A 227,801-nucleotide genomic window follows, 5' to 3' on the forward strand; every position below is an offset into this window, starting at 1 on the left:
TATCGCATCGTCAAGTTCGCTACCGACATCACCCGGCAGAAGGCCGAGGATGCCGACCGCGCCGGGCAGGTGGCGGCCATCGGCAAGTCGCAGGGCGTCATCGCGTTCGATCTCGACGGCACGATCAGCGACGCCAACGAGAACTTCCTTTCGGTGGTCGGCTACCGGCTCGACGAGATCAAGGGGCGGCATCACTCGATGTTCGTGGAGGCGGGCTACCGCGCCGATCCGGACTACAGTGCCTTCTGGGCGGCGCTGAAGCAGGGCAACTATCAGGCAGGCCAGTACAAGCGCATCGCCAAGGGCGGCCGCGAGGTCTGGATCCAGGCCTCCTACAATCCGATCCTCGATGCCTCGGGCCGTCCCTACAAGGTGGTCAAATTCGCCACCGACATCACCGAACAGGTCGGCCTGCTCGCCAAGCTCCGCGTGATGATCGACCACAACTTCGGCGAGATCGACCAGGCTGTCGGCCGCTCGAGCCTGGAATCGCGCACCGCCCTCGAGGCTGCCCGCAACACATCCGGCAGCGTCGGCACCATGGCCGCCGCGACCGAGGAACTCGCGGCATCCGTCGCCGAGGTCTCCGAGAGCATGCAGAAGTCGCAGGCCGCCACGGATAGCGCCTTCGAGCGGGTCCGCGAGGCCAGCGATTACACGAAGCGGCTGTCGGACGCTGCCGGCTCGATGAGCGGGATCGTCGGGCTGATCAACACCATCGCCGCGCAGATCAACCTGCTCGCCCTGAACGCCACCATCGAGGCGGCGCGCGCCGGCGATGCCGGACGCGGCTTCGCGGTGGTGGCGCAGGAGGTGAAGAGCCTTGCCAGCCAGGCTGCCCGCGCCACCGACCAGATCAACGGCGAGATCGAGGGCATCCAGACGGTTTCGACCGAGGTGGTCGGCGCGCTCGATTCGATCCGCGACTCCGTGGATGTCATGCGCAACCACGTGGTCGCCACGGCGGCCGCGGTGGAGGAGCAGTCCGCGGTGACGCGCGACATGTCGATGAACATGCAGGATGCCGCCCGCGCCGTCGCGACCATCGCCGACAACATCACGACGATCACCGCAGCCGTGACCCAGGTCTCCGATGCCGTCGCGACGACGCGCAACGCCGCGCAGGTGCTGGCGCGCTAGAGCAGGCTGCGAAAAGCCGGCGACACATTTTCGCGTGAAGCCCGCTCTGACTTTTTAAGTCGATCAGTCCAGCGCCCTGACCAGCTCGCGGAAGCGGTCGCCCCGGATCTCGAAGTTCCGGAACTGATCGTAGGACGCGCAGGCCGGCGAGAGCAGCACGACCGGCTCGGCCGCGTCAGACGAGGCAGAGGCCTCGGCGGCCTTCTGCGTGGCGACGTCGAGTGTGCCGCAGAGCGTGTAGGGCACCCGACCCTCCAGCGTCTGCGCGAAAGCCTCGCTCGATGCACCGATCAGATAGGCGTGGGCGACCCGGTCGAAGAGCGGCACGAGCGGAGTGATGCCGCCCTCCTTTGCCTTGCCGCCGACGATCCAATGAATGTCACGGAAAGCGGTGAGTGCCTTCTCGGTGGAATCGGCGTTGGTCGCCTTCGAGTCGTTGACGAAGAGCACGCGGCCGCGCCGCCCAACCTGCTCCATGCGGTGGGCAAGCCCCGGAAAACTCTTCAGGCCAGCGGCCAGCCGCTCGCCCTCGACACCGAAGGCGCGCACGGTGGCGGCGGCCACCGCCGCGTTCTGCCAATTATGGGCGCCGCGCAGCGAGCCGATGCCGTCGAGATCGGCGAGCACCACGTCGCCCTCGAACACCTTGGCGTCGCGCGCGATCAGCTCGGCCTCCGCATGGCCGTGGCCCTCGACATGGACGCGGATCATCGGCGCTGAGCGGCGGCTGGCGATGGCTTCGCAATAGGCGTCGTCCACGCCGACGATGGCGAGGTCGGCCGATTGCACCACGCGCTCCTTGATCGCGGCGTAGTTCTCCATCGTGCCGTGACGGTCGAGATGGTCCGGCGTCAGGTTGAGCAGGATGCCGGCGCTCGGCTTCAGCGTGGGCGTCAGGTCGATCTGGAAGGTCGAGAGCTCGACGACGTGGATGCGCTCGCGCGAGGGCGGCTGCAGCGAAAGGATCGCCGTGCCGATATTGCCGCCCATCTGCACGTCGTAGCCGGCACTGGCGAGTACATGCGCGATCAGTGCGGTCGTGGTCGATTTGCCGTTGGTGCCGGTAATGGCGACGAAGGGCGCGTCGGGCGCGATGGCCGCGCGCTCGCGGCAATAGATCTCGATGTCGCCAATGATCTCGACGCCGGCCGCCTTGGCGAGGCCGACGGTCCAGTGCGGTTCCGGATGAGTCAGCGGCACGCCGGGCGCCAGAACGAGCGAGGAAAAGCCGCTCCAATCGGCCGTGCGCAGGTCGCAGACGGTGATGCCCTGCTGCCGAGCGCGCTCGGCGCTCTCCGGGCTGTCGTCCCAGGCGATCACCTCGGCGCCCCCGGCCTTGAGAGCGTGGACCGTGGCGAGGCCGGAGCCGCCGAGGCCGAACAGGGCGATTCTCTTGCCGGCAAAGGTCGTGGCGGGGGTCATCAGCGCAACTTCAGCGTGGCGAGGCCGGCCAGCGCGAGGATTACGGCGATGATCCAGAAGCGGATCACGACCTGCGCTTCCTTCCAGCCCTTCTGCTCGAAATGGTGATGGATCGGCGCCATTCGGAAGACGCGTTTGCCCGTGAGCTTGAACGAGGCGACCTGGATGATCACCGACATCATCTCCAGCACGAACAGCCCGCCGACGATGGCGAGCACGATCTCGTGCTTGGTAGCGACCGCGATGGTGCCGAGCAGGCCGCCCAGCGCCAGCGAGCCGGTGTCGCCCATGAAGATCTGCGCGGGCGGCGCGTTGAACCACAGGAAGCCGAGGCCCGCCCCGATCACCGCGCCGCAGACTACGGCGAGTTCGCCGGTGTCGCGCACGTAGTTCACCTGCAGGTAGCCCGCGGTGAAGGAGTTGCCGACGAGATAGGCGATGAAGCCGAAGGTGCCGCAGGCGATCATCACCGGCACGATGGCGAGGCCGTCGAGGCCATCGGTGATGTTTACGGCATTACCCGCGCCGACGATGACGAAGCCGGCGAAGATCACCCAGAACCAGCCGAGATTCAGCAGCGCGTCCTTGAAGACGGGGAAGGCCAGCTCGTTCTGGAGGCTGGCGGGCGAATAGTAGGAGATCAGCACGCAGGCCGCGCCGGCGATGGAGGCTTCGAGCAGCAGCCGGAACTTGCCCGAGAAGCCGAGATGCGACTGCTTCGTCACCTTCAGGTAGTCGTCGTAGAAGCCGATCGCGCCGAAGCCCACGGTCACCGCGAGGGTGATCCAGACATAGTGGTTGCGCGGATTGGCCCAGAGCAGCACGGCCACGAGGAAGCCGGCCAGAATCATCAGGCCGCCCATGGTGGGCGTGCCGCGTTTCGTCAGGTGCGTGGCCGGGCCGTCCTCACGGATCGGCTGGCCCTTGCCCTGACGCAGGCGCAGCAGGGAGATGATCCAGGGCCCGAACCAGAACACGAACAAGCCCGCCGTGAACAGCGCGCCACCGGTGCGAAAGGTGATGTAGCGGAAGACGTTGAGCGCGTTGAAGCTGCTGCTCAAGTCCGAGAGAAGAAAGAACATGCGTCTGACAGTCGCCGCGGGCTCTGGTCGCGTCCGGCGGCAAGGTCTGCGCCGGTCAGCGAGGTCGGGAGGGCACGGCCGCGCCGGAAGGCAGCCGCCATCGAGGGGTCAGGGGGCAGCCTTGAGTTGCGCGTCCCGCGGATCGGTGGCGCTCGCATAACGGGCCTTCACCGCTTCCACAATCCTGCCCATCCGGATCGAGTTCGAGCCTTTCACCATCACGGCATCGCCGGGACGGAGGCGATCGAGCACTGCGTCGACGAGCTCTGCCGAGGTCGCGGCGGCTGCGCCGCGGTTCGCCACGGGCAGCGCCTCGAACAGGTGGCGCATCATGCTGCCTGCCGTGAAGACGAGATCGATTCCGTTGGCGCGCACCGCATCGGCGAGCTCGCGGTGATGCTGCTCGGAGGACGGCCCGAGCTCGAGCATGTCGCCGAGGACTGCGATCCGGCGGCCACGGCCCGTCACCTCGATGCCAGCGAGCGTCGACAGGGCGGCGCGGATCGAGGCCGGGTTGGCGTTGTAGCTTTCGTCGACCAGGAAGGCTTCGCCCTCCTTGATGGTCAGGGCCGTGCGCTCGCCGCGCCCAACGGGCGGCTTCAGACCAGCAAGCGAGATCGCCGCGCGGGCGAGATCGGCCCCGAGGGAATGGACCACCGCGAGGACGCCGAGGGAATTCATCGCGACGTGCCGCCCGGCCGTGCCGAGCTGGTAGGTCACCGGCACGCCCATCACCGTCGCGTCGACCACCGAGAGGTCGGGACGCGTAACGATGCGGTTGGCGCGCACATCCGCCTCTTCGTGCTCGCCGAAGGTGACGATGCGGCCGGCCCGCGAAGCCTGCGCATGGGCCAACAGCCGCGGAAAGTTGGGGTTGTCGCGGTTGATGATGGCGACGCCGCCGGGTTCGAGCCCGGAGAAGATCTCGCCCTTCGCGTCGGCGATGGCCGAGAGCGACCGGAAATGCTCGATATGGACCGGCTCGACGGTCACGACGAGCGCCACCTGCGGGCGGACTTGCGCTGTCAGCGGCACGATCTCGGCAGCGTGGTTCATGCCGATCTCGAAGACCCCGTAGCGGGCGTTCTCCGGCATCCGAGTCAAGGTGAGCGGCACGCCCCAATGGTTGTTGTAGGAAGCGACCGAGGCGTGGGTTTCGCCTTGCGCGGAAAGGACGTGGCGCAGGGCTTCCTTTGTGCCGGTCTTGCCGACCGAACCAGTGACCGCGACGATGCCGGCATGCGAGCGGGCACGCGCTGCGCGGCCAATGGCGCGCATCGCATCGAGGACGGGGTCTTCGCCGGTCTCCGGCACTGCGAGGACGGGCCCGAAGCTCGAAAACTCCCCTGCCCTGCCCTGCGCGACGACCGCCGCGCCTGCCCCCTTCTCCAGGGCCGACCGAACGAAGTCGTGCCCGTCGCGCGTCTCGCCGCGGATGGCGAAGAACAGATCACCCGGCTGAAGCGTGCGGGTGTCGATCGAGGCGCCCGTGACGGAGTGCGGCTCGCCCTGCAGGCTGCCGCCAGTGGCCGCCTGCAACGCCTCGCGCGTCCAGAGCGGCGTGTCGCCGATGTCCATCGTCACCCCTTCAGCTCAGCGATAGCGGCGCGAACCGCTTCGTGGTCCGAGAATGGGAGCACCCGGTCGCCCACGATCTGGCCGGTTTCATGACCCTTGCCGGCCACGACCAGCACGTCGCCGGGTCGCAGCTCACGCACCGCAGTACGGATCGCCTCGGCGCGGTCGCCGATCTCTTCTGCGTGCGGAGCCTGGGCCAGGATCGCGGCGCGGATCGTGGCCGGCTCTTCGGTGCGGGGGTTGTCGTCGGTGACGATGACGCGGTCAGCGAGGCGCTGGGCGATCTCGCCCATGATCGGGCGCTTGCCGGTATCGCGATCGCCGCCACAGCCGAAGACCAGAACGAGGCGCCCGCTCGCGAAGGGGCGGAGCGCCATCAATACGTGCTCCAGCGCCTCGGGCTTGTGGGCGTAGTCGACGAGGCAGAGGCCGCCATTGGCCTCGCCGATGCGCTCCATACGGCCGGGCACGCCGGTCAGCGTCTCGAGCGAGGCGAAGACGCCGGCCGGATCAGCAGCACCTGCCGGCGTCGCCAGCGCGAGACCGGCGGCGACGAGAGCATTTTCGATCTGGAACTCGCCGGCGAGCGGCAGCCGAACGGTGTAGGTGGTCTCGCCGTCCTTGCCGGGTCCGCGCAGGCTCAGGGCCTGTGAAAAGCCCTCCGGCCGCACGTCCTCGATGCGAATGTAGCGGCCGGCGCGGCCGGTGGTGCGGACCTCGTGGCCGGCCGCGTCGGCCGTACCGATGACGCGCTCGGCATAGGCTCCGTCGGCATTGACGATTACCGGCCGGCCCTTCGGCAGCAGCGTCGTGAACAGTCGGAGCTTGGCCTCGAGGTAATCCTCGACGGTCGGGTGATAATCGAGGTGATCGCGGCCGAGATTGGTGAAGCCGGCCGCCGCCAACGCCACACCATCGAGCCGGCGCTGCTCGATCCCGTGCGAGGAGGCCTCCATGGCGAGGTCGGTGATGCCGTCATCGGCGAGCCGCGCCAGGGTCTCGTGCAGGGTGACCGGGTCGGGCGTGGTCAGCGAGCCATACGCCGCGCCCTTGTTGGTGACGATGCCGACGGTACCGAGGCTGGCAGAGTCCCGGCCGAGCCGCGACAGGATCTGACGGACGAAATCGGCGACCGAGCTCTTGCCCGCCGTACCGGTGACGGCCACGACGGTCTCCGGCTGACGGCCGGAGAGGCGGGCAGCAGCAAGCGACAGGGTGCGTCGGGCATCGGACACCGCGATCCAGGCAGTCTCGGCCGGAAGGTCGGCCGGGCGATCGCCCTCCCCTGCCACGGCGACGGCGCCGGCAGCGGCGGCCTTGGCGGCGAAGAGCCGGCCATCGGCCTTGGTCCCGGGGATCGCAACGAAGACGCCGCCAGGGACGACCTTGCGGCTGTCGGCGGTGATGCCCGCGACGGGCCGGTCTGCAACGTCGGCGTCGGGGAACAGGCTGGTGAGCGTCGCGCCGCTCACCGGCCGTCGACCATGTTCGCGTGGTAGGCGCCGGCCTTGACCATCAGCGGGAACGGCCTCGCGGGCGGATCGAATTGCGGCGGCAGGCCGAGGATCGGCGCGACGCGCTCGATGATCTTACCCGTCACCGAACCCGAATTGTAGGCCGCCGTGGCGTAGCCGCCGGTTTCGGGCAGGCCCTGCGGCTCGTCCATCAGCGTCACGAAGAGATATTTCGGATCATTCATGGGCGAAGCCGCCATGAAGGTCGTGAACAGCCGGTTCTTGTTGTAGCGACCGCCGATCACCTTCTCTGCCGTGCCGGTCTTGCCGCCGACATAGTAGAGCGGGATCGAGGCCTTCTTGGCCGAGCCCTCGGTGGCGTTGAGGCGCATGATGAAGCGCATGGCCTCGCTGTTCTGCGCCGAGAGCACGTGGGTGGCCTTGGCGCGAGCCGTGGCTTCGTCCCGCTTGAGGAAGGTCGGGACCATGTAGTCGCCGCCGTTGATGATGGCCGCGACGGCAGCTGTCGCCTGGATCGGCGCGACGGCGATGCCGTGGCCGAAGGCGATGGTGATTGTGTTGATCTCGCTCCAGCGCGGCGGGAGGATCGGCGAAGCGCTCTCCGGCAGCTCAGTGCGCATGCGGTCGAGCAGGCCCATCTTCCGGAGGAAGGCCTGGTGACCGGGGATGCCGACGCCGAGCGCCATCTTGGCCGAGCCGATATTGGAGGAGTGCGTGAACACCTCCGGCATCGTCAGGACGCGGCCTGTCGCATGGTAGTCGTGGATGGTCTGACGGCCCCAATGCATCGCGCCGCCGCGGGTATCGAAGGTTGAGTTGACGTTGTACTTGCCGGAATCGAGCGCCATGGCGAGGGTCATCGCCTTGAAGGTCGAGCCCATCTCGTAGACGCCGACATTCATGCGGTTGATGCGATCGGGCGAGAGCGCGTCCTTCGGCTCGTTCGGATCGAAATCGGGATAGGATGCGAGCGCGATCACCTCACCGGTGGTCACGTCGAGGATCATCGAGGCGCCGGCCTTGGCCTTGAAGTGCTCGATACCCTTCACGAGCTCGTCGCGCACCGCGAATTGGGCGCGCAGGTCGAGAGAGAGCTGAACGGGCGCGAGGTCCGTCTGCTTGGCGACGAAGCCGAGGCTGTTGAGGGCGCCATTGCCCTGGTTGTCGATGTATTTCTCCATACCGGCGATGCCGATATTGTCGAGGTTCGTCGCGCCGATAATGTGGGCCGCGGCGACGCCGTTCGGGTAGACGCGCTTGTGATCGGGCAGGAAGCCGACCCCGGGCAGGCCGAGGCGGTGGACCTCCTGCTGCTGCTTCGGCGTGATCTCGCGTTTGACCCAGACGAAACCCTTCTTTGTCGAGAGCTTGGCGCGCAGCTCCGAAGCGTTCAGCTCGGGCAAGACGGCGGTGAGCAGCTCCGTCGCCTCGTCCTTGTCATAGATCTTGCGCGGCTCGGCGAAGACCGAGACCGTACGGATGTCGGTGGCCAGGATCTCGCCGTTGCGGTCGATGATGTCCGGCCGGATCGCCGTGGTGGCGGCGGCCGCGATGCGGTGGTCGTCGCTGGCGCTCGGGCTCGAGGCCATGATGATGAGCCGAACCGAGATCGCGCAGAAGACGGCAGCGAAGCCGAGCCCGACGATGCCGACGCGGGTGTAGGAGCGCTCGATGGCGAGGCGGAACATCGTGCGCCACAGCCGCACCAGGAACGCATCGCGCGGCTCCGTCGCGACGATACGCTCGGGCACATCGGTCTCGACGTAGACCTGCTGCTCGGCTTGGTCGTGCGGCACGGCCTCGTGGGCCTCGTGCTCGCTCGCGACCGGCGCGTCCTGATCCTGCGGATGATATTCGGACACGGGACCTACCTCGAAGCCGTGGTCGGCGTGCGGGTGTTGACGGTACGGGTCGTGGTCGAGCGGGTGATCGAGCCCGTGGTGCGCGGCTCGTCAGCCCGAGCCACGGTCTTCTCCTTCGGCGTCGAGGTCGCGGCGAGAAGCCGGCCGATCTCGTCGCCTCGGTCGGGGCGCGCCGGCAGGTCGGACATGCGGGCGAGATGCTCGACGCCGATCGGCTCTAGCGCCAGGTGGCGCTCGACCGCGGCCTGAAGCCGGTCCGGACGGGTGAGGAGCTGCCACTCGGCGCGCAGCACCGCGATGGCTTGGCGCTCGTTGTGCAGCTGGCTCTTGAGCTTCGAGACCTGCGCCGCCTGATAGAGCGTGTCGTATTTCGTCGAGTAGGCGTGGACGGCCGACGCCATCAGCCCGAGCACAGCGAGGATGTTGAGGATGCGGATCACCGACGCGATCCTCCACGAAGTGCGGCGGTGGCCGGAAGGATGGCGAGGTCCTGAACCGCATCGAGCGGCGCGGGCACGGGGGCATCGGTGCGCTCGGCGGCACGTAGCTTGGCGGAGCGTGCGCGTGGGTTCGCACGGCACTCCTCGTCGCTCGGCAATACCGGCCCCTTGGTCACGGGTGCGAAGCTCCGCGGCACCGGACGCTCGACGCTCGGAACGTGACGCGAGGCCTGGACCGCGCGGCCGCTGCGGGCCGAGAGAAACTGCTTTACGATGCGATCTTCCAGCGAATGGAAGGTCACCACCGCGAGACGGCCGCCGGGGCGCAGGATGCGCTCGGCAGCGTGGAGAGCGGCGACCAGCTCTCCGAGTTCGTCATTCACTGCGATGCGCAGGCCCTGGAAGCTACGCGTGGCAGGATGGATGTGGCTGCCGGGCTCGGCACGGACCACGCCAGCGATCAGCTCGGCGAGCTGGCCCGTGGTTTCGATCGGCCCGCGGCGGCGGGTCTCGATGATGGCGCGGGCCACGGCGCGGGCGCGGCGCTCCTCGCCGTAATGAAAGAAGATGTCGGCGAGCGTCGCCTCGTCGGCCTCGTTGACAAGGTCGGCGGCACTCTCGCCTTCGCTCGACATGCGCATGTCGAGGGGGCCGTCGTTTCGGAAGGAGAAGCCGCGCTCGGCCCGGTCGAGTTGCATCGACGAGACGCCGATATCGAGCACCACCCAGTCGGCCCCGGCTTCGCCCTGCGCCTCGACGAGAGAATCCAACAAACTGAACCGGCCCTCGACGAGACGGAGTCGCTTGCCGGCCTTCTTCTGGAGGGGGGCACCGGCGCTGATGGCAGTGGTGTCGCGATCGATCGCGACGACGCGAATCGAGGGGTCCACGTCGAGTAGGGCGCGGGTGTAGCCGCCCGCGCCGAAGGTGCCGTCGACGGCGAGGCCCGGTCCCTTCAGGGCGAGCGACTCGATCACCTCGGCAAGCAGGACGGGTATGTGGGTGCCTTCGGCGGCGGCAGTTTTGCTGCGCGGGGAGCGGCTCACGAAACGACCTCCCGTGCCAATGCTGGAATCGAAGCCAACTGCGGAATCTGGGATGCGATCCAGCTCATGCGTTCCTGCAGGGCGCTTGGGGCGCGCAATGGCGGTTCGGACGGAGACGTCGCGGCTGGCAGGACGCCGGCCAAAAGCTCGCGCAAAACGGCTCCCCTCACAACCAGGGCGAGAGGTGGCCGATCCGAAAATCACCTTTAGCGGGTTCGAGCCGGGTACCATGGGGTTTCGAGCGCCGTCAACGAGCGTGGCCGAACGGAAATGCACCCCTCGATAAAGACCCGAGCAAGGTTAACCGAGCGTCAACCGAGGCCGGGATTCCGACCGGAAACGGCACTGGAAAGCGGGGAGATCAGCCGGCCTTTAAGCCGGGTTCTGTAGGGCCCGGATACCTTGCGGCACCCGGACGTGGCGGCCATTCCTCTGGGACGGTCGTCACCGACCGCCTCGAGCAACCAACCCGGGCGACGGGCCTGGAGAGCCGGCCTGCCCTCCCCTCTCGGGGAATGCGTGTCACCCCTATTCGGTCTTGCACCCGGTGGGGTTTGCCATGCCGTCCGCGTTGCCGCGTCCGCGGTGCGCTCTTACCGCACCCTTTCACCCTTACCCTGCAAGCAGGGCGGTCTGCTCTCTGTGGCACTGTCCCTGGGGTCGCCCCCGCCGGACGTTATCCGGCACCGTCTCTCCATGGAGCCCGGACTTTCCTCCCCGTGCGAACACGGAGCGGCCGCCCGGCCGGCTGATCCGGGGCGGATGTGCGCCGCGCGGAGCGATGCGGTCAAGGACATTCGCCATCCCGGCCATCTGCCCAAAGTTCGGGCCTGCACGGATTTGCGGCGATCCATTGCCGGCGCAGGGACACAGCGCCAAACTCACTCCCAAGGAGGCCGCGCGCCTTTGTGCGCCGGGCCTGCCATTACGCGTGAAGGAGGTCTCGCCATGACGGAAACGAACTGGACCCTGGAAACCGTCCACCAGTTGCGCACACTGGCTCGCGAGGGCGTGCCGGTGCCGGTCATCAGCATGCGGTTGAAGCGGCCGGTGGAAGCCGTGACCGCCAAGCTCGCCGAACTCGGGATCACGCCGGCGGTGAGCGTTTAGACTTCACCCTCGTCATCCCGGGGCGCTCCAGGCGAACCCGGGATCCGGAGAGGGAATTATCTACCAGCTTCCCGTATTCTCCATCGACTTCCACGGCTCCTGCGGCTCCTTGGCCCCGCCCTTCTGCAGGAGTTCGATCGAGATGCCGTCCGGCGACTTCACGAAGGCCATGTAGCCGTCGCGCGGCGGGCGGTTGATGGTCACGCCCTTGTCCTGCAGTCGCTGGCAGAATGCGTAGATGTCGTCGACCTGATAGGCGAGGTGTCCGAAATTCCGGCCGCCCGAATAGGTCTCGGGATCCCAATTGTGGGTCAGCTCGATCAGCGGCGCCTTCTCGGCCTCGGCCTGCGCCACGTCGTCGGCCGCGGCGAGGAAGACCAGGGTGAAACGGCCCTTCTCGTTGTCGACCCGGCGGACCTCCTTGAGGCCAAAGGTGTTCACGTAGAAGTCGAGCGCCTTGTCGAGGTCCGCCACGCGGACCATCGTGTGCAGGTATTTCATCGTCGTATCCGGGCTGAGTGCTGTGACAGGTGAGATGGCCTCTCGCTAGCACCCGTCAACGGTTGCGCTCGGGCGCAGCGGACTCGATAGAGGGCGCACTCCGTCCGAGCCGAAGGTCGAGCCCGCATGCGCACCGAGACGCCCCCGACGATCCGCCTCGCAGACTACCGCCCCAGCGATCACCTCATCGACCGGGTCGATCTCGACATCCGTCTCGATCCGCATGCGAGCCGGGTGACGGCCGTGCTGGCTTTGCGGCCAAACCCCGAGGGCAAGGACGGCACGCCGCTTATTCTCGACGGGGACGAGTTGAAGCTCGTGGCCGTGGCCCTCGACGGAGAGGTGCTGCTGGAGAACGCCTATACGGCGACGCCCTCCGGCCTGACGATCCATCGCCCCCCGCAGCGCCCGTTCACGCTCTCGATCGAGACCGAGATCGACCCGACGGCCAACACCAAACTGATGGGCCTCTACCGCTCGAGCGGGGTGTACTGCACCCAGTGCGAGGCGGACGGCTTCCGCCGCATCACCTATTTCCTCGACCGTCCCGACATTCTCTCGATCTACACCACGCGCATCGAGGCCTCGCGAGAAGAGGCGCCCGTGCTGCTCGGCAACGGCAATCCGGTCGAGACCGGCACGGTGAAGGATACCGACCGGCACTACGCGATCTGGCAGGACCCGCATCCGAAGCCCGCCTATCTTTTCGCGATCGTCGGTGGTCGCCTCGGCAGCGTCACCGGACGCTTCAACACCTCGGAGGGCCGCGAGGTCGGCCTGGGCGTCTATGTCGAGCCGGGCAAGGAGGCCCGTGCCGACTATGCCCTCGACGCCGTCGCCCGCTCCATGAAGTGGGACGAGGAGGTTTTCGGCCGCGCCTACGATCTCGACGTGTTCAACGTCGTCGCCGTGTCCGACTTCAACATGGGCGCGATGGAGAACAAGGGCCTCAACATCTTCAACGACAAATACGTGCTCGCTTCGCCCGAGACCGCGACGGACGCCGACTATTCCAACATCGAAGCCATCATCGCCCACGAATACTTCCACAACTGGTCGGGCAACCGCGTCACCTGCCGGGACTGGTTCCAGCTCTGCCTGAAGGAAGGCCTCACGGTCTTCCGCGATCAGGAATTCTCGTCCGACATGCGCTCGCGCGCCGTGCATCGGATCAGCGAGGTGCGCACGCTCCGCGGCCGCCAGTTCCCGGAGGATGCCGGCCCGCTCGCCCATCCTGTGCGACCCAAGCAATATGCCGAGATCAATAACTTTTACACGGCGACCGTCTACGAGAAGGGCGCCGAGATCGTGCGGATGCTCAAGACGCTGATCGGCGAACAGGCCTTCCGCAAGGGAATGGACCGCTACTTCGCCGATAACGACGGCACCGCAGCCACCGTCGAGGACTTCCTGGCGGCCTTCGCGACAGAGACCGGCAGCGATCTCTCGCATTTCGCCCAGTGGTACGAGCGGCCCGGCACGCCCCGCATCGCCGTCTCCGGCCACTACGATGCGGCGGCAAAAACCTACCGGCTCGATGTCCGGCAGACCCGCCCCGGCGCGGGCGCCGATGCCCCACCCCTCGTGATCCCGGTTGCGCTTGGGCTCATCGGCGAGGACGGCCCGCTCGACGCGACGAGCGATCGCGTGAAGGACGGCGTCTTTGTACTCGACAAGGCCGAGGACAGCCTGACCTTCGAGAACGTTGCTGCTCGGCCGGTGCCATCGCTCTTCCGCGATTTCTCGGCACCGGTGCGGGTCGAGATCGGCCTGAGCGACGCCGAACGCCTGACCCTGCTGCGCCACGACACCGACGCCTTCAACCGCTGGGAATCCGCGCAGCGCGTGGCGCTTCGCATCATCATCGAGGCCGCCCGCAGCGGCGCCGAGCAACTCGATGGGGCCGAGAGTCTCGCCGATGCGCTCGCCGCCTTCCTCGACCAGGAAGCCCTCCATGATCCGGCCTTCGCAGCGCTGATGCTAGCTCTGCCGAGCGAGGGAGAGATTGCCAGCGAGATCGGCGCGAACATCGATCCCGACGCGATCTTTTCCGGCCGACGCCGCCTGCGGCAGACGATCGCCGCGCGGCTGCACGATCAACTCGTTTCGCTACGCGAGAAACTGGCCGCTCCTGCCGGTGCGCCCTTCAGCCCGGATGCCGCCTCGGCCGGCCAGCGCGCCTTCCGGAACGCCGCTCTCGACCTGATCGCGGTGGCCGACCCCGAACGCGGCACGGCGCTGGCCCGCGAGCAGATTGCCGGCGCCACGACCATGACCGACCGCCTCGCCGGCCTCGCCACGCTCTCGCAGATCCCCGGCGAGGCCCGCGAGACCGAGCTGACTGCCTTCGCCGAACGCTACGCTGCCGAGCCGCTGATCCTCGACAAGTGGCTCGCCATCCAGGCTGCCATCCCTGAGGACGGCAGCCTTGCGCGCATCGGAGCGCTCCAGCAGCACCCCGCCTACTCGATCACCAATCCGAACCGCGTGCGCTCGCTCGTGGGCGTGTTCAGCCTGTCGAACTCCACACAGTTCAACCGGGTGGACGGCGCCGGATATGCGCTGGTCGCCGAGACTGTCTTGGCGCTCGACAAGCGAAACCCGCAGATCGCCGCGCGCCTCCTCACCGCTTTCGGCTCCTGGCGGCAACTGGAACCGGCGCGGCGCGCTGCAGCAGAGGCAGCCCTGCGCGGGATCGCCGGAACGGACGGCCTGTCACGCGACGTCGCCGACATCGCGGGTCGCAGCCTCCAGGTGTGAGGACAATCTGCGAAGAACATCGACGTCGAAAAGCAACATCAGCCTATACTGAATATCACGATCTGGCATGCCAGATACCCGACCGTGTTTCTATCAACTTGGCTCGGCACGATGGAATTGAGGCCGATGCCTAATTCAATGACTGTATTTCCAAGACTTCGCTTGCTTTTCCCCTTCTGTGCCCAGAAAGCGCTGCAACCGTGAAAATCTCAGGGTGGAAAACATAAATTAACTTACGGTGGTCAAAAGTCGGGCACTCCTTCGCCGGCCATCATTTCGGACGTCCGGCAGATGAGATGATTGCTGCGGACGGGCCATGCGCGATCCAGTTGCCCTTCTTCTCACGGACCGCCCCGACCGGAGCGCGCAGATTGCTGCTGCGCTGGAGCCGGCAGTGGATTGCCACGTCCTCGGGATGGACGAGGCCTGGACCGAGTCCACACCGCTCGCCGGCATCATCGCGGATGTCGACATCGTTCGCTCCGAGGCGAAGCAGACCGTGCGCAAACTGCGCGAGCTGGCCGTACCGGGCGACGCCCCGCTCGTGCTGCTGATGCGCAATCGCAGCGCGCGCAGCTTCGCCGACGCCAAGTCCGTCGGCGCGGATGTCTGCCTTGCGGCGCGCACGGCACCTCACGTCGTCGCAGAGACGTTCCTGGCGCAGACGCATCCGCGGCGCGAGCTGATCGATCTCACCATCACCCGGGCCATCGGGCGAGCAGGACGCGCCCTGACGACGCTGCTCGACGCGGCGCGGATGGACCAGTCGCTCGACGTCGATGCCTTCGAAATGGGCGTCGATCCGATCCTCACCGCCGTGGCGGATGGAGGGCTCGTGCGCTGGCTCGACATCGTCTGGAACTTCGACGATGCCACATACCAGCACTGCATGCTGGTCGCCGGGCTCGCGGCCGCCCTGGCGCTGCATGTCGGGTTCTCGGCCAGCGATCGGCTGCATCTGGTGCGCTCGGCGCTGATCCACGACATCGGCAAGGCGAAGATCCCGCTCGAGATCCTCAACAAGCCGGGCCGGCTCGACGAGAACGAGATGCGCATCATGCGCACGCACGCCGCCCTCGGCCACGAGCTGCTCGTCAAGGCGACCGGCTTCGATGCCGAGACCCTGGACGTCGTGCTCCATCACCACGAGATGCTCGATGGATCAGGCTATCCGGACGGCCTCAAGGGCGATGCGATCAGCGACCGCGTCCGCCTGATCACGATTTGCGACATCTATGCAGCCCTGATCGAACGCCGGCCCTACCGCGCGCCGATGGGCCACGAAGAAGCGCTGCGAGTTCTGCGCGGCATGGGCAACAAACTCGACCTCGACCTGCTGGCGGCTTTCGAGCAGGCCATCGTCAAGCGCTGAGGGCAGCCCGTCCGGGTGCTCGGCACGCGGCGTGATGGCGCGATAGCGGCCTTGGGCGTTTGCGGTGACGCGAGGAGCGCCACGTCGCCAACCGAGCCGACAAACTGCCGCAGATTCTCGCAGCGACAGTTTCGCAACACCGCCCGGAAAACCGGCCCCGAAATCCGCGCTTGCCGGCTCCAAAACCCGCGGCCGTACCAAATTCCGACACGCCCATTCCGAAAACGAAAAAGCCACCCCGACGCGCTTGCGGCCAGGAGACTGAGTCTTGTCCGCTAAGACACTGCGACGGATGGGCTTTTCAGAGTCTCACGGAGAAGCTCGCCGAGTCGCATCATCGTTAAAGAGTCAACAAAACGATCCATAAAAATCGTGGACAAATCGCCCGTCCGAGTGCTCAATATGAATACGATTCGTGGTGGGGCGTGAGTGACCGCTGCGGGGCGTTTCAGCCGATTTTGAGTGGGGGTTCTCATGCCGGAGGCGGTTTCCGCTTCCCTGGCCGCGAGCGTGCGCGCCGACACGATCCTCGGGATCCGGCGACCGCGAAATCCGGCCCATGAACGGGTGATGCGGGCCGAGACTTGGCTGCGTATCGCCGTCCCGGGAATGCTCGCCGGCTTCCTGCTCTGCCTGCTCGCCGTCCTCACACTTCACCTGCGCCTCCAGCATGCCGAGGCAGTCCGCATTGCTCATCTAGAAGTCGAGGGTCTGGCGCGCCTGACCGCGGCAGCGTTCGGTGAGAACGGCATCTCCGGCGAGACCAACAAGGGCTCGGCTCAGGATCGACTCCATGCCCTGATGTCGTCCGGCGCCCAGGCCGGCCGCCAGATCTTCGTCGCCGGACGCGACGACCGGATCGTCGCCGCCTACCCCGCATCGGGCCGTTTGCCATCGACTCTCACCGCCGTGCTCGGAGCCGACCAGGCCATCGGCACCCTGGCCGAGACCGCCGGCGCGATGATCCTGCGCCTCGCCGACGGCGCCGAGGTCATCGCCGCGGTTCACAGCCTGCCCAACGGCACGGGACAGGTCGCGGTGATCCGCCCGGTCGCGCATGTGACGGCAGCCTGGCGGGAGCGGCTCTTCACGCTCGCCGTGCTGTTCGGCGCCACCGCGCTGGTCGTCGTCGGAATCGGTGCGGCCTACACGCTCCAGAGCCGGCGGGCCCATGCTGCCGACCGGGTCTGCGACGAAGTCCGCCGTCGGCTCGACACGGCGCTCGGCCGTGGCCGCTGCGGCCTGTGGGACTGGGACATCCCGCGCGGCGAGATCTTCTGGTCGGATTCGATGTACGCCATGCTCGGCTACCCAGCCGAGAAGGGCCTTCTCTCCTTTGGCGACGTCAACGACCTGGTGCATCCCGACGATGGCGACCTCTACAGCCTCGCCCGTCAGCTCGCCGCCACGCAATCGACCATCGATCACGAGTTCCGCATGCGCGGCGCCTCCGGCGAGTGGGTCTGGCTGCGCACCCGCGCCGAGATCGTTCACGACGAGGCCGATGGCAGCCGCCACCTTGTCGGCATCGCCGTCGACGTGACCGAGCAACGGAAGCTCGCCGAGTCCAACGCCACCGCCGACATGCGCCTGCGTGATGCGGTCGAGGCGATCTCCGAGGCCTTCGTGCTCTGGGACGACCAGAACCGCCTCGTCCTATGCAATTCGAAGTTCCGCGACCTGCATGCGCTGGCCGCCGAGGATGCCCAGCCCGGCCGCCGCTACGCCGACATCATGGGCCGTGGCGTGCTGCCCCCCGTCCGGCGCGAACTGCCCGATGTCGGCCGCGCCAGCCCCTCCGCCCGCACCTTCGAGGTCGAGCTGACCGACGGGCGCTGGCTTCAAGTCTCCGAGCGACGCACGAAGGATGGCGGCTACGTCTCGGTCGGCACCGACATTACCGGCCTCAAGCGCCAGCACGACAAGCTCGTCGTCTCCGAACGCGAGCTGCTCGCCACGGTGAAGGATCTCAAGCGCTCCCGTCGCACTCTCGAGCTCCAGACCCACCAGCTTGCCGACCTCGCCGAGCAGCATCTCGACCAGAAGGCCAAGGCCGAGATCGCCAACCAGGCGAAATCCGAATTCCTCGCCAACATGAGCCACGAGCTGCGCACGCCGCTCAACGCCATCATGGGCTTCGCGGACCTGATGGAGAGCGAGGTCTACGGACGGCTCGGCGATCCGCGCTACGTCAGCTATTGCCGCGACATCCAGGAGAGCGGCACCTACCTGCTCTCCGTCATTGACGACATCCTCCACATGGCCCGGATCGAGGCCAAGCGCGTCAGCCTCGATCGCCGCGAGATCGCCGCCACGGAGGCGGTGCGCGACGCCGTGAAGCTCGTCGAACTCGCCGCCAAGGCCAAGGGCGTCCGCCTGCGGGTCGAGATGCAGCCGAGCCTTCGCCTTCTCGCCGACGAGCGCGCGCTGATCCAGATCCTCGGCAACGTGCTGCAGAATGCGGTGAAGTTCACGCCATCCGGCGGCCGCGTGTTGGTGCGGGGCCGCAGTTGCGGCACCAATGTCCATCTCTTCGTCGAGGACAGCGGCATCGGCATTCCGAAGGCCGCGCTGGCCAAGCTCGGCAAGCCGTTCGAGCAGGTCGAAAACAACCTCACCCGCAGCCACCGCGGCTCGGGCCTCGGCCTCGCCATCGCTCGCTCGACGGCGGAGCTGCATGGGGGCGCCCTGCGCATCCGCTCGGATGTCGGCGTCGGCACCATCGTGATGGTGCGCCTGCCCGCCCCAACACCGGAGCGACTCGCCGCTCTGTCCCGGCCAAGTTCCGAGGTCACGGTCGATTCTCTGAGGCTCGTCTCGGGCGCCACGCAGAGGCCCGACGACAGGTCTGCCGCAGCCGGCTGAGCATCTTTAGAATTGCTCTAAGCTATCCATTTCATGCAGCCCGGCCATGCCGTCGGGAACATTCGCTTTCGTCGCTCATTCATCGGGCGTGAGGCGCCGCTCCCAGAGTGACGAGCGGATGCCTCGAAGCCATTCACGGCATACCCGAACGGAGAGCGTCCCATGGCCAAGGCCAAGCCGAACCTGCGCGTCGCCAGCGACCGCCTCAACACCCCGACCGATCTCGATCCAGCCGATACCAAGAAGATCGCCCAGGGCCTCACGATCCTGGCCTCGGATCTCCTGGCCCTCTACATCAAGACCAAGAACTTCCACTGGCACATGAGCGGCCCGCATTTCCGGGATTACCACCTGCTCCTCGACGAGCAGGGCGAGCAGATCTTCGGCATCATCGACGATGTTGCCGAGCGCGCCCGTAAGATCGGCGGCACCACCCTGCGCTCGCTCGGCCAGGCCGAGAAGCTGAAGCGCGTGCCGGATAACGACGCCGACTACGTCTCGCCGCTCGACATGCTCGCGGAGCTGCGCGACGACAACCGCAACCTCACCGCCAACATGCGCGAGCTGCACGAGGTCACGGACGAGGCCAACGACGTCTCGACCACCAGCCTGCTCGAAGAGTGGATCGACCAGTCCGAGCGCCGCACCTGGTTCCTCTACGAGATCACCCGCGACGCCACGCAGGGCGGCCACTGAGCTGCCCTCTCCTCACGGCAACAGGAAAAACCCCGCATCGCAGGATGCGGGGTTTTTTCGTGCTCCGAGGTGAAGCCGGCGGTTAGGCCGCTTCTTCGATCTCGTCCTCGCGCACGGCGCGCTCGGCGACGCCGGAGCGGATCCGGTAGGAGACCTCGCCGGAAGCATCCGCCGGCATCAACCGGACGATCTCGGCAATCTCGCCGAAGCCGGTCTTGTCGTTGGTGGGGGTCGGTCCGAGGCGCTTCACGCGCTGGCCGAGCTTGTACTTGTGGGACATCGCGTCCTCCTCGTCTCGTGGGGTCCGCGCGGCGCTCAGCGCCGCAGCTTGATCTTGGCCTTGCGGGCCGCGTAGCGCGCGTCGCGCTCGGCCTTCTGGGCGGCCTGCACGGCGCGGGCGCGCTCGGCGGCGGCTTCGAGCTCGGCGGCCTTGCGGGCGATCTCGGCCTGGCGGGCGGCCTCGGCCTCGGCGGCCTTCCGCTCTTCCTCGGCGATGCGGGCGAGCTCGCGCTCCTCGGCGCGGGCAGCGCGGGCCTCGGCGATGGCCTTACGCTCGGCATTGCGAGCGATCACGGCCGGATCGTCGGCGCTCGGGCGCTGCCGGAAGCGCTCCACCATGGCCTGGCGGGCCTTCTGCTGCGCGGAGAGACGATCGTCGAGGGCGTTCTGGTTGATGAAGCTCACGTAGTGTCCTTGTTGCGGCCGCGGCCCCGATGGCCCGGCCTGGAAGGGGCAGGTTACGACAAAAGAAGAAGCCGCCCCATCGGGAGCGGCTTCGTTAGCGGTTGCGGAGCAGGGCTCACGCGTTCTGGAGGCTACCGGCCGACTGCTTGCCCGAGCGGCGATCGGTCTCCATCTCGTAGGAGATCTTCTGGCCCTCGACGAGGTTGCGCATGCCGGCGCGCTCGACGGCGGAGATGTGCACGAAGACGTCCTTCGAGCCGTCATCCGGCTGGATGAAGCCAAAACCCTTCGTTTCGTTGAACCACTTGACGGTGCCGGTGCTCATAGTCGTCCTTGTCGCTTCGCAGGAAATCATGCGCAGTCGTTCGACCATCGTGAGACGGCGAACGGTTCGATAACCGATAGAAGACGAGAAATTCCGAACCGCCCTGCGAAGGCGTATACGGCCCAAATTCCGGGCTTAGATCGATAACGGGTAAGTAGACCCTCGCGCTCCTCTCGGCAAGAGCAGCGCAGAAATTGCACGAAAACCGCGCCGGAATTTGTCGGCACATCGTCGTGCCGGACGTGTTATTGATAGGCACCCTCTGCGCAATCCGGTGCCTTGGGCAATGCCGGAGCCGTCCGTATCCGGACCACGACTCTCCGTTCCAATCTGCCGCCCGTTTCCGGGCCGGCGCACGACGCTCAGAGGATAGATCATGGCGCATAACAGCACGAGCGGACGCACGCCCGGCCTCTCGATGGCCGAGTTCAACGCCCGCGCCAAGAAAATCGCCGCGTCCACCGGCGACATCGAGAAGGGCGATGCGCGCCGCTCGCCGCCCGCCCGCTTCCGCCGCGACAAGGCTCCCCCGAGGCCCGAGGCCTCCGAAACGACGGAGACGACCGAGGCCACCGAATCCACCGAAGGCTGACGCCCATGCCCTCTCCGCTTCCCGGGGAGGGCCCTTTTTTGGCGCGCAAACCCCTTGCGAGCCACGCGCCCCCGGTAGTGTCGTCTACCGTACAGTGCTAGCCTCCCCGCACTCGCGGTTCGATCCTTCGGCATCCCGCGAATGTGAGCACGGTGCTCCTGCCCACGCGAGCGGAGCACGTTATGGCTCGCTACTTCTTCAATGTGTACGACGGCTACACGGCGCGAGACGCCGAGGGCACGGAGCTGCCCGACCTGAAGTCGGCCCAGATGGAAGCGATCCGCCGTTCCGGTGAGTACATCGAACGCGAGTCGACCCGGCTGAAGCTCGGCGAAGATTGGACGATGGAGGTCACCGATCGCGACGGCCTCATCCTGTTCCGGCTCGCCTTCTCGGTCGTCGACTCGGCGGCCACGCTGGACGGCGACCTGGAACCAAATCTCGATTGAAATGTATGGTTTCGTACAGATCGAACCTGGAACGCACTCGTGGCCCGCTACTTCTTTGACGTCCACAACAATGGCGACTCTGACTGGGATGAAGCGGGCACCGAATGCGCCGATCGGTCCGAGATCGAGAAGGCCGCAAAGTCGCGCATGAAGGCTTTCGCCGCGCGGTGCGCCAAACAGGCTGCGCCGGTCACGCTCGCGGTATTGGCGGCCGATGGTGGGGTCGTTCTCACGGCATACGGCGTTGGCGAAGGGCTGCACCTGTTCTGGCGCTAAGCGCCCGTCGCCGGCGCTTTCTGCATTCCGATCGCCCTCGGCGCCCCGTCGAACCGCGCCTCCGCGGTCTCATCGCGTCCAGGGCCTCGCAGGAGGGCACCGGAGATACCACGACGCGACACGAAAAAAGCCGCTCCCGAAGGAGCGGCTTTCTCGTCGTATAGGCCCGGCCCCGAGGAGCCTGGCGAAAGCGGTGTCGAGGCTCAGGCAGCCTGGAGCTGGCTTGCGGCCTTCTTGCCGGAGCGCTTGTCGGTCTCGAGCTCGAAGGAGATCTTCTGGCCCTCGATCAGGTTGCGCATGCCAGCGCGCTCGACGGCGGAGATGTGCACGAACACGTCCTGGCCGCCATCATCCGGCTGGATGAAGCCGAAACCCTTGGTTTCGTTGAACCACTTTACAGTGCCGGTCGCCATGTCAGTCCTTGGTCTTCGCAGGCTTCTCGAGTGGAGAGCACTCCGCGCGGACGCGAAGGGCCGGAGATACCGATAGGGGTGGAAACGACGGGGTCGCCCTGCGAAGGAGTCACGACCCGGAAAGTCCGGCCACAGATCGATCGAAGGGAGATGGGGCCGCAGGTCGGGATGGCAAGGCAGGCGACCGCTCCGACCTCAGATCCACGTATGTGGGACGTCGAAGCAAAGGGGAGGCTTCGGTGCCCGGAAGCGGTTGTCTCGCCATGCACCCCTCGCAGCGCCGAGCCAACGAGACTTTCGACCTGTGGCTGCGATCAGCCAGGGGTTTCGAGGCGCCGCGTCGTCAGCGAAGAAAGTTCGCGGGCACCGGCGAGCGCGCATTGAGCAGGGTGATCGTCACCCGTCGGTTCGGCGCGATGTAGGGATTGTCGGGGAAAACCGGCTCGGTGTCGCCGCGTCCCACCACGGAAGCGAAGTTGTCGTTGGGAACCCCGGCCCCCGACAGGATCTCGCGCACGGAGAGCGCACGCCCGGCGGTGAGGTTCCAGGGTTCGCCGGCATTCGACGAGCCCGGGCGCGCGGCGGCCGTGTAGCCGGTGATCGACAGGCGGTTGGGCAGCCGGCGCAGTGCGGGCGCGAGCGCCTCCAGCACGCGACGCGTGCGGTCGTAGGGGTCGACAGAGCCTTCGCGGAACATGGAGCGGCCGTCCTGGTCCACGAGGGACACGTTCACGCCCTCCTTGGTCGTCTCGAAGACGATGTTGCGCGACAGCTCGGCATATTCGGGCATCTTCTGAAGCGCCTGACGGAGGCTTGCTACGGCGCTGAAGTCGGCCTCCTCGCTGGCGGCTGAGCGGCTGGCATCGAGGTCGCGGGCACGGTCGGGACTGGTGGAGGACGCTCCCGGCTTCCGCTCGGCAGAACCCGTCTCAGCTTCGCTGGGCGTCGCCGGCTTGTTGCCTGAACTGTCCAGGGCTCTGCCGTGCAGAATTCCGCCAGCACCACTGTTTGACGGGCTCAAAGCCGCCGGCGCGAAGTATTCCGCCAGACCGATCTTCTGCTCCTGCGTCGTCATGCTGATCAGCCACATCAGCAGAAAGAACGCCATCATGGCGGTCACGAAGTCCGCATAGGCGATCTTCCAGGCCCCGCCATGGTGTGCGTGACCGTGCTTCTTGACCTTCTTGACGATGATCGGCTGGATGGCCACGGCCGTCGAGTCCCTGTTGGAGATCGGGTCGGATCTCGTGCGATTTCCGCCGAATTGGTTGGCGGTTCGGCGATCAGAAAGCCCGCAACATCAAAAGTTTGGGGCGTTTTCGGTGGTCCGGGGATCACCGAGCGCGTTAGGCCGGCAGGGCGGCGGTTGCCTCTTCCACCTCGCTGAATGTCGGGCGCACGTCGCTCATCAGAGCCTTGCGAGCAAATTCGATGGCCATCACCGGCGGCTGGCCGCCGATATGGGCAAGCAGCCCCACTTTGAGTGAAATGTAGTATTTGGACTCGGCCTCGAAGAGGCTTCTGAGCGACTGCGCCATGGGCCCGAAGAAGCCATAGGCGATGAAGACGCCGAAGAAGGTGCCGACGAGCGCGCCACCGATCAGATGTCCCAGCACCTCCGGCGGCTCCTTGATCGCGCCCATCGTCTTGATCACGCCGAGCACGGCGGCGACGATGCCGAGTGCCGGTGTTCCGTCGGCGAGCGACTGCATGGCCGACACGACACGCTCCCGCTCCTGGTGGTGCGTCTCGAGTTCCTCATCCATGAGAGCCTCGATCTCGTAGGCGTTGTTCGCGCCAAGCGTCACCATGCGCATGTAGTCGCAGACGAACTCGACCGCGTGGTGGTTCGCTGCAAAGGTCGGGAAGGCGTTGAACAGCGTCGACTCGCCTGGATTTTCGATGTGCGGCTCGAGCGCCATCAAACCTTTTTGTTTGACAAGCTTGAACAACGAATACTGCATTCCCAGTAGTTCGACATAGGATTGCTGATTGTATTTGGGGCCCTTCACCAGCGTGCCCAACATGGAGGGCACGGCCTTGAGCACCGGCCCGATGTTGCCGATGACGAAGGCACCGATCGCCGAACCGAGGATGATGACGAACTCGTAGGGCTGCCAGAGGACTTCCAGATGGCCGCCCATCTGTGAGTAGCTGCCGAAGACACAGCCGAAAACGATCAGTATGCCGACAATCAGCCGCATAATTTGCCATCCCTGCGCCGCGGCAGATCCAGCCCGCACGAAGCTCCCAACGATCCGAGAAATCGCCGGTCTTGGTTAATGGCGGGTTTAGAGCGGTGTAGGGAGCGCAGCGACGTCCGCCGCCATGTGTTGATGCTCAGAAGCGGACCGACCGAGATCCACTCATGGCGGACCTCGCGAAACGGCAGCAAGCTTAGGATTTTAGCGTGAGACCGGTTGGCGCTTCGGGATAACGCCAGCATATCGCTGCCAGCTGTCCATCGAGCTGAGCGGACCACATCGAAACAGCAACAAGCATGGGGTGTGGTGCAAATCCCTCATAGTCTTAGCGTCACCTTCATCACACTCGGATCGTCGGGATCGGCCTTCGCCTCGAACCCCAGCCGCCGGCACACCGCCAGCATCGCCCGGTTCTCCGTCAGCACCGTGCCTTCGACCCTCTCGATCCCTTCGGCTTTCGCCCAGTCCAGCATGAGCCGCATCAGCGCGTAGCCCAGCCCCACGCCCTTGATGTCCGAGCGGACCAGGATGCCGAACTCGCCGCTCTCGTGGTTGGCGTCGGCATGGAGCCGCACCGCGCCGAGCATCTGTTCGGTGTTCGCATCGATGGCCACGAAGGCGATGGCGCGGGCGTAGTCGAGCTGGGTCAGGCGGGCGAGGAAGGCGTGGCTGAAGTGCTTCATCGGAGTGAAGAAGCGCAGGCGCACGTCCTCCGGATCGATCTCGGCGAAGAAGGCCGCGAACAGCCCCTCATCCTCGGGGCGCACCGGGCGCACCTGGATGGCGCGACCCTTCAGCGTCATCAGGCGATCCCACTCCACCGGATAGGGGCGGATCGCCAGTCGTGACTGCTTCGCCTGAAAAGCCTTCGGTCCGAGATCCGGATCGCGCCAGACACGCACCCGCCCGTCGAGGCCGAGGACACCGTCGGCATCGGCCAGCAGCGGATTGATGTCGAGCTCGCGCACCTCAGGCAGGTCGATGGCGATCTGCGAGAGTTTGACCAGGACCAGGGCGATGGCATCGACATCCGCCGCCGGCACGTCACGGTAGGCGGCCAGCCGGCGAGCGACTCGGGTGCGCGCGATCTGGTCGGCTGCCAATCGCAGGTCGAGGGGCGGCAGGCCGAGCGCCCGGTCGTCGATCACCTCGACGGCAGTGCCGCCGCGGCCGAACACCACCACCGGGCCGAAGGTCGGGTCCTCCGCGAGGCCGGCGATCAGCTCCCGGCGCGCGCCGCGCGGCACCATGGCCTGCACGGCGAAGCCCGTGATGCGGGCTTCGGGCTGCAGGGCGCGCACACGGGCGACCATGCGGGTCGCGGCCTCGCGCACGTCGGCCTCCGAGGTGAGGCCGAGACGCACGCCGCCGACATCCGTCTTGTGCACGATGTCCGGCGAGACGAGCTTCAGCGCGACGGGCTGGCCCTGCGCGATCATCGGCCAGGCGGCCTCGGCGGCGTGCTCGCCATCCGGCGCCAGGAGGCAGGGCTGCATCGGGATGCCGTAGGCCGCGAGCAGCGCCTTCACCGAGAGCGGATCGAGCCAGCTCTGGCCGCCGACCAGGGCCTGTTCGACGATGGCGCGGGCCGCCGCGACGTCCGGCCTGAAATCCTGCGGCAGGGAGGCCGGAGTGCGCATCAGGTCGTCCTGCGCCTCGCGGTAACGCACCACATGCAGAAAGCCGTCGACCGCATCGGCATCCGTCGGAAAGAGGGGGATGCCGGCCTTGGCGAGAACCGCCGTCGCGGCCGGGCTCTCGCCCACGGAGACCGCATAAACCGGCTTCTTGCGGCCCCCGTCCGGCCGCACGGCCGTAACCGCGGCGGCGATGGCCTCGGCCGTCTCGTGGGCCCGGGCGCGGGCGGTGGGGACGTGAATGACGAGGAGTGCGTCGTTCTCGCGCGCGGCGAGCAGCGGCTTCAGCCCTGCGGCATAATCCTTCGCCTCGGCATCGACGCCGAGATCGATCGGGTTCTTCGAGGCGCCGTGACGGATGCCGTCGAGCGCCGCGAGCGTCTCGGGCGCACAGTCTGCCGCAACGCCGCCCTGTTCGGCCAGCCGGTCGGCCGCGAGCGCGCCGATGCCGCGGCCGTTGGCGACGATCATCAGCCGTCGCCCGGGAAACGGCCGCTGCCTGCGTAGGGTCTCGGCGGCGGAGAACATCTCGTCCAGCGTGTCCACCGAGAGCAGGCCGGCCCGGCGCAGGGCCGCCGCATAGACCGCATCGGGCCGGGCGAGCGCGCCGGTATGGGTCTGCGGCGTCTCCTCCTGCGGCTCGTGGCGCCCGGTGCGCAGGACCACCACCGGCTTGACCCGCGCCGCCGCCCTCGCCGCCGACAGGAACTTTCGCGCGTCCTCGATGCGGTGGAGCGAGAGCAGGATCGCCCGGGTGTGGAGATCGGCCGCAAAGTGGTCGAGCGCGTCGGCCACGTCGACATCGGCCGAGCGGCCCACGGTGAGGATCGCGGAAAAACCGACCTCGCGGCGATGGGCCCAGGCCGCGATGGCCGAGGCCACGGTGCCCGATTGGGTGACCAGCGCGAGATCTCCCGCGAGCGGCGGATGCGCCAGCAATGTCGCGTTGAGCTTTCGCCCCGGCACGGCCAGGCCGATGCTGTCGGGTCCGAGCAGGCGGAGGCTGTGTTCCCGCGCCGCCCGCCGGGCCACGCCGATCGGCGCCTCCTCGCCCCGGCCGAGATGCGCCGACAGCACCGCCGCCGCCGCGGCCCCGCACTGCCCCGCCTCGGCGACGATCCCCGGCACCGTCTCCGGCGGGGTCGCGATCAGCACGAGATCCGGCGTCTCGGGCAGACTCGCGAGGTTCGGAAAACAGGGCAGGCCGTCGATGGTGTCGTAGTTCCGGTTCACCGGCCGGATCGGGCCATCGAACCCGCCGGCGCGCAGCGAGTCGATCACCGCCCGGCCGACCGATCCCTCGCGCTCGCCCGCCCCGACGATGGCGATGCTGCGCGGGGCGAGCATGGTCGCGAATCCGTAGGTGCTCATGAGCTGGCTCGGATGCTCGCGCAGAACATGATCCCGGTGATCGCAATCACGCCGCCAGGATCACCGAAACGGGACGCCGGAGCAGTACCAGCCTTTCATGGCTTTTGAACCCCCGCGCCGCCTTTCGCGATGATGAGAAGCGCGAGATCGCAAGTATCGAGCGGAACGGCGCCAGTGTCCGGAGGCGTCGACAATAGAAAATCAATCATTCTAAATATTGGATCTCCTCGGATCGCTCTATCGCCCCCTGCCGGGAGCGAGATAGGCGCAATCTGCGGCGGCGTTCCGCGTGTCGGAGGGTCTCCGTCCACAGGACTTTGCCGGGTACGTGCCTTCTACCGCCCGGCATTAGGGGTCGGACAATCTCGATCCGGCACCCTGCATTTGCTCGCGTTCGGAGAGCGTCCAGAAACCCTTGTCGACACCGATGTCCGCGCGCTCGAAGACGGTCACACACCTGTTCTGGACCTTCGTCGTCGGGGGCGCGGCAGCACTCGCCTATGGGCGGCCGGCGCTGATCGCAACCGGCCTGGGGATCGCCGCCGTCTTGCTCTATCGCCTTGACCGGCCACGCAGATTTCGCGCCCTTGTGCGCCGGACCGCCCGTCGCCACGCTCGCATCCTGGCATTGCGCCGACGCCAGGAACGTTTCGTGGACGCCTACGGCAATACTGTCGAGGATGGCTGGCTGCGCGAGCGCGAATACTTCATCGAGCGCACGATCCTGCCACGCCTCGAGCAGTTCGGCTTCTCCGATTACATCGATCCGCGCTGGGACCAGATGATCGCCATCGTCGAGGCCGTGGCAGTCTCCGTGCAACTGCCCGACGAGACGGAAATGCCTGAAGACGGAGTGGCTTACGAGCGCTTCTGCGCCGGCCTGCTCACTCAGGCCGGCTGGCATGCGCGGCCGACCCAGGCCAGCGGCGACCAAGGGGCCGACGTCATCGCCGAGGCCGCCGGCACCCGCCTCGTCGTCCAATGCAAGCGCTACGGAAAGCCCGTGGGCAACGCCGCCGTGCAGGAAGTCGCAGCCGCAGCCCGACACTGGTCGGCCGACATGGCGGCCGTCGTCTCCAATGCCGGTTTCACCCCTGCCGCGCGAAAGCTCGCCGCGACCACCGGCGTCCAGCTCCTCCACCACGACGATCTCGCGGGCCTGCGCCCGATGCAATCCGCCAGCCGGCGCCTACCCGCCTGATTTGTCGACGGTTTTTCCGGGCAGCGGCAGCCATGAGCGCCCGCCGCGCGCCAGCAGGTCGTCGGCTCCTTTCGGCCCGTCGCTACCCGCAGGATAGAACTCTACCGGAGCCTCCTTCCAGGCCTTCAGCAACGGATCCACCGCGGCCCAGCCGGCTTCGATGTTGTCGGCACGCTGGAACAGAGTGGCGTCGCCGATCATGCAGTCGTAGAGCAGGGTCTCGTAGCCGACATTCGGCTTCTCGTCGAAGAAGTCCTTATAACGAAACGCGTTTTCGACCGTGCCGAGCCGCATCTGTGGCCCGGGGGCCTTGACGTTGATCTCGGTGGTCTCGCCGGGTTCCGGTGCGATCCGGATGCGCATGACGTTCTGCGCGATCTCTTCGACAGGCGTGTCGCGAAATAGCCGATAAGGCGCCGGCTTGAAGTGGATCGCGATCTCGGTGAGGCGGCCGGCCAGCCGCTTACCGGTGCGCACGTAGAACGGCACGCCGGCCCAGCGCCAATTCTCGATCTCGAGCTTCAGGGCGGCGTAGGTCTCAGTGTTCGAGTTCGCATCGACATTCGGCTCGTCGCGATAAGCGGGAACATCCTTGCCGAGCTCGACGCCAGCCGTGTACTGGCCGTGCACCGCATCCTCCGGCCGGATCGGCTTAACTGCCTCGGCGAGCTTTGCTTTCTCCGTGCGAACAGCCTCCGCATCGAACGAGTTCGGCGGCTCCATCGCCACCATGCAGAGCAGCTGGAACATGTGGTTCGGCACCATGTCCCGCAGCGCGCCGGTTGCCTCGTAGAAGGAACCACGCTTCTCGACGCCGACAGTCTCGGCCGCGGTGATCTGCACGTGGTCCACGTATTCGTGCCGCCAAAGCGGTTCGAAGATTCCGTTGGCGAAACGGATCGCCATCATCGACTGCACCGTCTCTTTCCCAAGGAAGTGGTCGATCCGGTAGAACTGGCTCTCGTCAGCCTGCTTCAGGATGCGGGCATTCAGCGCTTGCGCAGAAGCGAGGTCGTGGCCGAAGGGCTTCTCGATCACGACGCGGCGGAAACGGTCGTCGCCCTGCTTGAGCAGCCCGGCCTGTCCGAGACCATCGACGATCGCCCCGAAGAACCGAGCCGCGACAGCGAGATAGAAGACAGCGCTACCCTGGAGGTGCTGGCCGAGCGCCTTATAGGTTTCGTCCTTCTCGAAGTCGCCCTGCACGAAATGCAGCCGGTCGCGGATAAAGCTCCACTGGGCCTCTTCGATATGATCGGTGTGGAACTCGCCGGACTTGTCCTTGGCGAAGGACTGCATCGTCTCGGTGAGGTCCTTGCGCCAGCCCTCGTCCGTATTCTCGTTGTGGTCGACGCCGATGATCGTGAGATCGTTCGAGAGCAAGCCGCTGCCGGCGAGATTGTAGAGCGCCGGCATCAGCAGCCGTTTGGTCAGGTCGCCGCTCGCACCGAAAATCACGAGGGCGCAGGGAGGAGCCGGCTCGGCGCCCGGTGCGCTACCCTTCTTCGGCGAGACCTGATCGCCCATCACAATCGCTCCGAATGACGCAGCGCAACGCGGCAGCGGCGGATCAACCGGTCGGCACCCGTGGCGTTCCATGCCCCGCGCGCCGATGCGACCGGCGCAGTGTCACTCCTCGGTGCGCAGGGCCTGGCCGTGATCGACCGGAAGGTCGAGCGCTTTGTCCTTCAGCTCCTCGCCCGTCGGAAGGGAGCGGGCATCCCAGCCGCCGCCGATGGCGCGGATCAGGTCGACCGCCGTGGTGAAGCGGCTGAGCTTCACCTGCAGCGCGGCGACTTGGTTGCTCACCTGCAGCGCCTGCGCGGTGACGACCGTCGTGTAGTTCTGCGTGCCGGCGCGGTATTCGTTGAGGGTGATCTCAACGGCCTTGCGGGCGGAGACCACAGCCTCGTCCTGCTTGGCCTGCTGGCGGGCCAGGATACGCACACCCGAGAGGTCGTTTTCGACTTCGCCGAAAGCCGTGAGCACGGTTTGACGATAGGTCGCCACGGCCGCGTCGTAGCCAGCGCGGGCCGACTGGACCGCCGCGCTGCGCGCGCCCCCGTCGAACAGAACTTCGCTGCCAGCCGCGGCCACCGACCAGACCGTGTTCGTCGCCGAGAAAATGCCGTCGCGGGTCAGGCCCGCGAAGCCGCCAGAGGCGGAGAGCGTCACCGTCGGAAAGAAGGCCGCGACAGCGACGCCGATCTGCTCGCTCTGCGCCTGGACCAGGCGCTCGGCCTGGGCAACGTCGGGGCGTCGCTCCAGCAACTCCGAAGGGACGCCCACCGGCACCGAGGGCGGGCGTTCCGCAAGCCGCCCGATCGGGATGTTAAGCTCGGAAGGCGGGCGGCCGATCAGCGTGGCGAGCGCATGCTCGTACACGGCGCGCTGAACATCGGTGGCGATGACCGCCGCCTCTGTCGTCTGAAGCTGTGTCTGCGCCGTGATCACGTCGGAGCGCGCGGCGACACCGGCATTGTACTGGTTCTCGGCGATGCCAAGGCTGCGCTTGTAGCCCTCCACATTCTCCTGGAGGACCTTCTTCAGCGTGTCCTGGTAGCGGAGCTGCAGGTAGGTCGTGGCGAGTTCCGCCTGGATCCCGAGCCGCACCAGGCCGATATCGGCCGCCGAGGCTTGGGCGCTGGCGACGTCGCTCTCGAGTTGGCGCCGAATCCGACCGAACAGATCGGGCTCCCAGGTGGCCTGACCCTGCAGTTGATAGCTAGTCCGCTCGGAGCCGGACGAGCGGGCGCGGGTGATCGTCGGCGCGCCGATAACCGTCGGGAAGAGCGCGGCACGGGACTGCGCGACGAGGGCGCGTGCCTGCGAATAGTTGGCAACGGTCGCCCGGAGGTTCTGGTTGTCGACATCGACGAGCCGCATGAGGCGGTCGAGGGTCGGATCGCGGAACACCCGCCACCAATCACCGCGGACGGCGCCGTCATTTGGCTGCGCCGGCCGCCAGCCCTTCTTCTTCTGGACCCAGGCGACACTGTCCTCGCGCGTTCCACCCTCCTTGAACCCGAGCGGGGTCTCGACGGAGGGGCGTGCGTAATCGGGACCGACGAGGCAGCCCGAGGTCGAGGCGGCCACGGTGAGGGCCGCCGCCATGCGGATGAGCTTGAGGGACATCACTCGGCCGGGATCGGAGCCGCGCCGCCGCCCGTCCGTCTCCTGCGCCGGTTCAGCGCCCAAAGGCGCAGCCGGTCGAGGTAAAGGTAGACGACGGGGGTCGTGTAGAGGGTCAGGATCTGGCTCACGATGAGGCCGCCGACGATCGCGATACCGAGAGGATGGCGGAGCTCCGCGCCCTCCCCCATCGCCAGCACCAGCGGCGCGGCGCCGAGAAGCGCGGCCGCCGTTGTCATCATGATGGGCCGGAAGCGCAAGAGGCAGGCCTCATAGATCGCATCGGCCGGCGCAACGCCGCGCGTGCGTTCGGCATCAAGGGCGAAATCGATCATCAGAATCGCGTTCTTCTTCACGATGCCGATCAGCAGGAAGACGGCGATGAGTGCGATCAGCGTGAACTCGGTACCGGTGGCGAGCAACGCCAATACGGCGCCGATCCCCGCCGAGGGCAGCGTCGAGAGAATCGTGATCGGGTGGATGTAGCTCTCGTAGAGGATCCCGAGCACCGCGTAGACTGCGAGCAGCGCGCCGAGGATCAGCAACGGCTGGCGCGAAGCCGAATCCTGGTAGTTCTTGGCGGCGCCTGCGAACTCGCCGTGAATGGTGGCCGGCATGCGCAGCTCGGTCATCACCTTCTCGATCGCCGCGGTAGCGTCTGAAAGGCTCTTGCCCGGCGCCAGATTGAACGAGACCGTCGTCGCCACGAAAAGACCCTGGTGACTGACTTGAACCGGCGCCGTGCCGGTCTCGAAGCGCACAAAGGCCGACAGCGGCACCATCGTCTCCTTGGCGCTCGAGACCGGCGCGCTGGACGATGCCCCTCCCTTGCTCGCGGCGATCGCGTTGGAGGCGGCGTTACGCGCGGAATCCGAGGCGACCGAGGAGGCCGTGCTGCTGCTCGTCGATGTGCCCGATCCCGCTCCGGACGATGCGACAGTCGAGCCGACACTTCCCGCCGGAGCGCCGCCCTGCGTGCCCGAGACCGCCGACGTCGCGCTGCCGACGGAGCCCGACGTCGGCGGCGAAGACGAACCGCCAGCGTTCGACGTCGCCGCCGCGCTCGACGGGCCGGTGACGGTGCCAGCCACCGCGTTGGTGGTGGCCGAGCCGCGCGCGTTGCCGCCCGAGGTCGAGACGTAGATCATCTTCAGTGTCTCGGGGCTCTGGAGATAGCGCGGCGCAATCTCCATCACGACGTGATACTGGTTCAGAGGGTTGTAGATCGTCGAAACTTGGCGCTGGCCGAAGGCGTCGTAGAGCGTCTGGTCGATCTTGTCGGGCGTGATGCCGTAGCGGTAGGCCGTCGGCCGGTCGATCACGATCCGGCTCTCCAGGCCGCCCTCCTGCTGGTCGGAGGTCACGTCGGCGAAGAGGTCCGTCTGCTTCTGGAGTTCCGTCACGAGCTTCGGCGCCCAGGCATAGAGCTCGTCAGCCGAATCGGCCTGAAGCGCGTATTGATACTGTGCGAAGCTCTGCCGCCCGCCCATCTTCAGGTCCTGCCGGGCGAAGAGAAACAGTCTCGCCCCCGCAACCTGCGAAAGCTTCGGCCTCAACCGCGCCATCACCGTCTCGATCGGCGGGCGCTCCCCCAGCGGCTTCAGGCCCACGAAGACGTTGGCCGAATTGGTCCCGCGTCCACCCGTGAAGCCCACGATGCTCTCGACGGCGGGATCGGCCTGCACAATGGCACTCGCGCGCGTCAGCTTCTCCTTCATGGACTGGAACGAGATGCGCTGGTCGGCCTGAACGCCACCCATGAGCTGCCCGGTATCCTGCTCCGGAAAGAAGCCTTTCGGTACGATCACGTAGAGGTAGACGTTGAGCCCGATCGTCACGAACACGCTGAGCAGCACGAGGCGGCGATGGCGCAGGGCGAAGCCGAGCGAGCGCTCATAGCCGCGCAGCAAGCCGTCGAACCCCCCTTCCAGCATCCTGACGAAAAGGTTGGGGCGCTTGGACTTTGCCGGATGACCGTGCGGCTTGAGGAAGCGTGCACACATCATCGGCGTCGTGGTCAGCGAGACCACGAGCGAAATCAGGATCGCCAGCGAGAGCGTGACCGCGAATTCCCGAAAGAGCCGGCCGACAATGCCGCCCATCATGAGGATCGGCAGAAACACCGCGACGAGCGACAGGCTCATCGAGATTACGGTGAAGCCGACCTCGCGCGCGCCGAGCAACGCCGCCTCCATCCGCGGCTTCCCGGCTTCGATGTGCCGCTGGATGTTCTCGAGGACTACGATGGCGTCGTCGACAACGAAGCCGGTCGCGATGATCAGCGCCATCAGCGACAGGATGTTGAGCGAGAAGCCGCAGAGATACATCGCGGCGAAGGTACCGATGATCGAGATCGGCACGGCCACCGCCGGGATCATGGTCGCGTGTCCCGAGCGCAGAAACACGAACACGACCAGGATCACGAGAACGACGGCGATGATCAGCGTCTCTTCGGTCTCCTTCAGGGAAGCCCGGATCGTCGCCGACCGATCGCCGGAAATGTTGAGGTCGATATCGCCTGGAAGCGCGGCCTGAATCTGCGGGATCGCCTCCTTCACCCGCTTCACCGTCTCGACGACGTTGGAGTTCGGCTGCTTGTATATGAACAGGATGACGCCGGGCTTGCCGTTGACGAGGCCGAGGTTGCGCTTGTCCTCGACGGAATCCTCGACCGCACCGACATCAGTTAGCCGCACGCCCGCACCGTTGCGGTAGGCGACGACGATGTCGCGATAATCGGCGGCCTTTCGCCCCTGGTCGTTGGCATAGAGCTGGTAGCGGCGGTCGCCTGCGGTCACGTCGCCCTTGGGCGAGTTCGCGTTGGCGGAGGCCAGCGCCGCGCGAATGCCCTCCAGGCCGATGCCGTAGTTGAACAGGGCAGTCGGATCGAGCTCGACGCGCACGGCCGGCAGCGACGAGCCGCCGATATCGACATTCCCGATGCCCTCGACCTGGGACATCTTCTGCTGAACGACCGTAGCTGCCGAGTCGTAGAGCTGACCGGGCGAGAGCGTGTTCGAGGTCAGGCCCAGGATCAGGATCGGCGCGTCGGCCGGGTTGAACTTCCGGTAGGTCGGGTTCTGGCGCAGCGCCGTTGGCAGATCCGCGCGCGCTGCGTTGATGGCAGCCTGGACGTCACGGGCGGCCCCGTCGATATCGCGGTTGAGACCGAACAGCAGGACGATGCGGACGCTGCCGGTGGAGCTCGTCGACGTCATCTCGTTGACGTCGGCGATAATACCGAGCCGTCGCTCCAGCGGCGCGGCTACCGTCGTCGCCATGGTCTCCGGCGAGGCGCCAGCCATCTGCGCCTGGACGAGGATGACGGGAAAGTCGACCTGCGGCAGCGGCGCTACCGGCAGCTTGATGAAGGCAAAGATCCCCGCCAGCAGAACGCCGACGGTGAGCAGGGTCGTGGCGATCGGGCGCCGGATAAACGGCTCCGAGATGTTCACGGCAGCGCCTCACCCGTGCGGAAGCCACCCTCTCGTCGGCCCGTCAGCCGGCGCTCCAGCCGGTCGAAAGCGAGGTAGATCACGGGCGTCGTGAACAGCGTCAGGACCTGACTGACGATGAGGCCGCCAGCGATGACGATGCCCAGCGGCTGGCGTAACTCGGAGCCGACGCCTGTCCCGAGGATCAGCGGCACTGCCGCGAACAGGGCAGCGAAGGTAGTCATCAGGATCGGGCGAAAGCGCAGCAGGCAGGCTTCGTAGATCGCGTCACGAGGGCTCATGCCCTCCTCGCGCTCCGCCTGGAGCGCGAAGTCGATCATCATGATCGCGTTCTTCTTCACGATGCCGATCAGCAGGACGATGCCGATGATCGCGATGATGTCGAGGGAGAGCCCGAACAGCATCAGCCCGAGCAGGGCGCCGATGCCGGCCGAAGGCAGGGTCGAGAGAATCGTGATCGGGTGGATGAAGCTCTCGTAGAGCACACCGAGCACGATGTAGACGGTGACGATCGCCGCGAGGATCAGCAGCAGTTCGTTCGAGAGCGCCGACTGGAAGGCGAAGACCGAGCCCTGCGGCACGACGTTGAAGCTCGCCGGCAGGCCGATCTCCTTGCGGGTTTTCTCGATGGCATCGACCGCCTGCCCGAGTGCTGCACCCGGGGCGAGGTTGAACGACACGGTCGTGGCCGGGAACTGGCCGAGATGGCCGACGAGCAGCGGCGCGCGGCGTTCCTCGATCCGGGCGATGGCCGAGAGCGGCACCTGGCCCGACGCCGCGGTGGAAGACGGCAAATAGAGCTTCTTCAACGAATCCAGGGTCGTGTGGAGCGCGGGATCGGCTTCGAGGATCACGCGATACTGGTTCGACTGCGAGAAGATCGTGGAGATGATGCGCTGGCCGAAGGCATCGTAGAGCGCGTTGTCCACGGAAGCCGGCGTGATCCCGTAGCGGCCAGCGGTGGGCCGATCGATGGTGACGTAGGCTGCGAGCCCGTTGCCCTGGTAGTCGCTGGTGACGTCGGCGAGGAGCGGCGAGGCCTGTAGCGCATCGACGAAGCGCGGCACCCAGGTCTCGAACTCGGAGAGGTTCGGGTTCTCCAGGATGACCTGGTACTGCGTCGCCGAGACCGCCGTGTCGATGGTCAGGTCCTGAACCGGCTGCATGTAGAGGCGCACGCCTGGCACCTGCCGAGTCGCCCCGTTGAGGCGCCGGATGATCTCGCTGGCGCTCGCCGAGCGCTCGGCCTGAGGTTTCAGGTTGATCAGCATCCGGCCGGAATTCAGCGTCACGTTCTGCCCGTCGACGCCGATGAAAGAGGACAAGTTGGCGACGTCCGGGTCTTTCAGCACGACGTCGGCGAGCTGCTGCTGGCGTTCGGCCATGGCCGCATACGAGACGCTTTGATCAGCCTGCGAGATGCCCTGGATGACGCCGGTGTCCTGGACCGGGAAGAAACCCTTCGGGATCACCACGAACAGGTAGGCAGTCAGCGCGATCGTCCCGACGGTGACGATGAGCGTGAGGCCCTGGTTGGCGAGAACCACGCGGAGCGCTCGGCCATAGGCTGCGATGGTCCCCTCGGTGAGGCGGCGACCGGCGCGACCGATAAAACCCTCGCGCCGCTCGCCGTGGGCTTCCGGCTTGAGAAGACGCGCGCACATCATCGGCACAAGCGTCAGCGAGACGAAGGCCGAGATGACAATGGTCGCGGCAAGCGTGATCGCGAATTCGTGGAAGAGCCGGCCGACGACATCGCCCATGAACAGCAGAGGGATCAGCACCGCGATCAGCGATACGGTCAGCGACACGATCGTGAAGCCAATCTCCTTGCTGCCCTTCATTGCGGCTTCGAGTGGCGACATCCCCTCCTCGACGTGACGGGCGATGTTCTCGATCACCACGATCGCATCATCGACGACGAAGCCGGTGGCGATGGTCAGCGCCATCAGCGAGAGGTTGTCGAGGGAGAAACCCCAGACGCTCATCGCCGCCAGCGCACCGACCAGGGACAGCGGCACCGACAGGCTCGGGATGATCGTTGCTGAGACGCTGCGCAGGAACAGGAAGATCACCATCACCACCAGCGCGATGGCGAGGAGAAGCTCGAATTGCACGTCCTCGACCGAGGCGCGAATCGTGATCGTGCGGTCGGTAAGCAGCGCGATGCCGACAGCCGCCGGCATGCTGGCCTGCAATTGCGGGAGCAAGGCCTTGATCTTGTCGACCGTCTCGATGACGTTTGCGCCGGGCTGGCGCTGGATGTTCAGGATGACAGCCGGCGTCCGGTCCATCCAGGCGCCGAGTTTGGTGTTTTCGGCTCCGTCGACCACTTCCGCCACATCCGACAGGTGCACCGGCGAGCCGTTCTTGTAGGCGATGATCGCGCTCGAATAGACTGCCGGGTCGCGGACCTGATCGTTGGCATTGATCGTGTAGGACTGGGTCGGCCCGTCGATATTGCCCTTGGGCGTATTGACGTTGAGGTTCGAGATCGTGGTGCGCAGGTCGTCGATGTTCAGCCCGTAGGCGGCGAGCGCCAGGGAATTGAACCGCACCCGTACGGCCGGGCGCTGCCCACCGCCCATGCTGACGAGGCCGACGCCGGCAACCTGTGAGATCTTCTGCGCGAGTCGCGTCTCGGCGAGGTCGCGTACCTGCGTCAGCGGCATCGTCGACGACGTCAACGCGAGCGTCAGGATCGGCGCATCGGCCGGATTCACCTTCGCGTAAACCGGTGGCGCCGGCAGGTCCGACGGCAGAAGGTTACCGGCCGCGTTGATCGCCGCTTGGACGGATTGCTCGGCGATGTCGAGGGAGATGTCGAGGCTGAACTGGAGAGTGATGACCGACGCGCCGGCCGAGCTCTGCGACGACATCTGGCTGAGGTTGGCCATCTGGCCGAACTGACGCTCCAGCGGCGCAGTGACGGCCGAGGTCATCACCTCGGGGCTCGCCCCCGGATAGAAAGTCTGAACTTGGATCGTCGGATAGTCGACGGCAGGGAGCGCGGAGACCGGAAGGCCCACGTACGAGACCATGCCGACGATCAGGATCGCCAGCATCAGCAGCGTCGTCGCCACGGGGCGCAGAATGAAGATACGCGACGGGTTCATGGCGTATGCCTAGGCCACTTTGCGCATCCTCTCTCCCCGCCTGCGGGAAGAGAGGGAGCGCGAGGCCGTCGCGCGTCTCATCACTGAGCCTTCTGTCGGCCGCGCCGGTGCGGGTGCTCGCCGCCTTGGGTCTGTACGGCGTCGCCCTGGCCGTCCGGTGCCTTGCCGCCATCCGTCTTACCGGCGCTGCCCGTCTCGGCCTGCTGTGAGGAGGCCGCACCCGGCGCCGTGTTGTCACCCGGCGCACCGCTGGCCTTCTTCTGGCCGCCGGCCGTAATCCGCACTGGTGCCCCCTCGCGCAAGCGGTCGGTGCCGTCCGTGACGATGCGGTCACCGGGCTGGAGGCCGGCCGTGACGACGGCGCGGACACCATCCGTCTCGCCAACGGTGATCGGTCGCACGGTGACCTTGTCGTCGCCCTGCATCAGGTAGACGTAAGCGCCGGGCGTGCCACGCAGGATCGCCGATGTCGGGACGACGGTGGCGTTCTTGATCGTGTCGACGGTGAGCTTCGCATTGACGAACTGGTTCGGAAACAGCGTCTCCTCGTCGTTCTGGAACAGCGCGCGCAGCTTCACCGTGCCGGTGGTGACGTCGATCTGGTTGTCGATCGTGTCGAGGGAGCCGGTGGCGATCTCGTGCTGGTCACCCCGGTCGTAGGCGCGCACTGTCAGCTTGGCGCCCTCGCGCATACGCTTCATCACCCGCGCAACGTCGTCCTCGGGCAAGGTGAACAGTACCGAGATCGGGTGAAGCTGCGTCACCACCACGATGTTGGTCGAGCCGGCCGAGATGTAGTTGCCCTGGTCGACTTGCCTCAGTCCGACCCGGCCATCGACCGGCGACGTTATGCGGGCGTAGGCGATGTTCAGCTTCTGCTGATCGACCATCGCCTGGTCGGCCGCAACCGTGCCCTCGTTCTGCTTTACCAGGGCAGCCTGCGTGTCGACGTTCTGTTTCGAGATCGAATCCTGGCGGTTCAGGGTCTGGTAGCGCACCAGGTCGAGCTTGGCGTTCTGCAGGAGCGCCTGATCCCGGGCGAGTTGGCCTTGGTTCTGCGCGAGCAGGGCCTCGTAAGGCCGCTGGTCCACCTGGGCGAGGTAATCGCCCTTCTTGACGGTCTGCCCCTCGCGGAAGCCGATATCCATCAGATAGCCGCTGATCTGCGACTTCACCGTCACCGTAGCGAGCGGCGTCACGGTGCCGAGGCCCTGGAGCACGATCGGCATGTCGCCGGTCGACGCCGTGGCGATGCCGACCGCCTGGGCGATATCGCCACCGCCGTGACGACCACCGCCGCGGCCATGCTTCGTCGCCGTGGCGCCCGCGGGAGCCTGCTTGGCCTCGTACATCCGGTGCGCAACAGCGCCAGCCAAACCAAGCAGCAGGAGCAGCAGCATCCAACGCCCGACGCGATTGCGCCGGCGGGCGGGTGTGGGCGCCTGCCCCGGATATTCCCGGGCGGTCTCCCTGCGGATCGGCGAACTCTCGTTCATCCTCGACTCAATCAGACCGCCACACCGATTCCCAACCCGTCACGAGCCAGACTGTGCTTCCGTTCGGCGGGAAAACGCAAACCAGCCGCGAGACTTGTCCCGAAGCCTTCGGATTGCCGGGCCAGCGGAACCAGCCACCCCGAAACCCGAAGGTACGCATCGGAGATCGATACGAACCCTTTCTCGGCAATACGTCGTCAGTACGGCGTGCAGGTTTCCCGGATGTTGCTGCGCTGCGAACCATTGGTCACTGCGTAAGATACCCAGTGCAGCGCGCGTTGGTCTCGCGCTTGGCGGCAATCGAACGAAGGCCGGTCATACGGTCCGCAACGGCCACCGACAGCGACGCGCGGCCAATCGGTCCGGCAGAAACGCAAAGAGGCTGCCGTGCGGAACGGCAGCCTCTTCGTTACAACCGAGCCGGCGGCCACATGCAGGGAACGAGGGGGCGGAGTTCTCTACAGGCGGCCGCCGGTCGGCCGTGGGTTGAGAGTTATCTCACGACTGACGATTGTCAACATTCGTCAGTCGTGCGGCTCGCCGGGGGGCGAAGTGGTGTGCGCTCCCGCACGTTTCGCCATGATATCCCCTCATGGTATCGGGATCTCATCTTGACGCCGCGCACTCTGCGACAGGCGTCGCCTCTTCCCCTGATCTGCCGAATATGAATCCCGTCTTCGCCGATCTTCCGGTTACGGTCTTCGAGACGATGTCGCGGCTCGCCCGCGAGCATGGGGCGATCAATCTGGGTCAGGGATTTCCAGACAACCCGGGCCCGGAAGACGTGCGCGAGGTCGCAGCGAAGGCCCTGCGCGACGGCTACAACCAGTACCCGCCGATGATGGGCTTGGCCTCGCTACGAACCGCGATCGCCACGCATTACAGCCGCCATCAAGGCCTTGAGCTCGACCCCGACACGGAGGTCATGGTGACCTCCGGAGCCACGGAGGCCTTGGCTGGCGCGATCTTCGCGCTGATCGAATCCGGCGACGAGGTCGTGCTCTTCGAGCCGATGTACGACGCCTACCTGCCGCTGATCCGCCGGGCCGGCGGTGTACCGCGCTTCGTCACGCTGAAGCCTCCGCATTTCCGGCTGGAGGAGGAGGCGTTGGCGGCCGCGTTCTCGGAGCGTACGCGGCTCGTCATCCTCAACAATCCGCTGAACCCCTCTGCTACGGTCTTCGGTGAAGCCGATCTGTTGCTGCTCGCGAGCTACTGCAGGCAATTCGATGCAGTCGCGCTTTGCGACGAGGTCTGGGAGCACGTTGTCTTCGATGGCACCCGCCATGTCCCGCTGATGGTACTGCCGGGCATGCGCGACCGAACGATCAAGGTCGGCTCGGCCGGCAAGATTTTCAGCCTGACCGGATGGAAGGTCGGTTTCGTGATGGCCGCGCCCGGGCTGATGCGCGTGCTCGCCCGCGCCCACCAGTTCCTCACCTTCACCACGCCGCCGAATCTTCAGGAGGCAGCTGCCTACGGTCTGGCGAAGGACGAAACTTACTTCACGGGCATGCGGGCCGGGCTCGCCCGCTCGCGCAATCGACTCGCGAACGGTCTGTCGGCCCTCGGCTTCACGGTCCTGCCGAGCGCCGCGACTTATTTCCTCAGCATCGATATCGGCGACGCCGACGACGTCGCCTTCTGCGAGAGGCTGGTGCGCGAAAACGGCGTTGCCGCAATTCCAGTGAGTGCTTTCTACGAGACGGGGCGGGTCAGGAACCTCGTGCGGTTCTGTTTCGCCAAGACCGACGCGACACTCGATGCAGCCCTCGACCGGCTATCGCGCCGCGCGAGCGCCGCCTGATGAAATTTTCCGCGGGCAACGGTCGCTTCCTTGCCGCCAGGGGGGGCACGGACCACATGCTCCGGCATGAGCGCCGCCGATACGCCCCGCAACCCGCACGTCTTTGCCGAGCCCTTCGGAGCGGCCGAGCTGCGCCGCTTCACCGATACCGGACCGGAAGCCAGCCTCCGGCGCCTGGAGCACATCGCGCATCTGATGGACACGGCCTTCGTGCTTCCGGGCATCAATCGGCGCGTGGGCCTCGACGCGGTTATTGGCCTAGTGCCAGTGATCGGCGACATCGCGGGCGTCGCGATCGCCTCGTATATTGTCTACGAGGCAAAGCGGCTCGGTGCACCGCGCTGGCTGATCGCGCGGATGGCGGCGAACGTCGCCTTCGACGGCCTCGTCGGTGTCGTGCCGGTAGCAGGCGACCTGTTCGACGCGGCCTTCAAGGCCAATCGCCGCAACGTCCGCCTGTTGCGCAAGCATCTCGAGAAAAAGGGGACCTTGCGGCCGAACGAGATCGAGGGCACGGCAGTCCGCCTCGATTGAGTGTCTTCAGCGCCAAGGCCGTTTGCCGATGAACGAGGTGCCGCGCCCGCAAGTCGACGCGGTCCCTGTGACCGCGCCCGGCAATGCGCCGCAGATGCAGGCCATGCCGCCGGAGACCCGGCACGGGCTCTCGCCGCTCAACCGCCGCCGCGTCGCGAACTTCTGGAAGAACAAGCGCGGCTCGTGGTCTGCAGTGGTCTTCGTTGGGCTGTTCGTCGTAAGCCTGTTCGCGGAATTCATTGCCAACGACAAGCCGCTCTTCATTTCGTACAAGGGCGAGTGGCTCTGGCCCGTCCTCGTCGACTATCCGGACGAGAAGTTCGGCGGCTTCCTGGCACAGACGGATTACCGCGCGCCCGAAACCCGCAAGGAGATCGAGGAGAACGGCTGGACGATCTGGCCGCCGATCCCCTACTCCTACAACACCTTCATGAGCGACCTGCCGACGCCGTCGCCCTCCCCGCCGACCTGGAATCTGACGGACGAGCAGTGCCGGCCCGTCGCCGAGCGGGCCGGCGTGAAGGCGGAGGGCCGCCAACTCGGGTGTCGCGACATCGAGAAGCATTGGCTCGGCACCGATAACGCCTCGCGCGACGTTCTCGCTCGCGTGATCTACGGCTTCCGGATTTCGGTGCTGTTCGGCTTGGTGCTCGCCGCCATCTCCTCGGTGATCGGCGTCATCGCCGGAGCGATCCAGGGCTATTTCGGCGGTTGGACCGATCTGATCTTCCAGCGCGCCATCGAGATCTGGAGCGCGGTGCCGACGCTCTACCTGATCATCATCATGTCGGCCTTCCTCGCGCCGAGCTTCTTTACGCTGCTCGGCATCCTGACGCTGTTCGCCTGGACGGCCCTCGTCGGCGTGGTGCGCGCCGAGTTCCTGCGCGCCCGCAACTTCGAATACGTTCGCGCCGCCCGCGCGCTCGGTCTCTCCAACGTGGCGATCATGACCCGCCACCTGCTCCCCAACGCCATGGTCGCGACGCTGACCTTCCTGCCGTTCATCCTGAACGGCTCGATCACGACGCTGACCTCCCTCGACTTCCTCGGCTTCGGCCTGCCTCCTGGCTCCGCCTCCCTCGGCGAGTTGCTGGCGCAGGGTAAGGACAACATCAATGCGCCGTGGCTCGGGCTGACCGGGTTTTTTGTCGTCTCGGCGATGCTGAGCTTGCTGGTGTTTGCCGGCGAGGCTGTGCGCGACGCGTTCGATCCGCGGAAGACCTTCGCCTGATCCCCGTCATAGCGAACTTAATGAACGATCTAGAGCCAAACCGGCGGCATAGGCCCGTTGGCCCTAGATTGTTTCGCTTCGCTCACGATGACGAGGACTACTCCGCCGCTACAGCCGGCGAAATCTGCTTCCTTGCCCGCTTGTCCACCGTGCCGACGAAGGAATGTGCGTCTTCCTTCCGCTCGAACACGTGCGGAGCGACGCCGCGCTTTTTCAGCGCCTCTTCCATCTTCAGCCGGAGGAAGGCGCTCGTCGCGTAACGTGTGGTCGTCGCATAGTAGTTCGCCTGCAGATATTGAATCATGCCGGCATAGTCGTCGTAGAGGTTCTCGTTGAGCTTGAACCCGTCGTGGTTCACCACCGAGTTCACGCGCTGGCCGGCCTTCTTGCAAGCCTCGACGATGGTGAGGCGCAGCTCGTCCATGTCGCTCTTCACGCGGCAGTACCAACCTTCCAAGTTGATGAAGAGCAGGTTGCGCTCCGGGTCGTAGCTGACGCGGTCCTTGAGATCGAGGTTGAGCAGGTCGGCGGCCAACTCCATCGGATCCTCGCGAAAGATGCGCGGATCCATGGGCACCGGGTTCCGGATCACCGGTTTGAAGTCCATGTGGGGGAGGATATCGCGATCGATGTCGATACCGGGAGCGACCTCGATCAGTTCCAGCCCCTCCTTTGTGAGCTGGAAGACACAGCGCTCCGTCACGTAGATGACGGGCTGCGATTTTTGCACCGCATAGGGGCCGCTGAAGGTGTTCTGTGCGACTTGGGCAACGAACTTCCGCGCCCTGCCCTCCTTGACGATCTTCACCTGCCCATCATCGACCGCGATCTCGAGGCCGCCGGCCGTGAAGGTGCCAGCGAAGACCACGCTGCGCGCGTTCTGGCTGATGTTGATGAACCCGCCGCAGCCATTGAGCTTGCCGGCGAACTTCGACGTGTTGACGTTGCCGGCCTCATCGCACTCGGCCATGCCGAGGCAGGTCATGTCGAGGCCACCACCGTCGTAGAAGTCGAACATCTGGTTCTGGTCGATGATGCAATCGGCATTCGTCGCCGCGCCGAAGCTCGACCCGCTGGCAAGCACACCACCGACGGCACCGGCCTCGGTGGTCAACGTGATGTAGGGGGTGATCTTTTCCTCGTTCGCGACCGACGAGATGCCTTCGGGTGCGCCAACGCCGAGATTGACCACGCCGTTCGGCGGCAACTCGAAAGCGGCGCGACGGGCAATGATCTTGCGTTCGTTGAGCGCCATCCGCTTGATGCCAGTGACCGGCACGCGAATTTCGCCAGCCAGAGCGGCATCGTGCATGACGCCGTAATTCATGCGGTGCATCTCGGGCTCGGCGACCACGACGCAGTCGACGAGGATGCCGGGCACGCGCACGTCCTTCGGCAGCAGATAGCCATCATCGACGATGCGCTCGACCTGGGCGATGACGATGCCGCCATTGTTGCGCGCAGCCATCGCCTGGGCGAGGCAGTCGAGCGTTAGCGCCTCCTTCTCGTAGCTCAGATTGCCCGACGGATCGGCCGAGGTGGCACGGATGAAGGCGACGTCGATCTTGGTGGCCGTATAGAACAGCCACTCCTCACCATCGACCTCGACCAGCTTGACGATGTCGTCCTGGGTCAGCTCGTTGACCTTGGCTCCGCCATGGCGCGGATCGACGTAGGTGTGCAGTCCGACCTTGGAGAAGAGGCCGGGCTGCCCGGCAGCGCAGGCGCGGTAGAGCTGCGAGATCACGCCCTGGGGCAGGTTGTAGCCGCGGATGCGGTTCTCGGCGGCAGCCTGGGCGACTTTCGGCATCCGACCGAAATTCGCGGCGATGACGCGGGTGAGCAGGCCGTCATGATGCAGGCGGCCAGTGCCGAGGCCTTTGCTGTCGCCGGCCCCCGCCGTCATGATCAGGGTCAGGCCGCGGGGCGAGCCACTGTCGACGAAGCGCTTCTCAAGCGCCGCGTGGAGAGCCTCGGGGATGCAGCTCTGGACGAACCCGGTCGTGGTCACGACGTCGTTCTCGCGGATGAGCGCGATCGCCTCCTGGGCCGTGATGACCTTGTTCTTCTTCATCGGCTGCGTCTTCCTCCCGTATCCGACGTTGTTCGACGGCCCCGACAAGTGCTCACTCGAGGGGATCGCGACGCCATTTTTCTCGCCAAAGCTAATGCATGCAAAATACACCGCGTCTGGCCGACGCAGAATTGCTTAGATTTGCGCTGCACCGCACAATGACTTCGAGGGCAGGTCGCACAAGCTTGGACAGCAACAGCTTACCGCAATCGTCCGCCGGTTGGACCTGAAAAAGACTGCTCGACCCTTCAAGAAAAACTCGCCGGATCATCGAGAACGGAGCCGAGGGCGGCGGTGGCGCGACACGACATTTACACAACCGACAGGGTGCCCTGAAGATGATCGGCCCAGCCCGGAAGCCCTGCTGAAGATCAGCGGCGGCGCGGGCGAGGACAAGTTTGGGCAGATCCGGTTACGCTGCGCGCCGGATCATCGCATTCAATGTTATCCTGGGACTTTCGCCCGTCGTCGCGCGTTAATGGTTCATATGATGGATTTTCACGCAGCGGTTTTAGACATGAAGCGCATTCTTCTTGCCTCGGTTATCGCCATTGGAAGCTTGGCCATGACATCGGCGATCGTCGAAGCTCAGACCATCACCGGTGGCCACTTCCCGACGGGCGGCGGTGGCCACATTGGCGCTGGTGGAGGCGGCCACGTGGGCGGAGGCAGCTTCGGAGGCGGCCGTGGCGGCTTGGGTGGGGGTGGCTTTGGCGCTGGGCGCCCAGGCGGGTTTGGCGGCGGCGGCACCTTCGCCCGCCCGGCTGGAATCGGCGGTCTGCCCTCTGCAGCTGGACCGATGCCCGGCGCCGTCGTTGTCCCCGGCACTCCGGGCGTGCGGCCTGGCTTTCCCGGCGGCGTGAACCCGGGCATCCATGGCCGGCCCGGCGGCATTGCTGGCAATGGTTTCGGAGGCCGGCCGGGCTGGAACCGCCCCGGCCGCCCAGGTTGGCATGGCCATCACGGCTGGCGTAACCGCTACTATCCCGTCTACGGCTTCGGTCTCGGCACCGGCTTGGGCTACGGCTACGGCTACGGGAGTGGCTATTACGACGACGGCTACTACGCTCCGGCCACCTACGGCGAGGAGGTCGCGCCGGCCGATGACGCGCAAGAAGCCTACTGCGCGAAGCGCTTCAAGACGTACGATCCGCAAACGCGGACCTATATTGCCAAGGGCGGCAAGCGTCGCGCCTGCCCGTAACGACACGCACAGCACCTGGACGCTGCGCTCCATGGGCTCCAGCCCGTAGAGCGCTTTCGTTATGTGGTGCCGCTTGGGTTGGAACCGGCTGACCGTCGTGGAAGGTCGGCCTCTCTTGCTGATCCTGACTTTTCTTCGCGCGTGACCGAGCGCACAGACGGTCGAGGTTGATCGTCTCAACTCGGAAGACGGTCATTCGGACGCGCGGACGATGGACGAGACGATCTTCTTCTTGGGGTTGGCGCTGATTGGACTGGCTCTGGCCGCGTCCGGGCCAATCGCACTGGCCTTCACCTTGTCGCAGCGCAGACGCATCCAGGCGCTGGAGCAGAAGGTGGCGCATTTCGAGCGCCTGCCGCCTGCCGCGCATACGGCACAGACGCAGACTATCCAGCCTGTCACGCGGGCAGAGCCGGCTCTGACACCGGAATCCGCTCGAGAGCCGCCTCGACCCGCGGCCACGGTGCCATCAATGCCCGTGTCGTCGCCTACTCCAGAACCGAAGAAGCCGCGCGCCTCCTTCGAGGAGCGCTTCGGAACGCGCTGGACGGTCTGGGTCGGCGGCGTTGCCCTTGCCTTCGGCGCAGCGTTGCTGGTGCGTTACTCCGTTGAGGCAGGCTATTTCGGTCCGGCCATGCGGGTATTGTCGGGGTTTGCCCTGGCGCTCGGCCTTCTCGCCATCGGCGAAGTCCTGCGGCGGCGTCTGCGCGGCAGCCTACCGGTTCCGTCGACGTGGCCCGACATCCCAGCCATGGTGACCGCCGCCGGCACAGTTGCGCTGTTCGGCACGATCTATTCCGCCCACGCGCTCTACGACTTTATCGGACCGCAGCTCGCCTTCATGGCTCTCGCCGCGACGGGTCTCGGCGTCATGACGGCCGCGCTGTTGCATGGGCCAGCCCTGGCTGGGCTTGGCCTCGTCGCCGCGATGGTGACGCCGCTCCTTGTCGGAAAAAGCGGGACACCCTGGCCCCTCGCCTTCTACCTGCCGGTGGTCGCGGCGAGCGCCTACGGCTTCGCTTGGCTGAAGGGCTGGCGCGCGCTCGCCGTCGCTGCCGGCATCGGTGCGACGATCTGGGCGCTCGTCTTGGGGTTTGCGAGTTACACCGCTACCGTCGCGGGGTCGGCGCAAGTCCATGGCGTATTGCAGGCGATCCTGGCGAGCATCGTCTTCGCACTGCCCCATCGCTCTACGTCGGCCGAGGAGGCAAAGCCTGACCGTTTCGGCAGCGCCGTGCTTGCCGTGGCGACGCTGGTGCTGGTCGCCCTGCTCGGGCTGACCGCGAGTGCCGGCTATGGTCCGCTCTGGATTCTCACAGCAATCGCCGCAGTTGCGATCCCTGCTGCGATTGGCTTCTGCATGCCGCCCCTGGCTGCCGGGCTCGTCGTCGCCGGTCTCGCGTTGTGCGGCACGATCGTGCTGTGGGCGCCGCCTCCCAGCGAGGATTGGGTCAGCTTCCTGATCCGCCTCGATACGACCGATCCGGGCGTGCTGATCGCGGTAGCTGGGCTCTCCGCCATCGGAATTGCGACTGCCGGCGCGCTCAGGCTGATCGGTGGTGGACGCCTCCCGCTCGCCACCTTGCTGACTTACGCAGCCGGAGCCGCGCTGACGCCGCTGGCTGCCCTATCGCTGACCTACCTGCGACTGGCACAGGCCGAGGTCTCGCCTTCCTTCGCCGTCGTCGCTGGTGCACTGGCCCTCGCCATGACATGGCTGGCCGGCACCTTCCGCGCTCAACGTGAGAGAACGCCTGCCGACGCGCTCACCATTGGCCTCGGCGCCTTCAGCTCGGCTGCGGTGGCAGCCCTCGCTCTGGGCATGGTCTTCGCAGTCTCCGGCGGCTCTCTCACCGTGGCCATGGCGCTGGCGGCGCTGGGCACCGGCGCCATCGCCCGTCGGCTCGATATCCCTGCCCTTCGCTGGTGCGTAGCCGGTCTCGGGGTCGTGGTGGCCGGACGGCTCGCCTGGGACCCGATGGTGGTTGGCGGAGAGCTCGGACGCACGCCGATCTTCAACTGGCTGCTCGTCGGCTATGGAGTACCGGCACTCGCCTTCGGTATCGTCTCCCGCATCATCCGCCTGCCCGATGCCAAGCCAGATGCGCCGCCTTTGATCGCGCAGGCGCTGAGCCTGCTGCTCGCAGCCTTCCTCGTCTTCTTCGAGATCCGGCACGCGCTGCATGGAGGCGACATCTATGCGCTCGATAGCGGGCTCCTGGAGCACGGCTTGCTGTCGCTCTCGGCACTCGGCTTCGCGACCGTGCTGGTGCGCCTGGACGGTGTGCACGGCTCACCGGTGATCCGCTTCGCGAGTCTCGCGTTCGGGGTGATCGCCTTCGTGCAGAGCCTCGCTGCGCTGGGGCTTGCGGTGAATCCCTACTTCACCGACGACGCTGTGGCTGGCGGCCTGGTCTTCAACGAGATCCTGATCGCCTATGGCCTGCCGGCGCTCGTCGCCCTGGCGCTCGCCCGGACGGCTCGCGAGACGCGGCCGCAATGGTACGTGCTGGGGGCGGGAGGCGTCGGCGTGGTGCTCAGCTTCCTGGCGGTGACGCTGCTGATCCGCCATGGCTTCCAAGGCGCTCAACTCGGCATCGACCGTGAGACGAGCCAGCCCGAATGGTATGCCTATTCTGCCGGGTGGCTGATCTTCGGACTGGTTCTTCTGGCCTACGGGCTGCTGCGCCAATCCCTGACGGCACGGCTCGCCTCGGCGGCACTGGTTGGGCTCTCAACGGTAAAGGTCTTTGTTTTCGACCTCTCCGGGCTCGACGGGCCCTTGCGGGCGTTGTCCTTCCTCGGGCTCGGCGCGGTGCTGATCGGGATCGGCCTGATCTACCAACGCTTCGTCTTCGCCCCGGCGCGAGCGGACTGACGGAACACGACGAACTCGGCGCGGCCGCGCCGAGGCGCGTCATCCTTGGATACCCGTCGCGAGCGCGTTTCAGATCAAACCACAGACGTATCCGCGGTCGGAGAGCTCGAACGGCGCCCTCCGCATGCGACGCGACACGTCTAAAAAAAGATCGGCCGCGCGCTCGCCGTATGCTCGACCAAGACCGAGCCGGTAGCCGGATCGACTTCCTTCAGCACGGCATCGTAGCCCCAGAGGTCGGCGAGATGCTGCAGAACGCGCCGGGCATCGTCCTTCTGAAGGGTGATGCGGTTTAGCGCCTTGTGATGGACGATCAACTTCCGGTCGCCTTCGAGGTCGACGTCGACCACCTCGATATCCGGATCGAGCCAGGCCACGTCGTACTGGCGAGCGAAAGATCGGCGCATCTTGCGATAGCCGCGCTCGTCGTGGATCGCTTCGACCCGCAGGTCCGGTTCGTCGGGATCGTCGACGACGTGGAACAAGCGCATGTCGCGCATGAGCTTCGGTGACAGGAACTGCGCGATGAAACTCTCGTCGCGATAGTTTTCCCAGCAATTGCGCAGCACGCTCATGGCATCGCCGGTGCCGGCGATGTCCGGGAACCAGGAGCGGTCCTCCTCGGTCGGCTGCTCCACGATGCGCTGGATGTCCTGCATCATCGCGAAACCCAGTGCGTAGGGATTGTGGCCGCCGAAGCTTCGGTCGTCGAAGTTCGGCTGGCGTATGACGTTCGTGTGCGAGGTCAGGAATTCGAGATAGGCCGCATCGCCGATCAAGCCCTTCTCGGAGAGGGCGTTCATGATCCGGTAGTGGCAATAGGTGGCGCAGCCCTCGTTCATCACCTTGGTCTGGCGCTGCGGGTAGAAGTACTGCGCCACGAGCCGGACGATGCGCAGGATCTCGCGCTGCCAGGGCCGCAGGCGCGGAGCGACCTTCTCCAGGAAATAGAGGATGTTCTCCTGCGGCAGCTCCAGCAGGGCACGACGGCGGTCGAGGGCGGCGTCGCCCTTCGCGGCATCGGCTTTGGCCGGCAGGGTCCGCCAGAGGTCGTTGAAGATCTGCTCACCGTGCTCCTGGCGCTCGCGCTCGCGGCGCTGTTCAGAGGCAAGGTCCGGGCGCTTCTTGCGCGGGTAGCGATGAACACCCTGGCTCATCAGGGCATGCGCGGCATCCAGCACCTGCTCGACGGCGGTATGACCGTAGCGCTCTTCGCAGCGCGAGATATAGGCCTTGGCAAAGTCGAGATAGTCGAGGATGCCCTCGGCATCCGTCCATTGCCGGAACAGATAGTTGTTCTTGAAGAAGTGGTTATGGCCGAAGGCGGCATGCGCGATGACGAGCGTCTGCATCGTCGCCGAGTTCTCCTCCATCACGTAGGAGATGCACGGATCGGAGTTGATGACGATCTCGTAGGCGAGCCCCATATGGCCGCGCCGGTAGCTCGCCTCCTGCTGGGCGAAATGCTTGCCGAAGGACCAGTGCTTGTAGAACAGCGGCATTCCGATCGAGGCATAGGCATCGAGCATTTGCTCGGCCGTGATGATCTCGATCTGGTTCGGATACCAGGACAGGCCAAGCGCCGTCGCCTCGACCTCACAGGCATCGTGGATGCGGCGGATGGTGTCGAAATCCCAGTCATTGCCCGTGAAGAGCGGCTCGGCCGCCTTCGCGACCGGCTTGGACGTCTTGGACATCAGGCCTGCGGTCATTCAGACCATCCTCTCAGGCTTCCGCGCTCTGACGCGCATCCTTGGGACCGAACAGTTCGCGGAACACCGGATAAATGTCGCGCCGGTGGTTGACCTTGCGCATGGCGAGCGGCTCCCCGGACTTCGCGAGCGCCTCGTATGTGCGCCACAACGTTGTGCGGTGCTCGACGAAACCGGCGCGCGGACCGTTCTCGTCGCCGACCTCGAGATAGGCGAAGTGCTGGCAGGCCGGCAGGATGTGGGCGCGAAGCAGCTCCGTCGATGTCGGGCCGTCGGAGGAGACGTTGTCGCCATCCGAGGCCTGCGCCGCGTAGATGTTCCAGTCGTTCGGGTCGTAGCGCTCGGTGATGACACGCTTCATCTCGACGAGCGCCGAGGAGACCAGCGTGCCGCCGGTCTCGCGGGAGCCGAAGAAGGTCTCCTCGTCTACCTCGGTCGCCTTGTCCGTATGGCGGATGAAGACGATCTCGACGTGCTTGTATCGGCGCGTCAGGAAGATGTGCAGCAGGATGTAAAACCTCTTGGCGAGGTCCTTCATGTGCTCGGTCATCGAGCCGGACACGTCCATCAGGCAGAACATCACCGCCTGCGCGATCGGGCGCGGATAGGGCTCGAAGCGGCGGAAACGCAGGTCTAGCGGATCGACATAAGGGATGCGCTTCGAGCGCTCGCGCAGCGCTTCGAGCTTGAGCTTGAGCTCTGGCAGGATCGGATCGAATTCGCTGACTGCTGCGATCTGCGCTTCGAGCGCCGCGAACTCCTCCAGCTTGGGACGCTTGAGGGCGATGCGCCGGGACATCGAGTTGCGGAGCGTGCGCGTCAGGGCGAGGTTCGCGGGCGAGCCGCTGACGGTGTAGCCGGCCCTTCGCAAACCTTCCGTCTCGACGATGGAGAGACGGCGCTTGGCGAGATCGGGCAGCTCGAGATCGTCCAGGAATAGCTCGAGGAACTCGTCGCGTGTCAGCGCGAAATGGAAGGCGTCTTCCGAGTTCTCGCCGCCATCGCCGCCCTCACCCGAGCCCCCGGCGCCGCTGCCGCCCGGCGGCCGCTCGATGCGATCGCCTTCGACGTAGGTCTTGTTGCCGGGGATGATGTAGTCCTGCAGGCCGGTGCCCGGCTGGCGGCTGAAGCGCGGCTCTCGCACCCCGTCGGCGGGCACCGAGATTCGGCCATCCTTGCCGAGATCCTTGATGTCCTTCTCACGGGCGGATTCCCGCACCGCGCGTTGGGCCATGTCCTTGACGCGACGCAGGAAGCGCTGACGGTTCGGGAGGCTCTTGCCCCCGGGATTGAGCCGACGGTCGACGATGTGCATCGTGTCTCGCTAAGCGCCTCGTCCTCAAACCTTTCCGGACAGAAACCCGGACAACCGTACGGAAGTGCGGCGGCAGTGGAGCGGGGGCGTGGTGGAGACCCCGCCTCAGCCCGCCTGCTTGACCCGCATGTACCATTCCACGAGCCGCCGGACCTGTCGCTCCGTATAGCCCCGCGCCGTCATGCGTTCGACGAACTCGCCGTGCTTCTTCTCCGTCTCGCCGTCCTTCTTGGAGCCGAAGGAGATCACCGGCAACAGTTCCTCCACCTGGGAGAACATGCGCCGCTCGATGACTTCGCGCAGCTTTTCATAGCTTGTCCAGGACGGGTTGTGCCCGCCGTGCTGCGCCCGCGAGCGCAGCGCGAACTTGACCACCTCGTTCCGAAAATCCTTCGGATTTGCGATGCCGGCCGGTTTCTCGACCTTGGTGAGTTCCTGATTGAGGAGTTCGCGATTGAGGAGCTGGCCTGTCTCAGTGTCCTTGAAGTCCTGATCTTCGATCCAGGCATCAGCGTAGTCGATGTAGCGGTCAAAGAGGTTCTGGCCGTAGTCGTGATAGCTCTCCAGATAGGCTTTCTGGATCTCGTGACCGATGAACTCTGCGTAGCGCGGCGCCAGTTCAGTCTTAATGAACTCCATGTAGCGCTTCTCGGATTCAGGCGGCAGTTGCTCGCGCTTGATCGCCTGTTCCAGCACGTACATCAGATGCACCGGATCGGCCGAGACCTCGGTGGTGTCGTGGTTGAAGGTCGCCGCGAGCACCTTGAAAGCGAAGCGAGTCGAGATCCCGTCCATGCCCTCGTCGACACCGGCGGTGTCCTTGTATTCCTGCATCGAGCGGGCGCGGGGATCGACCTCGCGCAGGCTCTCGCCGTCATAGACCCGCATCTTCGAGAACAGGTTCGAATTTGCGTGCTCGCGAAGGCGCGACAGCACCGAGAACCGAGCCAACATCTCGAAAGTGCCGGGCGCGCAGGCGGCTTCCGACAGCTCTGATCGCGAGATCAGCTTCTCGTAGATGCGCTGCTCTTCCTGGACACGCAGGCAGTACGGGACCTTGATCACGTAGATGCGGTCGATGAAGGCTTCGTTGTTCTTGTTGGTCTTGAATGACTGCCACTCGGCCTCGTTCGAGTGCGCCAGGATCACGCCGGTGAAGGGGATCGCGCCGATATTCTCGGTGCCGACGTAATTGCCCTCCTGCGTCGCCGTCAGCAGCGGGTGCAGCATCTTGATCGGGGCCTTGAACATCTCGACGAATTCGAGAACGCCCTGGTTCGCCCGGTTGAGACCGCCGGAGTAGCTGTAGGCATCCGGGTCGGCCTGCGAGAGCGTCTCCAGGCGGCGGATGTCGACTTTGCCGACGAGCGAGGAGATGTCCTGGTTGTTCTCGTCACCCGGCTCGGTCTTGGCGATGGCGATCTGGCGCAGGCGCGATGGGCGCACCTTGATCACCTTGAACCGAGAGATGTCGCCGTCGAACTCGTCGAGCCGCTTGAGCGCCCAGGGGCTCATCAGACCGGTGAGGCGGCGGCGCGGGATACCGAAACGATCCTCGATCTCCTTGCCCATCGCTTCCGGATCGAACAGCCCAAGCGGGCTCTCGAAGACCGGGGAGACCTCGTCGCCGGCCTTGAGCACGTAGACGGGATGGACCTCCATCAGCGCCTTGAGACGCTCGGCGAGGGACGACTTTCCGCCGCCGACCGGGCCGAGCAGGTAGAGAATCTGCTTGCGCTCTTCGAGGCCCTGCGCCGCGTGGCGGAAGAACGAGACGATCCTCTCGATCGTCTCTTCCATGCCGTAGAATTCGGAAAAGGCCGGGTAGACCCGGATCGTCCGGTTCATGAAGACCCGGCCGAGACGCGAGTCCCGCGCCGTGTCGACCATCTCCGGCTTACCGATTGCGTCGAGGATCCGCTCCGCAGCGCTGGCATACATCAGCGGTTCGTCGCGGCATGCCTCCAGGTATTCGGAGAGAGACATCTCCGTGTCCCGGCGTGCCTCATATCCACGGGCAAAACTCTGGAACAGGTCGCTCGTCGAGTGCGTCGGCATTCGGACACCCCCATCAAACTCAGGACAGCTTCATCCTGTCCCGGTCTGGATGCAACGGACATTATCGGTTTTGTCGCAGCGCCCACGTCATGCAGTCGAGGCGTGTGAAACGGGTAACACTATTGCAGGATTGCAGCAGTTCTCGTGCTCGGCCGCGCCCTTTTGTGGGCCTAGCCGAGTCGAGTGCGCCTCGCATGGCGCCAGAACTCTTGGTGCGACGCAATAAGGATGCCGACGAAAGGAAGACGGCTCTCTTGTTCAGAGATCGGAGAGGTCTTTGTCGTCCTTTTTCTCGTCCTTCTTGGCATCCGATTTCTTGTCGTCAGCCTTTTTATCATCCGCCTTGGCGGCCTCGACCGTGATGCGGATGTCCTGACGCTCGACGACACCGTCTGCGGTCTTCACATCGATCAGGACCTGATCGGTGCCGGAGAAATCGCTTCTACTCTTGTAGAACACAGCAGCCGCCTGAGCTTCCTTGCTGGGGCAGCGATAGCTCGACGGCGTTTTCAGCTTGCCGCTCTTCGTCTGGAGCTGGCCGTTCTTCGGCGCGGTCACGATCTTAATTTCCGGCAAGGGACCGGTGGAGCAATCCTTCTTCAGGTTCGGACTGATGACCAGGCGCTTGACCTTGCCCGGCGCAGCCGTCTCGCTGCGGGTCGTCACGGTCTGGGCATGGGCCGGGGCGGCGCAGGCGAGGCCGGCGGCCAGAACTGCGGCGAGAAGACGGGCGGCGATCATGCAGTTTCCTCCGTGTCCTGCCGTCCGCCGGACCATCCGGAAAACGAGAGGGCTGGTGAGACACGGCCGATGTGGGGATGACAGCGCGCGCCGTCGAGGCTTCGCAGTCGGGCATTAATGCTGCAGCGCAGCAGCAACGGCTCCGGTGACTCGGGCAATCTGCGCCGCGTCGAAATCCTTGCCGAGTGCCGCAACGAGATGGCGCTCGACCCTCTCGCGCTCGCCGAGATCAGCGATGGGCGTGACAGGAATATCTTTTTCCTTGAGATTACAGGCTTTTCGAATGGTCTCAGCGGCCTTGAGCAGTTGCTCCCGATCAGCTGGCCCCATGTCCCAAAGCGGGTTGCGCAGGCGGCTAATCACGCGCCGCGCGTCGCGGTACTCACGGTCGACCGTGGTCAGCGCCTCGATCTGGCTGACCAGGAACATCAATTCGAGCATCTCGGTGGCGGCGTCTGGCGATGCGCGCACGATCCGCAAGACGCGGGCGATCAGTTCCTGGGTCGGCGATCTCGGTTGACGCTGCTCGGCCATGGCGCCTCAACGCCGAGCCAGCCTCAAAGTTCGCGCTCCGAGAGTTGGATGCCGGGCGCCACGAAGAAAACCGAGGGTCAGAGGTCGGGGCGCAAGGACGCTAGCGCTTCGCGGCAGGCCCGCAACTCGCCGAGAACATCATGCAGGATGGCATCGACTTCGGTCGCGGCCTCCATCATCTCAGGCTCGCCGTCCGTCTCTCGATCCTGGAGTGAGGGCTTGCCAACCTCGGCTTCTCCGCGGCCGATCGCCTGCACGAAGCGGACGCCGTTATCCTTCAGGACACGCTGGGCGCCCTTGATGGTGTAGCCGTGCCCATGCAGCAGGCGCTGGATACCCTTGATGAGGTCGATGTCGTCCGGACGATAGAAGCGCCGTCCTCCGGCGCGCTTGAGCGGCCGGATTTGTGCGAAACGGCCTTCCCAGAATCGCAGGACGTGCTGGTGCACCCCGACGTCTTCGGCAACTTCGCTGATCGTACGGAATGCGCCGGGCCGCTTTTCGGCCTTCCGAGCGTCCTCATCGGTGTCGGATGCGGCAAGCACGGCGAGCGCCATGGCGAAACCCTAACGGTTGCGAATGGATGGCTTACGGCGAGGCAGACGATCTCACTCGTCGTCCTCGACGACGCCGTTTAGACCGTTGATGCGGGCCTTCAGCACGTTCGAAGGCTTGAACACCATGACCTGGCGGGGCTCGATCTCGACCTCGACGCCGGTCTTCGGGTTACGGCCGACGCGCTTACCCTTCGAACGGACCAGGAACGAGCCGAACGAAGACAGCTTTACGGTTTTGCCTTCTGACAGCGTGTTGCAGATCTCGGCCAGAACGGTCTCGACCAGGGCCGCGGACTCCGCGCGGGACAGGCCGACCTGCTGGTAGACGGCCTCGCTCAAATCGGCGCGTGTGACCGTCTTTCCCGTCATGTTTCCCCCTCCGAGCGATTCGTCGTTCGTGGCGTATGTTTATGATCGCTAACGCTAATCTGCCCGCTGGGCCCGGTCAACCGAGGCTGTCGACTGGCCTGACTCTGGACTGCAACAAAAACGTCACCAGCGGATCAGCGCGGCGCCCCATGCGAAGCCACCGCCGATCGCCTCGATCATCACGAGATCCCCATCTCGGATGCGGCCGTCCTTGCGGGCGGCGTCGAGAGCGAGCGGGATCGAGGCCGCCGAGGTGTTGCCGTGCCGGTCGACGGTCAACACCACCTTCTCACGTGCAATGCCGAGCTTGTCGGCGGAAGCCTCGATGATACGGCGGTTGGCTTGGTGTGGCACGAACCAGTTCAGGTCGTCGGCTGTCGTTCCCGACATTGTGAACGCATCGGCGATCACGTCGGTGACAGAGCCGACCGCAAAGCGGAAGACTTCCTTCCCTTCCATACGCAGCTTGCCGACCGTGCCGGTCGAGCCGGGACCGCCATCGACATAGAGCTTGGAGCGGTGGCGGCCGTCAGAGCGCAGGCGGCTCGCAAGGACGCCGCGGTCATCCGTCGTGCCCGACCCTTCGCGGGCTTCCAGCACGATGGCGCCGGCGCCGTCGCCGAACAGCACACAAGTGGTGCGGTCTTCCCAATCGACGATCCGCGAAAACGTCTCGGCACCGACAATCAGCGCGCGCTTGGCGGCGCCGGTCCGGAGCAGGCTGTCGGCTGTGGCGACAGCGTAGACGAAACCCGCGCAGACCGCCTGCTGATCGAAGGCAAATCCCGTCTCGATGCCTAGCGCTGCCTGGATCTGCGTCGCGGTGGAGGGAAAGGTGTTGTCTGGCGTCGATGTCGCGCAGATCACGAGGTCGATGTCGGCACCGGACAGGCCAGCATCCTCCAGAGCAGCGCGTGCGGCGCGGGCGCCGAGCACCGCAGTGGTCTCGTCAGGTTGCGCGATGTGGCGCTGCCGGATGCCGGTGCGCTGGACGATCCACTCGTCGGACGTTTCCATCCGCTCCGAGAGATCGGCATTGGTCACGACATTGGCGGGCAAGTGGGAGCCGCAGCCGACGACCACGGAACGCAGGGTCGTCATCGGGTCAGTCCTTCCGGCGCCAGACATATCATACCGGCGCCACTGCCGGCGTGTGTTCCAGCATCTCTCGCGTGGTGCGCATCAGGTCGTAACGGGCCATGTCGTGCGCGAGGTCTACGGCGGCGGCGAAACCTTGCGCATTCTCGGAACCGTGGCTCTTGATGACGATGCCCTCCAGCCCGAGAAACACGCCACCATTGGCACGGCTCGGATTCATCTTTTCGCGCAAAGCCGCGAAAGCGGAGCGAGCGAAGAAGTAGCCGATTTTCGCCGATAGCGTGCGGCTCATCGCCGAACGCAGATATGAGCCGATCTGCTTGGCCGTCCCCTCGGCGGTCTTCAGGGCGATGTTTCCGGTGAAGCCTTCGGTGACGACGACGTCTGTCGTTCCCTTGCCGAGGTCCGTGCCCTCGACGAAACCGAAGTATGAAAAGTTCGACAGCTCGGTCTCGCGAAGCAGGCGAGCCGCCTCCTTCACCGCCTCGTTGCCCTTCATCTCCTCGGTGCCGACGTTGAGCAGGCCCACGGTGGGCTTCTCGATGTCGAGGACGATGCGGGCCATGGCCGAGCCCATCACCGCCATCTCGACGAGATGCTCGGCATCCGTGCCGATGGTGGCGCCGACATCGAGCACGACGCTCTCGCCGCGCACGGTCGGCCACAGGCAAGCGATGGCCGGGCGCTCGATACCGGCCATGGTCTTGAGGCAGATCTTCGACATCGCCATCAGCGCGCCGGTATTGCCGGCGGAGACGGCAGCCTGGGCCTCCCCGTCCTTCACCGCCTGGATCGCCCGCCACATCGACGACTTGCCGCGGCCGGTGCGCACCGCCTGACTCGGCTTCTCGTCCATGGCGATGGACACGGTCGTGTGGCGGATCTCGACGGCGCCAGCAAGGCGCGGCTCGGCATCGACGAGCGGGCGCACGATCGCCTCGTCACCGAACATCAGGAAGGTGGTCTCGGGATGCCGCTCACGGGCGATGGCCGCACCGGGCACGACGGTCGAGGGTCCGTGATCGCCACCCATGGCGTCGAGCGAGATGCAAACGCGGTTCGACATTTGTCCTGGAATCAACGCCTGTCGCGGAGGGCTCCCTCGCGAGAGGCGATGGAGAGAAACGTGAAGGCGACATAGGGCGCGCCGAACGCGCGGAAAATAACGATCGGCGGGCGTGGGGCAAACGAATTCTGGCCTGCCGAGGTCTCCTTCGCGGTCAAACGTCGTTCGCGGGAGGCTTCTTCAGCACCGCGAAGGGGCTTTCGTCGTCGCCCACCGTGACCGTCTCGAACTCTGCCCCGGGGATCCTCGGAAACGGATCGAGGCCGAGGGCGACGGCCTCGGCGGTGAGCGCACCGAAATCGATCTGACCATTCACGATCGGATCGGGCACGTCGATGGAATCGGGATCGGCCCCAAGGGACTCGGCGCCGTCCGAGAAGTCGACTTCGACCTCCGAGGTCAGTGGCGCTTCGAAGGGTTCGAGCGTCACCGTACAGACCTGGGTGACAACAGCTTCGACCATCCCGGCGACGCTGAGCCTCGCCAAGGTCCCGGTGAGCCGAAAGGTCCCCTTGAGATCGCGGATCGCAGGGATCCTGAAGTCCCTTGCCAGGGCGACGCATTCCTCGGGCGTTGCTTCGACCTCCACGGTAGCTGGGCGGGCACCGATCAGACGGTCGACACGGGTTGGGCGGCTCAGCGGGCCCACGGAGGCTTTCGTCATGACTCTGCTCTCGCGGGGATCGATCGATCGTCTGCTTGAGGGAACCGAGGGCCCTGCCCCAGGAGATCATCGAGGCTGGCGCAGGCCAATGCGGCATCCGCAGCGATGACGTACTCGGCCAGCGGCCCGGCCCGCTTACCATCCGCATCGCCGAGCACGTTGCGGCCGAGGGCCAATGCAAGCGCGCCATGGTCGCCGGCATCGAGGCCGGAATCGTAGCCGCCGGCCCGTCCGTAGAAGGCCGAGCCCAGCTTCTTCATGCGCTTCGGGACGCCGACATCGCCGACGCCGAGCTCGCGCAAGGACGCGTCGAATTGAGCGAAGACCGCATTGACGAGATCCTGCGCCACGTCCTCGGCCGGGGGCGGCAATTGCCGCAGGCGCCGCAGCACGAGGTAGACGTGCAGGCACACCGCCTCGAACCGGCCCTCCACCGTGTCGGGGACGTGCAGCGCGCGGTAGAGGCCGGGCGCACGTGCGGCCCGGTCGATATGCCGGTGCAAGCCTACGATGAGGCGTTTGCGCGACTCCGCGCGACGAAAGAAACCCAGGATCATCAGATCCACCGAAAGGAAAATGCCTGCGACCAAGCTTGCCTTGTCAAAGCCATAACCCCGCGGTACGGCAACCCCCGTTCCAGGTGCAAGCCCGAAGAGTGCGAGCAAATCGCGCCGTGGGCCTCCGGTCAGGGATTAAGGGGCTTCGATGTCGCGCCGTCTCGTCTCGTCGCTTGCGCGCGTAAGCGTGCTCGCTGTGCTCGGCCTCGGCTTGTCCGGCTGCATCGGCGAAGATATCCGACACGGCTACGTCGTCGACCAGGCTGCCCTGGCTACTGTGCGGCCCGGCATGAGCGCCGAGCAGGTGCTGCAGATCCTCGGCTCACCCTCCACCGTGTCCACGGTCGGCAACAAGAGCTGGTACTACATCTCGCAGACCTCTCACCGCACCGTCCTGTTCATGGGCGAGAGCGTCGAGGACCAGAAGGTTACGGCCGTCTATTTCAACGGCGGCATGAAGGTGGAGCGTACAGCGCTCTACGGCCTGCAGGACGGGCGCATCTTCGATTTCATCGAGCGCAAGACTGCGTCCAGCGGCGCAGACCGCGCCTTCCTCGGCCAGCTCTTCCGCGGCTTGACCCGCTACGAGCCCTTCGGCTCCGGCTCGGGCACCTCGATCGTGCCTGGCGCGACCCGCGGGCAATAAGACAAGCGGGGGCGATGGCTGATCGCCCCCATCCGTCCTCGCTTCGCTACGCTCGCAACGGCGCTGGTTTCTCGTTCAGAAGTGCCGTGATCTCTATCGGCATCTCGAACACGACAATCGGCTTCCGCGCGGCCAGCGCCTCGGCCCTTGTGTAGCCCCAGGAGACGGAGGCGTAGTCGCAGCCAGCCCGTTCGGCGGCATCGCCGTCGCGGATCTCGTCGCCGATGGCCAATGTCTCGGACGGCCTAACCCGCGCCGCCTTCATCACTGCACGCAGTCGCTTCGCCTTGCCGAAGACGGAGGCCCCGCAGGCATAGTGCAGGAACCGCCCCGCAAGCGCCGGACCGAGCACTTTCCGGATGTTGTCCTCGGTATTGGAACTGACCACTGCCAGCACGAAGCCCGCAGCATCGAGCTCCACAAGCATCGCCTCGATCCCCGGGAACAGCCGAATGGAGGCCACGTCGCGGGCGGCGAGCCGGTGCATGTGTCGGGCGATGAAGGGCAGCTTCCAGGAGGGGATGCCGAGGTGACTCATCACGCCGCGCGCATCCATGCCGCGCAGCAGCTCTGCCTCGTGCTCCTGCGCGCGGCGAAAATTGTAGCGGTCGGCTACGTCGTTGATGACGCTCGCGAACCAGTCGTAGGTATCCGCGAGCGTTCCGTCGAAATCGAAGACGACGAGCCGGTAACGGTGAGCGGGCTCGTCGCCATTCATGCGCGCGTCGATCAGGCCGCCTTGGCGCCGTCGAGCGTCGGATAGTCGACATAGCCTTCCGGTCCCTGGCTGTACCAGGTCGCCATCGCGTCCTTGTTGAGCGGGGCGCGCTTGGCGAGCCGCTCTGGCAGGTCGGGATTGGCGATGAAAGGCCGCCCGAAGGCGATGGCGTCGGCCTCGCCGCTTTCCACTGCGGCCTCGGCCTTCGCGCCGTCGTAGTCGCAGTTGAGGATCACCGGGCCACCGAAGGCCTTTTTGATGGCGGGGGCCACCGGCGGGACAGTCGCCTTGCCGAAGGTGCCGTTCGGGCCGGGCTCGCGCAGCTCGATATAGGCGAGGCCGACGCGGGCCATCATCTCGGCGGCCAGCGCGAAGAGCGGCTCGGGATTGGAATCGTCGACGCCCTGGACCGGGCCGTTCGGCGAGAAGCGGATGCCGGTGCGGTCGGCGCCGACCACGCCCGCCACGGTCTGGGCGACCTTGGTCACGAGCCGCACGCGATTCTCGATGGAGCCGCCGTAGCGGTCGGTGCGCTTGTTGATGCCGTCACGCAGGAATTCGTCGAGCAGGTAGCCGTTGGCCGAGTGGATCTGCACGCCGTCGAAGCCGGCGGCGACCGCATTCTTTGCCGCGTTCTCGTAGTCAGAGAGGATCCGCGGGATCTCGTTTTCGTCGAGCGGGCGCGCCTCGCCGTAGGGCTTCTTGCCCTCGTAGGTGTAGGCCTCGCTGGGCGCCGTCGCGACAGAGGACGATACGGGCTTCTCGCCACCGAGGAAGTCGGAATGGACGAGATAGCCCATGTGCCAGAGCTGGCAGACGATGCGGCCGCCACGGTCATGGACCGCCTTGATGATCGGCTTCCAGGCCTCGACCTGAGGCTGATTCCAGATGCCGGGCGCGTAAGGCCAGCCGAGCCCTTCCTGGCTGATGCCGGTGGCCTCAGTGATGATCAGTCCGGCGCCGGCGCGTTGGGCGTAGTAATCAGCCATGAGCGGCGTCGGCACATGCTGGCGGGTACCGCGGCCCCGGGTCAGCGGCGCCATCAGGATGCGGTTCGGCAGCTCCAGCGCACCGAGACGGATCGGATCGAAAAGTGAAGGCATGAAGGTCCTTGAGCGATCGGTCGGGCCGCGCACGGCATGAGCCGGCCGGCGGGTTCGCCACCTCGACGGGTGAGATGGGCACCGAGGACGATCACGCCACCCCCGAGCGGCTTGGCTCGTCCCAGCGCAAGGGATTGCCTTGTGCGGTAGCGCACCTGCGCTGGGAACCCTGGCGTCACGACGATGCCGTCAGTGTCTTCTCGTAGCAGAGTGCCGACGACCCATCCTGATAGTAGTCTTCCTTGGTCGTGTAGTGCGTGTAGCCGTGCCGCTCGTAGAGGCGGATGGCGCTCCAATTGTCGAAGCGCACCTCGAGCCGCAGCACCGAGCAGCCGTGGGCCACGGCCTCGGTCTCCGCCGCATCGAGCAGAAGGCCGCCGATCCCGTAGCCAGAACGGGTGGACAGCACCGCAAGCGAGGCGACCCGTGCGATCCGGCCTTTGCGCCGGCGCTCCAGCGTCGCCGCGCCGACCAGCATCTCGCCGGCCAGGTCTTCGATGACGGCGGCGAGCACGCTCATGGTCGGCGAGCCGAGCGAGTACCTGATGGCGCGCCGGGTCTGACGTTCGTCGACGAAGGAGGCGTTCTCCAGCGCGACGAGCGCGTCGAGGTCGGCGAGACCGGCGAGGCGCACCAAGGCAGAGAAAGCCATCACTGGTTTGGCAGTTGCGACGCTCATGCCGCAGTCCAGGGGTAGGACCACGTCTCGGACAAGGCTCTGCCGCCGGAGCGCAGATAGGCGCGCAGCTCCGTCGCGCCCGGCGCATCGAGGGCGACGTCGACTGCCGCGCGAAAGCCGCGGATATGCGGGTTCGGCGTGATCGACGTCGCCGTGATCGTACCGACCGTCGCGCTCGCCACCACCTCGATGGCCGCAGGATCGGGCAGGTAATGCCCGAGATCGCCGCCGGTGAAGTCGACGAGGAAGCGCTGCTTCAGGCGCGCTGCAAGATCGGTCTGGGTCTGTCGGGCCGCACCGCTCGCGGCGCTTTTGGCGACGAAGGTGTTCAGCACGCGGGCATTGGGATGCAGGGCCCCGTCCAGGGTAGAGCGCACGCGATAGGCCAAGCGCACCGGCTCGCCTGGCGCGTAAGGCTTCGCTGGCCGCCAGAAGGCGACGATGTTGTCGGCGGTCTCGTTGTCCGTCGGCAGCTCGACCATCACCACTTTGCCTTCGCTCCAGGCGCCTTCCGTCTCGACGAAATAGCTCGGCCGGCGCTCGTAGCCCGCTTCAAGGTCCTGGTAGTCCTCGAAGGCGCGGTCGCGCTGCATCAGCCCGAACCCCTTTGGGTTGCGGTCGCTGAACGAAGAGACCCGGCGCGCCTTCGGATTGTCGAGAGGACGCCAGAGCCACTCGCCAGAGCCAGCCGCGATCTGCAGTCCGTCGGAATCGTGCAGTTCCGGCCGATAATCGTCGACATGGCCGCGTTCGGCCTCACCGATGAAGAACATCGAAGTCAACGGCGCAATCCCGACCTGATCGAGCGAGCGGCGTGGATACAAAGTGGAAATCACGCCGACCACACTGGCCTCGCTTGGAAGTACGCTGAAGCGAAAGGCGCCGGTGAGCGAAGGCCCATCGAGCAGAGCGTGAATGGTGAGCGCGTCGGAATCCTTACCCGGCACCTCGATCCAGAATGAGCGAAAGCTCGGGAACTCTTCTTTGTCGCCGTCCGTGCCGAGCGCAATGCCGCGGGCCGACAAGCCGTAGAGTTGGTCGCGGCCGAGAAACCGATAATAGCTCGCGCCGAGGAAGACGATCAGTTCGTCGAGCAGGTTCGGCTTGTTGAGCGGGTAATGGATCCGGATGCCGGCGAAGCCGAGATCGGCCGGCAATGGCTCGGCAAGCGCGTTTTTTCCGAAGTCGAACAGTTCCGGGTTGTAAGCGATCGGGCTCGCCACGCCGTTGCGCACGAGGTTCACGGCAACGGGGCGCGGATACAGGAATCCGCGGTGGAAGAGCTGCAGCCGGAACGGCCCGCCATCTTCGCCCAGGAAGGCCTTGTCCGGCTTGAATCTGATATCGCGCCAGTCGTCGTAATCGAGCGCCGCGAGGGCGGCTGGAATGGCTGGCACCGTGGCGTCGAACGGAGCTTGCGCCAGCGCCTTGGCCTGCTGCTCAACGGTCTCGAACCCGAAGCCCTCGCCCGCTTCGGCGGGACCGGCGAGACCGGCAGCGGCGAGCCCCGCGAGGACGGAGCGGCGGGATGGCCCGGTCATCGGCACTGCGTCACGTAATGCACCAAGTGGCGTGAACTCCTGCGCCGCAGCGAAGGCTGGTTCAATGGCCTGTCGCGCTGCGCTTGGAAAGGGCGATGCTCGGCAGCTGCGGCTTTTTCGCCACGAGGGCCGATTCATCCAACGAATCCGCGCAATTGCCGGCTATCTTCGGTTGTCGTCGGGACCGACCATCCGTATATGCCGCCTTGCCCAATTTCGCACGTGCCTGTGGCCGCGTGTCGGTTGGTGGGCATCCGGTCAACTGCCGGACAGCCGCCAGGGGTCTTAGGATCGATGGTCGCAAGGGTGGATCCCTACGGCCGGCAATCCAGGTGGCAACACCGGACCCCGACAACAACCGGCAGCCGGAGGCGAAACCGGCGAACCCCGCTCTCCACGGGGGACGCAGCTTAAAGCAACGACGAACGGGCTTTTTTGGTCTCGTCGGCCCTCCAAAGGCCGACACCGAAGAGGCTTGTTTCTCCTTGCCCGGCGTGCGGTTGGGGTTCCCCCTACCAATCCACGGCAGCATCCGGGTGCTCTGCGCCCGCTCGCAGGACCGTGTCTCCACAGCACGCCCTCGCGCGCGACGCATCGCCCCCTGACGCCGGCGGTCCGCGAGGATCGTCAGATTTCGACAGCGCGCCCCGCGAAAGGGCGCTCGCGAACCTGTGTGGTGGGGACGACCATGACCGATCGCATCCGCGACTACCTGCGCGCACGCCGCGACCTCGGACAGGACGAGGGCCCGGTGATGGTGCTCGACCTCGACGTCGTTCGCGACAATTTCTCCGCCTTCGCCCGCGCGCTGCCCGACACCCGTGTGTTCTACGCGGTGAAGGCGAACCCGGCGCCGGAAGTGCTCAGCCTGCTCGCCGAGATGGGCTCCTGTTTCGATACGGCCTCGGTCGCCGAGATGCAGATGGTGCTCGCCGCCGGCGCCACCGCGGACCGGATCTCCTACGGCAACACCATCAAGAAGGAGCGCGACATCGTCCGCGCCCTCAAGCTCGGCGTGCGCCTCTTCGCCGTCGACTGCCAGGACGAGGCCGACAAGATCGCCCGGGCCGCTGGCGAGGCCGGCATAGACGCGGCCGATGTCCAGGTCTTCTGCCGCATCCTGTGCGACGGAGCCGGCGCCGACTGGCCACTCTCGCGCAAGTTCGGCTGCGAGCCCGAGATGGCGGTGAACGTGCTGGAGCACGCGCACCGTCAGGGCCTGCAGGCCTACGGCGTGTCGTTCCATGTCGGGTCGCAGCAGGCCAACACGGAGGCCTGGGACGGAGCGCTCGCCTCTGCTTCCATGATCTTCCGCGAGTGCGCCCAGCGCGGCATCGGCCTGTCGATGGTCAATCTCGGTGGCGGCTTCCCGACCAAGTACCTGAAGCAGGTGCCGGGCGTGGAGACCTACGGCGACGCGATTTTCCGGGCGTTGACCAAGCATTTCGGCAACCAGATCCCCGAGACGATCATCGAGCCGGGCCGCGGCCTGGTCGGCAATGCCGGGATGATCGAGGCCGAGGTGGTGCTGGTCTCGAAGAAGTCCGAGGCCGAAGACGAGGTTCGATGGGTCTACCTCGACATCGGCAAGTTCGGTGGCCTCGCCGAGACCATGGACGAGTCGATCCGCTATGCGATCCGCACCGACCACGACGAGGACCGCATGGCCCCCTGCGTGGTCGCCGGACCGACCTGCGACTCGGTCGACGTGCTCTACGAGAAGAACCACTACCCGCTGCCGGTCTCCCTCGCGATCGGCGACAAGGTCTGGATCGACGGCGCCGGCGCCTACACGACGACCTACGCGGCAGTGGCCTTCAACGGCTTTCCCCCGCTCGAGCAGATTGTGATCTGACAAGGGGAAGCGGCCCGAAAACCCGAGCCGCTTCAGCGTCCCTTCATCTGCTCACGCTTAGACCCACCCAGTACCCGGACGGCTGGCCGCACGCGGCCGGTGCGAGGGCTGATCTTCCCGGCTGAACGACCCAAAAAGGAGGGGTTGGCCGTGATCCTGATCCGCCACGAAACCGCATCCGATGTCGGCGCCCGCGAGCGCCTTCTCGACATCTGCTTCGGCGAAAGCCGATACGCAAAGACGTCGCAGCGCCTGCGCGAAGGCCGCCTGCCGGCCGACGGCCTGAGCCTCAGTGCCGAGGATGCTGACGGCCGCCTCGTCGGCACCGTGCGCCTGTGGCATGTCGAGGCTGGCCGCGGCCGCCCTGCCCTGCTGCTCGGCCCGCTCGCGGTCGATCCCTCGATCCAGGGCTGCGGCCTCGGCGGCAGTTTGATGCAGGCTGCGCTGGGCCGCGCGCAGAAGCTCGGACACGGCGCCGTACTGCTGATGGGCGATGCGCCTTACTATGCCCGCTTCGGCTTCTCGGGGGACAAGGCTGCCGGCCTCTACATGCCCGGTCCGTTTGAACGCGAGCGCCTGCTCGGGCTCGAACTGGAGCCCGGAGCACTCAGCGGCGCGAGCGGCGTTCTGCACGCCACCGGCGCCTTCGAGCCAATCCCGGCCTTCGCGGCCGAGACTTTGGTGGCGGACGCGCGACGACAGGCCGCCTGACTAGGTCACCAACGTCGAGGACGACTTCCCGTCCACGGTCTACGTGGCGTCAGGAGATCCGAGCACCGACGCGCTCTCCTGTGGCGGCCAAGCGGCTCAACCCGCCCGAAACCGCGACGGGGCTCAGCGCGACCGATCGTAGTACGGCCACGCGGTGGAAGAGCTGAAAGCCTCCGCGGCCTTCACGCGCTGATTGAAGGTCTTGATCGAACGAACCGTCGAAGCCGTCTGGCGCGCCGTGAAGCGAGCGAAGGCGGCGATCAGGCTCAGGATGCCCGGATCCGTGTCGAGAGCATCGAATTCGGGCCTGAATTCCTTGGCGGCAACGAGACTAAGCATGTGGACTTCCCCTTGGGATCGCCTCGCGGGAACATCCCGCTCTGCGCCCTTGTTGCAGCGCAATATAAGGGGTCATCAAACGCTCGTCAGACAGCCTGACTCTCGTCCGCATTGCAGTGGAAGCATATCGCGATCCGACGAGCTTCACACTTCTGCAAGAATCTCATGGCGCAGCAGGTTGACCTAGAGGGGATCAAGCGTCATCCGCACGTCATTTCCCATGAGCAAGGACATCGCCTTCATCGAGAGGCGAACCGTTGAGGAGTGACCGCGCCGTGACAAATGGCACACCGACCGAATGGCCTGTCTACGGCCGCATCACCGGTCCCATCGTGATGATCGGGTTCGGCTCCATCGGCCGGGGCACGCTGCCGATGATCGAGCGCCATTTCGAGTACGACAAGAGCCGCTTCGTGGTCATCGCGCCCGATGACGAGAACCGGCACCTTCTCGACGAGCGCGGCATTCGCTTCATCCACGAAGCCCTGACGCCTGCGAACTACAAAGAAATCCTCGAACCCCTGCTCACCGCCGGCGGCGGTCAGGGCTTCTGCGTGAACCTGTCCTGCGACACCGGCTCGCGCGACATCATGGAATTCTGCTCGAGCCTGAACGCCCTCTACATCGACACCGTCAACGAGCCCTGGCTCGGCTTCTATTTCGACGAGAGCAAGGGTCCCGGCGAGCGGTCGAACTACGCGCTGCGCGAGATGACCCTCGACGCCAAGCGCGCCCGCGCCCCGGGCTCGCCGACCGCCGTCTCCTGCTGCGGCGCCAATCCCGGCATGGCGTCATGGCTCGCCAAACGCGCGCTGACGAACCTCGCCGCCGACATGCGCCTCAACGCGACACAGCCGACAACGCGCGAGGAGTGGGCGGCGCTGGCGCAACGCGTCGGCGTCAAGGGCATCCATATCGCCGAGCGCGACACGCAGCGCTCGAAGAACCCCAAGCCACCGAATGTCTTCGTGAACACCTGGTCGGTGGAGGGTTTCATCTCCGAGGGATTGCAGCCGTCCGAACTTGGTTGGGGCACGCATGAGAAGTGGATGCCGGAGAATGCCCGCACCCACGAGACCGGCTCGCAGGCGGCGATCTACCTGATGCAGCCCGGCGCCGAGACCAAGGTGCGGAGCTGGTGCCCGACGCCCGGCCCGCAATACGGCTTCCTCGTCACGCACAACGAGTCGATCTCGATCGCCGACTACTTCACCGTGCGCGATGAGAGCGGCAAAGCCGTCTACCGGCCGACCTGCCACTACGCCTACCATCCGCCGAACGATGCCGTGCTCTCGCTGCACGAGATGTTCGGCAATGCCGGCCGCCCGCAGACCGAGCATCACATCCTCGAGGAGAGCGAGATCGTCGACGGCGTCGACGAGCTCGGCGTGCTGCTATACGGCCACGAGAAGGGCGCTTACTGGTTCGGCTCCCAGCTCGACATCCAGGAGACGCGGGCGCTCGCCCCCTACCAGAGCGCGACCGGGCTGCAGGTGACCTCCGCCGTGCTGGCCGGCATGGTCTGGGCGCTGGAGAACCCGAATGCCGGCATCGTCGAGGTCGAGGAGATGGATGTCGACCGCTGCCTCGAGATCCAGCTGCCCTATCTCGGCCCGGTCAAGGGCTACTACACCGACTGGACGCCCCTCGACGGCCGGCCAGGCCTGTTCCCGGACGACATCGACACGAGCGATCCCTGGCAGTTCCGCAACATTCTCGTTCGCGGCTGACGATCCCGGGGCCGCTCGCCTCCGCTGGCGGCCCCGTTAGCCTCGTGGATCAGGTCGCGCCGTGCACCGTCCCGACGCGACGTCCGATGAAGGCGCGGGTTTGTTCCAGCACCTCGCTGGACAAGGCCTGATCATCGCACATCCGGGCGAGCACCACCGCCCCCACCATAGCCGCCCAGCTGCCGATGGCGGCCTGCCGCGCGGCGTCTCGATCCTCGCCAGCTATCCCTTGGCCGAGCCGCTCGATCTGGCGCCGAAGGCCCTCGGTCATCGCGGCACGCGCCTGGGGCGTCTGGCGTCCCGTCTCCGTGGCGAGGGCGGCGACCGGGCAGCCTCCGGCACAATCGGCCACGTGGTCGAGCGTGAGGTAACGGTCGGCGTAACGTTCGATCGATGCCGGCTCGGGAGCGGGCGCGACCACCAGCTCTGCCAGCGTGTCGGCGATCAGCTCATCCTTGGACTGGAAGTAGCCGTAGAAGCCCCCATGGGTCAGCCCAGCGGCCTTCATCACCTCGGCCACCGTCACCGCTTCGAAGCCGCGCTCCCGAAACAGGCGTCCGGCCTCTTTTAAAATCCTGCCGCGGTTCTCGGCCACCTGCTCTCGGCTCACTCTCATGTGCGGAACCTCACCTCGATCGAGCACCAACCCTCTTGCTTGGAAACATGATGCTCGTCATGTTTATTATACATGATGATCATCATGTTTAAAACCAGGAGTTCCCTCATGGCCAGCAAGTCCACCGTCCTCGTCACAGGCGCCTCTTCCGGCATTGGCGCCATCTATGCAGATCGTTTCGCCAAGCGCGGCCACGACCTCGTTCTGGTCGCCCGCAACGCCGAGCGGCTCGAGAGTCTTGCCGTACGCCTGAGAGCGGAGACCGGCGTTACGGTCGATGTCATCCAGGCGGACGTCACGGCGGCGGCGGACATCGCGCGCATCGAGGAGCGGCTTCGGAGCGATGAGCGAATCGAGGTTCTTTTGAACAACGCCGGTGCGGCGCTTCCCGGCAGCTTCGTGGAGCAGTCCCCGGAGCAGACGGCCGACCTGATCGCCCTGAACATCACCGCTCCGACGCGGTTCGCAGCCGCCGTGGCGCCGCGTTTGGCGCGATCCGGCAAGGGCGCGATCGTCAATATCGGCTCGGTCGTCGGCCTCGCGCCAGAATTCGGGATGACGGTCTACGGTGCCACCAAGTCCTACATGCTGTTCTTGAGCCAGGGACTCACCCAGGAACTCGGACCGAAGGGCGTCTACGTCCAGGCGGTTCTGCCGGCCGCGACTCGCACGGAAATCTGGGAGCGCTCCGGACGCGACGTGAACAGCCTGCAGGGTGTGATGGAGACCTCAGAGCTGGTAGATGCCGCCCTCGTCGGGTTCGACCGGCGGGAGCCGGTGACGATTCCGCCGCTGCCGAGCGCAGGCCAGTGGGACGCGCTGGAAGCGGCACGGACGGCGATGATCCCGAATTTCGCGCAGTCACACGCTGCCGAACGGTATCGCGCAACGGCCTGAGGAGCATGCAGGCAAGGCCGGCGATCGTATCGTGAGGGCTGGACGCCCCGCCGACAGTGCGGGAAGCTGGAGTTTGCGCCCCGCCGCCGAGATTTGCGGCGGTCGCGCGTCCTGACGCCACCGTCGCGGATTCCCGGCCTTGCCCCATCTCGAAGACTTCTACGCCAACAAGCTGCGCGGCGCGCTCGGGCTGACCGACGCGGAATCGGTGCTCGACCTGCGTGGCGCGGCCTGGGCAAAGGCCGAGGCCTCCCTGAACGACATGTTGGAGCGCAGCCGCTTCGCGAAGGGCAAGACCGTGGCCGTGCGCCTCGAACCGCCGCCGGAAGGTGGCGGAGAGACGCTCTTCCAGCCCGTCGGCCGGTTGCTGCTCGATGCCAAGCGCCGCGGCTGGGTCGACCGTCTACAGACGCTGCCGGCTGAGGACGGGCTCGGATTCTATATCGCGCTGGCGGGGAAGCCCGAGAAGACCGCCTGATCGCGTCCAATCAGCCGGCTGCGTTGCGGGCGAGCTCCGCCAACCCGTCCCGCGACGTCTGCGCCGGCTGCCAGCCGAGCGCGGCCAGCTCGTCGGAGCGCGCGACGAGGGAGCCGGACAGCCGGTCGAATATCTCCTCGCGCCCCGTGATCCGACAGGCGAGGCCGAGCAGCGGCGATGGCACCAGGAGCAGGCCCGGGCGTCGCCCGAGGCCCGAGCGCAGGGCGGCCAACATTTCCGGCATGGTCAGCGGATCAGGATCTGCGACGATCAGGGCGCGTTCCAGCGGCCCTGCCGTCTGAAGCACCGTCGCAACCGCAGCAGACAGGCTCTCCACCGAGGCCAGTGAGCGCCGGCCCGACAGGCCTGCCAGCGGCAGGGGATACGGCGACCGCGCAAGTCTCAGCAGCGCCGCCATATTGCCCTTCGCGCCGACGCCGTAGACCAGCGCCGGTCGGAGTGCGACCCAATCGAGGCCGGTCTCTGCAAGGACCTGCTCGGCCGCGAGTTTGGAACGCCCATAGGCGTCGGTCGGGACGGATGGGTCTGCTTCGGTGACCGGGTTCGGCGCGCTCGCCCCCGTCTGCGCCCGAATCGAGGACAGGAACACAAAGCGCCGCACCTTGGCACGCTGCGCCGCCTCGGCGAGGCGCCGGGTGGCCTCCGTGTTGGAGCTGCGAAAATCGTCTTCCGGCGCCCCCGACATGGCATTGGCAAGACCCGCCGAATGCACCACGGCATCCACGCCAGACAATGCGGCGGCCATGTTGATCGGCCGGGCGAGATCGCCGACGACGGCGCTGCTGGCGCCCTCCGGCACCTCGACGGGCCGGCGCAGCAGGACCCGAACACGATAGCCTCGCGCCGTGAGCGCCTTGAGCAGATGCCGGCCGATGAATCCGGTCGCGCCGGTGAGCGCAATCAAGGGTCCGCTCATGCTCGTACTGCCTCGCTGGCGCTGCAGGGCGACGAGACCGTCGCCCGCCATCGACCCCATGACGGTGCCGGGCCAGAACCATCAAAGCAAGCACGGGCAGGCACGGCGCTAGACGGCCCCAAGGCGGCTATCCAACGGCCAAGCTAAAGACCCGGGCCGTCCTGGCTTGTTTTGGCCGCAAATCCACGCGACGCCGTGGTCCGACCGCGCGACATTTCAGCGGTGAGCACTCCGACGTCCCGGAGTCCACCACCTTGCCCATGGAAAGCCGCGCCGATACCACTTGTCCCGCCTGCCGGATCGCATGCCGTGGTTGAAGAGCGGTCCCGAAGAAAAGCTCCGTTGCGCCAGATTCCCCTCGTCCTCGCTTTCCTGACGGCGCTCTTTGGCGCTCTCGGCCTTACGCTGCCCGCTCACGCGGTCGAGGCAGTGCGCGTGACGCTCGACGCGCCGGCCATCGACCTGACCTCGACGATCGAGCGCTATCGCTCGGATGGCGATCTCATCCAGATCTCCACCGCCCCCGGCAAGGACGGCATCGTGCGCCGCATCGCCGTGAAGGCGCGCGAGGCCGGGGCCCGGCCCGACTGGATGGTCTTTGCGCTCACCAACGACACTGACGAGCAGATCGACCGGCTGCTGGTCGCCCCGCATTTCCGCCTCGTCGGCTCCGGCGTGGTCTGGCCGGATCTCGGCGGCTCGCGCATTGCAGCGATCACCGCGAGCGAGGGCATCCGGCCCGACCGCGACGAAAGCACCGACGCCGACCAGTTCCTGATCACGCTCGATCCCGGCACGACCGTCACCTACGTCGCCGAGTTGAAAGGCCCGAACGTTCCCCAGGTCTATCTCTGGGACCAGGACGCCTACCGTAAGAAAACCTCGGGCCTGACGCTCTACGAGGGCATCATCATCGGGATTGCGGGCCTGCTGGCACTGTTCCTGACGATCATCTTCGTGGTGAAGGGCGCGATCATCTTTCCAGCCGCCGCTGCTTTGGCTTGGTCGGTGCTCGCCTATGCCTGCATCGATTTCGGCTTCTTCCAGCGGGTTTTTCCCACAACCGAAGTGGTCGAGCGCGTCTACCGCGCTTCGGCCGAGGCGGTGCTCGGTGCGACGCTGCTCGTCTTCCTGTTCGCCTATCTGAACCTGTCGCGCTGGCACGTGCGCTACAGCCACGTCGCCTTCTTCTGGCTGGCCTTCCTCGCGGGCCTAGTGGGTCTAGCCGCCTTTGACCCGCCGGTGGCGGCGGGCGTGGCGCGCATCTCGATCGCCGCAGTGGCCGGTGTCGGGCTGCTGCTGATCCTCTACCTCGCAGTCCATAACGGCTACGACCGGGCCATCCTGCTGATCCCAACCTGGCTGCTGCTGCTGGTCTGGGTGGTAGCCGCGGCCTTCACGGTGACCGGCCAGATCGGGTCCGACCTGGTCCAGCCGGCGCTGATCGGCGGACTCGTGCTGATCGTGATGCTGATCGGCTTCACGGTGATGCAGCACGCCTTCACTGGCAGCGGCATGGGCCACGCCCTGGTTTCGGATACGGAGCGGCGCGCGCTGGCGCTGACGGGGGCTGGCGACATCGTCTTCGACTGGGACGTGCTCGGCGACCGGGTTTTCGCCGGCCAGGAGATCGAGAGCCAGCTCGGTCTCAAACGCGGCTCCCTCGAAGGGCCGGCCTCGAACTGGCTCGGCCTGCTGCATCCCTTCGACGTCGAGCGCTACTCGGCAGCGCTCGATACCGTGATCGAGGAACGCCGCGGGCGCATCCTGCACGATTTCCGGCTGCGCTCGGCTTCCGGCCCCTATTACTGGTACCGCCTCAAGGCGCGGCCAGTGATCGGCACCGATGGCGAGGTCGTGCGCATCGTCGGCACCATCGCCGACGTCACGGAGAACAAGACCGCCGAGGAGCGGCTGCTGCACGATGCCGTGCATGACAGCCTCACCGGACTGCCGAACCGCGAGCTGTTCTACGACCGCCTCGACGCTGCTCTCGCGATGGCCGGCCAGGACCAGCGCCTGAAGCCGGCGGTGATCGTGCTCGACATCGACCGCTTCAAGGCGATCAACGACGCGATCGGCCTCTCGGCCGGCGATTCGATCCTCCTTACGCTCTCGCGCAGGCTCGGCCGCCTGCTGAGGCCGCAAGATACGCTGGCGCGCGTCGCCGGCGACGAGTTCGCGGTGATCCTGCAATCCGAGCGCGATCCGGACCGCATTCTCTCCTTCGCCGAGATGATCCGGCGCGCGATCGCGACGCCCGTGACCTATGCCGACCGCGAAGTCTTCCTCACCGTGTCCGTCGGCATCGCGCTCTACGAGGGCGGCCAGGGGACGGCGGCGCCCAAGCGCGAGGACGTCTTCAAGAACGCCGAGATGGCGATGATCCAGGCCAAGCGCGGCGGCGGCGACCGCACCGACGTGTTCCGCGCCACAATGCGGACCGAGCGCTCGGACCGGCTCATGCTGGAAGGAGACCTGCGCAAGTCGCTGGAGCGCAACGAGATCAAGGTACTGTTCCACCCGATCGTCCGGCTGGAAGACAGGACCGTCGCCGGCTTCGAGACGATCCTGCGCTGGGACCATCCGAAGCTCGGGCGAATCCCGCCCTCGACCTTCATGCCCGTGGCGGAAGAGACCGGCTTCATCGTCAATCTCGGCAACTACGCCATCGAGCGCACGGCGCTGGAGCTGGCCGCCTGGCAACGCTCGCTCGAAGTCGAGCCGCCGATCTTCGCCACCGTGAACATTTCGTCGCGGCAGCTCCTGCGGCACGACCTGCTGCACGACGTAAAGACGGTGCTCGCCCGCTCGGGCGTCATCCCCGGCTCGCTCAAGCTGGAGCTGACCGAGAGTCTGGTGATGGAGAACCCGGAATACGCGGCCCAGATGCTTGCCCGGATCCACGATCTCGGCGCCGGCCTCTCGCTCGACGATTTCGGCACCGGCTATTCAGCGCTGTCCTACCTGCAGCGCTTCCCCTTCGACTCGATCAAGATCGACCATTCCTTCGTCCGGCAGATGGGCTCCGGCCGAACGGCGATCCTGCGCTCGATCGTCAAGATGGCGCAGGAGCTCGGCCTCGCCATTATCGCCGAGGGGGCGGAATCCGAGGCCGACGCGCAAGGCTTGCAGGACGTGGGCTGCGACTACGCTCAGGGCGCGGCCTTCGGCGAGCCGATGACCGTGCTGCAGGCCCGCCAGCTCGTGGGAGCGGCGCCGGAAGCGGCCTGATCTTAAGCCTGCGCGCAGAGATCGCGCAGGGTATCGACCAGCCGCTCGGCCTTCACGGGCTTGCGATGGATCGGGATGTCCGGCCATTGCAGCTTCATCGCCCGCGGCAATGTCCCGGCCGTGCAGACCAGGACGGGCACGCCGGCCGCAGCGAGACGCTCGGCCGTCGGCGTGGCCTCGCCATCGGCGAGGTTCAGATCGAGGATCGCGGCGTCCACGGTCTCGGTGTCCAGCAGCCGCAATGCGTCGCGGTTGGTCCGGAACGGCCCGACGACGTGGCCATGACTCCCTTCGACGATGTCGGACAATTCGATCGCGAGCAGCGCCTCGTCCTCGACGATGAGGACTCGCCTTCCCTGCAGCATGAAGTGCTCCCCGGCGCGTGGATGCGCCAAGCCAAAGATGACCGTGTACTCGGGAACAGTGCAGACCGATGCCGAGGTGAGCTCGTGAGATTAGCTTGAGTTCACGTCTCGCGAAGCAGTCTGCGACACCGAGATTGCAGCTTGGCCGGACGCTCGTCAATGGTACAATTTTATTGAAAATCAGCTTCGCAGAACGATCGGAATGCTGGTCTCATTCAACTCGCGGCCAGCAACGATACGGCCCGATCTCGACGATCGTTTTAAAGCTCCCTTAACCATGTCGTCGCAAAGTCCAGTGGAGACACGACGATCGCTCTTGAGCGGTCTGCGGACGGTTTGCGGAGACGAGCGATGGCCGAGGCGGCGCGGCGGACGAGATACGGACACGGCTCCGACGTCGTTCGGCGCCTGATCGCGCGCCCGATTCACATGCACGCGACGCCGGCCGCGCGGACGCCCTTGGCCAGCGCTCCGCAGCCGATCGCCGAGGAGCCCGAGACGAGCTTCGACGAGCCGGCCGATGCAGTGTCCTCGGACATCAAACGTCTACGGACAGAGATGATGCTGCTGAAGGCCGTGCTCCACGCCGAGCGCAGCGAGAACGCCAGCCTTCGTGCCTGCCTCGGTCTCGACGAGGAAGACGACACCCTCGGCGCCGAAGCGCGCGCCGTCCGCGACCGCTGGGCCACCCTGGTCGACCGGCTGCTGCACGCCCCCGTCTGACGCGCGAAGCCCGCGTCATCATCATTTATCGAAACGGGAGACGGCCATGAGCGCCCGTTGCTCACTCGTCGTCAACGGCAAGTCGGTGCGCGTCTCCACGGGAGATACGCAGGTCGATGATGCCGTGTCCGACGGCATGATGACCCAGATGCAGGGCGTGCACGGTGCCGCCGCGTTCGGCCAAGGCGGCGCCCCGGCCGGACGCCGGGCCGAGCCGCGCGCGCAGCGCGCCGAGCCGATGCGCCTCAAGATGCCCGCCGCCAACCCCCTGCAGGCGCCGGGCGAGCCCGAGCTGGCCCAGGAATCGGTGAAGCGCAGCGGCACCATCACCGAGATCACCCGGCTCTGCCCCGGCGTCGTCGAGGCCGTGGTCACGCTGACCAATCCGCTTGCCTATCAGCCCGGTCACCAGGTGGTGCTGTCGCTGACCGGCTGGCATCCCGTCACGCTCACACCCTCGCTCCGGGTCGACGGCGCGGCCGAGCTGAACGAGCTGGTGTTCCATATCGGCGTGGAAGCCGGCGTCGTCGCTGGCTCCTTCGCGGGCGAGCTCGAACTCGGCAAGCCGGTGAAAGTGCAGGGACCCGTCGGCCGCGGCCAATACCGGCCCGGCGGCGGCCGCATGGTCTTGGTGGCGGACGAGGCCGGCTTTGCCGGCATCTGGGCCATCGCCCGCGCGGCGCGCTACATCGAGCCGGCACGGGAGCAGGCCCTGGTGGTGGGAGCGCGCGATCCGCTCGACCTCTACATGCGGCCGGCCCTCGATTGGCTGACGGCCACTGGAGTCTCGCGGATCATCACGGTCGCGGATCGCAACCGGCAGCGGCCGCCGGACGTGCGACCCGGACCGCTCACCGCACATATCCCGATGCTGCGCGCGAACGATGCGGTCCATGTCTCCGGCCGCGCCGCGACGGTCGGGGCCGTGGAAGTTTTGGCCGCGAGCGTCGGGGCCCGCTGCTACACGATTCCCCTGGACGCGACGATCTGAAAAAAGAAGAAGGCCCGCCTCGATGTCGAGACGGGCCTGGTTCCAAACGCCGGCTATCAGGCCACCTTCACCCGCCAGATCTCCTCGGCGTATTCGCGCATCGAGCGATCGGACGAGAACCACGCCATCCGCGCGGTATTGAGGATCGCCGCGCGCCACCAGGTGGCCGGGCGCTTCCAGGCCGCGTCGATCTCGCGCTGTACCCGCCAATAATCGTCGAAATCGACGGTCAGCAGGTAGGGATCGTGGTAGCGCAGCCCGTCGACCAGCGAGCCGTAGCGGCCGCGTTCCTCCGGCGAAAAGACGCCCGACCCGATCGCGTCGAGCGCTGCCGCTAGCCGCGGCGAGGCGGCGATCGCCCGCTGCGCATAGGCAGGCTCCGCGACGCGCTGCTGCACGCCGGCGGCGTCGAGGCCAAAGATGAAGATGTTGTCCGCCCCGACATGGTCGCGGATTTCGATATTGGCGCCGTCGAGCGTGCCGACGGTGAGCGCGCCATTCAGCGCCAGTTTCATATTGCCGGTGCCAGAGGCTTCCATGCCTGCCGTCGAGATCTGCTCGGAGAGGTCGGCCGCCGGGATAATCGCCTCGGCGAGACTCACCGAGTAGTTCGGCAGGAAGACCAGCTTCAGCCGGCCGGCAATGTCCGGATCGTCGTTGATGGTCCGGCCGATGTCGTTGGCGAGCTTGATGATCAGCTTCGCCTGGACGTAGCTCGGTGCCGCCTTGCCGCCGAAGATCTTGACGCGCGGCGTCCAGTCCTTGTGCGGGGCCTCCTTGATCGCCTGATAGAGCGCCACCGTCTCCACCAAGTTCAGGAGCTGGCGCTTGTATTCGTGGATGCGTTTGATCTGCACGTCGAACAGCGCGGCGGGATCGACCGCGATGCCGGTGCGCTCGACGATGACCTGGGCGAGCCGACGCTTGCGAGCGCGCCGCACGGCCGCATAGCGCTTGCGGAAATCCGGATCGTCGGCGTGGTCGGCCAGCCCGAGCAGCAGCTCGGGATCGTCGAGAACGCCCTCGCCGACGGTCTCAACGGCAAGCTGCGTCAACTCGGGATTGGCGTTGTGCAACCAGCGGCGGAAGGTGATGCCGTTGGTCTTGTTGACGATTTTCTCCGGTTCCAGTTCGTGCAGCGGCTTGAAGAGCGTGGTCTTCAGGAGGTCGCTGTGCAGGGCCGAGACGCCGTTCACGCGGCGCGAGCCGTGGAAGGCGAGATGCCCCATCCGCACGCGCTTGCCGTGCGACTCGTCGATGAGCGAGACCGCGGCGACGTGGGCGGCGTCGCCTTTGCCCTGCTTGGCTTGCTCCTCGAGGTGCATCCAGTTGATCAGATAGATGATCTGCATGTGGCGCGGCAGCAGCCGCTCCATCAGCTCGACGGGCCAGGTTTCCAGGGCCTCGGGTAGCAGGGTGTGGTTGGTATAGCCGAGCGTATTCGTGGTGATGTGCCAGGCATCCTCGTAGGTGAAGTCGTGCTCCTCCATGAGGATGCGCATCAGCTCGGGCACCGCGATGGCCGGGTGCGTGTCGTTGAGCTGGATCGCGGCATGGTCTGGCAGTGAGCGCAGGTCGCCGCGCTCGTTCAGGTGCCGTCGCACCAGGTCCTGCAGCGAGGCCGAGGTGAAGAAGTATTCCTGGCGCAGGCGCAGCTCCTGGCCCTCGGCCGAGGAATCACTCGGATAGAGCACGCGGGAGATCGACTCTGCGCGAGCCCGGCCGGCCACCGCGCCGACATGGTCGCCGTGGTTGAAGCGGGCGAGTTCCACCGGCGCGTCTGCCTCGGCCTTCCAGAGGCGGAGCTGGTTCACGTGCCGGCCGCGCCAGCCGACCACGGGGATGTCGTAGGCGACTGCGTTGACGGTCTCGGCCGGATGCCACTGGCGGCGGATATTATCGCCGCTGGCCGACATGGTGACATGGCCGCCGAAGCCGATGCGATAGGTCGATTCCGGGCGTGGGAACTCCCACGGGTTGCCTTCCGCCAGCCAAGTCTCCGGCGCCTCGCGCTGCCAGCCATCCTCCATCGACTGGCGGAAGATACCGTGATCGTAACGGATGCCGTAGCCGATAGCGGGGATCGACAGGCTCGCCATGCTTTCCATGAAGCAGGCCGCGAGACGACCGAGGCCTCCATTGCCGAGTGCGGCGTCAGGCTCGGCCTCCTCGACCTCGTTCAGTTCGACGCCGAGGTCCCTGAGCGCCGCCTTGGTGGTCTCGACGAGGCGCAGATTGTTCATCGCGTCCGACAGGAGCCGGCCGATCAGGAATTCCAGCGAGAGATAGTAGACCCGCTTCTCCGGGACCTTGCCGCTGCTGCCCTCATGGCAGGCATCGACGATCCGGTCGCGCAAAGCCAACGCGGTCGCCGCGAACCAGTCGCGGTCACGGGCACTCTCGGGCGTCTTGCCGAGCGCATAGACGAGCTTGGCCCGGATGGCTTCCCGCAGCTCGACCACGGCATCGCCATTGAAGAGCTTCTCCTTTGCGAGCGCCCGCGTCGCCGCCGATTCCCTCGCGAACTTGGCAGACGACGCCGCGGATGCATCCGCGTCCGCCGCCGACTCGTGACGAGCCTCAGCTTCGTTGAGCATCTTCAGGTCCCCCTTCGTCGCTACCGGAGCGCGTCCGGACTCCGAGGGCTTCACGCGCTTCTTTCGGCGCTGATCAGCTCCGGGTGCTTCGTCCGGCATGGTGTCCCCGGTTGTATCGGTCTGTCGAGACTTCGGCATGGTGCACGCCCAGGCAGCAAATGCTTTGCCTGCTCATCTGTGTCCCGGTCGACACAAACCGCGCCGCAGCAACGACGCATGGACCGTGCCGATGTGCTCTTGAAGCCTTCCTGAACGAGCGAACAGCGCAGGTGTTCCGTCCGGATACGGCAAAGGATCGGTTATTGCGAACGTGATTCGATGTCTCGCTTTGAGAGACAACAGCGGCTAAGCTTGCCCTGTGCACCATGAGGATTGGCCGGGGAAATCCTGATGTCCGACACGGTCTGGTGGAAGAGCGGCACTGTCTACCAGATCTATCCGCGCTCGTTTCAGGACAGCAACGGCGATGGTGTCGGCGACCTGCGCGGGATCACCGCTCGGCTCGACTATCTCGCTTGGCTCGGCGTCGACGCGATTTGGATATCACCTTTCTACACCTCGCCGATGGCCGATTTCGGCTACGATGTCTCGGATTACTGCGACGTCGACCCACTCTACGGCACACTCGATGACTTCGACGCCCTCGTCGCGGAGGCGCATCGGCGCAAGCTCCGGGTCATCCTCGATTTCGTACCGAACCATACCTCGATCGCGCATCCGTGGTTCTCAGAGAGCCGCGCCTCGCGAGAGAACCCGAAGCGCGACTGGTACATCTGGCGCGATCCGACCCCCGATGGAGGGCCGCCCAACAACTGGGTCTCGAATTTCGGCGGCCCGGCCTGGAGCCGCGACGAGACGACCGGGCAATATTACTACCACGCCTTCCTTCGCGAGCAGCCGGACCTGAACTGGCGCAACCCTGCCGTGCGGGAGGCGATGCACGACGTGCTGCGCTTCTGGCTGGCGCGCGGGGTCGACGGCTTCCGGGTCGATGTGATCTGGCACCTGATCAAGGACGAGGGGTTTCGCGACAATCCTCTCAACCCGGCCTTCGTACCGGATCTGCCCGAGATCAACCGGTTCGATCAGATCTATTCCTGCGACCGACCGGAGGTCTTCGACGTCGTCGCGGGGATGCGGAGCGTGCTGCGCGAATTCGGGGAGCGCGTGCTGATCGGCGAGATCTACCTGCCGATCGAGCGGCTCGTCGCGTATTACGGCGAGGACCTGGCGGGAGCCGACCTGCCCTTCAACTTCCAGCTCCTCTCGACGCCCTGGCAGGCCGAATCCGTGGCGGCGCTCGTCGAGGAATACGAGGCGGCCTTGCCCGAGGGCGGCTGGCCGAACTGGGTGCTCGGCAACCACGACCGGCCGCGCATCGTCGATCGCGTCGGCGAGGCACAGGCCCGGGTAGCCGCGATGCTGCTGCTGACGCTGCGGGGCACACCGACCCTCTATTATGGCGACGAGATTGGCCTCGGGAACGTGCAGATCCCCTCGGACCGTGCGCAGGACCCGTGGGAGCGCAACGAGCCGGGTCACGGCCGCGACCCGGAGCGAACGCCGATGCAATGGGAGGACGCTCCGCATGCCGGCTTCTCGACGGGCGAGCCCTGGCTCCCGCTGAGCGCCGATTGCGCGCGCCGCAACGTTGACGAGATGCGCGACAGCTCGGGCTCGATCCTGACGTTGCATCGCCGTTTGCTTCACCTGCGCCGGGACCATGCCGCGCTCTCGGTCGGCAGCTACCGAACGGTGTCGTCCCCGGCTGAGCTTGCCCACGATCTGCTCATCTATGAGCGCTCCGAGGGCAGCGAGACCGTGCGTGTGGTCCTGAACTTCGGTGATCAGGAGCGCCAGCACGCCCTGCCGGACGGCACGCGCTGGAAGGTGCTCCTGTCGAGCCGGTCGGGCCGCTCCGGCGCGGTCGAAATCGGCGATCTCTCGATCGGCCCGAGCGAGGGGCTGATCCTCACACCCCTCGAGGCGAATTGATCACGCGTTTTTGTTGCAACGCGAGATATGAAAAGCTTTCGTTAACCCAGTTGATGGCCTGGATTGTGCAACGCAATTCTGCAGTTGCACGACGGGAAAGCTCGCATGTCGACGCCGGGGCTGGGTCATCCGCCGACCAGCCTGATCCCTCCGAATCCGTATATGGTTGGCCGACCTCTCGGAGGCGGCCATCGGATGAGCGTTTCTCCGCCCTTCGATCGCACTGCACTCGCGCCGCGTGTTCTGTTCGCGACGGCGGAGATGGCGGATTTCGTGAAGACGGGCGGCCTCGGTGAGGTGGCCGGAGCTCTGCCCAGGGCTCTGAGACGGCACCACGACGTCCGCATCCTGATCCCCGGCTATAGACAGGTCGTCGAGCGCTGCCGCGAGATCGCGGTGATCGGCCATCTCTCCGGCTTCGCCGATATCCCGCCCTGCAACCTCGGTTTTACCGAGACGGCCGACGGGCTCGGCATCTACGTGCTGCTCTCGGCAGAGCTCTACGACCGCGACGGCACGCCCTACGGGCACGCCGGCGTCGATTTCGGCGACAACGACCTGCGCTTCGCGCGCTTGAGCCTCGCTGCAGCGGAACTGGCGCGTGGCGCCGACCCGACCTGGTCGGCGGATCTCCTGCATCTCAACGACTGGCAGACTGCCCTGGCGCCCGCCTATCTCGCCTGGCGCGGTGCACGCACACCGAGCGTGTTGACGATCCATAACCTCGCCTATCAGGGCGTCTTCCCGAAGGAGACCCTGCACCGCATCGGGCTGCCGGACGATGCCTTCCGCATGGACGGCGTCGAATTCTACGGACAGCTTTCCTTCCTGAAGGCCGGGCTCTTCTACGCCTCGCAGGTCACGACCGTCAGTGAAACCTACGCCCGCGAGATCACCCGCCCCGAATCCGGCTGTGGTCTCGATGGGCTGCTGCGCACCAGGGCCGCGAGCGGGCAGCTCGCCGGCATCCTCAATGGCATCGACGAGAGCTGGGACCCGCGGCTCGACCCACATCTCGCAGTCCGATTCGAAGCCGGCGACTGGAAGGGAAAGGCGGCGAATGCCGAAGCCGTCCGACAGGGTTTTGGCCTAGCGGTCTCGCGCGGACCACTTTTCGCCATCGTCTCTCGGCTCGTGCATCAGAAGGGCATCGATTTGAGCCTCGACGCCGCACACTCGATCCTCGACGGAGGTGGCCAACTGGTGGTGATGGGCCAGGGCGAGGGTCGCTTCGAGCACGCCCTGACGGCTCTCGCCTCGCGTCATCCCGGCCAAGTGGGCGTCAGGGTCGGCTTCGACGAAATGGCTGCGCGCCGCATGTTCGCGGGCAGCGACTTCCTGCTGATGCCGTCACGCTTCGAGCCCTGCGGCCTGGCGCAGATGTACGCCCAGCGCTTCGGCTCGCTGCCGATCGTCCACGCGACGGGGGGTCTTGCCGACACCGTCGAGGACGAGGTGACGGGGTTCAGTTTCCGCGATGCCAGCGTGCACGGTCTGAGGCATGCCATCGAGCGTGCCATCGACACCTTCGGCCGCAAGAAGCGCCTCAACGGCATGCGCGAGACGGCGATGACGCGGGAGCGCACCTGGAATGGTGCGGCGCTGGACTACAGCGCCCTCTACGCCCGCGCCTTCGGAAACCGCGAGATGCGGGCGGCCTAGGCCTCCCGCACCAGGATCAGCGTCGCGAGCGGGGGCAGCCGCAGGCTCAGCGAATGCTGCTGGCCATGGCTCTCCTGCTGGTCGGCGTGCAGCCCACCGTGATTGCCGACATTCGAGCCGCCGTAACGCTCGGAATCCGAATTGATCGCCTCGCGGTAGTAGCCGCCGGCCGGAACGCCGACGCGGTAGTTCTCGCGCGGCACCGGCGTGAAGTTCGAGACGACGATGGCGATCTCACCGTCCTTCTTGCCCTTGCGGGCCCAGGCGATGACGCTGTTGTCCTGGTCATCCGCCACCAGCCACTGGAAGCCCGCCGGCTCGAAGTCATGCTCGTAGAGCGCCGGCGTCGCCCGGTAGACGTGGTTGAGGTCGTGGACGAGGTCCTTGACCCCTCGGTGATGCGGATCGTCGAGCAGATGCCAGTCGAGGGAGTGGTTGTGGTTCCACTCGCGCTCCTGGCCGAATTCGCCGCCCATGAAGAGCAGCTTCTTGCCGGGATGGCCCCACATGAAACCGAAATAAGCGCGCAGGTTCGCGAATTTCTGCCAGCGGTCGCCGGGCATCTTGCCGAGCAGCGAGCCTTTCCCGTGCACGACCTCGTCATGCGAGAGCGGCAGGATGAAGTTTTCGGAGAAGGCGTAGAGCAGCCCGAAGGTGAGGTTGTGGTGGTGGTAGCGCCGGTGGATCGGGTCTTCGGAGATGTATTTCAGGGTGTCGTGCATCCACCCCATGTTCCACTTGAAGCCGAAGCCGAGGCCGCCCGTATAGGTCGGGTGCGAGACGCCCGGCCATGAGGTCGACTCTTCGGCCACGGTGATCGTGCCGGGGGCGTGGCTGTAGGTCGCCTCGTTGGTCTTCCGCAGAAAGTGGATGGCGTCGAGATTTTCGTTGCCGCCGTACTGGTTCGGGATCCACTCGCCCGCGCGGCGCGAATAGTCGAGGTAGAGCATCGAGGCGACGGCATCCACGCGCAGGCCGTCCAGATGGTAGTGCTCCAGCCAGAACCGGGCATTGGCCGCGAGGTAGGTCGAGACCTCCTGTCGGCCGAAATTGTAGATGTACGTGCCCCAATCCTGGTGGAAGCCCTGGCGTGGATCGGCATGCTCGTAGAGATGCGTGCCGTCGAAGAGGCCGTGGGCGTGGGCGTCGAGCGGGAAGTGTCCGGGCACCCAATCGAGCAGGACGCCGATGCCGGCCTCGTGCGCGGTGTTGATGAACGCCACGAACTCGTCCGGCGTGCCGAAGCGGCTCGTCGGCGCGAAGAGCGAGACAGCCTGGTAGCCCCATGACCCGTCGAACGGGAACTCGGTGATCGGCAGCATCTCGATATGCGTGAAGCCGAGCTCCTTCACATAGGGGATCAGCCGCTCTCCGAGTTCCTTGTAGGTCAGGTAGCGATTGCCCTCTTCGGGCACGCGCATCCACGAGCCCATATGGACCTCGTAGACCGACATCGCGATATGGCGCGGATCGCGCTCGCCGCGCGATGCCATCCAGGCCTTGTCATGCCAGACCGGCTCGTCTCCGCCCTGGAGGACGGACGCCGTCTCCGGCGGATGCTGGGCGCGAAAGGCGACGGGATCGGCCTTGAGCGGGATCAGCGAACCGTCGGGACCACGGATCTCGTACTTGTAGCTCTGGCCTGACTTGAGGCCCGGGATGAACAGCTCCCAGATGCCGCCGCTCTGCCAGAGGCGCATCGGATGGCGGCGGCCGTCCCAGTCGTTGAAGTCGCCGACGACGCTCACTTTACGAGCGTTCGGCGCCCAGACCGCGAAGCGGAAGCCTTCGATGCCGTCCTGCTTGCGCTCGTGAGCGCCGAGCACCCGATAGGTGACGTTGCTGCCGATCTCGCGCAGCGCGTCGATATCGTGTTGCTCGAGGCTCGAACCGAAGCCGTAGGGGTCGTAGCGCGGGCGCTCTGTGCCATCCCAGAGCCCGACCGCGATCTCGTAAAGCGGCCGGCTCGCGCTTTCGATGGTCGCGACGAAGAAGCCGTCGGGATGCACCTTCTCGAACGGGATGCGCCGATCACCGACAAGCAGTGTCGCGCCCTTGGCCTCCGGCAGGATCGCCCGGACTTCCCAGCGGCCATCGGCCACCTGGTGCGGTCCGAGGATCGCGAAGGGATCGCCGTGGTTGGCGCCCATCGCGGCGGAGATCGCATCGGGGTGCAGCGTCGAGCCACGTCCTTTGCCGGAGGCGGCAGACGCGGGCGGAGCGGTGCCACCCAGCGAATCGCGCGCCTGGGGTGCCTTCACCGTCTCGGAGCCGACTTGCGTCGCGCCGGTCCTGGAACCGAGGTCACGAGACGCTCCATCCGCGGGCCGGCCGGCGCTCGCCGGAGTAGCAACCTTGGTCGCGAGCTTCTCGTCGGCATCCGTCATCCAGTGACCTCTCCCTTCACGAACGCTTGGCTTCGTCCAGAATGTTGAGAACCCCCCGCGCGGGGATTTCGATCCAATCCGGGCGGTTGTTGATCTCGTAATCGACCTCATACAGCGCCTTCGTGACGAGGCTCAGTTTGAGCAGCCGCTCGAAGGTCGGGCCGTCGGAGACCGCGGCGCGGCTGCCGGCGACACCATCGGCATAGCCTTCGAGGAACGAGGCATCGATCATGCCGCGCCAGGCGATGGCCGCGTTGCGGGCGCGCTCCTCGCTGTCGCCGAAGCGGGCCGCGATCTCGCGTACCACCGTTTCCGCGCCGTAGGCGAATGAGCGCAGCATCCCGGCGACGTCGCGCAGAGGCGTCGATTTCGACCGGCGCACGTCGACCGGGCGAGACGGCTCACCCTCGAAATCGATGATGACGAGGTCACCCTCGGAGGCGAGCACCTGCCCGAGATGGTAGTCGCCGTGGATGCGCGTCTTGTAAGCGCCGATCGGTGGCCGGTCGGACAGCTCGTCGATCAGTTCCTCGACCTCGGCCCGACGACTCGCCAGCGCCTGGCTCGCAGGACCCTGTGCCCAGGCCGCAACCGATGAAAGGCCATCGAAGGCGCGCTTCGCCTGAGCCCGCGCATCTGCGACGAGCGTGGCGAGATCGTCCTCGCCGAACGGCTCGGCCGCGAAGGCGGGATCGTCGGTCTCGATGGCGAAGGCCTTGTGCATCCCCGCCGTGCGGCGCCCGAGCAGCTCTGCCCAGCGCAGATGGTCCTTGAAGGCGTCCTGCGGACTCGGCGCCTCGCTCTCGGGGGCAAGCACAACGGTGTCGAAGTCGCGGCGCAGGCCTTCGAGCATCAGCGTCCAGGCATCGCCCTGGTTGCGGACGAAAGTCTGCAGCACGGCCAGCGCCGTGTGCACGCCGTTCTCGTCGACATGCTCAAGGGTGCCGAGCAGTTGCGGCGTGTTCCGGAAATGCGCCTGTTCCGTGAGGAAGCGGCCAACCTCGACCTCGGGGTGGGTCCCCGTCTGCAGCCGACGCAGGATCTTGAGCATCGCCTTCGAGCCGAGGGCGATGGAGGTATTGCTCTGCTCGGCGGAGAGGCGGCGAACCTCCTCGGCCTCGATGACGACGTCGCGGTCGAAGGCCGCCGTTGCCGAGAAGACGAGCTTGCCGCGCTCGGACTTGATCTCGCGGCCGTCGCGCATGCCGTCGACCAGGCAGATCGCGAATTCGGACGAGGCGATGGCGCCGTAGAGCAGGCCCGTGCGCGGACCGCGACGGACGCGCGCCACCGCGTGGTCCATCAGCGTCTCGTCCTCGCGGCCCTCGTCGACGCCGACGGGCACGAAGTAGGAATGCCGCTCACCATTCGAGAGCTGGACGTCGAGTTGCGGCAGCAGGAAGCGCGCCTCGCCCTTGGCGTCCAGCGTCGCGCAATCGGCAACCTGCACGCTCTTGATGCGCGAGCCCTTGGCGCCGAACCAGCGGCGGGTCGCCAGGAAGGGCGGGATCACGGTGCGCTCGAAAGCGATGCGCTCGCGCCCAGCCATCAGCGTCTCGATGCCGCCGGTGAGGACCAGCGTGAACAACTCGGGCGTCAGAGGCTGCGGGCCGACTTCGCCGGTATCGGCATAGCTCAGCGAGAACCAGTAGAAACCGTAGGCCGGGAGTGTCAGCAGGTATGGCAGATCGCCGATTGCCGGGAATTCCGAGCCGCCGGTCAGCTCGACGGGGATGGCCCCCCGCAGGTCCGACAGGTCGAGCTGCACGGCCTGCGGTGCGCGCGAGAGGTTCGCGACGCAGAGGATTCTCTCGTCTTCGAATTCGCGCAGCCAGGCCAGCACCTTGCGGTTCGACGGGTACAGGAACTGGATGCCGCCGCGGCCGAGCGCGACGGAGTTGTTGCGGATCGCGATCATGCGCCGCGTCCAATTCAGGAGCGACGTCTGCGCCTGTGTCTGTGCCTCGACGTTGATCGCGTCGAAACCGTAGATCGGGTCCTGGATCGAGGGCAGGAACAGCCGCTGAGGGTTCGCCCGCGAGAAGCCGCCGTTGCGGTCCGGCGACCACTGCATCGGCGTCCGCACGCCATCGCGGTCGCCGAGATAGATGTTGTCGCCCATCCCGATCTCGTCGCCGTAATAGAGCACTGGCGTGCCGGGCATCGACAACACGAGCGACTTCATCAGTTCGATCTTGCGGCGATCGTTCTCCAGCAGCGGCGCGAGGCGCCGGCGAATGCCGAGATTGATGCGGGCGCGCCGCTCGGCGGCGTAGAACGACCAGAGGTAGTCGCGCTCTTCGGCCGTCACCATTTCGAGCGTCAGCTCGTCGTGGTTGCGCAGGAAGATCGCCCACTGGCAGCCATCCGGGATTTCCGGCGTCTGGCGCATGATGTCGGTGATCGGGTGCCGGTCCTCGCGTGCGATCGCCATGTACATGCGCGGCATCAGCGGGAAGTGGAACGCCATGTGGCATTCGTCGCCGTCGCCGAAATACTGCGCGGTCTCCTCCGGCCACTGATTGGCCTCGGCGAGCAGCATCCGGTCCGGGTAGCTCTCATCGAGCGCGGCGCGGATCTTCTTGATGACCGTGTGGGTCTCGTAGAGGTTTTCGCAATTCGTGCCCTCGCGCTCGACGAGGTATGGAATCGCGTCGAGCCGCAGGCCGTCGACGCCCATGTCGAGCCAGTAGCGCATCGTCGCGATGACCGCTTCGAGCACCTTCGGATTGTCGAAGTTCAGGTCCGGCTGGTGGCTGTAGAAACGGTGCCAGAAATACTGCTTGGCGACCGGATCCCAGGTCCAGTTGGACGTCTCGGTATCGAGGAAGATGATGCGCGTGTCGCCGTAGGGTTCGTCCGTATCCGACCAGACGTAGAAGTCACGCTCGGGGCTGCCGGGAGGCGCCTCGCGCGCGGCCTGGAACCAGGGATGCTGGTCCGAGGTGTGGTTGATGACAAGCTCGGTGATGACGCGCAGATCGCGCGCATGCGCTTCTTCGACGAAGCGCTTGAAGTCCTCCATCGTCCCGTAAGACGGGTTGATGCCCTCGTAGTCGGCGATGTCGTAGCCGTCGTCCCGCAGGGGGGACGGGTAGAACGGCATCACCCAGATCGCGGTGACGCCGAGGTCGCGCACGTAGTCGAGCCGCTGGGTCAGCCCCTCGAAATCGCCGATCCCGTCATTGTTGGAGTCGAAGAACGACTTGACGTGGATCTGGTAGATGATGGCGTCGCGGTACCATTGGGGATCACTGCGATCGATCATCCGTCGCTGCCTCAGCTCGGTTCGAGGGCATCTCTGACGACCTTCCAGCCCGGATCGGGGACCGGGCACGAAGGTGGCGCGGCTTCAGCCGCATCTCTTGCCGGCGACGCGTTGCCCGGAGGGCCGTGCGTCGCCACGGGGCAACCGGGTTACACGCCCGGTCTCATTGCGCAACCCGCTGCGGCACCCTGAGCCGCCAGATCACGCAAGAGCGCTCGGCCGGATCGAGGGCGATGCGATGGCCGCGCCCGCGCAGCTCGAACCTGTAGCCTTCGAGCAGATCCTCCACCTCCAGCGCACCGTCATCGGGCAGGCCGAACAGCCAGAGCGGGATCTCGTAGGAGCATTCCTGGCGGTTCTTTGGGTCGAGGTTGACCATCGTGAAAACGCAGTTGTCGCCGTCTGGCGTCATCTTGGCGTAGGCGACGACGTTGCCGTTGTCGGCGCCGGTGAAGGTGACGTTGCGGAAGTCCTGGAGCGCCGGATTGTCCTGCCGGATCCGGTTCAGCTTGACGATGTGCTCGCGGATGTTGCCGGGACGATCCTCGTCCCAGGTTTTTAGCTCGTATTTTTCCGAGTTCAGGTACTCTTCCTTGCCAGGATACGGCGCGGCCTCGCACAGCTCGAAGCCGGCATAGATGCCGTAGACGGAGGAGAGCGTCGCTGCGAGCGTGGCGCGCACCACGAAGCCGGGTCGCCCGCTGGTCTGCAGGTAATACGGGTTGATGTCCGGCGTGTTGGCGAAGAAGTTCGGGCGGTAATATTCGCCCATCTCGCCAGCGAGCTCGACCGCGTAGTCGATCAGCTCCTGCTTCGTGTTGCGCCAGGTGAAGTAGGTGTAGCTCTGCTGGTAGCCCGCCTTGGCGAGCTTCTTCATCATCTTGGGGCGGGTGAAGGCCTCGGCGAGGAAGATCGCGTCGGGGTAGCGCCCGTTCACCTCGCTCAGCATCCACTCCCAGAACGGGATCGGCTTGGTGTGCGGGTTGTCGACGCGGAAGATGCGAACGCCGAGCGCGCACCAGCCCATCACGATGTCGCGCAGCTCGGTCCAGAGCGAGGGCAGCGCGCCGCCGTAGAAGTGGACGTTCGAGATGTCCTCGTACTTCTTGGGCGGGTTCTCGGCGAATTTCAGGGTGCCGTCGGGCCGCCATTCGAACCATTCGGGATGGGCCTTGATCCACGGGTGGTCGGGCGAGCACTGGATCGCGAAGTCGAGGGCGATCTCCATGCCATTGGCGTGGCTCGCCGCGACGAGCTGGCGAAAATCGTCGAGGGTGCCGAGCTCGGGATGCACCGCCTCGTGGCCGCCCTCGGCCGCGCCGACGGCGTAGACCGATCCGACATCGCCGGGCTCTGCCTTCAGCGTGTTGTTCTTGCCCTTGCGATTGGTCCGCCCGATCGGATGGATCGGCGTGAAATAAAGGACGTCGAAGCCGAGCTGGCGGATCCAGGGCAGGCGCCGGATCACGTCCTGGAAGGTGCCGTGCTTGTTCGGATCGCCGGACTGCGAGCGCGGAAAGATCTCGTACCAGGCCGAGAACCGTGCCGCGAGCCGGTCGGCGATCACCGGGATCGAGACCGGATAGCGTGACAGGTTCACGCGCTCGGCATTGCGCCGAATCAGCGTGTTGGCCTCCGGCTCCAGAAGCTTGTCGAGGACGGCTGGCGAGCCCTCCTGCTCAGCTGCGAGCGCGGCGACCAGCGCCGAGAGTCGCTCCTTGTCGCGCCCGGTGGCGAGGGCTGCGGCGCTCTGGGCGAGGTTCACGCCCTCGATCGTCTCCAGCCGCACGTCCACACCGGCATCGCGCTTCTTGAGCGTGTCGCGCACCCAGGAGGAGAACCCGTCGCGCCAGCCTTCGATGGTGAATTCGTAGCGGGCGTTGCGCTCCAGCGGGAATTGGCCGGCCCAGCGGTCATTGTCGACGAAGACCATCGGATTGCGCCGCCACTCGGTCTCGCCGACGATGCGTGAGAGGATCGCCGCGTCGATGATCTCGTGGCCATCGGAGAAGATGTCGGCTTCCACGTGCACGGACTCTCCGACGACGCGCTTCACCGCCGAGCGGCCGCCATCGATCTCCGGCGTGACGGCCTCGATGACCACGCGGCCCTCGCCTTTCGGCACGGTCGGCTTCGGCGCAGTTTTCTCCTTCGGCGCGCCGGCGGCGAGGATACGCAGCTCGCCGGGCAGCAGGTCGATGCCAGCGCCCGGATGGAAGGCGATGGGGTCGGCCTCCGGCGTGCGGTCGACGAAGGCGCCGAGCCGGCCGCCGGTGCGCTCGATCAGTCGGCCCGCATCGACCGGGACCGGATGCGCGCCTGGATTGTAAAGCAGCAGCGTGCCGTGGGTGGCCGAAGCCGCGTGGCCGGTATCGGTGCGGAACAGCGCGACATAGGGCGCGTCCGGCGACGACAGCCGCGCCTGGTATCCCTCGACATTGGCCGAAGGCAGCTCGGACTTCAGCGCGTTGATCGCCTTGATGGAGGCCGAGATGTCGATGCCGGTCTCGTGCTCACGGGAGCCGGGAGTGGTGTCGACGACGTGAAGCGCGCGACGATAACCCCATTCGTAGCCGATCGGCATGAGCACGCCGGCCGAGAAGAAAGCCGAGAGCGCGTAGCGCGTCTTCAGCCGGGCTGCGATCGCCCCCGCATCGCCGGGGATGTCGGCGGCGAGGCGCTGCATGTCATGGTTCTCGGGGAAGGCGATCGAGGGCGCGATGACCCGCAGGCGATCGTACTGCTCCAGCGCCCAGGGCGCCTTGAGGTCCCACCAGGCGAAGGAGTTGAACAGGTAGTCGAAGCCAGCGCCGGCGGTCGATTGCGCCTCCTCGAAGGTGCAGCCGAGTGTCTCGGCGGCAAAGAGGGTCCCAGGCTCGCGCTTCTTGGCGGAGGCGATCAATGCGCGCCACACATCGGCCGGCACCTTGTAGGCGGCGTCACACCGGAATCCGCGCACGCCGAGCCCCTGCAGGCGCGCGATATAGGCGTCGAAGATTTCGATCAGCGCGCCGCGCGCATGGTCGGAATGATAGTCGAGCTCGATCAGGTCGCCCCAGACGGTCTTCTTCGAGGGATCGTCCGGATCGACGGCACCGGGGCTGATCGGGCGACCCTCGCCGTCGCGCAGGAACAGGTCCGGCCGCTCGTGCAGCAGGCGGGCATTGTCGGCGGTGTGATTGATGACGAGGTCGGTCATCACCGCGACACCCTGCGCCTCCGCCGCGCGGCAGAAGCGGGTGATCTGCTCGTCATCCGAGGTGCCGTCCTGGTCGCGGAAGCGGTCGTCGAGCTTGTCGGGATCCTGCACCGCGTAGAGGCTGCGCGATCCGCCAGTCTGGTGGAACGGGTTCAGGTAGATCCAGTCGAAGCCGAGGCCGGCAATCCGCGGCACTTCCGCCGTCCAGGCCGAGACCGTGCCGACGAGCAGCGGAAACAGGTTGTAGATCCGCGGCCCCTGCGCCCGCGGCGCCAGAATGGCCGGCAGGGTAGTGGCTGCCGCATCGCTCCGCTTGACGGCACTCCCTTGGGTGCCCTTCGAGGTCGTCGGTGCGTTCATGGTCGGCCTCCCTCGACGCGCCTTGGAGCGCGCCGTCATCTCTGGGGTCAAGTCGGTCAGGCTCAGGCGGTTCGCCTCAGCACGGCATAGGGCAGCGCTTCGAACAGCGCCCCGAGGTCGAGCCGGCCGGCATCGGCGGAGCGTTCGGCACCGCTGACGATGTCGATCCAGCGGCTCCCTTGAGGCACGGGAATCGACGTCCCGCCGAAGGGCTGCCCCGTCCATATCGCGTCGCCGACGAGCTCGGCCACGCAGCGCGGAACGGCGACGAGAAGGTCGCCCTCGCCTCCGTCATCCTCGGAGCGGAGATAGGCGATGACGTGTTCGGCGTGTTCGCCGCCGGCCTCGACGGCTTGGTAGCCGGCATCCGCATAGAAGGCCGGCCGCTCGGCGCGGTCGGCCAGGAGCTTGGCCAGCGTCGCCTGTTTCACCCGATTGTCGGTCCAATGCGCCAGGAGATCGGCCGGCGCGCCCCCATCCGTGAGGGCACGCTCGCGCGCCTCGTAATCGACCGGCCGGCGATTGTCGGGATCGACGAAGGAGAAGTCCCAGCTCTCGGTGCCCTGGTAGATGTCCGGCACACCCGGCAACGTCGCCTTGAGCACCGTGCGCCCGAGGCCCGCGATCATGCCGAGCCGTGCGAGCCGATTGGCGAAAGGCCGCGTCCGCGCGAGGAAATCCGAGCCCGGCGCAATCAGCTTGGCGAAGAGCGCATGCACTGCGCCCTCGTAGGCCTCGTCGACGTTCACCCAGCTCGAATAGCGCTTGGCCTCGCGCAGCGCCTTCTCGGCATAGGCATCGAGCCGCTTGCGGAAACTCTCGATGGCCTCGGCGTCTTCGCCATCCAGCAGCGCGATCGGCCAGGCGCCGAGGATCGCCTGAAGGAACATCCACTGGTCGTTGCGATCGGGCGCCGGCTCGTCCTCGATGGTGGTGAGATGTGGCTCGGCGGCTCGGCGCCAGGTGTCCCAGGCGCGCGCCCATTCCTCCGGCAGCTCCGACAGGGCGAGCAGGCGCGAGCGGGCGTCTTCACCGCGCTTGGTGTCGTGCGTCGCCGTGGTGATCATGGCGTTCGGCCAGTCACGGGCGCGGGCCGCCTGAAGCACATGGAAATGCGCGAGGTCGAGCCCGTACTCGCCCGGATCACCACCCACCTCGTTCAGCGCCAACAGCTGGCTGAACCGGTAGAACAGCGTGTCCTCCAAGCTCTTGGCCATGACCGGCCCTGTGAGCTGCTGGAAACGTCGGCGGAAGCGCAAGATGATCCGCGGCTCCGAGCGGCCGGAGCCGACGGTGTCGATGCGACCGAGAAGCGCGTCCCTGGCAAAATCGTGCACGGAACGGTCGGGCAGGACGCTCCACCGCTTGGCCTTGCGCACCGTCTGCTCGACGAGTTCGATGTCCTCCTGGTCCACATCGGTCTCGTCGAGGTCGGACGGCAGGTAGGAGCGATAGGTGGGGAAACGCGCGATGATCTCGATCAGCGCGCGGCGGATTGCATTGATCGAGAAGTCTCGGGTGCGCCGGTTGGCATCGGCGATCGCCTTGAGATCGCCGGTGAGCACCTCCAGTTCGCTGGCGAAGCTCGTCTCGAGCAGCTCGGCCTTGGTGGCGCGGAGCTGGAACCCATACGGCTCGTCGACCCCGGTCGCCCACTGGTAGAACTTCTTGATCCGCGACTTCCGCGCCTGATCGACCAGGATGCCGTCGAGCTGGTTCAACACATCGTAGCCGGTCGTGCCGGCGACGGGCCAGGGCCGCAGCTTCTCGCCCGGCTCCAGGATCTTTTCCACGACGATGTAGAAGCCAGGACCGACTGCCGATTGCAGGGCGCGGGCGTAGCCGAGCGGGTCGGCGAGGCCGTCGATATGGTCGATGCGCAGGCCGTCGATCCGGCCCTCGCCGACCAGGCGGAACAACAGGGCGTGCGACTTCTGGAAGATGTCGGACTTCTCGACGCGCAAACCGGCGAGCGAGTTCACGTCGAAGAAGCGGCGATAGTTGATGTCGCTCGACGCGATCCGCCAGTGGGCGAGCCGGTAGGACTGGCTCTCCAGCAGCCGGTGCAGCGGGCCGTAGGAATCGGGATAGTCCTTGTTGCCGTTCAGCAGGTGCAGCGCGCGGTAGATCGCGGCGGCGATCTGCGGTGAAGCGCGCACCGCATCGGCAAGGTCCTGTTTCAGGGCCTCGGCCTCGGCAGGGAGTGCGCGACGGCGCTCGGGATCGGTCTCCTCGCCCATGCCGCGCAGGCGCTCGGACACTTCGAGCACATCCGCGGAAGGGTCGTCGCCGACCTCGCCGAGGGCGGCGAGCGCCCGGTTGAGAATCGCCGGATAGTAGAGCGGGCAGATCGGGAATTCGTGCTCGTAGTGCCAGACACCGAAGCCGCCCTTGGCTTCGTCGAATTTCAGCTCCAGCGCGCCCTTCTCCAGGGCGTCGCCATAACGCTCGCCGAGGAAGGGGATGACGAGCTTGCCGTTGGCGCCGAGCCGCTCCCAGTCGATGTCGAAGGCATGGGCGAAGGGCGAGAGGCCGCCCCATTCGAGCACGGAGAGCCACCACGGATTGTCGGCGCCGCCGACGCCCATGTGGTTCGGAACGATGTCCACGAGGAGCTTGAGGCCGTTCGCCTTCAGCGCGTCGGAGAAGGCGATGAAACCCTCCTCGCCGCCGATCTCCGGATTGATCTGCGAGTGGTCGACAATGTCGTAGCCATGGGTCGAGCCCGGCCGCGCACGCTGGAGCGGCGAGGCGTAGACGTGGCTGATCCCGAGGCGCGCCAGATACGGCAAGATTTTCTGGGCATCCGCGAAGGTGAAGCCTTCATGGAATTGCAGACGATAGGTCGCCCGCGGCGGGGGTGAGCTGAGCCGCGCGGCACCCGAACGTGGGCCACGATCCTCGCCGGCCAGAGCGGCGGCGAGCTTGGCGAGCGGGCCGCCGGGCGCTGCGATGGCCTCCAGCGTCCGATCGAGCTTGCGTCGCCAGTTGGGATGCCCCTCGGTCGAGCCCGGCACATTGGCCTGGGCCAGCTCAGAGACGACGTCCTCGTACTGGACCGCAGTCAGGATGGAGGGCGCCCGCGCCAGATAGCGCGCCGCAGCCTCGAAGGGGGCCGCATCTGTGGGCTCGGCGCTCGGCAGAAGCTGTTCGGAATAGAGCGCTTCGGCGAGCCGGCGGCGCTCGGTGACGCGCTCTGCGCGCTCGGCATCGGCCCGGTCGGAATCGTAGAGGCCGAGCGACTGGCGCGTGTCCGTATCGACCCCGCGCCACCAGCCGAGGAAGGTCGGCAGGTCGTGCGTGGTGATGGCGGTGAGCGCGTCGTGCGGATAGAGGCTGGGCGGCTTGAAGGCGCCACCATGCTGCCGCTCGAAGGCGAGGATGCGGTAGCTCAGGATGCCAGCCGCCATCAGGGCATCGGAAAACCCTTCGGGCGCCGTGCCGAGGTCTTCCGCAATCACCAGGCATTTCGAGCGGTGGCTTTCGAGCCGCAGCACCGCCAGCATCGGCTCGAACGGCATGGCAACATAGGCACCGGCCCTGGCCGAATGGCCGACCGGGATCAGGAAGAGGCGCGCGAGCTGGAAGGCGTGGTCGATGCGGATAGCGCCGGCATGGCGCATGTTCGCCCGCACCAGATCACGGAACGCCTTGAGGCCGTCGCGCTCCAGTTCAAGCGGATGAAAGGCCGGCAGGCCCCAATCCTGCCCCTTGGGCGCGAGCAGATCCGGCGGAGCGCCGATCGAGACGCCGTTGGCGAAGCGCTCGGGATGCGACCAGATCTCCGAGCCACCCCGATCGGCACCTACTGCGAGGTCGCGATAGAGGCCGAGGCGCATGCCGGCATCGAGCGCTGCCTCCGAAGCCCGCTTCAGTTGCAGGTCGGCGAGGTACTGCAGCCAGGCGTGGTAGCTGACGCGCTCGGCATGCGTCTCGGCGAAGGCGCGAACTTCCGGCGTTCCGGACCGGCGGAAGGGCTCCGGCCACTCGCCGAGCCAATGGGCGCCCTCGGCCTTGAAGTGCTCGGACAGCGTCTCGAAGATCGCGTGGGATTCGAGGTTTTCGCCGCCCTGCGCCCGGAACGAGGAGAAGTCCTCGTCCCTGCCCTCTCGGGCGGGAGAGTTCTGCCACAAGGCTTCGAGGACGGGGGACAGCACCTCCCAGATGCCGGCATGGTCGACGAGGGTGGCGTCGCGCAGCGCTTCGAGGCGTGGCAGCTGCTCGTCGAGCAGCGCATCCGCCCGACTGCCCTTGAAGCCAGGCAGCGCGCCGGGCTCGATATAGAGCGTCTCAAGGAACAGCCGGGACGAGGGCGAATAGGGCGAGATCTTTTCGCGGTCGGTCGGGAAGAGCGCGTGGACCGGGCTGAGCCCCAGGAAGGACGCGCCGCGCAAGCCCGCAGCGGCGGCGGCGCGCCCGGCATCGGCGAAGGTGCCGATGCCGAGGTTGTTCGGCGAACGCAATCCGTAGAGCTGTGCGGCGAGACCCCAATCGCGCGCGCCCTCCTCCGCATAAGCTCGCGGCCGCCAGCAGCGCTGCGGCGCTGCGACGATCCAGGCCTGTGCCTTGCGATCCCCAAGCGTCGCGGTGAGGCGGTGGTAGCCCGGCGTCAGCGGCGGCAGCTCAAAGCTCGGGCCGGTGCCGGCTACGTCGAGCGTCGCCCGGCCCTCGCTGGCATGGCCGCGCTCGTCGACGAGCCGCCATGTCACCGATCCGGGCGTGCCGTCGACGAGCAGGGGCACGCGCAGGGAGCGCCGTGCCTCCGCCGGCAGCAGCGGCGGGATGAGATTGCGGCGGACGTCCTCGACGCGCGCCAGGCTGTTCGCAATCTCGTCTTCGCTTCCAACGGCGAAACCGAGGGCCGCAAGCATGCCGGCGCGGGTCTCGTCAGAGGTCTCGACGGGCGTGCCGAAGGCGTCCGTGTAACCCTTGGCGATGCCGACGAGGTCGGCGAGTCGGGTCAGTGCGTCGCTCATGCCGGTGCTCCGATCAGGAACACGCCTGTCCAGGGCGGCAGGTGCAGCGATTGCCGCGACGAGGCGCTCGACCAGATCACCTGACCGCCTTCGCTGTCTGCGTCGTGTTCGTCGGTGCCGACATTGGCGACGAAGCGCAGGGTGCCGCCCTCGAACCGCCAGATGCAGTCGATCACGCCGGGCGCCGGGATCGTCGCCTTGGCTCCCAGGAAGCCGGATTTCGTCAGCGGCACGACGGTCTGGTGACGGATCTGCAGGAGGTTGCGGGTGTCGGCCCAGATCCTGCGATGCGGCTCACGCTCGGCCTCGCCCCAATCGATCTTGGAGTCCAGGAAGGTCTTCTCTTCCGTCGGATCGGGGATCACAGAGGTGTCGTCGGCGAAGGCCGCGAAGCTCTTGAACTCGCGGCGCCGGCCTTCGCGGACTGCCTTATTCAGCTCCTCGTCCGGCGCGAAGTCCACGAAGAACAGGAACGGCGCGGAGGCCGACCATTCCTCACCCATCCAGAGCATGGGGATCTGCGGCGCGAGGAGCAGCCCGGCGCGCGCCAGAGCCAGCTTCTCCGGATCGGCGAGGTCGCTGAGCCGCTCACCGAGTGCGCGGTTTCCGACCTGATCGTGGTTCTGCAGGAAGGTGACGAAGGCCGAGGGCGGCAGGTGGCCCGAAGGCTCGCCGCGCGGGTGGTTGTCCAGCGTCTTGAAGGGTTCGCCCTGATAGGCGAAGCCCTCGGCGAGACAGCGGGCGAGGTGCTCGACCGGCTTGTCGGAGAAGCTGGCGTAGTAGCCGGCATCCTCGCCCGTCAGCAGGACGTGCCAGCAATGGTGCAGGTCGTCCGCCCATTGCGCGCTGTGCTGAACAGGCTGACCCCGGCCATCGCGCTCCAGCCAGCGGGCCTGGTTGGCCTCGTTCTCCAGGATCAGGTGGATGTGCCGGCCGGGAAGCCGCGCGCGGATGGTCTCGGCGAGTTCACCAATGAAGTGCTTTTCGGAATCGTCGAGGATGGCGTGGACGGCATCGAAGCGGATGCCGTCGAAATGGTACTCTTCAAGCCAGTACAGCGCGTTCTCGATGAAGTAGTCGCGGACGACACGGCCGCTCTCCTTGCCGTCGAAGTTGATGCCTGCGCCCCACGGGGTCTGGTGGCGCTCGGTGAAGAGGCTCTTGGCGTACGCGTGGAGATAGTTTCCGGCCGGGCCGAAGTGATTGTAGACGCAGTCGATCAGCACCATCAGGCCCTTGCCGTGGGCGGCGTCGATCAGGTGCTTGAGGTCCTCGGGCCGGCCATAGGCGGCATCCGGCGCGTAGGGCAGCACGCCGTCGTAGCCCCAGTTGCGCGTGCCCTTGAAGTCGGCCAGCGGCAGCACTTCGATGGCGGTGATGCCGAGATCGACCAAATCGTCGAGCTTGGCTTCCAGCGCCGCGTAGGTGCCCTCTCGCGTCGCGGTGCCGACATGCAGCTCGTAGATCACCGCTTCTTCCCAGGGGCGGCCGGTCCAGGCACCGTCGGACCAGACATAGGCTGACGGATCGATCAGTTCGCTCAGTCCGGAGACGTCGTCGGGCTGGAAGCGCGAGGCGGGGTCGGGAACGGTGAGGTCGCCATCGATGCGGAAGCCATAGCGGGCACCGGCACCCACACCCGGCACGTCGACGCGACGCCAGCCCTCGCCCACATCGGGGATCGCGTGATCAGTGCCGTCGATGGCGAGAACCACATCCGCCGCGCTCGGCGCCCAGATCGCGAAGCGGGCGCCATCGTCGGTCAACTCGCTGCCGTAGACCATCGCATGGCTTCGCCGCATTCAGCCGCTGTCCTCAGCTCTCGAGAGATCTACACCGGCACGAGCGGGCGCCTTCGGGAGAAGGCCTGCCGTCGCAACTGGTTCCGCGACCGCAACTATGGCGAAGGCGGCCTCCGGCAACCGCGCAGCAGCATGGATTCCCGCTGAATCTCGCACATGCAAAAAAGTCTCCCGCCATTTCTGGCGGAAGACCCTACGCGAGACATTCGTTGAATGCGGTTGCCTGAGCGGTCAGGCGTCGATGGTCGGGCCACCGCCCTCGGAGCGCTTCTTCGCCATATAGGCGTCGAACTGCTCGCGGTCCTTGGCCCGCTTCAGCTCCTCCACGAACTGGGCGAAGGCGCGGCTCTCCTCCTGGAGGGCACGGCGGCGGGCTTCGAGACGCTCCAGTTCGGCCTTCCGGTACTCGTCGAAGGCCGAATTGCCGGTGCCGGACCGGTAGACGCCGCGATCCTTCGCCGCCTCGAAGGCCTTGGCGAACCGCGACGTGCCGCCCGCGGAGCCGAATTTCCACGATCCGGTCTGGGCGAACTCACGCATTTGGCCGAGCGCAGGATAGCCCGCGATCTTCCACGCAACATAGGCGAGCGCCGCCGGCCACCAGTAGATGAAGCCGATGACGATGGCGCCGATCTCGAGAGAGCGGCGCGGGAATGGCCCGCCATGACAGGCGCGGGCGCCCGACCAGGGGGAAGAGGCAGAGGTCGTGTTCACGGATGATCGCTCCGGGTGTGAATGTGAACAACATTCACATGCGAACCCGCACATCTGGTTTCAAGAGGCGGGATCGAAGCCGGCTTTCGGATTCGTCTCGGCGGCTCCGGCGCCATGGACCAGGGCGAGCACGCCGGCACGCAGCAGCTCGTATTTGTCGGGCCCGGTCTTCGGCAATTGGCCGGAGGCGGCCAGCGTCGCGATACCGTGCGAGAGCGCCCAGACCTCCAGCGCGATGAAACGCGGATCGACGCCGCCGAATCCGTCGGGAAAGGTCGCCCTCAGCGCCTCGACGAGGAGGTCGAACGGATTGGGACGGTCCGGGTTCGGCGCTGCGCTGCGCACCTCGAAGATCGCGGCGTAGTAGCCGGGTTCTTCCTCAGCGAAGGCGAGATAGGCCTCGCCCATGCGGGTGAAGCGTTCGAGCGGCGTGCCCCGCCCGGTCAATGCCCGCGCGAGACGCTCCGCAAGATCCTTGAAGCCGCGTCCGGCCACCTCTTCGAGCAGCGCCTCGCGGCCGCGGAAGTGGCGATAGAGCGCCGCAGGCGTCACGCCGACGAGGCGGGCGGCATCCACCAGGGTGAATCCCCCGACGCCGCGTTCGGCGATGAAGCGGCGGGCCGCCTCGATCAGCGCCTCCTTGAGGTTGCCGTGGTGGTAGCTGCGCCGGTCTTCCGGCCGCTCGCGCCAGGGTCGCACGAAAACCGTCTCCTCGATTGGCCGATTGCCTGCCCGATCAGGAAAGCCGCTCGGAAGGGTGAGGTTGCACATGAACGCGGCAGACGGCCAGCGCTTTGCGCCTCGCCCGTCAACAAGTGCACGCTTTCCGCCGATGGGTGTTGACAGATCGGCACATTAGCAATGTTATAGTATTACATTTGCAGATGAGACGAACATGGCATCGCTCGACACTCGCCTCCCGGTCACCGTGCTCTCGGGCTTTCTCGGCGCGGGCAAGACCACGTTGCTGAACCACGTGCTCGGCAACCGTGAAGGCCGGCGGGTCGCGGTGATCGTCAACGACATGAGCGAGGTCAACATCGACGCCGACCTCGTCCGCGAGGGCGACGCGAACCTGTCCCGCACGGATGAGCGGCTCGTGGAGATGACCAATGGCTGCATCTGCTGCACGCTGCGCGACGACCTGCTCGCCGAGGTCCGCCGGCTCTCGGAGGAAGGCCGCTTCGACTACCTGCTGATCGAAGGCACCGGCATCGCCGAGCCGCTGCCCGTAGCGAGCACCTTCTCATTTCGCGACGATAACGACCGCTCGCTCAGCGACGTCGCCCGGCTCGACACCATGGTCACCGTCGTCGATGCGGTGAACCTGCTGCGCGACTACGGCTCCGCCGCCTTCCTGCGGGACCGCGGCGAGACCACCGGCGAGGAAGACACCCGTACGCTGGTCGACCTCCTCGTCGAGCAGATCGAGTTCGCCGACGTCGTCGTGATCAACAAGGTCGAGGACGTGTCAGCGGAGCAGCTGGCCCTGGTGCGCTCGGTGGTGCGCGGGCTCAATGCCGATGCGCGCCTCGTCGAGACCTCGCATGGCCGTGCGCCGCTCGATGCCATCCTCGATACCGGCCTGTTCGACGAGGAGAAGGCGCAGCGCCATCCGCTCTGGTTCAAGGAGCTCTATGGCGCGCACGAACACGTCCCCGAGACCGAGGAATACGGCGTGTCGAGCTTCGTCTACCGGGCGCGCCGGCCGTTCGACCCGGAAAAGTTCAATGCCTTCGTGAATGCGACCTGGCCGGGACTGATCCGGGCCAAGGGCCATTTCTGGCTGGCGACGCGGCCCGATTGGGTCGGAGAGTTCTCCCTGGCAGGCGCCGTTGCCCGCGTCTCCGCCATGGGCTTCTGGTGGGCCGCCGTGCCGCGCGGACGCTGGCCCGACGAATCCTACTGGAAGAGCCATCTCGAGAAGAACTGGAGCGATGTCTGGGGCGACCGCCGCCAGGAACTCGTCTTCATCGGCACCGGCATGGACCGGGAGGCGATCACCGCCGCGCTCGATGCCTGCCTGATCGGCTCGGAGCGGACGACGCGGTTCGACCCGAGCGCCTATCGGCGCCTGCCGGACCCTTTCCCCGAATGGCGCCGCGCGGCCTGAGCCGGTGGGGTTCGTCAACCTCAAAGCGTAGAGGCAACGCAGCGCAGCGCAGGCTGAGATGCGGGCCGCGCTGAAGACCCGGGTGATCGAGGCCATCGGCCTCGGCCCCGACGATACCGTGGCGGTCAACGAGATCGCCTGCGCCGATCCGGGCTGCCCGGACATGGAGACGATCGTGCTGGTGATGCGCTCCGGCGAGCCGACACAGGCCTTCCGGATCCGGAAGGCCATCGACGCCATCCAGGCGGACGATGTGTCGGCGTTGGTCGCCGAGATGGGATCGGTGCTGCGCGATCCTCGCTCCTGACAGGATCTGTCAGCCCGGCCGCATAGGACGCCTCCGCGACGCGCTCAGGGCGCGATCCCGGAGAAACCCATGAACTTCGTCTCGATCCGTCTCATCACCGACGACATCAAACGGCTCGTCTCCTTCTACGAGCAGGCGACCGGCCTCGCGGCCACCTGGTACACCGACGATTTCGCAGAGATCGCCACCCCTTCCTGCAAGTTGGCGTTCTCGACCACGCGGCCGCTCGCGTTGTTCGGAAGGGACATCGCGCGTCCCGCCGCGAACCAATCCGTGATCATCGAGTTCCGGGTCGCAGACGTCGACGAGAGCCATCGCGCATTGGCCGGATTGCCGAATTCGGTCGTCCAGGAGCCGACGACGATGCCGTGGGGCAATCGCTCGCTGCTCTTCCGTGATCCCGACGGCAACCTGGTCAACTTCTTCACACCGATCACGCCGGAGGCGATCGCAAGGTCCGACAGGTAGCGTGCCGCGCTCCGTCGGGTGCATCGGCCGCGGCTCATGCAGTCTCGAAAACCACGGCTTCGGTAGCACTGCTCCACTCCCGGGACGGGTGGAGCGTCAGCGCTCCCGCTGACTTCGGCTGCTCTCGACCCAACCGCGTCATACATTCGGGGCCGTGCGGTTCCCGAAAACGGGCATTGGCTTGGCCGAAGCGCCTCGATGGCGCCGCGGTCCGATCACTGCGCCCACCTGTCATTGGCCGACAGGGCTTCGGGCGCGGCATGCGACGCAAAGCCAAAATGGTTTCGCCACTAGGCACCCCACAGAACGCCGACCGAGCTGATGACTGTCGTTGCAAGACCGAGGCCGAAGACGACCGCCGTCGCGTAGGTGATGAGCTTGAGAACCATACTGTGCACGCCTTCTCGAAATCAGCAGAGGTTGCCGCCTGAGGTCTGACCGTATTGCTTGACCGGGAAATTCTGCTGGTTGGCATTGCCCTCGCTCGCCGAGGACATCGGGCAGCCGGTGAAGCGTGGGTGGTCGTGAGCACCGAGCGGCTGCGCACGGTAGTGCTCATAGGAGGGGGCCGGCGCAACGCGCTCGGCACGGCCAGGATCGAGAGATGCCATCGCGGAAGAGAGCGGAGCTACGGAGCCAAGCATAAGGAAGGAAACGGCAACGGCGATTCGCGTTCTCATGATGATGATTGTGCTCCTAGGGGTGATGCGACCCAGGTCGTGGGTTCGTTTCTATTGCGGTTCGTAGAATATATAGAATGATAATCCGTCGATGAGTGCCAGATCGCACGGTAGAGTCAGGATTAAAAATATTTACCTATGCATATGCGGTGATTTTGCAGTAGTCTTTTCAGGATTTGATGCATTTTATATTGAATACTATGGATTAAAAACTGATTGAGGAGATGCAAGCTTCGTGTAAGGACAGCGGTCTTCGCCGCTGTCTGATGGGCCAAAACGACCGCACACGCTGATCCTAGGCGACCCGGAAGACCGGTCGCGTGTCCGGAGGAGCATCCGGAGTGGGCGAGACACCAGCGATAAGCGGGCTGTTCGGGTAGGCGACGACAAGGAAGGCGCCGATGATCGAAAGTCCGAGTGCGAGAGCGATCGGGAAGAGAAAAGCCATCTCACCAAAATGTACCTGGAGAATGCCGCCGATGACGGCTCCGACGCTCAGCGCGGCCCAGAGAGGCGCCTGGATCCAGAACGACGCAGCTGGCCGGTGCAAAAGAAGATTGGCCAGTCCTGTGCCAAACCGAACCACGGCTCCGGTGACATAGGTCAATGCGATGCTGCGGCCGCCTTCGTCCTGAAGCGTAGCGTTCTGCATCCCAAGCGCGAGCACGATCGGATAGGCGCTCAGCGGCAACGCGTCTGTGCCCACGGGCAACAGCAGACCAAACGACATGATAATGGCCTGCAATCCAAGGAGGATCGGCAATCGCCAGCGCCCAACCCCTGCGGCGATCAGCGTCCCGAGGAAAGCTCCGAAGCAGAAGAGCGCGATAACGCTCGCGACCCGCGCGGCGCTCGACCATTCCATGAGGGCCATGGAGACGCCGAAACGGGTCGTATTCCCAGACATGAATGAGACGAAGAGCTGCGAGAACTCTAGGAAACCTATCGAGTCGGTGCAGCCAGCGAGCCCTGCCAAGATCACGGCAAGCGGAATGCGCGAGGTCGAACTCGCTGGAAACGAATAGTCCGCAGTTGAACTCATACACTCCTCGAAAAGCGCATCTGAAGTCATAGAAAAGCGCTCTCGAACCAGTTGCGTCCGAGAGCGCCGTGGATCCCCGACAGGTGTCAGCCGGCAGGCGATGCTTGCATATTGGAGGATCGATAGAGCGTTCGACCGAGTGTGATCGGCGACACGCCCGGTAACATTCCCGCCATACCCCATCCCTGCTTGCCGACGACAGGCGATGCGTCCGTCACGGTTACGGGCGTTTCCGCTTTATGGGTATTCGCCTTGTTGCTTTGAGACAGCACAATGGCCAATGCCGCCAAGATTGCGATGCGCCAACGAAGTTCAAATGGCACTTTCCATCCAGAAGAATTATCTTCTCTATCCATACGCGGTGTGCTCTCCGACTACTGCGCGATCACGACTGCATATAGATCGTCGAATCTCGCAGCACGTGCGGATTGTCACGCAGCTTAGCGATAAAATTATTCCCAAGAATCTTGAAAACCCTTCAGCTATACAAATTCTCGCCCAGCTCGTGCGCCTGCCGGCGGTCGCTGACACTGTCCGCGGCGGCATGCGTGTGAAGCACGATCCATGGGCTTCCGAGACCGTACAGCCGCGTCACCTGCGTGGCTCTCGGCGATCACCTCCTCTTCGAGCCCGGACCGCTTGACTGCTGGTTCAGCCGAGCTGGCAGCAAGTCGCCTGGCGTTCGTGATCGCAGGCTTGGCCACGGCCGCTTGGGCTCCGATCGTGCCCTACGCCGCGGGGCGCTCGGGTTTGGACGATGGCGGTCGCGCTGCCGCTCGTGTTTGTCCTTTCGAGCTTCGCCGGTCTCGCGCTCGCGCTGCTTAGCTGATCGTGGCGTCGATGCTGGTGGTGGTCGCAGCAAGCACTCTACGCGTTCGAACCGAGGCGGCGGCATCGGATGACTGCTTTGCCGGCCTCTTGTCCGGAAAGCGGACCGGCACGATTCCACACTCTGCGGACGTCGCGAGTGGGTGCCAAGCGTCAGATTTTGACCACTAGGTCTGCTCTGATTACCAGGATCGACCCGCGCCGCTCCAAGCGATGCCGAGATGCCGCGCCACCGTCGCGCCGATATCGGCAAAGGTGTCGCGGCGGCCGATCGGCCCGGTCGCGACCTCCGGCCCGAAGGCCAGGATCGGTACCTGTTCCCGGGTATGCTCGGTGCCGTGCCAGGTCGGGTCGTTGCCGTGGTCGGCGGTAATCACGCAGAGATCGCCCGACCGCAAAGCCGCCCGGATCTCCGGGAGGCGGGCATCGAAAGCTTCGAGCTCGGCAGCGTAGCCGGGCACGTCTCGGCGGTGGCCGTGCTCGGTGTCGAAATCCACGAGGTTCACGAAGACGAAGCCGCCATCGCCGAGGGTCGCGAGCGCGGCGAGCGCCACATCGACCCCGGCCGCGTTGCCGGCCGTCTTCACCTCGCGGCCGGTGCCGCGATGGGCGAAGATGTCGCCGATCTTGCCGACGGTCACCACGTCGCGGCCGGCGGCCGTCAGCCGGTCGAGCAAGGTGTCGCCCGGTGGCGCGACCGAGAAATCCTTGCGGTTCTTCGTGCGACGAAAGCCTTCGGATTCAGAACCGACGAACGGCCGCGCGATCACCCGGCCGACACGCCAGTGGTCGCAAAGGGTGCGCGCGATGCGGCAGACCTCGTAGAGCCGGTCGAGTCCGAAGCTCTCCTCGTGCGCGGCGATCTGGAACACACTGTCCGCAGAGGTGTAGCAGATCGGCTTGCCCGTCCGGACATGCTCGGCGCCGAACCGTTCGATGATCGTGATGCCCGAGGCATGGCTGTCACCGAGGATCCCCGGCAATCCGGCCTCCTCGACGAGAGCCGAGACCAGCTCGGCGGGAAAAGCCGGCTGCGTATCGGGAAAATGCCCCCAATCCTCGAGCATCGGCAGCCCGGCGATCTCCCAGTGGCCCGAGGGCGTGTCCTTGCCGGCCGCCGTCTCCACGGCATGGCCGTAAGCGCCCTCGACCGCGCCGACGGGTTCCAGCCCCGGCGGTACGCGGCCCGTGGCGCCCTCGGCGGCGAGGCCGAGGCCGAGGGCGGTCAGGTTGGGAAGACGCAGCGGGCCTGAGCGCAGGCCGTCACGGTCGCCCTGCCCGCGCTCACAGGCTTCGGCGATGTGGCCGACCGTATCGGCACCCGCGTCGCCGTAGCGGGCGGCATCCGGGCCGCCGCCGATACCGACGGAATCGAGAACGATCAGGAGCGCGCGGGCCATGGCAGCTCAGGCCGGAACGGCGTCGGCGACCGGCGTGGCTCCGTCATCCACGGTCTCGGCCTCCATGTCGAAGGCGGCCGCGAACAGGGTGCGGGTGTACTCTGTCTTCGGCCGGGCGAAGATCTCGGAGGCCGGCCCCTCCTCGACCACGCGGCCGTTCTGCATGACCAGCACGTAGTTCGCGAGCGCGCGCACCACCTTCAGGTCGTGACTGATGAACAGGTAGGCGAGGCCGCGCTCGCGCTGCAGGTCGCGCAGCAGCGTCACGATCTGCGCCTGGACCGAACGGTCGAGGGCCGAGGTCGGCTCGTCTAGCACGACGAAGCGCGGGTTCAGCACGATGGCACGGGCGATGGCGATGCGCTGCCGCTGGCCGCCGGAGAATTCGTGCGGGTAACGGTCCATCGCCGCCGGATCGAGCCCGACATCGCTCAGCGCCTTCGCCACGATGGTGCGGCGCTCGGCGCGCGACTTCGCCTGCCCCTGCACCACGAGCCCTTCGGCGACGATATCGGCCACCGACATGCGCGGCGACAGCGAGCCGTAGGGGTCCTGGAAGACCACCTGCATGTCCCGCCGCAGCGGCCGCATGGCGCCCACGGACAGGGCCTCGATCGGCTTGCCGAGGAAGACGATCGGCCCTTCGGAGGCCGTGAGGCGCAGAAGCGCGAGGCCGAGCGTGGTCTTGCCGGAGCCGGATTCGCCGACGACGCCGATGGTCTCGCCCTGGCGCACGGCGAGGCTCACGCCGTCCACCGCCTTCACGTAGTCGGTGGTGCGCCGGAGCAGGCCCTGCTTGATCGGGAACCAGACCTTGATCGGCCCGGCCTCGACCAGCCGTACCGCCCGTTCGGCGACGGGATTGGCGCGGCCGGTCGGCTCGGAGGCGAGAAGGCGCTGGGTGTATTCGTGCTGGGGCCGGTCGAACACCTCCGCCACCGGGCCGGCCTCGACGATCCGCCCGCGCAGCATTACGCAGACCGAATTCGCGATGCGCCGGACGATGCCGAGATCGTGGGTGATGAACAGCATCGCCATGCCGAGCCGCTTCTGCAGGTCGGCGAGCAGGGTCAGGATCTGCGCCTGCACGGTGACGTCGAGCGCCGTGGTTGGCTCGTCGGCGACCAGCAGGTCCGGCTCGCAGGCGAGGGCCATGGCGATCATCACGCGCTGGCGCTGGCCGCCGGACAATTCGTGCGGATAGGCGCCGAGCCGGCGCTCGGCATCGCGGATGCCGACGAGGTCGAGCAGCTCCAGAATGCGCGCCCGCGCCTTCTTGCCCGTGAGACCGCGATGGAGCTGGAGCACCTCGCCGATCTGCCGCTGGATCGTGTGCAGCGGGTTCAGCGAAGTCATCGGCTCTTGGAAGACCATGGTGATGTCGGCGCCGCGCACCTTGCGCAGGTCGCGCTCGGGCAGCGTCAGCAGGTCGCGGCCCTTGAAGACGATGCGCCCGCCCGGATGATGCGCCGCGCCATCGAGCAGCCGCAGGATCGAGAGCGCCGTCACCGATTTGCCGGACCCGGATTCACCGACCAGCGCCAGCGTCTCGCCCGACGCGATGGTAAAGCTCACGCGATCGACGGCCAGGGTTTCGCCCTCCGACGAGCGGAACGCGACCGAGAGATCTTGGACGGAGAGAAGCGGTTCGGACACGAGCGCTCAACAGTGTCGGCGAATGCGATCGGCGCCACCGGGCGGCAGGCCTCGCCGCCGGGTTATAGCGCTCCCATGCCCCAGGGCGAAGAGCGGCCCGCGGGCGCGCCCGCCGTGATTGTCCGGCCCGATCCTGCTAGCAGAGCCTGAGAAGCGGGCGGGGCTGACCGGGTGCGCGTGCGAACGATCCTTTGTCTTGCTGTTGCCGCGGCGATCGCGATGACGTCGGGGGCTGCCCGTGCCCAGGGCGACGGCGAGACCGTCACCCAGGCCCTCTGCCGGCTGATCGAGGGTTCGGCGCGGGCTCGCTCCATCCCGGTGCCTTTCCTGACCCGTCTGATCTTCCGCGAGAGCGCCTTTCGCGTGAATGCGGTCAGCCCCGTCGGCGCGCAGGGCGTGGCGCAGTTCATGCCGGGCACGGCCAAGGAGCGGGGCCTGCTCGACCCGTTCGATCCGGAGCAGGCCATCCCGCACGCAGCGCATCTCCTGGCCGATCTGCGCAGCCAGTTCGGAAATCTCGGCCTCGCCGCCGCCGCCTATAACGGAGGGGCCGGCCGGGTCTCGTCCTGGCTCGCCGGGAAGGGCGGCCTGCCCGCGGAGACCCGCGCCTACGTCATCGCCTTGACCGGCCACCCGGCCGAGGATTGGCGCCCTTCAGGTGTCGAGATGGCCCCGCTGGAAGGCGCCCCGAAGGCGGCGGAGGCCGCCAAGTCCGATGCGAAGCCGCAGGACACGGCCGGCGAGGCCGCGAAGGAGGTCGAGGCCGAACCGGCTCAGACCTGCCTCCAGGTCACCGCCCTCCTGCGCATCCCCTCGCGCGGCGACCGCTTCGCCCTGCCGGTCGAGGGCGGCGTGACGGCGCCCTGGGGCATCCAGCTCGCCGGCAACTTTTCGAAATCCCTGGCGCTGGCGAGTTTTTCGCGGACACGCTCCCGCTATGCCGGGGTGATCGGCTCGGTGCGCCCAATGATCATCGGCACGCGCCTGCGCTCCCGCGGGACGCGCGCCTTCTACCGGATCCGCATCCCGGCCGAGACGCGCGCGGCGGGCGAAATCCTGTGCGGGCACATCCGCAAGGCGGGGGGCGCCTGCATCGTGCTCAAAACATGATGCGCGTGCTCACCGGGAACATCGCCGGAGTGCGCACGGCGTCGGCCGCGTTTCGCGGCGGCCTTGAAACCGCCCCGTCTGCCCCCTCAATTGCGCTCGCAAGCCAATCCCTTGGAGACGCATGATCCGGGTCCTCGTCGCAGCGCTCTCGTTCGGCTGCCTCCTGCTCTCCGCGCTCGGCCTGTCCGGCTGCTCGCCCCTTGCCCTGTTCGATGCCCTCGGCCCGCGCGATGCCGGCGCCCGCCTCTCGCTGAAGGACGCCGCCTACGGTGAGGACCCGCGCCAGCGCCTCGACGTGTTCACGCCCGTCGGTGACGTCAGGAATGCCCCGGTGCTGGTTTTCTTCTACGGAGGCTCCTGGAAGAGTGGATCGAAAGAAGATTATGCTTTCGTCGCGCAGGCTTTGGCCGCGCAGGGCTTCGTGACGGTGCTGCCGGATTACCGGCTCTACCCGCAGGTGCGCTTCCCCGATTTCCTCGACGACGGCGCGCGGGCCATCGCCTGGGCCCGCGACCACATCGCGGCCTATGGCGGCGACCCGAAGAAGATCGTCCTCGCGGGCCATTCGGCCGGCGCCTACAACGCCGTGATGCTCGCTTTGGACCCGACCTATCTGCGTCGCGCCGGCGTCGAGCCGCGCAGCATCCGCGCCGTCGCCGGCCTCTCCGGCCCCTACGATTTCTTCCCCTTCGACCAGAGCACCTCGATCGACGTGTTCGGGCAGGCGCCCGACCCGAGGGCGACCCAGCCCATCAATTTCGCCGGCCCGAACTCGCCGCCGACGTTCCTGGCCACCGGCGACGCCGACAAGACGGTCCGCCCAGCCAACACCAGGAACCTCGCGGCGCGGCTGCGCGACATGCGCGTCGGAGTACAGGAGCGGATCTATCCCGGCCTCGACCATGCCGACACGCTGCTCGCGCTCTCGATCACCTTCCGCTCGAAGGCGCCCGAACTCTCCGAGATGGCGGCCTTCCTCCACCAGCATGCCGAGCGCCGACAGCTGAGCTCGGTGCGGATGCGCTAGCCCCCCTCTGGTGGCACCGGCCTCGGGCGGCGATCCGACCCGATCGCGACGAAGGTGAAGAGCGCCTGCGTGACCTTCATCGTCTCTTCGCTTTCGCGCTCCCGCCGCCAGACCTCGACCTGGATCTTGAGCGACGTCCGCCCCACCGAGACGATCCAGGCATAAAGGCTGACCTCGTCACCCACGAAGACCGGGTGATGGAAGGTCATCGCCTCCGCCGCGATGGTGGCGCAGCGGCCCCGCGAGCGCCGCGCGGCGACGTTGCCGGCCGCGAGGTCCATCTGGGCCATCAGCCAGCCGCCGAAGATGTCGCCGGCCGGGTTGGTATCGGCCGGCATGGCAACGGTGCGGATCACGGGCGGCCCGCGATCGACGGGCTGGCCTGCCGACCCGGCTTGATCTTCGCTCATCCTGGCTCTCCGTCACGCGCAGCAACTCTTGCCTGCGCCTTGCGCCGAGCATGCCACGGCCCAAGCCCAAGCACAGGAGCCCCCTAGAGCGATCAGGTCATCAGCCCCTACGGACGGCGTGTGACAGGCCGACGATGGAGGCGCCGGGGACCGAGGCGATGTCCGGTCCGTCCAACACCATCACGTGTGGGGCGGGCCGCTCGCTGATGGCGGCGAAGACGAGCAGTCCGATGCTCAGGAGCACATGCGGCAGCACCAGCGGGATGCCCCAGCGGACTTTCGGGAAGGTGATGAGTGGCCGAGCCATCGCTGCATCTCCATGGCCCTCGACGGATGATCCGGTCGGGCGATGGCGATGGGTCGTGGCGGCGGCGCGAATGGTTCATCGGCCAACAAAAAAAGGCGTGCGGCGACGCGTTCCTCTCAACGCGAGCTTTCGACATCGGATGAAGCGTCGGGCCGACAAAAAAAGTTTCGAGGTTCGATGAACCGGCGGCGGGTCAGGCACGACACAGCCATATCCGGACCGCGATGGGCGGGCCGGCCTCTTCAGGGAAACAGGCCATGTCGCTGCTCTCCGCTATCTCAGCTCCTCGCGCTCGCAAGATCGTTCTCGTCGCCGTCTCCGCCTCGATGATCGGCGCCGGCATCGGCGCTCCGACCTCGGCCAGCGCATTCCATCTGCCGTGCTGGAAGTTCGGAACCTGCAAGCCAGGCCCCAAGTCCTTCCCGGGCTACGGCGCTGCAGCCATTGCCGGCGGCTTCGCCCTCGGAGCGATCGCGGCGAGCGCCGCCAATGCGGACAGCGAGGATTGCGCCATCGAGCGCCGCCGTGCCTTCGACGAAGATGGCAATATTTACTACCGCCGGGTCCGCGTCTGCGAGTGAATCCTCTCACGAACCCGGCGAAGATGACGGGCGGGGCGTTTTCGGCGTCTCGCCCGATCTGCATGTTTCGACCAGCGGCATACGAGTGTTCGCAAGATCGAAGCCCGCATGGACGCGGGTTGGTCATTCGGACAAAGTGAGCGCCTCGCGCAGATGTTCAATCGAGGCGAGTCGAGGCGCCGAGGTCGGGAAGGATCGGGGAAGTGTCTGCCATGGCGGATCGCGCACGAGCGAGCCGGTCGATGGTGTGGGCTGCCGCCTGCGCCTTTCTGTTGCTGGCCCCACTCCCCGCCTTTGCTCAGTACCGGGGCATCACCGGCGGCGGATATGGCGGCCGTGGCTATGGCGGCGGATATGGCGCCGGTGGCATGGGCCTGGGCATAGGCGGTGCCATTCTCGGAGGCGTGGTCGGGTCAATGGGCCGTGGCCGTACGCGCGACGAAGTGGAGGAGGTCGAGGAGGTCGACCAGCCTCCCCCTCCGCGCCGCCCGAGACGCACGGCCGAACCGCCGCAGCGGCAATACCCAATCCCTGAACGGCCGAAGCGCGTCGTCGAGAAGCCGCCACGGCACCGTCCGCCGACGACCATGCGGAATCCACCACGGCCGGCCGAACCGCCGATGCGGGTCGCCAAGCCCGCGCATCCGACGCCGTCTCGGCCAACTCCGCCTCGCGTGGCCGGCAAAGTGCCACCGCAGCGGCCGCCCGCGCCAATCCTTCCGGCTGCGCAGCGCCCCGTCGCAGTGGCACAGGCCGACGAACCCGGCACCGTACCCGGCGAGGTCCTGATCGAGCTGAAATCCGGCGCGCCGGCCAATACCCTGGCGCGGCTCGGCCGCCAGCAGCGCCTCGAAACCATCGCGAGCGAGAGCTTCACACTGGTGCCATTGACTCTGCACCGGCTCCGTATCCGCGACGGCCGTTCGGTGGCCTCGGTGGTGCGAGCCCTGCAAGCCGATCCTCAGGTCGCCTCGGCACAGCCGAACCACGCCTATGCCCTCGTCGCCGACGCCCCAGCGGCCCTCCCCTTCGCCAGCGCGCAATGGGTCGTGAGCAAGCTGCATCTCGACGAGGCGCACCGCGCAGCAACGGGCCGAGGCGTCTCGATCGCGCTGATCGATTCCGGCGTCGACAGCGGCCATCCGGCGCTAGCCGGAGCGATGGCCGAGAGCTGGGACGCGCTCACCAAGGCCGCGATGCCGACCGACGGGGCCGATCCGCACGGCACCGCCGTCGCCGGCATCCTGGGAGCGCGGGCGCAACTCGCCAGCGCCGCGCCCGAGGCGCGCCTCGTCGCGATCCGGGCCTTCGTCGGCGCCCAGGCGAAGAAACCGGGCGCTCAGGGAACCACCATTCACGTGCTGCGCGCCGTCGACCACGCCGCGAGCGCACAGGCCCGCGTCGTCAACATGAGCTTCGCCGGGCCCGCGGATGCCAAGCTGTCCCAGTTCCTCGCCGCCGGTTCGGAGAAGGGCTTCGTCTATATCGCGGCCGTCGGAAATGCCGGGCCGGATTCGCCGCCGCTCTATCCGGCGGCCGATCCGAACGTCATCGCCGTCACCGCCACCGACGCGCAGGATAAGCTCTATCCGGCTGCCAATCGTGGGCCGCACGTCTCGGTCGCGGCGCCGGGCGTCGACGTGTTCGTGGCCGCGCCAGGCGGCGCCTACGGCTTCCTCACCGGCACCTCGATGGCCGCCCCCCAGGTCGCCGGCATCGCGGCGATGATGCTCGAGGCGAAGCCCGCGCTGACTCTCGCGACCTTGCGTGAGGCGCTGACGAGGAGCGCGCGTGACCTCGGCTCGGCAGGCCGCGACCCCGATTACGGCGCAGGCTCGGCCGACGCGCGCGATGCGCTCGAGGCCGTCGGCGTCCACTTCGAGGCTCCGGTGGCGATGGATGCGAAGCCGCCGCTCGGCGCAGCACGGATCGAAATGGGCCCTCCCCACGACACCGCGAAGGCCGAACCGCCCGCAACGCCCGAGCCCAGCAAGGTCGAGCCAGCCATGGATGACGCCCCCCGCACCGCGGTAGCGCCGTCGACGGAGCCGAGCCCTGCCTCGGCGTCGACTAAGGATGGCGCAGCCGATCGATGAGCGTGTCTGCCGGCGTTTTTTGCATCCCGATTGAACCGGCCCCTCGCTTCGCGCGACCCATGAGCAGCCCGGCCGCATGACGAACGCCTCCGACGAGGCGCTGGTGATGCGGATCGCGGGCGGCAATGCGCTCGCGATGCAGAGCCTCTACGCGCGGCATTCCACCCGCGTGTACCGGTTCCTCGTGCGCCTCGTTCGGGACGCCACGCAAGCAGAGGATCTGATGAGCGACGTGTTCTTCGATGTCTGGCAGCAGGCTGCCCGGTTCGAGGGCCGCTCCAGCGTCACGACCTGGATGCTGGGCATCGCCCGGTTCAAGGCACTCTCACACCTGCGCAAACGCCAGCACGCGGCGCTCGAACCCGAATTCGCCGAGGCGATCGAGGACGAGGCCGACACGCCCGAGATCCTGCTGCAGAAGGTCGGCAAGGCGGAAGTGATCCGCCGATGCCTCGCGGTTCTGTCCACGGAGCACCGCGAGGTGATCGATCTCGTTTATTATCACGAGCGCAGCGTCGAGGAGGTCGCCGAGATCACCGGCGTCCCCGCCGGCACGGTGAAGACGCGGCTCTTTCATGCACGGAAGCGGCTCTCGGAGCAGCTGACTGCCATGGGCATCGACCGGGGCTGGCCATGACCGCACGCGACCCCAGCAAGGATCCCGACGAGATCGACCTGCTGCTGCCCTGGCACACGGTGGAGCGGCTCTCTCCCGAGGAGGCGGAAACGGTCGAGGCGGCGCTCCGCGCCGACCCGGAGCGCGCCCGCCATCTCGACATCGCCCGCGAGGAGCGGGCCGAGACCGTCGCACTGAACCAGGGCCTCGGCGCACCATCGAGAGCCGCGCGCGACAAGCTGTTCGCGCGGATCGAGGCCGAGGGCCGCAGGCCCGCCGAGGGTCTCGCTCCGCGCTGGCGCGGCTGGCTCGCCGGTCTCTCGCCGCGCTCGCTCGCCTGGTCCGGCGCGTTCGCGGCCTTGGTGATCGCGGTGCAGGCCGGGCTGCTGACCAGGGCCTATCTCGGCAACCAACCCGCCGGCTACGAGACCGCCTCCGCTCCCGCGCCGGCGACGTCGCAGGGCATCACGGTTTTGATCGCCTTCACACCCACGGCAACGGCCGAGCGGATCGAAACCCTGTTGCGCGATGCCCATGCTGCCATCATCGAGGGTCCGCTGCCCGGTGGCATCTATCGGCTGCGGATCACGGAGGCCGGAGACGCGGCCGCCAAGACGATCGAGCGTTTACGCGCCGAGACCACCCTGGTCCGCCTCGTCGCGCCGGCGAACCCAGCCGGCCGTTAACGGGTCTCAACAGCCCCGTTAACCGACCTTTAACCGAATGATTGCGGCCGCCCGGCACCTGTGAGACGTTCGTTAACAGAAGATTAACGAGGTTCTCCGAAGCCATGCGTACCGGCGTTTCCATGCGGATCAAGGCTTCGGTTCGTGGTCTCGTTGCGGCCTTCGCCGCGATGGTGTCGGTGGCGTCTGGCCCCCAGGCTCAGGCTCAGACACTCGCCTCGCTGCCGGCCTCCGGGCTCGCCGCTTCCATCACCGGCTCGGCTCGCCCGATCGCCGCTTGGACCGAATTCTGCGAGCGCTACCCGAACGAGTGCGCCGTCAACCGCGGCGAGGCAGCTTCGATCGCCCTCACCCCGACGATCTGGCAGACCATCAACACGGTGAACCGCCGCGTGAACAAGGCGATCCACGCCGTGACCGACCAGGATCACTGGAATGTTGCCGACCGCTGGGACCTCGCCGAGGACGGCCAGGGTGATTGCGAGGACTTCCAGCTGCGCAAGCGCTCGATGCTCGTTGAGGCCGGCCTGCCCCGCCGCGCCATGCGCATGACCGTGGTCATCGACGAGAAGGGCGAGGGCCACGCTGTGCTCACCCTGATCACCGACCGCGGCGACCTCATCCTCGACAACAAGACCAGCGTCGTTCTGCCCTGGCGCCAGACCGGCTACACCTACATCAAGCGCGAGAGCCAGGATGCAGTGGCCTGGGTCGGCCTCGGTGTGGCCGTCTCGCCGGTGACCACCGCCAACCGCTGAGGGCTTGGCCCTCAGCCCAGCACGCTTTCCCGAAACGGGACTCTCCACCACACTGGTCGTTGCAGACGTTTAACACTTCCGACGCAAGGGTTACCGGAGCGTTTCGCCAATCCGGCGAATGCGCTCCGTTCACGTCCAGCGCGCCTCTCAAGAGGTTCGGTGGAGGCCCGGAGGTCCCGATGGTCTCGGTCGGCACGATTGCCCGCCTCGTCATCCTCGCCGGCGCGCTCGCGACGGCGGCTCCCGCGCTGGCCGAGAGCAGCGTGAGTGACCGCCATGACGCTTGGCGCGCCTGCCTCTCCGACGCTTACAGACTGCGCGCCGCCCTGTCCGGCAGGGCGCTGGCCGCAGAATCCGCGATCCGCGAGTGCCGCGACAGCGAAACCGCTTATCTCTCTGCTCTCGCGACTTCGCCGCTCTTGGATGACGAGGACGTCACCCGCGTCCGTCCTGCCCTTCTCGTGCGTGCACGGACCTGGCTGCTCTCGGGAAAGACCAGCCGGAGCCTGTAGCCGCTGGCTGACGTCCGGTGCGTCCGATGGGCACCTCCGACCGGCGTCCGTCGCCCACGCTGTGTTTTGACCGAAGCGGGCGCGCGCGCTCGGGTCGCCGCGCCCGCCTGCGGCGGCTCCCTCAAATCCGGATGAGGTCAGGCTTGCCTTCCCTACAAGGGCAGCGAAGGATCAGATCGCGAGCTGTCGCGACGCGCTCCCCGATCGGGCTTCAGTTTAGATGTGAGATAGAGAGGTCGAGAGATTGGCTGGGGGACGAGGATTCGAACCTCGACTAGAGGAGTCAGAGTCCACTGTTCTACCGTTAAACTATCCCCCACCGCCGAGAGCGCATTCGGCTCTCGAAACCCACCGTCGGGCACCGGCTTCGATGAAATCATCGTCGGCCGGTCGGCGTAGCTCGGGCCGTTTAAGGAGTTCGGTGCCGCTTGTCCAGCCCAAGCTGTCCAGGTTTTGCCCGATACCTCGACGCCCCTCGCGGAGGAGCTGGCGACCGAGAGAGAGCGGCCGATCAGTCCGCCATTTCGGCGGGCCGGACACCATCGGCCGCGGCGGGAATGACCGACGACATGCGGCGCGCGTGGTCGAGTACGCGCCGAGCAGCGTTGCGGGCGTTAAGGGCCCGAAGCTCGGGCCGGGGAAGGCCGTCGGCCAGGGCCGTGCGCGCGAGCGCTCGCAGGAAGCGAGCATCCGCCGCAGCGCGTGCACGGATCGTGGCAACCGGCGCGCTGATCAGGGCACCGGCAAGTTCGTCAGAGAGAGGGGCAGTCATCGGCGTTGGTCCTCAGGACCGGCTTGTGCCGCGTCCCGGTATGACCAGGGCTTCTGTCACGCAATTCAGTGTTCGGCAATGATTCTATTCGGGTGTTTTCTACGGATCAGCCGCGAAAATTTTTCATACCCAGCAAATGAAAGTATTCGGCACCTGCTCCGTTAACCGTGACGAATCGAGCTGCTCCCGGCGCTGGCGGGATGCATCGCGACGGGGGACGTGGCAGAATCCCGCGATGGTCCCCGTTCTCGGTATCATCCTGGCTGGCACTCTCCTGGCGATGCTGCTCTGGCGCCGGCACCTCGGGTCACTGATGCAGGTCGCCAGCCTCGTGGCAGCTTTGCTGCTGATGATCTGGCTGCAGGACAACGGATATCTCAACGCCAAAGGCAAGCCGCCAGCCGACGCGGACCGCCAGGCGCCGATGAGTTCACCGCGCTAGACGCCTTCCGGCGACAAACCGCCCGTCGGCGAGCCACCCGTGATGGGGAGGAGCGACGGATGGGCGGACCGAGCATCTCGGAGATGTCATGGGCCACTCCCTCGCCTCAGTCGGGAGACATGTCGCTCCCCATCAGCCGCGGTTGCGTTTCTGCGACATCGCCACAGCCCGTCAGCAGCTGGACACGGTCAATCCGGACACATGAGAGTTCTGAACTGGTTCTTCCGTGATCGCGCGACGGGCGCCATCGTGATCGCTCAGTGGCCGAACCTCCCGCTCTGGATCTTCGCCGGAGCTGCGGCGGTCACGTGGATCATGGAAGCATCTGCCTGGGCCGCTCCGCCCTGGCTGAACGGGAGCTTGCAGATCGCCTCGATGGCAAGTCTCACTTGGTGGGCCGCCGACGAGGTCTTGCGCGGGGTCAATCCCTGGCGGCGCTTCCTTGGCGGCACAGTCTTGCTGTTCGGGTTGCTGCGCCTGCTTCACGCATTGTGACGTCTGCCCAGTCGCGGCGAGCGCCGCAAACGTACGCGCCGCTCACGATATTGCTGACCCAAACAAGAAGAAGGGGCCGCTCTCGCGGCCCCTTCTTCCCGCCTTCGCGAATGCCGCGGAACGGCTCAGTAGCAGCGCTGCACGAAGACGCGGCGATAGCCGTAAGGCGTCCAGCGCACGCGCGGCACGGAATAGCAGCCGCCGTAGCCATACCCGTAACCATCATAGCCGACATTCGAGTATCCGTAGGGATAACCGTAGCCGTAATAGCCTCCGTAGAGCCCACCTGCGGCAAGGCCGAGGCCGAGGCCGAGGCCCAGACCGCCATAGCCCCAGCCGCGATTGCGCCAGCCATAGCCGCGGTAGCCGCCGCCCCAACCTGGCCGGAACCCGCCGCCGAAGCCCGCGCCGCGGAAACCACCACCACGGAAGCCGCCGAAGCCGCCACCATGGAACCCACCGCCGTGAAAACCGCCGCCATGGAAGCCGCCGAAACCCCGCGCTTCAGCCGTTGCCGGTAGGGCTGCGAGGGCGCCCGCCACCAGGGCCGATGCCAGAATTACCCGTTTCATGATGTCATCTCCGAGGAGTTCCTCCCCCACCAGCCCATCAAACGTACAACCAGTGGAAACGGTTCATGCGGCATGCGGTCCCGATTGCAGGTGCGGTCGCCCTCGGTTGCAGACGAGTGCATGACGGCCTTGAAAATGGCCGCGTTTTGCGGCGAGGAAAGCGTGGCTACGTCCGGTCGAGCCCCGCAGGGGCCAGAAGCGGGATTCAGGGATGCGCTCACGTCTTGCCGGACTGGCGATCGGCCTCTGCGCACTGACAACCGTGCCCGCGTCGGCGCGCGAGGAAGGGAACGCCACGGCCACGTCTGGCGCCGCCACCTCCGCCAAAGGGCCGTGCCGCGCGACTGTTTCGGAGAACGAGACCTATACGGTCTGTGTCTTGGATCTGAGGCGCGAGCGAGTTCGCCTGTTCTGGCTCGGCGCCGATGGCGCTCCCTACGCATCGCTGTCGGGCTTGGCGAGACGGCAGGGGCCGTCACTGAGCTTCGCCATGAATGCCGGAATGTACGACAAGGACCAGGCTCCGGTCGGGCTCTATATCGAGGAAGGACGCGAGCTGAAGCGCGTGTCCACCGCCAACGGGCCAGGCAACTTTCACTTGAAGCCCAACGGCATCTTCTACGTTAAGGGCGATCGCGCCGGCGTGCTGGACACGGGACGCTACCTCAAGGCGAAGCTGAAGCCCGACTTTGCCACGCAATCCGGCCCAATGCTGGTGATCGACGGTAAGATCCACCCGAAAATCTCGGAAGATGGTCCGAGCCAGAAGGTGCGCAATGGTGTGGGTGTGCGCGATGACGGCCGTACGGCGATCTTCGCGATCTCGGAGCGTCCGGTCAGCTTCGGCGCCTTCGCCAGACTGTTCAAGGACGACCTCGGCTGCCGAAACGCGCTCTTTCTCGACGGCTCCGTCTCGAGCCTCTACGCGCCGGGTCTCGGCCGCTCTGACCTCAGCCGCCCACTCGGCCCCCTGGTCGGAGCGATGCCACGCTAACCCCCGTTCTTGCGAGCGGAGCGCGCGAGGGCGGAGGAGGGTACATCAGATTTCCCGGACGCGATCCCCGAAAGCCGTCTTCAGCGCTGCTTTCACTGCGGGCCCGATTGCCTCGCGAGACGTGATCCGTACTTTCGGCATCTGCGCACCAATGGTGCTGGCAGCGTCCAGCGTAAAGTCGAGCCGATGGTCGCCGACGGCAAGCGCCTGTACGCCGTCGCGTTGGCTCAGCTCTTCGCCCAGGAACTCCAGGCTCGCGCCAACGGCATCGATCTGGATGATGAAATAACCGGCAGGCTCCGCCTCGTCATCGGCGCCGGAGATCAGGCACAGGCCATCCTCTTCGTCGATGCGTACGCGTTCGACTGTGAAGGCGACGACGTCCTCGGGGACCACTCCATTTCCATCAGCGCTGGCCAAACTGCGTGTCCTTGAAGAGGTGCTTGAGTTCGCGCGGCTGGCACCGCCAGTACTGCTTCGGCGCGCGAACCTCGGCGCCGAGGGCGCCAGCGGCGTGCCAGGGCCAGCGCGGATCGTAGAGCATGGCGCGCGCGAGCGAGACCGCATCCGCTTTGCCCTCTGCGAGAATGTCTTCGGCCTGGCGGGGCTCGGTGATGAGGCCGACGGCGATCGTGGTCAGTCCGGTCTCGGCTTTGATCCGCTCGGCGAACGGCACCTGATAGCCTGGCCCCAGCGCGATCTTCTGCTGGTTCGATAGGCCACCGCTGGAGACATGGATCGCCGCTGCGCCGCTTGCTTTCAGCGCTTGAGCGAACGCGACGGTTTCGTCGAGGCTCCATCCATCCTCGACCCAGTCGGTTGCCGAGACGCGCAACCAGACGGGCTTGCCGCTCGGGACGACCTCGCGCACCGCGTCGAAGATTTCGAGGGGGAAGCGCATGCGGTTCTGCAGGCTGCCTCCGTATTCGTCCGTTCGCTGGTTCGATAGCGGCGAGAGGAACTGGTGCAGCAGGTAGCCGTGGGCGCCGTGGACCTCGACCGCGTCGATGCCCAACCGCATGGCGCGCTTGGTCGTAGCGACGAAGTCATCGCGGATTTTTTTGAGATCAGAGGCCGTGAGGGCATGCGGCGCCACCTCGCCTTCGCCATGTGGGATCGGCGAGGGAGCCTCGGTGCGCCAGCCATGCGGACTTTCGGGAGAGATCTGTGCGCCGCCGGCCCAGGGTCTTTCGCTCGATGCCTTTCGGCCTGCATGGGCAATCTGGATGCAGCTGGGGATGGGCGAATACTCGCGGATCGCGTCGAGAACGCGGGCGAGCGCACGCTCGCAGCCGTCCGAGTAAAGCCCGAGATCCCAATCGGTGATGCGCGCCTCGGGCGACACCGCGGTGGCCTCCAGTGTCAGCAGCCCGGCACCCGACATGGCGAGCTGGCCGAGATGCATCATGTGCCAGTCGGAGGCCTCACCGGCCGTCGCCGAGTACTGGCACATCGGCGCAATCAGGATGCGGTTGTCGAGATCGAGATCACCGAGGCGGAGCGGCGTGAACAGGCGTGGCGACATCGGGTCTCCGGGAATAGGCCGCACGGTCGACGACGGCGCTTCACGATGGACCCAACGTAACGCCCGGCACGAAGCTAGCGAAGGCCTGCGGGGACAATTCAGATGAGCTTCTCATGACCTCGCCGCTTCCCGTTGCCTTCGTAGCCGGCAAATCCGGCCTCTGGCGGATCGAGACCGTGAAGCCCGTGATCGGCGATAGCCTGCCGGCGGCCACGCGCCTCACGGTCATCGAAGACGTCGACCGGCAGGCTCATGACGACTGCGCCTGGATCCTGCGGGGCGTGACCAGCAACATCCGCTATACCAACCGGCGGGAGGCGGATGCGCTGGCCTCGCAGCAGCAGGGCCTCAACCGATCGGAGGCCGTACGTGCCGCACTGATCCCGATTCGAAAGAATGCGGCGTGGTGGGCGCTGACCCAGGACGAGCGCCGCGCCGTCTTCGAAGAGCAGTCGCAACATATCGGCATCGGGATGACGGTGCTGCCCGAGGTTTCGCGGCGCCTCCATCACGCTCGCGACCTCGGCGGCCCCTTCGATTTCCTTACCTGGTTCGAATACGCACCTGCACAGGCGGATGCCTTCGAAACGATGGTGGCGCAGCTGCGCGCGACCCCGGAGTGGCGCTACGTCGATTGGGAGATCGACATTCGCCTTAGCCGTGCGTGAGCCCGGGCTTCAGACTAGATGCCGATGCCCCGCGTCTTGAGGCTCTCACCGATTTCCTCAAGCACCGCCGGGTCTTCGATGGTCGGCGGCGTCGTGTAGCTCTGGCCGTCGGCGATGGCCTTCATGGTCGCTCGCAGGATTTTTCCGGATCGGGTCTTTGGCAGTCGGCCGACGGTGAGCGCGAGCTTGAAGGCGGCAACCGGGCCGATCTCGTCACGGACCCGGGCAATGAGCTCCTTTTCGATGTCTGCAGGTTCCTTCGCGACGCCAGACTTGAGCACCACGAAGCCGCAGGGCGCCTCGCCCTTCACAGCATCGCGGATGCCGATCACGGCGCATTCGGCGACGTCCGGATGCGAGGCGAGCACCGCCTCCATGCCGCCCGTGGAGAGCCGGTGGCCAGCAACGTTGATGATGTCGTCGGTCCGACCCAGCACGGTGACATAGCCATCCGCATCGCGGATGCCGGCATCAGAGGTGTCGTAATAGCCGGCAAAGGTCTGCAGGTAGCTGGCGCGCATTCGCTCATCCGAGCCCCACAGGGTCGGCAGGCAACTCGGCGGCAGCGGCAGCTTGAGCGCGATCGTGCCCATGGCGCCGTCCGGTACCGGCTTTCCGGCCTCGTCGAGGATGTGGAGGTCGTAGCCCGGCATCGGCACGGCGGTGGAGCCATGCTTCACTGGAAGCCGCTCGATACCGAGCGGATTGCCGGCGATGGCCCAGCCGGTTTCGGTTTGCCACCAATGGTCGATCACCGGCTTGCCGAGCGCCTTTTCGGCCCAGGCGACGGAATCCGGGTCGGCCCGCTCCCCAGCGAGGAAGAGCGCGCGGAAGCCGGAGAGATCGTATTCGGCGAGCTTCTCGGCGCGCGGGTCTTCCTTCTTGATGGCCCGGAGCGCCGTCGGTGCCGTGAAGAGCGTGCAGGCGCCATATTCGGAGACGACGCGCCAGAAGGCGCCCGCATCCGGCGTGCCCACCGGCTTGCCCTCGTAGAGGATCGTCGTGCAGCCGTGCAGGAGCGGCCCATAGACGATGTAGGAATGCCCAACGACCCACCCGATGTCGGAGGCGCAGAAATAGACCTCGCCGGACTTCACCCCGTAGAGGTTGGCCATCGACCAGGCGAGCGCGACGCAGTAGCCGCCGGTATCGCGCACCACACCCTTCGGTTTTCCGGTCGTACCCGAGGTGTAGAGAATGTAGAGGGGATCGGTCGCGGCCATCGCGATGGGATCGGCCCGATGCCCAGCCTTCTTCGCCGCGGCGACCATTGCCGCCCAATCATGGTCACGCCCCTCGATGAGATCGGCCTTCGCCTGCGGCCGCTGCAGGACGAGGCAGGCCTCCGGCTTGTGCGCGGAGCGCGCGACGGCGGCATCGAGCAGCGGCTTGTAGGCGACCACCCGGGTCGGCTCTATGCCACAGGAGGCGGCCAGGATCATTTTCGGCGTCGCGTCTTCGATGCGTGCGGCAAGCTCGTTGGCGGCAAAGCCTCCGAATACCACCGAGTGAATGGCGCCGAGACGGGCGCAGGCCAGCATGCCTACGAGTGCCTCGGGCACCATTGGCATGTAGATCACAACGCGGTCGCCCTTGCCTACGCCGAAACCGGCGAGAACCGCCGCTAGCGTTGCTACCTCCTCGCGCAGCTCAACAAAGCTGATCCGGCGCTTCGTGCCGGTAACGGGCGAGTCGTAGAGGATCGCTGCCTGCTCGCCGTGTCCGCGCTCGACATGCCGGTCGACGGCGTTGAAGCATGCATTCAGCCGGGCGTCCGGGAACCAGCGGCCATAGACGCCGGCCTTCGGGTCGAACGCACGGCTGGGCGAGCGGTCCCAATCGAGCGCCTTGGCGGCATCCAGCCAGAAGGTCTCGGGGTCCGCGATCGAAGCCGCATGCACGGGGGCGTAGGCGGCGGTCGCAGCGGCTGTCATGGCGTTCCTCGGCGTTCTTGCACCGGTCGGCGCCGGCTTTGCCGCATCCTTTCACGAAACAGGTGAGCGATGCCCAAAAAACAACCGCCGCGCCGGAGATCCGGAGCGGCGGCGAACTCGTCAGGCTTGGATAGAGCGGCCGGGACCAACCGGCCGACCGGGTCAGTGGAGGGTATCGCTCTCGTCCCGGAGGCGATTCATCTCGTCCTTGAGGTGAAGTTTCTTGCGCTTGAGCTCCGCGATCAGCAGGTCGTTGCTCGACGGCGACTGCATCGCGTCGTGAAGTTCCCGCTCCAGGGCATCATGCTTCCGGGCGAGCTGGCTCAAATGCGTGTCCAAGGACATGAGGCGTCTCTCCTGTCATCGTTACCGACTCATCCAGACTGACACACGATGAGCCGGCTGTCGAAGCGATTCGGCGGTCAAGCTCTCGATTTCGTCATCGAATTGCTGCTGGTTTTCCGCATCTGTGTCGGCATGTCTCAGGCGCAAAAAATCCTCTCGCCGCGACGACGATATCGGCGTGGATCGCCGGTCGACCAAGCTTTGCCGCCTTGCCCGGAACCGGACCTTGGCGCATGGTTTCTTGAAAGCGTGATCGAGTTTTGCGGACCATGATGGGAGCCAACGACACCGGCGATGCGGAAACCGATCTCGGATCGGAGCTGGGGCGCCTGAAGGAGGAGCACCGCGACCTTGATGCAGCGATCGAGGCCTTGAAGGTCGGCATCGTCAGCGACCAGTTGCAGATCCAGCGGCTGAAAAAGCGGAAGCTGTTTCTTCGCGATCGGATAAGCCATCTGGAGGACCAGATCCATCCGGATATCATCGCGTAACCGCTAGCAGCAAGGCGCCTGTCCACCGTGGTTCCGGAACTCGGCGGCGGAAATCTCAATTCGACCCGTGCCGCGCCCGCGCACGATGAAATCGAGCCCAATCGTGGATTGATCACTCTGCCTGTCCTTCAGCGCCCGGATTTGCCTTGGGCAGGCCAGGGTCTTGGCTGTGATCGTTTGGGCCCGAGCCTTGCCGGTTCGCGGCCCCACCTGTATTCGGCAGCATGACCCTGGCGTCTCATCGCCGGTCCACTTCTAGCAACCGAAAGTGACGAGGATGTCGGGATCGGCCCCCGTGGCGATCATCATGGGAAGCCAGTCCGACTGGGCGACTATGCGGCACGCTGCCGAGACCCTGGATGCGCTCGGTCTCACCTATGACGCGCGCATCGTCTCGGCCCATCGCACCCCCGACCGGCTCGTCGCTTTCGCGAAGGGCGCTCGCGAGGCCGGCTTCAAGGTAGTGATCGCCGGTGCGGGCGGCGCCGCCCATCTGCCGGGCATGGCGGCCGCGATGACGCCGCTGCCGGTCTTCGGTGTGCCGGTGGAGTCGAAGGCGCTTTCGGGCAAGGACAGCCTTCTTTCAATCGTACAGATGCCCGCCGGCATTCCGGTGGGTACACTGGCGATCGGACGTGCCGGAGCGATCAACGCAGCTCTCCTCGCCGCCGCGGTGCTGGCGCTGACGGATGAAGGTCTCGCCGGCAGGCTCGATGCATGGCGCGAGCGCCAGACGGCGTCTGTCGCCGAGCGGCCCGACACGACCGAACACTAAAAGACAATTATCATGGCGAAGAAGATCAAGGCAGGGCCTGTGCGGCCCGGCGGCACCATCGGCATTCTCGGAGGCGGCCAGCTCGGCCGCATGATCGCGCTCGCCGCCGCGAATTACGGCCTCAAGGTCCATGTCTACGCGCCCGATGCCGACAGCCCGGCTTTCGACGTCTGCGCTGCGACCACGGTGGCGCCCTACGAGGATGCCGAAGCGCTTGCCGCCTTCGCCGACAGCGTCGACGTCGTGACCTACGAATTCGAGAACATTCCGCACGCTACCGCCGAAATCCTGGCGCGGCACGCCCCGCTTCATCCCAACCCGCGCGCCCTGCTGACCACCCAGGATCGCCTTGCCGAGAAGCGCTTCGTCAATGGCCTCGGCATCCCAACGGCGCCGTTCCGGCCCGTCGATACAGTGCAGGACCTCTCGGATGCCCTCGACGCCCTTGGCTATCCGGCCGTGCTGAAGACACGCCGGTTCGGCTATGACGGCAAGGGCCAGCGCATGATCCGCGAGGGCGACGACCTCGCGGCGATTCTCGCAGAGTTCCGCGGCGTGCCCTGCATCCTGGAAGGCTTCGTGCCGTTCGAGCGCGAGATCTCGGTGGTCGCCGCGCGCGGCACCGATGGAAGCTTCGCGGCCTTCGATCCCTGTGCCAACGAGCACCAGAACCACATCCTGGCGGTCACCCGCGTGCCCGCACCCGGCCTCGTCCGTGAGACGGGCGACGCGGCGGTCAGCATCGCCCGGCAGATCGCCGAGGCGCTCGATTATGTCGGCGTGCTGGCCGTGGAGTTGTTCGAGGTGGCCGGGCCGGCCGGCGCTGCGCGGCTCGTCGTCAACGAGATCGCGCCGCGCGTCCACAATTCCGGCCACTGGACCATCGAGGGCGCACTGACCTCGCAATTCGCGCAATGCGTGCGGGCCGTTTGCGGCTGGCCGCTCGGCAATTCCTCGCGCGTCGGCGGCCTCGACGTCGAGATGCGCAACTTGATCGGCGATCAGGTCGACGATTGGCTGGCGATCCTGGCCGAGCCCGGCGCGCACCTGCATCTCTACGGCAAGGGCGACGCCCGTCCCGGCCGCAAGATGGGTCACGTGACACGGCTCATCCGGCAGCGCGAGTCGTAACCCGCGCGCCACAGGCGGGCTGGATCGGACCCTCCGGAACCCCCAATCGGCCTCCGCGCCCGAGGGAGCCACACCTTCGCCACATCGAAAGGTTTCAGCGGCAAAGTCGCGCCGCTTTAAGTGCGCGTTCACCGCAATCGGCGAACGTGCATTTGCACTTCCGACCTTCGTCGAGAGCGCGACGGGATCGTAGACAGTGTCGGCCGACGCGGCGAGCGCGGGATGGCCGGAGGGGAGCGGGTCGATGACGTCCATGAAGCCGAGGACGCACCACGTTGGACTTGTCGGCGCGTTGGTGCTGACGGCAGCCGCTTTGGGCGGCTGTGAGACCTACAGCGCCGGTTCGCCGCGCCAATACGCGGTGCTCGACGCTGCCGACACAACCGGCGCCACCAACACCAACATCAATTCGCTGAGCGAGGTGATCTCGCGCAATCCGAACGATGCCGGCGCCTACGTGACCCGCGGCGCGGCCTATGCCCGCTCGGGCCAGTACGGCGACGCGATCGGCGATTTCTCGAAGGCGATCCAGATCGACCCGAATTCGGCCTCGGCCTACAACAACCGCGGCCTCGCCTACCGCCAGACGGGTCGCAACGACGCCGCTCTGCAGGATTTCTCGAAGGCCATCGCCAACGACCCGAATTTCGCTGCCGCCTATATCGGTCGCGCCAACCTCGAGCGTGCCCAGGGCGATCTCGGCGGCGCCGTCAACGATCTGAACGTCGCGATCCGCCTCGCTCCGGAATCCGCCGAGGCCTACCATGCCCGCGGCCTGGTCCGTCAGAGGCAGGGCCACGATGCCGAGGCCATCGGCGACTTCGCCGCCGCCATCGACCGCAACCCCTTCGTCGCGGCGCCCTACGCCGCCCGCGGCCAGAGCCTGATCGCCACGAACCAGTACGACAAGGCGATCGAGGACTACAACGCGGCCCTCAACGTCAACTCGAAGGACGCGAATTCCTGGGCCTATCGCGGCCTCGCCTACGAGAAGACCAATCGCAAGAAGGAAGCTCGCGAGAGCTACACTCAGGCTTCCTCTCTCGATCCAAACAACTCGGTTGCCAAGCAGGGCATGAGCCGGATGTCGGGCAGCATCTTCTAGGTTTCGGAAAAGATCAGAAAACGAAAAGGGCAGCGGGTCATCCGCTGCCCTTTTCGTTTCCGACACCATTCCTGCCGGCGTCAGGTGCGGCAGACGATCCTCAATGGTCCATCAGTGCCGGCCGGCGGTGCTCGCAGGCGATGCGTCGCACCGTTCCGGTATTGGAGCGATAGACTACGGTCTCGGTCTCGATCATCCCGGGTTTGAAGCGCACGCCACCGAGCAGCGCGCCATCCGTCACGCCGGTCGCCGCGACGATCACGTCGCCACGGGCCATATCGTGCATGTCGTATTTCCGGTTGGGGTCGGTGATGCCCATCTTCGACGCCCGCGCCCGCTTGTCGGCGCTGTCGAGGATCAGCCGGCCCTCCATCTGGCCGCCGATGCAGCAGAGGGCAGCTGCCGCAATGACGCCCTCCGGGGCCGCCCCGGAGCCGAGATAAATGTCGACCCCAGTCTCTTCGGGCGCCGTGGTGTGGATGATGGCAGCAATGTCGCCGTCCGAGATCAGGCGCACACCCGCTCCCGTCGCGCGCACTGCCGCGACGAGGTCGATGTGGCGCGGCCGGTCGAGGATGATCGCCGTGAGCGCGGAGGGTTCGACGCCTTTCGCCTTGGCGAGCGCGGCGATGTTCTCGGCCGGACTCTTGTCGAGATCGATCGTGCCGGGTGGGTAGCCGGGACCGATGGCGATCTTCTGCATGTAGACGTCGGGGGCGGCGAGCAACGTGCCCTTTTCCGCAAGCGCCATCACCGCGATGGCGCCAGGCATGTCTTTCGCGCAGAGGGTGGTCCCCTCCAACGGGTCCACAGCAATATCGACCTCGGGGCCGTTGCCGGTTCCGAGCACCTCCCCGATGTAGAGCATCGGCGCCTCGTCGCGCTCGCCCTCGCCGATCACGACCGTGCCGACGATGGGGAGCGCCGTCAGCTCGTCGCGCATGGCGTCGACGGCAGCCTGGTCGGCCTCGCGCTCCTTGCCCTGGCCGCGCAGTCGTGCCGCGGCGATAGCCGCACGCTCGGTCACACGCACCAGCTCCAGCGTCAGTCCCCGCGCGGAGCGGTCGCTGAAGATCCCGGTATCGGCCAAGGGCATCGTGGTTCCGTCCCTTTTGGTTCTTTGGGCCGGCCGTCTTGCGGCCTTGGAGCCCTATTCGCGCTCGATGCGGATCAACTGTGGCGCTTCCGCCAGCAGACCATCCGCAGCGATGGCGTCAAGGGCCGCACGGATGTTCCCCTCTGTTGCCGCGTAAGTGATCAACACCAACGGCACCGGTTGGCGCGCCAAGCCACGGGGATCGCTCGATGCAGCCCGGGCATCGGCCGGCTCTGCTTTCGCGGAACGGCGTTGGACGATGCTCTCGATCGAGATCTCGCGCTCGGCCATGCGGGTGGCCACACCCGCTGCGACGCCTGTCCGGTCGTGAACAGTGAGCCGGATGTAGTAGCCGCCCTCATGGCGTTGCATCTCGACACGGCGCGGCGCGGCGAGCTGCGTCACCGGCTGGCCGAAGGTCGGGCGCACCAGGCCGGCTGCCACGTCGGCGATGTCGGCGACGACCGCGGAGGCCGTGGCATCACCGCCTGCGCCGGGTCCGATGAGCGTCAACTCCTTCACGGCATCGGCGTCGATGGTGACGGCGTTGGTCACGCCCATGACCTGGGCGATGGCAGAGCCTTTCGGCACCATGGTCGGGTGCACGCGCTGCTCGATACCTGCCTCGGTCGCCTGGGCGACGCCGAGCAGCTTGATCCGGTAGCCGAGTTCGTCCGCCATCGTCAGGTCGAGGGGCTGGATCGCGGAGATGCCCTCCACCGAGACTCCCTCTACGTCGATCTCGACGCCAAAGACGAGGCTGGTGAGGATGGCGAGCTTGTGGGCGGTGTCGAAGCCCTCGACGTCAAAGGTCGGGTCGGCCTCGGCATAGCCCAACGCCTGCGCGTCCTTGAGGCAGGCTTCGAAGGTCAGCCCCTCCGCCTCCATTCGACTGAGGATGTAGTTGCAGGTGCCGTTCATGATTCCGTAGACGCGGCTGACCTCGTTGCCGGCCAGGCCTTCGCGGATCGCCTTGATGACCGGAATGCCGCCCGCCACGGATGCCTCGTAGGCAAGCGAGACGCCACGCTCCTCCGCTTGCCTGGCGAGCGCGTTGCCGTGATGGGCAAGGAGTGCCTTATTGGCGGTGACGACGTGCTTGCCGGCTGCGAGCGCTGCCTCGACGATATCCTTGGCCGCACCTTCCGAGCCGCCGACGAGCTCGACCACGCAATCGACGTTCTCCGAGCGCGCCAGGGCGACAGGATCGTCGAACCAGGTGATGCCGGTGAGGTCGATGCCGCGGTCGCGCTTCGGGTCGCGGGCCGAAACTGCCGTGACCGTGATCGTGCAGCCGGTCGCCGCCGACAGCGCCTCGGCCCGGCGCGCGATCATCCGCATGACGGAGGCGCCGACGGTGCCGAGCCCGGCAATGCCGAGGCGCAGCGTCCGCGGTCCGTCGCTCGAACCCGAGCGCGGCGAAAGGATGCGGGTCAGCAGGCTCATCGTCGTCATTCCACGTCACGCGGCCATCGCACGGCCGAAGGGTCACGCGCTGTAACGCGACCGGGACTGAGATGGGAAGATGCCGCGACGCGGAAGCCGCCTCGGCCGCTCAGCAGCCGCCGCTTGCCTTCAGGCTCCTTGCGAGCCGGGAGACGATCGGATCGTAGACCGCCTTGGCACTCGCGTCGTACTCGATCCGCATGAAGGCCGCCTGATCCTTGCAGCCCGCGATCGCCCGCACGTAGAGAATCCTGTCTCCCTTGGACCCAGACCAGGAGGCAGCGCGCGCCGTCACCGCGCGATAGCCGATCGACCAGCCCTTCTCGGCGTCACCGGCGATGCGCGACTCGGCCTCACGCCGAAACGTCGAATCGAGCAGGTTGGAGCCCCAGACCGAGAGCGCCGCGTGCCCTTCTGCCGACGCGGAGACACCGCCATCGCTGTTGTCGGCCTCCCGGATCGGCGGAAAGCCCGGGGGCAGATCGACGACGTAGCCGAAGCGCGCATTGCCGTAGGCCGTCCAGGATGTCGCGATGGCGGCAGAGGAGACAGCCAGGGCGAGGAGCGCGGCGGCAGCACGGGCGATCATGGGCATTCGTCCTCGTCGAGCTCCGCCGAGCGGCATCCACGTGCTTTGCCGAGAGACTTACCAGCGCGCGGCAGATAGGTGATACGGGATTCCGAATGGCTGGAGGCGTTGTCGAATGAGGTCATTGCTGCTGAAGGCGATGCTCGCCCTGGCCCTGCAATCCTCTGCCGCCCTCGCAGCACCGCCGCTCTGCGCTACGGACGCTGGCAAGCAGGCCCTCAAGTTGCTGCGCTTCCACAGCGATGGCGACGATCGGGCCACGATCGATGCCGCCAGCATCAAGCAGATCGGCACGGTCGCCTCCCTCGTGGGCAGCCGCCGCTTCGACGTGATCGAGGTGGAGGGCAGCATCTACAAGGGCGAGTACCGCATGCGCCTGATCTATGCGCGGATGCCCAGAAGCTGCGTCCTGATGGGACAGGAGATCTTCGAGCGCAGCGATCCCTACTGACGATTGGCTTCGATTCCGGCAGCCGCAGACAGCCTCAAGCTTACCGAACGGCGAGGCGCGTGAAGCTCGCAATGCTCGCGGCGCCCGCGAAAAGGCCGCCGAGCCCCATCGCAAGGGCCGGCCCATGCGCCTCCGAGATGGCGAAACAGGCCGCGACGAGCGCGGCGCCCAGGGTCTGACCGAGCAGTCTCGAGGTCGCGACGATGCCGCTCGCCCCGCCGGATCGCTCGGGCGGAGCGCTGGTCATCAGGGCGCGCAGGTTCGGTGCCTGGAAGAAGCCGAATCCCGCCCCGCAGATCATCATCCGCCAAGCGATGTCCACGACGCTCGGAGCCTCCGGCAAGGTGGCGAGGAGCCCCATCCCGACGGCCAGTACGGCGAGGCCGATGCCACCGAGCAGGCCCGGCGCGTGGCGGTCCGAGAGTCGCCCCGCTACGGGCGCCATCAGCGCGACGACGACGGGCCAGGGCGTCATCAGGAAGCCGGTCTCGACTTGCGAGCGCCCCAGCTGATGCTGGAACAGGAAAGGCAAGGAGACGAAGGCGAGGCCTTGGGCCGCGAAAGAGCAGACGGCGGTCACGGCCGAGAGCGTGAACAGCGGCCGCTTCAGCAGGTCGACCGCCAGCATCGGTGCGGGATGGTTGGCCTGTCGCCGCAGCAGCATCGTGCCGAAGAGGAGCGTCCCGCCGAGCTCGAGTGCGATCCGCCAGGGAGGCTGCTCGTGCGCTGCCTCGCCGAGCCCCAGGATGAGTAGGGAGAAGGTGATCACGTTGAGGATCGCGCCGATCCCGTCGAAGCGATGCGCCGCGCGGCCGGTATCCGGCAAGGCGTTCAGGGCGAGCGCCAGCGCGGCGAGCCCGATCGGCACGTTTACGGCGAACAGCCACGGCCAGGACGACGCAAGGAGAATGAGGGACGCAACCGTGGGCCCGGCCACAAAGCAGACGCTTCCCGTCAGCGCGTTGAGCCCGACCCCGCGCCCGAGATTATTGAGGGGATAGACGAAGCGGACCAGGGCGATGTTGACCGCCATGATCGCGCTCGCGCCGAGGCCCTGGAGCACGCGGGCGGCAACGAGGGTCGGCAGCGACCAGGCCAGGGCGCAGACGAGGGAGGAGGCGGTGAACAGCGCGATCCCGGCCACGAAGACCCGCTGCTGCCCGATGATCTCGCCAAGCGCTGCCATCGGCAGCAACGTCGCCATCACCGCGAGCTGATAGGCATTGACGATCCAGACCGAAGTCCCTGGATCGACCCCCAGATCGGCGGCGATGGTGGGCAACGCCGTGTTGGCGATGGCGGTGTCGAGAACGGCGAGCCCGATCCCGGTAAGGATGGCCGCCATGGCCCGCCTGCGCTGAGCCAGCGGCACGCCGTCTCGGGCAAGCGCCTGTGGTGTCGGACCTGGAGAGGACATCGATCGGCTTAGCTCACGGCATCGCGTTGCGGCGTGGGTTCGACGGCCCAGCCATTGTCCGGTGCGGGATCGAGGATGCGTCGCCAGTGAAGTAGCGCGCCGCGATCGGCTTCGCCTCCACCGAGCTTTGCATGGCAGGATCGTTTTCGCCGCGAAACGTCGTCATTTGCGATGACCGAAGGGAAGGAGCCGTCACAGCAGCGCATCCACAACAGAATGCGGCCTGCCCGCGATGCCCTGAAGCATCAGTGCCGCGGCAGCCAAGCAAGCTTAAAGGGCCGTTAACTGCACCGGGATAGCCTTAGCGAAAGATTTCTCGCTCCGCGTCCGGTCCCGCATGCGCTCGCTCCGCCGTTCCGCATCGCCGTACGACACATTCGTCGACAGCTTCCGCCCGTTCATGGCGAAGCGACTGACGGAGTTCGGCGGCCTCGTCCTGTTCGCCGGAGCCATGGCCATGATCGTGGCCCTGGCGACGTGGTCGATCGACGACCCAAGTCTGAACCACGCCACCGAACGGGCTGCGCACAACGTGCTCGGCCGCGCGGGCGCCGCCGTCTCGGATCTCGCCATGCAGCTTCTCGGGCTCGGCTCGCTGGCCTTCGCGCTGCCGCCGGTGCTCTGGGGCGCCCGGCTGATGCGCGAGCACAATCTGCCTCGCGGCGGCCTGCGCCTCGCCCTCTGGGTGATCGGCTTCCTTGCCTCCAGCGCCGTCGCGAGCGCTCTGCCGCCGACGGCGAGTTGGCCGCTGCCGACCGGCCTCGGTGGCGTCGCCGGGGATGCGCTGCTCTCGGTCGCCAGGCTCGTGGTCGGCGCCATTGCAGGGCCGGCCGCCGCCTTGGTCGGCGTGCTCTATGCCGCCGTCGCCATCCTTTCCCTCACCGGCGCCTGCCGCGCCGGCATCCATGACGAGGATGAGGAATACGACGAGCCGGTCTACGCGAACGATCGCCAGAGCCGCCACGATGCCGACGAGCCGAGCCTCGGCATCCTGTCGCTCGGCGCTCTGGCCCAAGCCATGATGAATGGTCGCCGGGCGCTGCGCACGCGCCTGGCCAATTTCCAAGCGGGTCGTCAGGCCGACGAGTTCGCCTATGCCGGCTCTTCGCCCGGTGCCATCGCGGCCCGCCGCGCCTTCGAAGACGATCCGCCTTGGGCCGAGCAGGCACAGGAGCGCATGCAAGGCTCGGGTGCGCGGCGCGAGCCGACTTTTGACGAGCGCGGCGAGAACCGGGACGAGCGTTTCGATCCCGCGGCCGAGGCGCCTGCGCCCCAGCCCGTCTCGCGCCGCATGCCCGCCGCGGCGATCTCGCAGGACGACGAGGACGACGCCTTCGAGGAGACGGCCCAGGCTCCGCGCGGCCGCGTCTCCGCTCCGCTGCCGCCGGCGGCGCCGGCCGGTCCGCGACCGATGCCGCGCGGCGAGCCGAGCGAATACCGTCACCCGGCCCTCGAACTCCTCGCCCTGCCGCGGCCCGCCGCTCCCGGGACCGAACTCTCAGCCGACGCGCTGGAGCAGAACGCCACGTTGCTCGAAGCCACGCTCTCCGATTTCGGCGTGCGCGGCGACATCCTGGCCGTTCGCCCCGGCCCGGTCGTGACGCTCTACGAACTGGAGCCGGCGCCCGGCACCAAGTCGAGCCGCGTGATCTCACTCGCCGACGATATCGCCCGATCGATGTCGGCGATCTCGGCCCGCGTCGCCGTCGTGCCCGGGCGCAACGCCATCGGTATCGAGCTGCCGAACACCAAGCGCGAGACGGTCTTCCTGCGCGAGCTGTTGGCCTCGCAGGATTTCGCGGAAACGAAGCAGAGCCTCGCTCTGTGCCTCGGCAAGAACATTGGCGGCGAGCCGATCATCGCCGATCTCGCCCGCATGCCGCACCTGCTCGTCGCCGGCACCACCGGCTCGGGCAAGTCCGTCGCCATCAACACCATGATCCTCTCGCTGCTCTACCGACTGAAGCCGGAGGAGTGCCGCCTGATCATGGTCGATCCCAAGATGCTGGAGCTGTCGATCTATGACGGCATCCCGCACCTGCTCTCGCCCGTCGTCACGGACCCGAAGAAGGCGGTCATCGCCCTGAAATGGGCCGTGCGTGAGATGGAGGAGCGCTACAAGAAGATGTCCAAGGTCGGTGTGCGCAACATCGACGGCTTCAACGCCCGGCTCGCCGAAGCCCGCGAGCGCGGCGAGACCATGACCCGCACCGTCCAGACGGGCTTCGACCGGCACACGGGCGAGGCGGTCTACGAGGACGAGGTCATGGACCTCAACCCGCTGCCCTACATCGTGATCGTGGTCGACGAGATGGCCGACCTGATGATGGTGGCCGGCAAGGACATCGAGGGCGCGATCCAGCGTCTCGCCCAGATGGCCCGCGCTGCCGGCATCCACCTGATCATGGCGACGCAGCGTCCCTCGGTCGATGTCATCACCGGCACGATCAAGGCGAACTTCCCGACCCGGATCAGCTTCCAGGTCACCTCGAAGATCGACAGCCGCACGATCCTCGGCGAGATGGGCGCCGAGCAGCTTCTCGGCCAGGGCGACATGCTGTTCATGGCCGGTGGTGGCCGCACCACCCGCGTGCACGGACCGTTCTGCTCGGATTCGGAAGTCGAGAGCGTCGTCGCCCATCTCAAGCGCCAGGGCCGACCCGCCTATCTCGACGCTGTCACGGCCGACGAGGGCGACATCCCCTCCTCCGGAGGCGCCGGAGGCTCCTCCGAGGACGGTCCGGTCTTCGACGCTAGTCAGTTCGGATCCGAAGGCGGCGATCTCTACGACCAAGCTGTGGCCGTCGTCCTGCGGGACAAGAAGGCCTCGACGTCCTACATCCAGCGCCGCCTGCAGATCGGCTACAACCGCGCGGCCTCGCTCATGGAGCGCATGGAGACCGAAGGCCTCGTCGGGCCGGCCAACCATGCCGGCAAGCGCGAGATCCTGGTGGAGACCGAAGAGCAGGGTTTCTGACGAGGATCGCAGCCCGGCCCGCTATTCACCGAGATAGCGGCCGGCCTTGATGAAGGGCTCGGGCACGCAGGGCTTCAGCTTCGCCAGGGCCACCCGTGCCTGCGCCTCCGTCCGGTAGGCGCCCACCACCACGACGTCGAAGCCCTCGGCAAACTTCTCGAACTTCACGCTGAAGTCGTTGAAGGGCTCGAGACCGCAACGCTTCACCGCCTCGCTCGCCTGCTTGATCGCGGCGTATTGCGGATTCGTGTTGTCCGGGTCCTTGAACGACCCCGCAACGAGCCAGAACCCGTCGTTGAGGACCGAGGCGGCTTGCGCACACGCCAGCATGCCCGCCAGCGCCGTGGCCGACATCAGCGCCCTTCCTCCCATCGCCATGTTCGCCCCTCGACATCATGCGCGCATCCGCGACGACCGAAATGCCGTGCGGGCTGACGGCGTTAAGGCGTCTCCAAGCCGCCGTGGCGAATTTCCGAAAGCGGTCGACGTGTGTTTGCGCACACGAGCATTGCACCGCGGAGTAACTCTCCGCGGTGCCCCGCGAAATCCTCTGCAGCGTAGAGATTCAGTCTTACGCTCATCAGAGCCGCGATCATCGGATCATCGATAGGATCTCGATCGCACACCGACAATGAACCTCAAGATTTGCAAGAGATCACCTTGCAGAAAGGCCAAGTCATGACCGCACGTCTTGCTTCCGTTCTGTCCGCCCTCGTCGTCGGCATCGGCATGGCCGGTGCTCCGAGCTTCGCTCAGGCCGAGACGTTCCAGGCCTGGGGACACGAGTTCACCGTCCCCGGGACCTCGGAGGCGACCTCGTCCGTGACGGCGCCGACCCGCTACACCAGTATGCCCGCCGACACGGTCCAGGACAGCCGCGCCGGCCGTCATGTCTCCGGCATGAGCCACGGCACGGTTCGCCGCTGAGCGTCCCCGCTCTCAAGAGAGCCGATGCTCTAGAGATGCCGAGGCACGGGTGATCCGCGCCTCGGCATCTCGATTCATGGCTGAGCGGCCGCGCCGTGTTCGAGAGCGACGAGAAGCTCGATACGTCCGTCGCGAGCGACGAAGCCCAGGAGAGCCGCTGCCGCTGCCGCCCGCGCGCGCGGCCCGAGCGAGGCATCGGGGATCTCTCCCGCCGTCCAGAAGGACAGCACGCCTCGAAACGCGATGGCGAGGTGGTCGGGGAGCACGGCGAGCGCGAGCGGCCGTGTCGCGGAAAGAAGCTCCTCCCCCGGCCCCAAAGCCTCGGCCCAGAGGGAACGGGACTGAGCCGAAACCTCTCCGGGCTCCTCGTTGGGGCTTCCGATCGCGCCCATCACGACGCGGTTCACGGCAGGTGAGGCCAGCATGACCTGCACCGCGATGTCGACGGCGAGAAGCACGCGCCCGCAGGCCGCTTCCGGAAGGACTGCTTCGCCGAGCTGCGCGTGCATCGCCGCAATGCGCCGGGACGACAGTGCGAGCATGATCGCGCCTTTGCCGCCGAACTGATTGAACGGCGTCGCGAAGCTCACCCCTGCGTCGTCGGCCAATTCCCGCATCGAGAAATCGGCACTTCCCTGAGCGAGAAGGCGCTCGGCCGCGTCGAGCACGCGTTCGCGGGTCGGCTGCCTGGCGGTGGAAGCGGTCTTGTCACGGCTCATCCCATTTTTATATCATGATATAACTATAAACCAACAGCCTCACGGTGATCTCATGACTCAATCCAAGACCTTCCTGATCACCGGCGTCAGCTCCGGCCTCGGCCGCGCCTTCGCCGCCGGCGCCCTGGCTGCCGGCCATCGGGTCGTCGGGACCGTCCGGCGCCAGGCCGATGCGGACGCGTTCGCCGCGTCGGAGCGCGCCACCCCGCTTCTCCTCGACGTGACCGACGACGCGGCGGTGGAAGAGGCCGTCAAGAACGTGGAGCGCGAGATCGGGCCCATCGACGTGCTGGTGAACAATGCGGGCTACGGGCACGAGGGCGTTCTCGAAGAATCGTCGATGGACGATCTTCGTCGTCAGTTCGCCGCCAACGTCTTCGGCCCCGTCGCCATGATCAAGGCCGTGCTGCCGGGCATGCGCGAACGGAGGCGCGGCCACATCGTCAACGTCACGTCGATGGGCGGCTCCGTCGCGCTGCCGGGGGTGAGCTTCTATTGCGGCAGCAAGTTCGCGCTCGAGGGCATCTCGGAGGCGCTCGGCAAGGAAGTGGCGGCCTTCGGCATCCGGGTGACGTCCCTGGCCCCCGGCCAGTTCCGCACTGATTGGGCCGGGCGCTCGATGGACCGCACGCCGCGCAGCATCGGCGACTACGACGCGGTCATGGACCCGCTCCGCGCCGCACGGCAGGCGAAGAGCGGCAACCAGCCGGGCGATCCCGACAAGGCCGCTCAGGCCCTGCTCAGGCTGGTCGAGGCCGAGAACCCGCCGGCACGCCTCTTCCTCGGCGAGGATGCGCTCGGACTCGTCGCGCAGAAGATGGAGCAGGTGCGGGGCGAGATCACGGAATGGGAGAGCCTGTCGCGCTCGACCGCCTTCTCCTGATGCTCCCGGCGCCGATCAGGAGTTCCGGCTGCGCTCGCGCTTGGTCTCGGTCCTAAGCGCGCCGAGCAGCGATCCGCCCTCCTCGCTCACCTCGTAATGCGCGCGCTGCGTGCGGGCGTTGCGCGAGGTGACCGTCAGCAGACCGAGATCGACCAGGATCTCCAGTGCGCGCAGAACCAGCGCGTGCTCGATCCCGAAGATGCGCGCGAAGCTGCGCGTGTCCGCGGCGATCCCAAGCGACAGTCCGGCGAGCACACCGGCTTCCAACTGCGAGAGGTCGAAGCGGAGGGCCGCGATGGTGTCCGTCGCGGCGAGGAAGGTTTCCGCGTCGGCGGGCGGCTCGCTCATGCCGCCTTGGCAAGCACGGGGCGGGCGCGGATCTTCACCAGCACCGATTTCGAGGTCGGAGTGTCCGAGAACTCGCCGAAGCTCGACAGCGGCACCATCACGTTCAGCTCGGGATAGTAGCCGGCGAGCGAGCCGCGCGGCATCTCGAACGGTACCAGGCGGAAGTCCTCGGCCACGTCGCCCCCATCCCCGTCATCGGCACGAACGACGTCGACACGCTCGCCGTAGAGGCCGCGAAGGACGGCGCAATCGTCGGGATGCGCGAAGATCACGCGGCGCTCGCCGTAAACGCCGCGATACCGATCATCGAGACCGTAGATCGTCGTGTTGTACTGGTCGTGGCTGCGGAACGTCTGCAGGACGAACGTATCCGTCGTGCCGGCAGCCTTCTGGTGCTCGGTCGCCTGCGGGATCGGGCCGAAGGAGAAGCTGGCCTTGCCGCTCGCCGTCTCGAAGACGCGCTCGGCGGCGAGATTGCGTAGCATGAAGCCGCGCGGGCGGCGGACCCGCAGATTGAAGCCGGTGAAGCCGGGGATCGTCTTCTCGATGAGATCGCGGATCAGGTCGTAATCGTCGGCGAGCGCAGCCCAATCGACATGGGCAGAACCGACCGTCGCTGCCGCCATGCCGGCGATGATGCCGATTTCCGAGCGCAGCTCCGGCGAGGCCGGCTTGTTGATGCCGCCCGAGCCGTGGACCATGCTCATCGAATCTTCGACGGTCACGATCTGAATCTTGCGCTTCGAATTCCGGTCGATCTCGGTGCGGCCGAGGCAGGGCAGCAGGTAGCCGACGCGGCCCGGCAGCAGGTGCGAGTGGTTCAGCTTCGTCCCGATATGGACGGTGAGTTCGCAGGAAGCGAGCGCCTTGGCGACCAGAGTGCTGTCCGGCGTCGCACGGGCGAAATTGCCGCCGAGACCGATGAAGGCCTTCGACGAGCCGTCGAGCATGGCGCCAATCGAGGCGAGCACGTTGTGGCCGTGGGCGCGGGGCGACTTGAAGCCGAACTGGCGGTCGAGAGCGTCGAGGAAGGCGGCCGGCGGCTTCTCGTTGATGCCCACCGTACGGTCGCCCTGCACGTTCGAGTGGCCGCGCACGGGGCAGAGGCCGGTGCCCGGACGGCCGACATGGCCGCGCAGGAACATGACGTTGGCGATCTCGCGCACGGTCGCGACGGAGTGCTTGTGCTGGGTCACGCCCATCGCCCAAGTGGCGATGACCTTGTCGGCACCGAGATAGACGTCGGCCGCCGTCTCGATCTCCTCGCGGGTCAGGCCGGACTGGTCGAGGATCGCCTCCCAGGAGGTTGCATCGACGGCGGCACGGTAGGCCTCGAAGTCGGAGGTTTGACGGCGCAGGAAGGCGCGGTCGAGCAGCGAGGGCTTGCCAGCGGCGAGCGCAGCGTCGTCGCGAGCGAACACCACTTTGGCGATGCCGCGGAAGGCAGACATGTCGCCGCCCAGACGCGGCTGGAAATAGTGGCTGGCGATCGTATGGCTCGCGCCGCGCAGCATCTCGACGCTGTTCTGCGGGTCGGCAAAGCGCTCGAGCCCGCGCTCACGTACCGGATTGAAGGCAACGACGCGGGCACCGCGCTCGGCGGCCCGGCGCAGGTCGGCCAGCATGCGCGGATGGTTGGTGCCGGGGTTCTGGCCGACGACGAAGATCGCGTCCGCCTTCTCGAAATCCTCCAGCAGCACCGTGCCCTTGCCGATGCCGATGGCCTCGGTCAGCCCGATGCCGCTGGCCTCGTGGCACATGTTGGAGCAGTCGGGGAAATTGTTGGTGCCGTAATGGCGCGCGAAGAGCTGGTAGAGGTAGGCCGCCTCGTTGGAGGCACGGCCGGACGTGTAGAACTCGGCCTGATCGGGATGATCGAGCCCGCGCAAAGTCGCGCCGATCTCGGCGAAGGCCTCGTCCCAGGTGACAGCGACATAGCGGTCGGAGGCCGCGTCGTAGCGCATCGGATGGGTCAGGCGACCTTCGAGCTCGAGGGCGTAGTCGGTCCAGCCACGCAGCTCGGTCAGCGTGTGCTTGGTGAAGAATTTCGGCGGCGTCCGTTTGTCCGTGGCTTCCCAGGAGACTGCCTTCACGCCGTTCTCGCAGAACTCGAAGGACGAGCCGTGAGCCGGATCACCCCATGCACAGCCGGGGCAATCGAAGCCATCGGGTTGGTTCGCCGCGAGCAACACGCGGGCGCCGGACAAGGGGGCGCGGCTCTTGAGAAGGTGCTTGCCGCAACTCTTCAGGGCCCCCCATCCGCCGGCGGCAGAAGAGCGCTTGAGACCGTGTTCCGTGGTGCTCATGAGGTCCGATCGCGGAAGTCGGAGAATAGCAAGTGTCTGTCGGCCGGCGGCATCATCGCGATGGCTGCACGGCGGCTGAAAGCGCCAGCGCAATGTAGCAATTCGCACCCGCAAAATGATTTCGGCTGAGCGTTGGGATACCCATGCGAAAAACGCATAACTCAGGCATTATCCTACCTGAGCTACCTAATTTTGGAATAATTTGAGAGGAGAGGTGGCTGTGCGGCCGAGACCTGCGGCCTTAGGCGGCTTGGTTGCAGCGCGGAAAAGCGGAAGGCGTTATCCTGCCAGCTTGGTCAGTTCGTTGGCATCGCGCCCGATTACCGCCTCGAGGCCGCTCAGGCCCTCGGCCTTCAACCGTGCCGAGAGACCGCTTTTGATTGTCTCGACGAGGCCGGGGCCTTCGTAGACCAATGCCGAATAGAGTTGGATCAGGTTCGCCCCGGCCCGGATCTTGGTCCAGGCGGCCTCCGCGGAATCGATGCCGCCGACGCCGATCAGCGGAATCTGCCGGCCGACCCGCAAAAAGGTCTCGGCGAGAAGCCGCGTTGATGGCGCGAAGAGCGGCCGGCCCGAGAGCCCGCCGGTCTCTCCGGCGATCCGCTTTTCGGTGAGGAAATCAGGCCGTGCGACGGTGGTGTTGGAGACGACGAGCGCCTGCACGCCGCGGCGGAGCGCGGTGGCCGTCATCGCGTCGAGGGCGTCGAGGCTGATGTCGGGAGCGATCTTCAGGAGGACCGCGGTGCCTGGATGCGCTTCGTCTCGGGCCGCGATGGTGCGGGCGAGCAGGTCGTCGAGGAACGCCTCGCCCTGGAGGTCGCGCAGGCCCGGCGTGTTGGGCGAGGAGATGTTGACGGTGATGAAGTCGACGAGCGGCGCCAGCGAACGGGTGCAGGCGACATAGTCGGCGAGCCGATCGACTGCCTCCTTGTTGGCGCCGATGTTGACGCCAACCACGCCGCCCCTGCCCTGCCGTGCGCGCAACCGGTCTGCGACGGCGTCGAGACCCTCGCTGTTGAGGCCGAAGCGGTTGATCACGGCGCGGTCACCCGCAAGGCGAAATACCCGCGGCTTCGGGTTGCCCGGCTGGGGCCTCGGCACGACGCCGCCAACCTCCACGAAGCCGAAGCCGAGTCCGAGCATCGCATCGGGTACGCGCGCCCCCTTGTCGAAACCGGCGGCGAGGCCGACGGGGTTGGGGAAGCGTTTGCCGAACAGGTCGATGGTCAGCCGAGGATCGGCGGCAGCCGGGGTGCGTGGCGGCAACAGCGCGAGGGCGCGCAGAGTCAGGTCGTGCGCCGTCTCGGCATCGAGCCCATGCAGCAGCGGCCGCGCCAGCGGAAACAGCGCCGAGATCATGCGCCCTGCTCCGCCATCACCGCGGCCGGAAATATGTGGCGACCATCGGATCCGAGTGGCAATTCGTCGACACTCCGGACGGCGCTCAGCGGCAGGTCGCCGTAGAGATGCGGAAACATGTCACCGCCACGCGAGGGCTCGAAGCGCAACGCCTCTCCCAACGCGTCACCCTCGATCGCGACGAGCAACAGATCCTCGATGCCAGCGAAATGGCGTGCAGCGGTCTCGGCCGCCTGCGCAGCGGTGGAGAAATGGATGAAGCCGTCGGCATGGTCGATCGGCGCTCCGGTGAAGCGTCCGGCGGCCTCGGCTTCGGCCCAGAGCGCGCGCGGGCAGATCTTGTAGACGAGCATGATGGGTCGGGCCTCTCCCGCGTGCCGCGCGGAGCGCTTAGGACGGGCGCAAGAGGGCCGCAACCCAGGAAAGCTGCTTGGTGCAAAGCGCAGCTTTTTCAGACCGCCCAACCATGCCAGAATCGCAATCGTTTCGCGTTGCGTTCGCCGCGTCGTAGTTCTACTTTCCTAGCACTAGGCTGGCTGTCTCAACCGGCCCGATCCACGAGCTCGCCATGCTGTCGCACGACCAGATCTGGATGGCGATCGATCGTCTGGCCGAGCGCCACGGCTATTCGGCATCAGGACTCGCTCGCCGCGCGGGGCTCGACGCCACCAGCTTCAACCGCTCGAAGCGAATCGGGCCCGACGGCCGCAAGCGCTGGCCCTCGACCGAATCCGTTTCCAAGATTCTCGCTGCCACGGGTGCGAGTCTCGATGATTTCCTGCGGCTCATCGTCGGCCGCGACGGTCCGCTGCGCACCATGGTGCCCCTGATCGGCATGACGCAGGCCGGCGCCGGGCGACTCTTCACCGACGAAGGCATGCCTGCCGGGGGGCCGGGCTGGGAGGAAATCGAGTTTCCGGATCTCGGCGGCGACCGCGCCTTCGCGCTGGAGGTCCAGGGCGATTCGATGATGCCGCTGTACCGCGATGGCGACGTCCTCATCGTCTCGCCCACAGCGAGCGTCCGCAAGGGCGACCGCGTGGTGGCCCGTCTCTCCTCCGGCGAGGTGCTCGCCAAGGAGTTGCGGCGCCGGACCGCCCGTACGGTCGAGCTCGCTTCCCTCAATCCCGAGCACGAGGACAGGGCCGTCCCCGTCTCCGAGATCGCCTGGATGGTGCGCGTGATGTGGGTGCGCCAATAGCGGCCGCCCCCGACCCGCGCGCAGCCTTGGGCGTTCGAGGGAATACGGGTATCGATCTCGCCGATGCGAGCCCGGCCCAGCCGCGCGAGCGTGACGGGTTGCAGCCAGGGAAAGCGGCCATGCCATCGCCCGACGAGGACGGCCCATCCGCAATGGCGCTGTCGCAGGACGCGCTCACCCTGCTCGACGCATCTCCCGTTCCAGCCTTTGTCGCGGAGGCAGGCGTGATACGCGCGATCAATCCGGCGCTCGCGGCATTAGCCGATCGCCCGGCAGTCGAGTTCCTCGACGGCGGCATAGAAGTGCTTCAGGCCAGCCAGGGCGACGCTGCCGCCTGGGCGGCACTCCAAGACGCGATCGCGCAACGCCACACCACAGCTCTCGATCTTCTCTGCTCGCGCGCCAATGGCTCGTCATTTTGGGCGACAATTGCCCTCGCGCCGCTCAGAGGCACAAGGACAGTGATCGGCCAGGTCGTCGACATCACCCGCCGGGTCGATGCCGAGGGAGCGCTCGTGCTGTCGCAGCAGCGCGAGGCGCTCGGGCTTCTCACCAACAGCGTCGCGCACGAGTTCAACAACTTCCTGCAGATCCTGATCGGCTACGTGGACGGGCTGAAGCGCCGGCTCGCCGACCGGCCTGAGCCCTTCATTCAGCGCGCCGTGACCCGCTCGACCGAAGCCGCGGAGCGCGCCGCCGTGCTGACGCGCCATCTCCTCACCCATTCGCGCCGGATCGCGCCGGACGTGAGGGCGGTGGACCTCGACGCCTTCCTTGCATCGATCTCCGATTCGCTGACCGCCGCGCTGCCGCCCCGGCTGAGCCTGTCGATCACCGGGACGGCCGGCCTGCCGCCGGCCCTGTGCAACCCGACGCAGGTCGAGCTTGCCCTGCGGCACATCCTGGCGAATTCCGCGGAGGCCACGACGGAGGCGGGCAGAGTCACCGTTGCGACCTTCGCCGTGCCGCGCGGCGACAGCACGCTGCATCGTCCTTCCGACGGCGCCGTCGGCATCGCGATCTCCGATCGCGGGCACGGCATGTCGCCGGAGATGCTGACCCGCGCGCTCGCCCCGTTCGCCACCAGCCGCGAAGCGGGACGCGGAGTCGGGCTCGCCATCGTGCACGGGCTGATGAAGCGCCAGAACGGCACGATCTCGCTGGAGAGCCGGCCTGGCGAAGGCACCACGGTGCGCCTCGTCTTCCCTACAGCGCCGTAGCCCTTCGGACGAGCATCGCGGCAGCCGCCGCGAGATGGCCGGCACCAGCCGGGACTAAAACTCGATCCGGGACGTTCCCATATCGTAACGGGCAAATCCGCCCGTCTGGCTTTTGCAGAGGATGTCCATGGCAACCCCCAAGACCGGTCGCAGGCGTATGGCGACCATGCTCGCCCTCGCCGCAGCGTTGGCGGTCACCGCCGCGCCGGTCGTCGAGGCGCGCCCCGGCGGCGGCGGCGGAAGCTTTGGCTCACGCGGCTCGCGCACCTATAGCCCGCCGGCGGGCACTGCGACTTCTCCGGGCGCTACTGCGCCCATCCAGCGGTCGCAGACAGCGCCGAGCCCTGGCATGAGCAATCCCGGCATGCAGGCGAACGGCGGCCGACGCTTTGGCGGCGGGTTCTTCGCAGGCCTGCTCGGCGCGGGGCTTCTGGGCGCGCTCGTCGGCGGCGGCTTCTTCGGTGGCCTCGGCGGCATCGCTTCCTTCCTCGGCTTGCTCCTTCAGATCGGCCTGCTCGTCGGCCTCGCGATGCTGGTGGTGAGCTTCTTCCGCCGCCGCCAGGCGGGCGGACCGGCCATGGCAGCGAACACTCCCTACTCGCGCTCGAACCTCGACGGCGCGGGCCAGGGCGCCGGCCCGATGGGTGGCATGGGCCTCGGCGGCGGCAGCGCCGCTCCGCAGGGCCAGCCGGTCGCGATCCAGCCGGCCGATTACGAAGCCTTCGAGCGCACGCTCAACGAGGTGCAGACGGCTTATGGCCGCGAGGATCTCGGCACGCTGCGCCGCGTCGCCACGCCGGAGATGGTGGGCTACTTCGACGAGGAGCTGCGGGCCAACGCCCAGCGCGGCGTCGTCAACCGGATCTCCGACGTCAAGCTGCTGCAGGGCGACCTGTCCGAGGCCTGGCGCGAGGGACCGGTGGAATACGCCACCGTCGCGATGCGGTTCTCCCTGAAGGACGAGACCTTCGACCGTAGCACGCAGCGGGTGGTCGAGAATGGCCCGACCGAAGCCAAGGAGTTCTGGACCTTCGCCCGCGAGCGCGGTGGCGCTTGGCTACTCTCGGCAATCCAACAGGGCCGCTGAAACGTCCCTCGATCTAGAACCGAATCGTCAGAGGGCGCCGGATTTCTCCGGCGCCCTCTTTTTTGGCCACGGCGCCGAGTCGGCGCCACAGCCTGCTGGCGAATAATCAAACTTCAGGTGAAGAAGTATGCAATCCTTAATAGAAAGCATGCATTTCAGGTAGTTTTTTCTGGACGCCGCTTCACCTCAAGTTCTAGCCTTCGAGCATGCCGCTGCGCCCGCAGTGGCAAGGGAAGGCCCGGCCCGCGACGCCGTCATCGGGACCGAATCAGGAGAGTGTGAATGGCTGAAGCTGCTGTCGGACTGTCGCCTAACGGGGTCGTCGGGGATCTGCGCAACGAGTTGAGCCTGCTTGTCGCGAGCATCGATCAGGAGCCCACGATCATGGCCTTCAAGGATGGCTCAGCGGGCAGGGATCTGTACGTCTCGTTTCTGGTCCAGACGCGCCATTACGTGGCCTTGACGGCCCCCTGTCTCGAAGCGGCTGGCCGCCGGCTGAAGGCTCTCGGCGAACACCCGGAACTGGCCGACCTGTTCTTCCAGAAGGCCGAGGAGGAGAGCGGCCACGACATCCTGGTCGATGACGACCTGCGCAGCCTCGGTCTCGATCCGGAAAAGACCCTGGCCGCGAACCCGCCGGGCGAGTGGATCACCGCCTACAACAGCTGGATCACCGCAGCGACGAACGGACGCCATCCGGCAGCGTTCCTCGGCAGCGCCTACATCCTCGAAGGGCTCGCCGTGGAGCGCGCCGGCAAGGTGGCGAAGGCGCTGGTGGCGTCGAGCAGCATCCCGAAGATCGCCGAGGCCGTCACCTTCCTCGACCTGCATGCCGAGGCGGATGTCGGCCATGTCGATGACCTGGAGCGCGTCCTCGCCGGCCTCGACGACGCCACCGAGCGCGATGCCATCGTCATGACGGCGGCGGCGACGCGCGGCGCCTATCTCGGCATGCTCGACGAAGTAGCGAGGAGCCGCGCGACGGCTCACTGACGCGTCCACATGCCACCATCGTCAACCCGGGTTTCGCCGAAGGCGAAACCCGGATTCCACCCGAAATGCCAAGCCCGAGAAGCCCCGGAATGACGCCGGAGGATGTCCGAGAGGTCAGGGTTAAATGAACCGAGCCCCTTCGTGATGGCGACTAACACCACCGCATTCAGCAGCTACCGCGTCGCCAAGGCTAACACGGTGGCCGAGCTCGATATTGCCGCGCGGGTGCGCTGGCAGGTGTTTTCAGAGGCGATGCAGCTCGAGCCGGAGCTCCTGCCCGCGCTCCGTGAGATCAATGGCTTCGACGTCCTCGACACCACCGACAACTTCGTCTGCTACAAGGATGAGGAGGCAGTGGGTACCATCCGGCTGCTGCGCCCGAACCCGGCTGTGGCGCATGTGCAGCGCCTGCCCCTTGGGCTGCCGCTCGAACTGCAATGCCGCATCGAGGACATGCCAGCCCGCGCCCGAATCGCGGAACTTGGCCGAGCCGCAATTCTCATGGAGCATCGCGGCTCGCCGGCCATCGGCCGCCTCTACAAAGCGGCCTACGATGCCTCGCGACGCGACGGCATCAGCCATTGGATCGGCTTCAGCCTGACCGAGACCGACCTGCGCTCGGATACCGAGATCATCCTCTCGGTCCTGGCGCAGAAAGGCCGCACGGCGTCGCGGCCACGCCTGCGCTCGACGCTGCCTGAGTCAAACCACGTCCCGAGCCGACCGTTCTACACTGAGGAGCAGCGCCGGCTCGCGGCCGCTGGCCAGTTGGACGCACTGCCACTGCCGGCCATCGTTCGCTTCCTGCTCGGCATCGGGCTGAGTTTCGTCGGCGCGCCCATCTTCGAGCCGACCTTCAAGGAATACGTCCTGCCGATCATGCTGCCGCTCGACGATTTCGCGCGCTCGATCTTTGGCCGCAGGGCCATCGGGCGAGCCGCGGTCGCGGAGCGGGATCGGACGGCGGCGGCCTGATGCGCCGTCGCTGAGAGCTTCGTGTCCCGCGATCAATCGGTCAGCGCGCGCGCCTCTTCCGGCAGCATGATCGGGATGCCGTCGCGGATCGGATAGGCGAGCTTGGCCGAGCGGCTGATCAGCTCCTGGCGCGTGGCATCGTAGTCGAGCGACTGCTTGGTCAGCGGGCAGACCAGCAGCTCCAGGAGTTTGGGATCGACGCGGGTCGCCTCGACCGGCTGGGTTGTGTCTTCGGACATAGCTACGGCTCCTGTAACAGCGCGAGCGCTATAACGCGGGCGAAGTTCTCGCGCGCGGCAAATCGTGAGCGCGGCTCTGCCGTTATGGCAGGGCGACGGGGCGGTACCCGGAAGCCATTTCGGGCAACAGGGCGTCCATTCTCCCGACCCGCATTACGGGCGGTCTTGGGGACAACGCCCGGACTTCACTGCAAGGTCGGTTCGGAGCCGTCGCCACGCACGAGCTCCATCTCGGTGACCGCGATCAGCACCTCGGCGCGGGTTTTGAGGTCGGCGGCCTCCAGCATCGCCTGCTTCTCGCGCACGCCGAACGGGCTCATCATGCAGAGCGCGTTGACCAGCGCCTCGTTCGGCGCCTCCTCGATGCCGCCCCAGTCGACCTTGAGATCGTTGACCTCGACGAAATCGCGAAGCGCCTTGAGCACGCCGTCGCGGTCCACGGCCTCCTCGCCGGCACGCGGCTCGAAATCCGAAGAGAAGTCGTCGTAGGAGACCTGGCAGCGGCGATACGCCGTGGCGGCAGCCAATTCGCTTTCGATGCGGAAGCGGGCAACGCCGGTCAGCGAAATCAGCAGGCGTCCATCCCCCGTCTCGGCGTATTGCGTGATGCGGCCCGCACAGCCGACCTTGTAGAGCCGCGGTGCCATCGGCGGCCCACCACCCTCGGCGTCGGGCTGGATCATGCCGATGATCCGCTCGGAGCGGAGGGCGTCCTCGACCATGGAGAGATATCGCGGCTCGAAAATGTTGAGCGGCATCTGTCCGCGCGGCAGAAGCAGAGCGCCAGGCAGCGGAAAGACCGGGATAATGGCCGGGCAATCGCCCGGTCCCTTGTAGCCCGAATGCAGGCTCATCGGCCGGCCTCCCCGAGGCGCCGTGAATGGGTCATGAGAAGATCAGCGTCGAGAGTTGGCGGCGTCCGCGGATCGCAGCCGGATCCATCAGGCCCCAGGCCTCGAAGAACTGCAACAACTGCTTGCGCGCGGCCTCGTCGTTCCACGTACGGTCGCGCCGCGAGATGGCGACGAGTTGATCCACCGCCTCGTCACGCCTGCCATGGGCGTTGAGCGCGAGGGCAAGGTCGAACCGGGCCTGATGGTCATCGCCGTTCGCATCGACCTTGCTCTGCAACCCGGCCACATCGCCGAGGCTCTCGGCTTGTTCGGCGAGATCGAGCGCTGCGCGGACGCCGACGAGTGCCGGATCGGCAGCCTTGTCCGGCGGCACCATGTCGAGCACCCGCCGCGCATTCTCGGCCTGGCCGAGATCGAGCTGGCCCTTGGCGAGGCCGGCGAAGGCGCGGACGTTGTCCGGCTCCTCGCGGATGATGTGCGTGTAGATCTCGGAAGCTTGTGCGTGATCGCCTTCCCCAGCGAGCCGATCGGCCTCCTCCAGCAACTGGTCGATCTCCGAAGGGCCGATCAGGCGCATCACGAAGGCCTTCACCTCGGCCTCCGGCAGTGCGCCGCTGAACATGTCGACGGGCCGGCCGCGGTCGATCGCGATCACCGCGGGCACGCCCTGCAGGCCGAGCTGCTGACCGATCTGGCTGAACACGGCCGGATGCTCGTCCACGTTCAACCGGACGAGCTTCAGCTTACCACCCGCTCCCGTCACGACCTTTTCGAGGGTCGCCGAGAGCGTCTTGCTGGAGGGCGCGCGTGGCGACCAGAAATCGACGAGAACCGGCTGGTTCATCGACTCGGTGATCACGTCATCGCGGAAGCCGGCCGTCGTCGTGTCCTTGACCAGCCCGCCGGGACCGCCGGGAATGGCGCCGAGCGCGGGATCATCGGTGAGCATGGAGCCCTCGGGAGCAGTACGCATGATGTGAGGTTAGTCGCAGGGTTAGATGGGGTTCGATGGAGGTCTGACCAGATCAGCCGCTCGCAGCTTCGTGATGGCCGGGCTCAGGGCTTTGGAGCGTCCTTCGGCTTGGTCTCGGTGATGAAAATGCCTGCGTAGCTCTTGCCCTGCGAATTGGCCTCGCATGCGATCTGCGTCTTGCCCGGCTCCGGCGAAGAGAACTTGCAGGAGCCGACGCCGGGCGCAGGCGAGCGGACGATGCCCTCCTTGTTCGAGCGGCCGGGCGTGACGAGGTTGATCGGCTGAAGTTGCTCGGTGAGCTCGGTCGCCTCCTGCTGGGCGCCGCTGCCGGCAAAGCTCAGCGTCTGGCCATCCCAGGCGGAGAAGTCAAAGCTGGTGCGGGGGCCGGCGACCGTATTGGTCAGCTTTTCCTTGCAGTTCTGCGTGATGTCCTGGCCGGCGATGACGAGCTTCTCGCAGCGGCCTTCCATCGTCACGACAGTCTGTGCGCGCGCGCCGAAGGTGAGAGCCCCGAGGGCCGCCAGGGTGAACAGCGCGCGCAAGGTCGTCATGGCGTGGAAACCTGTTTGTTCGCAACGAAATGGTGTGAGTTCTGGGGTGCGATTGCCGCCTTTCAAGCGGCCGCCGCGAGTTCGACCGTCACCGGCACGTGATCCGAAGGCTTCTCGAGCCCGCGCAGATGCTTCTGGATCGAGGCCGAGACCAAACGATCGGCAGCCTGCGGCGAGAGCAGCAGATGGTCGATGCGGATGCCCGCATTCCGCTGCCAGCAGCCGGCTTGGTAGTCCCAGAAGGTGTAGAGCTTTTCGCGCGGGTCGCAGGCCCTGACCGCCTCGGTGAAGCCCTCGGCCAACAAGGCGCGGAAGGCGCGGCGGGTCGCAGGCAGGAAGAGCGCATCCTGGACCCAGTCCTGGGGGTTGGCAGCGTCCTCCGGCATGGGGATGACGTTGTAATCGCCAGCGAGCACCAGCGCCTCCTCGGTCTCCATCAGCCGGCGCGCATGCAGGCGCATCCGCTCCATGAAGGCGAGCTTGTACTCGTATTTCGGGCCGGGCGCCGGGTTACCGTTGGGCAGGTAGATCGTGGCGACGCGCACCGGCACCTCGCCTTCACCCACCACCAGGGCTTCGAGGTAGCGCGCCTGCTCGTCGTCCGGGTCGCCAGGCAGCCCGCGAAGCACCTGGGTCATCTCCAGGGGGCGACGGACCAGCAGCGCCACGCCGTTATAGGCCTTCTGACCCAGCGTCTCGACAGAATAGCCGGCGGCCTCGATCTCCTCGCGCGGGAAGGCCGGGTCCTGGCACTTCAGCTCCTGCAGGCAGACGACGTCCGGCTTGGCCTCGTCGAGGAAGGTGACGAGGTGGCCGATCCGCTGCTTGATCGAGTTGACGTTCCAGGTGGTGATCCGCATCGGGTGCCGCGTGCTCGCCGCCAGTGATCGGGCTGCCGTCATCGGGCCTTCGCGCCGCTCTGGCAAGGCGCGAGCGACGAAGGGCTTTGGACGATGGATGCTTCCTGGTTCGCGCCGGTGATGGCCTATTGCGAGCGCCTCGACGGCTCGTTCTGGGCCGAGCCACTGAACGCGGTCTCGAACGGCGCCTTCCTGGCCGCGGCCAGCGTCGCGGTGTTGCACGAACGGCGTGGCGACCGGCGCGATCCGGCTGCCCTGGTGCTCGCCGGGCTGGTGGCCGTGGTCGGGATCGGCTCGTTCCTGTTCCACACCCTCGCGAACCGCTGGTCGATGCTGGCGGACGTCATCCCGATCGGCCTGTTCATCTACGCCTACCTGCTGCTCGCGCTGCGCCGTTTCCTCGACGTGTCGTCCCTCATGGCGATCGTGGTCACGGTTGCCTTCGCGGCCTTCAACCTCAGCTTCAGCGCCCTGGCGGATAGGGTGCTGGGCCAATCGAGCGCCGCGCTCAGCAACGGATCGATCGACTACGTGCCGGCTGTGCTGGCGCTGGTGATCGTCGGGGGAGCGAGCGCGGTTTCCGGTGGTCCGGCGCGGCGCAAGGCAGGCCTGTCGCTTCTCGGCGTCGCCGTGCTCTTCCTGCTCTCGCTGGCCTGCCGGACGATCGACCACACGGTCTGCCGGGAGTTCGCCAGCGGGACGCACTTCCTTTGGCACCTGCTCAACGCGGCGGTGCTCTACCTGCTGATCGCCACCGCGCTCCGCTTCCGCGAGACCGAGGCTTGATCAGGCCGCTTGCAGGTGAAGCGCCTTCTTGGGGGCGCCGGCGATGTGGAAGGCTGCGGGGCGGTGGAACAGGAAGGATAGCCGAGTCCCGCTGATCAGCCTCGCGAACACCAGCGGCGTCACCACGGCCACCGCCGTCACGATCAGGCTGGCGAGGCCGATATCGAGATCGGCCCGCACCATCGCGGCGCGTGTTACGGCCATCGGCAGGAAGAAGGCGAGATAGATTACGATCGAGCGCTCACCGCAGGCGCGCAAGGCCCGCGTCACGGGGCCGCCGGCCTCGGTCAGCAGCGCAGCCACGGTCACGATCGCCATGGCGCCGAGGCTGCCGATGACGAGGCTGACGACGGGCAGGCTCGCCAATGTCGGATAATGCTCGAACCCCGTCGCGGTGAAGGCGAGCGCAGCGTTCAACACCGCCCAGAGCGCGAGCCCGGCCAAAGCCGGCCCGACACGGCTCCTCACCCACTGTGCGATGTCGAAGATGCGCTCGGCGAAGACGAAGCCGATCAGGAAGTAGACGTAGCGGCCGCAGAACTCCTCCAGCAGGTACGGCACGCCATGCAGCGGCAGGGTCTGAAGCACGGCCGCGCCGGCGATGAGCGCCAGCGGACGCACGCGCCGGTGCAGCAGCTTGGTGACCACCGAAAACACGGCGAGCAGGTAGATGAACCATAGGGTCGAGTAGGGCTCGACCAGCGCCCAGGCCAGGTGCAGGCCAAAGGCAGACAGTGCCCCAGCCGGGCCGTCGGTGCCCTCGATGATCGGGCCGGCCTTCACCACCGACTGGATCAGCACCCAGAGCATGTAGAAATACGCGAAATGCACGACGCGGCGGTCGGCGAAGAGACGCCAGTCACGGCCGATCACGCGGCCGATGAACAGACCCGAGAGCAGGAAGAAATCCGGGATTCGGAACGGCTTCGCGAAGGCCACGACGTGGTGCATGAAGCCCTCGCCGCCCATCGCCTCGCCCGTGCCGAGGGTGGAGTGCATCATCACCACGAGGACGATGCACAGGCCCTTGGCGACATCGACCCAGGCGCAACGGACAGCGTCGGAGGTCGCGAGGGTGCGGGGGGCGTTTAGCGATGCGCTCATGTCGATCGGGTCTGTTGGACAGGCCCATCGTGCGGCAGGATCGTTAAGGAGGCAGCCGGGCGGGGGCGCTCACCGCGAATGCGGAAAACACCGGGTTAAGAGCGATCGACGATCAGACAAATTCGTCTTTTGATTGAGACGTTTACGCGCGATCGACATGCAGTCACGTCGTCGACGTGGTTTGCTGGATGACGGCGAGACAATGCGATGATGCGGCGTCTCGGGCATAAGGCCGCCTCCCCGCGCGATAAAATCCGCCGGGGGCATGGCCCAAGATTGCACCCCGACCGATGGGGTGACGCGGGACGCCGTGGAACCTCACGGCGCACAGTGATCACAGACATATCCGGTTCCCCGGCGTCCCGCGGTTCCGCGCTGTTGTGAGGGGCGCGGGCCGGTTTTGCGTCACGATGCTCTCCAGAGCATTCGACCTGTCGCTCAACACGCCCCGGTGCGTGGCCTCTTGTGAAGCCCCATCCCGAGGAAGTTGCGTGGCACCTCCTTCCGTGCACGGCGCCTCCTAGTGGACGCCGCCGACAGCATCTCGGTGTCGCCGAGCCAGGGTCGGCCAATGCCCGGCGCATTTCCTCGCCGAACCCCGCCCTGGCAGGACGACCTTGCGTCGAAGCTCCGCCCGGGGCGGCAGCGGTTGAGGCCGCCGACGCGGGCATCGCCCGATCTCTCAAAGCACCGCCCTCAACCCTGCGGCGCTCCCCCGATGGTCCAGGAGACCAGTCGAGGCACACAATCATAAAATAGGATTTTTGTCAATATATGGGGACCATCGCCCGCGGCATCGCGGGCGCGGCGAAACACTGATGCGCTCAGATCAATGCTCGCGTTTCGCCGCACGCCGCCCACGCGTCATGCGTGTCGGGGCGTGAAAATCGTCGGGCTTGGTGCGGACCCAGGCCAGAAATCGCGCAATCTCGGGATCTTCGCGAAGCGCCGCCACGTCGGCGAGGCGGCGGGCGATCTCGGCCTCGCTATAGCGGGCGTGGATTGCCGAATGACAGATCTGGTGCAGCCGAACGGTCTCGCCGCGGGCGCCGCCCTTCAGCTTGGGCAGGAGGTGATGCAAGCTCTGGCGCGCCCGGCGCGGGATCGGCCGCTCGCAGAGCGGGCAGATCACCGGCGCGGCGACGTCCTGTTGCGCCCCGTCCTCGCTCCATCGCAGCGCGCGCCGTCCGACCAAGAGCCGCTCCATCCTGCTGCAGGCCACAGGCGAGATGGATCCGCGCATGGCCGCCGTCGAGAGTGCGGATCAGCGCGCCATGGCCCGGGCGGCCCCACAGGAACCCGGAATCTTCGCGCGGAACGACGCTTCCACCTCTCGGTCGCGCAGGCCGAGGATGGAGACGTGGTCGCCCGGGATCACTTCGATCTTCGCGCGCGCTCCCGCGGCGGCGGCGAGATCCCGGCCGAGTTCTGCCGGCACGATCGTATCGGCGGCGCCGTGCACGATGAGCACGGGGTCGCGCCCATGCGCGATCCGGCGATCAGAGCGATAGGTGTCGAGCAGGACCAGCCCCACCGGCGCATAGGGCACGTGCAGCGAGGCGGCATGGGTCATCGAGTCGAACGGCGCCTCGAGATAGAGCCCGAGATGCGGCTGATGCTCGCCGACGGCCACGGCGACGGCCGCGCCGAGCGAATGTCCGTGCAGCAGGATCGGCGAGCCCGGCGCCCTCTCGCCTACGAAGCGATACGCCGCCAAGCCGTCCTCGATCAGGCCGGTCTCGGTTGGCGACCCCGTCGAGCCGGTATAGCCGCGATAGGCAATGGCGAGCATGCCCCAGCCCGCTTCCGTCCAGGGCGCATCGGCGAAGCGCGCGGCATGCGATTCCGGCACCGAGCCGTTACCGTGGAAGGTGAGCACCACGCCGCAGCCCGGCTTCGGCGGTGCCCACAACCCGTGCAGGCGCTCGCCATCCGAGGTCGTCACCGTGACCGCCTCGGTGCCGGACGGCGCGGCCATGGCCTGGGGAACCGGCTGGAACGCGCCTGGATAGATCATCCGGCGCTGGTAGGCGGCGAGAACGCCGACCGCGGCGGCGTAGAGACTCAGGATGCCGAGGACGCCGTATCCGATGATGCGCATGGTCCTGTCGGGCTCGAGAACGCGGGGTGCTTACACCGCCTCGTGATCTCGCGGAAACCTTGACCTCTTCCCAAGACGGTCCCCGATCGGGCAAACCCCGGGCCAAAGCTCGGGCGTCGACTCAGGTGACCATGGTGCAGGTACCAGGAACCAGCAGACTGAGCGGGGCGGTCGCCCCGAGTTTCAACTTCCTGATGATCGTGCTGACCTTCGCGCTGGCGGGGCTGGCGATCCAGTTCGGCATCGGCGGTCAGAAGGGGCTCGCCTTCGTTTTCGTGCTCGCCGGCTGGGTGCTCTCGCTCTGCCTGCACGAGTTCGGCCATGCCTACATCGCCTGGAAGGGCGGCGACCACGAGATCGCGCAGACCGGATATCTCACCCTCGATCCGCGTCGCTACGTCGATCCGATCACCTCGATCGCCATGCCGGTCCTGTTCACCGTGCTTGGCGGCATCGGGTTTCCGGGCGGCGCCGTCTTCGTGAACCGGCAGTTGCTTCGCTCGCCGGTCTGGCAGAGCGCGGTCTCGGCGGCAGGCCCGGCGATGAACCTGCTCTTCCTGCTCTTCCTGCTTCTGCTCTACCAGTTCGCGGGCGAGGACGCCGACGCGATCCGCGCCGTCATCGCGGTCTCGGCGCTGTATCAGGGGACCGCGATCGTTCTGAACCTGCTGCCGATTCCCGGCCTCGACGGCTACGGCATCATTCGTCCGTGGATCCCCGAAGGCATGCGCGCGTCGGGCGATCACATCGCCCGGTACTCAGGCTTGGTCATCACCGGCTTGTTTCTGCTCTCGGGCGCCTTCGCCCGCTCGGTGTTCCGGGCCGGCCTCTGGATCACCGTGCATCTCGGCTTCTCACCGCAGGACGTGGTGGTGGGCTACCGTCTCATGCGGCTCTGGTAGGAATGCCTGCGCCGTTTCGAAGGCGCATTGACAAAGTCCTCCCAGACTCCGACTCTGGAACCGTTCCGAGGGGGGCCCCAAGACGGGGGCTGAGATTGGGCGCGTCGCCCTGACCCTTGAACCTGATCCGGCTCGTACCGGCGTAGGGACGGGAACTGATGGGCGGACGCGGAGAGCGCGTGGCCCCTCTTGCCGGATCGCCGCCGTAAATCGGGTCGCCTCCAACGCCAGGAGCGACAAGAATGAACGCACCCGTCCGTCCCAAGGACCTTCCGAACGGAACCCCCGCCAGCGTCACCACCGGCCCGATCCAGGGGTCGCGCAAGGTCTATTCCGCCGTCCCCGGACGCGACGACATCAAGGTGCCGTTCCGCGAGATCGTGCTGACCGATCCCAACGAGCCGTCCGTCCGGGTCTACGATCCGTCCGGCCCCTACACCGAGACCGACGCCCGCATCGACCTCGAGAAGGGCCTGCCGCTGGTGCGCGAGCCGTGGATCGCGAAGCGCGCCTACGCCACGGTCAAGCCGCGCGAGGTCAAGCCCGAGGACAACGGCTTCGCTGCCGCCGACAAGCTCGTTGCCCCCTGCCCTGCCGAGCGCGTCATTCGCCGCGCCGATGCGGGCCAGATGGTCACCCAGTACGAGTTCGCCCGCGCCGGGATCATCACCGAGGAAATGATCTACGTCGCCCACCGCGAGAATGCCTGCCGCGAGCAGATGCTGGAGCGCGCCCACGAGGCGCTCGCCGACGGCGAGAGCTTCGGCGCCTCGGTCCCGCCCTTCATCACGCCGGAATTCGTGCGCGAGGAAGTGGCCCGCGGGCGCGCCATCATCCCGGCCAACATCAACCACACCGAGCTCGAGCCGATGGCGATCGGCCGGAATTTCCTGGTCAAGATCAACGCCAATATCGGCAATTCGGCCGTCACGTCGTCGGCCGCCGACGAGGTGGAAAAACTCGTCTGGTCGATCCGCTGGGGCGGCGACACGGTGATGGACCTCTCCACCGGCCGCAACATCCACAACATCCGCTCGTGGATCGTGCGCAACTCGCCGGTCCCGATCGGCACGGTGCCGATCTACCAGGCCCTGGAGAAGGTCGGCGGCGATCCGCTGAAGCTCGACTGGGAGGTCTTCAAGGACACCCTGATCGAGCAGGCCGAGCAGGGCATCGACTACTTCACGATCCACGCCGGTGTGCGCCTCGCCTACGTGCCGCTCACCGCGCGCCGCACCACGGGAATCGTCTCGCGCGGCGGCTCGATCATGGCGCGCTGGTGCCTCGCCGGGCACCGCGAATCGTTCCTCTACGAGCGGTTCGACGAGATCTGCGACATCATGCGGGCCTACGACGTCTCGTTCTCCCTCGGCGACGGCCTGCGCCCCGGCTCGATCGCCGATGCCAACGACGCCGCGCAGTTCGGCGAGTTGGAGACGCTGGGTGAGCTCACCAAGATCGCCTGGGACAAGGGCTGCCAGGTGATGATCGAGGGCCCCGGCCACGTGCCGATGCACAAGATCAAGGTGAACATGGAGAAGCAGCTTCGCGAATGCGGCGAGGCCCCCTTCTACACCCTCGGCCCGCTGACGACGGACATCGCGCCGGGCTACGACCACATCACCTCCGGCATCGGCGCCGCCATGATCGGCTGGTTCGGCACGGCGATGCTCTGCTACGTCACGCCGAAGGAGCATCTCGGCCTGCCGAACCGCGACGACGTGAAGACCGGCGTCATCACCTACAAGATCGCCGCCCACGCCGCCGACCTCGCCAAGGGCCACCCGGCCGCGCAGCTGCGCGACGACGCCCTCTCGAAGGCCCGCTTCGACTTCCGCTGGGAGGACCAGTTCAACCTCTCGCTGGATCCGGACACGGCCCGCTCCTACCACGACGAGACCCTGCCGAAGGACGCCCACAAGGTCGCCCATTTCTGCTCGATGTGCGGCCCGAAATTCTGCTCGATGAAGATCACGCAGGATCTGCGCGCCGACGTGCTCGCCATGGAGGAGGCCGGCATCGAGATCGGCGAGGCCAAGCCGATGTCGGAGGCCGAGCGCAAGGCCGGCATGGCCGCGAAGTCCCAGGAGTTCCTGGAAGAAGGCGGCAAACTCTACGTCGACGCTGCCGAGTAGAACAGCCAAGCGTGTCGGCGTGCTCGGGAGGGCACGCCGGCCGCATTTGCCGACAAAAGTTCGAACGATCTTAACGCCGCATCAACACTACTCGAGGTTGGCGGGGGACAATTGAGTTGCGTTAAGTCTCCGGAGACCCCGCGCGCGGAATCCATAGGCGTTGCTCACTCGCACAATGGGAGCATGCCATGGAGCCGATTCGTTCAGTTCAGTTTTCACCGCCAGTCCCCGCCATCGATCCGCCTGCGCGCCCCAGCGGCGTCGGAGATCGCAATGACGGTGACCGCACTCTCGATCCCGCCGTCTCGCTCGACCTAAGCCCGGAAGCCGCCAGCCGGCGCAGTGCCGAGGACGAGAGCCGCGGCTACGTCCGCGACAAGGACTCTGACTCGGTCGTCTTCCGCATCACCGACAAGGTGAGTGGCGACATCATCGTTCAGATCCCGAACGAGGTCGTGATCAAGGCGCGAGTCTACGGCCGCGAGCAGAACCCTCCGGTGGGTGAACGCATCGAGAAGCACGCCTGATCGGCGTGCACCTCATCGCTCCTGCGGGAGCTGAATTCAGGCTGCGGAAGGAGTCGGGCTGCCCTGCAGGCCGGCTGCGAGATGGTTGTTGAGTGAGACGAGCGCCTCGAGCTTGTGAGCGGCCGGCTCGATCATCGCGTCGATGATGGTGCGGAACACGAACACCGCGATGTTGGTGACGTTCTGGCGAATATCGTCGGGCAGCGGGTTGGCCGGGTCGGCGACTGCGCCGGCCAGGATCGTCCAGACCCTTTGATTGAACATCAGCGCTTCATTCAGAGCAGCGGAGCCCATGACCTCACCCGTGGTGAAGGCCTGGAGGCGTCCGGCGGCTTTGAGGAGAACGGCGGCTTCGGCTTCTCGAGGCGTCAGGGCGCTGCGAGCAACCCTTGCGTATGCGTTGGCCCCTTGCATCATCGCCCTGGCATCTCCTCGCTCGGACGGTAGACCCTTCCGGCATGCGAGTTCTGGCACGGGGAATATTAAAAATTGGATTCAGCATCCGGGCTTGCCGCAATGGCGCCCGGATGAGCGGCGAGAAATAAAACTCTACCTCGTGCGGCGCGACTGAGCCGGGACCCGGCCTGGATGATGAACTTTCTACTTGGTCTGGTTGCCGGCGGCCTGATCGCTTGCATCGCGACCATTTCCGCAGCGCGCCACCCGGACATCCAGGCCCGCCTCGGGCTCATCCCATCGGCCCAAGCCGCCTTGATCGAGCCACCGGTCCGGAAAGAGATCGCCTGCGCCCCTCCGGCCACACCGCAACCCTCGCAGGCCACCGCGGCGCAAGCCGACGCGCTCTTCTCGCGTCGCCGCTTCTGGTACGTCGCGCCCTGACGGAGCGGGTTCAGAAGCTGCGAACGAGGAGCATCAGCATCGTCGTCGCGACCGTGGTGCTGAGAAAGCCGCACAGGGCTGCAGCGAAGGACGGGCCGGTCGGGATCGTATCGGAAGCGCTGGTCATGGCCGTGCTCTTGAAATCGGTGCGTTGAGCGAATCGACGTCGTCTCGAACTTGACCGTGCCGTGTTTCGGGCTGGTCGGGCGTGCGGCGGCACACCCGATCACGGCCTCATCGAACAGCCACGCTCAATCGCAGCGGTTTACGTGCTTGGCGAGCCGAAGGTTTCGCAGTTCGCTGCGAAGATCGATCGAGGCGATATCTGCGCCGCAATCCTCGAAAGCGCCCTGCGCATCGTGGTAACGGTCACCGATCTCGTCGAGCGTGTCGCAGACACGGTCGTGACGCCCGAGGCGAGCCTCCTGGCGGGCCTGGTAGCGAAGCGCGCTCGCCTCCTCGACCTTGCGACGACCCTCGATACAGGAAGGGGCCGCGGAGGCAGAAGCGACGAACGGCGCGAGGAGGCTCACGGCGAGGCCGGCGGAAAGGATGGTGCGACGCATGGCAGGTTACTCGATGCGGTGACTGCGGGACCGGCCAATCGCCATCAATCACGGCGTGGCCGATATGAGCGGTTCCGAACCGATGAACGGTCAAGCTGCCGTTAGGTTCCGCTTTTTTCGAGCCGAGACTTGGCCGGAGACCGGCGTCTTCTGGAGGCCAGGATCGCGCTGAGCGTCACCGGTGCGAGGCCCTGCGCGTCAACTCCGACATCGTATTGCCGCGGCAACGGCGACAACTTGCCATGCGAATGTCCGTGGAGATTGATGACGCCCCGACCCATCCGGTTCCAGGTCCGGAAGGCGTAGTGGCAGAGCACCAGGCGGCGCCCCTCGACCTCGATCTCCGCATAGTGGCCGACCGAGGCCCAGCCCGGCGCATCCAGTGTCTCCGGCCCGTCGTTGTTGCCTACGATCAGGTTCTTGGTGCCGGCGAGCGCGCCGAGCAGTTCCCGAATCCGGTCGCGTTTCGGCCCGAGCGCGAAATCACCGAGGTGCCAGACCTCGTCGTCGGTTCCGACGACGCGGTTCCAGGCCTCGATCAATGCGGCGTCATGCGCGGCTAGATCCGGGAAAGGCCGCCGGTCGATCCGCAGGATGCGCGGGTCGCCGAAATGGGTATCGCTGGTGAAGTAGACCGCCAAGCCACGCTCCTCGGAACCCCGAGAAAACGCAGCGAGGCTGATCCTTGCTCCGCGCTCAGCGACCCGGGCTGAAGCGCAGCGGCACGGTGAAGGACAGGCTCGATCCGGTGAAGCCTGCGGGCGCCGGCGGCAATCCACCGCGCACGGCGGCGACCGCTGCGCTGTCGATGGCACCGATGCCGCTGCTTCCGGCAAGCCCGGCCCCGCTGACGGCGCCCGAACGGCTGACCGTGAAGCGGACCGACGCCACGCCGCCCGAAGTCCCGGCGGCCGCGTTGCGGTTCATGCGGCTGCGGATCGTGGCGGAGATCGATGCCTTCCAAGCGGCAAGTGCGTTGGGATCATTCCCCGCGGCACCCGACCGGCCGCCGTTGGAGCGCGCGGCAGAAGCCGCAGCGTTCTGCCGCCCTTGCGCGTCTCTGAAGGCCGCGGCACGGCGCGCCGCATCTTCCTTCGCCTTCGAGGCGGCAGCCGCAGCGCGGCGAACCTCGGCGGCCCGCTCCCTCGCAGCGTTGCGCTTGGCCTCCTGGATCTCCTCCTGGCGTTCCTCGATCGCCTCGCGGCGCCTCGCCTCGGCGGCGGCCTTGCGCTTGGCTTCGAGCTGAGCGGCCTTACGCTTCGCCTCCTGCTCGGCGGCGACCTTGGCAGGATCGGGCTCGACCTCCTTCGGCGGCTCCGGAGCCTGTGCGATCACGGCCGGCGGAGGCGGTGCAGTCTGCTCGGCTTCCGGAGCCGTCGAGGTAATGATCGACTCGACCGGCGGCGGCGGTGCGACGTCCGGCTCGACCTGCGCGGCCTCCTCGGGCTTCGCCTGAGTCGGGGTTTCGGCCACTTCAGGGGCCGTTGCCTCGGGAGGATCACCCACGGGCTTCGCCTCCTCGGGAGCCTCGATCTGGGCTGCCTGCTCTTCCGGCGCCTGGGCTTCCGCGGCCGTCATCTCGGGCGAGAGGTCGATGGTGATCTGCTGTTCGCCGGGCGGAGCCGCATGCGAGAGATTAAGGAACATCAGCCCGGCAAGCGCAGCGGCATGGACGACCAGCGCTACGACCAGGGCCGCAACGAATCCACTGTCACCGCGACCTGGATCGGATGTCGAAGCAAGCGTGGTCATCGGATCAGTTTGCCGTCCCGCTCGCCGGTGCAGGAGCGGCCGGAGCCGGAGCCGTATTGGCCGGGCCACCGGGCGATTGTGCGATCAGCGAGACCTTGGTGAAGCCCGCCTGACCGACGAGGCCCATGACTTCCATGATCTTGCCGTAGGGCACGTCGCGATCGCCGCGCACCAGCACGACCTGATCGGGGTTCTGCGCCTTCAACTCGCGCAGGCGCACCATCAGAGTGTCGTTGGTGAAGCCGTCCTTGGCGATGAAGGGATGGCCGTCCTTGTCGATCGAGACCTCGAGAGGCTTCTGCGACTGGGCCACCTTCGCGGCCGAAGTCTTCGGCAACTGCACGGGGACGCCTGTCGTCATCAGCGGGGCGGCGACCATGAAGATGATCAGCAGCACCAGCATCACGTCGACCATCGGCGTGACGTTGATCTCGGACATCGGGGTCGCGTCGAGGTCGTCCTCGTCGTCTCCGCCGCCTGCGCGGATCGAACCCATCGCCATGGTGTCTGCCCTCCTGGGCGGCGGCGCCGTCGAGGCTGCCGCGATCGATGTGGTTAGACGACCCCGATGCGCCGATGGACGGCTCGGAACGGTCGCCGGTGCTCGCTGGCCCGTGGCCGCGCGGAAAGATCGGCGCGGCCTGCCGGGGCTACTCGGCGGCGGCGCGGCTCGCGCTGCCGCGTTCGCGAGCCAGACGGTTGCCGAGGATGCCAATGCCGGACACGAAGGAGGATTGCAGGCGGCTGACGTCACCGCTGAGCTTGTTGTAGGCCATCACCGCCGGGATCGCGACGACGAGGCCGATGGCGGTGGCGAACAGCGCCTCCGCGATGCCCGGGGCCACGACGGCAAGGCTGGTATCCTGGCTCTTCGCGATGGACGAGAACGAGTTCATGATGCCCCAGACCGTGCCGAACAGGCCGATGAACGGCGCGGTCGAACCCGAGGTCGCCAGGAGCGGAAGGCCGGTCTGAAGGCGCTTCACCTCAAGGCTGAGGGCGGCGCGCATAGCGCGCTCGATGCGGTCGCGGCGCTCGGCGCGGCTCTCCGTCGAGTCCTGATCGCGCCAGGCTTCGAGGCCAGCCTGGACGATGTGACCAGCGATGCCCTTCTCGTTGGAATCCAGCGAGCCACCGGTCCGGACCTGCGCGTTGAACGCCTTCGCCTGGCTGCGCGCCTTCGCGAGCCGAACGATCTTCTCGAATACAACCGTCCAGCACGCGATCGAGGCGATGATCAGGACGACCATCACGCCCTTCACGATCGGATCGGCCTGCAGGAACAGGCCAAGGAACGAGAAGTCGGGCGTTGCAGCCTCGAGCGGCACGGCGGTCGGATCCATGTTCGGGCTCCTCAGGAGTAATCGGGTCGATGCAGGCCCCCCGAAGCCCGCATCATGGGTGCGGCCAGGGCCGCAGGAATCAGGCTAGCGCGCGAACTCTGTGCCGGTTTTGCTGCTCGTCTCGATCCGTTCGAGGCAGCTCTCGCGACTGGCCTCGCCGCCTTCGCAGGCGAGAACGTCGTTGAGCAACACGCGACCGATCTTCGGGCAGGCGATGCCGGGGAAATCGAACAGGCGCACCACGGTTTTGCGCTCCTGGACCGGGCCGAGCTCGACCGCGAGGCGCTTCTGGGCGACGCCCTCGGTGTCGAAGGCGAAGAGATCGACCTTCAGCGACTTCAAGGCCGAGCCCTTGGCGTTGTCCACGAGCAGATAGGTTCGGCAATTCTCGCCTGCGGGTTCGAGGCGGTTCAGCTCGAGCTTGAGCGCCGGCCCGGCAGATGCAGCCGGCTTGGCATCCTGGGCAACGGCGGCACCCACCAGCACGGAGCCGAGCAGGCAGCCTGTGAGGGCGATGCGCCCGACGCGACGAGAGAGCTGTCCGTTCATTGCCCCTTCGAACTCCTGCACCACGGTGACTGTCCTCCTGTCGGCGGCGGCCCTTGAGATAGGCCTGCCCCATCGAACCCGTCCCCGGCGCCCGTCAGAAGAGGGGCGGCGCATCGGAGCGGCGCTCCCGTGCCGGATCGGCCGGTATCCCTGTCCGGATCCGTTGCTGCCGGGACGTGCAGGTCGGGCGGACGGAACCGCTAGAGACCGCCATAACCGAGGACAACCCGCGTCGGAGCAAGAGATCGAATAAGTAAAGCCATCCGGCACCGTCGGGCGGCGTCGGATGGCTGTGCGCTGCAGTAACCGAGAAGCAGTGAGCCGATCAAGAGCTGCCGCGAAAGTCAGAGTAATTCCAAACTGTTATTCAGGCTTGGCTGAATTCGGCGAGAGCGGTTATGCCAAATTATCCCGTAACAATCTGCCATATGATCCCGACTCTCTTCGGCGTGTGGTCGCCGCCGAAAGCACTGGGACGAGGCAGAGAACAGGTCGTGATTCGATCCGTTTCGACGTCCCCTACCGCGCAACCGACTAAAGCGCGAAACGAAAAAGGCCGGGGCTTTCGCACCCGGCCTCTTATCGGAACGGAAAAGCCAGCCCGAGGCTGGCCTCATCGTTTTGGTTGGTCGGAGTAGCAGGACTTGAACCTGCGACCCCCTGTCCCCCAGACAGGTGCGCTACCGGGCTGCGCTATACTCCGTCACGTCCGTCCCGATACCCCCGAAGGGTGACGGCGCTCTTAGCTTCGCGCCGGGTCGGGCGCAACCCCGAATGGCGGCACACCGTGGTCGTCGCAAGGGCCGGATCGGGCTAAGGAGCGACCGTCGGCGTCGGCCGGCACCACCCCGCAACAGCGGAGCCTCATGTCCTCGCGTCCCATCGCCTTTGATCTCACCCGGCTGATCACGCGGCTGCGCCATGCCAGCCCGACGGGCATCGACCGGGTCGATCTCGCCTATGCGCGCCACGTCCTCGCCGGCGGGGGACCACGCTACGGAGTGGTGACCAGCGCAGTCGGCCCGCGGGTCATCGACCGGGAGCAGGCGAGCGCCATCGTCGAGGCCGTCGCGGCGGGCTGGGTCGAGGACGTGCGACCGGAAGACGATCCGGTCTATCTCCGCCTGATCGGCGCACATGGCGAAAAACGCGCTGGGGCCGGCAGCGCCCGCCGGAGTGCCCTGCGGCGCCGGCAGATCCAGGCGGGGACGAGCCTTCGGATCCTTCGGGGCAGCAGCATCGACGCCCTGCCGCCAGGCACGATCTATCTCCATAGCTCGCATCTGCGCCTCGACCTGCCGGGACGGTTCGACTGGCTTTACGAGCGCCAGGACATCAAGCCGGTCTTCTTCGTCCACGACCTCATCCCGATCTCGCATCCGGAATACGGACGCCCCGGAGAGGCTGCCCGGCACGAGCAGCGGATGAAGAGCATCGCCCGGCACGCTGCAGCGGTGATCGTGAATTCTGCCGATGTCGGCGCCCGCTTCGCCGCGTATCTCGCCGCCAAGGGCTTCGCGCCGCGGCCGATCACCGTGGCGCCGCTCGGCGTCGAGCCGATCTTTTCGGCACTCGACGGGGATGCCCCAGCCTTCGAGCGGCCGACCTTCCTGATCTGCGGCACGATCGAGTCCCGCAAGAACCATCTGCTGCTCCTGCAGGTCTGGCGCGATCTCGCGGCGCGGCACGGAGCAGCGACACCGCGCCTCGTCATCGTCGGCCGACGCGGCTGGGAGGTAGAGAACGTCATCGACCTGCTCGACCGCTGCCCCACGATCGCCCCGCACGTCACCGAGATCACCGGCCTCTCAACACCCGGCCTCGCCCGGCTCATGCGCGGCGCGACGGCGCTGCTGATGCCCTCCTTCATCGAGGGCTACGGGCTGCCAGTGGTCGAGGCGGCCGCGAGCGGCTTGCCGGTGGTCGCCTCGGACATCCCTGTGCATCGCGAGATCGGTGGACATTACGCCCAGTTCCTCGATCCCCTCGATGGGCCGGGCTGGCGACGGGCCATCGAAGATCTGAGCGCGCCCAATTCCGGTCTGCGGGAATCGCTGGCCGCGCGGCTCGACGGCTTCGCGCCGCCGAACTGGCCCGATCACCTCGTCAAGCTGGACACGGTGCTGGCGACGCTCAGCCAAACCTGAACGATAGCGCAGCTTGCCTCAAGCTGGGCTGACGAATATGAAAAAACGTCACCAGCCCGCGGCCGCCTTCGGCCGCCTGGGTCTTCCCCCTACGCTCCGACCGGCGAGGCTCGCACGCGATGACGATCGTCGATCTCGACCGCGAAACCGTTAAACAGGGCTTGGCCGATGGGTCGATCCTGTTGATCGACGTGCGCGAGGAGCACGAATTCGCAGCCGGGCGTATCCCCGGCGCCGTGTCCTATCCGCTTTCGGAATTTGATCCGGCAACGCTCAAGGCTCTGATCGAGGGCGACGAGCGCCGGCCGGTCTTCTCCTGCGCCTCCGGCGTCCGCTCCATTCATGCGATCAATGCGGCCCGGCAAGCCGGGATCGACGTCAGCGAACATTACAAGGGCGCGTTCAAGGACTGGTTCGCCTCCGGCGAGCCGGTCGAACGCTGAGCCGACCGCCAGGGTCGGGGACGGCGCTGGGGACGCGTGCCGATCATCCCCGACTCAGACGCCATTGCCGGCGGCAATGTGCGCAACCGCACAACACGACCCATCCCGAGCCTCTAGCGCGGGACCAAGGGAACATTAAAAATGCGTAACCTTCGGGTCTTCAGCCTTTTCACCATCGGCCTCGGTGCCGCGCTCGCTTCGCAGTCGGCGCTGGCGCAAGCTCCCGGCATGCCGCCGCCCGGCGTCACGGTCGCCAAGCCCGTGGTGAAGGAGATCGTCGAACAGGACCAGTATACTGGCCGCTTCGATCCGATAGAGCAGGTCGACATGCGCGCCCGCGTGACCGGCTACCTGGACAAGATCATGTTCCAGGACGGCGCGGACGTGAAGAAGGGCGAAACGCTCTTCATCATCGATCGTCGTCCGTACAAGGCGGCCCTCGAGCAGGCTCAGGCCGCCCTGACCTCCGCCAAGGCCCGGTTGTCGTTCTCGCAGACCGATCTCGAACGCGCCCAGGTGCTCGCGAAGGGCGGCAACATCTCCGAGCAGGTCACAGACCAGCGCCGGCAGGCCTCGCAGACCGCGCAGGCCGACGTCGACAGCGCCGAGGCCGCTCTGCGCAATGCCCAGCTCAACTACGACTTCACCGAGGTGAAGTCGCCGATCAACGGGCGCATCAGCCGGCGTCTGGTCACGGAAGGCAACATCGTCAGCGCCGACCAGACGCTGCTGACGACGATCGTCTCGCTGGATCCGATCTATTTCGGCTTCACCGTCGACGAGCAGTCCTTCCTCAAATACCAGACGAGCATCGGCATCGGCATGGGCGTGATCCAGCGCGGCAAGGGCGCAGCGGTCATGATCGCGCTGAGCGGCGAGAAGAAGCCGACGCACAAGGGTACGCTCGACTTCGTCGACAACCGCGTGGACAACCAGACCGGCACGGTGCTGCTGCGCGCCACCGTTCCGAATGCCGACAGCTTCATCAAGCCTGGCCTGTTCGGCATCGTCTCGATGCCGGCGACCAAGCCCTACCAGGGCGTCCTGATGCCCGATGACGCGATCTCGGCGAACCAGGACAAGCGGATCGTCTACATCCTCGGCGAGGGCAACAAGGTCACCGCCAAGCCCGTCACGCTCGGCCCCATCGTCGACGGCTATCGCGTCATCGCCGACGGCCTGAAGGGCGACGAGACCGTGGTGATCAACGGCATCGCCAAGATCCGCCCGGGGATGGAAGTGAAGCCCGAGACGAAGCAGCTCCCGCCGACGAAGGAATGAGGCGCCTACCCGTGTCCTGCGGCCCGGCGGCGAGAGGTTAGCCGATGCGTTTTGCCCACTTTTTCGTCGACCGGCCGATCTTCGCTTCGGTCACGTCGATCATCTTCCTGATCCTCGGCTTCGTCGCCTACGAGTCGCTGCCGGTCTCGCAATATCCCGAGATCGTGCCGCCGACGGTGACCGTGCGCGCCTCCTTCCCCGGCGCGAATGCCGAGACGGTGGCGGCGACGATCGCGACGCCGCTCGAGCAGGAGATCAACGGCGTCGACAACATGCTCTACATGACGTCGTTGTCGACCAACGACGGCAACATGCTGCTGACCGTGACCTTCAAGGTCGGCACCAACCTCGATATCGCGAACGTTCTCGTCCAGAACCGGCTCTCGGTGGCACAGCCGCGCCTGCCGCCCGACGTGCGCAACCTCGGCGTCACCGTGCGCAAGGCCTCGCCCGACCTGATGCTGGTGGTGCACCTGCGCTCGCCGAACCGCACCTACGACCAGAATTATCTCGCCAACTACATCTACCTGAATATCCGCGACGAGCTGCTGCGCCTCGACGGCGTCGGCGACATCACGATCTTCGGCGGCAACGAATATGCCGAGCGCATCTGGATCGACCCGAACAAGCTCGCGGCCTACGGCCTGACGACGACCGACGTCGTCACTGCGCTGCAGGAACAGAACGTCCAGGTCGCGGCCGGCCAGCTCAACGGACCGCCTGCCGCCACGGGCGCAGCCTTCCAGTTCGTCGTCCAGTCGCAGGGCCGCTTCAAGACGCCGGAAGAATTCGCCGACGTCATCGTCAAGGCCCAAGATGGACGCCTCGTGCGCGTGAAGGACGTGGCCCGCGTCGAGATGGGCCAGAAGGACTACACGACGAACTCGTTCCTCGACGACACCCCGGCTGTCGGCATCGGCGCCTTCCAGCGCCCGGGCACCAACGCCCTCGACGCGGCGGCCTCGGTGAAGGCCGTCATGGAGCAGGTGAAGAAGAACTTCCCGCCCGACGTCGAATACGCCATCGCCTACAACCCGACCGAGTTCATCGAGGAGTCGATCCACGAGGTCTACAAGACGCTGTTCGAGGCGGTCGGCCTCGTCGTGATCGTGATCCTGGTCTTCCTCCAGAGCTGGCGCACGGCGCTGATCCCGGTCATCGCGATCCCCGTGTCGCTGGTCGGCACCTTCGCGGCGATGGCAGCGTTCGGGTTCTCGCTCAACAACCTCACCCTGTTCGGGCTGGTGCTCGCCATCGGCATCGTCGTCGACGACGCGATCGTCGTGGTCGAGAACGTCGAGCGCAACATGCAGGAGGGCCTGTCGCCGGGCGAGGCCGCGCACAAGACCATGGACGAGGTTGGATCGGCAGTCCTCGCCATCGCCCTGGTGCTTGCTGCGGTGTTCATCCCGACCGCGTTCATCCCCGGCATCTCGGGCCAGTTCTACAAGCAGTTCGCGCTCACCATCGCGGCCTCGACGATCATCTCTGCCTTCAATTCGCTGACCCTGTCGCCGGCGCTTTGTAAGCTGTTGCTGGTGCCGCACCATGATCGGCCGAAGCCGAAGTTCTTCCTGACGCGGTTCGTCAACTGGCTCGCGGATTTGTTCAATCGCGGCTTCGACGCCGTGTCGAACTTCTACGCAGGCACCATCCGGGTCCTGACCAGTTCCATCATCGGCCTGCTGTTGATGCTGGTGGTTTATGCCGGCGTCATCTTCGCGACGCTGCATCTGGCGAAGACGGTGCCGACGGGCTTCATCCCCGATCAGGACCAGGGCTATCTGATCGGCGTGGTCCAGCTCCCCTCCGGCGCCTCCCTCGATCGGACGACCGAGGTCATCAACAAGGCCGCCGCCATTGCCCGAAAGGTCGACGGCGTGACCCACTCGGTCATCATCGCCGGCTTCGACGGTGCGACCTTCACCAACACCACCAATTCGGGCGTGATGTTCCTCACGCTCAAGGGGGCCAAGGAACGTGCCGAGACCGGACGCAGCGCCATGGTCATCACCGGCGACGTCCTGAAAGCCACCGCTGGCATCCAGGATGCGCGGATCATCGTGATCCCGCCCCCGCCCGTGCGCGGCCTTGGACAGGGTGGCGGCTTCAAGATGCAGATCGAGAGCCGGCAATCCTCTGCGATTGGCCCGCTTCTGGCCTCGACCGGCGAGGTCCTCGGGCAGGCCAATGCCGACCCGAACCTGACGCGCGTGTTCACGACCTTCACCAACGACACACCGCAATACTATCTCGATATCGACCGTACGGTCGCGCGCATGCTGAACGTGCCGCTCGCCAACGTTTTCAACACGCTGCAGGCGGCGCTCGGCGGAACCTACGTCAACGACTTCAACACCTTGGGCCGCATCTACCAGGTGCGTCTGCAGGGCGATGCGATCTACCGGCAGTCGCGGCGCGACATCGAGCAGCTCAAGGTCCGGTCCTCGACCGGGGCGCTGGTGCCGCTTGGGACGCTCGCCAACATCAGGGAGATCACCGGCCCGCAGATCGTGCAGCGGTTCAACCTGTACTATTCCGTGCCAGTGCAGGGCGTGGCGCGGCCGGGCATCTCGACGGGTCAGGCGCTCGACGCGATGGAGGCCGTCGCCAAGCGCGTTCTACCGGACGGGTTCGCCTACGACTGGACCGAGATCGCCTTTCAGCAGAAGGCCGCCTCGGGTACCGGAGCCTACGTCTTCGCGCTCGGCGTGCTGCTCGTCTTCCTCGTGCTCGCGGCACAATACGAATCCTGGGCGCTTCCGCTGGCGATCCTTCTCGTCGTGCCGACGGGCGTGCTCGCCGCGCTCTTCGGCGTGCAGCTTCGGGGGCAGGACAACAACATCCTGACCCAGATCGGCCTGATCGTGCTCATCGGTCTCGCCGCGAAGAACGCGATCCTGATCGTGGAATTCGCGCATGACATCGAGGAATCGGAGCGCAAGGGTCCGGTCGCTGCCGCTGTCGAGGCGTGTCGACTGCGTCTGCGCCCGATCCTGATGACGGCGTTCGCCTTCATCCTCGGCACGCTGCCGCTCGTCATCGCCACCGGCCCCGGTTCAGAGATGCGTCAGGCACTCGGAACGGCCGTGTTCTTCGGCATGATCGGCGCGACCTTCTTCGGTCTGTTCCTTACGCCGGTCTTCTACGTGGTGATCCGCCGCTTCGTGATGTGGATCGCGAAGATTCGCGGGAAGACCGAAGGAGACGATACGCATGGAGCTCGCCCGGCACACGGGTGAGCCACGTCTCGAACCAAAGCCGAGAGGCATGCAAAAAAGGCCGGCGAGCACGAAGCTCGCCGGCCTTTTTGGTGTCCGACGCGAGAGGCGCGAAGCCCTCGCGGCCGGTGTTCCTAGAAGAACGGGCGCGGACCGTAGAAGCCGTAGGGACGGTAGTACGGACGCGGGCGGTAGTAGCCGTAGGGACGATAGACTGGGCGGCCATAGAAGGGCCGCGGGCCATAGAAGTTCGGGCGGCAGACGCCCCATGGGTTCGGGTGGAATCCGGGGCCGCAACCGCCGGCCACGCGCTCGACATTGGCGCCGTCCGTCGCGCCGATCAGCCCTGGGCTGAGCGGGGCTGCACTCGCCGACGTCGCGAGACCGAGCCCGGCCGCGAGCGTCGCCGCGGTCGCGAAAATCTTCAGGTGCGTCATACTGGGACCTCCTCAACCATCCGGCATGCGGCGACCGCTGCCGGAGACTGAATCAAACACGGTTTTCCCTGAACGCCCGCTGAGCCGATCACGGCAACATCATGTTGACCATCGGCGCCAGCACGAGACCCGCCAGGAAAGCCACGGTGAGGAGCCGGGTGTATTGATTGCAGATAACCATGGGAACCCCCGCGGCTGGCCACGATCGGCACGATGCCAAAGCTGTGATCGTGCCGTCGTCGGCGCGTCTCGATTGCGCGGGTCTTGTTTCTCAGATCGGCGAGGTCTTGGTGGTGTTCCGGCACACGCGACACCGCCAAGCTCACAGATTTAGCCGGCTTTGCGCTGACGAAGGTGGGACGGCGGATTCCCTCCAGTCCCCGCGCGTCCTACATCGGGCGTGATGACAGCAGAATTCGCGCTCGATCCCCGCCTCCAGGCCGACACTGTCGCGGTGGGCGATCTCGCCCTCTGTTCCGTCCTGCTGATGGACGATGCCCGCTTCCCGTGGCTGATCCTGGTGCCACGCCGGGAGGATGTGAGCGAGCTGACCGATCTCTCGGCGGAGGATTCGGCGCTGCTGATGGAGGAAGTCCGCATCGCCATCGGCGTGATGCAGGCGCTGTCGAAGCCGGACAAGGTCAACGTCGCGGCCCTCGGCAACGTGGTGGCGCAGCTCCACGTCCATGTCGTCGGTCGGTTTCGCTCAGACCCGGCCTGGCCCGGACCGGTCTGGGGCGTCGGGACGCGTAACCCCTACCCCGCCCATGCCCGTGCGCAGCTGGTCGAGCGCGCCGGCGCCCTCTTCGCGGCGGCCTGACCATGACGGACGCCTTCGACCGCCTCGGCTTCGTGAAGAGCGCGCTCGTGCGCCACAGCGCCGAGCGAGAGCATGTCGCGATCCCACCCATCGACGCGCCGGGGACTGGCATTCTGCTGTTTGCCGGCGACCGCGTGATCCTGCGCTCCGGTGAGCCACCGACGGCCCTCCTCACGCCTGACGACTTTGCGCCGCCCCTACGCGAAGGCCTCATCGTGTTTCTCGGCCGGGCGGAAGGCCGCCCTGTCTTCGCCGTCGCGCTGCCGGAGGAGGCGGTCGAGGGGTTCTTGGAGCCCACATTCCGTGTTTCGGACCTGCGCGGCGTCGCGGCCGAGGGCGCAGTGGCAGCTGAAGAACTCGGCCTGCTCGCGACGGCGAAATCCGTGCTCGCATGGCATGGCCGCAATGGATTCTGCGCCAATTGCGGAACGGCAACCGAGGTGAAAGCCGGCGGCTTCCGGCGTGAATGCCCGGCCTGCGCGATGCATCACTTCCCGCGCACCGATCCCGTCGTGATCATGCTGGTGCGTCGCGGCGATACCTGCCTCATCGGGCGCGGCCCGCATTTTCCGGGTACCATGTATTCCTGCCTCGCCGGCTTCGTGGAGCCAGGAGAGACGATCGAGGATGCGGTCCGGCGCGAGACCTTCGAGGAAACGGGGGTCGTTGTCGGCGCGGTCCGCTACCGCGCCTCTCAGCCCTGGCCATTCCCCTCCTCGCTGATGATCGGCTGCATCGCCGAAGCGACGAGCGAGGCGATCACCATCGACCCGCTCGAGCTCGCCGATGCCCGATGGGTGTCGCGAGACGAGTTGCGCACGATGTTCGACGGCAGCCACCCCGAGGAGATCACCGCGCCGAAGCCGTTGGCGATCGCTCATCTGCTGTTGCGTGATTTTCTGGATGAGCGCGTCTGAGGATCACAGGATCCTGTGATCAGATCTCGACTGGCGCGCCGTGCCCCGTGCCGACGCCCTGCGGATCGAAGGCCACGCTCTTCACGATGGCGAAGACCTCACGACCCGGTGCCAGATCGAGATCCCGCGCCGATGCCCGCGTGACCCGCGCGGCAAGGATCGCGCCGTTGCAGTCGATCTCGACCATCACCGAGGCGCCGGTCTCGCGCATCGTCGTGACCTGCCCCGGGAAGACGTTGCGGGCGCTGAGCCCGTGCGGTGGCTCGGTCGCGATCAGCACGTCGCGGGCCGGAACACGCAGACGAACCTCGTTTCCCGGAGCGGCGCCGAGCCGAGGCACTGTGAGCGGACCGGCCGGTCCGCTCAGCCGCGTCAGGCCGGTCGCCTCGTCATGCGCGGCGACGGTCATGTGCAGGATCGCGCCGGCCTCGGCCGCGTCGGGAATCAGGTCGGGCCGGCGCAGGACGGCATCGGCCGATCCGCTCGCCGCGACGCGCCCGGCTTCCAGCACGACCACGGTGGAGGCGAGCCGCGAGACCTCGGCGACCGAGTGGCTGACATAGACGATCGGCACGCCGGCCTCGTCGCGCATCCGCTCGATATACGGCAGGATCTCGCTCTTGCGGGATTCGTCGAGCGCCGAGAGCGGCTCGTCCATCAGGAGCAGACGTGGCTTCGACAGCAGTGCCCGGCCGATCGCCACGCGCTGGCGCTCGCCGCCGGAGAGCCCTGCCGGGTGCCGCTCCAACAGGGGGCCAATGCCGAGCATCGCGACGAGGTTGTCCACCTCCGCTGTGGAGGTTTCGATGCCGCGACGGCGCGCGAACCAGCGGCCGAAGCCGAGATTGTGCCGGACGTTCAGATGCGGCAGCAGTCGCGCCTCCTGAAAGACGCAGCCGATCCGCCGGCGGTGCACCGGCACGCGGAGATGGCGCGCGCTATCCAGCAGCACTGTGCCGTCCACGGCGATCCGTCCATTGTCGGGCTGAGCGAGCCCGGCGATCAGGTGGATCACCGTACTCTTGCCGGAACCCGAGCGCCCGAACAGGGCGGTCAGCCCGGCACCGGCACTGAAGGCGACGTCCAGGGCGAATGAGCCGCGGCGCAGCGAAAGCTCGACGTCGATGGTCATGAACCGAGCGCCCCGCGCCGGACGTTGTCCGAAACCACAGCCAGGAGCCCTCGATGATCGTCGTCCACCACCTGGAGAACAGCCGCTCGCAGCGCGTGTTGTGGCTCCTGGAGGAACTCGGCCTCGCCTATGACGTGAAGAAGTATGCCCGCGATCCGAAGACCATGCTGGCGCCCCCGGAGCTTCGCGCGGTCCACCCGCTCGGTAAGTCGCCGATCCTCGACGACGACGGCACGATCGTCGCGGAATCGGGCGCCATCGTCGAATATCTGACCGCCCGCCAGGGGGGAGCCCTGGCACCCGCCTCCGGTACGCCCGATCACCGGCGCTACACCTATTTCCTGCACTACGCGGAAGGCTCCGCGATGCCGCCGCTTCTCCTCAAGCTCGTGTTTTCGCGGCTCGCGCCGGGAAGTCCGGCGCTGGTGCGCCCGCTGGTCCGGGCGATCTCGGCCAAGGTCATGGGCAGCTTCGTCAATCCGGACCTGCGCCGCCACGCCGCCTACTGGGAGAGCGAACTCGCCGACCGTCCCTGGTTCGCCGGCGATAGCTTCACGGCCGCGGACATCCAGATGAGCTTCCCGCTCGAAGCCTTTGCCTCGCGCGGCACCGGCGCGGGTCCGAAGGTGACGGACTGGCTGGCGCGCATCCATGCGCGCCCCGCCTATCGGAAGGCGCTGGAGAGGGGCGGTCCCTACGCCTATGCGTGAGGCCGCGCTCACTCCGCCAGCCTCCGACCGAGTCTCCGCGCCAGCAGTTCCGACAACAGCAGGGCGATCATCGACAGCCCGATCGAAATCAGGGTCAGGCGCATGGCCGCGGGCTCGCCGCCGGGCACCTGGGTCAGGGTGTAGATTGCCGACGGAAGCGTCTGCGTCTCGCCAGGGATGTTCGAGACAAAGGTGATGGTGGCGCCGAACTCGCCCATCGCCTTGGCGAAGGCGAGCACCGATCCTGCGAGAATGCCGGGCAGGCTCAGCGGCAGCGTCACCACGAGAAAGACCACGAGCGGCGATGCGCCGAGTGTCGAGGCTGCCTGCTCCAGCTTGGCATCCACCGCCTCGATCGAGAGTCGCATCGCCCGGACCATGAGCGGAAAGCCCATCACCGCGCAGGCGAGCGCAGCGCCGGTCCAGCGGAACGAGAACACGATGCCGATCTCGTAGAGCCAGGCGCCGAGAGTGCCCTTCCGCCCGAAGGTGACGAGGAGCAGGTAGCCCGTCACCACCGGCGGCATGATCAGCGGCAGGTGGATCAGTCCGTCGAGCAGGGCGTGGCCGGGGAACCGCTTGCGGGCGAGCAGCCAAGCCATTGCGAGGCCGGGAACGAGGCTCGCCAGGGTTGCCACTGCGGCAACCCGCAGGCTGAGCATGACTGCGGTCCATTCGTCGGGAGTCAGTCCGAAGCGGTCCAAGGTGCGGTGTCGGCTCTCAGCGGGGATGTGCGCTGTATCAGCCCGGACACAGCCCGTCAGTCAACGTTTCGAGCGCCAAGCATCGATGCTTGCCGTGCATCGAGGGGGCTGGCCTTGCGCATGAGCGTGGCGCGGGCCGTCTCGATGGCGATGGTCGCCGCGCCCATCGTGCGTGCCTCGACATGGCGATGCAGTGCGAAGCGCGCGACTTCGGCAGCAAGCCCGTCGATCTCGTCGGCGAGGGCCGTGAGACGTGCGGGCTCCGAGGCCTCGCCGGCCTGATCACGGATTTCGAGCAGCCGCTCCGTGGCGACCTCGATCCGCTCGCGGCGCACGCGCGACAGCCGCTGCCTGAGCCAGGCGAGGATCGAGCCGATGCCGCCGCCGAAGAACGCGATGAGGTAGATCCAGGTCTCGTAGCGCTCGATGAAGCTCTCCTGCTCGCGCTCGAAATAGTCGATCGCGCCGGGATGGATCGGCAGTTTGGCGCTCGTCGCCTCGGCGGTGGTCTCGTAGGCGGGCGCGCGGATAGCGTTCGCAGCCGAATTGGAAGCCGCCAGGCCGCCGCGCATCTCGAAGAGGTGCTGCGTCACCGAGGCCGCCACGCTGCGGGAGAGCGAGTCGCGTGCCATCAGCCGGTAGGTGGCGCCGATCGTGGTGATGTCCTCTGCGGGAAGCCGGGGATTCCCGCCGAACAGCCCGGCCGGAATCGTGACCGCGGAGAGCTTGGGCATCCGCTCGGCAAGCGCAGCGGTGTCCTGCTCGCCGATCAGTCGGACCTGATTGTCGGGACTTGCCTGCCGCACGATGCCGACGATGCGCCTCGCAGCAGGTGTGGTCGGCGTCGTTACGGTGACGACGGCGTCGATGCGCTTCTCCGACAGGGCCGTCGCTAGATCCTTCTCCTCCAATCCAATCAGGGCGACCCCGTCTACGGGGACGGGCTCGGCGGCGACCGTGATGCCGTCATGCTCCAGAAGCTCCGAGATCAGGGTCTTGTCGGCCGTGCGCTGCGCGATGAAGCCTAGGCGTTTCCCGGCGAGGTCGGGCATCGCAGCGATGCCGGATGCCTCCGGGGTGATCACGAGCACCGCCTGCTCCCGGAGGACTGCCAGCGTCAGGCCGTTCTCCGGCAAGGATATGTCGGGCCGGACGACGGCGAGATCGACGGCCTTCGTCCGCAGGGCCTCGGCGCTCTCGCGCACGCCATCGAAGGGCAGGATCTTGAGCCGGATGTCCTTGTTGCGAGCCCTCAAGGCCTCGGCATAGGCCTGGAGCAGCGCCGGCTCGGTGCCGCCTTTCGGCGCGACCGCAACTTTCAGGGTGGTCGCCCGTGTGGCGTAGAAGGTTGTGAAGCTCGCGACGGCCACGGCCGCGGCGAGGACGAGAAAGAGCGCCTCCCGCCGGATCCTCAATCCCACCATCGACCTCGTCGCCGCTCCCTGGAGCCAACGAGATAGGGTCGGGCCGTCCCGAGCGTGAGGTCTGTAGCCAAAGCCGCTGCAGTTTTACGAACGGCGATGCCGCTCATCTTCCTCCCACTCACACCCTCATCCCGAGGTTCTGCGCAGCAGCCTCGAAGGAAACTCCAGAGAGCGCTTCGATTCGAGATCGCCGCTGAGCACCGCCATCTCGGATGAGTGTTTAGCCGGGCTCTCGTGGCAGACTACAAAGGCTCGAAGCCCCTCCCAGTGCAGAATCCTCACGCGGCCCTAACGGCACGGGGTGTCGCGCCCCCTCGCATCATAACGGCCGAGCGCCCAGCTTATGGCCGCGGTTCCCAGTCGGATCGCGTGAACCCGAACGATCGATGCCCGTCTCCTCCCTCGTCACCGTACCCGGCCGACAACCGGTCACGATTGCCATGCCGAGTTTCATCGTCGGCCAGGACACCTCCGGCCGCTGGATCGCCGTCGAGACGCACGGCCTGGGTGGCGGCCTCTTCCGCAGCCGGGAGGACGCGCTGCACTATGCGCTCGCGGAGACACGTAAGCGCCCGGACGCGATTCTGATCGCATCCGGGCCGGTGGAGCTGCGGGTCTAGGTTACTTCGCAGCGCTGACGACGGTGAAACCCTGCTTCTCGAAGAAGGGCTTCGCCGCTGGGCTCTTCAGCCACTTCAGCAGCGCGACGCTGTCCTCGTTCGCGGAATCCTTGGTGCGGGCGATCGGGTAGACGATCGGCGAATGGCTGTCGGCCGGGAAGGTTGCGACCACCTTCACGCCTGGCTCGGAGACCGCATCGGACGCGTAGACGATGCCGAGCGGAGCCTCGCCGCGGGCGACGAGGAGCAGCGCGGCGCGGACGTTCTCGGCCTGCGCGATCTTATCCTTCACGCCGTCCCAGGCCCCGAGCTGGGTGAGCGCGGCCTTCCCGTACTTCCCTGCCGGCACGGCATCGACGTTACCCATGGCGAGGTGGCCACCAGCGAGTGCCTTGGCGAGATCGACACCCGGCTTCAGATCGACCGTGGTCGTCGAATCCTTCGCCGCGACGAGGACGATGGCATTGCGCAGCAGGTCCGTGCGCGTCTCGGGGCGGATCGTGTTGTTCTTCTGCGCGTAATCCATCCAGGCCTGGTCGGCGGACCAGAAGATGTCGGCCGGAGCGCCGGATTCGAGCTGCTTCGCCAGGGCGTTCGAGCCTGCATAGGAGATCTTGGCGGTCTTGCCGGTCTCCTTACCCCAGCTCGCCGTCGCCTCATCGAGTGCGTTCTTCAGACTCGCCGCGGCGAAGATGACGATGGGGGCATCGGCCGCCCGGCCCGGCTTGGCCGTGGCAAAGGATCCGAACGCCAGCGACAGCGCCAGAAGACCGGCAAGCCAAGAGCGGCGGGTCGATACTGCATGCATCACGATGATCGCGCCTCGATCGGAGCACGGCCACCTCGAAGGCACGACCGCACGTCACTCAATTCGACGAGACGCTCCCCACGGCGCGTCCCATTCCGGATCGGCGTTATGTCCGCTCGGGAATGACGCGACCATAGTGGTGTGGCAACGGTCCGCCAACCCGTCTGATGGCAGCACCGTACTGATAAGTGTCGGATCAACCTGCGGTTTCGTCGTCCGTCCGCTTCGTGCGATCCGAGCGGGCGAGACGGCTCAGCAGCACCAGGAGCGAACCGGGCATCGGCGCTTCGAGCGCCTCTGCCCCGAGCACCTCCTCCTGAGGCGAGCGAGTACGGCGGCGGCGACTGAGGACTCCCCGCATGACGACGGGGCTGCGGCGTAGGACTTTTCTTGCTTTCATGACGCATACTGTTGCTTCGGCGCCAGCCCGATCTGGGGTCGGAAGGTCGGGATGCCAAGCGGCGCCACCTTTTCCCCGATCGCTCAGGCAATGGACAATCTGCTCAGCCGTTGGGCGTTCCGTACCCCTTTCGCAAAATTCGTGGAGGGTAAGGCGCGTCGGTGGTACTGCGCCCGCCATGCTCGAAGGATTGCCCCCTCACCGCCCGACCCACGTGCTGCGCCTTTCGACGGACGAATCGTCGGCGCGCGCCATGACCGACGTGCTCGGCGAGATGTTCGATCCCACCGAGACCGCCGTCGCCGCCTTCGAGGTCGAAGGCACGACCACCTGGAGGCTCGAGGCCTATTTCGCCGACGAACCGGACGAGGACTTCGTCCGCGAGCTCATCCGCCCGATCATCGGCGAACAGGCGGACGAGGCCGTGTTCGACACGATCGAGCGGCAGGACTGGGTGAAGGCCTCACTCGAAGGCCTCAAGCCGGTGCGCGCCGGCCGCTTCCTGATCCACGGCTCGCACGACCGGGATCAGATCCGCTCCAATGATCTCGCCATCGAGATCGAGGCGGCGCTCGCCTTCGGCACTGGACACCACGGCACTACGCTCGGCTGCCTGCGGGCTTTTGCCGACAGGCTGAAGCGCGGCCGCCCGCGCCGGGTCCTGGACGTCGGCACCGGCACCGGCATCCTCGCCTTCGCTGCAGCGAAAGCCCTCCGCTCCACTGTGATTGCGGGCGATCTTGACCCGGAAGCGGTCTGGACCGCGAAGGGCAACGCCCGGCTCAACGGCATCGGCGCAAACCTGCGGCTCTACGAGGGCCCCGGCGTGCGCCACGCGCTGGCCGATCGTTCGCGGCACTTCGACGTCGTCTTCGCCAACATCCTGGCAAAGCCCCTCAAGAAGCTCGCCCCGACGCTCACGGCGGTCGTGGCGGATGACGGTATCCTGATCCTTTCCGGACTGATCGAGCGCGATGTCCCCGGCGTTCTCTCCACCTACCGGCACAGGGGATTTCACCTCGCCAGGATGGGCGTGATCGAGGGCTGGGCGACCCTGGTGCTGCGCCGGGGCGGAGCGGCGTCGAGCCGTGTTGCCCGGCACCGGCACGCCGCGTAACGCTTCGGGGCATGACGAGCCCGCGCCGCCGCTTCCAGACCTTCGAAGATTCGAGCCATCGCAAGGGCGCCGAACGCGTCGCGGCTTTGCGCGCCGCCATGCGGGAGGCCGGCATCGGCGGCTTCGTGGTGCCGCGCGCCGACGAGCATCAGTCGGAATACGTTCCGGCCAATGCCGAACGGCTCGCTTGGCTGACGGGCTTCACGGGTTCTGCCGGAACGGCGGTCGTGCTGGCTGACAAGGCGGCGATCATCGTGGATGGCCGTTACACGCTTCAGGCGCCCGAGCAGGTCGATACGGCCGTGTTCACGGTCGTGCCGCTGGCGGACAAGACGCCGGATGCCTGGATCGCCGAGACGATCTCAGCCGATACGGTGCTCGGCTACGATCCCTGGCTCCATACCGCCGATGGCGTCGCACGTCTGGAGCGAGCCGTCGCCAAGGGCGGCGGCTCGCTGAAGGCCGTGTCGAATCTCGTCGACGCCGTCTGGGCCGGGCGACCGTCGCAGCCTGCGGGGCGCGTCGTCCTGCATCCCCTCGCGCATTCTGGCGAAGACGCCGAGGCGAAATTGGCCCGCATCCGGGAGAAGCTCGCAGCAGCCGGAGTCGACGCGCTCGTCATCTCGGACCCGCACAATCTCGCCTGGGCGTTCAACCTCCGGGGCGCGGACGTGGATCACACGCCCCTGGCGCTCGGCTATGCCATCGTGCCGCGTGAGGGGCGACCGAGCCTCTTCTTGAGTTCGGGCGACGTCGCGCCGGACGCGAGGACGACACTCGGTGCGCTTGCCGAACTCGCGCCGCGCGCTTCATTCGAACAGGCGCTCAGCGCGCTCGCGGGCCGCCCCGCCAAGATCCGCATCGACGTCGCGACGGCGGGCGCCGCACTGAAGGAGATGATCGCCTCGGCCGGCGGCACCGCCGATGTCGGTCCCGATCCCATCACCGTCATGAAGGCGATCAAGAACGAGGCGGAGATCGCCGGCTCGCGCGCCGCCCATCGGCGTGACGGCGTCGCCGTAACGCGCTTCCTAGCCTGGCTGCAGCGGGAAGGCAGCAACGGCATCGGCGAGATCGAGGCCGTCGAGGCGCTGGAGGATTTTCGTGCCGAGGGTGGGCTGCTGCGCGAGGTATCGTTTCCGACGATCTCGGGCTCGGGACCGAACGGCGCGATCGTGCATTACCGTGTCACCACGGCCAGCGACCGGCGGGTGCGACCGGGCGAACTCTTCCTGATCGATTCAGGCGCTCAATACGCCGACGGCACCACGGACATCACCCGCACCGTCGCGATCGGCACGCCCACGGCCGAGATGCGCGACCGCTTCACGCGGGTGCTGCAGGGGCACATCGCCATCGCGCGCGCGGTGTTTCCGAAGGGAACCACAGGGGCGCAGATCGATTCCTTCGCGCGCCGGGCGCTCTGGGAGGCCGGGCTCGACTTCGACCACGGCACCGGCCACGGCGTCGGGTCGTTCCTGTCCGTCCACGAGGGGCCGCAACGCATTGCGAAGACCGGCGCAGTGGCGCTCGAAGCGGGCATGATCCTCTCGAACGAGCCAGGCTACTATCGCGCCGGCGCCTACGGCATCCGCATCGAGAACCTGATCCTCGTGGAGGAACGCTCGATCACGGGGGGAGACCGGCCGATGCTCGGTTTCGAGACGCTGACCCTCGCGCCGATCGACCGCGCGCTGATCGAGCCGTCACTGCTCTCCCCGGCAGAGGTCGAGTGGCTCGACGCCTATCATGCGCTCGTGCGTCAGACGCTCGGACCTGAGCTCGATGCGGACGTCCGTGCGTGGCTCGACGAGGCGACCCGGCCGATCGGGCCAGCAGCCTAGACTCCCGCCCATTCCAGCGCCCGCCAGACACCGCAGGCGATCAGCGCCCACCAGGTGATGGTCAGGGCGCCGGCTCCAATCAACCCGGTCTTGAACAGGCGGTCATGGAGACCGTCCTGGCGTTTTGCCGGGCTCGGCTCCGTCGCTGTTTGAGCTGATTCGGACACGTGCCGCTTTCCTCCGGAATGGGCTTTGGCTGAAACGGGAGACGTCATGCGCCGTTCGCGTCGGTCGGGAGATCGGGCGTGATCGGACTCGGAACCGCGCCGGCGGCTCGCCGCACCCATTGCGGCATCCGCTGCACGAGGCGTCGGCGGAACCCAGCACGGATCTGAGAGACGGTGCCGCTCCGAGAGACGAGCAGCAGCATCGCGTGCGGGTTCGTCGTGAGGTAGCGCCAGAACAGCCGGGCCGGCTCTTCCTTGATCCGCCAAGCCCATTCGAGCCCGAAGCGCTGCATCCAGTCTGGCGCGCGCGCGCGGCTTCCCGACAGGAAATTGAACAGCCCGCCCGACGTCTTGATCAGCCCGACATTCGTCAGCAGCGGGCCGAACTCGTAGACGAAGATCTGCTCGCGCGGCACGCCGAGGGCGAGCCAGAGGATATCCGGCGCCAGCGCATCGATCTCCCGGATTTTTTCGCGAAGTGCCTCGCCCTTGAGATAGCCGTGCGAGTGGCCGACGATCCGAATGCCGGGATGAAGGCGGCGGACGTTCTCGACCGCGCTGCGGTTCTCCTCTTCGCTCGCACCGAAGAGGTAGAAGGAGAGATCCCGCTCCACTGCGCCGCGCGCGACGCTGTGGAAGAGATCCGTCGTGGCCACGCGCTCCGGCAGCGGATGTTCGCCGAAGAAGCGGGAGGCAACCACCATGGGCTGGCCGTCGGCGTTGATGAGATCGGCCTGCGCCAGCATTCGCGCGAAGTCTCGATCACGGGCATAGCGCGACAGAACCTCTCCGTTGGCCGATGTCAGGAACAGCGGAAGATTGGGCCTGGGATGGCTCTCCGCGGCAGAGATCATCAGGTCCGCCATCTCCTGCATGCCGAGTACGGCGATCGGCATGCCGCCGAGCTTCGTCGCGGTCACGTCGCGAACGAGGTCACGGGAATGGGGGGCGACGGGCGCCATCGCGAGGCCCGCGCTCACAGGTAGCCTCCCACGGTCGCGGGCAGGCGCTCGCCACCGACGATGGTAACCGCATTCGGGCGGCGGCGGCGTGCGGCCGAGATCGCATCGAGGGTGCTATCGCCTGCCTCGCGCGAGGCACGCATCTCGCCCTTCAGCCACTCCTCGGCGAGAGCCAGCGCGATGCCGAGCAGCAGGCCGGCGACGAGCCCGAGCATGGCGAGCGTGCGCGCGGGCGGTGGGTAGCTTCGATTGAGCGGCTTCACCGCCTGCGTGATGATGCGGGCGTTGCTGACGTCGAGCCGAGCCTGCTGCCCGGTTTCCCGAGCACGCACCAGGAAGGCTTCGTAGACCGCGCGACTGGCATCGACCTCGCGATCGAGTTCGCGAAGCCGGATCGAGGCCTGAGCGAGGCCGACGGTCTTGCCCTTGGCCGCGTCGAAGCTCTTCTCGAGCGAGGTCACAGTTGCCTGTGCGCGGGCGAGATCTGTCTTGGCGGCCTGCGCGTAGCGGGCGATCTCCTGGTCGATCAGGCGTCGAGAGAGCTGAAGCTGCGAGGCGATCGAGGTCACCTGCGGGTGGCGCGGCCCGAGATCATGGGCGAGCTCGGCCTGCTTGCGAGAAAGCTCGGCGTACTGGGTGCGCAGGGCCGTGATCGCCTGGGAGGCGAGCGCATCCTCGGTCGCGCCCGCGTCGATGCCGGCGGCCTGCATGCGCTGGACCTGGTCGACCCGGGCCTGCGCGTCGGCGGCACGGACGCGAGCGCCGGCGAGTTGCGCGTTCAGTTGCGTCAGCTGCTGGTCGGTGACCAACACGTCGCGGGTGCCGATCAGGCCGTTCTCGGCCTTGTAGGCCTGAACCCGGCTCTCGGCGCGATTGACGTCCTCGCGCAGCTCGACGAGCCGGGACGAGAGGCCTGCGCTGGCGCGATTGGCCGCCTCGGCCCGGTTGGCGACCTCCTCGGCGAGGTAGGAGTCCACCACCGCGTTGGCGATCCTTGCGGCCTTGTCGGCATCGCGCGAGGTCGCCTCGACATCGACGATGAAGGTGCGGCCGGTGCGGCGCACGGCGATGCGCTTCGAGAGAGCATCGAGCGCGGCAGAGAAGTCGGCGGCCGCATCTGGGGCGGGCGGCGGGGATTGGCCGAATTTCTGGGCCAGAGCGGCGAGCGGGCCGACCGCGGCTCCCCCTCCGACGAATTCCGGATCGTCCGTCAGGTCGAGTGCTCGGACGACGCGGCCGAGCACGTTGCTCGACGTGATCACCTGCGCCTGGCTTTCGACGATGGTCAGGAACCCGCCGGAATCCTGCCCGGCCGCCGTCAGCTCCTTGTCGAGGAGGCGGAGATCGCGAGGGTCGATATAGAGCTGCGCCTCGGCCGTGTAGCGCGGCGTGAGCATCTTGCCGACCGCGAAGGCGAGCCCCGTGCCGAGGATCGCGCAACTCGCGATCAACAGCGCGCGGCGCCGCAGGAGGGCAAGAACGTAGCGGACCGAGGGACCGCGAGGTGCCGTCGTTTCACCCGCCCCCCGGCGCCGCTGAAGAGCGGTGCTGTTGCGCGGATCGACGTCATCGTAAACCAGCATCGAAAGGCTCCGGTCGAGACCGGCAACGGGACATGTCCCGGAACCGGATCGTCGGCGTCTCCCTCGAACGGACCTGCCTCAGAGTGAGACAGCTTCCGCGTCTGGGCGCCGCGACAGTCTCGAGGTCGCAACCTGCGAACCACCGGAGCAAAAGCTGAGGTTGGCAGGGATCGCCGCGCGTCGATGTGGTTAAGAGAGCGTTAAGCGCTCGTCAGAGCGAGCGGCGCAGGGCCTCGGCGACGGGCACGCACGCAATGCCGCGGTCGCTGGCTGCGCGCAGGGCTGCCTCGAGCAAGGCAGGCGAACACCCATACGGGCTCGGGTTCTCGACGACGTCGTGACCGTAGAAGACGAGCCAGCCCTTCTTCTCCAGGGCCTCGTCCATCATCCGCGCGATCCGGGCGGCGTCCGTCCGTCCATCCATCAGCGGATGGGCGTTGAGGAGTTGCAGGTCAGCCCTGCCGACGTTCAGGCCAGGCACGATGCCGCGGCTGGTCCGGTAGATCGAGGCGAGCGTCTTCTTGGCCGCGAGCGAACCGAACCCATAAGGAAGGGCGAAGCTTTCGAGGGTCAGGCCGGGCACGATCGCGCGCAGGCAGGTGGCGTTGCGCTGGGATTCCGCGACGATGTCCTGGGAGCGGAGATTGGGCACGAAGACGTGCGAGTAGGTATGGCTGCCGATCTCATGACCGGCCTCGTGCAGGGCCACGATTTGATCCGCATCCGCGACGCGCCAATGCAGGGCCTGCGTCCCGATCAAGCCGCCAGAGATATAGAAGGTGCCTCTGGCGCCATGAGCCTCCATCATCTGCGCGCCTGTCGTGGCGGCGCAGACGGGGACGTCGTCGAAGGTGAAACTGACCAGCGGCGTCGCGGGGGCAAGCGTCGCCGGAGAGGTGCGCAGGTGCCGGGCAAGACGATGCGTCAGGCGTGCCCGCCAGTTGGCGGCACGCGCGACGTCACCATCCAGCGGCACCGTGAGCAAGCGACTACTCCGCCGCGACGCGCGCATCCGCACGCTTGCGCAGGACGAGGTGATAGTCGCCGTGGCGGAGGTTCACCCGGTTGAGCAGCAGCCCGTTGACCAGGCCCGTGATCCCGTCGACCACGATCGAGAGGGCTCGATGGCGCACACGCATCTCCGCGAAGCGCGGGCTCTCGTAGACGCGCTCGTAAACGGTCTCGAAGCCGCGCGCGGCCATGAAGGCCTTGAGGCGGGCCGGCAGGACCAGCGGATGATAGTGGACCGGGAACGGTGCCTCACCCGGCTGCCCCGCGCGTTCGTTTCCGCGGATGTGGCGGTAGAACCAGACGTGGAACCAGTGCGGCGAGTGCTTGGTCACGAGCCCCGAGAGCGAGCGTGGGTGCGGAGCGCCGATCAGAATGAGACCACCGGGCTTCACGGCTCCCGCAAAGCACTCGAGCGCGGCGTCGACCTCGGGCAAGTGCTCGATGACGTTGTAGCTGGTGATGAGGTCGATGCTCTCGGCCGGCAGGCGATGGGTCTGCACGTCGCCACAGATCCGGGTCTCGGCATAAGCGTTGTTGAAGATCTGGGTCGGGTCGATGTCGACGACGGTGACGCTGGAGCGCCTCAGGAGCGCTGCCGGCAGGTAGGAGGCTGCACCGCCGCCGGCCTCGTAGACCGAGACCTTGCCGGCCGGCAGAAGCTTCTGCAGAACCGAGTGGACTTTGGCGAGGCTATAGCCCGCCTCGCCCGCAGGCATCTCGGTGTCGTGGTGCAGGTCGCTTTGGGCGATCGGCATCAGCCCATCCGCCGCGATCGTCTGATGCATGATCAATCCTCCATCGTCGAATGATGTCTGTCCTGGTCGAGGACAATTTTTTCATCTGCCGCAGCGATGGAGGTCCCGATTTGAAGACCGAGCACCGCTTTTGGCAGAGTACGGGTTATTTTTCCACCTACAGATCAGAGCTTTGCGCGAAATCCGCGTGCAACTGTCCAATATCGCACGTGCACCGAAGCTATCGCTGCACGTCAGTGTTGCCTTCAGGCAGCTTCCGTTCGACTTTTTTGTTTCGATTCTGACGGTTCGGAATAAAAAGTATCGAGAGCCGTGCGGATCGTTGCGAGCGGCGTCGACCCGAACGACTGGATGCAGAAGGCCCTTTCGCGCGGGGTCGCCGCGCGCAGCATCGCGAGGATGTCGGCAACGTTCAGCTCATCCGCATCCCAATGCGTGCGAGTGAAGCTCTCGCCGGTGGGCGCATGCCGGGCCAGGGCGGCCGGCGAGGTCACCACGAAAGCGCCGTAGATCATATACTCGGAGAAGTCGCGGTCCCGGCACATGGCCGCGACCCAGTTGCGCCCGGAGACGCTCTCCATGCGCGCGATCATCGCGCGGATGGTCGCCTGATCCCAGACGATGATCTGGTCGATGTAGTCGTCGGCCGGAAGCGACGGCTGCGGCGTCGCGAGGAGCCGCGCGGCCGTGGCGACCCAGAGCTTGTGGCGGGGACGTGCCTCGGTGACGCCGCCGGGATGCACGTGGAACGGCGTCGGGTTGGGATCGGCGATCTCCGCGGCGTCGAAGTCCTTGAAGAAGTAGATGTCGGAGTCGATCAGGCAGAAGCGCTCTTCGGGCAGTGAACGCACCGCCTCGATCTTCACGATCTGCTGGATATGCCAGCCGCTGATTGGCTTGCCGTGGGTGGACCACCAGTAGCGGCGTCCGCGCCAGCGAAGCGCCGGGATCGGTCGCAGCCAGCGCGGCACGAAGCGCGAGAGCGGCAGGATCTGGCGATCGGCGCGCGCATACGGCGCGAAGAGCGGCACATCCTCGTCGTCGACGATGACGTAGTGCTGTCCGCGGCGCGGCACGTGCCGGTCGATGCTGTCGAACAGCAGCGCGCAGCGCTTGAGATCTCCGCGATGGCTGAGGGTGACCAGGCCGACGGTCTCGGGGCGCCCCTGCTCCGGTGCTCCGGTTTGACTCTGCATGCGCGCCTCCATCAGTCCGGGGCCGTTGCGAAAGGCCGGTCTCCCGCCGACCGAGAAAGGGATGATCGGACCCGCGCTCATGATGCAGCGTTCCTGGTCAACAGGCCGTACACGGCCACGAAGGAAAGGGCGTAGATTGCCGCGAAAACACCATTCAGCCATGGCGCCCAATCGGCCGTCGACGGCAGAGCGGTGATCAGCAACGCGACGGCGGCGGCCTTGATGACCACCAGTGCGGCGGTCACGACGGCCCGAAGACCCATGTTTCCAAAGGCGAAGAACAGCTCGCTGTGGAACTCGAGCAGGTTTCGGACGGCAGGCACGAGGAGGATGACCGTCAGCATCCCGTAAGCCGACGAGACGTTGGCGCCGAGGATGGTCGGCCAGAGCGTGAGCAGCACGATGAGGGCGAGCAGACCGCCGGTAGAGACACCCGCGACCAATGCCTCGATCTTGAGGCTTTCGCGGATCAGCGCCTTGGTCGCCCGACCCGCCTGGATGAGCTTGCGCGAGTACATCATGAACATCGGCCGTAACGGCACGCCGGTGAGGTCGATGAGCCTGATCGAGATCGCGTAGATGCCCGCGGCACGCTCGCCCGCGAGCGAGAGGATGATCACCTTGTCGATCTCGCCCTGCGCCAGGAACATGCAATAGGACACGGCGAAGAACAGCCCGTCGCGCAGCTTCGCCTTGAGAAGTCTCGGACGGAACCGCATGCGGATTCGGGGGTGGAAGACAGCCACCAGGACGACGACGGCGATGAGGTTGCCGACGAGGTAGTAGAGGCTCCAGGTCTCGGCGCTGCCGCCGCCCATGGCCCAGAACGCGACCGCGGCCGCGGCACGGAAGCCGACAGGCAGTGAGACGAGGGTTGAGGCCGCGCCGAACCGGCCGAGCCCGTTATTGACCTGGACGAGAAGCTCGATCTGCCGCCAGAGTGCCACCTCGACGATGATGATCGCGAAATAGCCCGGCAGGGCGATCACGTGACTGAACAGGGCGATATAGAGCAGCCAAGCCGTCGCCAGCATGATCGGCAGGGCGGCGGCGAAACACACGTAATAGGCCGCGAGATAGCCGCCGAGCGATGAGCGCCGGCCAGCGGCCGATCGCATGACGAAAGCCTGGAACCCGAAGCCAGCGAAACAGCCGATCAGCACGCCGGTCGCCGACACCGTGGCGAACACGCCCATGTCGGCGAGGCTCAGAGTATTGGCGAGCAGGAAGAAGTAGACGACCTGCAGCCCGAGGCGCCCGCCCGAACCTGCGAGGAGCTGGAAATATCCGAGCGCAGCCTTCCGGTGCGACGCCCACTGCTCGGGCAGTAGCCGTGCCGGATTGAAGCGACGTCCCGAAACGGGTCGCTCCGTGACGGTCGTCGCTCCGATAAGGGTCGGATTTCGGGACAGAGTTGCGCTCATGGCCGGACTGTCCGCAGGCCGCGTGCCAGACCCATGACACCAAGCGTGGGACGTGCCGGATGCCCTGTTGGACGGTCACACGGCTTCCCTCGCGGGCCACGCGTTCCGGACGCCATGCAGCGCGATATGCGCGCCGCGGCCTCCACGGACCCGAACTTGCAATTCGGGTGGCATGAGAGCCGTCGAGGTTTCGCAATGACACAGCCCTGTCCCACGCGACGGCAGATGCCGGAGGGCGTCATGACCAATACGAGCGACATCGACATCGTCGTCTGCGTGCCAACCTTCCGCCGGCCGGACTGGCTTGCGCGCACGCTCGATTCGCTGATTGCGCAGAGCTGCCGTCGGCCCTTCGCGGTCGTCGTCGTCGAGAACGACGCCGTCGAGCAGCAGGGCGCGGACGTCGCCGGGGAGTATTTCTCGGCAGGCCATCTGCGCGGCCTCACCCTGATCGAGCGGAGCCAGGGCAATTGCCACGCGATCAACGCAGCCTTTTCGGCCGCGCTCAGCGCCTTCCCGGCCGCACGCTACTTTCTGATGATCGACGACGACGAATGGGCCGAGGCGGGCTGGCTCGAGGCCATGGTCTCCACGGCCGAGCGGACCGGTGCGGGCATTGTCGGAGGTCCGGTCATGCCGCAGATCGCCCGCGGAGGTTCCCCCGCACTCGCCCAGCATCCGGCATTCCGGCCGGCCTTCGACACGAGCGGCCCCGTGCCGAGGATTTACGGAAGCGGCAATTGCCTGATCGCCCGCACCACCTTCGAGCGGCTGGGGCTGCCCGCTTTCGACGTGGCCTATAACTTCCTCGGCGGCGGCGACACGGATTTCTTCGTGCGCGCCCAGCGGGCCGGCATCCCGTTCCAATGGGTGCAGGAGGCGGTGATCCGCGAGACCGTGCCGCTCGCCCGCACGACGATGCGCTGGCTGGCGACGCGCGGCTTGCGCATCGGCGCGATCAATCACCGGATCGAGCTGAAGCATGCCGACGGCGGCCCGGAACGGATCGCCATCGCCGCGAAATCCCTCGGCGTGCTGGCCATCTCGATGGTTCGGGGGCTGCGACTCCTCGCCGAGACCCGCCAGCCGAAGATCGCGCTGCATCCCCTGCTCGTCGCCTTCGGGCGATGCCTCGCCGCGGCAGGCATCGAGCCGCAGCAGTATCGCGCGGCGGCGCCGAAATGACCCCGAAGCAACCAGCCTTCGGGATACGGACGGCGGCGGCAGCGCCGTTGGGAGACGCCAACGCGGCCACAGTCACGCTGGGCCAAATCGGCGAGCTTGCCGCCGGGCTGCCGATTCTGCGGCTCGTGCGGCAGGCTCTGTTTCTGGCCATCCTTCTGCTCGCGCTGATCACGTTGAAGCCGTTCGTCGACCTGTCGCGGCTCGAACTCGGCGACATCGTCACCGGCCAGGAGACGATGACCTACGCCATCTTCGGCACGTTCGCGCTCGCCGCCCTGCTGCTTGCGATGCGCGAGCATGCCCCGGCGCTCACCTCGCTGATCACACCGACGCATCTCGCGCTCGCGGCGTGGCTCGCCATGAGCGTGATCCTGTCCCAGGACCATGGCACTTCGGCCAAGCGTCTGGCCCTGACGGCGGCGGTCATGCTGATGACCGCCTGCCTGCCGCTGCTGGCCCAGACCCGCGCCGAGCTTCGCAACCTGCTCGCGATCACCGCGCTGGCGCTACTGGCCCTGTGCTACGTCGGAATGATCGTAGTCCCTGACCTCGCCATCCATCAGGCGCACGACCTGCAGGAACCGGGACTGGCGGGCAATTGGCGGGGCTCCTTCGGCCACAAGAACGCGGCCGCCGCCGTGATGGCGATGCTGCTCTTCATCGGTGTCGCCGTCTTCCGAGCGGGCGGACGGGTCTCCGGACTGGCGATCCTCGGACTGGCCTGCGTGTTCCTCGTCGGCTCCGAGGGCAAGAGCGCCTTCGCGCTGAGCCTCGTGGTCTTCGGGCTGACCGGCGCTTTCGCCGTCATACGGAGCTTCGGCGGCCGGGTGCTGATCGCAATCGGCCCCGTCCTGATGCTCAACGTCTTCACGATCGGAACGGTGATGAGCGACGGCCTAGCCTCGGTCGTCGCGGCGCTGCCGGTCGACTCGACCTTCACCGGCCGTACCGACATTTGGCGCTTCGCGATCGAGACCATCGCCGCGCGGCCGATCACCGGCTACGGCTTCGCCGCGTTCTGGGGCACCCAGACGGTTCGTGACGTGTCGGAGGAAGGCGCGACGTGGGCCGGCTACGCCAGCCATAGCCACAACGGCTATATCGACACGACGTTGACGCTGGGCGCGGTCGGCCTGGTCCTGCTGCTGGTCGTCTTCGTGCTCGGGCCGCTGCGCAACTACCAGAAGCTGCAGTTCGAAACCGGCAATACCGGCCCGTTTGCGACGATGTTCCTGCAGATCTGGCTGTTCGGCATCCTGCTGTCGTCGATGGAGAGCTTCTTCTTCGACCGCAGCGACGCGATCTGGATCATGTTCCTGTTCGCGACGTTCGGGTTGCATTACCTTGCGCGGTTCCGAATACGCTGAACGAGGTCAGCTCAACTTGCCGCGCAGCACATCCGCCGCATCCCGGAACCACGTACGCCGGTCGAGATCGGGATGGCTGGTCGGACGGGCGCGCGCAGCCAGAACATGTTCCGCATAGGCATCCGAACCAGCATCCCGCGGCACGAGCACGATCGCGCCGCTGTCGAGAAGGGCCCGGTAGCGCGGATGGTGGTCGAACTCGTCCGGCAGCGCCGGAGCCGTGACGACCACCGGCCGGCCAGCCTGAACGGAAGCCAGTACGCTGGCGCGGCGCGCGGTCAGACCCTCTGGCAGCACGTAGGCGAAGGCATCGACTGTCTCGAACAGGCCGAACAGTTCCTCGGCCGAGGCCACATAGCCCGAGACGATCACGTCGTCCGCCAGACCCGAGGCTGCGACCTTGTCGCGGAAGATGTCCTCGATCCCGTCGCTCGCCTTGATGAAGGAGCCGATGAACACCAGGAGCGGAGCGGCGCCGCGCGCCTTCAAGGCGGCCGCGATGTCGAGCACTGCCTCCGGCTGCTTTCCGGGATAGATCGAGCCGAAATGGCCGAGGACGAGCCGTCCTTCGCGCCGCGCATCGAGCAGGCGCTGGCGCAACGGGCTGTCGGCGACGCTGGCCGGACGCGCCAGGTTCGGCGGCACCGGCATCAGCGCGGCCCGGCTCGCGAGAGAGCCCACCAGCGGGTCGGCGGCCAGCTCCTCGCGCACCTGCGGCGAGACCAGAAAGATCGTGTCGGACAGGAGCAGGATGGGTCTCAGAACGAGACGGCGCAGTCGATGCAGCCCGGCCCATTCATGGAGGACGGTCACGCATCTGCGCCGACGAAGCTTGGCAAGTGCGTAGATCGCCAGCGGGCCGAACAAAGCCTGCTTCCAGGCCACCACCGGGAAGTTCGCGACCACCGCATCCGCCCGCCCGAGGGCGCGCCAGGTCTCGGCGAGGCGAAACGCGCGCGGCTCGACCGTGAGCGCAGCGTGCCGGTTCGGCTCGCCATCCTGCAGGCTTTCGAGAAGCAACCGGCTGAAATCGCCGATGCCGCACGGCGGCTTGCCACTGCCGAGCAGGTGAAGGCTCGCCGGCGACCGATCGGCTGAGGGCATGGACGGCGTCACGGAGGGATCTCGCACCGGGCGCAGTGCCCGCACGGCGTCGGAGCCTGACCGAATTGCCTTACGAAATGCTTCGAAGGGTCCGAGCAGCGTCGTGGGCTCTCATCTGGCCGCAAAAACAAGACAGGCGATCCGGCATCGCGGTTGCGACCCGGTCGGCACACGCCGCCTTTCACGGGCCGAACGTCCGAGAGCGGGTCAGGCGTGTGCCGGAACGAGACCGATTGCCGGCCACGTCGACGAACGAGGACAGCATGAGCAGCCCAGCCATCTTCACGGATTGGAACGACACCCACTTAGCGCTCTGGAGCCACCAGCCCCTGCGCCTGCAGCATCGGCTGCACGAGATGCCAATCTTTTCGAAGGACGCACTCGCCGACCTGATCGACCGCTATCCGCGCGAGCAATACGGCCTCGTGCATATGGGCGCGGCGGGTCAGCGTCGATTCTGGCGCGAGGGCGAAATCGGCAACATGCCGGGCGCCGGCGTGATCGATGCCATCGAGAAGGGCCGGATGTGGCTCAACCTGCGCAACGTCGACACCGTCGACACGCGCTACCGCGCCGTGCTCGACGCGATGTTCGCGGAACTGGCCGAGCGCGTGCCGGGCTTCGAGCCGGCGGAATACACCAGCGGCATCCTGATCTCGTCGCCGAGCGCCCAGGTCTATTATCATTGCGACCTGCCCGGTCAGCACCTCTGGCAGATCATCGGCCGCAAGCGGGTCTACGTGTACCCGTCCTCGGCGCCCTTCGTGACGCCGCACAACCTCGAGGACATCGCGCTGTTCGATGTCGAGGTCGATATGCCCTACGCGCCCTGGTACGACGAGCACGCTCAGGCGCTCGACCTCGCGCCCGGCCAGATGCTGAGCTGGCCGCTCAACGCGCCGCACCGCGTCGAGAACCTCGACTGCCTCAACGTCTCGATGACGGTGTCCTTCAACGACGAGTCGATCCGCCGCCTCGGCAAGGTGAACCTCGCCAACGGCATCCTGCGTCACCGCTTCGGCTATCAGCCGAAGAGCCGCGCCATCACCGGCCCGAGCTACTGGTCGAAGCTGCTGCTGCAGAAGGCCATGCGCAATACCAGCTGGGTCAAGCGCGAGCGCAGCATTCGCCGCATGGTGGATTTCCGCCTCGACGCCGAGGCGCCCGGCGAGATCGTCGAGCTGAAGGTCGCCGCATGATCGCCCTCGCGCCAACCGCCGAGGCCGCCTCCGCCGCCCCGGCGGCGCGGCGCGCGGCCCGCTACGTCGTCGAGACGACCACCGATTGGTCGGCCGTCTCGGCCGGCTGGACCGGAGCGGGCACCCCATTCCAGGAAACGCCCTGGCTCGATGCCTGGTATGCGGCGCTCCGCGAGCGCCCTGGCCTGACGCCGCTGCTGGTGACGGCCCGCGACGTCGCGAGCCGAGAGGTCGCCGTGCGGCTGCCGCTCGTGCTTCAGCGCGTCGGGCGCCGTTGCAGCATCGGCTTCGCCGACCTCGACCTGACCGATTACAACGCCCCGGCCCTCGGTCCGGCGGCGCCGCGCGATGCGGAGGGCGCGGCAGCCCTCTGGAAGGCGATCCGCAGGGCGCTTCCGCCTGCGGATCTCGTGCGCCTCACCAAGATGCCGCTGACCCTGCGTGGCCGCCCCAACCCGCTGGCCCTGCTCCCGAAGGCCCAGCCCTGCGCCCTCAACGGCAACGTCGTGGTCACGGGCGAGGACTGGGATGGCTGGCGCCGCGGCCTCGAGAAGACGGTGCGCAAGGAGCTGGAGCGGAGCTGGCGCGTCTTCTCGCGCGAGCCCGAGACCTCCTTCGAGATCGTCACCGATCCCGAGAAAGCGCAACGCATCGTCGATGCGATGGAGCATCAACAGGAAATCCGCATGCGGGCGAAGGGCGCCGACTACGCCCTCGACGATCCGGACTTCGCCCGATTCTACCGCACGCTAATCGAGCGCTCCCTCGGCAGCGGGGAGGTCCTGGTCTCGGCCCTGATGGCCGGCGACGAGGTCGTCGCCTCTCTGCTCGGCATCCGCGACGCCGAGACCTACGTGATGATCCGGATCAGCAATGCCTCGGGCCGCTGGAGCAACTGCTCTCCGGGCCGGCTGATCATCGAGCGCACCATGGCCGCATTGCATGCGGAAGGCTGCCGCTCGTTTGATTTCAGCATCGGCAACTACGACTACAAGCGCCGCTTCGGCGTGACGCCGATCCCGCTCGTCGACCTCACCGAGAGCCTCGGCCTTGCCGGCATTCCGGCGACGCTTCGTGCTGCCGCGGCCGGAGGCCTGCGCCGCTATCCGGACCTGGACCGCAAGGCGCGGAATCTGATCGGACGGCTCAGGGCTCCGAAAGTCGCGAGCTGACCCGTGCTCGCGAGCGTTCGCGAAACCGGAACAGTGGCGGGCACGAAAAAGCCGGGGATTTACCCCGGCTCATGATCGCGACATGCGATGAAAATCAGATGACCTTGAGCAAAGCCTCGGCGCTGGAAACCTCGGCCTTCGAGGGCGAGTCCTCGATGTTGAGCACGCGGACCACGCCGTCATCGACGAGCATGGCATAGCGCTGCGAGCGCGAGCCGAGGCCGAAGCCGCTGCCGTCGAGCTCGAGGCCGATCGCCTTGGCGAATTCTGCATTGCCGTCGGCCAGGAATTCGAGGCCCTGGGCGCCGGTCGCCTCCTGCCAGGCGTTGAGCACGAAGATGTCGTTCACCGCGGTGATCGCGATGGCATCGACACCGCGCCCAAGGATTTCGTCCTTGTTGGCGACGAAACCGGGCAGGTGGTTCTTGTGGCAGGCGGGGGTGAAGGCACCCGGCACACCGACCAGAACGACGCGCCGGCCCTTGAAGACGTCGTCGGTGGTCTTCGCCTGCGGGCCATCCGTTCCATTCACGCGGAAGGTCACCTGCGGCAGGTGGTCGCCAACCTGAATCGTCATTCTCACCGTCTCCTCGATCGTGCGGCAGCGTTAGCGTGGCGAGACGACAGTGTCGAGGCGGAGACACGCCTCTGCCGCGATGGAGCAGTCACCATCCTGTTATGGACAAAACCGGGCCTCGAACTAGCATGAGGAGATGCAGCCGTTCCCGCCGCCAAGCCCTGAACACGACCCCGCCGAGGATGACGGATCGGGCTATCTCGATCGGCAATTCCTCGTGGCGATGCCGGGCATGGGCGACGAGCGCTTCGCCCGTTCGCTGATCTATCTCTGTCACCACTCGGCGGACGGAGCGATGGGCATCATCGTCAACAAGCCCGCGACCGACCTCACCATGCCGGATCTGCTGATGCAGCTCGAGATCGCGCCGGCGGCGGATGAGATCCGGCTGCGCGAGCAGGTCGGGCACATGCCCGTGCTGATGGGCGGCCCGGTCGACGCCAAGCGTGGCTTCGTGCTCCATTCGTCGGATTTCCGCATCGATCAGTCGACGCTGGTGATCGATGACGGCATTTGCCTGACCGCCACGGTCGAGATCCTGCGTGCCATCGCCGAGGGTTGCGGCCCGGAGAGCGCGATCCTGGCGCTCGGCTATGCCGGCTGGCAGGCCGGGCAGCTCGAAAACGAGATCCTGGCCAATGGCTGGCTCACCTGTGCGGCCGATCCGGAGCTGATCTTCAACCCCGTCCTCGACGACAAGTACGACCGCGTCCTGCGCATGAACGGGATCGAACCGGCCATGCTTTCGCCTGTCGCTGGACGGGCCTGACGCCGGCCGGCATCGCGAGGTAGGGACGACCTCAGGCGGTCACCGCGGCCCGCTCCTCCGCCACCACTCGTCCGCCTGCAATCCGCACGACCCGGTCGGCCGCATCGAAATAGCGATCGTCGTGGGAGATCACGACGATCGTCTTTCCCAGCCGCTGCAGGTCGGGCAGCAATTCGCGGTAGAAGATGCCGCGGAACGTCGGGTCCTGGTCGGCGGCCCATTCGTCGAAGACGAGGACCGGACGACCCTCGAGCCAGGCGTTGAGCAGGGCGAGGCGTTTGCGCTGGCCGGTCGAGAGATCGACGGTGCTGAGAACCCCGTCGTTCACGCTGACCTTGTGGGCGACCTCGAGACGCTCGAGGTAGCGGTTGGCCTCGGGCGGCACGTCGGCATCCGAGCCGACGAGATCCTCGAACAGGTAGTAATCCGAGAACACCGTGGTGAAGAGCTGGCGGTAGGCGTCACGCGTCTCCGCCGTGACCGGTACCCCGTCGAGCAGCAGGCCCCCCGAAGCCGGCTCGTAGAGGGCGAGCAGCAGCTTGATCAGCGTGGTCTTTCCCGAGCCGTTCTCGCCGACGACGAAGACGATCTCGCCGGCCCGGATCTCCAGGTCGACCGGGCCGAGAACGAAGGGCGCCGCGTCGCCGGAGGCCGGAAAGGCGTAGGAGGCCTGGCGAAGGGTGATCGAACGAATCTGCTTGCTCGTCTCCGGCTCCGGAGAATGGAGCGAGCTGAGCAGTCCTTGCTCGGGGTTCGAGAACTGCGCCGTGAGATCGTTGACCCGGCGCAGGGCCACCAGGGTTCGGCTCATGGCCGGCAGAGCGCTGATGATCTGGTCCACGGGTCCGCGCATGTAGAGCAGCACCAGTACGAAGCCGCTGGCGGCCGAAGCCTCCATGTCGGTCCAGACCCATTGGCGCAGCCCGAGCACGAGGCCGATCACGAGAAAGAACAGAGCCGTGCCGAAGGCCCGGGCCGAAACGAACAGGGTGATGGCGCTGATCTGCTTCTCGCAGATCCAGTCGATGGTGGCATTGAGCTGGCCGGCATAGATGCGGCGGCGCCGGCCGCGATGGATGCGCAACTCCTTCGCGCCCTCGGCGATGGCGCGATAGTTCTTCTGCAGCCGGTCCTCGCCGTCGCGGGCGGCGTGGAAGCCGAGAACGCCCCGCACCTGCGCCCAGGCCTGCACCGCGACGCCGATCACCACAGCCAGTGCCACCACCGCGAACATCGGCAGCGAAAGCATGGCGAGATAGATCAGGCAGCCGATGCTGATGGTGAGCGAGACGGCGAAGCTCGACAGCACGAAGGCGAAATCGCTGATCGTGTCGACGTCGTGAGTGAGCACCGGGATCAGGCGGTGGCTGCGGTAGCGCTCCAGCGCTTCGATCGGTGCCGCAAGGATGCGCGCCGCGAGCGCCTTGCGCAGGGCCGCGATGATGCGCTGGCCGACGAAATTCGTGCCGATATCGGAGCCGATCGAGCCAATCAGGGCCAGGATGCAGAGCCCCGCGAAGGCGAGCACCAGCGCCGAACCCTGATCCGGCCCCGCATGCAGCCCTCGATTGACGACGGCGAGGAGCCCGGCGACGCTGAGGCCGCCCACCCCACCGAGCACGGCGCAACCCGCGATCAGCGGCGCATAGGGCCGCATCAGTCCGAACACGGAAGCGTCGGGCGCACCGCGAGATGTCATCATGGGGTGTCCCGTCACGAGGCGGCGCTGGCCGCCTCAAGTCGGACCGGGGAGTACAGAGCCGGCGGCGGCGCGGCAAGGTCAGTCGGGCGCGAGGGTCGGATTGAGTTCATTTCCGGCACTAACTAGCGATGTAGTTCTACATTGGAATAAGTATAATTTGTGTATTTTGACCAAATCGTAGGGGCCGGATTGCCATTTCTTCTTGTTGAATACGGAAAATTGCGCTGGTAGACCCGGCGCGATGAACAAACTCGGCAACCAGGCGGCCCTGAGCGGGTTTTCCGTGCGACCATCGCCTCTCGATCGCAGCATCGGCGGGCGCTCCGTGCGGCCGGCGCGGAAGCGCTTGCCCGCAAACGACGCCGTGCCGGCAATGCCACCCAGCCTTCCGAAACAGGATCTCCTCGATCTGCTGCTCGCCGACCGCGCGCGTTTCGTCGAGGTAGCGTACCGCATCCTGAAGTGCCGGGCCAAGGCCGAGGACGTGGTGCAGGATGCTGCCCTGCGGATCTGGCAGAACGGACCAGGCCCCGAGTTGCACAGCCCCGCCGGCTATCTGCGCCGGATGATCCGCAACCTCGCCATCGACGCCGTCCGCCAGGTCGGGCTCGAATGCCGCCTGCTTGCGCCGATCGGCGATGCCGACGAGGCGGCGAGCCCGTGCCCCTGCCCGCACGAGCGCATGGAGGCCTGCCAGGCGCTGAAGGCCGTGCTCGCGGCACTCGATCAGGCGCCCGCGCGCATGCGGAACGCGATCCTCGCCCATCGCCTCGACGGGGTGCCCCAGAAGACCATCGCGGCCGAGAACGGCGTCTCGCCGACGCTCGTGAACTTCATGATCCGCGACGCGACCGCCCTCTGCCGCAAGGCGCTCGAAGACGAGGGTCCAGTGGCGCACGAGGCCGTGGCCGCGTAAGGCTCCGCCGACCCTCGAGACCAGCGGCCGGGACCCCATCCGCATGCCCGTCACCGAAACCGACATCGCGCTCACCGACCCGGCCACGCTCGCCGCCCGGCTGATCGAGCACATGGTCGAGCACGAGGTCGTGTTCGAGACGCGCGGCGTCAGTACCGTGGCCGATCTCGGCCGCGGCACCGGCACGCTTACCGTATCGGCGCGCGCACTAAACGTGCGCGTCGAGGCGGAGGATGCGGGCGATCTGGAGATGTTCCGCTCGGTCTTCGCCCAGCACATCGTCGAGTTCGCCGAAGAGCCGCTGGAGATCCGCTGGACGGGCCTCGGCGAAAGCCCCGACGCCTTCGCCAATTTCCGGGAGATCCGGCTGGTCTCCGCGGAGGATCTGACGCCTCATCTGCGCCGCTTGCGCTTCAGCGGCCCCGACCTCGCGCGCTTCGCCAGCGACGAGGACCTGCACGTGCGGCTCTACTTCCCGCCGGAGGGTCTTGCCGAGCCGGAATGGCCGAGGCCCGGCCCGGACGGGCGCACGCTCTGGCCCGCGGATGACCGCAAGCCGACGCCGCGCTACTACACGATCCGCCGGATCGACCTGTCGGCGGGCACCCTCGACATCGACTTCGTGCTCCACGCCGATGCCGGCCCCGGCTCGGCCTTCGCGGAGACGGCGCAGCCGGGCGCGCGGCTCGGCATGGTCGGCCCGCTCGGGCGGACGGTGCGCCCGGCCTCCTGGCACCTGCTGGCGGGATGCGAGACGGCGCTGCCGGCCATCGCCCGCATCCTCGAAGGCATGGCGCCGGACGCCCGTGGCGAAGTGTTCCTGGAGGTCGCCGGACCGGAGGAGGAGATCCCGCTCGCGAAGCCCGCAGGCGTCGCCCTGCGCTGGCTTCACCGCGACAGCGCACCGGCCGGGTCTCAGGAGCGGCTGCTCGCCGCGCTCACCGCGGCATCCTGGCCGGACGGGGCCGAGCCCTTCATCTGGATCGGCTGCGAATTCTCCATCGCCAAGGCCCTGCGCCGGCACTTCGAGAAGGAGCGCGGGCTGCCGAAGGAGCGGCAGCTCATCGTGGGCTACTGGTCGGTCGACGACGACTGAACGTCTACCGCCGCCTGAGCAGCCACATCAGGTACGGGCCGCCGATGATGGTGGCCAGCAGCCCCGACGGCACCTGATACGGGAAGATGATCACGCGCCCCGCCCAGTCGGCGAAGGTCATGAGCAGCGCCCCGAGGATCACCGCGCCCACGAGATGATGCAGCGCCCGCTGCAGGCCCATCAGGCGGGCCATATGCGGCGCCATCAGGCCGACGAAGCTCAGCGGGCCGACGACGAGGGTCGCGGCCGCTGTCATCAGCGCGGTAACGCTCATGATGATCAGACGGCAGCGGCCGACATGCAGGCCGACGGCGCGGGCGGTCGGATCACCGAGCGGCAGGATGTCGAGCCAGCGCGAGAGCAGCGGCGTCAACGCCAGGAGCATCGCGGCGACGCCGAGAAAGAGCGCGGCCTCGCTGCCGGTGACCTGATAGGTCGAGCCGGCGAGCCAGGTCAGCAGCAGCCCGACGCGCGGATCACCGGTGGCCATCGCCACGGCGACGATCGCGCCGAAGGCCGCGCTGGTGGCGACACCCGCGAGCAGCAGCCGTTCCGGCGCGAAGGCGGAGCGGCGCCCGAGCAGGAGGATTCCGAACAGCACGGCGAAGGCACCGAGCCCGCCCGCCACGATCTGGACGCCGCGCGAGGGCGCGGCCGTCGCGAAGATCGCGATGATGACGCCCATGGCAGCACCCGAGGACACGCCGAGCACCTCCGGCGCGGCCATCGGGTTGCCCATCATCCGCTGCAGCAGCGTCCCCGCTGCGGCGAGCAGCGCGCCGGCAGCGAGTGCGGCGGCGGTGCGCGGCCAGCGCCAGGGCCACATCTCCTCGATGCCGGCGAGGCCAGCCCAATGCCAGCCGTCGGGGCCGTTCGAGAAGGCGAGCGCGCCCCAGAGCACCAGGGCAAGCGCCGCGAGGCTCAAGGTCAGCAGCAGGCCGCCGCGGGCGACGCGCGGTGCGACCGGCGGCGGCTCGGGCCGCCACAGGGTGCCGGTGCGCAGGCGCGGCAGCAGGATCAGCAGCATCGGCGCGCCGAGCAGCGCAGTCGCGGCACCGGTGGGAATCTCGCGGTAGCCGGTGGGGATCAGCAGGACGAGCCCGTCGGTCAGCCAGAGCAAACCGGCCCCGCAGAGCGGCGCCCAGATCAGCCGGTCGCGGAATTTTCGCGCGCCGGCCAGCGTCACGAGTGCCGGCGCGGCAAGCCCGACGAAGCCGATCACGCCGGAGACCGTCACCACCGCCGCGCTCAGCGCAACGGCGACGACGAGCGCTGCCAGCCGCGCCCCGGTCAGGCCGAGACCGAGATTGCGCGCGGTCTCGTCGTCGAGCCCCAATAGGGTCAGCGGCCTGATCATCAGCGCGATCAGAACCGCGGCTCCGGCGAGGCGCGGTGCCAGGTAGAGCACGTTCTCCCAACCCTGCTGCGTCAGGAAGCCCGCACCCCAGATGTAGATGCCGATCAGGTAGTCGCGGTGGAAGATGCCCAGCGAGCTGGCGATGGCGCCGCAATAGAGCGTCACGATCAGGCCGGCGAGGACGAGTGAGACCGGCGACAGCGCCCGGTTCCAGGCGAGCCCGAACACGAACAGGATCGCCAGCGCCGCTCCAGCGAGCGCCACCCATTCCTTGCCGAAAACGAAGAGCCAGGGCGCCCAGAGCGTCGCCGCCGACAAGGCGAGGCTCGCTCCGGCCGAGACGCCGAGCGTCGTCGGCTCGGCCAGCGGATTGCGCAGCACCTGCTGGCAGACCGTGCCCGCGAGGCCGAGCCCGGCCCCGCACAGGATCGCGACCATGATGCGCGGCAGCACCGTGTAATGCAGAAGCATCTGGCGGGTGTCGGTGACGTCCGGATCGAAAAACCCGGCGCGCCACTGGTCGTAGGGCAAGCGCAGGCTGAGGTCGCGGAAAGCCAGCGCCGCCGCGGCGGCAAGCAGCCCGATGACGATCAGCGCCGGCAGCCGCCAGCTGCCTTCGGACACGCGCACGACGGGACCGTTCACGCCGTGCATCGAAACGAGCTCGCGGGCTGGACGAAACGCCCGTCATTGCGCGCCGAAGGCGAAGCAATCACGGCTGTCTGGTGACCGGGGATCGGCGGCACCGCTGTCACGACGCCCCCAACGGCAATTTCTCCACCAGCAGCCTGGCGAAGCGATCGGCCGAGGGGAGGCCGCCGTAGAACAGGATGTCGGAGAGGATGGTGACGCGGTTTTCGCGCATCATCGGCAGGGCGCGCCAGAGCGGGCGGTATTTCATCAGCAATTCGGGATTCGGCACGCGGGCCGAGAGGATGCAGAGGCGGGTGTCCGGCGCCAGCCCGGCGAGCACGTCGAGGCCGACCGTGGCGTGGCCATAGATACTGGTCGAGCCGGTGAAGGCGTTCTTGATGCCGACCCGATCGAGCACGTCCTGGTAGAGGCTGTTGGCACCGAAGACGAGGGCGCGGTTGCCGAAGATGTCGCTGACGAGGCAGAGCGGGCCGCCGCGATAGGCGGCCAGCTTTTCCGCCGCCGAGGCCATGCGGGCATCCCAGCCGGCTAGATAAGCCTGCGCCACGTCCTCCCGGCAAAGCCGCTGAGCCAGCGCGACCGTCGAGGGGCGAGACACGTCGAGCGGTCTCTTGCCGGGGGCGAGGGCCTGGAAATCCACCACCGGCGCGATCCGCTCCAGCGTTGTCCGGGCGACCTGCACGCCGGTCTCGTTGACGATGAAATGCGGCGCGAGACGCTTCATCAACTCGAGATTGGGCTCGGAGCGCAGCCCCAGTTCGCGCGTCTCCGGCGGCACGGCCGGCTCGACCACGAGGTTGCGATAGCGTTCGATCTCGGGCAGCGCGAGCGGTGCGATGCCGAGGGCGAGAAGGGCCTGCACGCCAGCCCAGCCGACGGCGATCACACGAGCGGATTGATCGTCGGCGGCAGCGCGACCCGTCGCGGCGAGCAGGGCCGCGGAGCCAGCCAGAAAGGCGCGGCGTGAGGTGGTCACAGCGCCACGCTGACCGGCTGGCCGTTCTCGGGGTGGCGCAGCACGGCCATGGGCACGTCGTAGATCGCCCTGAGCGCCTCTTCGGTCATCAGCTCGGCACAGGGGCCGCGCCGGATGAGCCGGCCGGTATGCAGGGCGATCAGCTCGTCGCAGAAGCGGGCGGCCATGTTGACGTCGTGCAGCACGACCACGACGCTCGGCCCCCGCTCGGCCAGCCGCCGCACGAGGCGCAACACCTGGAGCTGGTGGCCGATATCGAGGGCCGAGGTGGGCTCGTCGAGCAACATGCAGGACGCGTCCTGGGCCACTAGCATCGCCAGCCAGACGCGCTGACGCTCGCCGCCCGACAGGCTGTCGACGAGACGGTCGGCGAAGGGCTCGACCTCGGTGAGCCGCATCGCCTCCTCGACCTTGGCGCGGTCGGCCTCGCCGAAACGGCCGAGCGCCCCGTGCCACGGGTAGCGGCCGAGTCCGACCAGCTCGCGCACGGTGAGGCCGGTGGCCGCCGGGGGCTGTTGCGGCAGGTAGGCGACCTTGCGCGCGAATTCCCGGCGGTTCCAGGAATTCAGCGGTTTGTCCTCGAAATGGATGGTGCCCCCGCTCGGGTCCTGCTGACGGGCGAGCAACTTCAGCAGGGTCGACTTGCCCGAGCCATTGTGCCCGATCAGGCCATAGACGCGGCCCCGCTCCAGCGTGGCGCTCACCGGCTGCAGGAGGGTGCGGCCCTCGACTGCGAAGGTGAGATTGTCGAACTGGAAGAGAGGAGCGCTCATCGGGCGGTCTCGTGAAAATGGGAAGGCACGTCCTGCGATCGGCGATGTCCCGCACCACTCACGCCGTTGCCCTCTCGAATCCCTGTGCCAGCGCCTTCGCAATCTCGCGCTGCGCCGTCAACGCATCGTCCGTGATGCTTCGCATGCGCAGGAACTCATCGCCACTGGAGCTCGACCGCACGAGTCCGCCGGCGCGTGCCGGAGGTGTGGGGTCACGATTGAGACGCGCAGCCGGGCACGGAATTTAGAGTCGGCCGTTCTTTTCGGATCGGGGGGACCCGTTCCGGCCATGTCAGAACGGTGATGCGGCATTGCCGAGATGTCGCAGCTCCGCCGGGATCACTGCCGCAATCTCGGCCGCAAGTCGCGCCATCTGCTGCAGCCGCAGGCGCCGCCGATGCGGAAAGCCGGTTGCACGAGACGTGCTTGCGATGACGGACCTGCCCGTCCACGTCGACCGACCCTGAGGACCCGATGAGACAGACACCCACCACGCTTCTCGCGATGACCCTGGCCCTCATCCTCGGCGGTCCGGGCGCCGCGCTTGCAGCGGATGCCGAGATCGGCCCGTTCAAGATCTCCAACGCCCACGCACCGGCCACGGCCGAGGGTGCCAAGGACGCGCCCGGTTATTTCACCGTCACCAATACCGGCAGCGCCCCCGACACCCTGATCGGCGGCTCCTTCGCCGACGCCAACCGCCTCGCCATCGTGTCCGGCGCAGGAAAGGCGACCCGCGACATCCCGGGCGGCCTCGTGATCAAGCCGGGCGAGACCATCACCCTCTCGCCGAGCGGGCCACACATCATGTTCGTCGGGCTGATCGGCTCACTCGAGCCCGGCCTGACCGCACAGAGCATCCTGCACTTCGAGAAGGCGGGGACCGGTGTGGTGGAATTCACGGTCGAAGGCGGAGCGCCGAAGGCGGCCAGACGCCACAAGCACTGACCGACAGCCGCTGGTCTCATTCCGGGCCCACGGCCCGGAATGACGGCATCGACTAATCGCCGGCCTTCGCCGTCCGTACGGTGCCGCGCGACGCGACGGCCGGCACCCTGTCCTGGCCATTGCCGGGTACCACGACCACCCGGGCGACCTGACCGGACAGGTAGGCCTGCAGGAACCGGTTGTAGTCGCGGAACGAGATGCAGCCGTTCGAGGCCCCGCTTGGTCCAAGCATGAAGGTGTGGGCCAACAGTCCCGCCCGGCCATAGATCGCCCCGGCACCGCCGACGGGGTTGAGGCGGATCGCCCTGACGCCGTGGAAGAGCTGCTCGCGCTCGGTCAGGTCGTAGACGCCCGGTGGCGTCGCGCCGCGCATCTTGATCGCAACCGAGCTGGGGTTGTCCATGTGCTCGCCGAGGCCGGAATGGGCCTCGAGCTTCTCGCCGCTCGGGAGCGTCACGATCCGGGCGCTGATGTCGTAGACGGCGACGCCGCCGCCCGAAGGCGGAGGTGCCGGGGCGACCTGGCGCGGGATGGCCGAGGCCACAGGCGGCTGGTTGAGCGCGGCATAGGCGAGCGCCGGGCTCTGCGGCTCGGGCGTGATGCCGAAGACCTTGTCGAAGAACGAGCGCGTGTCTTCCTGCGGGGCCTGCGACGGCGGGGCAGCAGCGGCTACGCGGCGCGCGGCACGCCGGGAATATTGCAACGGATTCGGTCCGCGCAGCTCGGGCGGGCGCGGCACCGGCAGCGGCACGGTCTGCACGAGGCGGTCGCCGGTCTGCAGATCCGTCACGGACGGGGTGGGCGGCTCGGGCTCGGTGGCCGGCGGCGGCTCGACCATCGCCTGCTGCGTGAACGGGTCGACGGCCTCGGCCGATGCGATGTCGGGCGTGGCGTTGGAGCCGGTGACGGCGGCGGCCGATTTCGCCGGCTCGGATGCATCGAGCGGCTGCGCATTTTGCGCGATGAGCGCGCTACGCAGGAGGTTGATCGACTCGTAGTCGAGGGCCGGGAGGCTCTGGCGCAGCTCGGCGGCGGCCTGGGGGGCCGCGGGCGTGGCGCCGGAGGGGGCGATTCGGCTCGAATGGGTGAGACCGCCGACGACGCCGAGCCCGGCGAGCGCCACGAACGCGCTGCGCACCAGAATCGGGTAGCGGCCCGACAGGCGAGCCATCTCGGCCACCGTTGGTTGGGGAAGCTTCGTCATCCGGAGCGCCGGCCCTCCTCGCCTCGCGAGATTCGCCCCGGACCTGGCAGCCCGGTGAATCCGCCATGCATCAAACAGCCGAGGTCGCCGGGCATTTGTGGGGCAGGAGCATGGTGAATCTGGGCCGAACCGGGGCGTTTCGCGTCTCCAGAGGGGGAGATGACCCCTCGAAAGCAGATTTGCCGGACGGTTGCCGCGCAGAATCGGCCCCGCGGCGGCGTCCCGACAGGCCAGAGCCGAATCAAAAGAGGCCCGGCATGGTCGCCGAGCCTCCAGAAATCTGTCGCCGATCACCAACCAAGCTTGGCTGTACGATCAGGATATCGCCGTCCTTGGCCTCTCGCCTGTGGTGGGGCCCAGAACGACTTGGATCTTACTCTGCGCCGTCGATCTGGCGGCCCATGATCGAGAGGGCCTGCTGATAGACGGAGGCCGCGTTCCACCCCTGGAGGGCGGCGAAGTTCGGCTGGCCCGGGGCGTAGCCTTGGCCCGGCTGCCAGCCATGCCCTTTCAGGAAGTTTGCCGTCGAGGTCATCGCAGCCGCGACGTTGTTGAGGTCGCCGCCGGTGCCGTAGAGCAGGATGTTCTTCGGCAGGAACTGGGTGTGCCCCACCTCGCCGTGGGCGGCGCCGCGGGTCGAGGGCGTGATCACGCCGCGATCGATGAGCTGAAGCGCCGCGTAGAGCTGGTCGGTGAAGTAGGCCGAGCGCCGGCAATCATAGGCGAGCGTCGCCACGGCGGAGAGCGTGTTGACGTTGCCGCGCACCTTTCCGAAGCCGGTCTCCATGCCCCAGATCGCGATCAGCGGCCCGGCAGGCACGCCGTAACGCTGCTGGATCGAGGAGAAGAGCGCCGCGTTGGCGGCCTTCATCCGGCGTCCCTGCGAGACAATGGTCGTCGAGCCGCGGCGGTTCATGAACTCGCCGAGCGAGAGCTTGAAGCTGTGCTGGCCGCGATCGGCCGCGATGGTCGGCGTCGAATAGGAGGTGCCCATTAGGGCCTGAAGGCTGGAGGCGCTGGCACGTCCGCGCGCCTCTGCCGCGAATTCCTGCTTCCAATTCTCGAAGCCGCCGGCGGAGTTGCCGCATTGCGCGGCCTCGGCCCGTCCGGCCACGCTGACGAGTGCCGCAAGCGCTGCGGCCGTGATGGTGATGCGCCGCTTGTGGTCGGTCACTGGAAACTCCCTGGCAGTTGCCCGGACTCGTCGGTGACGACCCGGCAGCGCGGCCCAAATCGTTGCCGTTGTAGGCGAAGATATGACCGAGCCGCCACTGTGAAGCGATGCCTACACACGCCAAAACGCACCTGCAGGCATCGACGCGCCCATCGGCTCGGTGCGCCGGCAGACGCGCCCAGCCAAGCAGCGGGCCGCTGCACAGGCAGGAAACATCAAATCCGAGCAAGACAACGTGAGATGAGATATTCGACGCAAGCTCTCGATCGCCAGTTGACGCGAATCCCGTGAAGCACCCCGCAGTGACAGCCTGAGCGCTCCTCTATAAAGGCAATCCCCGCGTGCCGGGAATCAAATCCCAGCCGAGACCTGAAGCAGGGGGCTGCTGGCGTGATCAAGTCGTCGATACTCAAGGCATGCGTTCTTTCCGCGCTGGCATTTGGCGGAACTGCTTTCGCCGCGGACGCGCCGATCCCGACCAAGGACATCCCCGGCGCCAAGGACAGCCCGACGCTCAAGCGCTACGAGGGCTCCTTCATCATCAGCTCCGCGGGCTTCGCCTATAGCGACTTCAAGGCGCCGCTCTCGAAGCTCGAAGAAACCGACCGGCGCGACGTCAACAACAACACACTGTTCGCGCCGAAGCAGCAGCAGGAACTCGAGGGCCGGCTGACGCGGCTCGCCTACTGGATCCCGGACGGGCGCTCGCCCTTCGAGGTCATGCGCAACTACCAGGACGAGCTGGAGGCTGCGGGCGGCGAAGTGCTGTTTTCTTGCAAGGCCGAGACCTGCGGCGGCGACCACGAGCGCTCGTCCTATGGCGGCGGCGGCCGGTCGAGCCTGATGATGTACTTCTTCCACGCCGCCGACGTGAAGGATGCGCCCTTCTCGATCGGGCAATGCGCCCTGACGAGCTGGATCTCGGACCAGCGCTACTTCACCGGCAGGAAGCCGGGGCCGGACGGCGACACCTGGATCACGGTCCAGACCTTCCAGGCCGATGGCGGCGCCACCTGCAAGCCGGTGACCGGCCGCACCTTCGCCCTCGTGCATATCCTGGAGCCGAAGGCACGCGAGAAGAAGATGACGACGGTCAAGGCCGACGAGATGGCCAAGAGCATCGGCTCGACCGGCAAGGTCACGCTCTACGGCATCCTGTTCGATACGGCGAAGACCGACGTGAAGCCCGAATCCGCCCCGACGTTGCAGGAGATCTCTGCACTGATGAAGGCGGATGCGAAGCTCGCAGTCATCGTCGTCGGCCACACCGACAACCAGGGTGCCTACGATTACAATGTGGACCTGTCGCGCCGGCGCGCGGATTCCGTGATCAAGGTGCTCGCAGCGAGCTACGGGGTCGATGCCAAACGCCTGAAGGCGGCAGGCGTCGGCATGGTGGCGCCGACGGCCAGCAACGACGACGAGGCCGGCCGCTCCAAGAACCGGCGCGTCGAGCTGGTCAAGCTGAACTGAGGCCGCCCGCCATGCACCGTCACCTCCTCGCGGCTGCGATCGTGCTCGTGCTCGGCACGGGCGCGAAGGCAGCCCCCATGCCCGATTTCATCAAGGATACGCTCGGCGAATGGCTCGTCGCCACCGATGACGGCAAACCGGGCTGCCGCATCACGCTGGCCGGCGAGCCCGTCGGCAAGATCTGGCGCGCGAGCCCCTCCGCAGATTGCGCCACGCGCCTGCCAACCGTCGCGAAAGCGGTCGCGTGGGACTTCGATGGGGGCGTCCGTCTCTACGCTGCCGACAGCAAGATCCTGCTCGCATTCGGCGAGGACGAAACCACGCTGATGAAGACGAGCTACGAGAAGCCGCCGGTCCATTACATCGTTCGCGCAAAGCCGGGTGTGGACCGCGCGCCCTACGCCGCGGCCCTGGTGGGCGCCTGGGTCCTGCGACGTCCCGGAGGCCCGGCGCTCTGCACGGTCACACTGTCGAAGGGTGCCAAGGATGGCGATACCGACCTGACGCTGAAGGCCGGCATGCCCTGTGATCCCGCCATCGCGAAGCTCAAGCTCAACAGTGCCCATGTCGAGGACATCGCGCTGATGCTCTACGGCGAGCCCGAGACCTCCCTGCGATTCGAGGCCTCCGGACCGGAGAGCTACGCCAAAGCCGAGGGCGGCAAGCCGCTGGAAATGGTGCGGGCTCCGTAAAGCCGCCCCGTGGTCAGACGGGCGGCGGCAGCCGCCCGCCGGCATAGCGCACCAGCGCATCGATCCGCGCCTCGATCGGCGGATGCGTCGCCAGGAAATCCGTGAAGCCGACGCGCGGATTGTCGAAGCACAGCTCCATCACGCCAGACGGGGCATGGACGAGGTCGCCGCGGCCCGAGATCTTGATCAGCGCCGAGATCAGGGCGTCCGGATCCTTGGTCAGTTCCACCGCGCCGGCATCGGCGACGTATTCGCGTGATCGCGACAGAGCGAAGCGGATCAGCTTGGACAGGATCCAGGCCAGCGCGATCAGAAGCGCCCCGATCAGGATGGCCGGCAGCGCGCCCGCGCGGTTCTTGCCGTCCCGGTTTCCGCTGAACAGCCCGCGCAGCATGTCGGTGCGGTAGCCGGCCTCGGCGACGAAGGCGAAGATGCCGGCGATGACGATGGCGATCATCATCGTGCGGACGTCGTCGTTACGGATATGGGTGAGCTCGTGGCCGAGCACCGCCTGCATCTCCCGCGGGGTCAGTGCCTCCCGCAGGCCCGTCGTCACCGTGATCGCGTATTGCTCGGGGTTGAGCCCGGTTGCGTAGGCGTTGAGCGCCGGATCGTCGGCGACCAACAGCGCCGGCATCGTCATGCCGCGCGAGATGCAGAGCGGCTCGAGCAGGCGATAGAGATCCAGAGCCTCCTCGCGCGCCACGGGATGCGCACCGACGGTCGCCGAGATCATGGTGCGATGGGCGTGGTAGGCGATGAACAGCCAGGCGAAGGTCACCGCGAAGGAGAGCGGGCCGATCCAGAGCAGGTCGTGAAAAGCCGCGTGAAGATAGGCCGAAAGTCCCGGCCGCGCGCCCGCCGGCAAGTTCGCGCTCACGCCCCTCAGGATCAGCGCGATACCGTAGGCGAGAACGAGGTTGAGCCCGAACAGCCCGGCGACGAGGACGCGCGAGCGCACCTCGTTCTGGCGGATATGCGTGTAGAGGCCGAAGGCAGGCAGCATCGAACTGCCGTGGCTCCGCTCAGAACTTCACCGAGGGGGCCGTGTCGAGCTGGACGCGGGCGCCCTCGCCGACATCGAAGAAGCTCTGTGGCTTGAAGCCAAGGGGCCCTGCGAACAGCACTGCCGGGATCGAGCCGATGGCGGCGTTGTATTCGGCCACCGCGTTGTTGAAGAAACGCCGGGCGGCCGCGAGCTTGTCCTCGATCGCCGAGAGTTCGCCCTGGAGCGCCTGGAAGTTCGTGTTGGCCTTGAGGTCGGGATAGGCCTCGCTCAACGCAATGAGGCGCCCGAGCGTCCCCTGAAGCTGAGCCTCGTTCTGTGCCATCTGGGCCGGGTCCTTCGACGCGACGGCGGCGTTGCGCGCCTGGACGACGGCCTCCAGCGTGCCCTTCTCGTGAGCGGCATAGCCTTTGACCGTCTCGACGAGGTTGGGAATCAGGTCATGCCGCTGCTTCAGCTGCACGTCGATGTCGCCGAAGGCCTGGGCCGCACGCTGCTTGAGCGTGGCGAGGCCGTTATAGGTGATCACGAACCAGACCAGCACGACGGCCAGGACGATCAAAACGATCCACGTGCTCGACATGGCTCACCAAAGAGAAAGAGGAAATCGGGCCAAGACGTCCGAAGGACAGCCGAATCGATGGGGCTCGGCCGGCCGCCGGCTTCTTTACAGGCAGGACTGAAATTCCGACAGCGGGCGTCGCAATGCTCGACTTTTGTCGCCGTCCCGACAGCGAAGCCGGCCAAATTCAATAACCGCAAGACATTCGCGAAGCGCTCGGCCACTATGCCGATGCCGTCGATTGCGCCCGACGAAAACTCGCCCGCTCCGCAAAAAAGCCCCAGGCTCATGGCTCCTGCCCTACGCTTGCCAATCCCCGAGACCGGGTCCATCCCAACCTCATGCTGAAGACAGCCTTTGTCGCCGCGCGCGACCGTCAGCGCCTCTCGGAGATCGCCTCGGTCCTGATCGGCTTCGGCCTGAACAAGGCCGTCGATCGCTTGGGCCTGCGCAACATCCCGCTGATCCCGCGGCGCACGCCGCGGGTGGACGTGACGCGGCTGTCTCAGCCCGAGCGCCTGCGCCGGGCTATCGAGACGCTCGGGCCGACCTTCATCAAGTTCGGCCAGATCCTGGCGAGCCGGCCCGACCTGCTCTCCCCGATCTGGACCGACGAGCTCGAAAAGCTGCACAGCCAGGTCAAGCCGATCCCGTGGGAGATGATCGGGCCGCAACTCGAGACCGATCTCGGCGCGCCGCCGCAGGAAATCTTCGCCGAGTTCGACGTGAACCCGATCGCCTCGGCCTCGATCGCCCAGGTCTACAGGGCGCGGCTGAAGACGGGCGAAGAAGTCGTGGTCAAGGTACTGCGGCCGGGCCTGAAGAAGATCATCGAGGCAGACCTACGGCTGATGGGTCACGGCGCGCGCATCGTCGAGACCGAATGGCCGGAGATGGCTCGCTACCAGCCACAGGAGCAGATGAAGCACCTGGCGGCCGGCATCAACGGCGAACTCGACCTGCTCAACGAGGCGCGAAACTGCGAGATGATCGCCGGCATCTTCGCCGAGCGCGACGACATCCTGATCCCGAAGATTCATTGGGAATGGTGCTCGGAGCGGGTGCTCGTGCAGGAATTCGTGCACGGCGTCTCGCCGAACGATTCCGCGGCCTTGCGCGCCATGGGCGCCGACAAAAAGGTCTTAGCCCAGAAGGGTTGCGACGCTTTCCTGCGCATGGCGCTGATCGAGGGCGTCTTCCACGCCGATCCGCATCCCGGCAACCTGCTGATCCTGCCGGGCAACCGCATCGGCTTCATCGATTTCGGCATCGTCGGCCGGCTCTCGCACAAGCGCCGGCAGCAACTGCTCGTGCTCATCGGCGCCATGCTGAAACAGGACGTCGACGGCCTCATGGCCACGCTTCTCGACTGGACCGGCCCCACCGCGCCGGACCTGACCAAGCTCGAGCAGAGCGCCCAGAACTTCGTGCAGACCCACTCGTCGATCCCGCTCAATCTCGGGCTGGTCCTCACCGACTTCATGACCATGGCCCGCGAGAACGACCTCGCGATGCCCACCGACCTCGCCATCCTGTTCAAGGGTCTGGTCACGGCCGACGGCGTGATGCGCCAGCTCGATCCGAATTTCGACCTGTTCTCGGCCGCTGGCCCCACCGTGCGCGCCTCGATGCGCAGCGTCTTCTCGGCGCGGGCTCTCCTGAAGAAGGCCGAGGCGCTCGGGACCGGTCTCTACGGCGCGGCCTCCGAGCTGCCGACGCTGATCCACCTGCTGCTGGTGCGCCTCAAGCAGGGCAAGGTCACGGTCGAGATCGAGCTGAAGGGCATGGACAAGCTCGTGCGCGGCATCGAGCGTGGCGCCGCGCGCGTGGCCGTCGGCCTCGTCGTCGCCGCCTTCGCAACGCAGCTCGCGCCTCGGCTGATCGACCTCGGCACGCCCGTCTTCGTCCTGATCGCTCTCGCCGTGTCGGTGGTCGGCATCGGCTGGCTGGTGCTTCTCGGCCGGAACCGCTGAGACGTCCCTCGCCAAAGGCCCTCCCTTCGTCGCCGGGATCGTGCAGGAGCACGGATCCGCATGATGTCGTACGACCGTTCACCACCCCGATTCGGTGAGGTTGCAATGCAGCGTCGGCAAACAGAGTCGAGTCGGCATTTTACAGTATCCAACAGCAACCTTGGCTGCGGATAAGACTTTTTTGCATTTACGAAAACTTGACACATCACTTGCCGAGTCACGGCATCGTGATATGGTCACTTATCAACCGACTCGCGGGATGCAACAGGTAGCGCGGCGGGGTGAGAAACGGGCGTTCAAGCCGTCTATCCCCTCGAAGCTAGGTGAGCAGATCCCCATCCGCCCGTCGGCGCATCAAGCGCGGCGGCCGATCGATTCCATCGAAGGCCAATGCGCCGAACCCGGGGGGCTTCGGTGCTGGAGACCACGATCGTTTCGGCGGGCATGTCCCGCACCAATCGAAGAGCCATTCTCGAGGCCGAGAATGCCTATCTTCGCAAGCTGCTCGCGCAGCGGCCCCTCAGTGCAAACGACATCTACGTGAATGCGGAGCGGCGCCATGCGGATGAGACCGGCATGGGCCGGTCCGTCGCGGCGCTCCGGATCGAGTCGGAGGCCGAGGTGATGCGCGCTGCGGAAACCGACGAGATCAATGCTCAGCTGCGCGCGACCGAAGAGTTCAATCGCCGCATTCTGGCCTCGACGACGGATTGCATCAGCGTGCTCGACATCGATGGCCGCCTGATCTCGATGAACGAGGTGGCGATCCCGATCTTCGGCAAGGCCGGCTTCGCGCATGCGGTCGGCCGGCCCTGGTCCGACGTCTGGCACCTGCCGGAGAGCCGCGACGCCGTGCTCGGCGCGCTGGAAGAGGCGCGGGGCGGCCGCACCTGCCGCTTCCAGGCAGCCCTCGACACGGGCGGCAATGCCGACGCGCTGCTATGGTGGGACATCGTCGTCGCGCCGATGAACGGCGACGACGGCCGCCCCGAGCGGCTGCTCGCGGTCTCGCGCGACATCACCGAGCTGAAGCAGACCGAGAACCGCCAGACCGTGCTGATGCACGAGATGGCGCACCGGGTGAAGAATACGCTCGCCATGGTGCAGGCGGTGGCCACGCAGACGTTGCGCAACGCGCATTCCCTGGACGAGGCCGGCGAGGCGCTCGGCGCGCGCCTGCTGGCGCTCGCCCAGGCCCACGACGTGCTGATGCAGGGAGCCTGGTCGAGCGCCGATCTGCGCGGCCTCGTCGACACCGCCATCGCGCTTCACAGCGACGGCGAGCCCGGCCGTTTCGTCGTCTCCGGGCCCGACGTGACGCTCGGGCCACGCCCGGGTCTGACGCTCGCGCTGATCCTGCACGAACTCGGCACCAATGCCGCGAAATACGGCGCTCTCTCCAAGTCCGAGGGCCATGTCGAGATCCGCTGGGACATCGAGACGGTCGAGGGCGAGGAGCGCCTGTGCTTCCGCTGGGAGGAAATCGGCGGTCCGGCGGTCGAGCCGCCGACCCGCGTCGGCTTCGGCAGTCGCCTGATCGAGCGCAGCCTCGTGCACAGCTTCGGGGGGAGCGCCAAGCTCGACTTTCCGAAGGCCGGCGTCGTCCTCACCATGCAGGCCCCCGCCGCCAACGTCGTCGTGGCTGTGCCTGCAAGTCTGGTCGGCTGAGACCGGCCGGGGTCCGCAGACCATGTTTCGACGCGCTCGCGACAGGGGCGCGTCGATACGATGGGCGCGCCACGCGCCGTCCTAGGGCGACAGAGAGACGTCTGCCGCCGCGTTGCGCCTATCATCGGCGGATCAGCACGACCCCACTCATCAGCAACGCGACACCGAGCAGACGTGGCAGGTCGACCGAGCGTTGCTCCAGGCCGAGCACGCCAAAGTGGTCGAAGCCCACCGAGGCGATCATCTGACCCGCGATGAGCAGCGCGATGAAGGTCGCAGCGCCGATCTGCGGCACGAGGAAGACGGCAAGCGCGATGAAGATCGCGCCGAAGAGACCGCCGAACCAGCCCCACCACGGAATGCGCGAGGCGACCGCTGCCGATGGCAGCGGATCGCGCAGGGCCAGCGCCAGGATCGCCATGCAGGCTAGGCCGACCGCGTAGCTGGCGAAACCCGACCAAGCCGCCGAGTGCAGCGCGACGCGCAGGTTCGCGTTCAGTGCCTGCTGCACGACGATGCTGACACCGGCGAGGGCGGCGAGAGCCGAGGGGAGCAGGATCTGAAGCATCGCACGGTCATCCACCGCTTGGTCGCGGCTATGAGCCGCTTCGCGCACCTTGACACCATGGCCATCGCCATGCCGTCAAATGCCGCATGGCGCCTTATCCATGCGAACGAGTCATGATGAACCCGACCCATCTCGACGTGTTTCGCGCGGTCCTCCGGCATGGCGGCATGACCCGCGCGGCCACCGCTCTCGGTATCGGCCAGCCGCATGTCAGCCGGGCCATCGCGCAGCTCGAGGCCGAAATCGGCTTTCCGCTGTTCATGCGCGGGCACGGCAGCGCGCGCCCGACCCAGGAGGGCGAGGCCTTCGGTCACGAGGTCGAGCAGACCTATGCCGGGCTCGATCACCTGCGCCACGCCGCCCGGCAGATCCGCGAGCGCGGCACCGGCACCTTGCGCGTCGCCTGTCAGCCGTCCCTGGCTTCGAGGCTGCTGCCGCGCGCGATCAGGCGCCTCAATGCAGACCTGCCGACGGCCCGCGTATCGATCCACGTGCCGAGCCCGGATACGATCTGGTCCTGCGCGTCGTCGGGCCAGTGCGACATCGGCCTGGCCCGCCCGCGGACCGGCTATACCGACGTCGAGGCCGAGCCCTTCATGACAGTCGAGGCCGTCTGCGCGATTCCGCGAAAGCATCCGCTGGCGCGCAAACGCGCGATCTCGGTGGAGGATCTCGCGGCCGAGCCGCTGATCTCGGGAGGCGCCGGCGTCTTCCAGCAGTCGGTGGAGGCGATCTTCGCGGCGGCGGGTGTGACGCCCCGCTTCGTCTTCATGGCGGAATACACGGCGGCGCGATGCGGCCTCGTCGCCGAGGGGATGGGGCTCGCCATCGTCGATCCGGTGCCGGCGCGCGAACTGGCGGGAGCCGCCGTCACCCTGCGGCCGTTCCAGCCCGCTTTGCCGATCGAGACGATGCTGCTTCGTCCGGCGGGACGGCCGGTCAGCCAGCTCGCCGAGCGGCTGATCGGCCTGCTGAAGCAGGAGCGCGACGCGCTCGCCTAGGGCAGGCGCGGGCTCACCGTCACCGCAGCAATTGCGCCGCCTCGGTCGCGCCGCGCTTGGTGATGCGCCACTTGATCGGGCCGGGCTGCTCCTGGTCCTCGCGGTCGACGAGGCCCTGCATCCAGAGCTGAAGCATGGCGAGATGCTCGTCCTGCGGCTCCTGACCCGTGAAGATCACGGGGCCACGCCGCAACGCCAACAACAGAAACCGCTGTTTCTCGCTCAAGTCCATATGGCTAGGACGAGCGGGACCGGGCCGGATTTAGAGCCGCGCCGACCGAACCGTGGGGCTGGTCAGGCGAATCCAGCCAAAAAGCGAAATCCGATGCCGGAACCGATCATCGGGTGATCGATTCCGGTCTGCGGCCGGTTAGCGCCCGGCCTTAGGAATCATCCGCGATCGGGGCGCCTCCACGCCCCCCTCGCGGCCAGACGGAGCCTCGATGTCGCCCACGAGCCATCTCGCCCTGATCAACCTGTTTATCGGAGACATCCAGGGAGGGCTTGGGCCGTTTCTCGGGACCTGGCTCGCCGAAACGGCGCATTGGAGCCCCACGCGGATCGGGCTGGTCACGACGCTGTCGGGCATCGGCGTCCTGCTGCTGAGCGGACCTTTCGGCGCGCTGGTGGACCAGTTCGGCCGCCCACGCCTGCTGATTGCGGCATCCTGCGCGGCGATCCTCGGCGGGACCTTGCTGCTGCTGCCAGCCCAGGGCTTCTGGCTGGTGCTGGCGGCACAGTCGCTGGCCGCGGCGGGAGGCACATTGCTGCTCCTCGCCGTGAACGCGCTGACGCTGGGGCTCGTCGGCAAGAAGGCCTATCCGCGCCAGCAGGGGCGCAACCAAGCCTTCAACCATGTCGGTATCCTCACGGCAGCGGGGATCATCGCCCTCGGCACGCCCTATTGGGGCGCGGCGATCTCGCTCTGGGTGCTCGGCGCCATGGCCGCGGCAGCGATCATCGCCACCGTGACGATGCCGGGGGGCGCCTGGGAATCGCGCCGGGCGGTCGGCTGGGAGGATCACGAGGGCGACGACAAGCCTCGGCGCTCGTCGACGACGGAAGCGCTCCGCAATCGCCGGCTGCTGGTCCTGGCCCTGGCCCTGGCCCTGTTCCAGCTCGGGAATGGCGGCATGCTGAGCCTGCTCGGCCAGAAGCTGGTCTCAGTCTCGCCCTACGGCACCGGCTGGACGGCGACCTACGTGATGGTGGCGCAGTTGGTCATGGTGCCGGTCGCCTATCTCGCCGGGACGTTGGCCGACCGGAAGGGGCGTCGATGGATCCTCATCATCGCCTGTCTCGCGCTTCCGCTGCGCGCGGGGCTCTGCGCCTTCATCGACGATCCGCTCTGGCTGATCTCGGCCGAAGTGCTCGACGGCGTCGCATCCGGGATCGTCGGCGTGGCGGTGCCTGTGGTGGTCGCCGACCTGACCTGGAAATCTGGCCGCACGCAGACGGCGCTCGGCACTCTCAACGCGATCCAGGGTGCCGGAGGCGCGCTGTCGGCCTGGTATGGCGGCCTCGTTCAGGGCTGGCTCGGCTGGCCGGGGGCGTTCCTGGCCCTCGGCCTCGCGGGTCTCGCATCGGCCGTGATGGTCATCTGGCTCAACGCGACGGCCGAGGAGAACCCGCGGCGCAAGCGAAAGAGGGCGGCGCGCGAGGCTTGAGCGCAGGAGGGATGAACGCCCCCAGGAGATCCACTCCGAACATTACGTAGATCGTGGATTCGGCTTGGACCCCGATACCCCGTTTGGTAGGCCGACACTGAAGCAGGTTTTTATTCAAGGAATACAGACATGATGAAGGCGATCACGGCCGTTTGTGTCGCTTTGATTGCGGCCGTGGCCTTTGTCGGCACGTCGGGCGAAGCACAGGCCGGCTGCAGGAAGTGCGGCCCCGTCTCTCCCGTCTATCACTACAAGACCGTCAACAAGGTCTCGAACCGGACACAGTATCGGGACGTCAACCGCACGCATTACGATCACAAGACGCGCTACATCTACAACGTCACGCGCGTCCGCCCGATCGTTCGGGTCCATACCGTGACCCGCGTTCACCATCACACGGTGCCGGTGATCCACAACGTGAACGTCTCCAGCGTGCAGCGCCTGCCGGCTCAGTACGTTCGCACCAACAGCGTGCAGAACTATTACTACGGCTGCGGCTGCCGCTGAGGCAGGATCCGATCCCTCAGCGGGGGCCCTGCCGTCGGCTCGGCCCCCTCAATCGCGGCTGGCCGTCCTCGGGAGGGCGGACAGACAGGCCTTCGGGCAGACCGGCGCACGCCCGAGCAGGCGCCCGAGTGCGGCTTGCGGTTTCGCCGCGCAGAGCCGGGTGAGGAAGTCCTTGTCTTCCGTGCCGAAATCCGGAATGCGGCAGGACGAGGCCATGGTCCGCTCCGCCTGACCCCATAGGGTCGAAACGGCGGCGGCGGTGTCGGGGCGGGTCAGCCCATCCCACGCGGCTGGATCGTTCTCGGCAGCTTCGATGTAGAGCGCGACGAAGCTCATCAGCGCCGCGAGTCCGTCTCGGTGCGAGAGCTGGACGTCCGGGTCTCGGCGGTCTTTAAGCGCGATCGCAGCATCGAGGTCGTGCGTGTAGGCGTTGAGTTCGTCGAGCAGGTAGCGGAAATCTGTCGCCGAGCTCGCGCTCCCCTTGCGCAGATAGGTGTCCACGAAGAGGCTCGGCTGGAACTGGCGGGCGATCCGACTGGGCGCGAACAGAACGCTGCTCTCGCGCGGGCGCTTCACCGCCCCACCCCCGATCAGCGGATAGGCATCCGTATCGCCGGTGATCATGTGCACGGACTCGTGCACCGCCGTCGGCAGCGAAAACTGCGCGTCACTGCAATCGAGCCACGCGCGGAAGAAGGCCTTGTCCTTGACCTGCCGGAAGATCGCGTAGCCGTTCGACGATCCAGCCCTCAGCACCTCGACGGCCTGGGCCGTGCAATCGCCGGCCGCTGCGGGAACGGCACCGAACAGCGGCATCGCGAGGAGGACTACTCCACCAAGGAGCGCACGAACGGTGTTCAGCATCGGCCCGCATCCCGAGAGATGCGGATCCTGTGGCACGTATGGTTAAGGAACCGTCCCGACGGCACCACCGAGGCCGCACCCACACCGGCCTCGGGGATGCCCGGGGCTCTGGTAGCGGCCTCCCATTGCGGCGGCGCGGATCAGGCGATCTTCGTGGTCATGTCGACGGTCTTGGCGTCGCCGCTCTTCTTCACGAGACCGATGGCGTGCTCGCAATCCTCGCGGCGGACGTAGCCCTCGCCGGACTCGGCGATCACGTTGCCGTTCTGGACCCGCAGCCGCCAGCGCCATTCGCCGCCGGCATCCCGATACAGTTCGAAGCGCATGCGCTGTCTCTCCCGGCCGCCATGGCCTCACGCAAAAAGATGGGGCCGCCGAGCCCGAGCGGCAACGCTCGGACCCGACGGCCCCTGATCGGTTCATCCGGACTGGATCAGGAACGCGGAGAGCGCTCCAGCCAGCCGATGTTGCGGCCCTCGCCGCCACCAGCGCCGCCGGCGGGACGCGGGTTGCGGCCCTGACCCGGACGGGAATCGCCGCGGCGATCGTTGCGGCTGTCGGTACGCTGGCCCTGATGACCGCCGGGGCGGCCTTGGCGCTGGTCCTGACGCTCGCCGGAACGGCCGGGACGCTGGTCTTGGCGCTCGCCCTGGCGTCCATCCGGACGCGGGCCGCGGGCCTGCTGGCCGCCGGCATCGGGACGACCCTGGCGACCGGGCTCCTGGCGATGGCCAGGACGGCCGTTGCGGCCACCCGGAGCACCACCGCCGGGACGGCCCTGGCGCTGGCCGGGGCGACCATGCGGCTGGCGGGGCGGACGGCGAGCCTCTTCGGCTGCGGTCTCGCTGGCTTCCTGCCGCGACGGAGCGTTGAAGCCCTCGGGGAAGGCGCCGACCGGCACCTTCTGGCGCGTGGTCCGCTCGATGTCGCGCAGGTAGGCCTTCTCCTCGTCGTTGCAGAACGAGACGGCGAGGCCAGCCTTGCCTGCGCGGGCCGTGCGGCCGATGCGGTGGACGTAGCTCTCCGGCACGTTCGGCAGGTCGTAGTTCACGACGTGGCTGACCGCCTCGACGTCGATGCCGCGGGCAGCGATGTCGGTGGCAACGAGCACGCGGCAGGAACCGTCCTTGAAGGCCGCGAGCGCCCGCTCGCGCTGCGGCTGGGACTTGTTGCCGTGGATCGCCGAAGCATTGACGCCGGCCTTCTCCAGGCCGCGCACGACACGGTCGGCGCCGTGCTTGGTGCGGGTGAAGACGAGCACGCGCTCGTAGTCGGGATCGCGCAGGATGTGGTTGAGCAGGGCCTGCTTCGCGCCGGTATGGACGAAGATCACCTGCTGCTCGACGCGCTCGGCCGTGGTCGCCACCGGGGTGACCGCGACCTGGACGGGATCGCGCAGGTACTGCTCGGCGAGGCCGGCGATGTTCTTCGGCATGGTGGCCGAGAAGAACAGGCTCTGGCGCACCGGCGGCAGCATCTTCACGATGCGCTTGAGGGCGTGGATGAAGCCGAGGTCGAGCATCTGGTCGGCTTCGTCGAGGACGAGGATCTCGACGCCTTCCAGCGTGAGGGAGCGACGCTCGATCAGGTCGATCAGGCGGCCGGGCGTGGCGACGAGAATGTCGACGCCATTGGCCAGCGCGCGCTCCTGGCGGCTGATGGTAACGCCGCCGAACACGACGGTGCTGGTCAGCGGCAGGTGCCGGCCATATTCCGAAAAATTCTCGGCGATCTGGTTGGCGAGTTCGCGGGTCGGCGAGAGTACGAGCACGCGGCAGCCGCGGCGCGGAGCGCGGGTGCGCTTCAGCGAGAGGCGATGCAGGATCGGCAGCGCGAAGGCCGCCGTCTTGCCGGTGCCGGTCTGCGCGATGCCGCAGATGTCGCGGCCTTCCATGGCGGGCGCGATGGTCTGCGCCTGGATCGGCGTCGGCGTGGTGTAGCCGACCTCTTCCAGCGCCTTCAGGACAGGCTGGGAGAGGCCGAAATCGATGAACTGGGTCAAGGGTGGTCTTTCGGGCAGCAGGACCGCATCTCGGCAGCCATCATCGGCGCGAGAGTTCGTTCGGTCCGTTGTCGGGGACAGCCCGCGTGATGGGGCAGTCAGGTGCATGCACGTTATGAAGAGAGGGGCCGGAACGCGTCCGACGCGATGCGCGGACATGGACCGTCACGCAGCCCTCTCAAGCGGACCTCATATCGGCCGCTGACGCTGCGCTTGCGATATGCGCATGTTGCAACGCGAAGTCAATGCAACTCATGCCGTGCTCGCGAACCCACCAGCCGAAAACGGCACGGCGACTGCAACGGCATCACGGCAGGAGACCCGATGCGAAGTTCATGTCCGGAAATGGCACGATCGCAACCGATCGGCGTCCACACAGCCGGTGCTGCGTTTCGAAGCGAGATCGAACCCGAGCTCGTGCTACACGGTCAGGTGACGGACCAGCGCGGCGGAACGCCTCCGCGCCGGCGCGTCGCCGCCCGAGGACGCGGATGATCGCGCGCCATACCCTGACCTATGTCGGCTCGCGGGCCGTTGCGGCGGCGCTCAACATGGCCTCGCTGGCCGCTTTCACGCGGCTGGCGCCCGTCGACACCTTCGGCACCTATCTCCTGATCCTGTCCTGGTCGATCGTGCTCTACGGAGCGACCTGCCAATGGCCGAAATTCGCATTCTTCGCCCTCTATGACGAGGCACGCGGACCGACCCAGATCGCCACGCTGGTGCGGATGCTCGCGATCCTGCTCACGCTGACGGCGCTGGCCATGGGCACGGCTGCCGCGCTCGGCCTGACCGATCCCCGCTTCGCGATGGCGGTCGTCGCGGCTACGGTCGGCATCACGCTCTTCGAGGGCATGAACGAGATCGCGCGCACGCGCCTCGCCGCGGAGGCCGTCGCGATGTCGGTGGTGTCCCGCGGCGTGCTGGTCCTGGCGCTGGGAAGCGCGGCCCTCGCCTCTACCGGCGACGCCCTCGACCTCGTCCTGGCCTTCGGGCTCGCCAATGCGCTGGCGGCCATACCGGCGGCTTTGTCGGTCTGGCCGCAGATCCGCGGGGGCCGGGGCAGCCTGATCGAGGCGCGGCGACTGCTCGCCTATGGCTGGCCGCTGGTGATCTCCTTCGGCATCGCCGCGCTGGCGCAGACGATCGACCGGCTGATCATCGGCAAGACGATCGGCACCGAGGATCTCGGCGCCTACGGCGCGATCGGCGACTTCCTGCGCCAGAGCTTCGTCGTGTTCGGCGAGAGCATCGCCCTGTCGATGATCTCCATCGCCAAGCGGGACGCCCGCGGCGGCGGCATGGAAGCTGCCAATCCGGTCCTGCGCGATGCGGCGCGCGCGCTCACGCTGATCGGCGCTTTCGGAGCGGTGTTCTTCCTGACCTTCGACGAGGTCGTCGTGTCGATCCTGCTCGGCCCGAGCTACCGCGCCTCGGCGATGGCGGTGGCGCCTTACCTGATCGTGGCGAGCATCTGTATGATGTTCCGCGCCTATTATTTCGGGCAGGTGATCTATTTCAACGGATCGAGCACGCTGGACGCCGTCGCCTCCGGGGCGCTTCTCGCCGCGACCGGCGGCCTGTCGCTGCTGCTGATCCCGCATTACGGCGTGAAGGGCGCGGCCATCGCGCTCGCTGCCGGACAGGCGGTGGCCTGCCTCGTCTACATCGTCGCTGCCAAAGGGCGGGTGCAGATGCCGGTGCCGGTCCTCGACATCGTCGCGATCGCAGCCTGCGCGCTGCTGGCCTATGCCGCGACCTCGGCGCTCGATCTCGTCGCAGGCGGACGCACACCGGCCCTGCTCGTGCTCAAGGCCGCCGTGATCGGCCTGGCTGCCGCCGGCGCGGCCTGGCGCTTCAATATCATCGGCCTCGCCGAGATCCTCACGCGCCGGGCGCGGCGCGCCGCCTGATGCCGAGCACCGGGCGAACCGCCGAGGGCCTCGTTGTCGCGGCCCTCCCGCTCGATGCGGGCTCGCCGCTGCTGCCGGCCTGGCGCGACCTCGCCCGCGATCCGCTGGTCGAGAACCTGTTCTTCGAACCGGAATTCGCCCTGGCGGCGGCCCACGCCTTCGGCGGTGGCATCCGGCTCCTCACCGTCAGCGATCGTCCGCCCGAGGCGCCGGGCGCCCGCCTGCTCGCGCTCTGGCCCTGTCGCGTCGTGCGCCGCTGGGGCGTGCCGATTCCGGCCCTGATGGGCTGGACGCACGGCTTCTCGATCTTCGGTGCGCCGCTCCTCGCGAAAAGCGAGGCCGCACCGGCGCTGCGGGCCCTGCTCGACGCCCCTCGCCATCTCGGCCTGCCGCGCCGGCTGCTGATGCCGTATCTGCCGCTCGACGGCCCCTTTGCCGCGCTTCTCGACGACGTGCTGGCTCGGAGCGGACGCCGACGCGCCGATTTCTGGGCGCACGAGCGCGGCTTCCTCGCCCCGGCGGTGGGACGAGACGGGACGCGGGACGCCTATCTCGATGCCCACCTCTCGGAGCGCAAGGCGCGCCAGCTCGCCCGCCTCTTCCGGCGGATCTCGGCCGACGCCTCCGTGGAGCACGAGATCGTCCGGGAGCCCGGCCGGCTCGCAGAGGCACTCGACGATTACATCGCGCTCGAATCCGCCGGCTGGAAGGGACAGGCCGGCACGGCCGTCGCGAAGCGGCCGAACGAGGCGGCCTTTCTCGCGGGCCTGGTCCGATCCTACGGTACGGACCGTCGCATCCGCTTCGACCGGTTGCGCCGCGATGGGCGCAGCCTCGCGGTGTCGCTTTCGCTCGAGACCGCCTCGACCTTCTGGTTCCTCAAGATCGCCCACGACGAGACCGAGGCGAAGAACTCGCCCGGCGCGCTTCTCGTCGAGCGCGTGACGCGCTCGCTGCTCGCTGACCCGCGCATCGCCGCGGCCGATTCCTGCGCACCTCCGAACTTCCCGCTGATCGAGACCTTCTGGAGCGAACGCAGGCGGCTCGCCCACGGCCTGATCGAGGCCGGCGGCGGAGACAGGCTGTTTCGGCCGGCCGTCGCGCTCGAGGGCTTGCGCGCTCAGGCAGCACGGGTCCGCACCTCGAAAGCCTGATCGAACGCGTGCAGGTCAGCCCCCCGGCTCGTCGAACCGGCTCCAGCGGAACACCTCGCGGCCGGCGCCGTCGATGACGCGCACGGCCTCGGGACGCACCTCGGTGCGCTGGGGTGCGCGAGCCCGGGCGAACAGCCGAAGCGCGCGCTCCGTGGCGCCGTCGAGGTCGCTTGTGCGGACGGTAATGCGCTGCTGGATGGGCTCGGCCGCAGCGCCGTCTTGGACACCCAGCAGCTCGATGTGAAAGGTCTCGCGGAAGGACAACGGCCGGTCGGCTCCGGATCGGGTTGGATCGGACCACCACATAGAACGCCGGGACAGCCGGCGGCAGGTCCATTCATGCCGCGCCGGCATCGATCGGCGTGCATCCCCGCCTTTCACCTCTTCACCGGCATGTGATCGGACGGATCGTGCCAACGGGGCCGAGCGCGGTAAGGGGCGTGGCAACCTGCGTCTACGGACGGCGTGCATGCCCGTCCCGGATGTGGTTGATTGCACCGCGCAAAAAGCCGAACGAGAGAACCATGGCGACCCCGCCCTTCGTCACGCCGGACTGGCTCAAAGAGCGCCTCACCGCGCCGGACATCGTGGTGCTCGACGCCTCCTGCTATCTGCCCGCGCAGGGACGGGACGCGGAGGCCGAGTATCGGGCCGCGCATGTTCCCGGCGCCATCCGCTTCGACATCGACGCGATGAGCGACGAGACCTCTCCGCTCCCTCACATGCTCCTGCGTCCGGAGGTGTTCAGCTCTCGTATGCGGGCGCTCGGCATCGGCGATGGCGCGCATTTCGTCGTCTATGACGGGCTCGGCCTGTTTTCCGCTCCGCGCGTCTGGTGGATGCTGCGCACCTACGGCGTGCGCGACGTCGAGATCCTCGAAGGCGGCATGCCGGCCTGGCTCGCCGCGGGTTATCCGACCGAGGATGGCGAGGGCCGCGCCCGCGAGCGCCGGCATTTCACCGCTCGGCTCGATCAGGGCGCCGTCGCCAACGGCAGCGACGTGGCCCGCGCTCTCGACCGGAGCTCGGCTCAGGTCGTCGATGCCCGCTCCGGCCCGCGCTTCCGCGGCGAGGAGGCCGAGCCGCGCCCCGGTGTCCGCCCCGGCCACATGCCCGGCGCCCGCAACGTGCACTACGCCGCCCTGCAGGCGAATGGCCGCCTCAAGGACAAGGCCTCGCTCCGCGCCGCTTTCGCCGAGGCCGGGGTCGATCTCGAGCAGCCGATCATCACGACCTGCGGCTCCGGCGTCACCGCGGCGATCATCGCGCTGGCGCTGGAAACCCTCGGGCATCCCCCGAAGGCGCTCTATGACGGCTCCTGGTCGGATTGGGGGTCGGACGAGACGCGCCCCGTGGCGACCGGGCCGGCCTGACTTTTCCCGGCTGACCGACCGGCCTCACCTCTGCGGCAGCTCTCTGTCACCGCGTGCGGCGAGCCGATGCGCTCGTGCAACACCGCTCAAACGTCCGCCAAGGACCCGCGATTCCATCTTGTAACATTATCACATTCACTGGATGAAACGTTGTAACGTTTTACTGGCGAGGTGTGATGCGTATCGTGATCGGGGTCGGGCTGCAGAGCGGATCGCGGCGGGCCAGTCTGCTCGCCGGGACGATGCTCGCCACCGTTCTGCTTCCGCTCGCGGCCGTGGCGGCGCCTCAATCCGAGTCGCTGGAAGAGATCGCCGTGACGTCGGTCAGCCCCGTGCAGCCCAAGGGCAGCCAACCGGGCGCCGTGGCGACGGGCGTACTGCCGGTGGCGACCGACACGTTTTCGCCTGTCACCGTGGTCACGCAGGACCAGATCTCGCGCAACCAGCCGACCACGCTCGGCGATGCGCTGGCCGACCGGCCCGGCCTGTCCTCCTCGAGCTACGCGCCCGGCGCCGCCTCGCGGCCGATCATCCGCGGCCTCGACAATGCGCGGGTGCGCATCCAGGAAAACGGCGTCATCACCGGCGACGTGTCCGACCTCGGCGAGGATCACGGCGTGCCGATGAACCCGCTGGTCGATCAGCGCATCGAGGTGATCCGCGGTCCGGCGACGTTGCGCTACGGCTCGGGCTCGATCGGCGGCGTCGTCTCGTCCGAGAACAACCGGGTGCCGACCTTCATTCCGGCCAAGGGCTATTCCGGACAGGTCACCACCGGCTTCTCGAGCGTCGATAACGGCCGGCTCGGCGCCGCGACGGTCGATGCCGGAGGAGACGGCATCGCGGTCCACGCTGACGGCTTTGCCAGCGCCACCGACAGCTACGCCATCCCCGGCGGCATCCAGCGCAATTCGGCGACGCAGTCCCAGGGCGGCTCGGTCGGTATCTCGGCAATCGGCGACCAGGGCTTCGTCGGCATCGCCTTCAGCCATTACGATGCGCTCTATCAGATCCCTGGCGGCGAGGCCGAGGAGGCGCGCACCCGGCTCGATCCGCGCCAGGACAAGCTGATGTCACGCGGCGAGTACCGGCCGACACAGGGTCCCTTCGAGGTGATCCGCTACTGGGCCGGCGGCTCGGTCTATCGTCACGACGAGATCGGGATCGGCGAGAACGGCATCGACGGGTTGCAGGCGACCTTCAAGAATCGCGAGGTCGAAGGCCGGGTCGAGCTGCAGCACGTGCCGGTGACGCTGCCCTTCGGCACGCTCACCGGCGCGCTCGGCCTGCAGAGCGGACGCAGGGTGCTGAACTCGGCACTCGAATCCTTCCTGCCGCCGACGGATTCGCGCAGCAACGCCGCCTACCTGTTCGAGGAGCTGAAAGTCGGCAACGGCCTGCGCTTCCAGGCCGCCGGCCGCATCGAGGGAGACCGGATCGCGAGCACCGCGACGCTGTTTCCGTCGGACTATCTGCCGGTGCCCGGGGAGGACCCCGAGCAGTTTCGCCTGACCCGACGCTTCGCCCCTAAAAGCGCC

General features: G+C 66.9%; 203 protein-coding genes, 2 tRNA genes, 1 other RNA gene and 1 riboswitch (2 of these 207 cut by a window edge). Of the genes, 89 read left to right on the plus strand and 117 right to left on the minus strand.

What is annotated here, in order from left to right:
• Nucleotides 1–1,140 carry the 3' portion of a methyl-accepting chemotaxis protein gene (locus tag HCU64_RS00820; protein WP_233381905.1) on the plus strand. Its footprint begins 336 nt before the window's first position, so the window shows 1,140 of its 1,476 coding nt (coding positions 337–1,476); its start codon lies beyond the left edge, outside the window; its stop codon occupies nt 1,138–1,140.
• A gap of 63 nt (nt 1,141–1,203) precedes the next feature.
• On the opposite strand, the gene murD is transcribed toward HCU64_RS00820, so the two are convergent.
• The 8 genes from murD to rnpB all read right to left on the minus strand — a co-directional run bounded on the left by murD (nt 1,204) and on the right by rnpB (nt 10,797).
• Nucleotides 1,204–2,562, minus strand: a complete 1,359-nt coding sequence (murD, locus tag HCU64_RS00825; RefSeq protein ID WP_233381906.1) for a UDP-N-acetylmuramoyl-L-alanine--D-glutamate ligase — start codon at nt 2,560–2,562, stop codon at nt 1,204–1,206.
• Nucleotides 2,562–3,644: a phospho-N-acetylmuramoyl-pentapeptide-transferase gene (mraY, locus tag HCU64_RS00830; RefSeq protein WP_233381907.1), complete on the minus strand. Its 1,083-nt coding sequence runs from the start codon at nt 3,642–3,644 to the stop codon at nt 2,562–2,564. Before mraY ends, murD begins: the two co-directional genes overlap by 1 nt.
• 108 nt (nt 3,645–3,752) lie before the next feature.
• Entirely contained in the window at nt 3,753–5,222 is a 1,470-nt protein-coding gene (locus tag HCU64_RS00835; protein ID WP_233382860.1) for a UDP-N-acetylmuramoylalanyl-D-glutamyl-2,6-diaminopimelate--D-alanyl-D-alanine ligase, read from the minus strand.
• A gap of 2 nt (nt 5,223–5,224) precedes the next feature.
• The gene (locus HCU64_RS00840; protein WP_233381908.1) at nt 5,225–6,694 is read right to left on the minus strand and encodes a UDP-N-acetylmuramoyl-L-alanyl-D-glutamate--2,6-diaminopimelate ligase; all 1,470 of its coding nucleotides are present in this window, start codon (nt 6,692–6,694) and stop codon (nt 5,225–5,227) included.
• Nucleotides 6,691–8,448, minus strand: a complete 1,758-nt coding sequence (locus HCU64_RS00845; protein ID WP_233382861.1) for a peptidoglycan D,D-transpeptidase FtsI family protein — start codon at nt 8,446–8,448, stop codon at nt 6,691–6,693. The genes HCU64_RS00840 and HCU64_RS00845 overlap by 4 nt, the downstream gene beginning before the upstream one ends.
• Nucleotides 8,449–8,564: 116 nt before the next feature.
• Complete coding sequence (gene ftsL / locus HCU64_RS00850) at nt 8,565–8,999, minus strand: cell division protein FtsL (protein WP_233381909.1); 435 nt, start codon at nt 8,997–8,999, stop codon at nt 8,565–8,567.
• Nucleotides 8,996–10,045: a 16S rRNA (cytosine(1402)-N(4))-methyltransferase RsmH gene (rsmH, locus tag HCU64_RS00855; protein ID WP_233381910.1), complete on the minus strand. Its 1,050-nt coding sequence runs from the start codon at nt 10,043–10,045 to the stop codon at nt 8,996–8,998. The genes ftsL and rsmH overlap by 4 nt, the downstream gene beginning before the upstream one ends.
• A 357-nt stretch (nt 10,046–10,402) precedes the next feature.
• Nucleotides 10,403–10,797, minus strand: an RNA gene (gene rnpB, locus HCU64_RS00860) — RNase P RNA component class A.
• 196 nt (nt 10,798–10,993) lie between these two features.
• Here rnpB and HCU64_RS00865 point away from each other — a divergent pair.
• A complete protein-coding gene (locus tag HCU64_RS00865) occupies nt 10,994–11,155 on the plus strand; it encodes a hypothetical protein (protein ID WP_233381911.1) in 162 nt (53 codons plus the stop codon).
• 60 nt (nt 11,156–11,215) lie between these two features.
• On the opposite strand, the gene gloA is transcribed toward HCU64_RS00865, so the two are convergent.
• A complete protein-coding gene (gloA, locus tag HCU64_RS00870; protein WP_233381912.1) occupies nt 11,216–11,656 on the minus strand; it encodes a lactoylglutathione lyase in 441 nt (146 codons plus the stop codon).
• Between the two features lie 126 nt (nt 11,657–11,782).
• Between gloA and pepN the strand changes: the two genes are divergently transcribed.
• From pepN to HCU64_RS00890, 4 genes are all read left to right on the plus strand, one after another.
• Nucleotides 11,783–14,416, plus strand: coding sequence for an aminopeptidase N (pepN, locus tag HCU64_RS00875; RefSeq protein WP_233381913.1), 2,634 nt, complete (start codon nt 11,783–11,785; stop codon nt 14,414–14,416).
• Between the two features lie 316 nt (nt 14,417–14,732).
• A complete protein-coding gene (locus HCU64_RS00880) occupies nt 14,733–15,788 on the plus strand; it encodes an HD-GYP domain-containing protein (protein WP_233381914.1) in 1,056 nt (351 codons plus the stop codon).
• A gap of 474 nt (nt 15,789–16,262) precedes the next feature.
• Complete coding sequence (locus HCU64_RS00885) at nt 16,263–18,653, plus strand: PAS domain-containing sensor histidine kinase (RefSeq protein WP_233382862.1); 2,391 nt, start codon at nt 16,263–16,265, stop codon at nt 18,651–18,653.
• Nucleotides 18,654–18,815: 162 nt separating this feature from the next.
• Nucleotides 18,816–19,349, plus strand: coding sequence for a Dps family protein (locus tag HCU64_RS00890; RefSeq protein WP_233381915.1), 534 nt, complete (start codon nt 18,816–18,818; stop codon nt 19,347–19,349).
• An 82-nt stretch (nt 19,350–19,431) separates the two neighbouring features.
• Here HCU64_RS00890 and HCU64_RS00895 read toward each other — a convergent pair whose 3' ends face one another.
• The 3 genes from HCU64_RS00895 to HCU64_RS00905 form a co-directional block, all read right to left on the minus strand.
• On the minus strand, nt 19,432–19,629 hold the full coding sequence (locus tag HCU64_RS00895) for a hypothetical protein (RefSeq protein WP_233381916.1): 198 nt from the start codon (nt 19,627–19,629) through the stop codon (nt 19,432–19,434).
• 35 nt (nt 19,630–19,664) lie between these two features.
• Nucleotides 19,665–20,033, minus strand: coding sequence for a DUF6481 family protein (locus HCU64_RS00900; protein WP_442785884.1), 369 nt, complete (start codon nt 20,031–20,033; stop codon nt 19,665–19,667).
• A 115-nt stretch (nt 20,034–20,148) separates the two neighbouring features.
• Complete coding sequence (locus tag HCU64_RS00905; RefSeq protein ID WP_183508121.1) at nt 20,149–20,358, minus strand: cold-shock protein; 210 nt, start codon at nt 20,356–20,358, stop codon at nt 20,149–20,151.
• Between the two features lie 376 nt (nt 20,359–20,734).
• Here HCU64_RS00905 and HCU64_RS00910 point away from each other — a divergent pair, with 376 nt between their 5' ends.
• From HCU64_RS00910 to HCU64_RS00920, 3 genes are all read left to right on the plus strand, one after another.
• Complete coding sequence (locus HCU64_RS00910; RefSeq protein WP_233381917.1) at nt 20,735–20,950, plus strand: hypothetical protein; 216 nt, start codon at nt 20,735–20,737, stop codon at nt 20,948–20,950.
• A gap of 182 nt (nt 20,951–21,132) precedes the next feature.
• A complete protein-coding gene (locus tag HCU64_RS00915; RefSeq protein WP_233381918.1) occupies nt 21,133–21,399 on the plus strand; it encodes a DUF6894 family protein in 267 nt (88 codons plus the stop codon).
• A 39-nt stretch (nt 21,400–21,438) separates the two neighbouring features.
• Complete coding sequence (locus HCU64_RS00920; protein WP_233381919.1) at nt 21,439–21,675, plus strand: DUF6894 family protein; 237 nt, start codon at nt 21,439–21,441, stop codon at nt 21,673–21,675.
• Nucleotides 21,676–21,878: 203 nt separating this feature from the next.
• Here HCU64_RS00920 and HCU64_RS00925 read toward each other — a convergent pair whose 3' ends face one another.
• The 4 genes from HCU64_RS00925 to HCU64_RS00940 all read right to left on the minus strand — a co-directional run bounded on the left by HCU64_RS00925 (nt 21,879) and on the right by HCU64_RS00940 (nt 27,300).
• A complete protein-coding gene (locus HCU64_RS00925) occupies nt 21,879–22,088 on the minus strand; it encodes a cold-shock protein (protein WP_183508124.1) in 210 nt (69 codons plus the stop codon).
• Nucleotides 22,089–22,431: 343 nt separating this feature from the next.
• On the minus strand, nt 22,432–23,292 hold the full coding sequence (locus tag HCU64_RS25390; protein WP_442785911.1) for a flagellar motor protein MotB: 861 nt from the start codon (nt 23,290–23,292) through the stop codon (nt 22,432–22,434).
• 142 nt (nt 23,293–23,434) lie between these two features.
• Entirely contained in the window at nt 23,435–24,292 is an 858-nt protein-coding gene (gene motA, locus HCU64_RS00935) for a flagellar motor stator protein MotA (protein ID WP_233381921.1), read from the minus strand.
• A gap of 317 nt (nt 24,293–24,609) precedes the next feature.
• The gene (locus HCU64_RS00940) at nt 24,610–27,300 is read right to left on the minus strand and encodes a bifunctional acetate--CoA ligase family protein/GNAT family N-acetyltransferase (protein ID WP_233381922.1); all 2,691 of its coding nucleotides are present in this window, start codon (nt 27,298–27,300) and stop codon (nt 24,610–24,612) included.
• A 427-nt stretch (nt 27,301–27,727) separates the two neighbouring features.
• Here HCU64_RS00940 and HCU64_RS00945 point away from each other — a divergent pair, with 427 nt between their 5' ends.
• Nucleotides 27,728–28,501, plus strand: a complete 774-nt coding sequence (locus tag HCU64_RS00945; protein ID WP_233381923.1) for a restriction endonuclease — start codon at nt 27,728–27,730, stop codon at nt 28,499–28,501.
• Here HCU64_RS00945 and zwf read toward each other — a convergent pair.
• The 5 genes from zwf to HCU64_RS00970 form a co-directional block, all read right to left on the minus strand.
• The gene (gene zwf, locus HCU64_RS00950) at nt 28,490–30,028 is read right to left on the minus strand and encodes a glucose-6-phosphate dehydrogenase (protein WP_233381924.1); all 1,539 of its coding nucleotides are present in this window, start codon (nt 30,026–30,028) and stop codon (nt 28,490–28,492) included. The genes HCU64_RS00945 and zwf overlap by 12 nt on opposite strands.
• 102 nt (nt 30,029–30,130) lie before the next feature.
• Nucleotides 30,131–31,636: an efflux transporter outer membrane subunit gene (locus tag HCU64_RS00955; protein ID WP_233381925.1), complete on the minus strand. Its 1,506-nt coding sequence runs from the start codon at nt 31,634–31,636 to the stop codon at nt 30,131–30,133.
• Nucleotides 31,636–35,088 carry an efflux RND transporter permease subunit gene (locus HCU64_RS00960; protein ID WP_233381926.1) on the minus strand — a complete coding sequence of 1,151 codons (3,453 nt, stop codon included), beginning with the start codon at nt 35,086–35,088 and terminating at the stop codon, nt 31,636–31,638. Before HCU64_RS00960 ends, HCU64_RS00955 begins: the two co-directional genes overlap by 1 nt.
• Complete coding sequence (locus HCU64_RS00965) at nt 35,085–38,204, minus strand: MdtB/MuxB family multidrug efflux RND transporter permease subunit (RefSeq protein WP_233381927.1); 3,120 nt, start codon at nt 38,202–38,204, stop codon at nt 35,085–35,087. The genes HCU64_RS00960 and HCU64_RS00965 overlap by 4 nt, the downstream gene beginning before the upstream one ends.
• Nucleotides 38,205–38,284: 80 nt before the next feature.
• Nucleotides 38,285–39,700 carry an MdtA/MuxA family multidrug efflux RND transporter periplasmic adaptor subunit gene (locus HCU64_RS00970; protein WP_233381928.1) on the minus strand — a complete coding sequence of 472 codons (1,416 nt, stop codon included), beginning with the start codon at nt 39,698–39,700 and terminating at the stop codon, nt 38,285–38,287.
• 664 nt (nt 39,701–40,364) lie between these two features.
• Here HCU64_RS00970 and HCU64_RS00975 point away from each other — a divergent pair.
• The 3 genes from HCU64_RS00975 (at nt 40,365) to HCU64_RS00985 (ending at nt 43,272) form a co-directional block, all read left to right on the plus strand.
• Complete coding sequence (locus HCU64_RS00975; RefSeq protein WP_233381929.1) at nt 40,365–41,507, plus strand: aminotransferase; 1,143 nt, start codon at nt 40,365–40,367, stop codon at nt 41,505–41,507.
• A 66-nt stretch (nt 41,508–41,573) separates the two neighbouring features.
• Nucleotides 41,574–42,041 (plus strand): DUF4112 domain-containing protein, encoded by a 468-nt coding sequence (locus HCU64_RS00980; RefSeq protein ID WP_233381930.1) that lies wholly within the window; start codon nt 41,574–41,576, stop codon nt 42,039–42,041.
• Nucleotides 42,042–42,069: 28 nt separating this feature from the next.
• Nucleotides 42,070–43,272: an ABC transporter permease gene (locus tag HCU64_RS00985; RefSeq protein ID WP_233381931.1), complete on the plus strand. Its 1,203-nt coding sequence runs from the start codon at nt 42,070–42,072 to the stop codon at nt 43,270–43,272.
• A gap of 97 nt (nt 43,273–43,369) precedes the next feature.
• Here the strand turns inward: HCU64_RS00985 and HCU64_RS00990 are convergent, their stop codons facing one another.
• The gene (locus HCU64_RS00990) at nt 43,370–45,346 is read right to left on the minus strand and encodes an acyl CoA:acetate/3-ketoacid CoA transferase (protein ID WP_233381932.1); all 1,977 of its coding nucleotides are present in this window, start codon (nt 45,344–45,346) and stop codon (nt 43,370–43,372) included.
• A 565-nt stretch (nt 45,347–45,911) separates the two neighbouring features.
• Here HCU64_RS00990 and HCU64_RS00995 point away from each other — a divergent pair.
• Nucleotides 45,912–46,550 (plus strand): BA14K family protein, encoded by a 639-nt coding sequence (locus HCU64_RS00995; protein ID WP_233381933.1) that lies wholly within the window; start codon nt 45,912–45,914, stop codon nt 46,548–46,550.
• Nucleotides 46,551–46,761: 211 nt separating this feature from the next.
• Nucleotides 46,762–49,428 (plus strand): DUF2339 domain-containing protein, encoded by a 2,667-nt coding sequence (locus HCU64_RS01000; protein ID WP_233381934.1) that lies wholly within the window; start codon nt 46,762–46,764, stop codon nt 49,426–49,428.
• A 140-nt stretch (nt 49,429–49,568) separates the two neighbouring features.
• On the opposite strand, the gene HCU64_RS01005 is transcribed toward HCU64_RS01000, so the two are convergent.
• From HCU64_RS01005 to HCU64_RS01055, 11 genes are all read right to left on the minus strand, one after another.
• Nucleotides 49,569–51,140 (minus strand): SpoVR family protein, encoded by a 1,572-nt coding sequence (locus HCU64_RS01005; RefSeq protein WP_233381935.1) that lies wholly within the window; start codon nt 51,138–51,140, stop codon nt 49,569–49,571.
• 13 nt (nt 51,141–51,153) lie between these two features.
• Nucleotides 51,154–52,455 (minus strand): YeaH/YhbH family protein, encoded by a 1,302-nt coding sequence (locus HCU64_RS01010; RefSeq protein ID WP_233381936.1) that lies wholly within the window; start codon nt 52,453–52,455, stop codon nt 51,154–51,156.
• Between the two features lie 105 nt (nt 52,456–52,560).
• The gene (locus HCU64_RS01015) at nt 52,561–54,513 is read right to left on the minus strand and encodes a PrkA family serine protein kinase (protein WP_233381937.1); all 1,953 of its coding nucleotides are present in this window, start codon (nt 54,511–54,513) and stop codon (nt 52,561–52,563) included.
• Nucleotides 54,514–54,771: 258 nt separating this feature from the next.
• On the minus strand, nt 54,772–55,254 hold the full coding sequence (locus tag HCU64_RS01020) for a 4-aminobutyrate aminotransferase (protein WP_233381938.1): 483 nt from the start codon (nt 55,252–55,254) through the stop codon (nt 54,772–54,774).
• A gap of 114 nt (nt 55,255–55,368) precedes the next feature.
• Nucleotides 55,369–55,788 (minus strand): hypothetical protein, encoded by a 420-nt coding sequence (locus tag HCU64_RS01025; protein ID WP_233381939.1) that lies wholly within the window; start codon nt 55,786–55,788, stop codon nt 55,369–55,371.
• Between the two features lie 77 nt (nt 55,789–55,865).
• Entirely contained in the window at nt 55,866–56,345 is a 480-nt protein-coding gene (locus tag HCU64_RS01030; protein ID WP_233381940.1) for a MerR family transcriptional regulator, read from the minus strand.
• A gap of 51 nt (nt 56,346–56,396) precedes the next feature.
• Nucleotides 56,397–56,714: an integration host factor subunit alpha gene (locus tag HCU64_RS01035; protein ID WP_183508168.1), complete on the minus strand. Its 318-nt coding sequence runs from the start codon at nt 56,712–56,714 to the stop codon at nt 56,397–56,399.
• A 123-nt stretch (nt 56,715–56,837) separates the two neighbouring features.
• A complete protein-coding gene (locus HCU64_RS01040) occupies nt 56,838–57,815 on the minus strand; it encodes a beta-ketoacyl-ACP synthase III (RefSeq protein WP_233381941.1) in 978 nt (325 codons plus the stop codon).
• A 28-nt stretch (nt 57,816–57,843) separates the two neighbouring features.
• Complete coding sequence (plsX, locus tag HCU64_RS01045; protein ID WP_233381942.1) at nt 57,844–58,878, minus strand: phosphate acyltransferase PlsX; 1,035 nt, start codon at nt 58,876–58,878, stop codon at nt 57,844–57,846.
• Nucleotides 58,879–59,032: 154 nt separating this feature from the next.
• On the minus strand, nt 59,033–59,542 hold the full coding sequence (locus HCU64_RS01050; protein WP_233381943.1) for a YceD family protein: 510 nt from the start codon (nt 59,540–59,542) through the stop codon (nt 59,033–59,035).
• A complete protein-coding gene (locus tag HCU64_RS01055; RefSeq protein WP_233381944.1) occupies nt 59,539–60,099 on the minus strand; it encodes a ubiquinol-cytochrome C chaperone family protein in 561 nt (186 codons plus the stop codon). Before HCU64_RS01055 ends, HCU64_RS01050 begins: the two co-directional genes overlap by 4 nt.
• Before the next feature lie 148 nt (nt 60,100–60,247).
• On the opposite strand from HCU64_RS01055, the gene HCU64_RS01060 reads away from it, so the two are divergent.
• Complete coding sequence (locus tag HCU64_RS01060; RefSeq protein ID WP_233381945.1) at nt 60,248–60,745, plus strand: outer membrane protein assembly factor BamE; 498 nt, start codon at nt 60,248–60,250, stop codon at nt 60,743–60,745.
• 46 nt (nt 60,746–60,791) lie between these two features.
• Here HCU64_RS01060 and HCU64_RS01065 read toward each other — a convergent pair whose 3' ends face one another.
• The 4 genes from HCU64_RS01065 to HCU64_RS01080 all read right to left on the minus strand — a co-directional run bounded on the left by HCU64_RS01065 (nt 60,792) and on the right by HCU64_RS01080 (nt 64,786).
• Nucleotides 60,792–61,463: an HAD hydrolase-like protein gene (locus tag HCU64_RS01065; RefSeq protein WP_233381946.1), complete on the minus strand. Its 672-nt coding sequence runs from the start codon at nt 61,461–61,463 to the stop codon at nt 60,792–60,794.
• An 11-nt stretch (nt 61,464–61,474) separates the two neighbouring features.
• On the minus strand, nt 61,475–62,566 hold the full coding sequence (locus HCU64_RS01070) for an alkene reductase (protein WP_233381947.1): 1,092 nt from the start codon (nt 62,564–62,566) through the stop codon (nt 61,475–61,477).
• A gap of 175 nt (nt 62,567–62,741) precedes the next feature.
• Nucleotides 62,742–63,245, minus strand: coding sequence for a GNAT family N-acetyltransferase (locus HCU64_RS01075; protein ID WP_233381948.1), 504 nt, complete (start codon nt 63,243–63,245; stop codon nt 62,742–62,744).
• Complete coding sequence (locus tag HCU64_RS01080; RefSeq protein WP_233381949.1) at nt 63,242–64,786, minus strand: glucan biosynthesis protein G; 1,545 nt, start codon at nt 64,784–64,786, stop codon at nt 63,242–63,244. Before HCU64_RS01080 ends, HCU64_RS01075 begins: the two co-directional genes overlap by 4 nt.
• Nucleotides 64,787–65,474: 688 nt before the next feature.
• On the opposite strand from HCU64_RS01080, the gene HCU64_RS01085 reads away from it, so the two are divergent.
• On the plus strand, nt 65,475–66,641 hold the full coding sequence (locus HCU64_RS01085) for a type III PLP-dependent enzyme (protein WP_233381950.1): 1,167 nt from the start codon (nt 65,475–65,477) through the stop codon (nt 66,639–66,641).
• Between the two features lie 150 nt (nt 66,642–66,791).
• On the plus strand, nt 66,792–67,352 hold the full coding sequence (locus HCU64_RS01090) for a GNAT family N-acetyltransferase (RefSeq protein ID WP_233381951.1): 561 nt from the start codon (nt 66,792–66,794) through the stop codon (nt 67,350–67,352).
• A gap of 123 nt (nt 67,353–67,475) precedes the next feature.
• On the opposite strand, the gene HCU64_RS01095 is transcribed toward HCU64_RS01090, so the two are convergent.
• The gene (locus HCU64_RS01095; protein ID WP_233381952.1) at nt 67,476–67,691 is read right to left on the minus strand and encodes a hypothetical protein; all 216 of its coding nucleotides are present in this window, start codon (nt 67,689–67,691) and stop codon (nt 67,476–67,478) included.
• A 335-nt stretch (nt 67,692–68,026) separates the two neighbouring features.
• Between HCU64_RS01095 and HCU64_RS01100 the strand changes: the two genes are divergently transcribed.
• Nucleotides 68,027–69,421: a homospermidine synthase gene (locus HCU64_RS01100; RefSeq protein WP_233382864.1), complete on the plus strand. Its 1,395-nt coding sequence runs from the start codon at nt 68,027–68,029 to the stop codon at nt 69,419–69,421.
• Between the two features lie 49 nt (nt 69,422–69,470).
• On the opposite strand, the gene HCU64_RS01105 is transcribed toward HCU64_RS01100, so the two are convergent.
• On the minus strand, nt 69,471–70,037 hold the full coding sequence (locus HCU64_RS01105) for a TetR/AcrR family transcriptional regulator (RefSeq protein ID WP_233381953.1): 567 nt from the start codon (nt 70,035–70,037) through the stop codon (nt 69,471–69,473).
• 108 nt (nt 70,038–70,145) lie between these two features.
• Between HCU64_RS01105 and HCU64_RS01110 the strand changes: the two genes are divergently transcribed.
• Both HCU64_RS01110 and HCU64_RS01115 read left to right on the plus strand, forming a co-directional pair.
• On the plus strand, nt 70,146–70,934 hold the full coding sequence (locus HCU64_RS01110; RefSeq protein WP_233381954.1) for an SDR family NAD(P)-dependent oxidoreductase: 789 nt from the start codon (nt 70,146–70,148) through the stop codon (nt 70,932–70,934).
• Between the two features lie 139 nt (nt 70,935–71,073).
• Nucleotides 71,074–71,412 carry a hypothetical protein gene (locus HCU64_RS01115; protein WP_233381955.1) on the plus strand — a complete coding sequence of 113 codons (339 nt, stop codon included), beginning with the start codon at nt 71,074–71,076 and terminating at the stop codon, nt 71,410–71,412.
• A gap of 10 nt (nt 71,413–71,422) precedes the next feature.
• Here the strand turns inward: HCU64_RS01115 and HCU64_RS01120 are convergent, their stop codons facing one another.
• Entirely contained in the window at nt 71,423–72,349 is a 927-nt protein-coding gene (locus HCU64_RS01120; protein WP_233381956.1) for an NAD-dependent epimerase/dehydratase family protein, read from the minus strand.
• A 342-nt stretch (nt 72,350–72,691) separates the two neighbouring features.
• On the opposite strand from HCU64_RS01120, the gene HCU64_RS01125 reads away from it, so the two are divergent.
• Entirely contained in the window at nt 72,692–75,583 is a 2,892-nt protein-coding gene (locus tag HCU64_RS01125) for an EAL domain-containing protein (RefSeq protein ID WP_233381957.1), read from the plus strand.
• A gap of 2 nt (nt 75,584–75,585) precedes the next feature.
• Here the strand turns inward: HCU64_RS01125 and HCU64_RS01130 are convergent, their stop codons facing one another.
• Nucleotides 75,586–75,948: a response regulator gene (locus HCU64_RS01130; RefSeq protein WP_233381958.1), complete on the minus strand. Its 363-nt coding sequence runs from the start codon at nt 75,946–75,948 to the stop codon at nt 75,586–75,588.
• Between the two features lie 351 nt (nt 75,949–76,299).
• Between HCU64_RS01130 and HCU64_RS01135 the strand changes: the two genes are divergently transcribed.
• Nucleotides 76,300–76,671 (plus strand): hypothetical protein, encoded by a 372-nt coding sequence (locus HCU64_RS01135; RefSeq protein ID WP_233381959.1) that lies wholly within the window; start codon nt 76,300–76,302, stop codon nt 76,669–76,671.
• Between the two features lie 46 nt (nt 76,672–76,717).
• Nucleotides 76,718–77,662: a ferredoxin--NAD(+) reductase gene (locus HCU64_RS01140; protein WP_233381960.1), complete on the plus strand. Its 945-nt coding sequence runs from the start codon at nt 76,718–76,720 to the stop codon at nt 77,660–77,662.
• 56 nt (nt 77,663–77,718) lie between these two features.
• Here the strand turns inward: HCU64_RS01140 and HCU64_RS01145 are convergent, their stop codons facing one another.
• Entirely contained in the window at nt 77,719–80,259 is a 2,541-nt protein-coding gene (locus tag HCU64_RS01145) for a glycogen/starch/alpha-glucan phosphorylase (RefSeq protein ID WP_233381961.1), read from the minus strand.
• 390 nt (nt 80,260–80,649) lie between these two features.
• Between HCU64_RS01145 and HCU64_RS01150 the strand changes: the two genes are divergently transcribed.
• Both HCU64_RS01150 and glgA read left to right on the plus strand, forming a co-directional pair.
• On the plus strand, nt 80,650–82,254 hold the full coding sequence (locus HCU64_RS01150; RefSeq protein ID WP_233381962.1) for an alpha-amylase family glycosyl hydrolase: 1,605 nt from the start codon (nt 80,650–80,652) through the stop codon (nt 82,252–82,254).
• 195 nt (nt 82,255–82,449) lie between these two features.
• Nucleotides 82,450–83,916, plus strand: coding sequence for a glycogen synthase GlgA (gene glgA, locus HCU64_RS01155; protein WP_233381963.1), 1,467 nt, complete (start codon nt 82,450–82,452; stop codon nt 83,914–83,916).
• Here the strand turns inward: glgA and glgB are convergent.
• The 7 genes from glgB to HCU64_RS01190 all read right to left on the minus strand — a co-directional run bounded on the left by glgB (nt 83,913) and on the right by HCU64_RS01190 (nt 101,321).
• Entirely contained in the window at nt 83,913–86,303 is a 2,391-nt protein-coding gene (gene glgB, locus HCU64_RS01160) for a 1,4-alpha-glucan branching protein GlgB (RefSeq protein ID WP_233381964.1), read from the minus strand. The genes glgA and glgB overlap by 4 nt on opposite strands.
• Before the next feature lie 16 nt (nt 86,304–86,319).
• Nucleotides 86,320–89,571 (minus strand): maltose alpha-D-glucosyltransferase, encoded by a 3,252-nt coding sequence (gene treS / locus HCU64_RS01165; protein ID WP_233381965.1) that lies wholly within the window; start codon nt 89,569–89,571, stop codon nt 86,320–86,322.
• 163 nt (nt 89,572–89,734) lie between these two features.
• Nucleotides 89,735–93,130, minus strand: a complete 3,396-nt coding sequence (locus tag HCU64_RS01170; RefSeq protein WP_233381966.1) for a maltotransferase domain-containing protein — start codon at nt 93,128–93,130, stop codon at nt 89,735–89,737.
• A gap of 62 nt (nt 93,131–93,192) precedes the next feature.
• Entirely contained in the window at nt 93,193–98,106 is a 4,914-nt protein-coding gene (locus HCU64_RS01175; protein WP_233381967.1) for a malto-oligosyltrehalose synthase, read from the minus strand.
• The gene (gene treZ / locus HCU64_RS01180) at nt 98,103–99,908 is read right to left on the minus strand and encodes a malto-oligosyltrehalose trehalohydrolase (protein ID WP_233381968.1); all 1,806 of its coding nucleotides are present in this window, start codon (nt 99,906–99,908) and stop codon (nt 98,103–98,105) included. Before treZ ends, HCU64_RS01175 begins: the two co-directional genes overlap by 4 nt.
• A 231-nt stretch (nt 99,909–100,139) precedes the next feature.
• Nucleotides 100,140–100,622, minus strand: a complete 483-nt coding sequence (locus tag HCU64_RS01185) for a DUF2852 domain-containing protein (RefSeq protein WP_233381969.1) — start codon at nt 100,620–100,622, stop codon at nt 100,140–100,142.
• Between the two features lie 60 nt (nt 100,623–100,682).
• Complete coding sequence (locus tag HCU64_RS01190; RefSeq protein WP_233381970.1) at nt 100,683–101,321, minus strand: TetR/AcrR family transcriptional regulator; 639 nt, start codon at nt 101,319–101,321, stop codon at nt 100,683–100,685.
• Between the two features lie 196 nt (nt 101,322–101,517).
• Here HCU64_RS01190 and zigA point away from each other — a divergent pair, with 196 nt between their 5' ends.
• The 3 genes from zigA to HCU64_RS01205 all read left to right on the plus strand — a co-directional run bounded on the left by zigA (nt 101,518) and on the right by HCU64_RS01205 (nt 103,510).
• On the plus strand, nt 101,518–102,735 hold the full coding sequence (gene zigA, locus HCU64_RS01195; protein WP_233381971.1) for a zinc metallochaperone GTPase ZigA: 1,218 nt from the start codon (nt 101,518–101,520) through the stop codon (nt 102,733–102,735).
• Between the two features lie 58 nt (nt 102,736–102,793).
• Nucleotides 102,794–103,042 carry a hypothetical protein gene (locus tag HCU64_RS01200; RefSeq protein WP_233381972.1) on the plus strand — a complete coding sequence of 83 codons (249 nt, stop codon included), beginning with the start codon at nt 102,794–102,796 and terminating at the stop codon, nt 103,040–103,042.
• A 69-nt stretch (nt 103,043–103,111) separates the two neighbouring features.
• The gene (locus HCU64_RS01205) at nt 103,112–103,510 is read left to right on the plus strand and encodes a VOC family protein (protein ID WP_233381973.1); all 399 of its coding nucleotides are present in this window, start codon (nt 103,112–103,114) and stop codon (nt 103,508–103,510) included.
• Nucleotides 103,511–103,920: 410 nt separating this feature from the next.
• Here HCU64_RS01205 and HCU64_RS01210 read toward each other — a convergent pair whose 3' ends face one another.
• The 5 genes from HCU64_RS01210 to HCU64_RS01230 form a co-directional block, all read right to left on the minus strand.
• On the minus strand, nt 103,921–104,190 hold the full coding sequence (locus HCU64_RS01210; RefSeq protein ID WP_233381974.1) for a hypothetical protein: 270 nt from the start codon (nt 104,188–104,190) through the stop codon (nt 103,921–103,923).
• A gap of 295 nt (nt 104,191–104,485) precedes the next feature.
• Entirely contained in the window at nt 104,486–105,232 is a 747-nt protein-coding gene (locus HCU64_RS01215) for a YoaK family protein (RefSeq protein WP_233382865.1), read from the minus strand.
• A gap of 86 nt (nt 105,233–105,318) precedes the next feature.
• Nucleotides 105,319–105,588: a hypothetical protein gene (locus HCU64_RS01220; protein WP_233381975.1), complete on the minus strand. Its 270-nt coding sequence runs from the start codon at nt 105,586–105,588 to the stop codon at nt 105,319–105,321.
• A gap of 654 nt (nt 105,589–106,242) precedes the next feature.
• Entirely contained in the window at nt 106,243–107,460 is a 1,218-nt protein-coding gene (locus tag HCU64_RS01225; protein WP_233381976.1) for a phosphopentomutase, read from the minus strand.
• Between the two features lie 6 nt (nt 107,461–107,466).
• Nucleotides 107,467–109,116, minus strand: a complete 1,650-nt coding sequence (locus HCU64_RS01230; RefSeq protein WP_233381977.1) for an ABC transporter ATP-binding protein — start codon at nt 109,114–109,116, stop codon at nt 107,467–107,469.
• Nucleotides 109,117–109,335: 219 nt separating this feature from the next.
• Here HCU64_RS01230 and HCU64_RS01235 point away from each other — a divergent pair, with 219 nt between their 5' ends.
• Together HCU64_RS01235 and HCU64_RS01240 are read left to right on the plus strand one after the other, a co-directional pair.
• Nucleotides 109,336–110,226: a lytic transglycosylase domain-containing protein gene (locus tag HCU64_RS01235; RefSeq protein ID WP_233381978.1), complete on the plus strand. Its 891-nt coding sequence runs from the start codon at nt 109,336–109,338 to the stop codon at nt 110,224–110,226.
• A 121-nt stretch (nt 110,227–110,347) separates the two neighbouring features.
• Nucleotides 110,348–111,253 (plus strand): alpha/beta hydrolase, encoded by a 906-nt coding sequence (locus HCU64_RS01240; protein ID WP_233381979.1) that lies wholly within the window; start codon nt 110,348–110,350, stop codon nt 111,251–111,253.
• Here HCU64_RS01240 and HCU64_RS01245 read toward each other — a convergent pair.
• Both HCU64_RS01245 and HCU64_RS01250 read right to left on the minus strand, forming a co-directional pair.
• Nucleotides 111,250–111,663: an acyl-CoA thioesterase gene (locus tag HCU64_RS01245; RefSeq protein WP_233381980.1), complete on the minus strand. Its 414-nt coding sequence runs from the start codon at nt 111,661–111,663 to the stop codon at nt 111,250–111,252. The two genes, HCU64_RS01240 and HCU64_RS01245, sit on opposite strands and share 4 nt — an antisense overlap.
• 100 nt (nt 111,664–111,763) lie before the next feature.
• Nucleotides 111,764–111,970, minus strand: a complete 207-nt coding sequence (locus tag HCU64_RS01250) for a hypothetical protein (RefSeq protein ID WP_233381981.1) — start codon at nt 111,968–111,970, stop codon at nt 111,764–111,766.
• A 257-nt stretch (nt 111,971–112,227) separates the two neighbouring features.
• Between HCU64_RS01250 and HCU64_RS01255 the strand changes: the two genes are divergently transcribed.
• The 6 genes from HCU64_RS01255 (at nt 112,228) to HCU64_RS01280 (ending at nt 117,219) form a co-directional block, all read left to right on the plus strand.
• Nucleotides 112,228–112,551, plus strand: coding sequence for a hypothetical protein (locus tag HCU64_RS01255; RefSeq protein WP_233381982.1), 324 nt, complete (start codon nt 112,228–112,230; stop codon nt 112,549–112,551).
• A gap of 242 nt (nt 112,552–112,793) precedes the next feature.
• Nucleotides 112,794–114,647, plus strand: a complete 1,854-nt coding sequence (locus tag HCU64_RS01260) for a S8 family peptidase (RefSeq protein WP_233381983.1) — start codon at nt 112,794–112,796, stop codon at nt 114,645–114,647.
• Between the two features lie 76 nt (nt 114,648–114,723).
• A complete protein-coding gene (locus tag HCU64_RS01265; RefSeq protein ID WP_233381984.1) occupies nt 114,724–115,284 on the plus strand; it encodes a sigma-70 family RNA polymerase sigma factor in 561 nt (186 codons plus the stop codon).
• The gene (locus tag HCU64_RS01270) at nt 115,281–115,949 is read left to right on the plus strand and encodes a hypothetical protein (protein WP_233381985.1); all 669 of its coding nucleotides are present in this window, start codon (nt 115,281–115,283) and stop codon (nt 115,947–115,949) included. Before HCU64_RS01265 ends, HCU64_RS01270 begins: the two co-directional genes overlap by 4 nt.
• Nucleotides 115,950–116,053: 104 nt before the next feature.
• The gene (locus HCU64_RS01275) at nt 116,054–116,707 is read left to right on the plus strand and encodes a transglutaminase-like cysteine peptidase (protein WP_442785885.1); all 654 of its coding nucleotides are present in this window, start codon (nt 116,054–116,056) and stop codon (nt 116,705–116,707) included.
• Nucleotides 116,708–116,886: 179 nt separating this feature from the next.
• On the plus strand, nt 116,887–117,219 hold the full coding sequence (locus tag HCU64_RS01280) for a hypothetical protein (protein ID WP_233381986.1): 333 nt from the start codon (nt 116,887–116,889) through the stop codon (nt 117,217–117,219).
• Nucleotides 117,220–117,464: 245 nt separating this feature from the next.
• Here HCU64_RS01280 and HCU64_RS01285 read toward each other — a convergent pair.
• Nucleotides 117,465–117,538 (minus strand) — tRNA-Gln (locus tag HCU64_RS01285).
• Nucleotides 117,539–117,730: 192 nt separating this feature from the next.
• Nucleotides 117,731–117,991 (minus strand): hypothetical protein, encoded by a 261-nt coding sequence (locus HCU64_RS01290; RefSeq protein ID WP_233381987.1) that lies wholly within the window; start codon nt 117,989–117,991, stop codon nt 117,731–117,733.
• 235 nt (nt 117,992–118,226) lie between these two features.
• Between HCU64_RS01290 and HCU64_RS01295 the strand changes: the two genes are divergently transcribed.
• Nucleotides 118,227–118,433 carry a hypothetical protein gene (locus HCU64_RS01295; protein ID WP_233381988.1) on the plus strand — a complete coding sequence of 69 codons (207 nt, stop codon included), beginning with the start codon at nt 118,227–118,229 and terminating at the stop codon, nt 118,431–118,433.
• A 201-nt stretch (nt 118,434–118,634) separates the two neighbouring features.
• On the plus strand, nt 118,635–118,928 hold the full coding sequence (locus HCU64_RS01300; RefSeq protein WP_233381989.1) for a hypothetical protein: 294 nt from the start codon (nt 118,635–118,637) through the stop codon (nt 118,926–118,928).
• A 125-nt stretch (nt 118,929–119,053) separates the two neighbouring features.
• On the opposite strand, the gene HCU64_RS01305 is transcribed toward HCU64_RS01300, so the two are convergent.
• On the minus strand, nt 119,054–119,500 hold the full coding sequence (locus HCU64_RS01305) for a hypothetical protein (protein ID WP_233381990.1): 447 nt from the start codon (nt 119,498–119,500) through the stop codon (nt 119,054–119,056).
• A 211-nt stretch (nt 119,501–119,711) separates the two neighbouring features.
• Between HCU64_RS01305 and HCU64_RS01310 the strand changes: the two genes are divergently transcribed.
• On the plus strand, nt 119,712–120,494 hold the full coding sequence (locus tag HCU64_RS01310; RefSeq protein ID WP_233381991.1) for a phosphodiester glycosidase family protein: 783 nt from the start codon (nt 119,712–119,714) through the stop codon (nt 120,492–120,494).
• A gap of 45 nt (nt 120,495–120,539) precedes the next feature.
• On the opposite strand, the gene HCU64_RS01315 is transcribed toward HCU64_RS01310, so the two are convergent.
• Together HCU64_RS01315 and HCU64_RS01320 are read right to left on the minus strand one after the other, a co-directional pair.
• Nucleotides 120,540–120,914 (minus strand): hypothetical protein, encoded by a 375-nt coding sequence (locus HCU64_RS01315; protein WP_233381992.1) that lies wholly within the window; start codon nt 120,912–120,914, stop codon nt 120,540–120,542.
• A complete protein-coding gene (locus HCU64_RS01320; RefSeq protein WP_233381993.1) occupies nt 120,901–122,019 on the minus strand; it encodes an NADH:flavin oxidoreductase/NADH oxidase in 1,119 nt (372 codons plus the stop codon). The genes HCU64_RS01315 and HCU64_RS01320 overlap by 14 nt, the downstream gene beginning before the upstream one ends.
• 113 nt (nt 122,020–122,132) lie before the next feature.
• Between HCU64_RS01320 and HCU64_RS01325 the strand changes: the two genes are divergently transcribed.
• Entirely contained in the window at nt 122,133–122,687 is a 555-nt protein-coding gene (locus tag HCU64_RS01325) for a chlorite dismutase family protein (RefSeq protein ID WP_233381994.1), read from the plus strand.
• A gap of 14 nt (nt 122,688–122,701) precedes the next feature.
• On the opposite strand, the gene HCU64_RS01330 is transcribed toward HCU64_RS01325, so the two are convergent.
• Nucleotides 122,702–124,621 carry a propionyl-CoA synthetase gene (locus tag HCU64_RS01330; RefSeq protein WP_233381995.1) on the minus strand — a complete coding sequence of 640 codons (1,920 nt, stop codon included), beginning with the start codon at nt 124,619–124,621 and terminating at the stop codon, nt 122,702–122,704.
• Nucleotides 124,622–124,783: 162 nt separating this feature from the next.
• The gene (locus tag HCU64_RS01335) at nt 124,784–124,966 is read right to left on the minus strand and encodes a YdcH family protein (protein ID WP_233381996.1); all 183 of its coding nucleotides are present in this window, start codon (nt 124,964–124,966) and stop codon (nt 124,784–124,786) included.
• Between the two features lie 48 nt (nt 124,967–125,014).
• Between HCU64_RS01335 and HCU64_RS01340 the strand changes: the two genes are divergently transcribed.
• The 5 genes from HCU64_RS01340 (at nt 125,015) to HCU64_RS01360 (ending at nt 128,468) form a co-directional block, all read left to right on the plus strand.
• Nucleotides 125,015–125,239 carry a hypothetical protein gene (locus HCU64_RS01340; protein WP_233381997.1) on the plus strand — a complete coding sequence of 75 codons (225 nt, stop codon included), beginning with the start codon at nt 125,015–125,017 and terminating at the stop codon, nt 125,237–125,239.
• A complete protein-coding gene (locus HCU64_RS01345; RefSeq protein WP_233382867.1) occupies nt 125,239–125,457 on the plus strand; it encodes a YdcH family protein in 219 nt (72 codons plus the stop codon). Before HCU64_RS01340 ends, HCU64_RS01345 begins: the two co-directional genes overlap by 1 nt.
• Nucleotides 125,458–125,734: 277 nt before the next feature.
• Nucleotides 125,735–126,232 (plus strand): 5-(carboxyamino)imidazole ribonucleotide mutase, encoded by a 498-nt coding sequence (gene purE, locus HCU64_RS01350; protein ID WP_233381998.1) that lies wholly within the window; start codon nt 125,735–125,737, stop codon nt 126,230–126,232.
• Between the two features lie 12 nt (nt 126,233–126,244).
• Nucleotides 126,245–127,363: a 5-(carboxyamino)imidazole ribonucleotide synthase gene (locus HCU64_RS01355; RefSeq protein WP_233381999.1), complete on the plus strand. Its 1,119-nt coding sequence runs from the start codon at nt 126,245–126,247 to the stop codon at nt 127,361–127,363.
• A 244-nt stretch (nt 127,364–127,607) separates the two neighbouring features.
• Entirely contained in the window at nt 127,608–128,468 is an 861-nt protein-coding gene (locus tag HCU64_RS01360; RefSeq protein ID WP_233382000.1) for a tetratricopeptide repeat protein, read from the plus strand.
• 100 nt (nt 128,469–128,568) lie between these two features.
• Here the strand turns inward: HCU64_RS01360 and glpX are convergent, their stop codons facing one another.
• The 3 genes from glpX to HCU64_RS01375 form a co-directional block, all read right to left on the minus strand.
• On the minus strand, nt 128,569–129,564 hold the full coding sequence (glpX, locus tag HCU64_RS01365; RefSeq protein ID WP_233382001.1) for a class II fructose-bisphosphatase: 996 nt from the start codon (nt 129,562–129,564) through the stop codon (nt 128,569–128,571).
• A 54-nt stretch (nt 129,565–129,618) separates the two neighbouring features.
• The gene (locus HCU64_RS01370; RefSeq protein WP_233382002.1) at nt 129,619–131,010 is read right to left on the minus strand and encodes a homoserine dehydrogenase; all 1,392 of its coding nucleotides are present in this window, start codon (nt 131,008–131,010) and stop codon (nt 129,619–129,621) included.
• Nucleotides 131,011–131,119: 109 nt separating this feature from the next.
• Entirely contained in the window at nt 131,120–131,599 is a 480-nt protein-coding gene (locus tag HCU64_RS01375) for a hypothetical protein (protein WP_233382003.1), read from the minus strand.
• 115 nt (nt 131,600–131,714) lie between these two features.
• Here HCU64_RS01375 and HCU64_RS01380 point away from each other — a divergent pair, with 115 nt between their 5' ends.
• Entirely contained in the window at nt 131,715–132,050 is a 336-nt protein-coding gene (locus HCU64_RS01380; RefSeq protein WP_233382004.1) for a hypothetical protein, read from the plus strand.
• A 40-nt stretch (nt 132,051–132,090) separates the two neighbouring features.
• On the opposite strand, the gene HCU64_RS01385 is transcribed toward HCU64_RS01380, so the two are convergent.
• Nucleotides 132,091–133,467: an MFS transporter gene (locus tag HCU64_RS01385; protein ID WP_233382005.1), complete on the minus strand. Its 1,377-nt coding sequence runs from the start codon at nt 133,465–133,467 to the stop codon at nt 132,091–132,093.
• Nucleotides 133,468–133,804: 337 nt separating this feature from the next.
• Between HCU64_RS01385 and HCU64_RS01390 the strand changes: the two genes are divergently transcribed.
• Nucleotides 133,805–136,444, plus strand: coding sequence for a DNA translocase FtsK (locus HCU64_RS01390; RefSeq protein WP_233382006.1), 2,640 nt, complete (start codon nt 133,805–133,807; stop codon nt 136,442–136,444).
• 21 nt (nt 136,445–136,465) lie between these two features.
• On the opposite strand, the gene HCU64_RS01395 is transcribed toward HCU64_RS01390, so the two are convergent.
• Nucleotides 136,466–136,798: an SPOR domain-containing protein gene (locus HCU64_RS01395; RefSeq protein WP_233382007.1), complete on the minus strand. Its 333-nt coding sequence runs from the start codon at nt 136,796–136,798 to the stop codon at nt 136,466–136,468.
• A gap of 324 nt (nt 136,799–137,122) precedes the next feature.
• Here HCU64_RS01395 and HCU64_RS01400 point away from each other — a divergent pair, with 324 nt between their 5' ends.
• A complete protein-coding gene (locus HCU64_RS01400) occupies nt 137,123–137,371 on the plus strand; it encodes a hypothetical protein (RefSeq protein WP_233382008.1) in 249 nt (82 codons plus the stop codon).
• Between the two features lie 74 nt (nt 137,372–137,445).
• On the opposite strand, the gene HCU64_RS01405 is transcribed toward HCU64_RS01400, so the two are convergent.
• A complete protein-coding gene (locus tag HCU64_RS01405; protein WP_233382009.1) occupies nt 137,446–138,090 on the minus strand; it encodes a TetR/AcrR family transcriptional regulator in 645 nt (214 codons plus the stop codon).
• A gap of 52 nt (nt 138,091–138,142) precedes the next feature.
• Here HCU64_RS01405 and HCU64_RS01410 point away from each other — a divergent pair, with 52 nt between their 5' ends.
• Nucleotides 138,143–138,973 (plus strand): oxidoreductase, encoded by an 831-nt coding sequence (locus HCU64_RS01410; RefSeq protein WP_233382010.1) that lies wholly within the window; start codon nt 138,143–138,145, stop codon nt 138,971–138,973.
• 15 nt (nt 138,974–138,988) lie between these two features.
• Here HCU64_RS01410 and HCU64_RS01415 read toward each other — a convergent pair whose 3' ends face one another.
• The 4 genes from HCU64_RS01415 to HCU64_RS01430 all read right to left on the minus strand — a co-directional run bounded on the left by HCU64_RS01415 (nt 138,989) and on the right by HCU64_RS01430 (nt 143,339).
• Nucleotides 138,989–139,321, minus strand: coding sequence for a hypothetical protein (locus HCU64_RS01415; RefSeq protein ID WP_233382011.1), 333 nt, complete (start codon nt 139,319–139,321; stop codon nt 138,989–138,991).
• Nucleotides 139,318–141,627: an FdhF/YdeP family oxidoreductase gene (locus HCU64_RS01420; protein WP_233382012.1), complete on the minus strand. Its 2,310-nt coding sequence runs from the start codon at nt 141,625–141,627 to the stop codon at nt 139,318–139,320. The genes HCU64_RS01415 and HCU64_RS01420 overlap by 4 nt, the downstream gene beginning before the upstream one ends.
• A 279-nt stretch (nt 141,628–141,906) precedes the next feature.
• Nucleotides 141,907–142,986, minus strand: coding sequence for a quinone-dependent dihydroorotate dehydrogenase (locus HCU64_RS01425; protein WP_233382013.1), 1,080 nt, complete (start codon nt 142,984–142,986; stop codon nt 141,907–141,909).
• Nucleotides 142,983–143,339 carry a DUF952 domain-containing protein gene (locus tag HCU64_RS01430; RefSeq protein WP_267922099.1) on the minus strand — a complete coding sequence of 119 codons (357 nt, stop codon included), beginning with the start codon at nt 143,337–143,339 and terminating at the stop codon, nt 142,983–142,985. Before HCU64_RS01430 ends, HCU64_RS01425 begins: the two co-directional genes overlap by 4 nt.
• Nucleotides 143,340–143,554: 215 nt before the next feature.
• Between HCU64_RS01430 and HCU64_RS01435 the strand changes: the two genes are divergently transcribed.
• From HCU64_RS01435 to HCU64_RS01455, 5 genes are all read left to right on the plus strand, one after another.
• Nucleotides 143,555–144,187: a S24 family peptidase gene (locus tag HCU64_RS01435; protein ID WP_233382014.1), complete on the plus strand. Its 633-nt coding sequence runs from the start codon at nt 143,555–143,557 to the stop codon at nt 144,185–144,187.
• A gap of 119 nt (nt 144,188–144,306) precedes the next feature.
• Nucleotides 144,307–145,407, plus strand: a complete 1,101-nt coding sequence (locus HCU64_RS01440) for an ATP-binding protein (RefSeq protein WP_442785886.1) — start codon at nt 144,307–144,309, stop codon at nt 145,405–145,407.
• Between the two features lie 127 nt (nt 145,408–145,534).
• Nucleotides 145,535–146,494 (plus strand): TIM44-like domain-containing protein, encoded by a 960-nt coding sequence (locus HCU64_RS01445; protein WP_233382015.1) that lies wholly within the window; start codon nt 145,535–145,537, stop codon nt 146,492–146,494.
• 282 nt (nt 146,495–146,776) lie between these two features.
• Complete coding sequence (locus HCU64_RS01450; protein ID WP_233382016.1) at nt 146,777–147,487, plus strand: iron-containing redox enzyme family protein; 711 nt, start codon at nt 146,777–146,779, stop codon at nt 147,485–147,487.
• Between the two features lie 144 nt (nt 147,488–147,631).
• A complete protein-coding gene (locus tag HCU64_RS01455) occupies nt 147,632–148,462 on the plus strand; it encodes a GNAT family N-acetyltransferase (protein ID WP_233382017.1) in 831 nt (276 codons plus the stop codon).
• Between the two features lie 32 nt (nt 148,463–148,494).
• On the opposite strand, the gene HCU64_RS01460 is transcribed toward HCU64_RS01455, so the two are convergent.
• From HCU64_RS01460 to xth, 5 genes are all read right to left on the minus strand, one after another.
• Nucleotides 148,495–148,701: a Trm112 family protein gene (locus HCU64_RS01460; RefSeq protein WP_233382018.1), complete on the minus strand. Its 207-nt coding sequence runs from the start codon at nt 148,699–148,701 to the stop codon at nt 148,495–148,497.
• Between the two features lie 185 nt (nt 148,702–148,886).
• Nucleotides 148,887–149,555: an LON peptidase substrate-binding domain-containing protein gene (locus tag HCU64_RS01465; RefSeq protein WP_233382019.1), complete on the minus strand. Its 669-nt coding sequence runs from the start codon at nt 149,553–149,555 to the stop codon at nt 148,887–148,889.
• A 31-nt stretch (nt 149,556–149,586) separates the two neighbouring features.
• Nucleotides 149,587–150,504 carry a thioredoxin family protein gene (locus HCU64_RS01470; RefSeq protein WP_233382870.1) on the minus strand — a complete coding sequence of 306 codons (918 nt, stop codon included), beginning with the start codon at nt 150,502–150,504 and terminating at the stop codon, nt 149,587–149,589.
• 107 nt (nt 150,505–150,611) lie between these two features.
• A complete protein-coding gene (locus tag HCU64_RS01475) occupies nt 150,612–151,079 on the minus strand; it encodes a hypothetical protein (protein WP_233382020.1) in 468 nt (155 codons plus the stop codon).
• Nucleotides 151,080–151,141: 62 nt separating this feature from the next.
• Nucleotides 151,142–151,939 (minus strand): exodeoxyribonuclease III, encoded by a 798-nt coding sequence (gene xth / locus HCU64_RS01480; protein ID WP_233382871.1) that lies wholly within the window; start codon nt 151,937–151,939, stop codon nt 151,142–151,144.
• Nucleotides 151,940–152,032: 93 nt separating this feature from the next.
• Between xth and HCU64_RS01485 the strand changes: the two genes are divergently transcribed.
• The gene (locus HCU64_RS01485; protein ID WP_233382021.1) at nt 152,033–152,725 is read left to right on the plus strand and encodes a ceramidase domain-containing protein; all 693 of its coding nucleotides are present in this window, start codon (nt 152,033–152,035) and stop codon (nt 152,723–152,725) included.
• Here the strand turns inward: HCU64_RS01485 and HCU64_RS01490 are convergent, their stop codons facing one another.
• The 3 genes from HCU64_RS01490 to HCU64_RS01500 form a co-directional block, all read right to left on the minus strand.
• Nucleotides 152,726–153,829 carry an acyltransferase family protein gene (locus tag HCU64_RS01490; protein WP_233382022.1) on the minus strand — a complete coding sequence of 368 codons (1,104 nt, stop codon included), beginning with the start codon at nt 153,827–153,829 and terminating at the stop codon, nt 152,726–152,728.
• Nucleotides 153,830–154,658: 829 nt separating this feature from the next.
• Nucleotides 154,659–155,024, minus strand: coding sequence for a restriction endonuclease (locus HCU64_RS01495; protein ID WP_442785912.1), 366 nt, complete (start codon nt 155,022–155,024; stop codon nt 154,659–154,661).
• A 69-nt stretch (nt 155,025–155,093) separates the two neighbouring features.
• On the minus strand, nt 155,094–155,930 hold the full coding sequence (locus tag HCU64_RS01500) for an alpha/beta hydrolase (RefSeq protein ID WP_233382024.1): 837 nt from the start codon (nt 155,928–155,930) through the stop codon (nt 155,094–155,096).
• A 131-nt stretch (nt 155,931–156,061) separates the two neighbouring features.
• Between HCU64_RS01500 and HCU64_RS01505 the strand changes: the two genes are divergently transcribed.
• The 3 genes from HCU64_RS01505 (at nt 156,062) to HCU64_RS01515 (ending at nt 159,494) form a co-directional block, all read left to right on the plus strand.
• On the plus strand, nt 156,062–156,832 hold the full coding sequence (locus tag HCU64_RS01505; protein WP_233382025.1) for a site-2 protease family protein: 771 nt from the start codon (nt 156,062–156,064) through the stop codon (nt 156,830–156,832).
• 58 nt (nt 156,833–156,890) lie between these two features.
• Nucleotides 156,891–156,998, plus strand: a riboswitch (TPP riboswitch).
• 76 nt (nt 156,999–157,074) lie between these two features.
• On the plus strand, nt 157,075–158,967 hold the full coding sequence (thiC, locus tag HCU64_RS01510; RefSeq protein WP_233382026.1) for a phosphomethylpyrimidine synthase ThiC: 1,893 nt from the start codon (nt 157,075–157,077) through the stop codon (nt 158,965–158,967).
• Between the two features lie 188 nt (nt 158,968–159,155).
• Complete coding sequence (locus tag HCU64_RS01515; protein ID WP_233382027.1) at nt 159,156–159,494, plus strand: hypothetical protein; 339 nt, start codon at nt 159,156–159,158, stop codon at nt 159,492–159,494.
• A gap of 36 nt (nt 159,495–159,530) precedes the next feature.
• On the opposite strand, the gene flaF is transcribed toward HCU64_RS01515, so the two are convergent.
• Nucleotides 159,531–159,911 carry a flagellar biosynthesis regulator FlaF gene (flaF, locus tag HCU64_RS01520; protein ID WP_233382028.1) on the minus strand — a complete coding sequence of 127 codons (381 nt, stop codon included), beginning with the start codon at nt 159,909–159,911 and terminating at the stop codon, nt 159,531–159,533.
• A gap of 171 nt (nt 159,912–160,082) precedes the next feature.
• Here flaF and HCU64_RS01525 point away from each other — a divergent pair, with 171 nt between their 5' ends.
• A complete protein-coding gene (locus tag HCU64_RS01525) occupies nt 160,083–160,334 on the plus strand; it encodes a hypothetical protein (protein WP_233382029.1) in 252 nt (83 codons plus the stop codon).
• A gap of 251 nt (nt 160,335–160,585) precedes the next feature.
• On the opposite strand, the gene HCU64_RS01530 is transcribed toward HCU64_RS01525, so the two are convergent.
• The 7 genes from HCU64_RS01530 to HCU64_RS01560 all read right to left on the minus strand — a co-directional run bounded on the left by HCU64_RS01530 (nt 160,586) and on the right by HCU64_RS01560 (nt 165,247).
• Nucleotides 160,586–160,900 (minus strand): hypothetical protein, encoded by a 315-nt coding sequence (locus HCU64_RS01530; protein ID WP_233382030.1) that lies wholly within the window; start codon nt 160,898–160,900, stop codon nt 160,586–160,588.
• A gap of 101 nt (nt 160,901–161,001) precedes the next feature.
• Complete coding sequence (locus tag HCU64_RS01535; protein ID WP_233382031.1) at nt 161,002–161,541, minus strand: metallophosphoesterase family protein; 540 nt, start codon at nt 161,539–161,541, stop codon at nt 161,002–161,004.
• Nucleotides 161,542–161,596: 55 nt separating this feature from the next.
• Nucleotides 161,597–162,652 carry an energy transducer TonB family protein gene (locus HCU64_RS01540; protein WP_233382032.1) on the minus strand — a complete coding sequence of 352 codons (1,056 nt, stop codon included), beginning with the start codon at nt 162,650–162,652 and terminating at the stop codon, nt 161,597–161,599.
• A gap of 4 nt (nt 162,653–162,656) precedes the next feature.
• Nucleotides 162,657–163,154 (minus strand): protein TolR, encoded by a 498-nt coding sequence (tolR, locus tag HCU64_RS01545; RefSeq protein WP_233382033.1) that lies wholly within the window; start codon nt 163,152–163,154, stop codon nt 162,657–162,659.
• Between the two features lie 148 nt (nt 163,155–163,302).
• Nucleotides 163,303–163,995 carry a MotA/TolQ/ExbB proton channel family protein gene (locus HCU64_RS01550; protein ID WP_233382034.1) on the minus strand — a complete coding sequence of 231 codons (693 nt, stop codon included), beginning with the start codon at nt 163,993–163,995 and terminating at the stop codon, nt 163,303–163,305.
• An 84-nt stretch (nt 163,996–164,079) separates the two neighbouring features.
• On the minus strand, nt 164,080–164,544 hold the full coding sequence (locus HCU64_RS01555; protein WP_233382035.1) for a Tat pathway signal protein: 465 nt from the start codon (nt 164,542–164,544) through the stop codon (nt 164,080–164,082).
• Nucleotides 164,545–165,170: 626 nt separating this feature from the next.
• Nucleotides 165,171–165,247: transfer RNA gene (locus HCU64_RS01560), tRNA-Pro, on the minus strand.
• 163 nt (nt 165,248–165,410) lie between these two features.
• On the opposite strand from HCU64_RS01560, the gene HCU64_RS01565 reads away from it, so the two are divergent.
• From HCU64_RS01565 to HCU64_RS01580, 4 genes are all read left to right on the plus strand, one after another.
• Nucleotides 165,411–166,691 (plus strand): glycosyltransferase family 4 protein, encoded by a 1,281-nt coding sequence (locus tag HCU64_RS01565; RefSeq protein ID WP_233382036.1) that lies wholly within the window; start codon nt 165,411–165,413, stop codon nt 166,689–166,691.
• 119 nt (nt 166,692–166,810) lie between these two features.
• Complete coding sequence (locus HCU64_RS01570; RefSeq protein WP_233382037.1) at nt 166,811–167,134, plus strand: rhodanese-like domain-containing protein; 324 nt, start codon at nt 166,811–166,813, stop codon at nt 167,132–167,134.
• A 141-nt stretch (nt 167,135–167,275) separates the two neighbouring features.
• Nucleotides 167,276–168,415: an efflux RND transporter periplasmic adaptor subunit gene (locus tag HCU64_RS01575; RefSeq protein WP_233382038.1), complete on the plus strand. Its 1,140-nt coding sequence runs from the start codon at nt 167,276–167,278 to the stop codon at nt 168,413–168,415.
• A gap of 44 nt (nt 168,416–168,459) precedes the next feature.
• On the plus strand, nt 168,460–171,657 hold the full coding sequence (locus tag HCU64_RS01580) for an efflux RND transporter permease subunit (RefSeq protein WP_233382039.1): 3,198 nt from the start codon (nt 168,460–168,462) through the stop codon (nt 171,655–171,657).
• Nucleotides 171,658–171,770: 113 nt separating this feature from the next.
• Here HCU64_RS01580 and HCU64_RS01585 read toward each other — a convergent pair whose 3' ends face one another.
• Nucleotides 171,771–172,073 carry a GCG_CRPN prefix-to-repeats domain-containing protein gene (locus HCU64_RS01585; protein ID WP_233382040.1) on the minus strand — a complete coding sequence of 101 codons (303 nt, stop codon included), beginning with the start codon at nt 172,071–172,073 and terminating at the stop codon, nt 171,771–171,773.
• A gap of 403 nt (nt 172,074–172,476) precedes the next feature.
• On the opposite strand from HCU64_RS01585, the gene HCU64_RS01590 reads away from it, so the two are divergent.
• A complete protein-coding gene (locus HCU64_RS01590; protein ID WP_233382041.1) occupies nt 172,477–172,893 on the plus strand; it encodes an HIT domain-containing protein in 417 nt (138 codons plus the stop codon).
• Nucleotides 172,894–172,895: 2 nt separating this feature from the next.
• Nucleotides 172,896–173,810, plus strand: coding sequence for an NAD(+) diphosphatase (nudC, locus tag HCU64_RS01595; RefSeq protein WP_233382042.1), 915 nt, complete (start codon nt 172,896–172,898; stop codon nt 173,808–173,810).
• A 19-nt stretch (nt 173,811–173,829) separates the two neighbouring features.
• Here nudC and modC read toward each other — a convergent pair whose 3' ends face one another.
• Complete coding sequence (gene modC / locus HCU64_RS01600) at nt 173,830–174,942, minus strand: molybdenum ABC transporter ATP-binding protein (protein WP_233382043.1); 1,113 nt, start codon at nt 174,940–174,942, stop codon at nt 173,830–173,832.
• Between the two features lie 53 nt (nt 174,943–174,995).
• Between modC and HCU64_RS01605 the strand changes: the two genes are divergently transcribed.
• The gene (locus HCU64_RS01605) at nt 174,996–175,652 is read left to right on the plus strand and encodes a glutathione S-transferase family protein (RefSeq protein ID WP_233382044.1); all 657 of its coding nucleotides are present in this window, start codon (nt 174,996–174,998) and stop codon (nt 175,650–175,652) included.
• 8 nt (nt 175,653–175,660) lie between these two features.
• Here the strand turns inward: HCU64_RS01605 and modB are convergent, their stop codons facing one another.
• Entirely contained in the window at nt 175,661–176,356 is a 696-nt protein-coding gene (gene modB, locus HCU64_RS01610; protein ID WP_267922100.1) for a molybdate ABC transporter permease subunit, read from the minus strand.
• A 56-nt stretch (nt 176,357–176,412) separates the two neighbouring features.
• On the minus strand, nt 176,413–177,780 hold the full coding sequence (locus HCU64_RS01615; protein ID WP_233382046.1) for a TAXI family TRAP transporter solute-binding subunit: 1,368 nt from the start codon (nt 177,778–177,780) through the stop codon (nt 176,413–176,415).
• A 386-nt stretch (nt 177,781–178,166) separates the two neighbouring features.
• Between HCU64_RS01615 and HCU64_RS01620 the strand changes: the two genes are divergently transcribed.
• Nucleotides 178,167–178,400 carry a hypothetical protein gene (locus HCU64_RS01620; protein ID WP_233382047.1) on the plus strand — a complete coding sequence of 78 codons (234 nt, stop codon included), beginning with the start codon at nt 178,167–178,169 and terminating at the stop codon, nt 178,398–178,400.
• A 1-nt stretch (nt 178,401) separates the two neighbouring features.
• On the opposite strand, the gene modA is transcribed toward HCU64_RS01620, so the two are convergent.
• Nucleotides 178,402–179,208 (minus strand): molybdate ABC transporter substrate-binding protein, encoded by an 807-nt coding sequence (gene modA / locus HCU64_RS01625; protein ID WP_233382872.1) that lies wholly within the window; start codon nt 179,206–179,208, stop codon nt 178,402–178,404.
• Nucleotides 179,209–179,786: 578 nt separating this feature from the next.
• On the opposite strand from modA, the gene HCU64_RS01630 reads away from it, so the two are divergent.
• Both HCU64_RS01630 and HCU64_RS01635 read left to right on the plus strand, forming a co-directional pair.
• Nucleotides 179,787–180,725 carry a 50S ribosomal protein L11 methyltransferase gene (locus tag HCU64_RS01630; RefSeq protein ID WP_233382048.1) on the plus strand — a complete coding sequence of 313 codons (939 nt, stop codon included), beginning with the start codon at nt 179,787–179,789 and terminating at the stop codon, nt 180,723–180,725.
• A gap of 11 nt (nt 180,726–180,736) precedes the next feature.
• Nucleotides 180,737–182,569 (plus strand): aminopeptidase P family protein, encoded by a 1,833-nt coding sequence (locus tag HCU64_RS01635; protein ID WP_233382049.1) that lies wholly within the window; start codon nt 180,737–180,739, stop codon nt 182,567–182,569.
• Here the strand turns inward: HCU64_RS01635 and HCU64_RS01640 are convergent.
• The 7 genes from HCU64_RS01640 to HCU64_RS01670 form a co-directional block, all read right to left on the minus strand.
• Complete coding sequence (locus HCU64_RS01640; protein WP_233382050.1) at nt 182,566–182,736, minus strand: hypothetical protein; 171 nt, start codon at nt 182,734–182,736, stop codon at nt 182,566–182,568. The two genes, HCU64_RS01635 and HCU64_RS01640, sit on opposite strands and share 4 nt — an antisense overlap.
• Before the next feature lie 44 nt (nt 182,737–182,780).
• Nucleotides 182,781–183,698, minus strand: a complete 918-nt coding sequence (locus HCU64_RS01645; RefSeq protein WP_233382873.1) for a WecB/TagA/CpsF family glycosyltransferase — start codon at nt 183,696–183,698, stop codon at nt 182,781–182,783.
• 14 nt (nt 183,699–183,712) lie between these two features.
• Nucleotides 183,713–185,281, minus strand: coding sequence for a GumC family protein (locus HCU64_RS01650; RefSeq protein WP_233382051.1), 1,569 nt, complete (start codon nt 185,279–185,281; stop codon nt 183,713–183,715).
• 211 nt (nt 185,282–185,492) lie between these two features.
• Nucleotides 185,493–186,257, minus strand: coding sequence for a polysaccharide deacetylase family protein (locus tag HCU64_RS01655; protein WP_233382874.1), 765 nt, complete (start codon nt 186,255–186,257; stop codon nt 185,493–185,495).
• A 13-nt stretch (nt 186,258–186,270) separates the two neighbouring features.
• Nucleotides 186,271–187,077 carry a class I SAM-dependent methyltransferase gene (locus HCU64_RS01660; RefSeq protein ID WP_233382052.1) on the minus strand — a complete coding sequence of 269 codons (807 nt, stop codon included), beginning with the start codon at nt 187,075–187,077 and terminating at the stop codon, nt 186,271–186,273.
• A gap of 215 nt (nt 187,078–187,292) precedes the next feature.
• On the minus strand, nt 187,293–188,243 hold the full coding sequence (locus HCU64_RS01665) for a DUF6492 family protein (RefSeq protein ID WP_233382053.1): 951 nt from the start codon (nt 188,241–188,243) through the stop codon (nt 187,293–187,295).
• Between the two features lie 77 nt (nt 188,244–188,320).
• Nucleotides 188,321–189,667 (minus strand): lipopolysaccharide biosynthesis protein, encoded by a 1,347-nt coding sequence (locus tag HCU64_RS01670; protein WP_233382054.1) that lies wholly within the window; start codon nt 189,665–189,667, stop codon nt 188,321–188,323.
• 240 nt (nt 189,668–189,907) lie between these two features.
• Between HCU64_RS01670 and HCU64_RS01675 the strand changes: the two genes are divergently transcribed.
• Both HCU64_RS01675 and HCU64_RS01680 read left to right on the plus strand, forming a co-directional pair.
• A complete protein-coding gene (locus HCU64_RS01675; RefSeq protein WP_233382055.1) occupies nt 189,908–190,852 on the plus strand; it encodes a glycosyltransferase family 2 protein in 945 nt (314 codons plus the stop codon).
• Nucleotides 190,849–192,219, plus strand: coding sequence for an O-antigen ligase family protein (locus HCU64_RS01680; RefSeq protein ID WP_233382056.1), 1,371 nt, complete (start codon nt 190,849–190,851; stop codon nt 192,217–192,219). Before HCU64_RS01675 ends, HCU64_RS01680 begins: the two co-directional genes overlap by 4 nt.
• A gap of 6 nt (nt 192,220–192,225) precedes the next feature.
• Here HCU64_RS01680 and HCU64_RS01685 read toward each other — a convergent pair whose 3' ends face one another.
• Entirely contained in the window at nt 192,226–193,323 is a 1,098-nt protein-coding gene (locus HCU64_RS01685) for a hypothetical protein (RefSeq protein WP_233382057.1), read from the minus strand.
• A 263-nt stretch (nt 193,324–193,586) separates the two neighbouring features.
• Between HCU64_RS01685 and HCU64_RS01690 the strand changes: the two genes are divergently transcribed.
• Together HCU64_RS01690 and HCU64_RS01695 are read left to right on the plus strand one after the other, a co-directional pair.
• Entirely contained in the window at nt 193,587–194,522 is a 936-nt protein-coding gene (locus tag HCU64_RS01690) for a hypothetical protein (RefSeq protein ID WP_233382058.1), read from the plus strand.
• The gene (locus HCU64_RS01695) at nt 194,519–195,694 is read left to right on the plus strand and encodes a GNAT family N-acetyltransferase (RefSeq protein ID WP_233382059.1); all 1,176 of its coding nucleotides are present in this window, start codon (nt 194,519–194,521) and stop codon (nt 195,692–195,694) included. The genes HCU64_RS01690 and HCU64_RS01695 overlap by 4 nt, the downstream gene beginning before the upstream one ends.
• A 94-nt stretch (nt 195,695–195,788) precedes the next feature.
• Here HCU64_RS01695 and HCU64_RS01700 read toward each other — a convergent pair whose 3' ends face one another.
• Nucleotides 195,789–196,271: a peroxiredoxin gene (locus tag HCU64_RS01700; RefSeq protein WP_233382060.1), complete on the minus strand. Its 483-nt coding sequence runs from the start codon at nt 196,269–196,271 to the stop codon at nt 195,789–195,791.
• Between the two features lie 136 nt (nt 196,272–196,407).
• On the opposite strand from HCU64_RS01700, the gene HCU64_RS01705 reads away from it, so the two are divergent.
• Entirely contained in the window at nt 196,408–197,040 is a 633-nt protein-coding gene (locus tag HCU64_RS01705) for a YqgE/AlgH family protein (RefSeq protein WP_233382061.1), read from the plus strand.
• Between the two features lie 31 nt (nt 197,041–197,071).
• On the opposite strand, the gene HCU64_RS01710 is transcribed toward HCU64_RS01705, so the two are convergent.
• Nucleotides 197,072–198,742, minus strand: a complete 1,671-nt coding sequence (locus HCU64_RS01710; RefSeq protein ID WP_325169941.1) for a cyclic peptide export ABC transporter — start codon at nt 198,740–198,742, stop codon at nt 197,072–197,074.
• Nucleotides 198,743–199,115: 373 nt separating this feature from the next.
• Here HCU64_RS01710 and HCU64_RS01715 point away from each other — a divergent pair, with 373 nt between their 5' ends.
• Nucleotides 199,116–199,658 carry a sigma-70 family RNA polymerase sigma factor gene (locus HCU64_RS01715; protein WP_233382062.1) on the plus strand — a complete coding sequence of 181 codons (543 nt, stop codon included), beginning with the start codon at nt 199,116–199,118 and terminating at the stop codon, nt 199,656–199,658.
• 43 nt (nt 199,659–199,701) lie between these two features.
• A complete protein-coding gene (locus HCU64_RS01720; RefSeq protein WP_233382063.1) occupies nt 199,702–200,754 on the plus strand; it encodes a siderophore-interacting protein in 1,053 nt (350 codons plus the stop codon).
• Nucleotides 200,755–200,758: 4 nt separating this feature from the next.
• On the opposite strand, the gene fhuB is transcribed toward HCU64_RS01720, so the two are convergent.
• From fhuB to HCU64_RS01735, 3 genes are all read right to left on the minus strand, one after another.
• On the minus strand, nt 200,759–202,765 hold the full coding sequence (gene fhuB, locus HCU64_RS01725; protein ID WP_233382064.1) for a Fe(3+)-hydroxamate ABC transporter permease FhuB: 2,007 nt from the start codon (nt 202,763–202,765) through the stop codon (nt 200,759–200,761).
• A 97-nt stretch (nt 202,766–202,862) separates the two neighbouring features.
• On the minus strand, nt 202,863–203,741 hold the full coding sequence (locus HCU64_RS01730; protein WP_233382065.1) for an ABC transporter substrate-binding protein: 879 nt from the start codon (nt 203,739–203,741) through the stop codon (nt 202,863–202,865).
• Complete coding sequence (locus HCU64_RS01735) at nt 203,738–204,514, minus strand: ATP-binding cassette domain-containing protein (RefSeq protein WP_233382066.1); 777 nt, start codon at nt 204,512–204,514, stop codon at nt 203,738–203,740. Before HCU64_RS01735 ends, HCU64_RS01730 begins: the two co-directional genes overlap by 4 nt.
• A 474-nt stretch (nt 204,515–204,988) precedes the next feature.
• Here HCU64_RS01735 and HCU64_RS01740 point away from each other — a divergent pair, with 474 nt between their 5' ends.
• Nucleotides 204,989–205,462, plus strand: coding sequence for a copper chaperone PCu(A)C (locus tag HCU64_RS01740; protein WP_233382067.1), 474 nt, complete (start codon nt 204,989–204,991; stop codon nt 205,460–205,462).
• A gap of 52 nt (nt 205,463–205,514) precedes the next feature.
• Here HCU64_RS01740 and HCU64_RS01745 read toward each other — a convergent pair whose 3' ends face one another.
• Together HCU64_RS01745 and HCU64_RS01750 are read right to left on the minus strand one after the other, a co-directional pair.
• The gene (locus HCU64_RS01745) at nt 205,515–206,666 is read right to left on the minus strand and encodes a DUF2778 domain-containing protein (protein ID WP_233382068.1); all 1,152 of its coding nucleotides are present in this window, start codon (nt 206,664–206,666) and stop codon (nt 205,515–205,517) included.
• 373 nt (nt 206,667–207,039) lie between these two features.
• On the minus strand, nt 207,040–207,840 hold the full coding sequence (locus HCU64_RS01750) for a lytic murein transglycosylase (protein WP_233382069.1): 801 nt from the start codon (nt 207,838–207,840) through the stop codon (nt 207,040–207,042).
• A 390-nt stretch (nt 207,841–208,230) separates the two neighbouring features.
• Between HCU64_RS01750 and HCU64_RS01755 the strand changes: the two genes are divergently transcribed.
• Both HCU64_RS01755 and HCU64_RS01760 read left to right on the plus strand, forming a co-directional pair.
• The gene (locus tag HCU64_RS01755; protein WP_233382070.1) at nt 208,231–209,313 is read left to right on the plus strand and encodes an OmpA family protein; all 1,083 of its coding nucleotides are present in this window, start codon (nt 208,231–208,233) and stop codon (nt 209,311–209,313) included.
• Nucleotides 209,314–209,324: 11 nt separating this feature from the next.
• Nucleotides 209,325–210,005, plus strand: a complete 681-nt coding sequence (locus HCU64_RS01760; protein WP_233382071.1) for an AprI/Inh family metalloprotease inhibitor — start codon at nt 209,325–209,327, stop codon at nt 210,003–210,005.
• A 13-nt stretch (nt 210,006–210,018) separates the two neighbouring features.
• Here HCU64_RS01760 and HCU64_RS01765 read toward each other — a convergent pair whose 3' ends face one another.
• Complete coding sequence (locus tag HCU64_RS01765) at nt 210,019–211,011, minus strand: M48 family metallopeptidase (protein WP_233382072.1); 993 nt, start codon at nt 211,009–211,011, stop codon at nt 210,019–210,021.
• Between the two features lie 19 nt (nt 211,012–211,030).
• Entirely contained in the window at nt 211,031–211,594 is a 564-nt protein-coding gene (locus HCU64_RS01770; RefSeq protein WP_233382073.1) for a LemA family protein, read from the minus strand.
• Between the two features lie 320 nt (nt 211,595–211,914).
• Between HCU64_RS01770 and HCU64_RS01775 the strand changes: the two genes are divergently transcribed.
• Together HCU64_RS01775 and HCU64_RS01780 are read left to right on the plus strand one after the other, a co-directional pair.
• Complete coding sequence (locus tag HCU64_RS01775) at nt 211,915–213,546, plus strand: ABC1 kinase family protein (RefSeq protein ID WP_233382074.1); 1,632 nt, start codon at nt 211,915–211,917, stop codon at nt 213,544–213,546.
• 390 nt (nt 213,547–213,936) lie between these two features.
• A complete protein-coding gene (locus HCU64_RS01780; RefSeq protein WP_233382075.1) occupies nt 213,937–215,214 on the plus strand; it encodes a sensor histidine kinase in 1,278 nt (425 codons plus the stop codon).
• 121 nt (nt 215,215–215,335) lie between these two features.
• Here the strand turns inward: HCU64_RS01780 and HCU64_RS01785 are convergent, their stop codons facing one another.
• Nucleotides 215,336–215,782 carry a DMT family transporter gene (locus tag HCU64_RS01785; protein WP_233382076.1) on the minus strand — a complete coding sequence of 149 codons (447 nt, stop codon included), beginning with the start codon at nt 215,780–215,782 and terminating at the stop codon, nt 215,336–215,338.
• Nucleotides 215,783–215,895: 113 nt separating this feature from the next.
• Here HCU64_RS01785 and HCU64_RS01790 point away from each other — a divergent pair, with 113 nt between their 5' ends.
• Nucleotides 215,896–216,783 carry a LysR family transcriptional regulator gene (locus tag HCU64_RS01790; RefSeq protein ID WP_233382077.1) on the plus strand — a complete coding sequence of 296 codons (888 nt, stop codon included), beginning with the start codon at nt 215,896–215,898 and terminating at the stop codon, nt 216,781–216,783.
• A gap of 19 nt (nt 216,784–216,802) precedes the next feature.
• Here the strand turns inward: HCU64_RS01790 and HCU64_RS01795 are convergent, their stop codons facing one another.
• The gene (locus HCU64_RS01795) at nt 216,803–217,009 is read right to left on the minus strand and encodes a hypothetical protein (protein ID WP_233382078.1); all 207 of its coding nucleotides are present in this window, start codon (nt 217,007–217,009) and stop codon (nt 216,803–216,805) included.
• Nucleotides 217,010–217,226: 217 nt separating this feature from the next.
• On the opposite strand from HCU64_RS01795, the gene HCU64_RS01800 reads away from it, so the two are divergent.
• The gene (locus HCU64_RS01800) at nt 217,227–218,450 is read left to right on the plus strand and encodes an MFS transporter (RefSeq protein WP_233382079.1); all 1,224 of its coding nucleotides are present in this window, start codon (nt 217,227–217,229) and stop codon (nt 218,448–218,450) included.
• Nucleotides 218,451–218,579: 129 nt separating this feature from the next.
• Nucleotides 218,580–218,957, plus strand: a complete 378-nt coding sequence (locus HCU64_RS01805) for a hypothetical protein (RefSeq protein ID WP_233382080.1) — start codon at nt 218,580–218,582, stop codon at nt 218,955–218,957.
• Nucleotides 218,958–219,005: 48 nt separating this feature from the next.
• On the opposite strand, the gene HCU64_RS01810 is transcribed toward HCU64_RS01805, so the two are convergent.
• The 3 genes from HCU64_RS01810 to HCU64_RS01820 all read right to left on the minus strand — a co-directional run bounded on the left by HCU64_RS01810 (nt 219,006) and on the right by HCU64_RS01820 (nt 221,823).
• Nucleotides 219,006–219,821, minus strand: a complete 816-nt coding sequence (locus tag HCU64_RS01810; RefSeq protein WP_233382081.1) for a hypothetical protein — start codon at nt 219,819–219,821, stop codon at nt 219,006–219,008.
• Nucleotides 219,822–219,961: 140 nt separating this feature from the next.
• Entirely contained in the window at nt 219,962–220,147 is a 186-nt protein-coding gene (locus HCU64_RS01815; RefSeq protein WP_233382082.1) for a YegP family protein, read from the minus strand.
• A 107-nt stretch (nt 220,148–220,254) separates the two neighbouring features.
• On the minus strand, nt 220,255–221,823 hold the full coding sequence (locus HCU64_RS01820) for a DEAD/DEAH box helicase (protein ID WP_233382083.1): 1,569 nt from the start codon (nt 221,821–221,823) through the stop codon (nt 220,255–220,257).
• Nucleotides 221,824–222,314: 491 nt separating this feature from the next.
• Between HCU64_RS01820 and HCU64_RS01825 the strand changes: the two genes are divergently transcribed.
• A complete protein-coding gene (locus HCU64_RS01825) occupies nt 222,315–223,736 on the plus strand; it encodes a lipopolysaccharide biosynthesis protein (RefSeq protein WP_233382084.1) in 1,422 nt (473 codons plus the stop codon).
• Nucleotides 223,736–224,890, plus strand: coding sequence for a GNAT family N-acetyltransferase (locus tag HCU64_RS01830; protein ID WP_233382085.1), 1,155 nt, complete (start codon nt 223,736–223,738; stop codon nt 224,888–224,890). Before HCU64_RS01825 ends, HCU64_RS01830 begins: the two co-directional genes overlap by 1 nt.
• 15 nt (nt 224,891–224,905) lie before the next feature.
• On the opposite strand, the gene HCU64_RS01835 is transcribed toward HCU64_RS01830, so the two are convergent.
• Complete coding sequence (locus tag HCU64_RS01835) at nt 224,906–225,154, minus strand: hypothetical protein (RefSeq protein WP_233382086.1); 249 nt, start codon at nt 225,152–225,154, stop codon at nt 224,906–224,908.
• Between the two features lie 260 nt (nt 225,155–225,414).
• Here HCU64_RS01835 and sseA point away from each other — a divergent pair, with 260 nt between their 5' ends.
• A complete protein-coding gene (gene sseA, locus HCU64_RS01840; protein ID WP_233382087.1) occupies nt 225,415–226,263 on the plus strand; it encodes a 3-mercaptopyruvate sulfurtransferase in 849 nt (282 codons plus the stop codon).
• 176 nt (nt 226,264–226,439) lie between these two features.
• Nucleotides 226,440–227,801, plus strand: partial view of a TonB-dependent receptor gene (locus HCU64_RS01845; protein ID WP_442785887.1) — the 5' portion only. Its footprint extends 789 nt past the window's final position; only the first 1,362 of its 2,151 coding nucleotides appear in the window; it begins with the start codon at nt 226,440–226,442; its stop codon lies beyond the right edge, outside the window.

It is taken from the genome of Methylobacterium sp. C25 (assembly GCF_021352225.1).
Taxonomy (GTDB): Bacteria; Pseudomonadota; Alphaproteobacteria; order Rhizobiales; family Beijerinckiaceae; genus Methylobacterium.

Coding starts and splice junctions, on each gene's coding strand:
- HCU64_RS01570 (WP_233382037.1), top strand. CDS start 166,811: ATGACGATCGTCGATCTCGACCGCGAAACCGTTAAACAGGGCTTGGCC.
- HCU64_RS01380 (WP_233382004.1), top strand. CDS start 131,715: ATGAGGTCATTGCTGCTGAAGGCGATGCTCGCCCTGGCCCTGCAATCC.
- HCU64_RS01565 (WP_233382036.1), top strand. CDS start 165,411: ATGTCCTCGCGTCCCATCGCCTTTGATCTCACCCGGCTGATCACGCGG.
- HCU64_RS01300 (WP_233381989.1), top strand. CDS start 118,635: ATGAGAGTTCTGAACTGGTTCTTCCGTGATCGCGCGACGGGCGCCATC.
- HCU64_RS00985 (WP_233381931.1), top strand. CDS start 42,070: ATGAACGAGGTGCCGCGCCCGCAAGTCGACGCGGTCCCTGTGACCGCG.
- HCU64_RS01120 (WP_233381956.1), bottom strand. CDS start 72,349: ATGAGCGGACCCTTGATTGCGCTCACCGGCGCGACCGGATTCATCGGC.
- HCU64_RS01225 (WP_233381976.1), bottom strand. CDS start 107,460: ATGGCCCGCGCGCTCCTGATCGTTCTCGATTCCGTCGGTATCGGCGGC.
- HCU64_RS01530 (WP_233382030.1), bottom strand. CDS start 160,900: ATGCGTCGCACCATCCTTTCCGCCGGCCTCGCCGTGAGCCTCCTCGCG.
- HCU64_RS01055 (WP_233381944.1), bottom strand. CDS start 60,099: ATGATCCTGGGTTTCTTTCGTCGCGCGGAGTCGCGCAAACGCCTCATC.
- HCU64_RS01080 (WP_233381949.1), bottom strand. CDS start 64,786: ATGACCGGGCCATCCCGCCGCTCCGTCCTCGCGGGGCTCGCCGCTGCC.
- motA (WP_233381921.1), bottom strand. CDS start 24,292: ATGCGGCTGATTGTCGGCATACTGATCGTTTTCGGCTGTGTCTTCGGC.
- HCU64_RS01675 (WP_233382055.1), top strand. CDS start 189,908: ATGACCAATACGAGCGACATCGACATCGTCGTCTGCGTGCCAACCTTC.
- HCU64_RS01605 (WP_233382044.1), top strand. CDS start 174,996: ATGATCGTCGTCCACCACCTGGAGAACAGCCGCTCGCAGCGCGTGTTG.
- tolR (WP_233382033.1), bottom strand. CDS start 163,154: ATGGCGATGGGTTCGATCCGCGCAGGCGGCGGAGACGACGAGGACGAC.
- HCU64_RS00940 (WP_233381922.1), bottom strand. CDS start 27,300: ATGAGCACCTACGGATTCGCGACCATGCTCGCCCCGCGCAGCATCGCC.
- HCU64_RS01490 (WP_233382022.1), bottom strand. CDS start 153,829: ATGAGCGCATCGCTAAACGCCCCCCGCACCCTCGCGACCTCCGACGCT.
- HCU64_RS01615 (WP_233382046.1), bottom strand. CDS start 177,780: ATGGTGGGATTGAGGATCCGGCGGGAGGCGCTCTTTCTCGTCCTCGCC.
- HCU64_RS01075 (WP_233381948.1), bottom strand. CDS start 63,245: ATGAGCGTCGCAACTGCCAAACCAGTGATGGCTTTCTCTGCCTTGGTG.
- HCU64_RS01580 (WP_233382039.1), top strand. CDS start 168,460: ATGCGTTTTGCCCACTTTTTCGTCGACCGGCCGATCTTCGCTTCGGTC.
- HCU64_RS01235 (WP_233381978.1), top strand. CDS start 109,336: ATGACGTCGGGGGCTGCCCGTGCCCAGGGCGACGGCGAGACCGTCACC.
- HCU64_RS01670 (WP_233382054.1), bottom strand. CDS start 189,667: ATGAGCGCAACTCTGTCCCGAAATCCGACCCTTATCGGAGCGACGACC.
- HCU64_RS01775 (WP_233382074.1), top strand. CDS start 211,915: ATGCTGAAGACAGCCTTTGTCGCCGCGCGCGACCGTCAGCGCCTCTCG.
- HCU64_RS01355 (WP_233381999.1), top strand. CDS start 126,245: ATGGCGAAGAAGATCAAGGCAGGGCCTGTGCGGCCCGGCGGCACCATC.
- HCU64_RS00970 (WP_233381928.1), bottom strand. CDS start 39,700: ATGAACGAGAGTTCGCCGATCCGCAGGGAGACCGCCCGGGAATATCCG.
- HCU64_RS01275 (WP_442785885.1), top strand. CDS start 116,054: ATGCGTACCGGCGTTTCCATGCGGATCAAGGCTTCGGTTCGTGGTCTC.
- HCU64_RS01415 (WP_233382011.1), bottom strand. CDS start 139,321: ATGAGCGAGCCGCCCGCCGACGCGGAAACCTTCCTCGCCGCGACGGAC.
- HCU64_RS00925 (WP_183508124.1), bottom strand. CDS start 22,088: ATGGCGACCGGCACTGTAAAGTGGTTCAACGAAACCAAGGGTTTCGGC.
- HCU64_RS01240 (WP_233381979.1), top strand. CDS start 110,348: ATGATCCGGGTCCTCGTCGCAGCGCTCTCGTTCGGCTGCCTCCTGCTC.
- HCU64_RS01420 (WP_233382012.1), bottom strand. CDS start 141,627: ATGAGCACCACGGAACACGGTCTCAAGCGCTCTTCTGCCGCCGGCGGA.
- sseA (WP_233382087.1), top strand. CDS start 225,415: ATGGCGACCCCGCCCTTCGTCACGCCGGACTGGCTCAAAGAGCGCCTC.
- HCU64_RS00995 (WP_233381933.1), top strand. CDS start 45,912: ATGACATCGGCGATCGTCGAAGCTCAGACCATCACCGGTGGCCACTTC.
- HCU64_RS01550 (WP_233382034.1), bottom strand. CDS start 163,995: ATGGATCCGACCGCCGTGCCGCTCGAGGCTGCAACGCCCGACTTCTCG.
- HCU64_RS00905 (WP_183508121.1), bottom strand. CDS start 20,358: ATGAGCACCGGCACCGTCAAGTGGTTCAACGAAACGAAGGGTTTTGGC.
- HCU64_RS01250 (WP_233381981.1), bottom strand. CDS start 111,970: ATGGCTCGGCCACTCATCACCTTCCCGAAAGTCCGCTGGGGCATCCCG.
- HCU64_RS00915 (WP_233381918.1), top strand. CDS start 21,133: ATGGCTCGCTACTTCTTCAATGTGTACGACGGCTACACGGCGCGAGAC.
- HCU64_RS01620 (WP_233382047.1), top strand. CDS start 178,167: ATGCCCGTCTCCTCCCTCGTCACCGTACCCGGCCGACAACCGGTCACG.
- HCU64_RS01720 (WP_233382063.1), top strand. CDS start 199,702: ATGCCCGTCACCGAAACCGACATCGCGCTCACCGACCCGGCCACGCTC.
- HCU64_RS01445 (WP_233382015.1), top strand. CDS start 145,535: ATGGCAACCCCCAAGACCGGTCGCAGGCGTATGGCGACCATGCTCGCC.
- HCU64_RS00895 (WP_233381916.1), bottom strand. CDS start 19,629: ATGTCCCACAAGTACAAGCTCGGCCAGCGCGTGAAGCGCCTCGGACCG.
- HCU64_RS01680 (WP_233382056.1), top strand. CDS start 190,849: ATGACCCCGAAGCAACCAGCCTTCGGGATACGGACGGCGGCGGCAGCG.
- HCU64_RS01450 (WP_233382016.1), top strand. CDS start 146,777: ATGGCTGAAGCTGCTGTCGGACTGTCGCCTAACGGGGTCGTCGGGGAT.
- HCU64_RS00990 (WP_233381932.1), bottom strand. CDS start 45,346: ATGAAGAAGAACAAGGTCATCACGGCCCAGGAGGCGATCGCGCTCATC.
- HCU64_RS01500 (WP_233382024.1), bottom strand. CDS start 155,930: ATGCGCATCATCGGATACGGCGTCCTCGGCATCCTGAGTCTCTACGCC.
- HCU64_RS01825 (WP_233382084.1), top strand. CDS start 222,315: ATGATCGCGCGCCATACCCTGACCTATGTCGGCTCGCGGGCCGTTGCG.
- HCU64_RS01290 (WP_233381987.1), bottom strand. CDS start 117,991: ATGACTGCCCCTCTCTCTGACGAACTTGCCGGTGCCCTGATCAGCGCG.
- HCU64_RS01385 (WP_233382005.1), bottom strand. CDS start 133,467: ATGTCCTCTCCAGGTCCGACACCACAGGCGCTTGCCCGAGACGGCGTG.
- HCU64_RS01345 (WP_233382867.1), top strand. CDS start 125,239: ATGGGAGCCAACGACACCGGCGATGCGGAAACCGATCTCGGATCGGAG.
- HCU64_RS01575 (WP_233382038.1), top strand. CDS start 167,276: ATGCGTAACCTTCGGGTCTTCAGCCTTTTCACCATCGGCCTCGGTGCC.
- thiC (WP_233382026.1), top strand. CDS start 157,075: ATGAACGCACCCGTCCGTCCCAAGGACCTTCCGAACGGAACCCCCGCC.
- HCU64_RS01425 (WP_233382013.1), bottom strand. CDS start 142,986: ATGATCTCGGCGCTGTTTCCGCTGGCGCGGCCGCTGCTGCATGGGCTC.
- HCU64_RS01020 (WP_233381938.1), bottom strand. CDS start 55,254: ATGATCGCCGCCCGTCTTCTCGCCGCAGTTCTGGCCGCCGGCCTCGCC.
- glpX (WP_233382001.1), bottom strand. CDS start 129,564: ATGCCCTTGGCCGATACCGGGATCTTCAGCGACCGCTCCGCGCGGGGA.
- HCU64_RS01555 (WP_233382035.1), bottom strand. CDS start 164,544: ATGAACGGACAGCTCTCTCGTCGCGTCGGGCGCATCGCCCTCACAGGC.
- plsX (WP_233381942.1), bottom strand. CDS start 58,878: ATGTCGAACCGCGTTTGCATCTCGCTCGACGCCATGGGTGGCGATCAC.
- HCU64_RS01515 (WP_233382027.1), top strand. CDS start 159,156: ATGGAGCCGATTCGTTCAGTTCAGTTTTCACCGCCAGTCCCCGCCATC.
- HCU64_RS01210 (WP_233381974.1), bottom strand. CDS start 104,190: ATGAGAACGCGAATCGCCGTTGCCGTTTCCTTCCTTATGCTTGGCTCC.
- HCU64_RS01650 (WP_233382051.1), bottom strand. CDS start 185,281: ATGCTGGTTTACGATGACGTCGATCCGCGCAACAGCACCGCTCTTCAG.
- HCU64_RS00885 (WP_233382862.1), top strand. CDS start 16,263: ATGCCGGAGGCGGTTTCCGCTTCCCTGGCCGCGAGCGTGCGCGCCGAC.
- HCU64_RS01305 (WP_233381990.1), bottom strand. CDS start 119,500: ATGAAACGGGTAATTCTGGCATCGGCCCTGGTGGCGGGCGCCCTCGCA.
- HCU64_RS01695 (WP_233382059.1), top strand. CDS start 194,519: ATGATCGCCCTCGCGCCAACCGCCGAGGCCGCCTCCGCCGCCCCGGCG.
- HCU64_RS01110 (WP_233381954.1), top strand. CDS start 70,146: ATGGCCAGCAAGTCCACCGTCCTCGTCACAGGCGCCTCTTCCGGCATT.
- HCU64_RS01320 (WP_233381993.1), bottom strand. CDS start 122,019: ATGTCGCCACGCCTGTTCACGCCGCTCCGCCTCGGTGATCTCGATCTC.
- HCU64_RS01430 (WP_267922099.1), bottom strand. CDS start 143,339: ATGCTCGTCTACAAGATCTGCCCGCGCGCGCTCTGGGCCGAAGCCGAG.
- HCU64_RS01410 (WP_233382010.1), top strand. CDS start 138,143: ATGACTCAATCCAAGACCTTCCTGATCACCGGCGTCAGCTCCGGCCTC.
- HCU64_RS01135 (WP_233381959.1), top strand. CDS start 76,300: ATGGCCGAGGCGGCGCGGCGGACGAGATACGGACACGGCTCCGACGTC.
- HCU64_RS01335 (WP_233381996.1), bottom strand. CDS start 124,966: ATGTCCTTGGACACGCATTTGAGCCAGCTCGCCCGGAAGCATGATGCC.
- mraY (WP_233381907.1), bottom strand. CDS start 3,644: ATGTTCTTTCTTCTCTCGGACTTGAGCAGCAGCTTCAACGCGCTCAAC.
- HCU64_RS01325 (WP_233381994.1), top strand. CDS start 122,133: ATGACCTCGCCGCTTCCCGTTGCCTTCGTAGCCGGCAAATCCGGCCTC.
- HCU64_RS01270 (WP_233381985.1), top strand. CDS start 115,281: ATGACCGCACGCGACCCCAGCAAGGATCCCGACGAGATCGACCTGCTG.
- murD (WP_233381906.1), bottom strand. CDS start 2,562: ATGACCCCCGCCACGACCTTTGCCGGCAAGAGAATCGCCCTGTTCGGC.
- treS (WP_233381965.1), bottom strand. CDS start 89,571: ATGATCGATCGCAGTGATCCCCAATGGTACCGCGACGCCATCATCTAC.
- HCU64_RS01540 (WP_233382032.1), bottom strand. CDS start 162,652: ATGACCACGCTTGCTTCGACATCCGATCCAGGTCGCGGTGACAGTGGA.
- HCU64_RS01815 (WP_233382082.1), bottom strand. CDS start 220,147: ATGCGCTTCGAACTGTATCGGGATGCCGGCGGCGAATGGCGCTGGCGG.
- HCU64_RS01405 (WP_233382009.1), bottom strand. CDS start 138,090: ATGAGCCGTGACAAGACCGCTTCCACCGCCAGGCAGCCGACCCGCGAA.
- HCU64_RS00945 (WP_233381923.1), top strand. CDS start 27,728: ATGTCCGCGCGCTCGAAGACGGTCACACACCTGTTCTGGACCTTCGTC.
- HCU64_RS00835 (WP_233382860.1), bottom strand. CDS start 5,222: ATGGACATCGGCGACACGCCGCTCTGGACGCGCGAGGCGTTGCAGGCG.
- fhuB (WP_233382064.1), bottom strand. CDS start 202,765: ATGCACGGCGTGAACGGTCCCGTCGTGCGCGTGTCCGAAGGCAGCTGG.
- glgB (WP_233381964.1), bottom strand. CDS start 86,303: ATGACGGATGCCGACGAGAAGCTCGCGACCAAGGTTGCTACTCCGGCG.
- HCU64_RS01505 (WP_233382025.1), top strand. CDS start 156,062: ATGGTGCAGGTACCAGGAACCAGCAGACTGAGCGGGGCGGTCGCCCCG.
- HCU64_RS01100 (WP_233382864.1), top strand. CDS start 68,027: ATGATCGGGTTCGGCTCCATCGGCCGGGGCACGCTGCCGATGATCGAG.
- HCU64_RS01215 (WP_233382865.1), bottom strand. CDS start 105,232: ATGAGTTCAACTGCGGACTATTCGTTTCCAGCGAGTTCGACCTCGCGC.
- HCU64_RS01435 (WP_233382014.1), top strand. CDS start 143,555: ATGCTGTCGCACGACCAGATCTGGATGGCGATCGATCGTCTGGCCGAG.
- HCU64_RS01220 (WP_233381975.1), bottom strand. CDS start 105,588: ATGGATAGAGAAGATAATTCTTCTGGATGGAAAGTGCCATTTGAACTT.
- HCU64_RS01475 (WP_233382020.1), bottom strand. CDS start 151,079: ATGACGACCTTGCGCGCGCTGTTCACCCTGGCGGCCCTCGGGGCTCTC.
- gloA (WP_233381912.1), bottom strand. CDS start 11,656: ATGAAATACCTGCACACGATGGTCCGCGTGGCGGACCTCGACAAGGCG.
- HCU64_RS01525 (WP_233382029.1), top strand. CDS start 160,083: ATGATGAACTTTCTACTTGGTCTGGTTGCCGGCGGCCTGATCGCTTGC.
- HCU64_RS01360 (WP_233382000.1), top strand. CDS start 127,608: ATGACGTCCATGAAGCCGAGGACGCACCACGTTGGACTTGTCGGCGCG.
- HCU64_RS00955 (WP_233381925.1), bottom strand. CDS start 31,636: ATGTCCCTCAAGCTCATCCGCATGGCGGCGGCCCTCACCGTGGCCGCC.
- HCU64_RS01705 (WP_233382061.1), top strand. CDS start 196,408: ATGCAGCCGTTCCCGCCGCCAAGCCCTGAACACGACCCCGCCGAGGAT.
- pepN (WP_233381913.1), top strand. CDS start 11,783: ATGCGCACCGAGACGCCCCCGACGATCCGCCTCGCAGACTACCGCCCC.
- HCU64_RS01140 (WP_233381960.1), top strand. CDS start 76,718: ATGAGCGCCCGTTGCTCACTCGTCGTCAACGGCAAGTCGGTGCGCGTC.
- HCU64_RS01260 (WP_233381983.1), top strand. CDS start 112,794: ATGGTGTGGGCTGCCGCCTGCGCCTTTCTGTTGCTGGCCCCACTCCCC.
- HCU64_RS01265 (WP_233381984.1), top strand. CDS start 114,724: ATGACGAACGCCTCCGACGAGGCGCTGGTGATGCGGATCGCGGGCGGC.
- HCU64_RS01800 (WP_233382079.1), top strand. CDS start 217,227: ATGTCGCCCACGAGCCATCTCGCCCTGATCAACCTGTTTATCGGAGAC.
- HCU64_RS01390 (WP_233382006.1), top strand. CDS start 133,805: ATGCGCTCGCTCCGCCGTTCCGCATCGCCGTACGACACATTCGTCGAC.
- HCU64_RS00975 (WP_233381929.1), top strand. CDS start 40,365: ATGAATCCCGTCTTCGCCGATCTTCCGGTTACGGTCTTCGAGACGATG.
- zigA (WP_233381971.1), top strand. CDS start 101,518: ATGGCATCGCTCGACACTCGCCTCCCGGTCACCGTGCTCTCGGGCTTT.
- HCU64_RS01130 (WP_233381958.1), bottom strand. CDS start 75,948: ATGCTGCAGGGAAGGCGAGTCCTCATCGTCGAGGACGAGGCGCTGCTC.
- flaF (WP_233382028.1), bottom strand. CDS start 159,911: ATGATGCAAGGGGCCAACGCATACGCAAGGGTTGCTCGCAGCGCCCTG.
- modC (WP_233382043.1), bottom strand. CDS start 174,942: ATGACCATCGACGTCGAGCTTTCGCTGCGCCGCGGCTCATTCGCCCTG.
- HCU64_RS01735 (WP_233382066.1), bottom strand. CDS start 204,514: ATGAGCGCTCCTCTCTTCCAGTTCGACAATCTCACCTTCGCAGTCGAG.
- HCU64_RS01170 (WP_233381966.1), bottom strand. CDS start 93,130: ATGAACGCACCGACGACCTCGAAGGGCACCCAAGGGAGTGCCGTCAAG.
- HCU64_RS01470 (WP_233382870.1), bottom strand. CDS start 150,504: ATGCTCACCGATGATCCCGCGCTCGGCGCCATTCCCGGCGGTCCCGGC.
- HCU64_RS00880 (WP_233381914.1), top strand. CDS start 14,733: ATGCGCGATCCAGTTGCCCTTCTTCTCACGGACCGCCCCGACCGGAGC.
- glgA (WP_233381963.1), top strand. CDS start 82,450: ATGAGCGTTTCTCCGCCCTTCGATCGCACTGCACTCGCGCCGCGTGTT.
- xth (WP_233382871.1), bottom strand. CDS start 151,939: ATGCGGATCACCACCTGGAACGTCAACTCGATCAAGCAGCGGATCGGC.
- HCU64_RS01330 (WP_233381995.1), bottom strand. CDS start 124,621: ATGACAGCCGCTGCGACCGCCGCCTACGCCCCCGTGCATGCGGCTTCG.
- HCU64_RS01810 (WP_233382081.1), bottom strand. CDS start 219,821: ATGCTGAACACCGTTCGTGCGCTCCTTGGTGGAGTAGTCCTCCTCGCG.
- HCU64_RS01255 (WP_233381982.1), top strand. CDS start 112,228: ATGTCGCTGCTCTCCGCTATCTCAGCTCCTCGCGCTCGCAAGATCGTT.
- HCU64_RS01280 (WP_233381986.1), top strand. CDS start 116,887: ATGGTCTCGGTCGGCACGATTGCCCGCCTCGTCATCCTCGCCGGCGCG.
- HCU64_RS01070 (WP_233381947.1), bottom strand. CDS start 62,566: ATGCCTTCACTTTTCGATCCGATCCGTCTCGGTGCGCTGGAGCTGCCG.
- HCU64_RS01645 (WP_233382873.1), bottom strand. CDS start 183,698: ATGGCGCCCGTCGCCCCCCATTCCCGTGACCTCGTTCGCGACGTGACC.
- HCU64_RS01095 (WP_233381952.1), bottom strand. CDS start 67,691: ATGCTTAGTCTCGTTGCCGCCAAGGAATTCAGGCCCGAATTCGATGCT.
- HCU64_RS01780 (WP_233382075.1), top strand. CDS start 213,937: ATGCGCCGAACCCGGGGGGCTTCGGTGCTGGAGACCACGATCGTTTCG.
- HCU64_RS00865 (WP_233381911.1), top strand. CDS start 10,994: ATGACGGAAACGAACTGGACCCTGGAAACCGTCCACCAGTTGCGCACA.
- HCU64_RS01635 (WP_233382049.1), top strand. CDS start 180,737: ATGACGAGCCCGCGCCGCCGCTTCCAGACCTTCGAAGATTCGAGCCAT.
- HCU64_RS01150 (WP_233381962.1), top strand. CDS start 80,650: ATGTCCGACACGGTCTGGTGGAAGAGCGGCACTGTCTACCAGATCTAT.
- HCU64_RS01760 (WP_233382071.1), top strand. CDS start 209,325: ATGCACCGTCACCTCCTCGCGGCTGCGATCGTGCTCGTGCTCGGCACG.
- HCU64_RS01005 (WP_233381935.1), bottom strand. CDS start 51,140: ATGACCGCAGGCCTGATGTCCAAGACGTCCAAGCCGGTCGCGAAGGCG.
- HCU64_RS01700 (WP_233382060.1), bottom strand. CDS start 196,271: ATGACGATTCAGGTTGGCGACCACCTGCCGCAGGTGACCTTCCGCGTG.
- treZ (WP_233381968.1), bottom strand. CDS start 99,908: ATGCGGCGAAGCCATGCGATGGTCTACGGCAGCGAGTTGACCGACGAT.
- HCU64_RS00890 (WP_233381915.1), top strand. CDS start 18,816: ATGGCCAAGGCCAAGCCGAACCTGCGCGTCGCCAGCGACCGCCTCAAC.
- HCU64_RS01685 (WP_233382057.1), bottom strand. CDS start 193,323: ATGCCCTCAGCCGATCGGTCGCCGGCGAGCCTTCACCTGCTCGGCAGT.
- HCU64_RS01740 (WP_233382067.1), top strand. CDS start 204,989: ATGAGACAGACACCCACCACGCTTCTCGCGATGACCCTGGCCCTCATC.
- HCU64_RS01395 (WP_233382007.1), bottom strand. CDS start 136,798: ATGTCGGCCACGGCGCTGGCGGGCATGCTGGCGTGTGCGCAAGCCGCC.
- HCU64_RS01400 (WP_233382008.1), top strand. CDS start 137,123: ATGACCGCACGTCTTGCTTCCGTTCTGTCCGCCCTCGTCGTCGGCATC.
- HCU64_RS01785 (WP_233382076.1), bottom strand. CDS start 215,782: ATGCTTCAGATCCTGCTCCCCTCGGCTCTCGCCGCCCTCGCCGGTGTC.
- HCU64_RS01790 (WP_233382077.1), top strand. CDS start 215,896: ATGATGAACCCGACCCATCTCGACGTGTTTCGCGCGGTCCTCCGGCAT.
- HCU64_RS01665 (WP_233382053.1), bottom strand. CDS start 188,243: ATGCAGAGTCAAACCGGAGCACCGGAGCAGGGGCGCCCCGAGACCGTC.
- HCU64_RS01830 (WP_233382085.1), top strand. CDS start 223,736: ATGCCGAGCACCGGGCGAACCGCCGAGGGCCTCGTTGTCGCGGCCCTC.
- HCU64_RS00910 (WP_233381917.1), top strand. CDS start 20,735: ATGGCGCATAACAGCACGAGCGGACGCACGCCCGGCCTCTCGATGGCC.
- HCU64_RS01145 (WP_233381961.1), bottom strand. CDS start 80,259: ATGCTCAACGAAGCTGAGGCTCGTCACGAGTCGGCGGCGGACGCGGAT.
- HCU64_RS01765 (WP_233382072.1), bottom strand. CDS start 211,011: ATGCTGCCTGCCTTCGGCCTCTACACGCATATCCGCCAGAACGAGGTG.
- HCU64_RS01065 (WP_233381946.1), bottom strand. CDS start 61,463: ATGAATGGCGACGAGCCCGCTCACCGTTACCGGCTCGTCGTCTTCGAT.
- HCU64_RS01770 (WP_233382073.1), bottom strand. CDS start 211,594: ATGTCGAGCACGTGGATCGTTTTGATCGTCCTGGCCGTCGTGCTGGTC.
- HCU64_RS01205 (WP_233381973.1), top strand. CDS start 103,112: ATGAACTTCGTCTCGATCCGTCTCATCACCGACGACATCAAACGGCTC.
- HCU64_RS01440 (WP_442785886.1), top strand. CDS start 144,307: ATGCCATCGCCCGACGAGGACGGCCCATCCGCAATGGCGCTGTCGCAG.
- HCU64_RS01690 (WP_233382058.1), top strand. CDS start 193,587: ATGAGCAGCCCAGCCATCTTCACGGATTGGAACGACACCCACTTAGCG.
- HCU64_RS01025 (WP_233381939.1), bottom strand. CDS start 55,788: ATGGCCGAGCAGCGTCAACCGAGATCGCCGACCCAGGAACTGATCGCC.
- HCU64_RS01010 (WP_233381936.1), bottom strand. CDS start 52,455: ATGCACATCGTCGACCGTCGGCTCAATCCCGGGGGCAAGAGCCTCCCG.
- HCU64_RS01375 (WP_233382003.1), bottom strand. CDS start 131,599: ATGATCGCCCGTGCTGCCGCCGCGCTCCTCGCCCTGGCTGTCTCCTCT.
- HCU64_RS01175 (WP_233381967.1), bottom strand. CDS start 98,106: ATGAGCGACGCACTGACCCGACTCGCCGACCTCGTCGGCATCGCCAAG.
- HCU64_RS00965 (WP_233381927.1), bottom strand. CDS start 38,204: ATGAACCCGTCGCGTATCTTCATTCTGCGCCCCGTGGCGACGACGCTG.
- modA (WP_233382872.1), bottom strand. CDS start 179,208: ATGCATGCAGTATCGACCCGCCGCTCTTGGCTTGCCGGTCTTCTGGCG.
- HCU64_RS01105 (WP_233381953.1), bottom strand. CDS start 70,037: ATGAGAGTGAGCCGAGAGCAGGTGGCCGAGAACCGCGGCAGGATTTTA.
- HCU64_RS01660 (WP_233382052.1), bottom strand. CDS start 187,077: ATGCATCAGACGATCGCGGCGGATGGGCTGATGCCGATCGCCCAAAGC.
- HCU64_RS01060 (WP_233381945.1), top strand. CDS start 60,248: ATGTCGCGCCGTCTCGTCTCGTCGCTTGCGCGCGTAAGCGTGCTCGCT.
- HCU64_RS01295 (WP_233381988.1), top strand. CDS start 118,227: ATGGTCCCCGTTCTCGGTATCATCCTGGCTGGCACTCTCCTGGCGATG.
- HCU64_RS01310 (WP_233381991.1), top strand. CDS start 119,712: ATGCGCTCACGTCTTGCCGGACTGGCGATCGGCCTCTGCGCACTGACA.
- HCU64_RS01040 (WP_233381941.1), bottom strand. CDS start 57,815: ATGACGACCCTGCGTTCCGTGGTCGTCGGCTGCGGCTCCCACTTGCCC.
- HCU64_RS01245 (WP_233381980.1), bottom strand. CDS start 111,663: ATGAGCGAAGATCAAGCCGGGTCGGCAGGCCAGCCCGTCGATCGCGGG.
- HCU64_RS01015 (WP_233381937.1), bottom strand. CDS start 54,513: ATGCCGACGCACTCGACGAGCGACCTGTTCCAGAGTTTTGCCCGTGGA.
- HCU64_RS01050 (WP_233381943.1), bottom strand. CDS start 59,542: ATGACGAAAGCCTCCGTGGGCCCGCTGAGCCGCCCAACCCGTGTCGAC.
- HCU64_RS01030 (WP_233381940.1), bottom strand. CDS start 56,345: ATGGCGCTCGCCGTGCTTGCCGCATCCGACACCGATGAGGACGCTCGG.
- HCU64_RS01485 (WP_233382021.1), top strand. CDS start 152,033: ATGGATGCTTCCTGGTTCGCGCCGGTGATGGCCTATTGCGAGCGCCTC.
- HCU64_RS01745 (WP_233382068.1), bottom strand. CDS start 206,666: ATGACGAAGCTTCCCCAACCAACGGTGGCCGAGATGGCTCGCCTGTCG.
- HCU64_RS01085 (WP_233381950.1), top strand. CDS start 65,475: ATGACCGATCGCATCCGCGACTACCTGCGCGCACGCCGCGACCTCGGA.
- HCU64_RS00980 (WP_233381930.1), top strand. CDS start 41,574: ATGAGCGCCGCCGATACGCCCCGCAACCCGCACGTCTTTGCCGAGCCC.
- zwf (WP_233381924.1), bottom strand. CDS start 30,028: ATGGGCGATCAGGTCTCGCCGAAGAAGGGTAGCGCACCGGGCGCCGAG.
- HCU64_RS01805 (WP_233382080.1), top strand. CDS start 218,580: ATGATGAAGGCGATCACGGCCGTTTGTGTCGCTTTGATTGCGGCCGTG.
- HCU64_RS01340 (WP_233381997.1), top strand. CDS start 125,015: ATGAGCCGGCTGTCGAAGCGATTCGGCGGTCAAGCTCTCGATTTCGTC.
- HCU64_RS01200 (WP_233381972.1), top strand. CDS start 102,794: ATGCGGGCCGCGCTGAAGACCCGGGTGATCGAGGCCATCGGCCTCGGC.
- purE (WP_233381998.1), top strand. CDS start 125,735: ATGTCGGGATCGGCCCCCGTGGCGATCATCATGGGAAGCCAGTCCGAC.
- HCU64_RS01370 (WP_233382002.1), bottom strand. CDS start 131,010: ATGAGCCTGCTGACCCGCATCCTTTCGCCGCGCTCGGGTTCGAGCGAC.
- nudC (WP_233382042.1), top strand. CDS start 172,896: ATGACGGACGCCTTCGACCGCCTCGGCTTCGTGAAGAGCGCGCTCGTG.
- HCU64_RS01585 (WP_233382040.1), bottom strand. CDS start 172,073: ATGACGCACCTGAAGATTTTCGCGACCGCGGCGACGCTCGCGGCCGGG.
- HCU64_RS01590 (WP_233382041.1), top strand. CDS start 172,477: ATGACAGCAGAATTCGCGCTCGATCCCCGCCTCCAGGCCGACACTGTC.
- HCU64_RS01715 (WP_233382062.1), top strand. CDS start 199,116: ATGCCACCCAGCCTTCCGAAACAGGATCTCCTCGATCTGCTGCTCGCC.
- HCU64_RS01035 (WP_183508168.1), bottom strand. CDS start 56,714: ATGACGGGAAAGACGGTCACACGCGCCGATTTGAGCGAGGCCGTCTAC.
- HCU64_RS01455 (WP_233382017.1), top strand. CDS start 147,632: ATGGCGACTAACACCACCGCATTCAGCAGCTACCGCGTCGCCAAGGCT.
- HCU64_RS01710 (WP_325169941.1), bottom strand. CDS start 198,742: ATGATGACATCTCGCGGTGCGCCCGACGCTTCCGTGTTCGGACTGATG.
- HCU64_RS01630 (WP_233382048.1), top strand. CDS start 179,787: ATGCTCGAAGGATTGCCCCCTCACCGCCCGACCCACGTGCTGCGCCTT.
- HCU64_RS01465 (WP_233382019.1), bottom strand. CDS start 149,555: ATGAGCCTGCATTCGGGCTACAAGGGACCGGGCGATTGCCCGGCCATT.
- HCU64_RS01000 (WP_233381934.1), top strand. CDS start 46,762: ATGGACGAGACGATCTTCTTCTTGGGGTTGGCGCTGATTGGACTGGCT.
- HCU64_RS01460 (WP_233382018.1), bottom strand. CDS start 148,701: ATGTCCGAAGACACAACCCAGCCGGTCGAGGCGACCCGCGTCGATCCC.